We start from the raw sequence: 221,545 nt of genomic DNA, 5'->3' as shown, positions 1-221,545 counted from the left end.
GCGGTCCGCGTCACGCAGCACCGCAACCATTTGCTCTTCGGTGAATCGACTCTTTCTCATGGGCTCCTCGCAGGATGGGAGCCATCTTCCCAGGAATCACTGGAGCGAAGAAACCGGGCAGGTCAGCTCGACTCCACGAACAGCACGTTCGCGAACACCTTGCTGAACAGCCCTTGGCGCACCGCTATGACCTGTGCTGACCAGAGGCACCCCCGCCCTTGCGGCAGAGTTGCAACACGTAGAGGCACCTTCACCCCAAACGCAATGGGCGCGAGCCCGGGTGGGCTTGCGAGTCGATCCAGCATGGCACTCCCTTCGGGGCGGGTGCTACTGGGCCCTCCCGGCAGCGCGTAAGCGAACGCCCCAAGGGCATGATTCTAGGCCAAGTGCTACTTATAGTCTGTAGACCTATAGTCATCTAAATTGGATTCTCGCGGGCAATGTCAATAGCCCGCAAGTCCACCGAAACAGCGCGCATGCGCTTCGCCAGGTTGCTCAAAACCGAGCGGCTGGCCAGAGGCATCAGCCAGGAAGCCCTGGCTGAGCTGGCTGGAATGCATCGCACCTACGTGGGATCTGTGGAGCGCGGGGAGCGCAACATCGCCGTGGACAACATGGAGGCGTTGGCGAATGCGATGGGGTTGGATGTGAGCGAGTTGCTCGTGCCGCTCCCGAGCCACTCGACGCGTCAAACGTGACCAGTGCGATCACTTCAGTTCATGAACGCCCTCTGAGAGCGTTTCGTGAACTAAGATAAAATCACCAAGAACTGATTAAAATCACCTTAAGCTGTTGATTTTTATAGACTTTACCCTGAAATCAGCTCAAATTCATCTGCACCTGATTCTAGATAGAAAAGGCGACAGGCAATAAATTTCGGTCTCATCGGCTTTACCGCTGTGGAAAGGATCGAACGATGGACAAGGAATTGGTGCAGTTCTTTTTGAATTGGTTGAGCTCGAATGCCCCAGCACTCGTGCAATTGCTGAGCGCGCTTGCTCCGGTAGTAGCTCTCGCGGTCGTGGGGTACGCGCTCCATGTCACCCACAAGAGCCGGGGATCGAAATGATCAGGAAGACGAAGTGGCATCGACTCCCAACCGTGCTGGTCTTGGAAGCCTTGCCCGCGCTCAGCTGGAGCAAGAGCGAAGGACAGAAGCCGGCCGCTGAAACAGCCGCCCTCATGCTGTACGTTGCCCTCAACTTCATGGTCACGACCTCACAGGACGAGTCCGGCCAGTTCCACGCTGTAGCGGATGGAACGTATGTCGCGCTCGGTGAGGCGACGGGCCTGTCGAGAGCTTTGATCGCCGAGGGATTGCAGCGACTTCAAGGACTCGGCCTGATCCACCCCGAAGGCTCACATCAGAAGCGCCGGTATCGGATCACCTGGCCACAAGAGCACCGCTTCTTCAAACTGCCATGTCAGGCGATCGTCAAGGACGGCTCGATCACAGCATTCAAGACGTTTAACTTGCGCTCGAAGCACGAGCTGCATGCGTTGAAGCTGTTCCTTTACCTTGCGGCAATCAGGAACAACTACCTGACCTACTCGATGGCCTCATACGAAAAGATCTATGAGCGCACCAGGATCCCAGAACGCGACGTACGGAGGGCCATCGGTTTACTGATTGGGGCGGGTTTGCTCGAAGGCGTCGATCGAGAGCACTCGCACACCAGAAGTGTGAACGAACCCAACAAGTACTTCCTGAAGGGCTGCACAACGCTGGTCAACACGGCTTCGAGCACAACCTCGACTGTCGTGAGCGATACAGCTGCAAACACGCACATCCCGCCTGGCGGCGACCTCTTTTGAAAAGTCACAAGTCCAAGATCTAGCGTCGTATCTTCAAAGTTGTTGACAAGTTCCAAAGCTTGTATGACGTGGACCTCGATTGGAGCTACCTCCACGGGCTGTTTACACTTCAAAGGTCAACACAAGCGCGCTGATCTGAAAGCAACGTTGGGGCGCGCGGGCTTCACTCCCGGGGCGCATCGGGTTTGAGGAGATTGGTACCTGCGGTTCTCTGCTGCTCCTGCGCGACCTGCGCGTCAACCGCATCCTCCACAGACCGCTCGTCCAAGGCGGCGGGCGGCTCGCCCTGCCTTCGAGGGGCAGCACCCTCGGTCTGAGCCAACTGCAGCCGGTAAGTCGGTTCTGGCAAATCGATTCGCCAGCGTCCAGCGCGTCCTTGACAAGCCGGATGGCTTCGCTGCGCAACCGGAAATAGCCTGCCTCTCGCTGGTCGAACCACGCACTGAACTCGATCGTGACGCTGGACTCGGCCAACTCCGTCACCAGCGCAAGCGGCGGCGGTTCCGGCAATACGCCCGGCAAGCTCCGCAATGCCTCAATCCCGATGCGCCGGGCTCGCACGATGTCCTCGCGGGTGCCGATACCCACACGAAAGCCGAAGCGCCGTTGCGGGTTGCGGGTGTAGTTGAGGATCACCCCTTTGAACACCAGCGCGTTTGGCAAGCGCAGGTGATTGCCGTCCAGCGTGATCAAGTTGGTTGACCGAATGGTCAGCGCTGCCACCTTGCCTTCGTGTCCGTCAATGACGACATGGTCCGCGGGCGCAAACGGCTGACGCAAGCTCAACAGCAGCCCGGCGATGTAGTTCTCCACCACATCGCGCAGCGCAAACCCCAGCGCCAAGCCGACCAATCCGGCCGTCCCGATCACCGCGCTGATGAGGGCTGTGGCATCAAGCAACTCCAGGGCGATGACCAAACCCAACAACACCGCTGCGATGCGCACGGTCTGGCGCAGCAGATCGAGCAGAAACGGATGCCCCCCGCCAACCGGCTGAGTACTCGCCGCTCCCCCACCCATCGACCCAGCCATGCCGTGACCCAGATCAGTACGATGGCCACGACGAGCAGCGGCAACGCGCCCACAGCCTGTTCCGCCAGCGCCTTGACGCGCACCAAAGCCGGTCTCAGCCGTACGGCGAGCGACGTATCCAGGCGCAACTGGTCATCCACCTCGACGATACCTCGAATGCCTCGCGCCAGTTTGCGGGCCCGCAGGCGGTCGTCTTCGTTCGGAACTTCTCCTTGCAACGTGGCCACGCCGGCCTGGACTTGCACTTCCACCCGCCGCAGCCCGTCAATACGTGACATCCGGGCAAGCAGCTCCCGTTGCAGTTGCGCATCTTGCTGGGCGATCAGGGCGGCCTCTTCCGAGGCCGCCGACGTTGCCGCTTGCGACAGCGGCTCAGCTGGCGCGCTTTGCGCGTGTGCGAAGGCCCAAAAAAGAACACCTGCGGCGCACATCAGCCATGCCCTGAGCAGACACCACCGCAGGGGAGCCGGGCGCCGTTTCACGACGCCCTTCCCCCCTGGACGCCTTCCAGCGCACCTTGTGGCGGCGAGGCCGATCTGCCAATGACGCTCATGCTGCCGTCTGTCTCCAACACGACCGCTGCGACCCGGCTCAAGTCTCGGTAACCATGCTGGCGAGCCACCGCTCGAACCTCGTCGGCGGTGACGCGCTCACGGCGCATGGCGTCATCAAGGAACCGCCCTCCCACGAACAGGAGACGCGGTTCGGCTTTGATCCAGGCGGAGACACGACAAGACCGGACGGACAGCCAAGTCAGCGCCCATTGCAAGCCGATCAACAAGGCCAGCGCCGTGACGCCTTCAAGGAGCGCCACGTCCTTGGACAGCAAAATCGTAGCCAGTGTGGAGCCAAGCGCGACCGTCACCACCAGGTCGAAGGCATTGAGCTTGGACAGCGTGCGTTTTCCGGTGACGCGCAACATGGCGACGAGGGCCAGATATGCCAGCGCGCCTAGCACCACGATGCGGCCGAGCGGCAACCAACCATCAAAAAACATGGACGGACCTCCATCCGCCCACTCGTCGTCCGACCACCGGACACCGCAATGAGGCGAGCGGCCGATCAGGACGGCAATCGGCGTGCCGCCCAGGGTCCTGCACGGCCCGATTACCAGGGCAGCTTGCGCGTCAGCACCTGCCAGAACATCACCCAATCGCCCATGAGGCTGTAGCCGGGGTAGGTGAAAGTGGCCGGGCGGTTCTTCTCGAAAAAGAAGTGGCCCACCCAGGCAAAACCGTAACCCGCCACGGGCACGGCCAGCAGGCCCCACCAGGTGCGGGTGCCGATCGCCCAGGCCAGGATGGCCAACACGATGAGCGAGCCGACCACATGCAGGCGCCGGCAGGTCGGATCGACGTGCTGCGACAGGTAGAACGGATAAAACTCCGCAAACGAGCGGTAGCGCTGGCCATCCGCGGGCGGAGGCGCGTCGATGACGAGCGTGGCGGAACGGGGCGATTTCATGCGCATGAGCGTGTCACAAACTGGGTCCAAGGGCAAGCGGGCCTGTCCGGGGGCCACCGAACTTGGCCCACAATGCCAGCACGTTGACACGCAGCCTTGCCCGCCATGACCACTCCGGCCCTCACCCTTCCTCTCGGTACGCCTCTGTCGCCTTCGGCCACCCGCGTGATGCTGCTGGGCGCGGGCGAGCTGGGCAAGGAGGTTCTGATCGCGCTGCAGCGGCTGGGCGTCGAGACCATCGCGGTCGACCGCTACGACCATGCGCCCGGCCAGCAGGTGGCCCACCACAGCCGGACCATCGCGATGAGCGACCCGCAGGCGCTGCGCGCGCTGATCGAGGCTGAGCGCCCGCATCTGGTCGTGCCCGAGATCGAGGCCATCGCCACGCCGGAGCTGGAGGCGCTGGAAGCCGAGGGAGCCGTGCGCGTCATCCCGACGGCGCGCGCCGCACGCCTGACGATGGACCGTGAGGGCATCCGCCGTCTGGCCGCCGAGACGCTGGGCCTGCCCACCAGCCCCTATCGCTTCTGCGATTCGCTGGCCGAGCTGCAAGCCGCCATCGACGGCACGGACGGCCAACCGGGCATCGGCTACCCCTGTGTGGTCAAACCTGTGATGAGCTCGTCGGGCAAGGGCCAGAGCAAGCTGGATGGCCCCGCGGATGTGGCCCCTGCGTGGGACTACGCGATGCAGGGCGGACGCGTCAGCCACGGGCGCGTGATCGTCGAGGGCTTCATCGACTTCGACTACGAGATCACGCAGCTCACCGTGCGCGCCGCTGGCACGGGTGCCCAACAGGGTGAGGTGATGACCCACTTCTGCGACCCGATCGGCCACATCCAGGTCAGCGGCGATTACGTGGAGAGCTGGCAGCCCCACCCCATGCACCCCGAAGCCCTGCGCAAGGCACGTCAGATCGCCCAGGCCGTGACCGACAACCTGGGCGGCCAGGGGCTGTTCGGGGTGGAGCTGTTCGTCAAGGGTGAACAGGTGTGGTTCAGCGAAGTGAGCCCACGCCCGCACGACACCGGTCTGGTCACGCTGTGCACCCAGGTGCAAAGCGAGTTCGAACTGCACGCGCGCGCCATCCTTGGGCTGCCGGTGGACACCCGGCTGCGCAGCCCCGGAGCCTCTGCCGTCATCTACGGCGGCGTCGACGCGCAGGCCGTGGTGTTCGAGGGCGTGGCCGAGGCGCTGGCCGAGCCGGGGACCGACATCCGGCTGTTCGGCAAGCCGGAAAGCTTCGTCAAACGCCGCATGGGCGTGGCCCTGGCCGCGAACACCGACGTGGAAGCCGCCCGACAGCAGGCCAAGGCAGCGGCCGCACGGGTCAAGGTGCGCCCGGCCCCCTGAGCGCTCAGCGCAGCGCCTCGCCCCCCGGCAGGGCCGTCGGCACGGCCAACTCTGCAAAGCCGGCGGTCAAGGCGTCCATTTCCAGGTCACCTGCGCGGGCCACCAGGCCGGCCAAGTCGGCGATCTCCAGCTCGGCATAGCCCAGGCGCAGCAAACCCTCGCGCTCGAGCGCGCGCAACGCCTTGTTGACCGTCTGGCGCGACACACCCAACATGCTGGCCAGATACTCCTGGGGCAGGCGTACACGTCGGCGCCAGTGGGCTGGCGTGGTCTGACCAAAATTACTGACGGCCAGCACCAGGCGGCGAGCCAGTTGCTGCTCCACGGGCAGCGTGGCGTGGTCCTCGGCCGCGGCCAGCATCAGACGCAGCTTGCTACAGGCCAGGCGGGACAGGTCGCGCCAGTGCGCCGGGTGGGCGTCCAGCCAAGGCTCCAGCCGGCTGCGCGGCACGACCAACACGATGCTGTCCAGATCGGCCACCGCATCCTGCGCCCGGGGCTGCCGGTCGATCACCGTGACTTCGCCAAACCAGTGATAGGGCTCAAGGTACATCAGCAGCCGCTGGGCCCCGTTACGCGGGTTGATCGAGCCCAGGCGCACGGCCCCGGCCACCACGCAGCACAGCCCCGCATCGTCGTCGCCGCGCACGAACAGCGTTTCGCCAGCCTCCAGATGATGGAGACGGCCCAGCACCAGCAAGGCTTGCTGAAACGCGGGCGCGCAACTGGCGAACCACAGGTGACTGCGCAACGCGGGCAGCAGGCTGGCGGAAGCGGACTCGGTGCGGGTCGTCATGAACGTTGAACGATGAACGGTGTAGGGATATACCCGCATACCCCCCGAAATGGTTAGATGCGGCGCATCAGATTGTCCAGCAAGCGACAATCAGAATCACCCAAAGCTCATAGGATTGCACGCAGTATCGACGAAACCACCGTAAAGCGATGAACAAGTCACAAGCAATGCACCCCGGCGCCATCCTGCGCACGCAGTTCATGGAGAAGCACGGCTTGTCGGCCAGTGGCCTGGCCATTCGGCTGCACGTGCCTGCCCCCCGCGTGAACGACATCGTGCGTGAGCGTCGCGGCATCAGTCCGGATTCCGCTCTGCGTCTGGCGCGCTTCTTCGGCACCACACCGCAATACTGGATGGACCTGCAGACGGCCTACGATCTGCGTGTGGCCGAAGAGCAGGCTGGCGATCAGGTCCGTCAAGAAATCAATCCGATCCAGGCTGCCGCCAACGTTCCGCTCGCCGCCTGAGTCGTGTCGGCGGCTGCTCGCCGCCGTCGTATTCGCATCACCCCCCGAAGGGGGTGTTTGCCAGGCGACACCTTGAACGTCGCCGCCAAACCCTCACCCTTTCGGGGAGGGTTCTTTTTTTTGGGCCCTACTGGAACGCCACTTCGGCGAAGCTGCGCAGCTTGCGGCTGTGCAGTTGCCCGCCCTGATTGGCCCGCAGGCGCTCGATGGCACGCAGGCCGATGCGCAGGTGCTGATCCACCCGCTCCCGGTAGAACTGGTTGGCCATGCCGGGCAGCTTGAGTTCACCGTGCAACGGCTTGTCGCTGACGCACAGCAGCGTGCCATAGGGCACGCGGAAGCGGAAACCATTGGCCGCGATCGTGGCGCTCTCCATGTCCAGCGCGATGGCCCGGCTCTGGCTGAAGCGCCGCTCGGGCTCGCGCTGGGGCAGCAGCTCCCAATTGCGGTTGTCGGTCGAGGCGACGGTACCGGTGCGCATGATGCGCTTGAGCTCGTAGCCATGCAGCTGTGTCACATCGGCCACCGCGCCTTCCAGCGCGAGCTGGATTTCCGCCAGCGGCGGGATGGGCACCCACAGCGGCAGGTCTTCGTCCAGCACGTGGTCTTCACGCACATAGCCATGGGCCAGCACGTAGTCGCCCAGTTGCTGCGAATTGCGCAGCCCCGCACAGTGGCCCAGCATGATCCAGGCGTGCGGGCGCAGCACAGCGATGTGGTCGGTGATGGTCTTGGCGTTGGCCGGCCCGACGCCGATGTTGACCATGGTCACGCCCGTGCGGTCGCGCCGCACCAGGTGGTAGGCCGGCATCTGCGGCAGGCGCGGCGGGGCCAGGCCTACGCGCCAATCCGGATCCGGCGTGACGCCCACCCGCCAGGTCACCACATTGCCCGGCTCCACCAGGGCGATGCAGTCATCGTCATCCCGGGGGTTGGCCGGATCGGGCGCGCGGCCCATCAGCTCATGGCCCAGCCGGATGAACTCGTCGATGTAGAACTGGTAGTTCGTGAACAGCACGAAGTTCTGGAAATGCTCGGGCGAGGTGCCGGTGTAGTGGCGCAGGCGGTGCAGCGAGTAATCGATGCGGGGCGCCGTGAACAGGGACAACGGACGCGCCGCGCCCCCGCGCACCTCGTAGGTGCCGTTGGCGATGCCATCGTCCATGGCGGCCAGATCGGGCAGATCAAACAGGTCGCGTAGCAGCACGCGGCGGTCGCTGCTCAGGTTGCCTTCGAGGTGTTGGTCTTCAGCCAGGCAGAAATGAACGGGAATGGGCTCGCCGCTGAGCCCGACTTCGAGCTGCACGCCGTGGTTGCCCAGCAGCAGCTGGAACTGGTGACGCAGGTAGTCGGCGTACAGATCGGGCCGCGTGACGGTGGTCTCGTAAAAGCCCGGCCCGGCCACAAAGCCATACGACAGGCGCGAGTCCGCATGGGCCACCGTGTCGATGTGGATGCGCACGAACGGGTACTTGGCGCGCACGTTGTGGCGGAAGCTCTCGCCCGCGACAAAGCGCCGCAGGTGGTCGCGCAGATACTGGATCTGGCCGTCATACAGCTGCTGCACATAGGCCAGGGCAGCATCGGCGTTGTCAAAGCGCTGGGAGGGGTACTTGGGAGTCGACATGGTGAGCGGCTGGGACGGTGTCCCCCATTGTGCCGCTCATTGCACGCCGCTCATTGTGGCGCGCTCGTCTCGGTGATGAAGGCGATGCGGCTGAGCCCGGCCTGTTGCAGCAGCGCCATCAGCTCGGCGACACGTTCGTAGCGCACGGCTTTGTCCACCCGCAGGTGCACTTCGGTGTCCGGCCGCCCGTCGGCACGGGCGCGGGCCTGCGCCGCGAGCGCCTCGGCGGTGATGAACTGGTCATCCAGAAAGAACCTGCCATCGGCGGCCAGCGCAACATCGAGCGTGGCCCCCGGTTCGTTGGGCGCCGCGGGCGCGTCGGTGGCCGGCAGGTCGAGCTTGAGGCGCGACTGCATCAGCGGCGCAGTCAGCATGAACAAGATGAGCAGCACCAGCATGACGTCGATCAGCGGCGTCATGTTGATGTCGCTCATGGGCGGGTGCCCCTGCTCACGTTCGAGTCGGCCGAATGCCATGGACGGCTCACCGCTGACGCAAGGCCAGCACGGTCTCGCGCAGGTCATGCGCGAAGCCTTCGAGATCGGCCTCGCTGGCCGTGACCAGCTTGCCAAACACGTTGTAGGCGATCACCGCGGGGATGGCCACGGCCAGACCGGCCGCCGTCATCACCAGCGCCTCGCCAACGGGGCCAGCGATCTGGTCGATGCTGGCCGAGCCTTCGGCACTGATGCGCACCATGGCGTGGTAGATGCCCCAGACGGTACCCAGCAGCCCCACGAACGGGGCCACGGCGCCGACCGACGCCAGCCACACCAGCCCCACGCGCAACTCGCCCAGCACGGCGTGCAGCGCATCGCGCAGCGCGCGGGTGAGCTGGGCCCCCGGCTCGGCACGCGCACCCAGCGAGGCCGGATCGACCGGGGCATGCGCGGCATCGGCCAGGGGCAGCAGCACGGCTTCACGGTCTGCACCGGCCAGCAACTCACGACCGGCCTGCACATCCGGGGCGGCCCAGTAGCGCGGCGGCACGCTGGCCAGATCCTGACGCACGCGGCGCAGCGCCCAGCCCTTCCACAGGATGATGACCCACGACCCGATCGACATCACCAGCAGGATCAGGGCGACGGCGCGCGAGACCGCATCGCCCTGCTCCCAATACATCCACAGGTTGCCCATGTGTGCCTCAGCTTGGTGGCGATCGGCTTACTTCAGGCCGAGCACGTCGTCCATGCCGAACAGGCCATGGGGCTGGTGCGCCAGAAAGCGCACGGCGCGCAGGCTGCCCTGTGCATAGGTGGCGCGGCTGGACGACTTGTGCGTGATCTCGATGCGCTCGCCGATGCCGGCAAACAGCACGGTGTGGTCGCCCACAACGTCGCCGCCGCGGATGGTGGCAAAGCCGATGGTGCTCGGGTCGCGCTCACCTGTGACGCCTTCGCGGCCATAGACGGCGCATTCCTTGAGGTCGCGGCCCACGGCCTCGGCAACCACCTCGCCCATCTTCAGGGCTGTGCCGCTGGGTGCATCGACCTTGTGGCGATGGTGGGCCTCGATGATCTCGATGTCGTAGCCTTCTTTCAGGGCCTTGGCCGCCTGGGCCAGCAGCTTGAAGACGACGTTGACGCCCACGGCCATGTTGGGCGCCATCACGATGGCGATGTCGCGGGCCGCATCCTGGATCTCGGCCTTCTGCTCGTCGGTGAAGCCGGTGGTGCCGATCACCATCTTCACGCCCAGTTCACGGCACGCCTTCAGATGGGCCATGGTGCCTTCGGGGCGGGTGAAATCGATCAGGTAGCCGGCCTGGGCCAGGCCCTGTCGCAGGTCGGCCGTGATGGCCACCCCGCTGCTGATGCCCAGGAATGCTGCAGCATCGGCACCCACGGCAGGACTGGTGGGCACATCCAGCGCGCCGGCCAGGCGGGCATCGGGCGCGTTGGTCACGGCCTCGACCAGCATGCGGCCCATGCGGCCGGAAGCGCCGGCAATGGCGATGCGATGGAAGGCGTCAGAGGAGGAAGCAGCAGCGGTCATGCGGCAGGGGCCACGCGGGCCGGTGAAGAATCAGAAGGAGGAACGATCAGGGCTGGCCGCGCTCGAGCGGCGGGTAGGTGCGCACGGCGCCTTCGGGGGCTTTGCGCACCACCTCGGCCTTCGGGGGCGCTGGCAAGGCCGCCACCTGTTCGGGCGTCAGATCGGGCTTGGGGTTACGCCCTTTGACCGGGCGGTCGATCGAGGCCACGAACTCGCGCTCAGACGGCATCTCGCCGGCCTCGAAACGGGCCACGGTGTCACCGTTGAAGTGCACCGTCACGCGGCGCTTCTGGTCGGGTACGCCCTGGCGACGGATGGTGAAGACATAGTCCCAGCGGTCGGCGTGGAAGGGGTCGGCCAGCAGCGGCGTGCCCAGGATCTCGCGCACCTGCAGGCGGCCCAGGCCGGGCTGGATCTGGGCCAGCACCTCTTGCGTGACCACATTGCCCTGTACCACATCAATGCGGTAGGGCGTGAGCAGGCCGAAGAGCGTCTCAGGGTTGCGCCAGGACGTCTGCGATGTGCTGCAGCCGGTCAGCAAAAGGGCGGGCAGCACGAGGGCCCAGGCACGGCGGGTCGGGATCAGCATCATGGCGTGACAGCAAAGGGGTCCAGCGTCTGCCCAGGACAAGGGCCGACGCATCGTCAGGATTTCGGCAAGCCGATATCATTGGGCATTCTAGCGGTGGCCGCAGCGGGCTGCCTGCATGTCCGGAGACCGCCATGAACCAAGCAGAAGAACTCAAGAGCAGCGGCCTGAAAGCCACCCTCCCCCGCATCAAGATCCTGGAGGTCTTCCAGCAGGCCGAACAGCGCCACATGACGGCGGAAGACGTCTACAAGGTGTTGCTCAAGGAGGGCTCCGACATTGGGCTGGCCACCGTTTACCGCGTGCTGATGCAGTTCGAGCAGGCCGGATTGCTGTCGCGCAACCACTTCGAAGCCGGCAAGGCCGTGTTCGAGCTCAATGAAGGCAAACACCATGACCACCTCGTGTGCGTGAGCTGCGGGCGGGTTGAAGAGTTCTACGACGCCGAGATCGAACGCCGCCAGCAACAGATCGCCGAAGAGCGAGGCTACAAGCTGCACGACCACGCGTTGTCACTCTATGTGGTGTGCAATCGGCCCGAGTGCCAGAACAAGGTCGGCCAGGGTGGCGCGCTGCGCCACCACGGGCATCACCACGGCTGAATGGCAAGCAGGGCCCGCCCCGGGGCCCGGCGCGGCTTACATGCCGCCACGCTCCATCGCGCGCTGGTGGCGCTCGATGAATTCCTTGTAGGTGTCGATGCCACGCAATTGCAGCACGGTGTTGCGCACGGCGGCTTCGACCAGCACGGCCAGGTTGCGGCCGGCGTCCACCGCGATCACCACCTTGCGGATGGGCACGTCCATCACCTCTTCGAACAGCGGCTCGTAAGGCAGGCGTTCGAACTCGCGCTCCATCGTCTCCTTGCGCACCAGGTGCACGATGAGCTTGAGGCGCATCTTGCGGCGCACGGCCGTCTCACCAAAGATGGCCTTGATGTCGAGCAGGCCGATGCCGCGCACTTCCAGCAGGTTCTGCAGCAGCTCGGGGCAGCGGCCCTCGATGGCAGTGCGCGAGACGCGGTACAGGTCGACGGCGTCGTCGGCCACCAGGCCATGACCGCGCGAGATCAGCTCCAGGCCGAGTTCGCTCTTGCCCAGGCCCGATTCGCCCGTGAGCAGCACGCCCAGGCCCAGGATGTCCATGAACACACCGTGGCGGGTGATGCGCTCGGCAAAGTGCTGCGTGAGGTAGCTGCGCAGCACGTCGATGACGTGGCCGGCCGGCTCCTTGGTGACGAACAACGGGATCCCCGCACGGCCGCACATGGCCATCAGCTTGTCGGACGGCGCCTGACCGTCTGCCACGACGACCATGGGCGGGTCGAGCGTGACGATGCGCTGGATGCGGCGTTCCTGGTCTTCCGGGGTGGAGCTGGCGAAGTAGGCCGCTTCGCGCAGGCCCACGATCTGCACCCGGTAAGGGTGGATGTAGTTCAGGTAGCCGACCAGATCGGCCGCTGACTGGGCCGACTGCACGGCCGCTTCGTCGAAATGGCGCTCGGGGTTGGCATGACCAGCCACCCACTCCCAGCGCAACGCGGTGCGGTTGGCTTCGAACAGCGCCTCGGCGCTGATGATGGCGAGGTCCTTGAGGCTCACGGCGTCAGGCCACAGAGCGCAGGGGCTGCCAGGTCTCGATCAGGTGGTGCACCACGCCCGCGTCCTGCTCGGTCTTGAGCCGCTCGCGCAGGTCGCGGTCAGACAGGAGTTCGGCGATCTCGGAGAGGATCTCGAGGTGGCGCTGGGTGGCGGCCTCGGGGACGAGCAGGAAGATCAGCAGGCTGACAGGTTCGTCGTCGGGCGCATCGAACGGAATCGGCTGGCTCAACCGCACAACCGCCGCCAATGGATTCTTCAAACCCTTGATCCGACCATGAGGAATGGCCACGCCGTGTCCGAGGCCAGTGGAGCCCAGACGCTCACGCGCGAACAGGTTGTCGGTGACCGTGGCGCGCGCGATCGCGTGCTGGTTTTCAAACAGCAACCCTGCGTGCTCGAAGACGCGCTTCTTACTGCTGGCGTCCACGTCCACCAGCACCTGGCTGACGGGGAGGATGGCTGAGAGACGGTTCATCGTGTTTCAAGCGGGGGTGACGGACTGGCCTTGTTCCCGCTGCCGGGGTCGGATGAAGGGGCGAATTATAGAGACTGCTGGCGCCCGAAGGGCTGTCACGCTGTCCTCCATGTGCGGGATTCTGCACCCGATGCTGCACCGCAGCAAGGGGCATATTGCCCACATCCGACGCCGCGGTGCCCCACGTTCGGGCGGATGCATTCACTCTACGCCCCGCCCCGGGGCACATTTCATGAAAAACGGCCCCGAAGGGCCGTTAACTTGGTGCCTACCCGTGGCGGGCGACCCGGTCGCAGGTCGCACCAAGCACGCTGTTCGTGCTTGCGGCATCAGCGTGTCGTCTCTCAGGACGTGGCATCCAGGAACGCATCTTGCCGCTTGAGGGCGGCGTGGTGATGGTCCTGAACCTTGCTCTTGTGTCGACAGACCTGGCGGTCGAGTTTGTCGACGAGCTGATCAATGGCTGCGTAGAGGTCTTCGTGGGCGGTCTCGACAAAAATGTCCTTGCCCTTCATGTGGAGGTTGACTTCAGCCTTTTGGCGGCGGTCCTTTTCCTTTTGCTTTTCAACGGTGAGCAGAACGGCAATGTCGACGACTTGGTCAAAATGCCGCGTAACCCGATCGAGCTTGGTGAGCACGTACTCGCGCAGGGCGGGAGTCACTTCCAGGTGGTGGCCACTGATCGTCAGATTCATGCTGCCTCCTTTCGAGAGCAGAAACGTTGAAGACACCCGGCCGGCAAGTGCGACGGCGTACCGTCGTGGGGGCCATGCACGCGGGGTGCAAAGCCGCTCCGATGCCGTGTCGTCGACCCGTCAACCGGAAAACCAGTTTGCGCCTGTCGGCCCGAACTGGCAAGCCCGTCTGCTCGGTATTTGTATGGACTTGTCGTGATCCGTGAAGAAACGCCGAAGACCCTTGTCTTGCGTCAAGCACCTGTTCAAGTCCGAGCGCCTGGCGTCGAGACCGGGTCGCGTTGAACAGTGTGCAGGCGCAGGTGACCCACCCACCAGACCATGACCGCCGTGGTGGCCAACGCCAGCCAGCCGGCGCGGTCATAGCCCTGGACCAGGCCGTCGGGTGAGCGGCTGATGAACACGCCGCCCAGCCAGGCCGCCAGCCCCATGGCAGCCGACTGCAATGCGCTGTTGACGCTGATGAAAGAGCCCCGCAGCCGCGGCTCGGAGGCCACCGTCAGCAAGGCCATGCCGGGCACCATGCGGCCTGATACGAACATGAAGAAAGCCGTGGTGACGACAAGCAGCACGGCCAGCGGCACCACGGGCAGGTGGGTCAGCGCCAGCATGGGCAGCAGGGCCAGCAGGCTGACCAGCCGGAAAACCTGAACCTTGCCCCAGCGGTCGGCCAACCAGCCCCACAGCCGCGCCGAAAAGAAGGTGGCCACACCGCCCACGAAGTACACCAGCGGCACCTGCTCGGGCGCGAGGCCGACGTTCGTGGTGGTGTAGATCGTGATGTAAGGAATGATGGCAAAGCTGCCCATGACCATCAGCGCGGACAGGCCGAATGCACGCCAGTGGTTGCCGACCCGTAAAACGTGCACCAACTGGGTGAAGGCGGGCTGGGCCGACACGCCCGTAAGATGACCTTCGAGCACTGGCACCGAGCGCCATGCACCCAGCCAGATCAGCGTGGACAAAGCCGCGATGGCGAAAAACGGCGCGTGCCAGCCGAACTGGCTGGATAACCACAGCGAAAACGGCACCCCTGCCACAGTGGACAGCGAAAAGGCCGACATCACCACGCCCATGGCCTGGCCGCGGCGCTCGTAGGGCACGGCGTCGCCCACGATGGTCTGCACCAGCGCGCCGAGCACCCCGCCAAACACCCCGGCGGCCACACGGGCCACCAGCAAGGTGACGTAGGTGGGCGCCAGGCCGCAGGCCAGGGTGGCCAGCGCAAAGCCGGCGTAGAGGATCAACAGCGCGCGCTTTCGCTCGAAGCGATCGATCACCGTCGAGGCCGCGAGACCGGCGACTCCCGCGGCCAGCGAGTACGACGACACCAGCAGGCCGAACTGGGTGTCGGTGATGGCAAACAGGCGCGTGAGTTCGGGCCCCAGCGGCATCATGATCATGAAATCCACGATGTGCGTGAAGTTCACGGCAGCCAGGCTCCACAGCAAGAGGCGCTCGCGTACGAGCAGGGCCGGAACCGGGGGGAGGGAGGATTGAACGGGCTGCACGCCGGAGACAATAGCAGCATGAGCTTGACCCACGCTGCTGCCCCGACTTTGCCTGCGCGCCCGCTTGGATGGCCCCTGGCGGCGCTGGCGGTGCTTGCCCCCACCTTGCTGGCCGTGCATGAACCGCCATCGGTCACCTTCTACAACCAGGCGCTGGCCGTGTTCGGCTGGGGGTTGTGGCTGGTCGCCATGGGCAGTTGGCGGACTCCGTCGGACACGGTCGCGGGCCGCGACCTGGCGCACAGGGCCCTTCAGGCGCTGTGGGTGGTGGCCGCCGTGCAAACGCTGGCGGCGATCTGGGCCGTGTGGCAAGGGCCGTTGCCGCAAGGGCTGGGCTGGATGGGGGCGGGGCTGACATTGGCGGCGGCGTCCACAGCGCAGGCCGGCTGGCGCACGGGGGGGCAAGGCCGGCTGGCTGAGGGCGTGGCAGGCGCCTTCTTCGCCGCGTTGCTGGCCGCAGGGGCGGCAGGCGTGGCCATCGGCCTGCTGCAGGTCTTCGCGCCTGGCTGGGTGGACGGACACCTGCTGGCCAAGCCCACTGCGCCCGGCCGGGCCGTGGGCAACCTGCGGCAACCCAATCACTTCAGCAGCCTGCTGATCATGGCCAGCGCAGCCGCCGTGTGGCTCGGCGCCAGCCGGCGTGCACCGGCGCGTCCGATGCTGGCCCTGCTGGTGCTGTTCATCATCGGCGTGGTGCTGAGCGCTTCGCGCACCGGCATGGTGGCCACAGGCATGCTGGCCCTGTGGGGCCTGCTGGACCGGCAGCTGCCAACCCGCTGGCGTTGGGCCCTGCTGGCGTGTCCGGTCGTCTATGCCGCAGCCTGGGCGGGAATGTGGTGGTGGTCCAACCTCGATTCCGGCGTGGCGTTTGCCGCCAAGGCCCGGCTGAACGATGGCAGCGACATCTCCAGCTCACGCTTTGCGATCTGGGGCAACACGCTGGCCCTGGTGCGCGAGCATCCATGGGTCGGGGTGGGCTATGGCGCCTTCAACGTGGCGTGGACATTCACAGCGTTCCCCGACCGACCAAGAGCCTTCTTCGATCACACCCACAACCTGCCGCTGCAGTGGGCGGTGGAACTGGGCCTGCCGCTGGCCTTGCTGTTGACACTGCTGACCGCCTTGGCCTGGTTCGCGCTGGTGCGCCCGCTGGGCACGCGCATCCGGCCCACCCTTCCACCGACAGTGGGTGCGTGCGCGCTCATCGTGTCGGCCCTGGGCGTGCACAGCCTGTTGGAGTACCCGCTTTGGTACAGCCACTTCCTGTTGCCTGTGGCGTTCGCCTGGGGCCTGGGCCTGGCTGCTGTTTCGGCCGAGCGCCACCAGACGGCCGAGACGCGCGACACGCTTGTGACGTCAGCGTCATCGGCCGGCCGGCGAGCCCCTTGGCTGCGCGGCGCGGGCGTGGTCATGGCCCTCGGCGCGCTGTGGTGCAGCGTGGATTTCCGGCTGGCCGCAGACGTGTACGCGCCGATCAACCCGAGCGTGCCGCTGGCCGAGCGCATCAACACCAGCCAGGACCAGCCCTGGTGGGGCCACCAGGCCGACTATGCAGACGTCACCAGCAGACGCACGGACCGCAGTCCCCCGCCGCCTTCGGCGTTTGCGCACACGCTGATGAACTTGGTGGACGCACGGCTGATGGTGGCTTACGCCCGCTCACTGGACGCCCATGGCTACACCGATCAGGCTCGCGCGGTAGCCGACCGGCTGCGCGAATTCCATCATCCGATGGGCGAGGCATTCTTTGCGGCGTGTCGGGACGAGACTGCGGCGCCCCGACCCTTTCAGTGTGAACCGGCCCAGAGCGTTCACCCCTGGCGCACGTTGTTGCCCGATGCCCTGGTCCAGTGACCACTGCGTCCGCCTTGCTTCTCCTGCAAGCCCACGTCGGTGATCAGCATGCCGCGGTCCATGGCCTTGCACATGTCGTAGACAGTGAGCAAGGCGGCCTGCACGGCCACCAGCGCTTCCATCTCGACGCCGGTGGGGCCGACCGTCTGCACGGTCGCGGTGCACCCCAGGGCCACAAGACCGTCTTCGGCCGGCTCGGCCTGCACCACTGAGAACGCCACGGCCACGCGGGTCAGGGCAATGGGGTGACACAGCGGAATCCAGTCGGCGGTGCGTTTGGCACCCTGGATACCGGCGATGCGCGCCACACCCAGGACATCACCCTTGCCTGCTTCGCCTGCCTGAATGCGGCGCAAGGTCTCAGGCTGCATGCGGATGCAGCCCGAGGCCACGCCGAGACGCACGGTGGCGGGCTTGTCTGAGACGTCGACCATGTGGGCCTGGCCTTGCGCGTCGAAATGCGTGAGCTTGTCCATGGGTGTAAAGAATCGTGTGGAACGCGAACCGGCATGCCGCACAGCGGCTCGAACGGTCTGCTTCGAAGCATACTGTGCGCCTGACTGACGCCATCGTTTTCATGCAGATTCTTGCCCGCGCCACGCGCGCCCGCCTGCCCCGTAGAGGGCGCCTCCGTCTGGCTGCCTTATGTCTGACTGCGGCCGCCTGCGCAGCGCCAGCCGGACTCGCCCGCAGCGCGGCCGGTCACGTCGGGCCGGCGTCGGGCAGCCTCGTTCTGCCCGATCTTGGCGATGCGGCCGCAGCGGCCCTGTCGCCCACGGCCGAACGCCGCCTTGGCGATCGCATCATGCGCAGCATCCGGCGCGACCCAGCCTTGATCGACGACCCGCTGCTGCTGGAGTATGTTGAATCGCTGTGGCAGTCGCTGTTGCGCGCCGGGCGCCAGCGCGGTGACATTGGCACCGAACTGGATGCGGCGCACGCCTGGGAGGCTTTTCTCGTGCGCGACCGCTCGGTCAACGCCTTTGCGCTGCCCGGGGGCTACATCGGCGTGCACCTGGGGCTGGTGGCCATGACGGCCACCTCCGACGAGCTGGCCTCGGTGCTCGCCCACGAACTGGCCCACGTCACACAGCGCCACATCGCCCGCATGATCGGACAGCAGGCACAGATGTCCTGGGTGAGCGTGGCCTCGTTGCTGCTGGGCGTGCTTGCGGCCAGCAGCAATCCCGCGGCCGCGCAGGCCATGATTGCTGGCGGTCAGGCGGTGGCCATTCAGAACCAGCTCAACTTCTCGCGCGACATGGAGCGCGAAGCCGATCGCGTGGGTTTCGGCGTGCTGATGGAAGGTGGCTTCGACCCGGCGGGCATGGCCGGGATGTTCGAGCAACTGGCCCAGGCTTCACGGCTCAATGATGACGGCAGCTTCCCCTATCTGCGAACCCACCCGCTGACCACCGAGCGCATTGGCGAGGCGCGCGCACGCCTGGGCACGAGCGGCTGGGCAGGCACGGCACGCCGCCACAACGAGGTACTGGCCACACGCCATGCTTTGATGGCGGCGCGCGCGCGCGTGCTGGCCGACGTCAGGCAGGCAGCACTGCAAAGCGCCATGCGTCTGAGCGTGCGGCCCGATGCAGAACCGCTGAGCCAACTGGCCGCCCACTACACCCGCGCGGTGGCGCTGCAACGCGGCGGGCTGCATGACGACGCTGCTGCGGCCCTGCAGTCGGCGCGGCAAGCCGCGCGTCTGTTGCCCACGCCCGCCAGCGAGGCCGCAGAGCGTATCCTCATCCTGACTGAGGCCGAAGGGTTGCTCGCGGCGCGGCGCGCAGATGACGCGATGGCCCTGCTGTCCCGGCAGGTCGGGGCCCCGCGCGTAGGGATGAATGCCGCCTCCCGCCCGGAACGCATGCTGCTCGCCGAGGCAGCGCTGCAGGCCTCCGAAGCCCCGGCTGCGCTGCTTGAGGCAGCGGCCAGCCGGCTCGAGCTGGGCTTGGCCGACCGGCCGCAGGACGCCAGCGCCTGGGCGCTGCTGGCCCGAGCGTGGACGCGGTTAGGCCACCCGGTGCGTGCGGTACGCGCCGAAGCCGAGGCCGCCGCCGCGCTGGGCGACCTGCCCGGCGCGATCGACCGGGTGGAAGGCGCGCAGCGGCGTTTCCGCCAGCCCGACGCGGGCGACACCATCGAGCTGAGCGCCATGCTGGCACGCGCACGCGGCTGGCAGCGACAACTTCAGGAAGACCTGCGAGAGCGCTGACAGCGGAGGCAGATTAACCTCCTCGTCAGCAGGGTAATACTTGTGATGCGAATCATTCTCATTAAGAATGAATCCATCGCAACCCGATGTCCCGGCTCCCGTGAGCCGGCTCCGCTGTGGACCACCCCTCCCTCGCCCCTGTGAAGGCCCGCCTGCTGCATCTGCTGGACGAACTCGTCGGCCACGACGGCTACGGCTCGCTGCGGGTGGACGTGCGGCTGCTCAAGCGCGGCCAGAAAGAGGTGATCCTCGACTGCGGCAAGCAGCACCGGTTTGTGGTGGACGTGCCAGTGCGGGCGGATCAGCCGCCGCCAACGCCACGCCCCTGAATCTCGCCTGTCATCACACGCTGGTGTTGCCTTTGTGGGTAAGGAACACGGCCCCCTTTTTCACCAAGGAGAGCCTTGCCATGTTCCTGTCCAACCGTTTTGTCCTCGCCCCTGCCGCTGCCGCCGTCCTCGCCTTGAGCGCAGGCCAAGCCTTCGCTGCGGCCGGCCAGTGGGATTCCGCCGCCGCCGGCTTCAGCGGCTCGGGCGCCAACGCGGCCAACCCGTGGATCAGCACGCCCGCCGCAGGCAGCACCTATGCCGAGTGGAATGCCATCTTCGGCTATCCCGTGGACGACACGCCCGATATCGCGGGCGCCGGCAAGCTCACCGAAACCACCGGCTCGGCTTTCCCGACCAGCGGCGGCAACATCTACAGCATCTCGGGCGCAGCGGCTTTCCGCCTCGATCTGGCCGGCGCGGCCAGCGGCCTGTATGACGTGTACCTGCGCGTCTCGACCGTGGGTTCCTCGGTCGCCGACCTGGCCACGCTCAATGGCCAGAGCGCCACACGGGTCGTCACGTTCAGCCAGGCCATCACCGGCGGCTTTGGCGGCAACGAAGAAGAAAGCCTGTGGCGCTGGACGGTGAATGCCAGCGGCCCATGGGTCGTCAACTTCAACGCCAGTGGCGCACACATGAGCCTGGACCAGGTCGGCTTCTATGCCGTCGCCGCCACGCCAGCTGTGCCCGAGCCGGGCACGTGGGCCCTGATGCTGGCTGGCCTCACGGCTGTGGCTGCCCTGAAACGTCGTCGCCCTCAGGCCTGAACGCCGACCGATTCCGGAGGTGAAGTTGACCTCGACGCTGTTGCGCCTGTGGGTGGCGGGCAGCTGGTGGACGGTCGCCGTCGCCAGCCAGCCCGCCCCGCCACCGGCACCCGATGAGCCCACCGAGATGCCCGTGATCGGCGTGACTGCCACGCCGCCTCGCCAGACCGCCGAAACGACCATGTCGACCACACAGGCCCGCACCACGCTGGGCGACGCCACGTTGCGCCGCCGCCAGCCCGACTCGGTCTTCCAATTGATGGACGACGTGCCGGGCGTGACGGTTCAGGGTGGCCCGCGCAACAGTGGCATGGGCTTCAACGTGCGCGGCTACAGCGACAACGAAGACGTGCGCATCGCGCTCGACGGGGTGACCAAAGGCTTCGAGAAGTACCGCTTCGGTGGCACCTTCATCGAGCCCGAGCTGCTCAAGGCCATTGAGGTGCGGCGTGGCGCGCAAATTGATACCGCGGGCGCGCTCGGCGGCACCGTGCGCGCGACCACGCGCGACGCACGCGACCTGCTGCGCCCGGGTCAGCAATGGGGCTCGCGCGCCAGGATCGGTCACGCCAGCAACAACGGTGAACTGCACCGGTTCGCCGCTGCCTATGGCCGGCCCACGGCCGACACCGATGCGGTGGTGGCGCTCAGCGACCGCCAGGGCGACAACCTCCGCTTGGCCAGCGGCCAGCGGCTGCCGCTGTCCGAGGTCCATGCCGGCAGCCACTTGCTCAAGGGCAGCTGGTGGGCCACCGACACGTGGAAGCTCAGCGTCAGCTGGGTGGGCTACCGCGACCAGGGCTTGCAGGCCTATGACACCTACAGCGGCGCCGTGGGCCAGGGCAGCACGCCCATCGAACAGGTGGGCAGCTTCGGCCAGGTTCAGCGCCGCATCGACGATGACACGCTGTCCGTGCAGGCCAACTGGGCAGACGAGTCCGGTGGGCACGCATGGCAGACGACGCTGGGGCGAAGCGAGACACGCGTGCGCGACCACTTCGAGCCAGGCTGGTCCATCTTCTCGACCGGCACGCAGGTGGACGACGACGTGCGTCAGACGCACCACACATTGGACAGCCAGCTCACGCTGACGACGTGGCGCGGCGCCGGGCGTGACGCATTGGCGCTGCGCACCGGCGTCCAGGTTGGGCACAGCGCGCGCGAGGCCCGTCGCGTGACCAGCATCCCCGCGCTCAACCAGGCGCTCTACCCCGATGGCTACAACCCGGCTCAGCCGCCGGGCAGCAAGCGACAAGTCGGCGGCTTCGTGCAACTGGACTGGCAGGTCGGGCGCTGGCAGCTGCTGCCGGGTGTCCGCTTCGATCGAACCGAGGTGGAAGTCCAAGGCGCCAACGCACAGCGGTTGCGCGATGCCGATCAGGCCGACCGCGTGCGATACACCGATTGGTCGCCCAGCCTGACGCTGAGCTACACCTTGCAACCGGGCCGCTGGACGGCCTTCGCCACCGCCGCGCGCGCCCACCGCCCGCCATTGATCGACGAGGCCTTCATGCGTGGCGGTTATGGCGCCTGCAACAACAACGCCCTGCTGCGTACACGCAATGGGCAACCCGGCGTGCCAGGCTACAGCCCAGGCGCACAGGTCGCGCCGGCCAGTGGCATCTGCGCCCCGTACTACGAGCCCGAATCCTCCCGCGCGTTTGAATGGGGCATCCACAGCCGGCACCCCGGCCTGTTGGGCGCAGACAGCGTGGTACAGACCAAGCTCACCGCCTTCGTCAACCACACCGATGACATCCTGGAATCGCTGATGGCCGAACCGGGCGGCAGTGGCCGGCTCATCCAGCCGGGCTGGGAGCGACGCCGCGGCATCGAACTCGAGGCCGGCGCGGCCTGGCAGGGCTGGCAGACCCGCCTCGTCGGCACCCGCCTGACGGGCACGCAGTTCGACGGCCTGCAGACCACCGACCTGATCGGCATCCCCGCCGACCGCGTGCACCTGAGCCTGATGCGGCAGACCGCCTGGGGTGAATGGGGCCTGCGCTGGCAGCACGTCTGGTCCCGCCGCTACTACACCGACACGGCACGCACCAACACAGCCGAGGCCCCGAGCTACCGGCTGCTGGGCGCCTCCATGCGATGGCGACTGAACCGCCAGTTCGAGGCCACCGTGACCGCCGACAACCTGAACAACACCCGTTACGTGCTCGACAACGGGATGAACGGCGGCCCTGGCACAGAAGGCCCCGGCCGCAACCTGAAGTTGTCCCTGAGCGCCCAGTACTGACGACACGATGCAACTCATGCACCTGATGCACCCGACGATGGAGATTGACCATGACCCTAGCGCCCACCCTGACCACCCTGACCACCCTGCCCTCGGCCGCCCATTGGCGCACGTCCTTCGCGGCGCTGCGCGCCCGGGGCCTGCGCGCACGCGACGCCGCCCATCAGCTCGGACTGAGCGAGGGCGCCGTGCTGGCTGCCCATGCTGTCAACCTCATGAGCCCGCAGGAAGCGGGCGACAGCCTGCTGTCGGCCGTCGCGCTCGACGGTGACTGGGTGCGCTTGCTGCAAGGGCTCGAAACCGTCGGGCCGGTGATGGCGCTGACGCGCAACGACCACGTGGTCCACGAAAAGATCGGTGTCTACCGCAACGTCAGCGCCAAGGGGCTGGTGGGCCTCGCGCTGGGCCCCGAGATCGACTTGCGTCTGTTTCTGATGCACTGGCACGCGGGCTTTCATGTGGTCGAGCGCACAGACAAGGGCGAGCAGCACAGCCTGCAGTTCTTTGACCGCCATGGACAGGCCGTGCACAAGGTGCATGCGCGACCCGGCACCGACTTGCAGGCACTCGATGAACTGGTGCAACGGCATGCTCGCCCTCAGGCACAGCCGGTGTTCGAAACTGAGCGCCCCGCTGCACCCGTGGACCGCCCGGACGCCGAGGTCGACTGCCTGGGTCTGGGCGAGGCCTGGTCGGCCATGCGCGACACGCACGAGTTCTTCGACCTGCTCAAGCGGTTCGAAGTGGGCCGCCTTCAGGCGCTTCGGCTGATGGAGGGCATCCACACGCGTCGCACGCCCGTCGTCGCAGTCGAATGGCTGCTGCATCTGGCCAGCCGCCAAGGCCTGCCCATCATGGTGTTTGCCGGCAACCACGGCTGCCTGCAGATCCACACCGGCGCCGTGCACCGCGTCGAGCCCATGGGCCCGTGGATCAATGTGCTGGATGCGGATTTCAACCTGCACCTGCGGCGCGACGCGATCCACGAAAGCTGGCTGGTGACCAAGCCCACCGATGACGGGCCGGTGACCTCGATCGAATTGTTCGATGCACAAGGCGGCCTGATCGCCATGTTCTTTGGTGAGCGCAAGCCCGGCAAGCCGGAATTGGTCACTTGGCGTGAGCTGGCCCGCGAGGTCAGTGCAGGCGAGCCGCTCTCAGAGGTGGCAGCATGAGGCGGCGCGACTGGTTGCGCCAATGCCTGCACAGCGCCATGGCGCTGGGCTGGCTCGGGATGCACGGCGGCGCGCACGCGGGCACATCCGCCCCACCCCGTCTGGTGACCGTGCACAGCAGCCTGACCGAGACCGTGTACCGCCTGGGCGCAGGTGAGTTGCTCGTGGGCACCGACACCACCAGCACCTTCCCCGAAGCCGCGAACCACACGCGCAAGGTTGGCTACATGCGCACGCTGTCAGCAGAAGGCCTCCTGGCCTTGCGGCCCACCGCCGTGCTGGCAACCGACGACGCGGGCCCCCCTGTGGTGCTGGCGCAGCTCAAGCAGGCGGGGGTGCCGGTTCACGTGCTGCGCAGCACGCTGCGCTTTGACGACGTGCTTGAGAAGGTGCGCCTGGTGGCGCAGCTGACGCAGCGAGAGGCGCAGGGGCGCGCACTGGCTGCGACCCTGCAGGCCCAATGGCAGGCCGTGCAAGGCCGGCTGGCGTCGCAGCGCGCGGCGGGTGCGCCCCGGGTGATGTTCGTGATGGCCCATGGCGGCGGCGCCATGACGGCCGGGCGCGAGACCTCGGCCCACGCCATGCTGCAACTGGCCGGCGCCCGCAATGCGCTGGAACAGGTGCATGGCTTCAAGGCGCTCAACGCAGAAAGCGTGGTGCTCGCGCAGCCCGATGTGGTGCTCACCACCACCGAGTCGCTCGCCTTTCTGGGCGGGCCCGAGCGCCTGTGGCAACAGGCCGGCCTGGCGCAGACGCCGGCCGCAAGGCGCCAACGACTGGTGGCGCTGGACGGCATGGCCCTGCTGGGATTCGGCCCGCGCATGCCCGAGGCGCTCGATCAACTGCAGCGGCAGCTGTCATGAGCGCGGTGCTCGACGGCGCTGACGACCAGCTTGAAGCCGCGGCGCCGGCTCGGCGGGTCACACGCGATCCGCGCTGGCTGTGGTGGCTGGGCGCGCCCCTGCTGGTCCTCAGCCTGGCCGTGGCCGCCTCGCAGGGCGCCTATGCCATTGGCCTGGCCGATCTGCCACGGCTGTGGGCGTGGTGGCAACAACCCGCCGACGCCCCCTTTGACCCCGAGCTCACCGCTGCGCAGGTGTTCTGGCACATCCGCGCGCCGCGGCTGCTCATGGCCACGCTCGCAGGCAGTGCACTGGGTGTGGCCGGCGCGGCCATGCAGGGGCTGTTTCGCAACCCGCTGGCCGACCCCGGCCTGATCGGCGTGAGCGCGGGCGCCGCGCTGGGTGCGGCCTGCAGCATCGTGCTGCTGCCGCTGCTGGGGCTGATGCCCGCCGGCTTCGCGGTGGGGCTGTCGGGCATGGGGGTGACCATGCTGAGCGCGTTCGCTGGCGGCGTGGCCGTCACCGCGCTGGCCTGGCGGCTGGCCAACACGCAAGGCCAGGTGCAGCTGGCCAACCTGTTGCTGGTGGGGCTGGCCATCAATGCGCTGGCCATGGCGGGGCTGGGCCTGCTGACCTACCTGGCCAGCGACACACAGCAACGCGCACTGAACTTCTGGCTGCTGGGCAGCCTGGCCCCCAGCCAGTGGGCCACGGTGATGGCGGTGCTGCCGCCCACGGTGGCCGCGTTGGCCGCCGGGCGCTGGCTGATGCGGCCGCTCGATGCGCTGGCCCTGGGCGAGGCACAAGCGCGCGCCATGGGCGTCAACGTCAAACGGCTGCAGACCGTCTCGGTGGCCATGACCGCGCTGGCCGTGGGCGCCGTGACGTCGGCCATCGGCATGGTGGGCTTCATCGGCCTGCTTGCCCCGCATCTGGTGCGACTGCTGCTGGGCCCGTGCCACGGCGTGGTGTTGCCAGGCGCGGCGCTGACCGGCGCCTGCCTGGTGCTGCTGGCCGATACCGCAGCACGCACCGTGGCCGCACCGGTGGAGCTGCCCCTGGGCGTTCTCACTGGGCTCATGGGCGCGCCGGTCTTTCTCTACTTGCTGCGCCAGCGCGGCCACCGCCATTGAGGAGCCAGAATGGATCTGAGCGCCAACGACCTCGTCGTGCAACACGGCAGCCGCCGTACCCTGGCCTTGCCGCACCTGCATCTGGCCTGCGGGCAGGTGCACGCGCTGCTGGGCCCCAACGGCGCCGGTAAATCCACCCTGATGAGCTGTCTGGCCGGCCTGGACCCGCGCACGTGCCAACAGGTCAGCCTGGGTGGTCGCCCCCTGTCGGCATGGGACGCCATGGCGCTGGCCCGCCAGCGGGGCCTGCTCTCCCAGGCGCACCAGGTGCCATTCGACTTCAGCGTGCGCGACATCGTGCAGATGGGCCGCTACCCCCATGCCGACCAACCCCACCCGCGCGAAACAGCCCTGGTGGCCGAGTGCCTGCAGCAAGCCGGCGCCCACCACCTGCTGGACCGGTTCTACGACCAGCTTTCTGGCGGCGAGAAGGCCCGCGTGCAGCTCGCCCGTGTGCTGGCGCAGATCACCGCCCACCCTGACGACACCACACCGCGCTGGCTGCTGCTCGACGAGCCCACCGCCGCGCTGGATCTGGCTCATCAGCACGGCGTGATGCGGCTGCTGCGCGAGCTGGCGGCCAGAGGAACGGGCGTCGTTGTCGTGCTGCACGACATCAACCTGGCCAATGCCTACGCCGACCAGGTGGTGATCCTGCGCGAGGGGCGGCTGGTGGCCATGGGCCGCTGCGAGACGGTGCTGGAGCCCGCGCTGGTTCAGCGCGTCTGGGGCGTGACCTGCCATCGCCTGCTCGACACGCCTGCCGACGCCGCGGCCCGAACCGCTCCCGCAGCCTGGTCGCGCGGCTGGCTGGCCTTTTCTTGAGCAACCAGGCGCCCCATGAACCCGATCAACCCTTCGACCACGTTCGCGCTGCATCGGCGTTGGCAACACCACCGCATGCACATTCGCTGCGGGCTGTCGCCTCACCAAGCTTGGCGCATCGCCGCTTACCTGCAACTGGGCGACCAGTTGGCTGACCGTGGGCACGCCTGCCCGCTGCAGCTGCAGTTACGGATGCTGCAGACCCTGTTGAGCACCGCCACCGATGCCCAGTTGCCCCTGGTCTGGCGCCAGTGCTGCCTGCATGCGGCGCATGCACCGCTGGACTGGTTGCGCGAGGTACTGGGCGTACACGACCCGCTCGCGCTGCAGGCCGTGGAGTGCGCGTGCGAGCGCGCACGCCGGCAACTGCCCCACATGTCTGATTGAAACCCCGTCACCTACCCGGAGAACTCGCCATGCGCTACAACCGTGTCCGAGCCACCGTCGAATGGGTCGCACTGGCGGCCATCATCGTGTCTGTCTGGGTGTTCGTCCCAGTTCAGGCCTGACACCCCCGTGACCTGCCTGATCCGGCGCCACATGGAGCGCAAGGAGCAGCAGGCGTTCGATCAGCTGAAGGCTGAGCTGGCTCACGCCTTTGCCGCCCCCGAGTCTGCCTATCGACCTTTGACCGCTGCAGAGGTGATTGCCCGCAACGCTGCGGGCAAGTGACCGATGCCCACCGTGCGGGTTCAGGAGTCGGCGTCCTGGCGTCTGGATGAAATCTACCGCTAGACGCGCGGCCACTGGGGCGAAGCGCAAGCCAATCTCTGTATCACCGGGCTCTTCGACGCGAAACGGCGACATCAGCATCGTGACCATTCTTCACGAGCGCATGCATCAGATCTCACGCTTTCGCGAAGACCTTTTTGGCGAGCGCACGGCTTAACGCGCCAGCCATGCCAGCAGCGCAGGGCGCCAGGCCAGCACCTGGGCGGTCATCATCGCCCCCAACGCCATCACCATCACCCACACGAGCACGGCCATCGAGGCGCGGTCTGCCTGAAGGCACAGCAGCAGGCTGGCCGACAGCAGACATGCACCCGCCACACGCCACCGCAAAGGCCGGTGCACAGAGGCCGAGCGAGCGACCTGCTGCCAGTGCACATGCATGCCAAGTGCCAGGCTGATCATGCCCGCGAGGGCGCAGAGCGTGGCGAACGCAAGCAGCCAAGAGGGGTCGACATCAAGCATGACGCACCTCCTCTTGCACGGCCAGGCTTGTCCCGTCACGCGCGTGAGCGATGCGGGCCGCCTGCTGCCCCCGCCCGAGTCGACGCGCGGCCGCTGCCGCCACGCCCGCCGTCATCAGCAAACTCAGATCCACACCGGCCACCGGCCAGTACGGCTTCCACCACAGCGTCTGCAGCAGGTGATCACCGGTGGTGACCGCATTGAGCACCACGGCCGCCAAGGCCAGGCCGGCGATCAGCCAGCATTGCTGCTGCCAGGCCGGGTGAGGGCGGGCCTGCGCCACGGGGGCGCTCAACACGGCCGCATGCAGCAGCGCCAGTGCCCAGGCCGCCCAGAACACGCCCTGCTCCCAGGTGCCCTTGCCGGCCAGGTCGGCAGGCAGCAGGCGATTGGCCACCAGCATGGCCAAGGCGGCCACGACGATGCCGGTCACGGTGGCCACGGCAAGCGCATCGACGACCCGGCTCCCCTGCCTGCCCGCTCGGGCATGCTGCTGCTTGCGCTTCTCGACAAAGAAGATGAAGCCGGTGGCAATGCACACACAGCCCAGCAAGCCGCCCAGCACGTACAGCCAGCGCAGCATCCAGTGCTCGAAATGCTGAAGATGCAAGCCGCTCAGGAACTCATGCACCTCGGCCACGGCGCTGCGTGGCGGCTCTTCATGCAGCACGGTACCGGTGCTGGCCTTGAAGTGGATGCCCTCACCCACCAGCGCCACGCGGTCACTGCCCGCACGGTAAATGCTCACATAGCTGTTGGCGTCGCCCACGTGGTGAATCATGACGAAGCCCACCTCGCCGGCCATGTCACGCGCAGCCCAGCGGCGCTGGGCCTCAGCCACCATCGCATCCACTGAGGCCATGCCTGCCGGCACCCCGGCGCGCTCATGCGGCAGGCCCTTGGCTTGTGCCTCGATCACTTCGTGCCGGTCGTGCAGCGGCTTGAGTTGCGTCTCGGCCACCGGCAGGTAGTAGTGCGATGCAAAGATCACCAGCCCTGTCAGGGCAAAGAAGAAGTGAAAGGGCAGCGCCACCACGCCGGTCAGGTTGTGCAGGTCGAGTGTGCTGCGCTGCAGATGCTTGCGCGGGCGGAAGGTGAAGAACTCGCGGAAGACCTTGCGGTGCATGATCACGCCGGTCACCAGCGCGGCCAGCATGATCAGGGCGGCCAGCCCGACCACCCACACGCCGAGGTTCTTCCAGTTCAGATGCAGGCTGTAGTGCAACGGGTAGAAAAAGCCACTGCCGATCTTGAGCTGGTCATCCGGCACGAGGCTGCCGTTGCGCGGATCGACCGTCAATCGGGCATGGATGTGGTTGTGTCCGGCAGGGTCCTTGGGCTGCGGCACGCTGAACCCCACCCCTATCAGCAGCACCGGGTCACGGTGTGTCGTGTAAGCCCAGAACTCATCCGCCGGCAAGGCCAGGCGCGGTGTCATCGGGCCCTTGCTGGCGTCATGCAACAGCGGCATGTTGGCCGCGTAGTCCGCAGCATCTGGCTGCGCCTGGCGCAGGATGGGCAGCAGCATGCGGTCGAACGAAGGCATGGTCTGGGCTTCGAACCGGGTCTGCGGAATGGCCCAGCGGTCGATCTCGCGATCGAACACCGACAACGAGCCGAAGAAGAAGACCACCATCAGCACGAAGCCCAGCACCAGGCCGAACCAGGTGTGGACCCACGCCATGGACAGGCGGAAACTGGCAAACATGGCTGGACTCCGGCAGCGTGTCAGTTGAGAAGCATGGCTTGAAGCCCCGTCGCGGCGCCAGCCATCAACAGGCCGCCGCCGAGTAGAACCAGCCCCACCCGGGCCAGGCTGGCCGCAGCGAACGACCACAGGAAGACCCCCAGAAAGACGAGCCACGCGACAATGAGCGCGCCGGCCTCGGCGTCATGAAAGCTCAATCCCATGGCGACCATCGCGGCGATGGCGAACCCCGAGAAGCCCCAGGTGAAGGCGTAGCCGCCCAGCACGGCGGCCGCCACGCGCAGTGACACGGATGCAGCTGAATGAAAGGACATGGTCACAGGCTCCAGGCCAGGTTCAGCGAGACGCTGCGTGGTGCGCCCACGTAGGCCTGCTCCCACAACAGGCTGTTGAGGTAGCGGGTGTGGGTGACGTTGTGAACCTGCGCGGTGACCGCCAGCGACTTGTCGACCTGATAGCGCAACACCGCATCCAGCAAGGCATACGCCTTCTGGCGCACCACGCCATCGCTCAACTCGCGCGAGATGTCGCTCTGCCACTTGAGCACCCCGCCCCACGCCAGTCCGGTCACGCCGGGCACATCGGCCAGCGAGGACACGCGAAGCGTCCGACGTGGCACATACGTCCTCACCGACTCGCCGTCTTCACCTTCGATGCGCAGCCAGGTGAAACCGGCACTCAAGCGCCAACCGGCCATGGGCTGGCCCGCGACCTCGGCCTCAAAGCCTTTGGATGTCGCGTCCACACCGCGATAGTAGGTGCGGCCATCCTCAAAGCCGGCCGATTCGGCCGTGTTGTCCTGCGCCACCCGGAACACCGCCAACGACCCTGTCAGCTTGCGGTCGGGGCTCTCGGCCTTGATGCCCGCCTCGACCGTGCGGCCCTGGATCGGGTCGAGCAGACGGCTTTGCTGGTCGGTCTTGGTCTGTGGGTTGAAGATGTCTGCCACGCTGGCATAGACAGACGCGTGCGGCGTGATGTCCGCGACCACGCCGGCAAAGGGCTGGGCGCGCGTGGTGCGATAGTGATGCGGCTCACCGTACTGCTCGCCCGCACTGCTCACCCGGGTCACATTCAGGCCGCCAATGAGTTTCAGGTGGTCATGCACGTTGAAGCGCGCCACACCGTAGGCGGTGCGCCGCCAGTCCTTGAAACGGCCGAAGCCCGACTCCGGCTGGTCGAAGTCCGGCAGCGGAAAGCGGCCGGCGAGCACGTCGTCCTCTGACACGGGGACGCCCACATCGTCATAGCGCGAGGCCATGTCCGACTTGCTGCGTGACACGGACAGCCCGACCACGGCCTCATGTCGCCGACCAGCCAGCGAGAACGGCCCCTTCGCGTGGACATCGCCCAGCCACTGCTGCTCGTCGTTGCGGTACACCGAGGGATAGCTGCGCAGCCCAGCGCCGGTGGGCTGGTCCAGATCGCCATAGACGTAAAACAGGCGCGCACGCCCTCCGATCTTGCGCTGCTGCACGGTGCCCTTGACCGTCCAGCCGCCGCCCAGGTCATGCAGCACGTCGGCGAAGGCCTGCGCGTCGTCGGTGTGCCAGTACGACCACGCCGGGCCCACATTGGCCGAGCGCGGGTAACGTGTGGGCTCGCCGTTGGTGTAGATCAGCGGCAGCGCCCCCCAGCCAACGCCGCTCGGGCGGTTGCGCTGGAGGGCGTAGCCCGCCGTCAGCAGGGTCGAGGCAGACAGGTCCACCTCGACCGTGGCAGCCGCCACTCGCTTGCTGCTTTCGTAGCGATCCAGGTAAGACGCCTTGTCTTCCGCCGCCGCCACAAAGCGCCCCCGCACCGCACGGTCTGCGGTGAGCGCGCCAGACCAGTCGGCATCCAGCCGGACCTGGTCCCACGAGCCCAGCGTGAGCCCGCCCGCAAAACGTGTGTCTGCGGTGGGCCGTTTGCGGACGAAGTTGACCGTGGCAGACGGGTTGCCCGTGGACGACAGCAGGCCGTTGGCCCCTCGCAAGACGTCGACGCGGTCATAGACCGCGGTGTCGATGTCGCCCGTCTGGTCGCCTGTGGCGAAGGGCAGCCCCACACCATCAAGCTGGAAGTTGGAGACCTCGAAACCGCGCACGGAGTAGTACGTCCGGTCGGTCTCGACCCGCTCCACGTTGACGCCCGGAACCGTGTCCAGCACGGCCCGCGCATCACGCAAACCGAAGGCATCCATCTGGGCGCGCGAGACCACGCTGATGGACTGCGGCGTCTCGCGCAGGGTCAGGTCCAGCCGGGTGGCCGACGCAGACCGGCGACGCGAGAAGGCGCTGGGCGACGGGGCACCAGCAGCCGGGGCAGCAGTCACCGTCACGGTTGGCAAGGCGCCGGCATCCTCGGCGTCCACAGTAGCCCCTTGCACCGCCACAGCGGCCGGCGGGACCGGCTCGCCGCCCGACAGTGTTGTCCCTTGGCCCCAGCCCGGCGACATCATGCCGACCCCCAGCAACACAGACAGCCCGGCCCGGCGGACGCGGCAGACGGCGCGGCGTCGTGCCGGACGCGGAAATGTGGCGCTCATTTTTATTAACGTTAGTGATAATGATTCGCATTGTATTAAGCCGACGCGCGGATCACAAGTCGCGCCATCACTACAATGCGGGGCCACTTTTTGGAGCCCCCCATGTTCGGATCTGCACCAGCCTGGCTATGGCTGGCCTTCATCGCCATCGTCGTGCTGGCGCTGTTCGTCGATTTCGCCGTGCTCAAGAAGCAGGGTTCGCATGCAGTGGGCGTGCAAGAGGCCATCCGCTGGTCCATTGTCTGGGTGGTGCTCAGCCTGGCCTTCAACGTGTTTCTCTGGTGGGCCTACGTGCAGGAATCGGGCACGGTGGTGGCCAACACCAAGGCGCTGGAGTTCCTCACCGGCTACCTGGTCGAGAAATCACTCGCGGTCGACAACATCTTTGTCTTCCTGATGATCTTCACCTACTTCTCGGTGCCGGCGGCATTCCAGAAGCGGGTGCTGATGATCGGCATCATTCTGGCCATGGTGCTGCGCGCCATCATGATCCTGATCGGGGGCTGGCTGATCGCCGAGTTCCACTGGATCCTGTACGTGTTCGGCGCCTTCCTCGTGTTCACGGGCATCAAGATGTGGACAGCCAATGACGAGGAGCCCGACCTGGAGGGCAACCCCGCACTCAAGCTGCTGCGCCGCTTCATGACAGTCTCGCCCCACTACGACGGCGAGAAGTTCTTCACCCTGCACAACGGTGTGAAGGTGGCCACACCCATGCTGCTGGTGTGCACGCTGGTGGGCATCACCGATGTGATCTTCGCGGTCGACTCCATCCCGGCGATCTTCGCCATCACGGCCGACCCCTTCATCGTGCTGACCTCCAACATCTTCGCCATCCTCGGGTTGCGCGCCATGTTCTTCCTGCTGGCTGCCATGGCGGCCAAGTTCCACCTGCTCAACTACGGCCTGGCCGTGGTGCTGGTGTTCATCGGCACCAAGATGCTGCTGGTGTTCTGGGAGATCAAGATCCCGGCCCTGGTCTCGCTGGCCGTGGTGGTGGGCGTGCTGGCCATCACCATGGTCTGGAGCGTCAGAACCGCGCCCAAGATCGGCGGCAGCAAGACGGTCGAGGAATGAATTAGACGAGAATGATTCTCGTTACAATACTGGTGGTCTCATTTCTGGAGGCCGCCGCGGCGCGGCGGTCTGACCACCATGCCCACCACTGCGCCCCTCGCATCCTCGCTGCTGAGTCAACTGGCTGACCGGCAAACCGCGCTTGTCCACGATGTGGTTGCGCCGACGCACAGCCCCGAATGGGCGCGCTGGCTGGCCGAGATCGGCTTTCTGCCTGGCGAGCGGGTGCAGATCCTGACGCGCGCCCTGCCGGGGGGCGACCCGCTGGTGGTACGCGTGGGCGATGGCACCTTTGCCCTGCGACGCGCCGAAGCCGCTTGCGTGCGGGTGGTGGATGCCCAGGGCGAGGCGGGCGCATGAAGGAAGCCGTCGTCCACGTTCACCGGGGAGGCCCGCTGGTCGCCCTCGTTGGCAACCCGAATTGCGGCAAGACGGCCCTGTTCAACCGGCTCACGGGCAGCCATCAGAAAGTGGCCAACTACGCAGGTGTGACGGTCGAGCGCAAGGAGGGCCGGCTGATCACACCCGCCGGCAAGACGCTGCGCCTGCTGGACTTGCCCGGCGCCTACAGTCTGCACCCGCGCTCACTGGATGAGTCGGTCACCGTCAATGTGCTGCAGGGGCGCGCGCAGGGCGAGAAGCGCCCGGACCTGGTGGTCTGCGTGGTCGATGCCACCCACCTGCGGCGCAACCTGCGCTTGGTGTTGGCGGTCAAGCGGCTGGGCCTGCCTTGCATCGTGGCGCTCAACATGGTCGATCTGGCCAAGCGCCGCGGGCTGGCTGTGGAGCCGGCTGCGCTCAGCCGCGAGCTGGGCCTGCCCGTGGTCAGCACGGTGGCCATCCAGTCGCACGGGGCCGAGGCGCTCAGGCAGTTGCTCGATGACTCTGTCATCTGGGGGCGGGATGCCTCAGCGGCTAGCGCGCCTGCGCAACCCATGCCCGAAACCGATCCACGCGGCGACCACGAGGCCGTGCGCGGCATCCTGCAGCGCATGGGTCTGGACACCGCCGTCCCCCACCTGGTGAGCGACCGGATCGACCGCGTGGTGCTCCATCCCGTTGTGGGCCCCTTGTTGCTGGCGGCGATTCTGTTCCTGGTGTTTCAGGCGGTCTTTGCCTGGGCCGAAGCCCCCATGGGCTGGATCGAAGCCGCCACCACCTGGGTGGGCGAAGGCCTGGGCGAACGGCTGCCCGACGGTTGGCTGCGCAGCCTGGTGGTCGATGGCCTGATCGCCGGCCTGGGCGGCGTGGTCGTCTTCCTGCCGCAGATCGTCATCCTGTTCTTCTTCATCCTGATGCTCGAAGAGTCGGGCTATCTGCCGCGCGCGGCCTTTCTGCTCGACCGCATCATGGGCAGCGTGGGCTTGTCGGGCCGATCGTTCATCCCGCTGCTCTCCAGCTTTGCCTGCGCCATCCCGGGCATCATGGCCGCGCGCACCATCGCCAACCCGCGCGACCGTCTGGTCACCATCCTCATTGCGCCGCTGATGACGTGCTCGGCCCGCCTGCCGGTCTACGCCCTGCTGATCGGGGCTTTCGTGCCGGCCCGTGAGCTTGCCGGCGGGCTGTCGCTGCAAGGGGTGGTGCTGTTTGGCCTGTACTTGGCGGGCATCATCAGTGCGATGGGCGTGGCCTGGGTGCTCAAGCAGTTCACCTCGCGCAGCCAGGTGCGCAGCCTGATGATGGAGTTGCCCAGCTACCACTGGCCTAGCCCACGCAACATCGCCATTGGCCTGTGGCAACGCGTGAAGATCTTTCTGCGGCGCGTGGGCGGCATCATCCTGACGCTGACCGTGGCGCTGTGGTTCCTCTCCAGCTTCCCGGTGCCACCCGATGGCGCCACCGGGCCCGCGATCGAGTACAGCCTCGCCGGCATGTTGGGTCGCGCGTTGGCCGTGGTGTTCGAGCCCATCGGGTTCAACTGGCAGATCAGCATCGCGCTGGTGCCGGGTCTGGCCGCCCGCGAGGTGGCCGTGAGCGCGCTGGGCACGGTGTACGCGCTGTCGGGCGTCACGGACGACGCCACCGACGCGCTGATTCCCATCCTGCAGCACGGCTGGAGCCTGCCCACTGCCCTGTCGCTGCTCGCCTGGTACGTGTTCGCGCCCATGTGCCTGAGCACGCTGGCCGCCATCAAGCGCGAAACGGGCGGCTGGAAGATGGCCCTGGTCGCCGGCAGCTACCTGTTCGCGCTGGCCTATCTGGCGGCCTTCGCGACCTACCGGACGGCGCAGGCCTTGGGCTGGGGATGATTTGCGCTGCAGGGTGTTACACCTCTCGACTTGCATTTGCGAATCATTCGCGTTAACATCGAATCGCGTTTGTCGCATCAAGCCTCGTCGAGACGATGTCGCCAGGACACCATGCCGTCGATGTCAACGTGGGGAATCTGCCGTCCGATCGTGGGGATAAGGCCGGTGGGTGACGAGGCTGCGACAAACGCACTTTTTCGCTGGATGTGCTGAATCGCGACACACTGCTTCACATTGGCAATAAGAATCGTTATCATTAACGAATCGCCAGCCAGCCATCGCCCCCGAGTCGACAGCCAGCCAGGCCAGCCGCCTGATGCGGCTCCGCCCATTTCCCAACCTTGAAAACGGCACGCCTGCGGTCCACCGCCACAGGGACGGCCGTGGCTTTGCTGTCATGACCCAAGATCGTCGCGTCCTCGCGGCAGACAATTCGTCTGCCTTGCCCTCTCCGTTTGCCTCGTCTGCCTCTGCGGCAGCCGCCCCGCTGGTGTCGCTCGGCGCACTGGCCGCCGGCCTGAGCTTGAGCCTGATTGCCCCGGCCGTCCACGCCCAGGCCGCTGCCCAGACCACCGCGCCCGCCACCGAAACCACCGCGCCAGCCGCCCAGGGCACGGCCGACGCCGTGCGGACGCTGCCGGCTGTGTCGGTCAAGGCCAAGAGCGAAGCCCAACGCCCGGAAGCCAAGACCAGCTACCAGGCTGTGACCACCAACATTGGCAAAGGCAAGCAGGCCCTGCGTGACATCCCCCAGTCCATCACCGTGGTCACAGAAAAGCTCATGGACGACCGCAACCTCGATGACTTCAAGGATGTGCTGCGTGCCACGGGCGGCATCAGCTTCCTCGCTGGTGAGACGGGCGAAGAGGATGTGCGCCTGCGCGGCTTCTCGCTGAGTCAGGCGGGCGACATCTACGTCGACGGGCTGCGCGACCCCTCGCTGTACGAGCGCGACACCTTCAACCACGAGCGCGTGGAGGTGCTCAAAGGCTCGGCCTCGATGCTGTTTGGTCGCGGCTCCACCGGGGGCGTGGTCAACCAGGTCAGCAAGAGCCCGTTCCTGATGACGCAGCATGAGGTGGATGTGTCCATCGGCACTGGTGACAATGTGCGCGTCACCGGCGACTTCAACTTCAAGACGGGTGACGCATCGGCCTTCCGCCTCAATGTGATGGCGCAGGAAGCCGACAACGACGGCGTGACCATCTCCAAGCGGGGCGTCGCTCCCAGCTTCCGCTGGGGCATTGGCGAAGTCAACGAGTTCGCCGTCAGCGCTTTCTACCTGGACTACGACAACAACCCCATCTACAACCACCGCTGGTTCAGCATCGACGGCAAGGCGGTGCTGTTCATGGACAACGACGCCTTCTACGGGCTCAAGAGCGACTACAACAAGGGCACGGCCACCTACGGCACCATCAGCCACACCCACCGCCTTCATGGTGGCGGCCAGATCAAGACCACCGTGCGGCACGGCACCTACGAGCGCAATCTGTGGGCCACCGTGATCAGCCTGTGTGGCCCCAACAACCAGGGCGTGCCCAACGCCAACTGCCCCACGGTGACGAGCCCGATCACCCGCCCCGATCAGGTCAATGACAGCACCGTGCTGAACCGCACCGGCAAGGGCCGCATTGCCGAAACCGACGTGACCATCGCACAGAGCGACTTCACGAAGACCTTCACCGCCCTGGGCATGCGCCACAACGTCATCGCGGGCGTGGACTACGTCAAGGAAGACGCCAAGCGCAACAACAACATCGCGGGCCCGGCCCGTCCGCCCACCACGATCGGCACACCCAACGACGGTGCCTCGATTGTCGACACCCGCACCAACATCCCGTTCAACACCTTCGAAGCCAGCACCTTCGCCGTGTATGGCCAGAACCTGCTGGAGATCACGCCCGAGGTGAAGGTCCTTGCCGGCCTGCGCCGTGACCGCTTCCATGGCGAGTACGAGACGGCCGCTGGCGTGCGCTTCAACATGGTGGAATGGCTGACCAGCCATCGCCTTGGCGCGATTTTCCAGCCCACCGAGTGGGCATCGTTCCATGTCGCCGGGGGCAGTTCGTTCAACACCTCGGGCGATACCTACCAGTTCTCGCCGGCCGGCCCCAACATCAAGGACGCGCGCACGCCGGCAGAGAAAAGCCGCAACATCGAAATCGGCACCAAGCTCGATCTGTTCAACAACAACCTGTCGGTGAGCGCCTCGCTGTTCCGCACAGAGAAGTACAACGAGCGCAACACCGATCCCGACAGCGCCGCCACGCAGCAACTGCTGTCGGGCAAGCGGCACGCCAAGGGTCTGGATGTGGACATCGCTGGGCGCATCACGACGGGGTGGGATGCCTTCCTCTCCTACACATGGATCCCCGTGGCCCGCATTGACGAGAGCAACGTGACCACGGGTAACGCGCAGCGCAAGGGCAACCGCCCCGGCCTGACGCCCAAGCACAGCGCCAGCCTGTGGACCACCTACCAGCTCACGCCGAAATGGCGTGTCGGTGGCGGCGTGAACCACCGCAGCGAGCAGAGCCCACAGAACAACCGCACCATCACGGTGGATGGCTTCACCACCTTCGACCTGATGACGGAGTACAGCATCAGCGAGGACGTGAAGTTCAAGCTCAATGCCGCCAACGTGACCAACCGTCGCTATGCGGACGGGCTGTACACCGGCTTCTACACGCCGGGCGCCCCGCGTACCATCACGGCCAGCCTGAAGGTGATGTTCTGAACCTGTCCCCCACGCCACCATGCTGCTGTCCATTCCAGATGTCCTGAGCCTCGACGACGTGCGCAACGTGCGCACCCTGCTGGACCAGGGCGTCTGGCGAGACGGCCGCGCCACGGCGGGGGGGCAGGCGATCCACGCCAAGCAGAACGAGCAACTGCGCACCGACTCCGACGCCGCCCAGGCTGCGCAGGAGCAGGTGCTGCAGGCCTTGCAGCGCAGCGCGCTGTTCTTCTCGGCAGCCCTGCCGAACCGAATCTTCCCGCCGCAGTTCAATCGCTACAGCGGCGACACCAATACCTATGGCGACCATGTCGATGGCGCCGTGATGCACACCGCCCGCACGGGCGACAAGGTGCGATCCGATGTGAGCTGCACCCTCTTCCTGACCGACCCGGCGGACTATGAGGGCGGCGAACTCGTCATCCAGGACACCTATGGCACGCAGCGCGTCAAGCTACCTGCCGGGCACATGGTGCTCTACCCAAGTACCAGCGTGCACCGCGTCGAGCCGGTTACGCGCGGCGCCCGCGTCAGTTGCTTCTTCTGGGTTCAGAGCATGGTGCGCAGCGACGAGCAACGCCGCCTGCTGTTCGATCTGGACATGAACCTGCTGCGGCTGCGTCAGCAGGGCGAATCCGCTGTCACCGTGGGCCTGACCGGCACGTATCACAACCTGTTGCGCATGTGGGCCGAGGTGTGAGCGCGCGCGCCCTTCCGCCCGATGTGGTGAGCCTGGCCGATCACGAACGCCATGCACGCGCCTTGCTGTCCGAGGCCGCCTGGGCCTGGCTTGATGGCGGCGCGGCCGACGAGTTCACCGTCCACGCCAATACGCGGGCCTGGTCAGACTGGCAGCTGTGGCCACGCGTGATGCGCCCGCTGGCAGGGGGCCACACACGGCGCACGCTGCTGGGCCGCGAGCTGGCCCATCCCATCCTGCTGGCGCCCGTGGCGCTGCAGCGCATTGCCCATCCCGACGGCGAGATCGGCGTGGCCTGCGCGGCCAGTGCGCAGCAAGCGGGGCTGGTACTGAGCACCCAGGCCAGCACACCGCTGGAAGATGTGGCCCGCGCCATACGCGACGATGCCGGCCGTGGGCCGATGTGGATGCAACTCTACCTGCCACATGATCGCGGCTTCACCATCGAGTTCGTGCGTCGCATCGAAGCCGCGGGCTATGAGGCCCTGGTGTTGACGGTGGACGCCCCTTGCAGCGGCGTTCGCGACCGGGAACGCCGCGCCGGCACCGCTGCGCCTTCGGGCATCACGGCGGTCAACCTTCAGTCCTGGCGCCCCCCCGTACAGCCCGTAACCCGGCCAGACCAGAGCGCGCTGTTCGACGGCCTGCTGCACCACGCGCCCAGCTGGGACGACATCGCCTGGCTGCAAGGCATCACCCGTCTGCCCATTGTGCTCAAGGGCGTGCTGCATCCCGACGATGCCCGCCAGGCCCAGGCCATGGGCTTGGCTGGCGTGATCGTGTCCAACCATGGCGGGCGCACGCTCGACACGGCGGTGTCCACGGCCTGGGCCTTGCCGCGTGTGGTGGATGCAGTGGGGGCCGACTGGCCCGTGCTCGTCGATGGCGGCATTCGCCGTGGCACCGACGTCTTCAAGGCCCTGGCCCTGGGGGCCCATGCCGTGCTGATCGGGCGGCCTTACATGCACGGCCTGACCGTGGCGGGGGCCATGGGTGTGGCCCACGTGATCCGGCTGCTGCGTGACGAGTTCGAGATCGCGATGGCGCTGTGTGGCTGCCGCACGCTCGACGAGATCGGCCAGCAGCACCTGGTGGCCGCGCCCACGCGGCCTTGAGCTGCGCCCAGTAGCCAGCGCCCTGCGCCTCAGCTGGCGCGCAGGCGCGTGGGCTTCTTCTTGCGGCCCAACCCCATCTGCTTGCCCATGAACTTCATGAACACCCACAGCGCCGATTCATTGGGCTTGGGCGTCTCGCCCTTGCCGATGCGCTTGAGCTGACCGGTGTACCAGGTCACCTCCATCAGGCCCATCTTGTCGATGAAGCCGATGCCGGTCTTGATCGGGCGCACGGTGTGGACGGGCTGCTGCCCCGCCAGCAGCCGGCGCGGCAGATCGGGCTCGAGCGCCAGCGAGCGCGCGATGCCGACGAAGTCCACCGCACCGCTGGTGATGGCTTCGGCCATGCCTTCGAGCGAGCGGAAGCCGCCGGTCACCACCAGCGGCACCTTGACGGCCTGGCGTGCCTTCTCTGCAAAGGCGAGGAAATAGGCCTCGCGCTGTCGCGTGCTGTCCTTGACCGGCTCGCCCTTGCTTTTGGCTTTGACGCCGGTCATCGCGGGCGCTTCATAGGTGCCGCCTGAAATCTCGATGAGGTCGATGCCGGCATCGGCCAGCGCGCGGATGGTGTCCAGCGACTCTTCTTCGGTGAAGCCGCCACGCTGAAAATCGGCCGAGTTGAGCTTGATGCCGATGGGAAAACTCGGCCCCACCGCCTCGCGCATGGCCTTGAGCACAGCCAGCACGAAGTGGCGGCGCTTTTCGGGCGTGCCGCCCCAGTCGTCGGTGCGGCGGTTGTGATGCGGCGACAGGAACTGGCTGACCAGATAGCCGTGCGCGCCATGAATCTGCACCCCCGTGAAGCCGGCCTGCTTGACGATGCCAGCGGCGCGGCCGAAGCGCGCGATGATGTCGCGCACCTCGGCATCGGTCAGCTCGCGCGGGGTCGGAAAGAAGGCCTGCATTTCGGGTCGGAAGGGCACGGCCGAGGGCGACACGTTCTCCTTGTTCAGCCCCTTGGGCGCCTGTTTGCCAGGGTGGTTGAGCTGCACCCAGCATTGCGTGCCGTTGCGGGTCGCAGCCTGGGCCCACGCTGTCAGCTCGGCCAGATGGGCATCGCTCTCGATCACCACGTTGCCGGGCTCGCCCAATGCACGCCGGTCGATCATCACGTTGCCAGTGACGCACAGCCCGATGCCGCCATGGGCCCATGCGCCATACAGCGTGGCAAGCTCCGGTGTCGCGGCACCCGCGCGGGTGCCGAGCGCCTCGCTCATGGCAGACTTGAACAGGCGATTCTTCACCACCACGCCATTGGGCAGGGTGAAGGGCTGGGCCAGCACGGCTTGAGGGGTCATCGATCGCTCCATCTCTCATGCAGTCACATACAGGCAGCGATTGGACACCAAACGTCACAAGCTTGCACACACCCGGTGGGCCCATCGGGCACGCCCTGTGCCTGCGCCAAAGGGATCATCCTGTGCCCCAAGCGGGTGCAGTTCGTGTTTCAGCACAAAAAATCCTGATGTGCAAGGGCCACAGCGGCTCATCCGGGCTGGTTTTGCGCGGAGAAAGCAGTACCATCTCCACGCACGTCCCTGAGGAACGCTCGCGATCGAGCCAGCGCCCGGGCCCGCATCAGATCTGACTCATCGATGGAGTGAATTCACATGGCAACTGCGAAGAAGGCTGCAGCCACCAAGGCACCCGCAGCGAAGAAGGCGGCACCCGCCAAGCGCACCCCCAACGCGGCGTTCCTGAAGCCCCTGACGCCCAGCCCCGCGCTGGCTGCCGTCATCGGTGACAAGCCGCTGCCGCGCACCGAGGTGACCAAGAAGGTCTGGGAATACATCAAGAAGCACAACCTGCAAGACGCTGCGAACAAGCGCAACATCAACGCAGACGACAAGCTCAAGCCCATCTTCAAGAAGCCGCAAGTGACGATGTTCGAGCTGACCAAGCTGATCAGCGAACAGCTGAGCTGAGTCCGCCAGCATGGCGGGCTGACGAGCCCGTCCATGCAGCACGCACATTCAAAGGCCCGGTGACCCCGGGCCTTTTTTCATGACCGTCAACCGGTCATTCCCACCACGGGTAGAACGGCGGCATCTCGGAGGCCTTGCTCGCAAAGCGCGCCGGCCGCTTGTCCAGAAAGGCCTGTACGCCTTCCTTGCCGTCGCCGATGCTGGTGTAGAACATGGCCAGCGAGTCGACCTGGTGGGCAGCCAGCGGATGCGGCTGGGCTGCGTTTCGGTACATCATCTGGCGCGTGAGCGCGATGCCCACGGCCGAGCGCTCGGTCGCAATGCGACGCGCGATCTTCATCGCCTCGTCGAGCAGTTGCTCGGGCGGCACCACACACTTGACCAGCCCACCGCGCTGGGCCTCATGGCCATCGAAGATGTCGGCCATGTACGTCCACTCCAGCGCCTGCGAGATGCCGACAATGCGGGGCAGGAACCAGCTCGAGCAGGCCTCGGGGACGATGCCGATGCGCCCGAACACGAAGCCGATGCGCGCCTTCTCGGAGGCGATGCGGATGTCCATGGGCAGCGTCATCGTCGCGCCGATGCCCACCGCCGCACCGTTGATGGCGCCAATGACCGGCTTCTTGCAATTGAAGATGCTCAGCACCACGCGCCCGCCGGTGTCACGCACACCGGCATGGATGGCCGGATCATCCAGGCGCTCGCGCATGTCCTGCATCGTGGGCTGCTGGCTCTCGTCCAGGCCGAACACATTGCCGCCCACGCTGAGGTCCATGCCCGCGCAGAAGGCCTTGCCCTCGCCCGTCACCACGATGGCGCGCACGGCATCGTCGTCGCTCGCGCGCGTGAAGGCATCGACCAGTTCGTTGGCCATCTCGACCGTGAAGGCATTGAGCTGATCAGGGCGGTTCAGCGTCAGCAGCATGACGCCATCGGCATCAACATGGGTGCGCAGGGTCTGGTAGCTCATGGGTGTCGTCCTCGGTGTTGAACAGGATCAGGCGCGCTCGGCTGGCTCGCGGTGTGTGGCGCCAACATGGCCGCGCTCTTGCGCCAGCCATTGCAACACGGGGATGGTACCGGGCAGCACCGGCACCACATCCACGGGCAAGCCCTGCCAGGCCATCTGCTGGCCTTCCTTCATCTCGAACTGGCCCGTCCAGTCGTAGACCTTGCAGAAGTGCAGGCGCACGCGCGCGTGGGGATAGTCCATCAGCTCGACCTGCCAGGGGTGGGCCGCGCCGATCGTGATGCCGATCTCTTCGTGCAGCTCGCGGCGCAAGGCCTGCTCCACCGTTTCACCGGCTTCGAGCTTGCCGCCGGGGAACTCCCAATAGCCTGCATACACCTTGCCTTCGGGGCGCGAGGTGAGCAGGAAGCGCGCCTCGCGGCCATCGGCATCGCGCTCGACCAGCACCCCCACCGCCACGTCGACCGGCGGGCGATCGGTCGCGTCCATCACGTGATAGGACTTGCGCTCAGTCATGGTCACGCCCTGCGAAGTCACGCGCGAACTGATAGGCCACACGCCCCGAGCGCGAGCCGCGTTCGATGGCCCACACCAGGGCCTCGGGCCGCGCGGCCGCCATGGCGTCGTCCCCCAGCCCAAAGTGGCGCAGCCACTGGGCCACGACCGCCAGGTACTCGTCCTGGCTGAAGGGGTAGAAGCTGATCCACAGGCCGAAGCGCTCAGACAGCGAGATCTTCTCTTCCACGGCTTCGCCGGGATGCAGCTCGCCGTCGTCGCCGCGCGTGTAGGTCTTGTTGTCGGCGTGGTACTCGGGCAGCAGGTGGCGACGGTTGGAGGTGGCCACAATGAGCACGTTGTCACCGCTGGCCGACACGGTGCCGTCCAGGATGGACTTCAGCGCCTTGTAGCCCGCCTCGCCTTCGTCAAAACTGAGGTCGTCGCAAAACACGATGAAGCGCTCGGGCCGCTCGCTGACCAGCTCGACCAAGTCGGGCAGGTCGATCAGATCGGCCTTGTCAACCTCGATCAGGCGCAGGCCCTGCCCTGCATGGGCGGCCAGGCCGGCCTTGACCAGCGAGGACTTGCCGGTGCCGCGCGCGCCGGACAACAGCACGTTGTTGGCCGGCTTGCCGGCCACGAACTGCGCGAGGTTGCGCGCAAAGCGGGCCTTTTGCGTGTCGACCTCCTGAAGGTCGTCGTAGCCGATATGGGCCACATGACGCACAGGCTCCAGCCAGCCTGTGGCCCAGGCCGCCGACTGGCGTTTGCGGTAGCGAAAGGCCACGGAGGCAGCCCAGTCGGGTGCACGCACGGCAGGCCGGTCCGCGCTGGGGATCAAGGCGTCCAGCCGGGCGACCAGGGTCTCGGCGCGTGACAGCAGCCGCGCCATGTCGGCGGGGGTGGGGGAAGAAGAAGGCGCACTCATGGCGCCCAAGTGTAGAACCTGCCGCTGGACATGGTCCGGATGGTTCAGTGGCGGCGTTTCGCATTCGCATGGGCGTCATGCCGACTGGCTACGCTGCGCGGCATCCGTCCCCAACCATGAGCCGTGCCATGCGTTCCTTCGCTTCCCACCATCGCGCGTCCCCGCGCCATCCATCCCGCCATGCGCTGAGCCTGGCCATCGCCCTGGGTCTGGGGTTGAGCCCCCAGGCATGGGCTGAGGGCCTGACCGTGTTGCATGTGGGTGACCAGGAAAGCTGGCTGCTGTCGGCTCAGGGCAACCTGCGCGACGACGCATCGCAGGCCATCTCTTTCTACGGCGGGGTCGACCGCCTGGCCGCCGTCATTCAACGCGCCCGCCAGGCCGCCCAGGCCCAGGGCCGCTCGGTGCTCACGCTGAACGCCGGTGACGCCTTCTTGCCCGGCCCGCGCTTCACGGCCAGCACCGTGAACCTGGCCGCCGCCCATCCGGATGGCGGCCAAGACTACTACGATGCCATCGCGCTGCGCCGCATCGGCTTTGACGCCATCGTGTTCGGCAACCACGAGTTCGACCTGGGCTCAGCCACTGCGGCCCGCTTTGCCGCGGTCTCAGGTAGCCCTTACCTGTCGGTCAACCTGAACTTCCAGGCCACCCCGGCCTTTGCCGCGCTGGCCGCAGCGGGCAAGGTGGCAGGCTCGACCGTGGTGCAGACCGCTGGGGGCAAGAAAGTGGGCATCGTCGGCGCCACCACGCCGTTGCTGCCTGTGATCTCGTCGCCCGCACCGGGCAGCATGCTCAATCACGATCCGGCCGCCACCGAGGCGCAGAACCTGCAGGCCATCGTGCCGCTGATCCAGTCCGAGGTGAACGCGCTGCGCGCCAGTGGCGTGGGCACCGTGATCCTGTTGTCGCACCTGCAGAACGCCGCCAACGAACGCAACGTCGTGATCCCGGCGCTGACCGGTGTGGACCTCGTCGTCTCAGGCGGGGGCCATGAACTGATGGCCGATCCCGATGATCTGCTGATCAACGGCGGTGTGGCAGCGGCATTCAACAGCCACCCGGTGTATGCGACCGATGCCAGCGGCAAGGCGGTGCCCGTGGTCACCAGCCACTTCGGTAACCGCTATGTGGGCGAGGTGAACCTGACGCTGGACGACACCACCGGGGCCTTGGTGAGCATTGACAGCACCCGCATGCATCGCGTAAGTGGCGCCGCAGGCGACGCCGACCGCGTGACGGGCGACAGCATGCTGCAGGCCCAGGTCGTGGCGCCAGTGGGCAACTACATTGCCGCGCTGAACCGGCAGATCATCGGCCAGACCGCCGTCAAGCTCAACGGCCCCACCCACGTGACCGGCACGCCTGGCAACTATGTGGCCGGCGTACGCAATGCCGAAACCGGGCTGGGCAACCTCGTGGCCGACGCGATGCGCTTGGCCGGCCAGGCCGACGTGGCCATCCAGAATGGCGGCGGCATCCGCACCAGCATTGCCGCACCTGGCCCTGTGTCGGTGGGGGACACCTTCAACATCCTGCCCTTCACCAACCTGGTCAAGCGCGCGCCCGCCATGAACGCGGCCCAGCTCAAGGACGTGCTGGAACACGCCTACGGTGCGACCAGCCCGGCCGGCGCGGCCAACGGCCGTTTCGCGCAGGTCTCAGGCATGCAGGTCACCTATGACAGCGCCGGCACCGCACGCACCACGCAGGGCACGGGCGCGCGCATCCTGCGCGTCGTGCTGGACGATGGCACCGTGCTCATCGACGGCGGCCGCGTGGTCAACGCCACCCGCAGCTTCTCGTTTGCCACCATCGACTTCACCGCCAACGGCGGGGATGGCTACCCGTTTGCCGCCAATGGCGTTGTGTTCGACAACGCGACCAACACCATCACCTATCAAGAGGCATTGGCCGGCCTGATCAGCACACCCAAGCGTGAAGGTGGCCTGCGGCGCGACAGCGCGGCCGACGGCCCCGAGATCACGGCCAACCTGTATGGGCCAGAAGATGCCTTCGATCTGCATGGCCGACTCATCGATGTGGCCGTGGGCCAGACCCGCGCAGGCCAACAGGTGCGGGGCACCGGCGGCCGTGACGTGCTGGTGGGCACAGCGGGCGACGACACCATCGAAGGCGGCGTGGGCGCCGACCTGCTGACCGGCGGCCCGGGCGGCGACACCTTTGTCTACCGCACGCTGCGCGACATCGGCGACACCGTGACCGACTTCACCCCTTACGCCGACCGCATCGACCTGCGCCCGTTGCTGCTGGCCGTGGGCTACAGCGGCAGCCGCCCGGTTCAGGACGGCTGGGTCCGCGTGGTGGACACCACCGGTGGCGTGCTGCTGCAGCTGGACGCCGACGGCCCGGCAGCACCCGGCGGCTGGCGCACGGTGGCCACGCTGCAAGGTCTGACAGCCGCGCAGTTTGCGCCCGCACGCGACCTCGCGCAGTGACGCGCCTTTCGACTTCTCTGACCTGACAAGGATTCACCATGACACCCACCCGCCTCCTGACCCTCGCGCTGTTTGCCGCCGCGTCTTCCCCTGCCCTGGCCGTGAGCAATGGCCAGTTCACCGCCGGCCTGTCCCATTGGGACACGCTGGGCGACGCCGTCGTGCAGGGCCAGACCCTGCTGCTGACCTCGGCCTTTGACGCCGACGACGACGCAGCCGGCAACTTCAACTTCTCGGGCCAGCCCGCTGCGATGGCGCTGAGCGCCGATGGCGTCGAAGTGTTCGCCGGTCTGGCCATCGGCGCACTCGACGGTGACCTCCAGGCCGCAGAAGGCTCGGTCGCCCGCCAGCAGTTCAGCGTGCAGGCCGGCGACACGCTGCACTTCGACTGGCAGCTGCTCACCAACGAACAAGGCACCAGCGCGCTACCCGACCTGGGCTTTGCTGTGCTCAATGGTCAACTGTTCAGCCTGGCTGAGGCACTGGCCGCTCAGGCGCCGGGCGAGTTCGGCTTTGCCGCTGGCACGGGCTGGCAGCGTTTCAGCTACACGTTCAGCCAGGCCGGTCTGGCCAGCCTGGCCTTCGGCGTGGTCGACCGCGGCGATTTCGTCACCACCTCGGCACTGGCCGTGCAGAACGTGACCGTCACGCCTGTGCCCGAGCCTGCCGCCTGGGCGCTGGTGCTGGCCGGCGCCGGCGTGCTGCTCATGGCGCGCCGCCGGGGCTGATCGCCGACGCGGGCAACGCGTGCACGCCCCCATCGGGCGTGAGCACCCACAGCCGGTCGCCCGGGGCGGCTGGCACGGCATGCATGCCGGTGAAATCACCGAACGCCGGCAAGGTGCCCAACCAGCCCTGAGACTGCTGCTGCAGCCACACACAGGGCAAGCGCACGCGGTCTCGGGCCGGCCCCCTCATCACCCAGCACGGGTGCAAGTGGCCACCCAGGCAGTCCTGCGCGCCCGGCACCACGCGCGCCCTGTGCGTCAGGGCCAGCCCGCCCAGTCGCACCACATCGTCTTCGGGCAAGACTTCCCAGGCTGCGCCCAGGCGTTCGGCCACCGGGCCCCAGTCGGCCATGGCGCGACGGTCATGGTTGCCCCCGATCACAGCCACCTGGCCCTGCGCAGCGTCATGCCATGCGCCCAGCGTCTCGGCCAACGCTGCCACAGCGTCGCCCACCGCCGGCCCATGCACCAGATCACCTAGCACGATCAGCCGCCGCGCCCCGCTGTCGTTCAGTGCCGCGCGCAGACGCTGCAAGGTGGCCGCGGTCGTGCCGGCCATCACGGCGGGGGGCACGCTCTGGCCCAGGTCGCGGTAGCGCTGCGCCTTGCCCAGGTGCACATCGGCCACCAGCAAGGCATCGGGCTTGCCGAGCGCGTCGAAGGTCAAGGCACTGCGATCGGCTCGCCACTGCAAAGCCACGCCGCCCAACGTGACGTGCGGCGGGGTCTGCACTGCGACGCTCACGCCAGCAGCCCCGACAGTGTCGCCTCCAGGTGCTCGGTGGGCAGACGCTGAAAACCGGTTCGGGCATAGCGGTTGAGCCGCCCGACCACCACGCTGAGCGCCAGCGACGCGCGGGCCTGTGCGGCCACAGTGGGCGCCGGCTCGCCGCGCTGCTCGGCCAGGGCCCGGGCGGGCTGCCGCAGCAAGGACTCCAGCCGCTCAAGGCACTGGTTGACGCGTTGATGCAGGCGCGCGTCTTCGTGCACCAGCGCATCGCCAGCCAGCACCCGCGACATGCCCGGATTGCGCTCACCGAACTGCAACACCAGCGCCACGACACGTGAAAACTGCGTGGCCGGATCGGGCTCACGCTCGATGGCTTGGTTGGCCAGCGTGAACAGGCTGTGTTCGATGAAGTCGATCAGCGCCTCGTACATCTGCGCCTTGCCCGCGAAGTGGCGATACAGCGCGGCCTCGCTGACTTGCAAGCGCCCAGCCAGCGCGGCCGTGGTGATGCGATCGGCCTGCGGCGCCTGCAGCATCTCGGCCAACGCCTGGAGGATCTGGTTGCGTCGCTCGCCTGGCTTGGGTCGCTGTCGGCGAGGCGCCTCGTTGGAGACCGCCGGCAAGGTGCTGTCGTCGTCGCTCATCGTGCCTCCTTCATCGCGCCGGACGGTGCCGGATGGGCCAGGCGTGCAGTTGCCGCAAGGCCGTGATGCGCACGTCCACCCAGCTGCGCCGACCATGCAGCCGGCCCCCGGGCGTGGCCGCTGTGCAAACCGGTCCGCGCCGCAGGTAATGCTGCATCCAGACCGTGCGCAGGCCCAGCTGGTGGGCGCTCTTGAGATTGGCCTCGGTGTCTTCGACCAGCACGCATTGCGCGGGCGCCAGCCTGTGGCGCGCCAACACGACGCGCAGCATGCGCACATCGGGCTTGGGCCGCAACGAGCCGAACACGCGCATGCCTTCGATGGCAATGATGCCCTCGAAGCACGAGGCCAGATCGAGTGCAGTCAACACCCGCTTGGCGTACTCGGCGGGCGCATTGGTGAGCAGGAACTTGCGGCCTGGCAGCCGCATCAGCGCGGCGCGGTCGGCCGGCGGCATGTGCAGATCGGCCTCCAGGCCTGGCAGCGTGTGCGTCTGCGCCAGAAAGTGCGCCGCGCGGATGCCGTGGTGGCGCTCGAGCCCCAGCAGTGTCGCGCCGTAACGCCGCCAGTAGTGCACCCGCAGGCGATCGGCTTCGGCCCGGCTCAAGCCCAGTTCGGCCACGATGTAGTCGGTCATCGAGGCGTTGAGCCGGCCAAAGACGGCCCGCCCCGCGTCGTGCAGGGTGTTGTCGAGGTCGAACAGCCAGACGGGCCGCACGGCGATCGACCGGCTGCGCCTCAGTGCGAGCGGATCATCGTGCCGTAGGCCTGATCGGTCAGGATCTCCAGCAGCATGGCATGCGGCACACGGCCATCGACGATGTGCACGGCATTGACGCCGCTCTTGGCCGCGTCCAGCGCACCGGCAATCTTGGGGATCATGCCGCCGCTGATGGTGCCGTCGTCGATCAGCTCGTCGATGCGGCGGGCGGTCAGGTCGGTCAGCAGGTTGCCTTCCTTGTCGAGCACGCCCTTGATGTTGGTCAGCAGCATGAGCTTCTCGGCCTTGAGCACCTCGGCCAGCTTCGAGGCCACCAGGTCGGCGTTGATGTTGTAGCTCTCGTTCTTCGAGCCGAAGCCGATGGGGCTGATCACCGGGATGAACTGGTCATCTTGCAGGGCCTTGACCACGCTCGGGTCGATCGATTCGATCTCGCCCACCTGGCCCACGTCGTGTTCGACGGTCGGGTCTTTCAGATCCTGCAACTTGAGCTTGCGCGCGCGGATCAGGCCACCGTCGCGGCCCGTCAGGCCCACGGCCTTGCCACCTGCGGCATTGATCAGGCCCACGATGTCTTGTTGCACCTCGCCGGCCAGCACCCACTCGACCACCTCCATGGTCTCGGCATCGGTCACGCGCATGCCCTGGATGAACTCGCCCTTCTTGCCGATCTTGTTGAGCGCCGAATCAATCTGGGGCCCACCGCCGTGCACGACCACCGGGTTCAGACCCACCAGCTTGAGCAGCACCACATCCTCGGCGAAGTCGGCCTGCAGCTCGGGATCGGTCATGGCGTTGCCGCCGTACTTGATCACGATGGTCTTGCCGTGGAACTTGCGGATGTAGGGCAGCGCCTGCGCGAGGATTTCCGCCTTGTCACGCGGGTCGATCTGGGCAAGGGCGTCAGGAGAAGTGGGGGTGGACATGGCGGAGGAAAGCCCATGGGGTTGTCAATGCCGCTATTCTAGAGAAACCCCTGAGTGGGAACCTTTGTCCCATGATGGGGTCCATGTCATGGGGCGCGGCCCCTTTTGTGAACAGGAGACAGGATGAAGACGATGACGTGGCGCAGTCTTGCCGGTGCACTTGCGATGACCGTGGCCCTGGCCGCGCAGGCGCAGGACGTGGACGGCGAAGTGCGCAAGGTCGATGTCGAAGGCGGCAAAGTGACGGTGCGCCATGGCGAGATCAAGAACCTCGACATGCCGCCGATGCAGATGAGCTTCCGGGTGAGCAACCCGGACTGGCTGCGTTCGCTGCAACCCGGCGACAAGATCCGCTTCAGCGCCGACAAGGTGAACGGCCAGTTCACCATCACGGCGCTCGAGGTGCGCAAGTAAGCCACTGACCACCAGGCAGACAGACGGGCAGACGGACAAAGGGCCCGACCGGCAACCGGACGGGCCCTCTGCGAGAAGATGTCCCCCCTGGAACGTCTTTACGGTGATGACAGCTGGCTTGTCTGTCGTGTCGCGCATCTGCGTGCAATCGTTCACGACATCACCGTCGCAGTTTACGGGCGCGCGGTGCATGTTCCCATGACGGTTTCCCGTCAAATGGTTACAAAGTGCATCCCATGTTCATGGGATGCACCCGGTGAATGCCCTAGATGATCCACAGCAGTGCGGCCGTCATCACCGTGTAACGACCGAACTTGCCGATCGCCATGTAGAGCACGCACGGCCAGAAGGGCATGCGCAGCCATCCGGCGACCGCGCACAGCGGATCACCCACCACCGGCAACCAAGACAGCAGACAGGCCTTGGGGCCGAACCGCTCAAGCCACGCAAGTGCGCGCTGCTCGGCGCGCCCATGGCGCGCCTGCGAACCCGCTGGCGGCGCGTCGCCGCCCTCACCCCCGTGATGAGCGCGCCACCGCTCAGCCGCCTTGTGGGCGCCCAGCCCCATCCACCAGCTGATGGCCCCACCGATGGTGTTGCCCAGCGTCGCCACACAGACCGTAGGCCAGAACATCTCGGGCTGCCAGCGCACCAGCGCGTACACCGCGGGCTCCGAGCCCATGGGGAGCAGGGTGGCCGACACCAGCGCCACCAGGAACACGGCGCCCAGCCCCACCTGAGGCAGGGCCAACCACGCCAGTACGGCGTTCACCGCCGACATCAACCATGCTTCCATGCGCCCATTGTGGCGCCTGCGACGAGGTGGAGGCGACAGTCCGGCCAAACGGCCGGGTCACAGCGTCAGGATCAGAAGCTGTAACCCACGGTGGCCGACCACACACTGGGATAGAACCGGTAATCAGCGCGCTGCTCCGAGCGGTCGGTGCGAATGCGCAGGTCGTTCTTGATCTTCGCCACCGCCCAGCCGACATTGAACGACCACTGAGGGTCGAACTGGTAGCGCACACCCGCCTGCAACGCCGGGCCAAGTGAGTGGCTCAGCTTGATGCGCACGGGGCCATCGTTGTAGAGCGCATCGCCCAAGGCATTCGACTCGGCCTTCATGCGGGTGTAGTTGATGCCCACACCCACATAGGGCCGCCAAGCCGAAGTGGCGTCCAGAAACGCGTAGTTGACAAACAGCGTCGGGGCGACCTGCTTGACGGTGGCCACGACCTGGCCGTCGGCGGCCTGCAGCTTCTCGGTGGTGCGCGCAACCTTCAGGCTGGCGATCGGGTCGGGGTACGAACCATCAGCCGTGAGTGCTGGGGTTGCGGCGCGCAGCTTCACGTCATGCTTGGGCGGCACGCCCAGCACCAGCTCGGCACTCCAGGGCCCCGCCAACGCACGCTCGATCGAGAAGATCAGCGTGGTCTTGGGCTGCACCGCCAAGCGCAGACCGCCATCGATGACCACATTGCCGTAGTAGGTGCCGCTGACCACGGCCGGCAACTCGCCCCGCAGGGGGCTGCTCGTGGCGCGCGGGTCAATGTGGGCGCCACCGAGCTTGACGGTGTAGGTGCCGGCGTGTGCCGCGGCACCGGAAATGGCCGCGACGGCAGCCAGAGCGAGAAAACGAACGTTCATGACAGGTAGAAAGAACAAAGCAAGACGGAAATGCAACGTTACATTAAAACTGCAATCGTTACATCGAGAATGCCGTATTCCTTGTTGACTGGGTGACGTTCTGCGCGCTTTGGGCCCGGGGTCCCGCTACCCAGCCCCTCGCCAGCCAGCTATACTCTGCCTCCTTTTTAAGCAGCCCTGATCGCCCCGCCGTTCGGGGCTGCGCCGTCTTTCTCCCCCCATGTCCACCCTCGCTGACCCCGCCAGCCCCCTGATGCTGGGCGCCGTCGAACTGCCCAACCGGCTGTTCGTGGCGCCGATGGCTGGCGTCACGGATCGGCCCTTCCGCATGCTATGCAAGCAGCTGGGGGCGGGCTACGCGGTCAGCGAAATGGTGACTTCGCGCAAGGACCTCTGGCACAGCCTCAAGACCTCGCGTCGCGCCAACCACGATGGCGAAACCGCGCCCATCGCCGTACAGATCGCCGGCACCGACGCGGCCATGATGGCCGAGGCGGCCGCCTACAACATCGACCGCGGCGCCCAGGTCATCGACATCAACATGGGCTGCCCGGCCAAGAAGGTGTGCAACAAGTGGGCCGGCTCGGCGCTGATGCAAGATGAAGCGCTGGCGCTGCAGATCGTCGAAGCCGTGGTGGCGGCCTGTGCGCCACGCAACGTGCCCGTGACGCTGAAGATGCGCACCGGCTGGAGCCAGCAACACAAGAACGCCGTGCGCATCGCGCGCGCAGCCGAGGCCGCCGGCGTGGCCATGCTCACCGTGCACGGCCGCACCCGTGAGCAGGGCTACAAAGGCCGGGCCGAGTACGACACCATTGCCGCCGTGAAGGCCGCTGTGCGCGTGCCGGTGGTGGCCAACGGTGACATCACCTCGCCCGAGAAGGCATTGGCGGTGCTGCGCCACACCGGGGCCGACGCCATCATGGTCGGCCGCGCCGCGCAGGGGCGCCCCTGGATCTTCGGCGACATTGCACACTACCTGGCCACCGGCCAGCACCGCACGCCGCCACTGACGGATCAGGTCAAGCACTGGCTGCTGGCGCACCTGGACGACCACTACGGCCTGTATGGCGAATTCGCCGGCGTGCGCACGGCGCGCAAGCACATCGGCTGGGCCGTGCGCAGCCTGCCCGGCGGCGAAGCCTTCCGCCAACACATGAACATGCTGGAAACCTGCGCCGACCAGGTGCGGGCCGTCAGCGACTTTTTTGATGCCCTGAGCCTCGTCCACCCGCACCTCCCGGTGGGCCACGAGGCCGATGTGGCAGACGACGACCAGGCCGACGAGGCCCCCCGGCGGGCGGCCATCGTCTGCCACGCCGGCTGAGACCCATGAGCAAGAAGAACATCCAAGACTGCATCAGAGACAACCTCGAAGGCTACTTCCAGGACCTGCATGGTGCCGAGCCGAACGCCGTGTACGACATGGTGCTCAACGCTGTAGAACGCCCCATGCTGGAAGTGGTGATGCAACGCGCCGAGGGCAACCAGTCCAAGGCCGCCGAATGGCTGGGCATCAACCGCAACACCCTGCGCCGCAAGCTGCTCGAGCACAAGCTGATCAAGTAAGCCCTTTATCCAGATCCCCCGCTCTTTGCCTAGAAGGAAGAACCATGACCCTGACCGCCCTGCTGTCCGTGTCCGACAAGACCGGCATTGTTGAATTCGCGCAAGCCCTGCATGCCCAAGGCGTGCGCCTGCTGTCCACCGGCGGCACCGCCAAGCTGCTGGCCGACAAGGGCCTGCCCGTGACGGAAGTGGCTGAGATCACGGGCTTCCCGGAGATGCTCGATGGCCGCGTCAAGACGCTGCACCCCCGCGTGCACGGCGGCATCCTGGCCCGCCGCGACCTGCCCGAGCACATGGCTGCGCTGAAGGAACACGGCATCGACACCATCGACCTGCTGGTGGTCAACCTCTATCCCTTCGCGCAAGCCACGGCCAAGGCCGACTGCACCCTGGCCAACGCCATCGAGAACATCGACATCGGCGGCCCCACCATGCTGCGCTCGGCCGCCAAGAACTGGCAGGACGTCACCGTCATCATCGACCCGGTCGACTACGAGCAGGTGTTGACCGAAATGAAGGCCGGCCAGATCACCCGCACCACCAAGTTCATGCTGGCCAAGAAGGTGTTTGCCCACACCGCCGCCTACGACGGCATGATCACCAACTACCTGACCTCGCTGGAAGCCGGCGCCGAGCTGGAAACCGAAACCGTGCCCGCCAAGGCCGAGTACCCGGCTGTGTACAACCTGCAGCTGCACAAGGTGCAGGGCATGCGTTACGGCGAGAACCCGCACCAGTCGGCCGCCTTCTACCGCGAAGCGTCGCCCGTGGTCAGCACCCTGGCCAATTGGACCCAGATCCAGGGCAAGGAACTGAGCTTCAACAACATCGCCGACGCCGACGCCGCCTGGGAATGCGTCAAGGCCTTTGAAGCCCCGGCCTGCGTGATCATCAAACACGCCAACCCCTGTGGCGTGGCCGTGGGCGCCGGCCCGCTGGAGGCCTACACCAAGGCCCTGAAGACCGACCCCACCAGCGCGTTTGGCGGCATCATGGCCTTCAACCGCGTGGTCGATGCCGACGTGATCGAGGCCATCAACGCCAACAAGCAGTTTGTGGAAGTGGTGATCGCGCCCAAGTTCACCGACGCGGCCCGCGCGGCTTACGCGAGCAAGCAGAACGTGCGCCTGCTGGAGGTGCCGCTGGACGAAGTCACCCGCAAGCTGGGCAACGCGCTGGACTTCAAGCGCGTGGGCGGCGGCATGCTGCTGCAATCGGCCGATGCCATCGACATCGTCGGCGACATCAAGGTGGTCAGCAAGCTGCAGCCCACCGAGCAACAGATGAAGGACATGCTGTTCGCCTGGACGGTGGCCCGCTTCGTCAAGAGCAACGCCATCGTGTTCTGCAAGGACGGCATGACCATGGGCGTGGGCGCCGGCCAGATGAGCCGCCTGGACTCGGCCCGCATCGCCAGCATCAAGGCCCAGCACGCCGGCCTGACGCTGCAAGGCACCGCCGTGGCGTCGGACGCCTTCTTCCCGTTCCGCGATGGGCTGGATGTGGTGGTCGATGCAGGTGCGACCTGCGTGATCCATCCGGGTGGCTCAGTGCGCGACGACGAGGTGATCGCTGCGGCCGACGAGCGCGGCATCGCCATGGTGTTCACGGGCACGCGCCACTTCCGCCATTGAGCAAGGGCGCGCGCCCCTCAAAGCAGCAAAGGCTCCTTCGGGAGCCTTTTCTCATCTTTCTCATCGTCAGGGGCGGGGAACCGGTGCATGGGCGCCTCCATGCTGGCGAGACGCGCACCATGTATTTCGCACGCGAAACGAATCTGCGCTAAGATACTTCGCATGCAAAGCAAACCGCGTCTGATCTTTCTGCTGAACAGCGCCCAGCGCCATCTGCAGCAATGGATCGCCCAGCAGACCGATGCCGCCGTGCGCGCAGGCCAACAGGCGCCGACACCCGCGCAGAGCGGCGTGCTGTTCGCGCTGGCCCGGTCAGACGGCGCCACCATGGGCCAGCTGGCGCAGACGCTGGACTTGGCGCCCTCGGCCGTGTCCGGCCTGGTCCAGCGCATGGAAGCGCTCGACTGGGTGGCCCGCCACCCCTGCCCCGACGACGGCCGCACCCAGCGGGTGTGGTTGTGTCCTGCTGGTCAGGCCCTGCTTCCGTTGATCCGTCAGGCCACCACCCGCATCAACGCGCGCCTGACCGACGGCTTCACCGATGCCGAGCTGCAGACCGTGGCCCGCTGGCTCACCCACGTCCAGCAGCTGGACCAACCCATCCCACCGGAGGCCTGACATGAACCAGCCCAACCTGGAAGCCGTCGAGATCACCTGTCAGGACGGCACCCCACTGGCCGGCCACTTTCTGCCCGCCCATGGGGGCCGTGCGCCCGCCACCGCCAAACCCGTGCTGCTGTGCCCGGCCACTGGGGTGAAACAGCATTTCTATCTGCGCTTTGCCGGCTGGCTGGCCGAGCAGGGACACGACGTGCTGGTCTTCGACTACCGCGGCATCGGGCTGTCGCTGCGCGGTCCGCTCCAACGTTGTCGGGCGACGCTGGCCGAGTGGGGGCAACAAGACCAGGTGGCCGCGTTGTCGTGGCTGGTGGCGCGCACCGGCCACGACAAGGTGCTGTTGGTCGGACACAGCGCGGGCGGCCAGATGATCGGCCTGCTGCCCAACCACCACCATGTGGAAAGGATCGTGGGCGTGGCCGTCTCGACAGGTTGGTTCCGCGGCATGCGGCCGAGCTTTCGCTTCAAAGCCCATTTTGGGCTGCGCTGCCTCGTGCCGCTGGGGACGTGGGTCAAGGGCTATGCCCCGACGGCCGCCATCGGCCTGGGCGAGAACCTGCCCGCGGCAGTGGGCCGCCAGTGGGGACAGTGGTGTGCCGCTGGCGGCTATGCCACCAACGCCGTACGGGGGCGGCCCCAGCAGGATTTCCACCGCGAGATCCGCATCCCCATCACGGTGTTCCATGCCACGGACGACGACATCGCCACGCCAGCCACGGTCGCCGACCTGCTGCGCACCTTCCCCGCCGCGCCAAGCCAGGTCCATCGTCTGGCGCCGCGCGATCACGGGCTCAAGCGCATCGGCCACATCGACTGGTTCCGCCAGTCGCATCAGGCGCTGTGGCCTCTGCTGGCGCGGGCCCTGCGCGAGCCCGGCTGAGCACGCGCGCCGGTTATCCTCCCAGGCATGCGCATTCTTGGCATCGACCCCGGCCTGCAGACCACCGGCTTTGGCGTCATCGACACCGATGGCCCCCGGCTGCATTACGTCGCCAGCGGCACCATCAAGACCCGTGAAGCGGCCCAGGGTGACCTGCCCACACGCCTCAAGCTGATCTACGAGGGCGTGCGCGAGGTGGTCACACGGTATGGCCCGCACGAGGCCTCGGTCGAAATCGTCTTCGTCAACGTCAACCCGCAGTCCACCCTGTTGCTAGGTCAGGCGCGAGGTGCGGCCATCGCGGGGCTGCTGTCGCAAGCGTCGTCGCCGCGCGTCAACGAGTACACCGCCTTGCAGATGAAGAAGGCGGTGGTTGGCCACGGTCATGCAGCCAAGGCCCAGATCCGCCACATGGTGATGCGGCTGCTCGACCTGCCACGCGAGCCGACCAACGATGCGTCGGACGCGCTCGGGCTGGCCATCTGCCACGCCCATGCAGGCCATGCGATGGCGCAAATGGCCAAAGCAACCGCCCTCAACCGTCGCACCCACGCCCAGATCAAGGGCGGCCGGGTGTACTGACATCCCAAACCTTAGGGATACGGACAGTTTTCGGTCTTGTCATGGATTTGTCGTGGTCGTAGCCTCTGCGGGCGTCAGGGGGTCTGACGCGCACACACGTCCCCACAGACAGGAAACAACCATGAAAACCTCTCTTCGGCACATCGCCGTCGCGGCCGGTCTGGCAATGAGCAGCGCACAAGCCATGGCCTTCGGCTCGATCCTGGTCAGCGAACCGGGCATAGACCTGTTCAACATCGAGACCATGGCCTTCAACGGCTCGAGCTTCGACATCTTCAGCCTGACCTTCGACTTCACCGGCACCACCACCACCGACAGCAGCTACCTGGTCATCGACGGTGCGCCGTTGTCCATCACCCCGCCGGCCGGCGGCACGGCCACCTTCTTCGGTAGCGGCGCGGTGTTCGGATTCAACTTCACCAGCTTCAACACCTTCGAGTCGTTCAAGTTCAAGTGGGATCCGGACTCGGCCATCAGCGGCGCTTACGGCGCCACAGCCAACGACTTCGTCGGCGGCATCGTGACGGCCTCGACCTCGAACGGCCTGTACAAGGGCACGTTTGTGAAGGTGCTGGGCAGCCCCGATGTGAGCGCCGTGCTGTCGCCCGTGCCGGAGCCCGAAAGCTATGCGCTGGCACTGACCGGCCTGGCCGTCGCCGGCTTCCTGGCCCGCCGCAATCGCCGCGCCTGAACATACACCGTCGCTTCTTGCAACCGGCAGGCCCGCCATGCGCGGGCCTTTCTGATCAGCGACCGTCCTTGATCAGGCGACCATGGGTGGGCTGAATCGGGCGAGCGTTGTGGGGATACAAGCGCGCAAGCACCGCCATCTGATCGACCGACACGGTCAAGGGCTGCTTCATGACCGCCCACAGCACGCCTTCGGTACACGGCGGCATGCTCAAGGAGCCCATGTAGGTCAGGTAATGCCGCTCGACTGGCAGAAACTGCAACAGGTCGATCGGGGCGCTGGCGCGTTGGGTCAGGTCGCGCTCAAGAGGCAGGTTGTTCCACACCTGTTGAACGGCAGCGTTGGGCTCACCAAGCTGAACTGGCACGGCCACCACCGCCATCTGCCCCTCGGCGTCTTCATGGAACAGGTGGATGCTCATGGGCGCCTGACGGCCGTCGATGACCACCTCGCCCGGGTGCCGGAACTCGACGTGCCGCAAGGCGAAGCGCTGTCCTCGCAACACGATGGCGTTACCTGCTTCAGGCACGCTCTGAACCGTGTGATGGCGGTGCCGCACCTCAAAGGCCGACGGTTGATAAGCGAACTCAATGGGCTCGAGCTCTACCGGAATGCCGTCGCGCAGATCAATGGGGCTCTGACGCAACCCGACCAGGCAGGCGCGGTACTCGGGCTTGAGCAGCCCCCAGTTGCCCGGGCCGGTGTCACCCGCATAGGCCCAGCTCACCTCGCGACCCAGCAGGCCCGTCTTGCCCGGGGCCTGCGGCAGGTCGGGCGTGGTCGCTGCTACCAGCGCCGGCGTTGCCACCGGCTCGGCTGAAGCCACAGGCACCCCAGCAGCCCCACGCCGGGCCTTGCCGCGCGTGGGGGGGCGGGGTGCCCCCTTGACCTGCACGACGGCTGGCGTGGACGCGCGCTGCGCCCGCACCTCGGCGATGCGCTGCTCGATGAGGTCGCGCAACTCGCCCATGCCCACCTCGGGGCGCTCGGCAGCCGCACGCGGCGACGATGGCGCCGTCTGCGCCAGGGCCAGTGGCGTCGCCACGGTCAGGGCGCACATCAGCGCGGGCAAGGCAGCGAAAAGAGGCTTTCGGTCCATGCGAGGTTGTCGGACTGGCGAACCTGAACTTGACCGGCGCACACAGGCCCGGCCGGGAAAAAATATGTGAAGTCAGCCGATAGGCCGGATTCTGTGCACGCCCGCCTTGCGGCTGACGCGTGACCGTCATTCCTCTGGGCCGCCTGTCACCAGAACGGCTCGATGCCACCTACCCGCACGCTCGCCGGGCCAGGTCAAAGCGTGCCTATTTGGTGTTGCTGCGCGTAGAGATTGCCCGTTTCACCCGGACTGAACCGGCTCGTCTCTGTTGCTCTGATCCTCACCTTGCGGTGGAGAGGTGTTACCTCCTACGCTGCCCTGTGCAGTCCGGACCTTCCTCCAGTGCGCCCTTTCGGGACTTGCACCAGCGACGGTCTGGCTGGCTTCACGGGGCGGATTATCGCCTGCCTCACAGGCCGGCGCGAGACAGCGAGGCCAGGAAGGCGGCCGGGTCCTGGAAACCGACTACCCGGACCGTCGTGAGCTCCTGCCCCGCGGGGTCGAAAAAGACAATGCCCGGCGGGCCGAACAGGCCAAAGCGGCGCAACAGCGCGCGGTCATCTGCGCTGTTGCGGGTCACGTCGGCCTGCAGCAGCACCGCGCCGCGCAGCCGGGCTTGCACCTGCGGATCCGAGAAGGTGCGCAGCTCCATCTCGATGCAGGCGGTGCACCAGTCGGCATAGAAGTCGAGCATGACGGGGCGGCCAGCTGCCGCGGCCTGGCGCAAGGCGTCATCCAGTTCGGCTGGGCTGCGCACCTGCTCGAACGGCAGCACGCTGCGGTGGGCCGCCTCGGCGGCTGGCATGCCGAGCCACTGGGTCTGCACATAGGGCCACGCCGGTCGGCTGAACCAGACCGCCATGGCCAGCATCACGATGCCGAACACCACCTTGACGCCCGTCATCCACGCGCCGGCGCGCGGCAACAGCGAACCCGCGGACAGTCCGACCAACAACAGCGGCACGCTCATGCCCCAGGCCATGGCATACAGGGCGCCCGCGCCCAAGGCCACGTCGCGCGACTGGCTGATGTACAGCAGCGCGCCCGCCAAGGGCGCCGAGACGCACGGACTCACCACCAGCGCCGAGACCGCGCCCATGGCGAACACGCTGACAAAGCGCCCACCGGGCAGGCGGTTGGCGCCCTGCCCCAGCCAGGTCTGCACCACGGCAGGCAGCCGCAACTCATACAGACCGAACATCGACAGTGCCAGCAGGACCATCAGCGCCGCCATGGTCAACACGATCCAGGGGTGCTGCAGATAGGCGGCCAGCCCCTGCCCCACCAGACCGGCTGCCACGCCCAGCGCGGTGTAGACCAGGGCCATGCCCTGCGAATAGCTCAGCGCCAGCAAAAAGCCGCGCCCGCGGCCCACGGGCGCCTGCTGGCCCAGGATGATGGACGACAGGATGGGCACCATGGGCAGCACGCAGGGCGTGAGCGACAGCAGCACCCCGGCGAGCAAAAAGGCGGGCACCACGACCCACCACTGACCGGACGCCAGCGCCCGGGTGACGGCATCCCCCTCCGGCGCCAGCGCCGGGTCGGCGACGCCACCCATGGCCTCCGCGTCGGTTGTGCGCACCGGCTCGATGGACAGCAGCCCCCCGTCGGCATCGAAGCGCAGGCGGTAGGCGCGGGTCTGCGGGGGGTAACACAGGCCGGCGTCGGCGCAGCCCTGGTAGGTCAGCAGCAGCCGGGCTTCCGGCGGCAGGCCCTCGGGCAGGGTCAGCGAGCCCGACAGGTCCTGTGTGTAGACCTCCATCAGCTTGTTGAACGTGGGGTCGTGCTTGGTCACGCCCTGCGGCAGGTCCCAGCCGAGCCGGACCTCGGGCTGACCGGCCGGCTGCAGGCGCGCATGCGTCTGTTCGCGGTACAGATAAACCCCACGGGCCAGCCGGAAATCCACCTGCAGCGCGCGCGGCCCCACGGCACTGACCTGCACACGAAACGCCTGCTCGGCCGGCAGGAACTCCTGGGCATGCGCAGGCGCGAGCAGCCAGACCAGGCCGAGGAGCACCGACGCCAGCCAGCCAGCCAGACGGGGCAAGAAGGTGAGCCAGAGGACGCGCCCGACGCCGCCGGGCCCATGCGGCTTCATGCAAACAGCGAATGAACTCATGCGGGTATTCTGACCCGGCCCGGCGTATCCTGTCGTCTTGCGCGCCAATAGACCGCCCGCTGGAGACACGACATGAAAGCACAGACCATCCTCGACACCATCGGCCAGACCCCGCACGTGCGGATGAACCGGCTGTTCGGCAGCGCCGAAGTATGGATCAAAGCCGAACGGGCCAATCCCGGTGGCTCCATCAAGGACCGCATCGCGCTGGCCATGGTGGAAGACGCCGAACGCAGCGGCGCCCTGCAACCCGGCGGCACCATCATCGAACCCACCTCGGGCAACACCGGTGTGGGACTGGCCATGGTGGCCGCCGTCAAGGGCTACAAGCTGGTGCTGGTGATGCCCGAGAGCATGTCGATCGAGCGCCGCCGCCTGATGCTGGCCTACGGCGCCACGTTCGATTTGACCCCGCGCGAGAAAGGCATGAAGGGCGCCATTGCCCGCGCCCAGGAGCTGGCCGCGCAGACGCCGGGCGCCTGGATCCCGCAGCAGTTCGACAACCCGGCCAATGTGGCCGTGCACGAACGCACCACCGCACAGGAAATCCTCAACGACTTCCCCGACGGCCTGGATGTGCTGATCACGGGCGTGGGCACCGGCGGTCACCTCACCGGCTGTGCCAAGGTGCTCAAGGCCAAGTGGCCCCAGCTCAAGGTCTACGCGGTCGAGCCCAAGGCCTCGCCGGTGATCTCGGGTGGCCAGCCGGCGCCTCACCCGATTCAGGGCATTGGGGCCGGCTTCGTGCCCGCCAATCTGCACACCGATCTGCTCGATGGCGTCATCCAGGTCGATGCCGAAGACGCGCGCGAATACGGCCGCCGCGCCGCGCGCGAAGAAGGCATGCTCGTGGGCATCTCGTCGGGCGCCACGCTCGCGGCCATCGCGCAAAAGCTACCCGAGCTGCCGGCCGGCAGCCGCGTGCTGGGCTTTTGCTACGACACGGGCGAGCGCTACCTGTCGGTGGAAGGTTTCCTGCCAGCCTGATGCGCAGAGATGTGACACGGGCCCCGCGGGGCCCGTTGTCGGTCAGCGCAGGCGCCAGTGCAGCGTCTCGCCGCCGCGCAGCGGCTTGATCACCGCTTCGCCGAACGGCAGCTCTTCGGGCACCACCCAGTCTTCGCGCACCAGCGTGACCGTGTCGGTGTTGCGCGGCAGGCCGTAGTAGTCGGGCCCGTAGAAGCTGGCAAACGCCTCGAGCTTGTCGAGCGCACCAGCGGCCTCGAAGGCCTCGGCATACAGCTCCAGCGCGCACGGCGCCGTGTAGCAGCCGGCGCAGCCCGAGGCATGCTCCTTCAGGTGCGAGGCGTGGGGCGCACTGTCTGTGCCCAGGAAGAATTTCGGCGAGCCGCTGGTGGCGGCCTGCAAGAGCGCCACGCGGTGCTCCTCACGCTTGAGGATGGGCAGGCAATAGTAGTGGGGGCGCACGCCGCCCATGAAGATCGCATTGCGGTTGTACAGCAGGTGCTGCGGCGTGATGGTCGCGCCCACGAAGGCATCGGCCTCGGCCACGTACTGCGCCGCGTCCTTGGTCGTGATGTGCTCGAACACGATCTTCAACTCGGGGAAGTCGCGGCGCAGCGGGATCAGCTTGTCGTCGATGAAGGCCTTCTCGCGGTCAAAGACATCGATCTCGCTGTCCGTCACCTCGCCATGCACACACAGCACCAGGCCCTCGCGCTGCATGGCCTCCAGCGCCTTGTAGGTCTTGCGCAGGTCGGTCACCCCCGCATCGCTGTTGGTGGTGGCACCCGCCGGATACAGCTTGAAGGCCACCGCGCCCATGGCCTTGGCCCGAGCGGCTTCTTCGGCGGGGGTGTTGTCGGTCAGGTACAGCACCATCAGCGGCTCAAAGCGCATACCGGCCGGCACGGCGGCACGGATGCGGTCGCGGTAAGCCGCGGCCATCTCGGCCGTGGTGATGGGCGGCCGCAGGTTGGGCATGATGATCGCGCGGGCAAACTGCACCGCCGTGGCCGGCACCACCGAGGCCATCGTCGCGCCATCGCGCACATGCAGATGCCAGTCGTCGGGACGGGTCAGAACCAGGGAGGTGGGGGTGGAAGCCATGAGGGAAACCTGCAACAGAACGGGATCCGGAACTCGCAAACCCTGAATTGTCGCACTCGGTGTTTCTGAGCGCCAAATGGGGCCGCAGGATGCGCCACAATGCCGCCGCACAACACGGTTTCAAGGGAGACACAACATGGGGTTCGAACCCTCCCGTTCGGCGGGCAACACGGCCGTCCGGCTCATCGTGACAGTGGCAGTCGTCGCAGGCGCACTGGTCTTGCTCAATCCGGTGTCGGTCATTTCGGCGGGGGAGCGGGGGGTCAAGACCACCTTCGGCAAGCCGGATGACCAGGTCTATGGCCCGGGCATTCATTTCAAGGTGCCGCTGGCCCAGCGCATGCACGTGATGGACGTGCGCATCCAGAAGGGTGAAGGCGAAGGCAATGCGGCGTCACGCGACCTGCAGTCCGTGCACACCCGCATCGCCATCAACTACCACCTGGATCCCGGTCGTGTGGTCGATGTGTTCCGAAACATCGGGCCCACCACCGAGGTCGCAGCCGAACGCATCATCGTCCCGGCCGTACAGGAGGCGGTGAAGGCCATCACGGCACGCTTCACAGCCGAGGAGCTGATCACCCGCCGCACGGAGGTGCGCAACGAGATCGGCGAGTTGCTGAAGGAGAAGATGGGCCGCCACGGCCTGGTGCTCGATGAGTTCGCCATTGTGGACTTCGCGTTCTCACGCGCCTTCTCGGAGGCCATCGAAGCCAAAGTCCGCGCGGAACAGGAAAAGCTCAAGGCCGAGCGAGACCTGCTGCGCATCGAGGTGGAGGCCAAGCAGAAGGTGACCAGCGCGCGGGCCGAGGCCGAAGCCCTCGCCTTGCAGCGTCAGCAGATCACGTCCGACCTGCTGGCACTGCGCCGCGTCGAAAACGAACGCGAGGCCATCCGCAAGTGGGATGGCAAGCTGCCCAACGTCACCAGCGGCGCCGTGCCCTTCATCAACGTCGACGGCAAGAACTGACGCGCGGCCGCTCAGCCGCTACCCGGCTCCTCGCCCGCCTGCTGCAAGCGCCACATCTCCGCATACCGCCCCCCTGCAGCCAGCAGCTGCGGGTGGTTGCCCCGCTCGATGATGCGACCCGCCTCCATCACCAGGATCTCGTGGGCCTGAACAATGGTCGACAGCCGGTGCGCGATGACCAGCACCGTCTTGCCCTGGGCCACTGCGGCCAGCTCAGCCTGGATGGCGCGTTCGTTGGCCGAGTCGAGCGCCGAGGTGGCCTCGTCGAAGATCAGCACCGGCGGGTTCTTCAGCAGCGTGCGCGCGATGGCCACACGCTGCTTCTCGCCGCCTGAGAGCTTCAGGCCCCGCTCGCCCACCACAGTGTCGTAGCCCTTGGGTGTGCCGGCGATGAAGTCGTGGATGCGGGCGGCGCGCGCGGCCTGCTCCACGTCGGCCTGGCTGGCGTCGGGGCGGCCATAGGCGATGTTGTAGGCCACGGTGTCGTTGAACAGCACGGTGTCCTGCGGCACGATGCCGATGTGGCGGCGCAGGCTGTCTTGCGTCAGCGCGCGCACATCATGGCCGTTGACCGTGATGCGGCCGCCCTGCACGTCATAGAAGCGGTACAGCAGCCGCGCCAGCGTCGACTTGCCCGAGCCCGAGGGCCCCACCACGGCGACCGTCTGCCCCGCCGGGATCTCGAAGCTCACGTCATGCAGGATGGGCCGATCCGGCTCGTAGGCGAACTGCACGTGGTCAAAGCGCACCGAGGGCGGCCCCTTCACCATCAGCGGCCGCGCGTCCGGTGCATCGGCGATCTCGCGGTCTCGCTCCATCAGCGTGAACATCTTGTCCAGGTCCGTCAGCGCCTGCTTGATCTCGCGGTAGATCACGCCCAGGAAGTTCAGCGGGATGTACAGCTGGATCATGAAGGCGTTGATCATCACCAGGTCGCCCACCGTGAGCTGGCCGGCCACGACGCCCTCGGTGGCCCGCCACAGCATGGCGATCAGGCCCACGGCGATGATGGTCTGCTGCCCCGCGTTGAGCAGCGACAGGCTGCGCTGGTTCTTGAGCCCGGCGCGGCGCAAGCGCTCGAGCGCCTCGTCGTAGCGCCCGGCCTCGAAGGCCTCGTTGTTGAAGTACTTGACGGTTTCGTAGTTCAGCAAGGAATCGACCGCGCGGGTGTGCGCCTTCGAATCCAGCTCATTCATCTCGCGGCGAAAGCGCGTGCGCCAGTGGGTCACCGTGACCGTGAAGGCGATGTAGCAGACCAGCGCCGTCAGTGTGATGACCGCATACATGGCATCGAACTTCACCGCCAGCAGCGTGAGCACCAGCGACACCTCGATCAGGGTCGGGATGATGCTGTAGAGCGAGTACGAGATCAGCGAATGCACCGCGCGCGTGCCGCGCTCGATGTCGCGCGTCATGCCACCGGTCTGGCGTTCGAGGTGGAAGCGCAGGCTCAGCGCATGCAGGTGGGCAAACACTTTCAGCGAGATCGCGCGCGCCGCGCCTTCGGTGGCCTTGGCAAAGATGAGTTCGCGCAGTTCGGTGAACAGCGAAGTCGACAGCCGCAGCAGCCCGTAGCCGACCAGCAGGCCCACAGGCACGGCCAGCATGGCCTGCGCCATCGTGGGCTGAGGGGCAAGCTGGTCCACCAGCTGCTTGAGCAGCAGCGGTACACCCACATTGGCCACCTTGGCGCCGATCATGAATGACAGCGCCAGCACCACGCGCCATTTGTAGGCCCACAGATAGGGCCACAGGCGGGCGAGCGTGTCGCGGTCGGAACGGCGCGAAGCAGTCGGCTGGGCGGGGGAATCTGCAGCGGGGGCGTGCGCGAAGCGTCGCATTCTGGAAAAATGCCTTGTCTGAATGATGCTGTCCGGTTCGATTGTCGTCCGGATTCAAGAAAGCCACCCGAGCATGACCGTTGTCCCCAAGCCCAACACTCTGATGAGCCCGCCTGACCTGCATCCCGAGATGGAGCTGGTGATGCGCGTGATGCCCATGCCTGCCGACGCCAACGGCAACGGCGACATCTTTGGCGGCTGGATCATGGCGCAGGTGGACCTGGCTGGCTGCGTGCTGCCCGCGCGCATCTCGCGCGGCCGCGTGGCCACCATCGCGGTCAACGAGTTCGTTTTCCGCAATGCGGTGTCGGTGGGCGACCTGCTGAGCTTCTACGCCCGGGTCGAGAAGATCGGCAAGACCTCGATCACCGTGCACGTCGAAGTGTGGGCCGAGCGCCAGCCATCCGAGCCCTTCCTGGTCAAGGTCACCGAGGCCAAGGTCACATATGTGGCCATCGACCGCGAAGGGCGCCCTCGCCCGGCCCTGCCGGCTTGAGGCGCATCAAGCACCCGTCACCTCATCTGCGCTGACACTGCCTTGTCGCCCGCCGCGGGCGCTGGGCTGTGCCACCATGCCGGCCATGCAAGCGATCACCCCGCATACCCTTGAACAGGCCCCCGAAGCCTTGCGCGCGCAAGGCTGGGCCGTCGTGTCGCCTGAGGCGCTGCTCACCTGGCTGCACCAGACCCCGGCCGACGCCGAGGCCGTTCACGCCCACTGGCATGACCTGCCCCCGGACACCCACCTGCGCGACGGGGGCCACTATCGCTTTCGCCGCCACAGTTGCTTTGTGTACGAGACCGCCCAAGCGCGCCTGAGCCAGACGCCTCACCGTGCGCACTGGCAGCCCGTGACCTACAACGCGCTGCACGGGGGCTTCGAACGCTGGTTCGAACCCATCACGCCGGACGTGGTGAACCATCCCCTGTGGCAGGCACTGTTGGCCCGTCTCGGTGGCCTGCTGGCCCAGGTCAAGCCCGTGCCGGCCTGGTACATCGAAGCCCACCCCTTCCGGGTCGACACCACCGGCGGCATCGGCCGGCCCACGCCCGAGGGCGCCCACCGTGACGGCGTCGACTTCGTGGCCGTGCTGATGCTCGAGCGCCACGGCATCAAGGGCGGCGAGACGCGCGTGTTCGAGGCCGACGGTCCGCACGGCGTGCGCTTCACGCTGGATCAGCCCTGGAGCCTGCTGTTGCTGGACGACGCCCGCGTGATCCACGAGTCCACACCCATCCAGCCCCTGGGCGAACACGGATGGCGCGACACGCTGGTGCTGACCTTCCGCCAAGGCGGTTTTCAGGGGCCCTGAGCCTCTCGGGCCTCAAGCCCGATGCCAGTCCTTCTCCACCAGGAGCCTGGGCGCGCCTTCGGCCACGATCACGCGGTCGCGACCGGTGCGCTTGGCTGCATACAGCCCTTCGTCGGCGCGGGCAATCACGCTGGCCCAGTCCTCATCGACCGAGTCGCTTTGCGCCAGGCCAAGGCTCACGGTGACCGACACGGCGCGGTTGGCACACATCACCGGCGCCGTGGCCACGGCCTCCCGCAGCCGGTCGGCCACCTGGCGAGCCTGATCGAGGTCGGTGCTGTCGAGCACCACCAAAAACTCTTCGCCGCCGATGCGGCCCAGCGCGTCCGCGTCGCGCAGGTGTGCGCGCAAAGTCAGCGCCACATGACGCAACACCTCGTCGCCCACGGCGTGCCCGTAGCGGTCGTTGATGGACTTGAAGTGATCGACATCGCACATCATCAGGCACACCGGCTGACGCTGCTTGCGCCGGTCGTGATGCAGGGCCTCCAGGTGGGCCAGGATGGCGCGGCGGTTCAGCAACCCCGTTAACGGGTCGAAACGCGCGAGGTTGGCCAGGCGGTTCTCCAGCGCCTTGCGCTCGGTGATGTCAATGATGATGCCGACCAAACCCGACACCTCACCGCGCTCATCACGCAGCACGGCCTTGTGGAAGATCACATCACGGCGTGCCCCACCCCGGCAGGGCTGCAGCTGCGCCTCATAACGCTGCTCGCCGCCTTCGCGCATCAGAGCGTCATCGGCCTCCTGGTAGACGGTGGCCAGCTCCGGCGGCGACAGGTCGTGCACCGTGAGCCCGACCAGCTCGCTACAGGTCTTACCCATCAGCTCCGAGAACGCCCGGTTGCAACCGCGGTACACCCCCTGCCGGTCCTTGAAGAAGACTGGCGTGGGCAGTGCATCCAGCACCGCCTGGATCATGTCGGGAGACAGCAAAGGGGTCAGCACGGTGGGCGTCCGGGTTCCTGCGTGATCGACTCATTATGGAACCACCCCCCTGAAAACCCTATGAAAAATCCGTGTCCTTTCCGCCGCATGTGTGACCTGATAGGGGGGCACTTGCAACACTTTGGCCCCGTTTGCCACCATGCGCAAATTCGAGCCGCACGCACGCCACACCTGGGGCGCGGCTCAAGCCTGGCTCTTGCGCGCCGAAATCACGCCCATGGCCGATCCTTCGGCATCCGCTCACCGCACCGCCTGCTGTCCCATGCCTTCTCACGTGGCCACTCTGCTTGCCGCTCTCGACACCTCGGGGCCGCAGTCCGTCGGCCAGTTCGGCCGCTTCCAGCTCCGCAGTGCGTTCCAGCCGATCTACAGTCTGTCCCACATGCGCCTGGTCGGCCATGAAGCGCTGGTGCGGGCTCAGGACGAAAACGGCCAGCCCGTGCCCCCGCCGACGTTGTTTGCGGCTTGCCGCGACGCGGCGGAACTGGCCCACTGCGATCGCCTCAGTCGGCTCGTCCACCTGAGCAACCACCACCGGCAAGGCCGGCAGGGCGAGTGGCTGTTCCTCAACCTGCATCCCGACGTGTTCACGCGGCTGGCCAGCGAGGAGCCGCGGGGCTACCTGCGCCAAGTGGCCGATCACTTCCGGCTGGCGCCTGACAACCTCGTGCTCGAGCTGCTGGAAAGCCAGGTCCACGAAAGCGACGCCTTCACCGAAGCAGTGGCCCGGGCCCGACACGACGGAGCGTTGATTGCCATTGACGACTTCGGTGCGGGGCACTCCAACTTCGACCGCGTGTGGCGTCTTCAACCGGACATCGTCAAGCTCGACAGGGGCTTGGTGGCGCGCGGCGCGCGCGAGCCACGCATTCGTCGGGTGGTCGCCCAGATGGTGTCACTGCTGCACGAGTGCGGCGCCATGGTGCTCATGGAAGGCATCGAAACGCCCGAGGAAGCCATGATGGCGCTCGAATGCGATGCCGACTTGGTTCAAGGCTACCACTTTGGCCGCCCACAAGCCGAGCTGATGCCGGCGCGGCACATGCCAGCAACCCTTCAGGCCTGTTATGAAGGGCTCAGCCAGAAGCGGGCACGCCAGCGACAGACCCACCGCGAGCAGGTGGCGCCCTACCTGAACGCCATTGGCCATGCCGGCGTGCTCCTCAGCGCCGGGCGCGGCATACAAGAGGCGTGTCGCAGCTTTCTGTCCCTGCCGGGCGCCGAGTTCTGTTACGTGCTGGACGCGCGCGGCTACCAGATCGGCCACAACCTCTGGGCCGCCGAAGACCGCCCCAAGAAGGGCGCACTGCTGGGCCCGCTGGACGATGCGCAAGGCGCGTGCTGGTCGCGTCGACCCTACTTCCGGCGGGCGATGGAAGCCATCAACCGTGTGCAGATCACCCGACCATATCGCACGATGAACGGCCGCCACCAGTGCATGACGGCATCCATGGCTTTTCGCTGCCTGCACGACGGGGTTGAAGAGATCCGCGTCGTCTGCGGTGATGTTCGTTGGGACGAGGCCTCCCCCGCCCCAGCCATCATGCCCTGACGGCCACAGCGCGCCAGGGCACGCAGCCCATCAACACTTGGAGAAGTCGGGCTTGCGCTTCTCCATCACGGCGCTGATGGCCTCCTTGGCCGCCGGCCCCCGCAGCAACGTGCCGAACTGCTGCAACTCGGCATCCATCACCGGGTTGAGCTGGGCGGGCTGCGACATCTTCATCAACTGCTTGGTCGCCTTGAGCGAGGCCAGCGGCTTGGCAGCCAGCTTGGCGGCCTGGGCCTGTGCATAGCCGTTGACTTCTTGCGGCGGTAACACGCGGTTGACCAAGCCCATCTCCAGCGCCTCTTCCGCATAGAAGGCTTCACCCAGCATCAGCTTCTCGGCCGCACGGGGGTAGCCTACCAATTGCGTCAGCAGCAAGCTGGCCCCAGCCTCGGGGCACAGGCCCAGGTTCACGAAGGGCATGCTGAAAGCCGCATTGTCGCCCGCATAAACCAGGTCGCAGTGCAACAGCAGCGTGGTGCCGATGCCCACGGCCGGGCCCGCCACGGCGGCCACCAGCGGCTTGGGAAACACCTTGATGATGTTCAGGAAGCGCACCACCGGCGCCGGCTCAGCGCCCGGACGCATGTCAGGAGGGTTGTTGAGGAAGTCGGCCAGGTCATTGCCCGCCGTGAAGCAACCCAGGTCGCCCTGGATCACGGCCACCCGCACGCTGTCGTCGCCAGCGGCCTCTTCCAGCGCCACGGCCAAGGCCGTGTACATCGCCGTGGTGATGGCGTTTTTCTTGTCCAGACGGTTGAAGGTCAGGGTCAGCACGCCGCTTTCGCGGTGGGCCAGGATGTCTTGGGACATGGTTGTCTCCTCTTGGTGAAAGTCGGGCTGAACGCTCACGCCAGCCCCAGCCAGGGCAGGCTCGCGCGCCAGCCATGCGGGCCGGTGCGCGGATGGAAGAAATGGAAATGGCCCACGGCGCGCAAGCCGAGGTCCTGCGGGCGCAGGGTCAGGTAGTTCACCTGCGTGCCGGTGTAAGGCGCATGAACCGCCCGAATGCCGGCCGCGCTCGCCATGGTGTCGTCGGTGAACAGCACCGCCGTGATGGGCACGCGCACACGCGCGTAGGCCTCGCGCACGGCGGCGCCCTCGCTCATCACGAACTCCGGCGTGGCGCACCAGCGCTTCCACTGGGCCACGATGCCCCGCGGCAGGTCGCCCACAGCGCGCAGCCGTTGCCCGGCGAAGTAGCCATGCCGCGCCACGCTCAGGGGCACGATGACGTGCCAGAAAGCACCGATCACATAGCGCAACGGCCGCGCGAGGTGGGCCTTGTAGCCACTGCCACTGCCCAGCGTGACCACATGGTCAATGGCCGGATGCTGCGGCATGGCGCCGAACAGGATGCCGCCCATGCTGTGGCCGAACCAGCTGATGGGCAGCCCCGGATGACGCTGGGCCACAAGCTTCATCAAGGTTGGCGCATCCTGACGCGCCCAATCCATCAACTTGGCGCGGTAGTGGCGCAGGTCGTCAGGCGCCGACTCAGCGATGCCGCGCCAGTCGAAGGTGTAGACAACGCAACCATGTTGCGCAAGCCAGGTCGCATAGCGCTCATAGAAGCGCTGTGGCACGCCCAGCGCACTGGCCAGGATCACGGCACGCCGTGCAGGCGCACCATGCGGCCGGAAGCAACGCGCCGCCAGACTGTGCCCATCATCGGTGAGGACCTTGAACGATTCCATGGACTCTCGAGTTCACATGTCATGCGCCGAAGAAAAAGCCCGCACGCTGGCGGGCTTTCTCAGGCGTCGATCACGCAGTCAGCGAATTACAGGCTGTCCACGCGCTCGATGATGCCGGCAGCGCCCTGGCCGGTGCCGATGCACATCGTCACCATGCCATAGCGGCCGCCCGTGCGGCGCAGACCGTGCACCACGGTGGCAGCGCGGATGGCACCCGTGGCGCCCAGCGGGTGGCCCAGGGCAATCGCGCCGCCCATCGGGTTGACCTTCGCACGGTCCAGCACGTGGCCCTTGCTGTCCAGATCCTTCAGCACGGCCAGCGACTGGGCGGCAAAGGCCTCGTTCAGCTCGATCCAGTCCAGATCCGAAGCCTTCAGCCCCGCGTACTGCAGTGCCAGCGGGATGGCCTCGATCGGGCCGATGCCCATGATCTCGGGCGGCACGCCCTTGACCGCGAAGGCCACGAATCGGGCCAGCGGCTTCAGGCCGTACTTCTCACAGGCCTCCTTCGAAGCCAGGATCAGACAGCCAGCGCCGTCCGACGTCTGCGACGAGTTACCGGCCGTGACCGAACCCTTGGCAGCAAACACCGGGCGCAGCTTGGCCAGACCTTCGGGCGAGGTGTCGGGACGTGCGCCCTCGTCGCGGCTGATGGTCTTCTTGGTGATGGTGACCTCGCCGGTCTCCAGGTTCGGGGTACGAACCTCGATCTCGATCGGGGTGGTCTCGGCATCGAAGTAGCCCGCTTGCTGAGCAGCGATGGCGCGACGGTGCGATTCGGTGGCGAAGGCGTCCTGCTCTTCACGGGTCACCTGCCACTTCTCGGCCACCTTCTCGGCGGTCATGCCCATGCCGTAGGCGATGCCCACGTTCTCATCGACATTGACCACGTCGGGGTGGAAGGACGGCTTGTTACCGCCCATCGGCACCATGGACATCGACTCGACGCCACCAGCGATCATGACCTCGGCCTCGCCCACGCGGATGCGGTCGGCGGCCATGGACACGGCGGTGATGCCCGATGCGCAGAAGCGGTTGATTGTCACGCCTGCGACGGTCTTGGGCAGACCGGCCAGCAGGTTGGCAATCTTGGCCACGTTCATGCCCTGCTCGCCTTCCGGCATGGCGCAACCGATGATCGAGTCTTCGATGGCGGCCGGATCCAGCGTGGGAACCTGCTTCAGGGCGTTCTGGATGGTGGCCACCAGCAGGGTTTCGGGGCGGGTGTTCTTGAACACGCCGCGGCCCGACTTGCCGATCGGGGTGCGGGTGGCGGCGACGATGTAAACGTCACGAAGTTGCTTCGACATGTGTGTGTCTCCGATCGATCAGTTGCGGACAGGCTTGCCGGTCGACAGCATGCCCATGATGCGTTCTTGCGTCTTGGGGTTGTCCAGCAGCGTGCAGAAGTGTTTGCGCTCCAGGGCGTGCAGGTACTCCTCGCTCACCAGGGTGCCGTAGTCGACGTCGCCGCCGGTCAGCACGTCGGCGATGCACGAGCTGATGTAGTAGTCGTGCTGCGAGATGAAGCCGCCATCACGCATGTTGATCAGCGAAGACTGCAGCGTGGCCTTGACGCTGCGGCCGGCCACCGGGAACAGCTTCTTGGCCGGGGCACGGTAGCCCGACTCGTACATGGCCTTGACCTGGGCGATGGCCACGTGCAGGACTTCGTCCTTGTGCGGCACGATCACGTCGCCGTCGATCAGGTAACCGAACTTGCGGGTCTCGATGGCCGAGGTGCCGACCTTGGCCATGGCAGCCGCCTGGAAGCCTTCCTTCAGGAAACCGATCAGGTCGCCACCGGCCTGGCCGGACACGCCCTTGGACGGCTCGAGCAGCTCGGCTGCACGGCGTGCCAGGTAAGCCAGGCCGCCACCGCCAGGGATCAGGCCCACGCCCACTTCCACCAGACCGACGTAGCTTTCCATGGCGGCCACGCGGCGTGCGCAGTGCACGGCCAGCTCACAGCCGCCACCCAGGGCCAAGCCGTGCATGCCGGCCACGGTGGGCACGTTGCTGTAGCGCAGGCTCAGCATGAAGTCCTGCAGCTGCTTCTCGAACGGGGCAATGGCCTTGCCGCCGCCGGCCATGAAGGCGGGCATCATCGACTGCAGGTCAGCACCGGCCGAGAACGGGCCGTCTTGCGACCAGATCACCAAGCCCTTGTAGCTTTCTTCGGCCAGTTGCAGACCCTTGGTGAGACCAGCGGTGACCTCGGCCGAGATGGTGTGCATCTTGGACTTGATCGAGGCGATGACCACTTCGTCATCCAGCGTCCACAGGCGGATCGCGGCGTCTTCGAACAGCGTCTTGCCGGCGTCGGCTGCCGTGGGGGCGTTCGAGCCCAGCACGTTTTCACGGAAGAACTGGCGCTTGTAGACGGGCAGGTCACGCACGGGCACATACTTGCCAGCCTTCGGGGCCCACGAGCCTTCGGCGGTGTGCACACCGTCGCGGCCGTCGAACACCCAGGCGGGCAGCGGGGCCTTCGACAGGGCCTTGCCCGCGTCGATGTCAGCCTTCACCCATTCGGCCACTTGCTTCCAGCCAGCTTCTTGCCACAGCTCGAAGGGGCCTTGCTTGGAACCGAAGCCCCAGCGCATCGCGAAGTCCACATCGCGCGCGGTCTCGGCGATCGACTCCAGCGTGACAGCCGCATAGTGGAACGCGTTGCGCAGGATGGCCCACACAAACTGGGCTTGCGGGTTGCTCGACTCACGCAGGGCCTTCAGGCGCTCGGCCGCGGGCTTCTTGAGGATGTCGGCGACTTCCTTGTCGGCCTTGCCGCCGGCAGCCACGTACTCGCCGGTTTCGGCGTTGAACTGCAGGATGGTCTTGCCTTCCTTCTTGAAGTAGCCAGCCTTGGTCTTCTGACCCAGGTTGCCCAGTTCCAGCAGCTTGGTCAGCGACGCGGGGGTGGCAAAGGCGTCGGCGAACGGGTCATCCTTGGCACCGTTCTGCAGGGTCTTCATGACGTGAGCCATGGTGTCCAGACCCACCACGTCGGCGGTGCGGAAGGTGGCCGACGAGGCGCGGCCCAGCTTCTTGCCGGTCAGGTCGTCGACGACGTCATAGCCCAGGCCCGAACGCTCGACTTCGCGGAAGGTCAGCAGCATGCCGGCCACACCCACGCGGTTGGCGATGAAGTTGGGGGTGTCGTACGCGCGCAGGACGTTCTTGCCGACAGCGCTGGTGCTGAAGGCTTCCAGCTGGTCGACCACGACCGGGTTGGTGTACTCCGTGGGGATCAGCTCCAGCAGCGTCATGTAACGCGGCGGGTTGAAGAAGTGGATACCCAGGAAGCGCGAGCGCAGCTGCTCGGGCAGCACGTTGGCCATCGCCGTGATCGACAGACCCGACGTATTGGTGGCCAGGATGGCAGTGTCATTGACGAAGGGAGCGATCTTCTTGTAGAGATCTTCCTTCCAGTCCAGACGTTCAGCGATCGCTTCGATGATCAGATCGCAGCCACGCAGTTCCTCAAGGTGCTCTTCGTAGTTGGCCTGCTGGATCAGGGCGGCGTCTTCAGCCACGCCCAGCGGAGCGGGCTTGAGCTTCTTCAGGTTTTCAACGGCCTTGGTGACGATGCCGTTCTTGGGGCCTTCCTTGGCGGGCAGGTCGAACAGCACGACCGGCACTTTGCAGTTGACCATGTGGGCCGCGATCTGGGCGCCCATCACGCCGGCGCCGAGCACGGCCACCTTGCGCACATTGAATCGACTCATGTTCTCTCCTCGAGGAACTCAGTGGAATGGAGATGGCAAAAAAGTAGAAACGGGAGGCAGCCGGTAGCGACCGCCTCCCTTGACCTGTCTTTGTATCAGAACAGGGCTTCTTCCATTTCCATCAGCGGCTTCAGGCCAGCCTTGGCGGTGATCATCGCGGTCTCGACCTCGGGCAGCAGCTTGGCGAAGTAGAAGCGGGCCGTGGCCAGCTTGGCGGCGTAGAACTTGTCACCCGAGCCTTGCTTCTCGAGGGCGATCTTGGCCATGCGGGCGAAGAAGTAAGCGTAGACCATGTGGCCAACCACGCGCAGGTAGTCGACAGCGGCAGCGCCCACTTCGTCAGGGTTCTGCATGCCCTTCATGCCGATCTCCATCGTGAAGGCCTGCACCTTCTGGCCGAGATCGGCCAGGGGCTTGGTGAACTCCTGCATGGCTTCGTTGTCGGCGTTTTCCTTGACGAAGCGGCTGATCTTCTTGCCGAAGGCCGTCAGCTTCGCGCCGGCATCGCCCAGCACCTTGCGGCCCAACAGGTCCAGCGACTGCACGGTGTTCGTGCCCTCGTAGATCATGTTGATGCGGGCGTCACGCACGAACTGCTCCATGCCCCACTCGTGGATGAAGCCGTGGCCGCCGAAGACTTGCTGGCAATGGCGGGTGGCTTCCCAGGCGTTGTCGGTGATGAAGGCCTTGACGATCGGGGTCAGCAGCGCCACGGTGTCGGCGGCTTCCTTGCGGACAGCCTCGTCGGGGTGGTTGTGCTCCTTGTCCAGCTCGATGGCGGTGTAGTACACCAGCGCACGGGCGCCTTCGGCATAGGCACGGGCGATCAGCAGCATCTTGCGCACATCGGGGTGCACGATGATGGGGTCAGCCGGCAGGTCAGTGCGCTTCGGGCCAGACAGCGCACGCATCTGCACGCGGTCCTTGGCGTAGTTCACGGCGTTTTCGTAAGCCACTTGGGTCAGGCCCAGCGACTGGTTGCCCACGCCCAGGCGAGCGCCGTTCATCATCACGAACATGGCAGGCAGGCCGCGGTGGGGTTGACCCACCAGCGTGCCGACGGCGTCTTCCAGCACCATCTGGCAGGTGGCATTGCCGTGGATGCCCATCTTGTGCTCGAGGCCGCCACAGTAGATGCCGTTGCGCTTGCCCAGCGAACCATCGGCGTTGACCAGGAACTTGGGCACGGCAAACAGCGAGATGCCCTTCGAACCAGCAGGGGCGTCCGGCAGGCGGGCCAGCACCAGGTGGACGATGTTGTCGGCCATGTCGTGCTCACCGGCCGAGATGAAGATCTTGGCGCCGGTGATCTTGTAGGTGCCATCGCCCACGGGCTCGGCCTTGGTGCGCAGCAGGCCCAGGTCGGTGCCGCAATGCGGCTCGGTCAGACACATGGTGCCGGTCCATTCGCCCGAGGTCAGCTTGGGCAGGTACATGGCCTTTTGCTCGGGGGTGCCGTGCACTTCCAGACAGGCGTGAGCGCCGTGGCTCAGACCGGGGTACATGGTCCAGGCCTGGTTGGCCGAGTTCATCATTTCGTAGATGGCCTGGTTGACCAGCTGGGGCATGCCCTGACCGCCGTACTCGGGGTCGGCCGAGAGGCCAGACCAGCCGTTTTCGGTGTACTGCTTGTAGGCTTCCTTGAAGCCGTCGGGCGTCTTGACTTCGTGGGTTTCCTTGTTGAGCACGCAGCCTTGCACGTCGCCGACCAGGTTCAGGGGAGCGATGACCTTGGATGCGAACTTGCCACCTTCTTCCAGCACCGCGTTGACGGTGTCAGCGTCCAGATCGGCGTACTTCGGGATCTGCTTGAGTTCGTCAACGGCGCCCAGCAGTTCGTGCATCACGAATTGCATGTCGCGCAGCGGGGGGGTGTAAGAAGGCATCGTGAAGCTCCTCGGTCAAAAAGACACGTTTACAAGAAAAACCTGATCTCGTCGGCCAGGCGATGGGGGGTCAACAAGAGGCCAGGGGGGCAGAGACCCCCCCGAAGCCGGCCGCACCCGAGGGCGCAGCCGATCCAGTCGGCTTCGATGGCGCCCCCGCAGCATAAAACTGCAGGACACGCTCGAAGGCCGTACGCGCCCGTTCCACCGCGCCCGCCGAGCGCAAAAAGCGCGCGTCGTGGTGCAGCGACAGGATCAGGCCATGGATTTCGAACAACATTTGCATCGGATCGGTGTCGGGGCGAAGGTGCCCAAGGTCGACCGCCATGCGAATGGCGCGGCCCAGCGCGCCGTGCCACATCAGCACCATGCCGGCCAACGCGTCGCGCACCGGGCCCGGGCGGTCATCGAACTCGACGGCGCCACTGATGTAGATGCAACCAGAATCGATTTCGGTGGCCACCTTGGCCACCCAGTTGTCAAACAGGGCGCGCAGCCGGGGCAGCCCACGGGGCTGGCGGATGGCCGGGCGGAACACCTCTTCTTCAAACCGCTCGTGGTATTCGCGGATCACCGAGATCTGCAACTCTTCGCGCGAGCCGAAGTGGGCGAATACGCCCGACTTGCTCATGCCCGTGACCTCGGCGAGCGCGCCGATCGACAGCCCTTCGATGCCCATCTGCGAGGCCAGGTTCAAGGCGGCCTCCAGAATGGTGGCACGGGTCTGCTGGCCCTTGTGCGGCCCGCCGCGGCCACGCTCGCGCACCACCTCGGCGGCGGGACGGGCATCGTGGGGCAGAAGATCAGACACAGGCTGGCCTCGAATAAAACGAACGGTCGTGCTATTTTGCAGAAAATGATGGCGTCTGTGTGACCGTCTGGCAAGTTTTTTTTGAGACTTTCTGCAGCGCGGCGCACCCACGACCCCAGCTTGCCGCAGGGCGCCCTGTGGTACGGACACCGCGTCCAGGTGGTCGACGGTTGAGTCTGTCACACAAGCTGCTCTATGCTGTGGCATCGCTTTGTCCTCCGAGGAGGGAGCATGGACGTGCTGCAGCTCGACGTGTCAGGCCGTCCGCAGGCTTGGCTGTCGGCCAAGGAAGCGGCGGTCCTGTATGCCACAGACAGTGTCGCGTGGACACTGGGAGACCCCTGCATGGTGTTGCGCGGCGGCGTACAGCGCCGCACAGGCCGGCCGTCGCGACTGGAATTGCACCCCATCATCGCGGTGCATGGCGCGATTCCCAGCCGAGCCTGGCGCACCCAGCCCAGCCTGTCGAATGCCAAGTTGTTCGCCCGCGACCGGCAGGTGTGCGCCTACTGTGGCGGTCACTTCGCGCTGGATGACCTCACCCGCGAGCACATCGTGCCGACCTCGCGCGGCGGCAACGACTCCTGGATGAACTGCATCACGGCCTGCCGCAGCTGCAACGGCCGCAAAGGCAACCGCCGGCTGGATGAACTGGGATGGTCGTTGTTTTACCTGCCCTACGTGCCCAGCCTGCACGAGGACATGATCCTGCGGGGGCGGCGCATCCTGGCCGATCAGATGGAATTCCTGCTGGCCAGCGTACCGGCGCACAGCCGGCTGCGCAAGCGCCTGAACTGAGGCGCGCAACCCGCCGCTCAGCGGCGGCTCAGACCGTCAAAGGTGGTCGACAGCACCCAGTCGATGATCTGTTCGGTGCTGTGGCCGCCCGCTCTGAGCACGGGCAATACCGGGTCGCAAGCCCGCGCAAACAAGGTGTAGAGCACCACCTCGGGTGGCACGGCGTCGTTGAGCTGGCCGTCTGTCTGGGCCTGGGTGATCCAGGCGCCCAACCGTTCGCTCACCCCGATGAGCTGGGCCATGTAGTCTGCATCAGCCACCAGCGCCGCGCGCAGCGTCGAGTTCTGCGACGGCAGCGAAGGCATCTCGCCGGCCAGTTGCACCTCCATCGTCCAGCGCGCCACGGCACGCAGGCGACCCAGTGCGTCCGCCGGGCCCTGCTCGGCGATCCGGTCCAGTTCGGCCAGGGCCCGCGTGAGCAGGCGCTTCATGGCCGCTGCAGCGAGCGACTCCTTCGAATCGAAGTGCTTGTAGAGACTGGCCTTGGCAATGCCGACTTCGGCCGCCACCTCGTCGACGGTCATCAGGTCAAAGCCCTTTTCAGCCAGCAGGCGATTGACCGCGTCGACGATGGCGTCTTCGCGGGCCTTGAGAACCTGTTGCTTGAATGGAAGGCGAGGCATGGGGAGATTGTACGGACTGCGCCGGGCCGACACGACGGTCAGGCCTTGACAGGCCCCGGTCGGCCACGCAACACCTCGTAGCGCGCCTGGACATGAAAACGAGCGTCCGCCCGAACCGGGTGCGGTGTGGCCCGAAACTCACACAGCAAGCGCTCGGGCGTGAGATCGAGCAGCGCATAGCCGCGCTGGTCGCTGCGGCAGTGCAACAGATCCGGCTGGTGGCGGCGGATGTGACTGGTGGCCCACTCGCTCAGGCCCCGGCTGGTGACGGAGCTGGTCACGAACTCGCTGGCCACGATGGGCGAGCCAGGGTCCAGCGGGTCGTGGCGCAGGTTCGCGGCCACGTGGCGGTGGACGTCACCCCCCAGAAACACCACATCCTGCACGCGCGGCTGCGCGATGGCCTCCATCAGCCGGCGCCGGGCTGCCGGAAAGGCATCCCAGCCGTCTGCGTACAGCAGTTCGCCCCATGGCCCGGGCATCGGGGAAGGTGACAGCTGCGTGGTCTGCAACACCAGCTTCCAGGCGGCCGCGCTGCCGGCCAGGCCCTCGGCCAGCCAGTACTCCTGCGGCAGCCCCATGGGACTGCGTGCCTCGTCTTGCGCGGCGTCACAGCGCCACAGCAGCTTGCGCCCGAAGGGGCTGAATGTGTCCTGGCATGGCGGCGTATCGCGGAACTGCCGGGTATCGAGCAACCAGAGGTCAGCCAATCGACCCCATGCGAAGCGGTCATACAGCGGCAGGGCGCCATCCACCGGCGCGCGGTGGGGCGAGACGGGCAGGTGCTCGAACCAGGCCTGGTAGGCGGCCGCGCGGATGGCCGTGAAGGCCTCCGCATCATCGATGTCCGGCGCCCAGTTGCCCGCGTAGTCGGAGATCACGTCGTGATCGTCCCAGACGAGCAGCCAGGGATGGGCGGCGTGGGCGGCGCGCAGATCGGGGTCGAGCTTGTAGCTGGCGTGGTGGACGCGGTAATCCGACAGCGCGCGCCGGTCGGGCATGTGCTGGCTGAGCGTGCGCACACGGGCATAGCCCGGCTGCCGGCTGGTGTAGATGTAGTCGCCCGCGAACAGCACAATATCGACATCCGCACGCGCGATGTCCCGATGCACGGTGAAGTGCCCTTGCTCGTAGTGCTGACAGGACGCCAGCGCCGCCCGCAGGCGCCGGGGGTGGCTGGCCGGATCCGGCGCCGTGCGGGTGCGGCCGACCGGGCTGCGCGCGCCGCCTGCCTCGAAGCGGTAGTGGTACTCGCGGCCGGCCGTCAGGCCATTGACGAGCACATGCACGCTGTGAGCGCTGTCGGGCACGGCCAGGCGCTCACCGCTGGCGACCACGTCGCGGAAGCCCGAATCGCGGGCCACTTCCCAGCGCACGAGCACCGGACGCGCGGGCATGCCGCCATCAGGCTGCATGGGGCGGGGCGCCAGGCGCGTCCACAACACCACCGAATCGTGGCGCGGCTCGCCACTGGCCACCCCCAGCGTGAACACCTCGGCCGGCGCGCGCCAAGGCGCGGCGGCCTGGCCTTGCGCGCCCACCTGGGCCGCCGACCAGCGGTGCCACGCGAGCAGGGCGGCCGCGCGGCTGAGTTGCCGTAAGAGTTCTCGTCGTTGCATGAAGGCGCCGATTATGCTGCGACCGCCACCCGCCGCCGGGTCTTGCGGGCCCGCGCTGGCCGGGACATGGCAGATGGCCGCACAATGCACCATCGAGCAGATGGGCCAGCGCCAGGCCCTGGCCAGGAAGGAGCCGACATGACAGACCGCCCCCACTCCACCGCCCCCAGCGCCGAAGCGCCGGATGCCTCGCAGGCGTTTGCCAACCTGGGCGCCGCCAGCATCGGCCTGTTTCAGGACTGGCTCAAGGCCGCTGGCAGCGCCATGCCCAATCTGCCGGGCGCCGCGGCAGGCGGCCCGGCGTCGCAGGCCATGGGCACCATGGGGGCATGGACGCTGCCCACACTCGACCCGCAAGAACTGGACAAGCGCATCCAGGACCTGCGCACCGTGCAGTTCTGGCTGGAGCAGAACGCGCGCATGATTGCGATGACCATTCAAGGGCTTGAAGTCCAGAAGATGACGCTGGATACGCTCAAGGGCATGAACGTGTCGATGGACCAATTGCGCGAGACACTCAAAGCGCAGGCCGACACCCTCCCTGCCTCGTCTGCGCCTGCGGGGGCCGAATCTGCAGAAGACACGGTCGGCGAACAAACGGGCGATGCACCCGCGCCAGCGGGCGCTGAGCTGATCAACCCCATGCGCTGGTGGGACACGCTCACCCAGCAGTTCACGCAGATGGCCGCACAGGCGGCGCAAGCCACTCAGCAGGCGACACAGCAGGCCGAGGCAGCGGCCACCCGCAGGCCCGAGGGCGTAAGCAACCCCTCCACATCGACCGCCCGCAGTGCACGCCCCGCCTCAGGCAGCGCCGCCCGCAAGCGCGCCACCCCCACCTCCGCCTCGGCGCGCGCCCGCAAGCCGGGTAACGCGCGCTGATGCCTCACGGCCCCACCTGACCCATGGCCTCCCCTTCGCACGCCCTCGGCCTGCGCTTTCTTCAGGCGCACGCGACGCATCCCCAACCGGACCTGGCGCTGGAACTGGTCTGGGCCCAACTGGCCTCGCAAGGCGCCGAACGGATGGACGCCACCCTGGGCTGGGTCTATCTCAGCGACGAACTCGGCCACGGCGCCGAGCAAGTGCTTCAGGGCTTGCGCAGCCGCCTGCCCGGCGTGGCCTGGGTGGGCGCGGTGGGCGCAGGGGTGCTGGCCACCGGCGTGGAGTACATCGACGAGCCCGCGCTGGCGGTCATGCTGTGCAACCTGCCCGCACGCGACTTCCGCCTGTTCCACGGGCGCCGACCTTTGCCGGCCTCAAGCCATGTCAGCGCGTTTGGGCTGGGCGTCATGCGGCCGACTGGCGCCAGCGCGGAGTTTGTTGCGCATGCGGCGCAGGTACATGCAGACGGACAGACGCCCGACATCCAGGAGTTGCTGCACGAACTGGCCGACCGCACCGCGACGGGCTACCTGTTCGGCGGGCTCAGCGCCGGCGATCACAGTCGCCTGCACCTGGCGTACGACCCGTCAGAGACGCCACAGGAGGGTGCCGACCGGCGCCCCGGCGACACAGCTTCCGGGCTGTGGCAAGGCGGGCTGTCGGGCGTGGCGTTCCATGAGCGCGTGCGGCTCGTCTCGCGCGTGACGCAAGGTTGTACGCCGGTGGGTCCGCAGCGCGAGGTGACGGGCTGCGAGCGCAATGTGGTCTACGAACTCGACGGGCTGCCCGCCTTGACCTGCCTGCTGCGCGACCTGGGCGTCTCCACCGATGTCACCCATCCCCAATGGCAACGCGAGGCGCTGCCCCGCGTGCGCGCGACCCTGGCTGGCCTGACCGACTCTGGCAGCGACATGATGAGCCACGGTCGGCACTTCGGCGCCAGCACACGGGTCAGGCACTTGGTGGGACTGGACCCGCATCGCCTGGGTGTGGCTTTGAGCGACTGGGTCGAGCCGGGCATGCAACTGGCCTTCTGTCAGCGCCATGTTCAGGCTGCCCGACAAGACCTGGTGCGCATTTGCGCCGAGATCCGTGAAGAGTTCGACCCGGTGGAGCACCCGGGTAGCCGACCGGTCGGCGCCGTCTACATCAGCTGCGCCGGCCGTGGCGGCCCGCATTTCGGTTCGCCCAATGCCGAGATGGAGATCGTGGCCCACGCGCTGGGCGATGTGCCGCTGGTGGGGTTCTTTGCCGGCGGCGAGATCGCCCGGCAGCATCTGTATGGCTACACCGGCGTGCTGACGGTGTTCGGCGCCTGACCCGGCGTTGCTGGCGCCATTGGCTTCAGCCCTGACTTGCGGCGATGCGCTGGCGCGCCTGATAGAGCATGTCGAGCGTGATGTGACGCACCTCGAGCTTGCTTTGCTCGATGTGGGCGCGCAGCAGGCGCTGGGCCTCATCGGTGCGCCGCCGGGTGATGGCGCGCAGGATGCGGGCATGCTCGTCATACGTGGCCTCGACGCGGGCCACCTTGGTGAAATCGAGCCGACGGATGATGCGGATGCGCTCGGTGATGTCTTCGTGCACGCGCACCATCTCGTGGTTGCCCGTGGCCGAGACCAGCGCGGTATGAAAGGCTTCGTCGAGCCGGTCAACGGCCACGAAGGCCGTCTGGCGCTCGCCTGGCGGCACCAGCCACGTGTCGGCCAGGTCTTTCAGAGCCGGGCGGTCTTCCATCTCGCACAGGCGCGCCACCGCGTGCGCCTCCAGCAGCACGCGCAGATCGTAGAGCTGGTCGAAGGTGTCGAAATCCAGCGGCGCGACCTGCCAGCCGCTTTTCGGGAACACCAGCAGAAAGCCTTCGCGCTGCAGGCGCTGTAGCGCCTGGCGCAGCGGCGTGCGGCTGACCTGCACACGGTTGGCCAGGTCGCTCTCCGAGAAACGCTCGCCGGGCAGCAACTGAAAGTCGAAGATCAGCTGCTTGATCTGCGCGTACACCCGCTCGGCCAGCGTGATGGCGGGCAAGGCGGCAGATGGGGATGGCGAGACGAGTTCCATGCGCGATCAGGGGCTGCAAGAAGGAGGCCAGGGCAGCATGCTGACATGGGCCGAGACGATTTTCCATCCCTCATCCAGCCGAACCCAGGTCTGCGTCTGAAAACCGCGCAGCGGCGTGTCGCTGCGCGTGAACTCACACATGGCCACGGCCATGTCGACTCCGAAGGCCGTGATGCGCACATCGTGCAGCTGGCGCGTGAACGTCGGCGCCGGCACACCGGCCCGATAGGCCACCAGCTCGGCATGCCCCCACTGGCGATCGGCAATCCCGTAGCGCGTCACCTGCGGGCTGCACCAGAAGAAGGCATTGAGCGCATCGATGTCGTTGCTCATCAGTGCGTGCTCATAGGCCAGGAACAGGGCGGTCACCTCGGCGACGACCTCGGGCTGCTGGATCTGTGGCGCGGCGATGCTCATGCGGTCTGCTCCTGGCGGTGGCGGATGTAGGCACGCCAGCCGCCGAAGTGGCTGATGTCTTCGGCCCCGGCCAGACCGGCCGGCTCGCAGATGAAGCCCTTGACCCAGCTGCCATCGGCCAGCTCGACCGACCCCAGCCCCAACGGGGGCGGGATCAACGCCAGAAACGAGCCGATGGCCGACTGCGGCACGGCATAGACCTCCAGCGCGATGGCATGGCCCAGCGCAGGGTCGTCGTCGGGCGACAGGCGCGCCAGCCCCGGCTTGGGCGGCACGGTGCCCGGCAGCGCGAACAGGCGGTAGTGGGGAGCGGTCTGCGTGGTGGCCAGCAGCCGCGCGTGGCGCTCGACGAGTTGACTGTGCAGGGGCATGCCGCTGAGGTGGGCGCCAACCACCGCGAGTGCCAGCGTGGGCTCAGCCCGAAGCGGTGGCGGCTCCGCCAGATCCGAAGGGGCCGGCGGTGGCAAGGCGCAACCCAGCGCGGCAGGCTGCCGCGCCTGCCAGTTGCGCTGCCAAGCCAGGCCCAGGTCCAGCAGGGCCGCATCGGCGCCGGGGGGGCCGATGAAGGTCACACCAAAGGGCAGGCCTTCGGCCGTGAAGCCGGCCGGCATGGCCAGCGCGCTCCAGCCCAGCAGGTTGACGAAGTTGGTGTAGGTGCCCAGCAGCGCGTTGCGCGCCACCGGCTCGGCCTCGACGCTGGCCACAGTCGGGTGCGTGGGCGCGGTGGGCACCATCAGCACGTCGATCTGCTGCCACAGTGGTGCGAGCTGGGTAGCCAACTCGCGCAGACGGTACAGACCGCGGAACGCATCGACGGCCGAATGGTTCGACGCCGACGCGATGATCTCGCGCACCGTGGGGTGCAAGGCATCCGGCTGCGTGCGGATGAAGGCATCGATGGCCGCATGCCGCTCGGCCACCCATGGACCGTCATACAACAAGCGCGCCACCTCGAACAAAGGCGCCATGTCGACCGGCACCATCTGCGCGGGCCATGCCGCGCCCTCGGTCGTGACCAGCGTCTCGCAATGGCCGCGTGCAGCCTCGAAGGCCTTTGCATAGGCGGCGTCGCCATCGAACACCGGCACGGCCGGGATGCCCACACGCAGGCTGCGCGGCAAGCGGGCCGGCCCGGGCGCATGCGGGTTGAAGCAGGGCTCGCCGGGCCGCAGCCCATCGATCTGCGCCAGCACACGGGCCGCATCGGCTGCCGTCAGGGCGAACACGCTGACGCAATCCAGGCTGCGACAGGCCGGCAACACGCCGTGGGTGGAGACCCGGCCCGGCGTGGGCTTGAGCCCGACCACGTTGTTGAAGCCGGCCGGCACACGGCCTGAGCCCGCGGTGTCGGTGCCCAGCGCGAACGGCACCTCGCCCCGCGCCACCACCACGGCCGAGCCCGAGCTGGAGCCGCCGCTGACATGCGCCGCGCTGAAGGAGGAGCGCGGCGCGCCATAGGGTGAACGCACGCCCACCAGGCCGGTGGCGAACTGGTCCAGGTTGGTCTTGCCCACGAGGATGGCGCCTGCGCGCTGCAGGCGCTGCACCACTTCGGCCGTCTCGTCGGGTTTGTAGGCAAACGCGGGACAAGCAGCCGTGGTCGGCCAGCCGGCCACATCGATGTTGTCCTTGACCGCAAACGGCACGCCGTACAGCGGCAAGGTATCGGGCGACTGGCCAGCCAGGGCGTCGAGCTGCGTCTGCAACTGCGCGGCGGTCGCGCGTGCGATCCATGCGGCGTCGCTGGCGGGCAGGGCCTGCCACCGATGCCAGAGGTGGGCCAGCACAGCTGCGGGCGTCAGGCCCTCACGGTAAGCCGCCAGCAAGCCCGCAATGGTGTGCGGCACGGTGGCAGGGGAAGGCAGATCGAAAAAGGTCATGAGACGGCTCGTTGACGCGTCAGAAGGTAAGGAGAACAGACCGCGGCGTCAGGCATGCAGCGCATCCAGCAAGGCCTGGCTGGGCGCCGTCCAGCCCACGATGGCGCCTTGCGCGCGAATCATGGCCAGCGTGGCATCCTTGAAAGCGGGAAAGTAGCTCGCTGTGCCGTCTTCGACCAGCAGGCAGCTGTAGCCACGGTCATTGGCTTCGCGCATCGTGGTCTGCACGCAGACCTCGGTGGTCACGCCCATCACCACAAGGTGCGTGATGCCCTTGGCCTGCAAGGCCTCGTTGAGCGGCGTGGCATAGAAGGCGCCCTTGCCCGGCTTGTCGATGACCAGTTCGCCATCGATCGGCGCCAGTTCGGGCACGATGGCGTGGCCCGGCTCACCGCGGATCAGCACCCGGCCCATGGGCCCCACATCCCCGATGCGCAAACTGGGCTGGCCGCGTTCGCGCTTGGCCGGCGGGCAGTCCGACAGGTCGGGCCGATGACCCTCGCGCGTGTGCACCACGAAGCCGCCCGCATCCCGCCAGGCCTGCAGCACGCGCTGCACCGTGGGGATGATGGCCTGAAGGGGCACGACATCGTTGCCCAGCGAAGCCCCGAAGCCGCCCGGTTCGACGAAATCGCGCTGCATGTCGATGATCAGCAGCGCCGTCGTCGCCAGATCGAAGGGGTAGCCGAAAGGTTGCGCAGCAACGGTGCGGGTCATGCGGCCTCCTGGGTGCGCGCGGCTCGCGCGCTGTCACGTGCACCCTCAGGGGCGGGAGCGTGATCGTTGACGTGATCGTGTGCGTGGCCTCCCATGAAGGTGCCCAGCACATGCCGGTCGGCCTGCTCGGCCGCACATTCATGGACGATGCGGCCTTCGCTCATCACCACGATGCGATCGGCCAGTTTCAGCAGCTCGTCGAGGTCTTCGCTGAGCAGCAACACCGCGCCACCCTGGTTGCGCACGGCCAGGATGCGGGCATGGATCTCAGCCACAGCGGCAAAGTCCAGCCCGAAGACCGGGTTGGATACCAGCAGCACGTCAACCTGGCCATCGAGCTCACGTGCCAGCACGGCGCGCTGCACATTGCCCCCTGACAGCGAGCGGATGGGCGCGTTCTCGCCCTGCGTCTTGACTTTGTAGGCGGCAATCAGCGCCCGCGCCTGCTCGCGCAGCACGCCGCTGCGCAGCCAGCCTGCCCGGGCGGCAGGCGCCTGATCGAACCGCCGCAGGCCGATGTTCATGGCCACGCTCAGGTCGCCCACGCAGGCATTGCGCAGCGGCTCTTCCGGCAGGCTGCGCACGTTGAGGCGCTGGTTCTGGTCGCGCCGCGCAAGGTAGCGCTCATCGCCGATCCACACCGCGCCAGCGGCGCGCTCACGCTGGCCGACGAGCGCCTCCATCAGCTCGCGCTGACCGTTGCCCGAGACACCCGCCACGCCCACGATCTCACCTGGTCGAACTGCCAGCGACAAGCCCTGCACGGCCATCTCGCCGCGGTCGCCGGCCACGGTCAGCCCTTCGATGCGCAGGCGTGGGGCACCGTCCGGCACCGGCGGGCGAGCCAGGTGCGCGGCCGGCCGCGTGGCTTCTTCCGAAGCTGCACCAGCCTCAGCCGGGTCGGCTGGCTTGACTGGTTCTGCCTCCTCGGCCGAGGCGGGCTTGGTCTGCCCCATCATCTCGGCGCCCAGCAACGCAGGCGTGGTATCGGCCACGCGGTGGCTGCCCATCAGGGCCCCACGGCGCAACACGCTCACATCGTCGGCCACCTCCATGACCTCGCGGAACTTGTGCGAGATCATGATCACCGTGACCTCGCCTGCATGGGCGCGATCGCGCAAGGCGCCAAGCACCTCATCGGCTTCCTGTGGCGTCAGCACCGAGGTGGGCTCGTCCAGAATCAGCAGCCGCGGCTGCAGATAGAGCTGCTTGAGGATCTCGAGCTTCTGCTTCTCGCCGGCCGACAGGTCGGCCGGACGGGCATCGAGGTCGAGCCGGAAGGGGGTGGTGTCCAGAAAGGCCTGCAGCTCGCGCCGCACCTGCCGCCAGTTGACCACCGCCGGCAGCTCGCCCTTGGCCAGCAGCAGGTTCTCGGCCACAGTCATGCCGGGCACCACGGTGAAATGCTGGTAGACCATGCCGATGCCCAGTTGCCGTGCAACCACCGGCGAGCCAATGGCGTGCTCACGGCCATCGATCAGCACGGCGCCGTCATCGGGTAGGTGGTAGCCCACAATGGCCTTGACCAGCGTGCTCTTGCCCGCGCCGTTTTCGCCCAGCAGTGCGTGCACGGTGCCCGGGCGCACCTCGATCGACACGGCATCCAACGCGGTGAAGCTGCCAAAGCGCTTGGTGAGCCGGTAGGTCGACAGCGCGAGGGCGCCGGTCTTGCGGGCAACGGGGTCAAGCGGGGCGGTCATGGCGGGCTCCTTGTCGCGTGGCGCAGCAGGTCTCAGGCCTTCATCTCGCGCCGGAACACTTCCAGCGTGCGGCTCTTGACGCGGACAAACTCGGGATCGGCCATGGACTCGGGCACCCGGGGCCGCGGCAGCGTGAACGGCACGATCTCGGCGATGCTGGTGGGCCGCCGGGTCAGCAACAGGATCTCGTCGGCCAGAAAGACGGCGTCCTCCAGGTCATGCGAGACGATGACCATGGTGGTGCCGGTGGCCACATGCGCCTCTTGCAGCTTTTCGCGGATGAACAAGGTCATCTCGAAATCCAGCGCCGAGAAGGGTTCATCCAGAAACATGATCTCAGGACGCGGGGCCAGCGAACGCATGATGCACACGGTCTGCTGCTGGCCACCTGAGAGCTCATACGGGTAACGGGCCAGATCGAAACGGATCTCGAACAGCGCGATCAACTCGTCCACCCGCGCCTGAACCTCGGCTTCCTTCATGCCCTGTCGGCGCAACGGGTAGGCGATGTTGTCGCGCGCCGTGATCCAGGGAAACAACGCGTCGCGGTAGTTCTGGAAGACGTAGCCGATCTTGGTTTCCTTCAGCGTCTTGCCGTCGAACAGGATCTCGCCTTTGTCCAGCGGGATGAGCCCGGCGATCATGTTCATCAGTGTGGACTTGCCACAGCCGTTGGGGCCGAAGATGGAGACGATCTTGCCGCGCGGCAGGTCGAGGTTGAAGTCGGTATAGAGCGGCGCACCGGCAAAGGATTTGTACAGACCTCGCACAGTGACATGGGGGCGCTTGTGGGCGCCGGATGTGGGGGCGTCTGCGGGTGTGGGGGCGAGGACGGCGTTCATGGTGTGGTGGTCCTGTTGTTGGACGACTTCGGCGCGGGTAGGCGGCTCCAGCGACTGGGGTACACGGCTGCGCTCATGTCCCCCGGCCCGCGCTGCGCGCGTGCCTCCTCCTTTACTTCGCTACGCCGTGCACCCCAGCCGCTGGATCCTCCGAAGGTGGCCCGCGCCGGTTCTTGAACACCCCCTACCCCCAGCTTCCAGAGTGCTGCAGGGTGGGTCGCGCGGGTGCCCAACTCAGCGAAGTAAAGGAGGAGGTCGGGCGCAGCCCGGCCGGGGGACATGAGCAGAGTTGGGCACCCGCGCGGCCCAGCACGCGCAACCAACTCGGAAGCAACCACATCCCTCATGCTTTGCCACTCCAGTGCACGATCCGCTTCTCGATCAGCAAGAACATCAGGTTCAGAAAGTAGCCCAGCGCCCCGGTGATCAGGATGGACGTGTACATGTCCTTCACGTTGAACACCTGCTGCGCATCGATGATGCGGTGCCCCAGCCCGTTCTCGGAACCAATGAACATCTCGGCCACGATCACGATCACCAGCGACATCGACACCCCGGTGCGCAGGCCCACGAAGGTCTGCGCCAGGCTCTCCATCAGCATCACGTCCTTGAAAACGTGCCAGCGGCTCACCCCCATGATCTGCGCGGCCATCACGCGCGTCTTCTTCGCGTTCATCACCCCATAGGCGCTGTTGAACAACACCAGCAGCACCGCGGCGAAAGCCGCAATCGCGATCTTGTTGTGATCCGAGATCCCGAAGATCAGCATGAACAGCGGGATCAGCGCCGACGACGGTGTGGAGCGAAAGAAATCGACCAGGAACTCCACGCTGCGGTAAGCATTCACCGACGAACCCAGCATCACCCCCAGCGGCACGCCGATGGCCACGGCAATCCCGAAAGACACCAGCGTGCGGTACACCGTGGCGAAGAAGTCTTCGGCAATGTCGCCGGTGACCGTCACCTCCCACAGGTGCGCCAGCGTCTCGGCAGGCGGCGGCAGCAGCACCGGCCGGATCAGCTTCATCGTGATCACCAACTCCCAGATGCCAAAGAGCAGGAGCGGGCCCACCAGCGGCAACAGTCGCGGGTCGAAGAGGCGATCCAGCAAGCGGTTCATCTCGCGTCCTTTTTCTCAAGCCGTGTAGATCAGCGGCTTGACGGGCACGGGGCGCGAGAAGATCTTGCGCTCGGTGAACACGTCGAAGAACTTCTGGAAGTAGCCCAGGTCGGACTCGGTGAACTCGTTGTACAGCGTGAAGCCCGCCAGCGGCACCTCGTTGACCAGCGACGGATCGATGGACGTGAAGCCGTCCAGATGCTGCCGCACCTGCGTGGGGTTCTTGCGCACGAAATCGACGGCACGCGCGTAGGCGGCCACATAGCGGCGGGCCAGGTCGGGCTGCTCTTTCAGGAAGGTGCTGGTCACGCTGGCCGAGCCGCCAAACCACGGTGCATCGGCATTGCCCAGGATGTACTTGCTGATGACACCATTTTCGAGCACGCGGGTGAGTCCGCGCAGGCGTCCCGCTGTGCCGGTAGGCTCCAAGGTATAGACCGCATCCAGCTGCCCGGCGGCCAGCGACGGCACGTGCTGACCAATGGGCAGCTCGACCACCCGCGCATCGGTCACCCCGTTCTTCTCAAGAATCAGCTTGGTCAGCGTCACGTTCTGGATGCCCGGGCCCGATCCCACGCGCTTGCCCTTGAGCTCGGCAATCGACTTGATCGTGCTGTCGATGGGCACGACGAACTGGTCCAGCACCAGCTTGTGGTTGGAGGGGTTCGAGCAGATGATCTTGAACAGGCCCGGCGAGGTGATCTCGGCCAGCGCGAGCACAGCCGACGCCGTGCCGTTGGCCGAGCCGTGGATGCGGCCGGTGATCATGGCCTCGGCCACCTGCTGGGCGCTCTGGAACTTCACGCCCTCCACGTTGAGCCCGGCCTCCTTGAAGATGCCGCGCTCGAGCCCGGCGTACAGCGGCAGGCCCGACGCAATCGGCCAGTAACCGATCAGGATCTTGTCGCTCTGCGCCTGTGCGCGGGGCAAGGTGCCGAGCGCCGCCATGGCCGCAGCGGCTTGCAGCACATGGCGACGGTGGGCACGGAAGGAAGAATCAGACATGGGGCGAGCCTTTCAACGGATGCGATGAGCCAATGCAGAGAGCGTGCAGCGAGGGCGCGGCGGACAGACCGGGTGGTTGTATTCTTTCTTGTATACAAGCAAGGTGTGTGCCCGTCCTGCAGGGGCGGTTGTGCGCGCCTTCGGTGCACCACGCACGCCCGAGCGCGCTCACCACGTGCGCAAGACCCGCATCACCGCCGCGGAGTCGGCCACGGCGCCGAACACGCCGCCCTGCATCTTGATCATCTGGAACGCCGCCGCATGGTTGCCCGGGTCGGTCGCGCCCGTGCAGTCGGTCAGCATCACGCACTCGAAGCCGCGGTCGTTGGCATCGCGCATCGTCGTGTGCACACACACGTCGGTGGTGATGCCGGTCAGGATGAGGTTGCGGATGCCACGGGTGTGCAGGATCAGCTCCAGGTCAGTGGCATAGAAGCTGCCCTTGCCCGGCTTGTCGACGATGGGCTCACCGTCGATGGGGTAGAGCTCGGGAATGATGTCCCAGCCGGGCTCGCCGCGCACCAGGATGCGGCCGCAGGGCCCCACATCGCCGATGCCCACGCCGTTGGTGCCGATCTGGCGCGAGCGCCAGCGCTTGTTGGCCGGCAGGTCGCTCAGGTCGGGCCGGTGACCCTCGCGGGTGTGGATCACATGCATGCCCACACGCCGCGCCTCGGCCAGCAAGGCCTTGATCGGCTCGATGGGCGCGCGCGTGGCCGTGATGTCGTAGCCCATCTTGTCGACGTAGCCGCCCACGCCGCAGAAGTCGGTCTGCATGTCGATGATGATCAGCGCCGTGTTCTCGGGCCGCAGGTCGCCGTTGAACGGCCAGGCATAGGGCTGGGAATCGATGGTGGTGTTCATGCGGCATCCTTCAGGCTGGGAGCGGCCGGCGCGGCCAGCAGATTGGGCGCCTCGCCGCCAAACACACGCGCGGGCGGCGCAAAGCCGCACGACGTGCCATCGGTGTGCACCACCGCGTCTTCCCATGGCAGCCGCGCGCGACCGGCCACCATGTCCTGCATGAAGGTGTAGGGGCAGTCCTGGGCCCCGCCCTTGACGGCCACATAGCCCCTGTGGAAGAACTGGTAGATGTTGTTCTCGACACCCCAGTGCACACGCGCCTCGCGCACCAGATCGGCGCGGATCTCGGCGCACACAATCTCGTCGGGCCGGCCACCGCCCTGGGCCATGACCGTGCCGTCGAAGTTGCAGACCATGGCCTCGCCCATCGAATCGAAGGTGCCATCGCTGCCGCACAGGCACACACTGGCCGTGACCATCAGGTTCTGGAAGGCATTGGCCTGGTTGGTGATCTGCCATGCGTGGCGGATCGGTGCCGTGTAGCCGGCCGTGCGGATCATCACCTCGGCCCCTTGGTAGGCACACTCGCGCGCCATCTCGGGGAACATCCCATCGTGGCAGATGATGAGGGCCAGCTTCACACCCTTCGGGCCGGTGATCACAGGGATGCCCATGTTGCCCGGCTCCCAGGGCTCGACGGGCACCCACGGGTGGTACTTGCGGTAGTACAGCTTCAACGCGCCCTGGTCGTCGATGATCAGCCCGGTGTTGTACGGGTTGCCGTCGGGGTTCTTCTCCATGATCGAGAAGCAGCCCCAGATCTTGTGCGCCACACAGGCGGCCTTGAAAGCCGCCACCTCGGGGCCATCGAGCGTGACCATCAGCTCGTCGGCCGTGTTCATGCTCAGCCCGTGCAGCGCGTATTCCGGGAATACCACCAGATCCATGCCCGGGTAGCTGCGGCGGGCCTTGCCCACCATGTCGACGATGCGCTGTGTCTGCGCGGCCAGCTGCGCCGGCGTCTCCACCACCGGCAACTGCAGCTGCACCAGCCCCAGCACCATGCCCGAAGGCGTCTTGTTCAAGCCAGCCAGTCCACTCACGTGTGTGCTCCTTTCAGTGATGGCGCGGCCTCAGCGGGTCACGCCCAGCTCCATCGGTGCGCCCTGCAACGACCGCTTGGGGCTGCAGGTCCAGATCAGGATCAGCAAGGTCAGCGCATACGGCATGGCGTTGAACAGGTGGTAGCCCCAGCCCACGCCCACCGACTGCAGCGCCGGGCCCAGTGCCCCCGCCCCGCCGAACAGCAACGCCGCCCACAGGCAGGCCACCGGGCGCCAGCGCGCAAAGATCACCAGCGCCACGGCGATCAGCCCCTGCCCGCTCGACAACCCTTCGTTCCAGCTGCCCGGGTAATAGAGCGACAGCGAGGCGCCCCCCAACCCCGCGATGAAGCCACCCAGCGTGGTGGCCCACACGCGCACCGCGTTGACCGAGTAGCCCAGCGCCCGGGCCGCATCGCTGCTGTCGCCAGCCATGCGCACGATCAGACCCCAGCGCGTGTTGGCAAAGGCCCAGGCCATCACCAGCGCCAGCACCACGCCGATGGGGAACAACGCATTGATGCGCAGGGCCGCCTGGATCTGCGGCGAATCGCTCCACGCGCCCAGCTCCAGCGACGGAATCTGTGGCGCCTGCGGCTGGATCAGCGGCTTGCCCAGGTAGAAGGCCAGCCCGGCGCCCAGCAGCATCAGCGCGATGCCGGTGGCAATGTCGTTGACACGTGGCAACGAGCACAGCAGGCCGTGCAGCATGGCCAGCAAGCCTCCCGCCACCGCACCCAGCCACACGCCCACCCACACCGACCCACTGAGGTAGGCGCCGCCGAATGCCGCCATGGCCGACAACACCAGCACGCCTTCCAGGCCCAGGTTGATGCGCCCTGATTTCTCGGTGAGGCATTCGCCCAGGCTCACGAACAGAAAGGGCGTGCCCACCCGGATGGCGCCGCCCAGCACCGCAAGCAGCACATCGCCCATGTTGCCCAGCAGGCTGACTTCGCTCATGCCGCGCCCTCCTGTTTCAATGGCGCGCCAGCCACCGCCGGCGCGGCAAGCGGCCTGCTCGCGGCACGCACCTGCCACCAGTCCCCGAGCCGACCACGCCAGGCATCGCTGGCCAGAATCAGCACAAAGGCAAAGCCCTGCAGCACGAGCACCGAGGCATCGGGCAGGTCCAGGCGGCGCTGCAGCAGGCTGCCCGCCGCACCAAAGCCGCCAAACAGAATGGCCACCGGCACGACGGCAAACGGGTTGTGCCGCGCCACAAAGGACACCAGGATGCCGGTGTAGCCCAGGCCCACGATCAACGACGCGTTGGCCGAGTGATGAACGGCAGCCACCTCGATGCCCCCCGCCAGCCCCGCCCCGGCCCCACCCAGCGCGCACGCGGTGATCACCAGCCGGTGGCTGGGCAAGCCGACCAGGCGCGCGGCGCGCGCGTTGCCGCCCACCACACGGGTGGCAAAGCCGTGCGTGCTGCCATACAGCCACACGCCGGCCAGCACACACATCACCGCGCCCCACACCAGCCCCCAGTGCACGTCGTAGTCGCCGATGAGGCCGAGTTGGATCTCGGGCATCAGCGGCAGGGTCGAGGGCTTGTTGAGGCTTTCGGGGTCGCGCATCGGGCCTTCCACAAAGTGCTTGAACAGCCCGATGGCCAGGTAGCCCATGAGCAGCGAGGCGATGGTTTCGTTCACCCCGCGGTACTGCCGCAAGGCACCCGCCAGCGCAATCCAGGCGGCGCCCGCCGCGGCGCTGGCCAGCAGCACCAGTGCGGTGCCCAGCCAGCCGGCGGGCGGCGCAAACAGGTAGGGCAGGCCCGCACAGGCCAGGCCACCCAACACCAGCGCGCCCTCACCGCCAATCACCATGAGCCCGGCGCGGTAGGGAATGGCCACGCACAGCGCCGTCAGCATCAGTGGGGCCGCGCGCTGCAAGGTGTTCTGCCACGAGAAGGCATCGCCAAACGCCCCCTTGAACAGCAGCACCCAGGCTTCGACCGGGTCGGCGCCGCCCACCCACACAAAGCCGCCGAACAGCAGCACCGCCCCGGCCAGCGCCAGCACGGGCAGCACGACGGCATCGAACAAGGCAGGCCAGCGGCTCATGGTGCAACCCGATCAGATCTTGCCGATCACGCCTTCGACCAGGTAGTTCATCTGCTCAAGCACCACATCGGTCTGCTTGACCGTCGTGCCCCTGGCGATGACGACCTTGCCGGTGTTGTCCTTGAGCTCGCCCTTGAAAATCTCGAACTGGTCCTTGAGCATGGCCGCTTTGATGTCGTCGGCCTGCTTGCGCGCGCCTTCGGGCACCATGGCGCCATAGGGCGATGTCTTGACATAGCCTTCCTTGAGGCCGCCGCGCAGGAAGTTGGGGTGCGGCTTGCCCGTCATGGCCGCCTCAACGATCTGCTTGTACGGTGTCACCCAGTTCCACTCGGCCCCCGTCAGGTAGGCGTTGGGCGCCAGCTTGGCTTGCGAGGCGTGGTAGCCGCAGACGAAGCGCCCGCGACGGGCCGCCGTCTCGACCACTACCTTGGGGCCGTCCACGTGCATCGTGAACACATCCACGCCCTGGTCGGCCAGGCTGTTGGTGGCTTCGGCTTCCTTGACCGGCATCGACCAGTCACCCGTGAAGATCACCGAACAGGTGATGTCGGGCTTGACCGACTTGGCGCCCAGCGTGAAGGCGTTGATGTTGCGCAGCACCTGCGGAATGGGCTTGGCTGCAATGAAGCCGATCTTCTTCGACTTCGTCATGTGGCCGGCGATCACGCCGTTGAGGTACTGGCACTCGTCGATGTAGCCGAAGAAGCTGCCCACGCTCTTGGGGTGCTTGGTCTCATCCCACAGCCCGCCGCAGTGCGAGAAGCGCACGCCGGGGTTCTTCTTGGCCACCTCCAGGATATGGGGGTTGAAGTAGCCGAACGAGGTGGGGAACAACAGCGTGGCGCCGTCTTGCGAGATCATGCCCTGCATGGTCTTTTGCACGGCCTGCGTCTCGGGCACGTTTTCTTCGCCCACCATCTTGACGCCCGGCATCTTGCGGATTTCCTGGGCCGCCTCGAAGTGCGACTGGTTGTAGCCGAAGTCATCCTTCGGTCCCACATAGATCATCCCGATCGTCAGCGTTTTCTGGGCCCAGGCCGGCAGGCCCACCCCGCCCAGGGCCAGTCCCGCGCCGGCAGCGCCGACATTTTTCATCCACGACCGACGATTCCATTGATCCAGCGACATGCGCATCTCCTTGCACCAGCGTGTTGCACAACCCATCTCCGGCGCACCGCTTTCGGGCGATCGCGGCCGGTTGATGTACAGGCTTGTATACAAGCAGAAGCCGTGCCAGTTGACCGGGGCGTCGACAACAAAAAAGGCGACCCGAGGGTCGCCTTGTTGGAGAGACACGCGGTGAGCCGCGCGTGCCGGCAGCGCAGAGCCGCCGGATCAGCCGCCTGTCAGCATCTTGCTGATCGACTCCCACCACGAGCCGCTGCCGGCGGACTGGGTGTTGGGCTCGGTTTCATAGGCCTTGATGATCTTGTCCTTGCGGCTGAGCAGGTTGTCGAGGAAGACCTCGACCGAGCGGTGGCGCTCGGGCGCCTTGATCTCGGTGCCGTCGAAGCCGACGAGGGTCAGGCAATGCGAGCCGATGAAGTTGCGCTCATAGGGCACGTAGTAGCCAATGTTGGCATACGGCTTCATGGCATCCGTCCAGGTCTTGACCTCGGGCTTCCACTTCGCCAACAGCATGGCCTTGCGTTCGGCAGCCGGCGCGGCGGCGATCTCCGGGTAAAAATCGCGGTACGAGAAATCCGAGTAGATCGAGTCCTGCTGGAACACGGCATAGCCGAAGCGGTCTTGCGGATACACCTCGGCCATGGCGGTGGTCAAGGAGCCCAGGTTGTTGGGGTCACCAAAGCCCGGATAGCGTGACATCAGCTTGTTGACCAGCCCCTCGGGGCCGTCCAGCCCCCACGCGACGCGGATCTTCTCGTGCAGGCGCAGCGATGGCGCTTGCTCGGCTGTGGCGCCTCGGGGCGCCTGCATCAGCGGGCCGGAGTCGGCCAGCAGGGTGGCCGCCTTGGGCCGCACGATGTCGCGCAGCACGCCGTAGTTGCTGGTCGAGCCGGCCCCGCCAGCCGAGAAGCCGGTCACCAGCAGGTGCTCGGGCTGGCGCATGTTGCCCGCCATCCAATTGGCCAGGGCCTCGGCATTGCGCGCACCGCGGTGGTAGTAGGTCAGCGCGGGCTTGGCCGGATCTGCGTCCGGGTACACGGCCACCTTGTTGCCCGTGTGCACATCGCCCGTGCAGTAGGGCACGTAGACGATGTTCCAGCTCTGCGTCTGAATGGCGTTGAACGGGTGCAGGCGCGCCGTGAACGGCGTGATGATGCCGAACGCCGCCATCGACAGTGTGGACATGTAGTTGGCCGGCACCCCATTCGGGTTGGAGGCGCCCAGCAACCCGCCTTCGCCCTGGCAGTTGCCCTTGGCCCAGCAGGCGCCGCCGCCTTCGAACATGACGACCGTCTTGGTCGTGAACGGCGTGCGGTTCACGAACACGCGGTAGGGGGTGCCGTTGCCGCACGATGCGCCCGACGCGGCGGGCAACTCCACGGCTTCCCATTTGAAGTAGCTCTGGGCCATCGCGGCGCCACTGACACACAGGGCCAGCGTCGCCAGCGCGCTGCGGGCCAGCAGCCGTGGAGGTTTGAACGTGTTGCGCATGCTGTCTCCGTCGAAAAGTGTCAGCAGTGTGCCCCGCGCGAACCGCGCACAATTCATCGAATTCCATTAAACGCCATCGTTTACCCTCCACCTGTTCCAGGGGTGCGAGAGGAACTGCCTCGTTTCCTCCCGGCATTTCGCGCCACCAAGTGGCAACGCGGGGCGCCAACATCAGGCACCACCGCCCCCTGCTGGGTGCGGTTGCCATTCGGGAGTCGGGACATGTGGAGCATGGAGCGACTGCGGCACGCCCGCATCGATCACCTGGTGATGGGCCTTCTGGGGGCCAATGTGGTGCTGGCCGCCGTGATCGGACAGTTCTACGGCGTATGGACCACCGCCCTGGTGTGGAGTGCCCTCAGCCTGCTGCCCGCCGGGGCGGCTCGGCTGCTGTCGACACGCCCCTTCACCCGCCGGATGGGTCTCGCCGTGTCGCTGGTCATGCTGGTGGCGCTGCAAATCCACCTCTCGGGGGGCTCGCTCGAGTTTCACTTCAATGTGTTTGTCACGTTGAGTGCCCTGCTGGCCTACCGCGACTGGCGACTGATCGTGTTCACGGGGGCGTTGTTCGCCGTACACCACCTCGTGTTCGACAGGCTCTTGGCGGCCGGCATCGGGCTGTACTGTCTCAGCGAGCCCAGCCTGGGCCGCATCCTGATCCATGCCGGCTTCGTGGCAGCGCAATGTGCCTTTCTGACCTTGCTGGCCACCTTGATGCGGCAGGAGCTGCGCGCGGCCCGCGAGGTCGAAAGCATGGTCAACAGCCTGGGCGTCGCCGGCCCCATCCAGTTGCAGCCGAGCGACTGGACAGAACACACACCCACTGCCAAGGCGCTTGCCCGCGCCCTCGCGCGCATGCGAGAGACCCTCGTGCAGACCCATCACACGCTGGACTGTGTGGCGGGGGCCAGCATCCAGGTCACCGACAACAGCGCCGCGCTGCAGGAGCGCACCACGGCCATCGCCCGCGACCTGGGCGACGCCGCCATGTCGCTGGAACAGATCGTGGTCATCGTGCGCAGCAACAACGCTGCGGCCGCCGAGGCCAAAACCATGGCCAACGAGGCAGGCGAGCTGGCTGATCAAGGTGGGCAACTGGTGGGCCAGGTCGTCAGCAAGATGGATGACATCGCTCAGTCATCGAGCCGCATCACCGACATCGTCAGCGTCATCGACGGGCTGGCTTTTCAGACCAACATCCTGGCCCTCAACGCCGCTGTCGAGGCGGCACGCGCCGGCGAACACGGCAAGGGCTTTGCCGTGGTGGCCAGCGAGGTGCGCAACCTGGCGCTGCGCAGCGCCACGGCAGCGCGCGAGATCAAGGAGCTGATCGACGCCTCTCGGGCCACCGTGTCAGACGGCACCGCGCTCGTGCACCGCACGGGCGACACCATCCAGACGCTGGTGGCCAGCGTGCGCCGGGTGGGCACCCTCTTTCAGGAACTCAGCAGCGACGCATCCGACCATGCGGACGGGCTGCACGTCGTCACCGAGGCCATTGGCGGCCTGACGCGCGACACGCAGGGCAACACCGCGGTGGCCGAGCAGTCCGCACAGGCTGCCGTGACCCTGCACCGGGAGGTGGCCCGCCTGGTCGAGACCTTGAAGGCATTCGATGTCGGCGCCCTCGACCCGCAGTCGAGCCAGCCCGCGGCAGGCGGGGCCCCAGCCGCAGGTTCCACAGTCGACGTCGTCGCGGGCCCCGGCCACCCGCCACACGCGATTTCACCTGCGCAACTGGCTGGCCGCCTTGGCCCCCTGGCGCCCACCGCCAGCGTCGAGTTCTTCTGAACCCAGAAATGCACCCGCCTCCCCCCAGGCTGAGGGGGATGAGCCGAGACAAACCCACAAAACCCGTTGCGCGACCCGGATTTGGCGCGCACAAGGCCGATCGCATGGGGTATAACAGCGGCCGGATTCGAACGACCGTTTGAAATGAACGATCGTTCGAAATTGTGCAGACCGTTTCATCCACCGCCGGCGCCGGCCGCGGTGACCACACTCCGAGGTGACCCATGCCGCAGTACAAGGCCCCTTTGCGCGACATGCGCTTTCTGCTCAACGAAGTGTTCGACTACCCGTCGCACTACGCAGCCCTGCCCAACGGCGAAGACGCCACCCCTGACATGGTGGACGCCATTCTGGAAGGCTGCGCCACCTTCTGCGAAGAGGTGCTGAGCCCGCTGTACCTGACGGGAGACCAGGAAGGCTGCACCATCCAGGACGGCGAAGTCACCACGCCCAAGGGCTACAAGGAAGCCTATGCCGAGTACGCCGCAGGCGGCTGGCAAGGTCTGGCCCACCCCAAGGAATACGGCGGCCAGGAGCTGCCCATGTCGCTCAACCTGCTGAAGTCGGAAATGATGGGCACGGCCAACTGGCCCTTCACCATGTACCCCGGCCTGAGCCTGGGCTGCATGAACACCATCTACCTGCATGGCAACGACAAGCAAAAGGCCACCTACCTGCCCCCACTGATCGAAGGCCGCTGGGCTGGCACCATGTGCCTGACCGAGCCCCAGTGCGGCACCGACCTGGGCCAGGTCAAGACCAAGGCCGAGCCCCAGGCTGACGGCACCTACAAGCTCACCGGCACCAAGATCTTCATCTCCTCGGGCGAACACGACCTGACCGAGAACATCATCCACATCGTGCTGGCCCGCCTGCCCGATGCGCCCAAGGGCACCAAGGGCATCTCGCTGTTCATCGTGCCCAAGTTCGTCGTCAACGCCGACGGATCGATGGGCGAGCGCAACTCGGTCAAGGCCGGCGCGCTCGAGCACAAGATGGGCATCCGCGCCTCGGCCACCTGCGTGATGAACTTCGACGGCGCCACCGGCTACATGATTGCCCAGCCCAACAAGGGCCTGGAAGCCATGTTCACCTTCATGAACAGCGCCCGCATCGGCACGGCCCTGCAAGGCCTGGCCCACGCCGAGCTGTCGTACCAGGGCGCCCTGCCCTACGCCAAGGAGCGCCGCTCCATGCGCGCCCTGAGCGGCAAGAAGGACGCCGAGCACACCGCCGACGCGCTGATCTGGCACGCCGACGTGCGCCGCATGCTGCTGACGCAAAAGGCCGTGGCCGAAGGCGCCCGCGCCATGATCTACAGCGCCGCCAAGCTGGCCGACCACATGGTGGCCGGCGCCGCCAAGGGCGACATGAAGCAGTACGAGCACTATGACGACAAGCTCGGCTTCTACACCCCGATCCTCAAGGGCTTCATCACCGAGCTGGGCCTGGAGTGCGCCAACATCGGCATGCAGGTGTTCGGTGGCCACGGCTACATCAAGGAACACGGCATGGAGCTGATCGCCCGCGACGCGCGCATCGCCACGCTGTACGAAGGCACCACCGGCATCCAGGCGCTCGACCTGCTGGGCCGCAAGGTGCTGCTGCAAACGCGCGGCAAAGTGGTCAGCGAGTTCACCAACATCATGACTGCCCAGGCCAAGCCCCACCTGCTGGATGGCGGCCCGATCGGCTCGATGGCGCGCGCCTGCTTCAAGCGCGCGCTGCAATGGAAGGGCCTGACGCTGCGCATCATGCTGCGCGCCGCCAAGGACCGCGACATCGTCAGCTCGGCCTGCGCCGACTACCTGATGTACGCCGGCTACGTGATGATGGGCCACTTCTGGCTGCAACAAGCCCTGGTCGCCAACGAGAAGCTGACCAAGGGTGGCGGCAAGGAAACGCCGGAGTTCTACAAGGCCAAGATCCAGACGGCCGAGTTCTACTTCGACCGCCTGCTGCCGCGTGCCGACGCGCACAAGAAGTCCATGCTGGCCCCGACGGACACCGTCATGCAGATGGACAACGAGCATTTCATGTTCACCTGATCATCAGGCCACGGGTTCGCCCGTGGCTTGCTGACAGCCCAGACGCATGCAGGTCATCACGACCTTACCCAATGGCCAGCGCCGCTACGGCGGCGCCTCGGCCGACGAACGGCGCGATGAACGACGCGAACGCCTGATTGCCGCAGGGCTGCAGGTGTTCGGCGATCTGGGCTACCAGCAAGCCACCAAGCGGCTGATCTGCGCACAAGCGCGGCTGGCCGACCGCTACTTCCACGAGCACTTCGACAGCGTGCACGCCTGTTACCAGGCCGTGCACGATGTGGCCTGCCAGGAAGCGGCTGCCCGGGTGCAGGACGCCATCCTGAACGCGCCCGGCGAACTCACCTTGCGCGCGCGGGCAGGGCTGCGCGCCTTCTTCGAACACATCCAGAGCGATCCCCGCCGGGCCCGCATCCTGATCAAGGACTTCTCGGCCGCAGGGCTGAGTGCCGAGCACCGCGTCGCCCAGCAGTACGGCCACATCGTCGACCTGCTGCGCTTGCGCTTTCGGCAGCGCTGCGGCGACAAGGCGGCCCACCTGAACATCGACTACGTCATCACGGGCTGCATCGGCATGGTCGGCCAGGTGGCCATGCTGTGGATGGAGCGCGGCTACGACGCCCCGCTCGACACCGTGGTGGAGCACACCTTCTATGCATGGCGCGGACTCGACCTGTGGCTGACCGATCTGGCCACGCCACCCCCATCTGTCTAACAGGGCAACCAGATGAGCACACGGACGAACCGCCAGGGCAAATACGCCTTACGTTAAATCCTTAACAGTCTGAAGATGCATTGGCTAGCACACACTTTCATCAACCTACTAGTCAAGCATCATGCAAACCCTGAACCAAGAACAAATCAAGCAAGTCAGCGGCGGCGCTCTGGATCCTGAGCTGGGCCTCTTCAAACCCACCGGCATCAAGCTGATCGACAACATCCACAAGCAAGAGTGGAACACATACGGCCGCCCGCTGTACAACACCTTCGCTGTGTTGCTGGGCTTCCCCAAGGCGCCCTGATCCGCCCCCTGCGGTGTGTCGCGCGGGTTGGATGATCCCTCCCCGTGCTTGATCGCCCTGACATGCCCGCAACCTCTCCTGTTGCGGGCATGTCAGTTTTTTGAGCCCGGCGCATCGACGCCTCCGTCCTCGCCGCGGCCAGTGTTGTACCCATGTTTGAGCGCCTGCTGCACGCCCTCGCCGTGTCTTCCTGCCTTGGCGTTGTCACGGTGCTGGGCCTGACCCCTGTCACGGGCCGCACGACCCCGCTTGCGTCCGAGCCGCTGCGCCTGAGTCTGAGCCTGAGCCTGAGCCTGCCTGCCGAGCCTGTCTCTGGCGCACCGGAGCAGGCTGCAACCGACTGGCGAGGGCTTCTGGAAGCGGCCCACCGCACCGCTGCCAACCGACGCGAACAAGCAGCCGCAGATGGGGCCGAAGCCAGCCACGAGCAAGCCCGGATTGCCGCTTGGCGCCCCCGCGTGGACGCCCGCGCCAGCAGCACGCTAAGCCGACAGCGCTACAACGACCAGCCCCTGCGCACGCCGGCCTCGGCGCTCGGCCTGACGCTGACCCAGCCACTGTGGCGCGCGGCCGAACGCGCCCATGCCGACAGCCTGCAAGCCCAGGCGCAGCAGGCCGCCCGGCTGGCGCGTGCGCAGCGGCAGCAAACTGCCCTGGCGCTGAGCCTTGCTTGGCTGGACGCCGTTGAAGCGGCGGAGGCCCTGCGGCTGAACGACAAGCACATCACCGCGCTTGAAGCCCACTGGCGCGCGGGCGAGCGCCGCGTGCAAGCCGGTGTCGGCACGATGGTGGAACAACTCGAAACCCGCAGCCTGCTGGAACAGGCGCGGGCCATGCGCCAATCGCTGCAGTTGCGACTGAGCAGCGCGCGGCTGAGCGTCGAGCGCCTGGCGGGCCAACCCGTGCAAGTACCCGCTGGCCTGCGCCCCGCGATGCCACTCAATGTGGTGGCTGTGCCGCCTGCGAACGAAGGGCTGGCGCAACTCCTGGCCCGCAACGCCACCCATCAGGCACACGAACACGCGCTGGAGGCCGCCCGCAGCGCCCTCGTTTCGCGCCAGGCCGAACGCTGGCAGCCGACGGTCGACGTGGTCGCCGAGGTCTCGCGCGCGCGCCAGAGCCAGCAGTTCGACGGCGTGAACGAGCGACAGGACATCCACACCCGCGCCATGGGTGTCCAGGTCAACTGGCCCCTGTTCACCAGCGGCTACCAGCAGGCGCGCACGCGAGAAGCGCTGGCGCAGCTCGAACAGGCCGAGGCGCACCGCGACCAGACGCGCGACGAACTCACCCACGACCTGCTGGATGCCTACGAGACCCTGCACACCAGCCAGCGGATGGTGGCGTCGCACCGCGAGCTGGAAGCCACCGCGCGCCGCACGCTGGACGCGGTGCACAAGGCCTACCTGGCCGGCCTGCGCACGCACCAGGAACTGCTGGGCGCGCAACAACGCATCCACGACAGCCTCGCTCAGCAGGCCAGCAGCCGCATCCAGGCCCTGAAGGCCCAGGTGCGCATCCTCAGCCTGCTCGACAGACTGACCCCGGAAGACATCACGCCTTTGACCACGGCCCTCGCGCCCGAGCGCCACACGGAGCCCTCACCATGAGCTCGCCCCAGCCCTCGCTGTTCCGGCAGGAAGCCCTGGCCGCACGCTCGGACCACAGCGCCGGCCCGCCCATTCACATTCGCCCGGTGGGCGCCGGATGGCTCACGCTGTTCTTTGCCGCCATGTGCGCCGCCGTGCTCGCCCTGCTCGTGCTGGGCTCCTACACCCGCAAGGAGCGGGTGCAAGGCGTGGTGCAGCCCCGCATCGGCGTGGCCACGGTCATGGTGCCCGAAGCCGGTACGGTCCGCCAGCTGCATGTGGCCGAAGGCCAGCGCGTGCGCGCGGGCGAGGTGATCGCCGAAGTGGTCCACGAACGCCACAGCGATGCCGGCGACACCGCCGTGCTGGTGGAAGACAACCTGGCCAGCCAGCAGGCGCGCATGCAAGCCCAGCAACACCATCGCGCCCAGGCGCAACAGGCTGAGCGCGCCGCGGTGGCGCAACGCGCGGCCCAGGCGCGACGCGACCTGATTGCACTCGACGAAGAGACCCGCCTGCTGAGTCAGCAGATCGACTCCTCGCGCCGGCAGCTGGCGCAGCTCACGCCATTGCTGGCTGAGCAGATCGTCTCGGGCATGCAGGTCGAGCAACAGCGACAGACCGTGCTGGAGCAGGAAGCGCGCATGCAGGCCTTGCGGCGACAACGCAGCGCTGCCGAGGCTGCGCTGGCCGAGGCCCGCGATGAAACACAACGCCTGCAGGCCCAGCACGAAGCCGAGCATGCCGGCCTGGCCCGCGAGCTGCTGAGCCTGCAGCAAGAGCAGGTGCAACGCCGGGGCAACCACAAGATGGTGTTGCGCGCGCCGCGGGACGGCGTGATCTCGGGCCTGCAGGCCAGCGTGGGTCAGGCATTGCCTGCCGGCCATGCGCTGGTGTCGGTGGTGCCTGACGATACATCCATGGAAGCCGTGCTCCATGTGCCCAGCACGGCGATCGGCTTCATCCGCGAAGGCCAGGCGGTGCGCGTGAGCTACGACGCCTTTCCTTACCAACGCTTTGGCCAGTACCACGGCACGGTGCGCAGCGTCTCGCGCCATGACGTACGCCCCCCGCAGGCCGATGCGCGTGATCCACGCGCCTTCTTTCTGGTGCGCGTGGCGCTGCAGCGGCCCTCGGTCGAAGCCTACGGCACCGAAATCGCCCTCAAGCCTGGCCAGACCCTGAGCGCCGACATCGAGATCGACCGCCGCCGGCTCATCCGCTGGATGCTCGACCCGCTTTACGCCTTCACCGGCCGACTGTGAGCCGTCCGACCTGAACCGCCTGACCATGTCCCACAACCTGTTGTCGCTGTGGCCCAGGCGCCGCGCCCCGCTCATCCTGCAATCCGAGGCGACCGAGTGCGGCCTGGCCTGCCTGGCCATGATCGCCTCGGCCCATGGGCATGAGACCGACCTGCTCACGCTGCGCCGCCGTTTCGAGATCTCCTCGCGCGGCGCCACCCTGGCTCGCCTCATGGACGTGGCCACCGAGCTCGGGCTGTCCACGCGCGCCTTGCGGCTGGAACTCGACGAGCTGCCGCAGTTGCAGACGCCCTGCGTCCTGCACTGGGACATGAACCACTTCGTGGTGCTCGTGAAGGCCGACGCGCGTCAGCTCACCATCCACGACCCCGCGGTGGGTGAGCGCACCCTGAGCATGAAGGAAGCCAGCCCGCACTTCACCGGCGTGGCGCTGGAGCTCACCCCCAGCACCGGCTTTCAGCGTCAGGAGGACAAAACACCCTTCGACCTGCGCACCCTGTTCGCCGGCCAGAGCGGCCTGGGCCGTGCCTTTGCGCAAATGGCGGTGCTGTCCATCGTGCTGGAGGTGTTCGTCATCCTCATGCCCATGCTCAGCCAGTGGATCATCGACGACGTCGTCGTCACCCGCGATGCGCCGCTGCTGGTGGTGCTCACGGTGGCCACGGCCATGCTCGGCCTGATGGCGCTGGGCACACGCTTGCTGCGCAGCTGGATCGTGCTGGGCGCCAGCCTGCGCTGGCGGCTGTCATCGAGCACCAATGTGTTTCGCTACATGCTCAAGCTGCCGCTGTCGTACTTCGACAAGCGCCACACCGGCGACGTGCTGTCGCGCTTCGGATCGGTCAACACCATTCAGGACACCTTGACCAACCACGTGGTCGAAGCCGTGCTCGACGGCGTGGTCAGCCTGGTCACGCTCGGCCTGATGTTCCTCTACAGCCCGCAGCTGGCGCTGATCGTACTCATCGTTGCCCTCATCTACACCGCCGTGCGCTTTGCGGTGTTCAAGCCCTATCGCCAGGCGGCAGAAGAGCTCATCGTGCGTGAGGCCCATGCCCAGACCTATGTGCTCGAGACGCTGCGTGGCATGGCGGCCATCAAGTTCTTTGCGCAGCCCGGCTGGCGGGTCGGCGGCTGGATGAACCAGCAGGCCCAGATGGTCAACGCGCGCGTACGCCAGGAGCGCATCGCCATGCTGCACCAGGGCATCAATGGCGTGGTCGGCGCGGTCGAGCAAGGCGTGGTGCTCTTTCTCGCGGCGCAGATGATCATCCAGGAGCAGTTCACCATCGGCATGCTGGTGGCTTTTCTGGCCTACAAGGGCCAGTTTCTGCAGCGCGTCTCCGAGCTGCTCGAACGGCTGATCAACCTGCGGCTGCTCAAGCTGCAGGGCGAGCGTCTGGCCGACATCGTGCTGAGCGAGCCGGAGCCCGCCGCGCCCGCCACGGCCGCCGCATCGCCCGCGCGCCAGGCGGCCTGGCCTGCGGATGCACCCATGACGCTGGCACTGCGCGACGTGACCTTTCGTTATGGCGCGGGCGAGGCCCCCGTGCTGGACAAGGTCAACCTGACGCTGACAAGCGGCGAGGCCGTGGCCATCGTCGGCCCGTCGGGCTGCGGCAAATCCACGCTGATGAAGATTCTGTGTGGCCAGTTGCAGCCCGAGTCCGGCGAAGTGCTGCTCAACGGCGTGTCCATGGACCGCATGGGGGCCGAGGCCTTTCGCGCGGCGCTGGGCGTGGTGCTGCAGGACGACCAGCTGTTCACCTGTTCGATCTACGACAACATCGCGATGAACGACGCGCATGCCACACCCGAGCGCGTCGAGGCGGCCGCCCGCCTGGCCTGCATCCACGATGACATCGCGCGCATGCCCATGGGCTACCAGACCCTGGTGGGCAGCATGGGCAGCTCGCTGTCGGGCGGGCAGAAGCAGCGCGTGCTGCTGGCGCGCGCGCTGTACAAACAGCCCCGCTTTCTGCTGCTCGACGAGTACACCAGCCACCTCGACACCGAGACCGAACAGCGGGTGCAGGCCGCGGTCGAGGCCCTGGGCTGCGGGCGCTTCATCATCACCCACCGCATTCAAAGCCTGCGCGACACCGACCGGGTCTACGCGCTCTGGCAGGGCCAGCTCGTGTCGCGAGACGACATCCTGGCGCAGGCAGCCGCCGCGGGTAGCGCCCCACCGGGTGACATTTGGGAAAACCCCTGATCCAGATTGCCCCCAGCACCCGGCTCACGGGGTTAACAGACGCAACACCCCCAGGCACAATGACACTACTTGTTGTCAGATCAATTGTTACCTGGATTGGATGTGCTCATGGCCCTGGACAAGCCCTGGTTGAAGCAGTACGGCACCGGTGTGCCCGCCACCATCAACCCCGATACCTACCCTTCGCTGATGGAGCTGCTGGAAGACGCCTTCCGCACGCACGCGCGCAAGGACATGATGGCCTACATGGGCTCGCGCTGGACGTTTGCCGAGATCGACGCCCAGTCGAAGCAACTGGCTGCCTGGCTGCAGGCCCAGCGCCTGTCGAAGGGCGCACGCGTGGCGGTGATGATGCCCAACGTGCCGCACTATGCCGTGGCCATTGCCGGCATCCTGCGCGCCGGCTACGTGGTGGTCAACGTCAACCCGATGTACACCCCGCGCGAGCTGGAGCACCAGCTCAACGACGCGGGCGCCGAAGCCATCATCGTGCTCGAGTACTTCGGCCCCACCGTGCAGGAGGTGATCGACCGCACACCGGTCAAGCACATCGTGCTGGCCTCGCTGGGTGACGTGTTCGGCGCCATCAAGGGCCCGTGGATGACCTACAAGTCACGCAACGTGGACAAGCACGTGATCGACTTCCAGCTGCCCGACGATGGCCGCCGCCAGCTCACGCCCATGAAGCGGGCCCTGACCGAAGGCAAGCGCCTGAGCTACACCCGGCCCACGCTCAAGGGCAGCGATGTGGCCTTCCTGCAGTACACCGGCGGCACCACCGGCGTCTCCAAGGGCGCCACGCTGACCCACCGCAACCTGGTGGCCAACATCCTGCAGTGCGAGGCCTGGTTCAAGCCCGAGCTCGACAAGGTCGAAGGCCAGGGCGTCAACGTGGTGGCGCTGCCGCTGTACCACGTGTTCGCGCTGACGGTGTGCTACTTCCTGAGCGCACGCATGGGCACCATGAACGTCATGATCGACAACGCCCGCAACATCGGCAAGATGATCGAGACGCTCAAGAAGTTCAAGATCACGCAGTTCCCGGCCGTCAACACGCTGTACAACGCGCTGGTCGAAGAGCCCGACTTTGAGCAGCTCGACTTCTCGCGCCTGAAGGTATGCAACGGCGGCGGCATGGCCGTGCAGCAGGCCACGGCCGAGGCTTGGCAGCGCATCACCGGCGTGCCCATCGTCGAAGGCTACGGCCTGTCAGAGACCTCGCCTGTGGTGACCGTCAACCGCCTGGATAACCGCAGCTACAACGGCGCCATCGGTTACCCGCTGCCATCCACCGAGGTGGCGCTGCTCGACGAGCAAGGCCAGCCCGTGGCCCAGGGCGAAGCCGGCGAGATCGCCGTGCGCGGCCCGCAGGTGATGGCAGGCTACTGGAATCGCCCCGAAGAAACCGCCAAGGTGATGACGCCTGACGGCTTCTTCCGCACCGGCGACATCGGCGTGATGGCCGAAGACGGCCTGATCAAGATCGTGGACCGCAAGAAGGACATGATCCTGGTGTCGGGCTTCAACGTCTACCCCAACGAGATCGAGCAGGTCGTGAACATGCACCCCGGCGTGACCGAGTGCTGCGCGATCGGCGTGCCCGACGAGCGCTCGGGCGAAGCCGTGAAGCTGTTCGTGGTGCGCAAGGACTACAGCCTGACCGAAGACGACGTGGCCGCCTACTGCAAAGAGCAGCTGACCGGCTACAAGCGGCCCAAGCACATCGAGTTCCGCGAAGACCTGCCCATGAGCAACGTGGGCAAGATCCTGCGCAAGGATCTGCGCGATGAGGAACTGGCCGCGATGGCGCGGAAGAAAAAGGCAGCTTGAAGCTGCGTTGATGCTGGTTTGAGGGGCGCGGCGTGCGCCGCCCCCGCCAGCGGCCCACGCCCCCAGCGGCTTCACGTGGGTGGTCCTGCCTGGGAAGGCAGGACGCTCCTGCGATGCTCGCCATGGCCCGGTGCCGTGGAACTCGCTACGCGGCGCGCGCCATGCGCCCGCCACTGCGCTCAAACAGCCACGGCAAGTCAGATAAGGGAAGCGCGACTTCGCACGCGAAGCCGCGCCCGGGCCCTGCCTGCGCTTCTCGGAACCCCCGAGGCGCCGCTGGGGGCATGGGCCCCTGGCGGGCGCTCAGGCCGCATCCCTCTGATCGAACCTAGGCAGGCTGGCCGCGACGTCTCTGAAGGCCGCCAGCGCCGCCTCCAGGTGCTCGATGATCTCTTGCTGCAGCACATCGGGCGGCGGCAGCTCATCGAGGTTGTCCAGGCTTTCATCTTTCAGCCAGAAGATGTCCAAGCTGGCCTTGTCACGAGCCATCAAATCGTCGTAGCTGTAGAACTTGAAGCGCTCGGTGGCTCGCCGGTCATGCCGATTTTCGGGGTGGTAGCAGGCGATGAAGTCGCGCAGGTCATCGAACTTGAGTGGCCGCGTCTTCAAGGTGAAGTGCATGTTGGTGCGCAGGTCGTAGAACCACACGCCCTTGGTGTGCACGCGGCCATCCTTGGGCGCGTTGTCGAAGAACACCACGTTGGCCTTCACGCCCTGCGCGTAGAAGATGCCCGTGGGCAGGCGCAAGATGGTGTGCACATCGCAGGTCTCCAGCAACTTGCGGCGAATCTTCTCGCCCGCGCCACCTTCAAACAGCACGTTGTCGGGCAGCACGACGGCGGCCTGCCCTGTCACCTTCAACATGCTGACGATGTGCTGCAAAAAGTTGAGCTGCTTGTTTGACGTCGTCGTCCAGAAGTCCTGACGCTCATAGACCAGCGCATCGCGATCGTCTTCACCTTCCTCGTTGGTGAAGGTCATGCTGCTCTTCTTGCCGAAGGGCGGGTTGGCCAGCACATAGTCGACCTGCAGCTTGGGTTCAGCGATCAAGGCATCAGAACGCTCCACGGCCGGCTCGCCATCAAGCTGGCCAATGTTGTGCAAGAACAGGTTCATCAGGCACATGCGGCGCGTGTTGGGCACGATCTCATTGCCGTGGAAGGTCTTGTCACGCAAGAACTCCTTTTGCTTACGGTTCAGCTCGGCGCCCGGCCGGGTCAGCCAGTTGTAGGCCCCCAGGAAGAAGCCCCCGGTGCCACAAGCCGGGTCGGCAATGGTCTTCATGGGCTCGGGGCGCACGCAAGCCACCATCGCCTCAATCACGGCGCGTGGCGTGAAGTACTGGCCGGCGCCGCTCTTGGTGTCCTCGGCGTTCTTCTGAAGCAGGCCTTCGTACAGATCGCCCTTGGTGTCAGCATCCAGGCTGACCCAGCTTTCGGCATCGATCATCTGCACCAAGCGGGCCAGCTTGGCCGGGTCCTGGATCTTGTTTTGCGCCTTGAAGAAGATCGCGCCCAGCATGCCGGGCTCGTTGCCCAGCTTGTGCAGGGTGGCCAGGTAGTGCGCCTCCAGCGGCTCGCCCGTCTTGCTGCGCAGGCTGGCCCAGTCGTGACCCTGAGGAATCTGAGTGGGGCGGCTGTAAGGCGGCTGCGTGTACTCGTGCGCCAGCTTCAGGAAGAGCAGGTAGGTGAGTTGTTCCAGGTAGTCGCCATAGCCCACCCCGTCGTCTTTCAGGGTGTGGCAGAAGTTCCAGACTTTCTGGACGAGGGTGGAGGTGTTCATGGCAAAGGAGAAGAACAAACGGTGCCGGCAACTTGGCTTGACGCCCTTGATTGGCTAGACTGGCCGCGCAGGCAAGCGTGAGGTTGGTAGAGGTCGCTGGGCGCAGCGTCAGTCCGAAAGGGTCGGCTCCTCGAACTCAGGGCCTGCTTCTCGTTCAAGAATTTATGCGCCGGCGCATAAAGCGGCAGGTTTTGGCGCATAAATCAGGCCTTGAAATACACGGCGGCTTTCTTATCTCCTTGTTTTACAAGGATTTTTTCGTCGCACAGCCGTTTAAGCGTTTTATACGCCTGGTCCGGGGTCAGGCGGCACAGGTCGATGACGTCCTGACGGGTGATCCGTCCATGCTGCTGCACAAAGCTCTGGATCATCTGGGCTTGCTGCAAGCGGTCGAACCCCGCTTGGCGGGTGTACTGCGCCTGCTGCCCCAACTGGCGATAAACGCCCGCCGCCAAGGTGTAGCTGCGCCCCCTGCCATTGCCGTGCGCTTGCAACAACCCGGCCTCGACCAAGGGCTCGACGCTGGCACCAATGCGACTGGCATCCTTGTGCAGCCATTGCGCCAATTGGTCTGCCGTGGCGCGGCGCTGCTCACGCAAGGTGGCCAGCATGATGAGGCTGTCGATGGGCAGCACGCCACCTCGACGGGCCTCTTCTTGCAGCACCAAAGACAGGAAAGCCTCATTGGCCTCTGCCAGGCTCAAGCGCAGCACCACCGAATGAGGCGACGACGCGGTGTAGTCCGGGTTGTGGCGGCCATAACGCAACTGGCCCCGGTAGATCAAATCCACGCCACGGCCCGTGCGCTCCACCAAGCCGATGCGCTTGAGCGCATCGGCCAAGGCCGGGTTGCGTGGGCGAGGCTCCGTGGTCAGCAAGTTGCCCAGGGTCACCCCCTCCACCAGGCCACCGGGGTTGCTGATGGTCATGTCCTGCCTGCTCAGGCGCACATAGACCGCACCCCGCGCGGTGTAGTCACGGTGGGTCACGGCATTCGCGACGGCCTCTCGGAAGGTCCGCGCATCCAGCCTGGGGATGGCCACCCGGAACAAGCCCGACTGGAATTCGCGCTCGGTGTTGAGCGGCCGAAACGCCGTCTCAAGCCATTCCAGCGCACGCAGCAAAGGCTCACGGCGGAAGTCGTTGTGGCGCACCTCTTCGCCTTCCAAAATTTGGAAGGCGACTTCATGCGTGGGCACCAAGCGGCGCAAGGCCGCCTCATGGCCGATGAGCAAGAGCCCGGTCAAGGTCGGCTGCCGAACGATGCCTGAGCGTGCCGTCAACCCCAGGGCGTTGTCCAGCTGTTCATCGTCCAACTCCAGCAGGGCCTGGTCCCCGTTGTGACGCAAGATGAACTGACGCAGCCTCGCCCGCTCCAGCGAGTCGAGATCGTCCAGGGTCGCGCCCGCCACGACCTGGGCACTGACATCCAGCAAGCCAAAATGGGCCTGCCGGGCGGGAAACTCGTGCGGCAGGTAAGGCACGCATTCGGGCTCGCCATTGGCCTGCAAGCGACGACGCTTGATGACGCCCTCGCTGGTGGCCACAGGCTGAGGGTTGGCGGGCACGCTGATGCGGGCCACGGGCACTCCATCCACATCCAGCGCCATCACCACCACATGCACGGGCGGCTGGGTGCGGTTGGCCACCAAGGCGGCCAAGCCTTCCAGCAAGCGGTGCTGCACGTGCAAGCCAGTGGGCTGCCCGTCGTCTTCCACCCCAAGATAGATGTCGCCGCCTTGCGCATTGGCCATGCCCACCACAGCCTCGATGAGGTCGCGGTCGGGCAGGCATTTGCGGTCGCTCTTGAACTCGACCGTGAGGGTTTCGCGGGTGGGCAGTTGGCTCACGCGGCCTCCTGGGCGCGGCGGCCACGCGGCTTGCGTACTGGGGCTTGCGCTGCACGCTCGGCGCGGATGCGGGCCAGCAGGTCAGCGGCGGGTTCGTCGTTGGGGTCTTGCGGCACAAGCTGGCCGGAGAAGGCGGCGCGAAGGATGTTTTGGCGTTGGGCGGTGGATTGCAGAGAAGCATGGATGAGCGATTCGCCCAAGTGTCTCAACCGATCAACTTCCCCCTCAATGAGCGACACGATTTCGCGCTGCTCAGACAGCGGAGGAAGCGGCAAAGCAACCTTCTCGAACTTGGACTTGTTCAAAATGGGTAGCGTTGTAGCCGAGGCATTGCCAATGATCTGACGCTGCCCAAACCCACTGCATATCATCCAGTACAAAAACTCCGGTAGCACGTTGACGCGGTCAACTGATACGGCATTGATCTGCTGGTTGGTGGCGCATGGCACCCGTGCAAGCCCTGTCTTCCCGATGGTTGCACCGATACATGTGACCAAAATTGAGCCCGCAGGCAAGACCCTGCCAGTTGAAGCGCCCGCCTCAGTTAGGGACTCGCGACTGGAACGAACCTCATACCCAGCATCCAAGTCTGTCGGTTTGAAAAATGGAATCCCACCCCCGAAGTTTTTAGGATCAGAGGTCGACGGTGTGAACCCAGTAGTGACTTCGCCAAGCTGCGCCACACTCGCCCACACCCACCCCTGCGGCAACGCCGGCATATCGGTGGTGTCGGGCTGCACCGGCTCGGGATACTTCTTCTGCCAATCCTTGGGCGGGGCCTTGCCTTGGGCCTCGAACTTGGCGAGTTGCTTGGCTTCCCAACGGGCGCGGCGCTCGGTGAGGATACGTTGCAGCAGTTGCGCGCCGGACTCAGCAGGCGGGTGCTGGGCGCGCTGCTGTTCGCGCCACGGGGCCGTGAGGGCGCCTTCCACGGCGGCTTTGAGCAGCGATTGACGGTATTGGGTCAGCTTCTTTTGGGCAGCTTTCAGTTCGGCTTCGCCTGCATCTAAGTCAGACAGCAGCTCTTCCAGCTTCTCAAGTACCCGCCCCTGCTCAAGCTCGGGTGCAACAGGAACAAGCTCGTTATAAAGGTCGTCTCTGCTGAGACTGGGAATGGCTGTTGACTTGTCTAGTCGCACCAGCTGTTGCGAACCAAGGAAATAGTGGAGCCAACGAACACTCAGCCCTGCTGGCGGCTCAATGAAGTAAGCCGTGTCAATGGGCCAGCATGGTCGATCCACAAGATGCACTGCACCAGCAGCCCCCTTGCGTCCAACAATCACAGAGGGCCCAGAGGTGATTGCTGCATCGTGTTTGCCTACCACTCCACTTGAGCCAAAAACAGGAATGCTTCCTTCGGCATTTCTAGCTTGCTCAGGAAGTGCCTTTCCGTAATTGACCACAACGAGATTCTGCAGCGATGTTCGCTCCCACCCCTTCGGCAACACACTCACGCCACCAACTCCTCATTCATCTCACGCATCCACACGTCCAGGTCTTCGCCAAACACGCCCCAGGCCTTTTGCAGCCCGCCCTTGTCGGCCAGCGCGGCGTAATCAAAGTCATCGCGCCTGATGGCGCAGCTGCTGGCAATGTGGTCCTTCATCAGGCGCAACCACTCGGTCTGCTCGGGGCTGAAGGCCGTGCCGCGCTGGGCGTTGTGCCGGAAGATCCACGCCTGAAAGCGCTTGTCCACCTCGTCGGCAAAGGGCCTCAATTCTGCATCCAGCCCCAGGGCAAAGCGCACCAGGCTCACCAGGTCGGTCAATTGCCGCTTGCGGTCGGCGCCCTTCACCGGGCTGGCCTGGCCCTGCGTGGCGTGAACACGCGCATAGGCGCTCCACAGGCGTTCGGTGGTCAGCATCAGCGGCGGGCGGGCCAGGTGCTCGTGCAGCTCTTCAATCATGTCGAAGGTCAGCGCACGGCGCTGGTAAGGCTGCTGGTAGAAAAAGCTCAGCGCGGCAATTTCGTCCTTGTGGGCCTTGATGTAGTCGGCAAAGCTTTGCACGGCGGCTTGTGCCTGCGCCTCGGCCTGTTCTGAAAACCCGCTGAAGGTCACCGTGTCGAGGTTGATGTGGTCAATCACCTGCTCGCGTTCACGGCGGGCGTTCTCGATCTCTTCTCGCAAATCGGGCGCATCAAAGGGCGCACAGGCCGCAGCCACGCGGGCCTTGCGGGCGGCGTCCAGCTCTTGCGGGCTCAGGTCTTCTTCTCGGCGGCTGATGCCTTGGGCCTGCGCGGTGGCCAGCGCGGTCTGCACGATGGCATCGGGGTCGAGGGCCGTGATCAGGGCCTTGCCCAGTTCACCCACAGGCACGCCGCCTGAGGCCTTTTCAATGCGGGCCTTGGCCTTGTCGTCCAGCTGCTTGGCCAGTCGCACCAGGCGGTTGGCCAGCGTCAGCACGGTGTCATCGTCGCGGTGGCCCATGGCCACGCCTTGCAACAGGTCCTTCAAGGGCATGCCGGGCTTCTTTTCCAGCGGGCGGCTTTCGGTCTTGAGGCTCTTTTCCACGCCCACGGCGTCGATCAGCACAAAGCGGTCTTTGGCGCCGCTGGCGCTGTTGCTCACGCGTTGCAGGCCTTCGGCGCTGAGGCTGCGCACGCCTCGGCCCTTCATCTGCTCGTAGTAGCCCTTGCTGCGCACGTCGCGCATGAAGAGCAGCACCTCCAGCGGCTTCACGTCGGTGCCGGTGGCGATCATGTCCACCGTCACGGCAATGCGGGGGTGGTGATCGTTGCGGAAAGCGGCCAGCACGCTGTCGGCGTCTTCTTCCGCGCGGTAGGTCACCTTCTTGCAAAAGGCGTTACCCTGGCCATAGACCTCGCGCACCATCTTGATGATGTCGTCGGCGTGGCTGTCGGTCTTGGCAAAGATCAGGGTCTTAGGCGTCTCTTTGCGGTGCGGGTAGATCTGCGTTTCCACGGCCGTCTTCATGGCCTGGATCACCTGGCGGATCTGGCTGGTGTTCACCACCGAGCGGTCCAGCTCTTTGCCGGTGTAGTCGGTGTCTTCTTCGGTTTCGGCCCAGCGCTTCTTGCGGGTGGCGCGGTCGCGGTGGTCCACCCATTCCTTGGCCTTGAGCTGCGCGCCCTTTTGAGTGATCTCGGTTTCGATCACGTACACGTCGTAGCCCACGTTCACACCATCGGCCACCGATTGCTCGTAGGTGTACTCGGCCACGATGTTCTCGTTGAAGAAGCCGAAGGTGCGTTTGTCGGGCGTGGCGGTCAGGCCGATCAGGTAGGCGTCAAAGTAGTCCAGCACCTGCTTCCACAGGTTGTAGATGCTGCGGTGGCACTCGTCGATGACGATGAAGTCGAAGGTTTCAACCGGCACGTCGGGGTTGTAGACCACCTTCTTCTCTTGCTTGCTGCTCTGCTGGGTTTCGTTCAGCGATGCGTCTTCGGCCGATTCGTCAATGGGCTCGCCCGACAGGATCGAATACATGCGCTGGATGGTGCTGATGCACACCTGCGCGTGGGGGTCGATGTTGGCCGAGGCCAGGCGCTGCACGTTGTACAGCTCGGTGAACTTGCGGGCGTCGTCAGGCGGGGTGTAGGCCATGAACTCCTGGTGCGCCTGCTTGCCCAGGTTGCGCGTGTCCACCAAAAACAGCACGCGCTTGGCACCCGCGAACTTCAGCAGCCGGTACACGGCCGTGATGGCTGTGAAAGTTTTGCCCGCGCCCGTTGCCATGTGGATGAGGGCGCGGGGCTTATTGAGCGCCAGAGACTGCTCCAGCCCGGTGACGGCATTGATCTGGCAATCACGCAAGTTGGCCGTGGGCAGGGCCGGCATGGCCTCGGCCAAGCGCCGGCGCAAGGTGGTGGGCTGCGCCTGCCATTCGGCCAGCTGGGCGGGCTTGAAGAAATGGAAGATTTCGCGCGAGCGGGGTGCAGGGTCAGCGTTGTCGGTGAAGCGGATGATCTGGCCGGTGGCTTCGAACAAGAAGCGCAGGGGCGCATCGTCCTTGCGCCATTTCAGGTTGGCAGCGGCATAGCGCTCGGTCTGGCTTTCGGTTGCGGTGAGGTTTTCGCCAGCCGTGTCTTTCTTCGCCTCGATCACGCCAACCGGGTTGCGGTTCACGAACAGCACGTAATCGGCAGGCCCGGAATCGGTGGGGTATTCGCGCACAGCCACCCCATCGCTGGCACCCAGGTTCAGCGCCTTCATGTCTTGAACCGACCAGCCTGCGGCGGTCAATCGTTCATCGATGATCTGGCGAGCTTTTGCTTCTGGTGTCATCCCTGATCACTCCCGCTTTCTTTTGTCATGCCGGATCGAAAGCAGGCACAGCACCTCATCCATCGCCGAATACCAGCCATCGGTCAACTCAGCACGATGCAGCATCTCGGCGCCAAACGGGCTTGCTCGCTGCCATGACCGGCCGCTCGCGACTGACAAAGTTCGGTGCAGTTTATCGCAGGGTCTGGGCGCCCCAAGCCACCAGCGCAGGGCGGGCCGCATGGCGCCTGAGTGGGTGCCGAAGGCGCGCAGGCCCCGGGCAGGTGCGCGCCAGCGCACCTCGTGAACTGACTGGCCGGAGCTGTTTGACCGCAGCGGCCTTCAGGCCGCGAAGGGAGTTCTCCGGCCCTGCCTGGGGCCGAGCACCGCAGGGGCGTTCTGCCGCAGGCAGAACCACCCACTTGAAGCCACGCGGCTCGCCCTGGGCTGGTGGCTCGCGCACGCCACAAGCACCAATAGTATGATGATCAACTCACACTGCGGAGCCGACATCATGGCCACTGTGCGCAAAACAATCACCCTGACCGACCAGCAAGACCACTGGATCAAGGCTCAGATCGAAGCCGGGCACTACACCAACGACAGTGAGTACATCCGCGACCTGATTCGTCGCGAGCAAGAGCGCATGGGCCAGTTAGAGGCCATTCGGTCCGCCTTGATTGAAGGCGAGAACAGCGGCGCGCCACAGGCTTTTGATGCGCGCGCATTCAAGCAAAAAATGCGCGCAAAACATGGCTGAACTGCTGCTCACACCGGCAGCACTGCAAGATCTGGAAGACATCTGGCAGTACACAGCCCATCACTGGAGCATCACTCAAGCTGAACGCTACCTGGACCGCTTGACGGAGTGCTTCAACGCCTTGGCCGCAGCCCCGATGGTGTCATCAGCCTGTGATCACATTCGGCCTGGCTATCGGCGACAGGTGGTCGAACGTCACGTGGTGTACTTCCGTGTCGATCAAGACAGCGTGACGGTGGTTCGCGTCCTGCATGAGCGCATGGACGCGATTCGCCATATGTGATGCCTTGACGCTCAAACGCCCCACTGCTGCTTCATGAACGCCGCCTGGCGTTCCAGCGCCTTGGTGGCGCTGGGCATGATGCCGGCGTGAATCTGGAACACGTGCCAGCGGCCCTTGTAGATCTCGAGCTCCACATGGCGATCAAAGCGCTTGGCCGCGTGCAGCAGCCACACCGAGTCGTCGTGCAGCACCTCGATCTCGCCCACCTGCACCAGCGTGGGCGGCAAGGTGCTCAGGTCCTGGCGCTTGGGGAAGGCCAGCGGGTGGTCGTGACGAGGGCGGTACCACGCAAAGCCCTGCATGCCCCACTCGATGTTGATCATCGGGTCGAGCTTCTTGTACTTCTTGACGCTGTCGCTGTTGAGCTTGGCATCGAAGGCGGGCGACATCATCACCAGGCACTTGGGCGTGGGCAGGCCCTCCAGCTCCAGCGCCTTGAACAGCAGCAGCGTCAGCGTGCCGCCGGCCGAGTCGCCGCCCACCGCGATGTGCTCGGGCTTGTAGCCGCGCTTGAGCAGCTCCTTGTAGCCCGCCACCGAGTCTTCGATCTGCGCGGGGAACGGGTGCTCGGGCACGCGGCGGTAATGAATGGCCAACACCTCGCAGTTGGCCATGCGGCTCAGGCGGGTGGTGATGCTGCGGTGGCTGCGCGGGCTGCCAGCGCAGAAGGCGCCGCCGTGCAGGTAGAGCATGGCGTGCTTGGGCTGCGGCGTGGCCTTGGGCGTGATGCGCTCCGCAGCCAGCTTGCCGATCATGATCTTCTCGACCTTGACGCCGCCGCCCGGCGGCATCGACACCGACAGCGTGTGCAGCACGGCGCGCTGCAGGCCCACAGGCATGGGCGGCTTGATCACCGGCTTGAACAGCAGGCGCAGGCTGCTGCGCATCAGCGCGGCCGTGATGCTTTCGCGCGCACCGGGCAGCGGTTGATAGATGCGCTGGATGGGCGCTTGGGCGGTGGCGGCAGCTTCTTTCATCACGGCAGACATGGTGTGGTGTCCTTCAGGTACAGCAAGACAGAGGGCTCAGCCCAGCATGGTCTTCTTGGCGAAGAAGGTCGTCATCGGTTGATACCATGAGCCGAAGAAGCGCACGACCTTGTCGAGGAACTTGGCGTCAGGCCCCACCAGCACACGGCGCTTGTTGCCTTCGACCGCACGCAGGATCTGGCGCGCGGCGCTCTCAGCCGTGGTGGTGTTGAGCAGCTTGTCGAACTTGGCCTTGGCCGTCTCGGGGTTGGCGCCGGTCTTGGCCGAGATGCTGTTATCCATCTTGGCGTCGCGGGCGATGTTGGTGCGGATGCCCCCCGGGTGCACGCAGGTGGCGCTCACGCCGCATTTCTCCAGATCCAGCTCCTGGCGCAGGGCTTCGGTGAAGCCGCGCACGGCGAACTTGCTGCTGTTGTACGTGCCTTGCGTTGGCAGCGACAACAGGCCGAACAGGCTGGAGGTGTTGACGATGTGGCCCTCGCCGGCGCGCTTCAAGTGCGGCAAGAAAGCCTGCGTGCCCCACACCACGCCCCAGAAGTTGATGCCCATGATCCACTGGAAGTCTTCGGGCTTGACGGTCTCGAGGAAGGCGCCCAGCGCCACACCGGCGTTGTTGAACACCAGGTTGACCTTGCCGTGGTCTGCGGCGGCCTGGTCGGCCCAGGCAAAGACCTCGTCTCGGTTGGCCACATTGACCTTGGCTGTGGTCACCTTCACGCCGAGCTTGCCGGCCATCGCGGCGGTCTCGGCCAGGCCCTTCTCGTTGACGTCGCTGAGCGCGAGGTGGCAGCCACGTTGTGCCAGCTCCAGCGCCAGGGTACGGCCCATGCCCGACGCCGCGCCTGTGATGGCGGCAACCTTGTTCTTGAAGTCCTTCATGCGTGCGACCCAGGGAGAAAAGAAGACCTTGGCTGCCGGGCGGCAGCGGCGGGATGCCAAAATCCAGGTCAATCAGCGCGCTGTCTGCGTTTGGACCACGAATTTGACAATCGTCAATTTCAAATATCCTATTTGACAATGACCGTTTCCAGAACCAGGGTTAACCCTGAATCCCCCGCGTCCTCGGGGACGCCGGGCCGGCGCTATGGCGGTGTGGATTCAGAAGAGCGCCAGCGTCAGCGGCGCGCCAAGCTGATCGACGCAGGGCTGGCCGTGTTCGGCGAGCAGGGCTACCACGCCTCGACCGTGCGCGATGTGTGCGCGCGCGCGCAACTGACCTCGCGCTATTTCTATGAGTCGTTCGACAGCATGGAGGCGCTGTTCAAGGCCGTGTACGTGACCATCAACCGCGAACTGATGCAGCACACGGTGATGGCGTTGGCGCGCTGCGAGCCGCAGCCCGAGAAGCTGGCCGAGGCCGCATTGCGCACCTTCTTCGAGTTCATCCGCGACGACCCGCGGCGCGCCCGTGTGGGCCTGATCGATGCGATGAACGTGGGCCAGAGCATGAGCGACCTGACGGGCAAGGCCACGCAGGATTTTGCGCACCTGATCGCCGGCTTCATGCGCCAGATGTTTCCCAACCTGGAAGCGCATGGCCTGGATCACCAGATCATTGCCGACGGGCTGGTGGGCTCGAACACCCGGATTGCGACGCAGTGGGTGGCCGATCGCTGCAAGACGCCGCTGGAAGATGTGCTGCGCAACGCACAGGCCATCTTCGAGGCCTGCATTGCGCACGCACGCGCCAAGGACGAGAGCCTGAGCGCCAGCCAGAAGCCCGGCAAGACGGGCACCTGATTCCAGTCACCGCATAAAAAAGGCCCGGCACAAGGCCGGGCCCAAAAGACGCCCATGCAGGACAGGCGTCTGGTCAACCACCACGGCCTTCAGGCCGATGGGTTCACAGGAAGAAGCCCTCGAACAGCGCCACCAGCCATTGCAGCGGGTTGACGGCGAGTACACGTTTGAAGTCGGATTGCTGGTCGTATTCGATGGCCCGCATCACGGGCTTGCTGGTGTCGAGCACGTTGTCGTAGAACTGGACGACCGACTTGATGCCCTGCTCTTCGATGCCGGTGCCCGTGAAGTCCATGGTCACCAGCGTGTGCGACTTCAGGAAGGGCCGCCACAGCGGCAGGTAGAAGCCGGTGTTCGACGACGCGGTGCGCAGCTGCAGCACCCAGTTATTCAGATCTTTGCGCCACAGGACGTTGAGCGCCTTGTCCTTCTCCTTGCCCGACAGCGCCGCGATCTCGGGATAGAAGCTGGTGTACGAGAAGGCCGAGAAGATGCCGTCTTCCTGGAAGCTCATGTAGCCGAAGCGGTCGTTGGGGAACACCTTGGGCAAGCCCGTGTTCAGCGTCGACAGGTCGCTCACGTCGCCCGCGTCGGGATACATCGTGATCAGCTCGGTGGCGATGCCGTCAGGCCGATCCACGCCCCACAGCGAGCGCACGCGGTTTTGCAGCGGCAGCGAGGGGTAGCGGTCGGGCGTGCCGGCCTGTGGCGCGGGGAACAGCGGGCCCGAGTCGGCCACGAGCGCCGATTTTTTCGGGTTGACGATCAGGCGCAGCCAGCCGTAGTTGGCCGTGGAGCCCACGCCCCCGGCCGACGAGCCCGACACCAGCAACTGCTCAGGGCGCGGCAGGTTGTCGGCCATCCATTGCGCGGTGGCCTTGCCGTTGAGGTAGCCGCGGTGGTAGTAGACCGTGGGCTTGGCCGGGTCGAGATCGTTGTAGACCTGGGTGCTGTTGCCGGTGTGCACGTCGCCCGTGCAGTAGGGCACGTAGACCATGTTCCAGCTCTGTGTCTGGATCTTGCCGAGCAGCGGGATGCGCGTGATCAGCGGCGTGGCCTGGCCGAATGCGGCCAGATTCGCTTCGCTGAAGTACTTCTCTGAGACGCCATTGGGGTTGGAGGCAACCTCGGTCAGCTTGCCCTGCCCGGTGCAGCCGGCCTGGTTCCAGCAGGCGCCGCCACCTTCGAAGTAGACCAGCGTCTTGGTGGTGAGCGGCGTGCGGTTGACGAAGATGCGCGCGGGCGTGCCGTTGCCGCACGATGCGCCCGACGACGCCGGCAGCGTGACCGCCGTCCATTTGTAGTACTCGACCGCCAGCGCAGCGCCGGGCGCAGCGACGGCCAGCCCGAGCGCGCAGGCCAGGGTACGGGACAGCATCGACATGGCAGGTCTCCTCAATCGTTCAGATTGAGCGGCATGCTGCCGAACGCCGCGCATTCAATGAATGGCGACATTCCCGGATCGGGGGAACCCGGCCCCGTAAGTACGGGGTCACCTGCCTGGTGTCATCGCATGCCGGGCGCGCTGACCGACGAGTTGCGCCGGACCGAGGGCGCCGGCATGGCCGGCCGGTAGACAGGCGCGGCATAGGACGCCTCCGCCGCGTCGTCTTCGTCCGTCAGGTGCGCGTTGACTCGGGCGACCCAGTCGTTGACGGACGACAAGGCCTGGGCGATGTCACCGCGCAAGCGGGCTTGCCGCTGCTCGCTGTCCTTAATCCGGTCCAAGTTGCCTTGATTCGCCACATCGGCAACCCGCTTCCAGCTTTCCTGCGGCACGCATCGGGGGCCAGACGCCACACCGCACGTCAACGGGGCGACGGCCTGCGCCAGACGAACGGCCGCTTCGAAGTCCACGGTCTCCCACGCCTCTCCACGAGGGCGCGGCGGCTCCAGCCGGAGCAGGCAAGCACGGTAGTTGTTCAGCCAGGCGCGTGCGCGCTCTAGCTCTGCGTTGCTCATGCGCTCCTTGGTGAGCGGCGGTCCGCAATCCGCCACCGAGCCGCCGGCATGCCGCGCGCTGGCCAGCTTCAGGTTAAGCAGGCGCACGTCGATGCGCTCCAGCATGTCCTTGAACAACTGTGGATTGGCTTCTGCCTGGTGTCGAGCAAGGGCAATGGCATTGTTGGCCAGCATTTCACCCTGGAGATAGCTGCGATTGATCTCGTCCAGCACAAGTCGATTACCAGCAAAGCCGTTACGCAGATCAGCAAGGCAGCGCTCGTAGCGCGCACGCAATATTCGCCGAGGCTCGCTGAACTTGCTGTCCAACTCCATGGCGTGCCGGGCCGTCACGAACACCTTGGCGTAGTCCTCAGCGCCATACGACAGTGCGGCATATTTGCAGCGCTGAATCATCTGCTCGGCTCGGATCGGGATGCCAGAAGCCCCAAGTTCGTCTCCCTGGAGCGGCAAGCCCGCATGAATCCACCCGGCATTGCCCTGCCGCAACCAGAAGACGTGGGCGTAGCCGTGCTGCCGCGCGCGCACGCTGGCGTTGTAGGACAGGGCACAGCGCGCGTGGTGACAATAGAACAACAGGGGGCGCATCTTGTCGCGGCCACTCAGTTGCGCCAGCCGTTCGCCCAAGCGCTCGTGGGCCTGCTCGCTGAGGTCCGGCGAGGCCAACTCCGGGACGGCCTGGGCGCCAGGCAGTTGGCGCTCATCGTTCATGACCTGCACCACGACCAAGCGCTCACCCAGCGCATCCATCAAGCACTTGGCCTCTTCTGGACGAACGGTGGTCACCCCTGCGATCGCCTCGGGCATACCCTCGGACGTACGTTGATACTGGACAGGCGTAGGCTCGTCTGTCGCTGCCGACACATAGCATCTTGCCATCGCTTCAGCGACCCCGCCGCTTGCAGCGCCTGACTGACTCGCCCACACGGGCCAGGCAGACGCCCACGCAGCCGAGAGGCAAAGAAGAACTTGGCGTACGACGCGGGGTACAGCTTTCGACATGGCGTGAGGATGGGCAGCGAGACTGGCGATTCAGATTATGCGCCGCCCTCGGCGGGCGCGACTTGTCGGGCCGCGCAAGGGATCGTGCTTCCTGTGCGAAGTTCAGCGCACCTACGCCCCCGCCCGCTCGTACCAGCCCTTGCTGCGGTTGACCAGCGCGACCAGTGAGAGCATCACTGGCACCTCGACCAGCACGCCCACCACGGTGGCCAGCGCCGCACCCGAGTTCAGCCCGAACAGCGAGATGGCCACGGCCACGGCCAGCTCGAAGAAGTTGGAAGTGCCGATCAAGCAGGCGGGCCCACCCACGTTGTGCGGCAGCTTGAGCCAGCGCGCAGCCAGGTAGGCGATCAGGAAGATGCCGTAGGTCTGGATGATGAGCGGCACGGCGATCAACCCGATGACGCCCGGCTGAGCCACGATGGTTTCGGCCTGAAAGCCAAAGAGCAGCACCACGGTGGCAATCAGCCCGACGATGGACCATGGCTTGATGGCCGCCACGAAATCGGCCAGCGCATGCGACGAGCGCGACAGCAGCACGCGTCGCGTGGCCATGCCGGCCAGCAGGGGCAACACCACATACAGCACGGTCGACAGCAGCAGCGTCTCCCACGGCACGGTGACCTTGGTGACACCCAGCAGAAAAGCGGCAATGGGCGCGAAGGCGAACACCATGATGATGTCGTTGACCGACACCTGCACCAGCGTGTAGTTGGCATCGCCCTTGACCAGCTGGCTCCACACGAAGACCATGGCCGTGCACGGCGCCACGCCCAGCAGGATCATGCCGGCGATGTACTCGCTGGCCGATTGCGGGTCGACCCAGTCGGCAAACAGGTACTGGAAGAACAGCACACCCAGTGCGGCCATGGTGAAGGGCTTGATCAGCCAGTTCACCACCAGGGTCAGCATCAGGCCCTTGGGCTTGCGGCCCACATCCTTGATCGATGACCAGTCGATCTGGATCATCATCGGGTAGATCATCACCCAGATGAACACGGCCACGACCAGGTTGACGTGGGCGTACTCGATGCCCGCGATGAGCTGGAACAGGCCCGGCGCAGCCAGGCCCAGCGCGACACCGGCCAGGATGCCCATGCCGACCCACACGGTCAGAAAGCGTTCGAACAGACCCATGATGCCCCCGCTCAGCTGCGCGCAATCTCGTCGAGCGCGGCCTGCAAGGCCTCACGCGACATGCTTGCAAGCGGCAAGGCCAGCAGCTGCAGCATCTTGTAGCCGATGGCCTGGCGCGTGAGCTCGAACGCGCGGCGCTTGCCTTCGTCACCACCTTCGGCATTCGACGGATCCGGGTAGCCCCAGTGCACCTTCACAGGCTGGCCGTTGCCACCGAAAAACACGGGGCAGGACTCGGCTGCTGCACTGTCGCACACCGTGATGACGACGGACAGCGGGGGCGCATCGGGCGTGGTGAACTCGTCCCAGCTCTTGCTGCGGTAGGCCGAGGTGTCGATGCCGGCGTGGTTCAGCGCCTCGACGGCAAACGGGTTGATGCGGCCGCTGGGCGCGCTGCCGGCGCTGTGGGCCTTGACATCCTTGCCGAGCCGGGCGGCGAGGTGGTTGAGCATGCCCTCGGACAAGACGCTGCGCGCGGAGTTGTGGGTACAGAGGATGAGAACGTGGGTGGTCATGAACGGCTCACTGCTTGCCGATGGCGTCGAGTTGGTGTTGCAGGGACAGTGGCGCGAGCTTGTCGATGGGCAGCGCCAGCATCAGCTCGATGCGGCGCTTGAGCGCCTGGGCGGCATCTTTGAAGGCCCGGCGCTGCTCGGCCTCGCTGCCCTGCACGGCGGCCGGATCCGGCACGCCCCAGTGCGCGGTCATGGGTTGCCCCGGCCACACCGGGCAGACCTCGCCCGCGGCGTTGTCACACACCGTGAAGACGAAGTCCAGCGCGGGCGCGTCGGGCTGGGCGAAGACGTCCCAGCTCTTGCTGGCGAAGCCCTGGGGCAGGATGTGCATCTGCGCGAGCGTTTCGAGCGCGAGCGGGTGCACGGCCCCCTTGGGCTGGCTGCCTGCGGACCAGGCCTTGAAGCGCCCCTGTCCGAGCTGGTTCAGAAGGCCTTCGGCCAGGATGGAGCGGGCCGAGTTGCCGGTGCAGACAAACAGCACGTGGTAGGTGCGATGGTCCATGGGGGTACCTCTTACTGCAAAGAACTTGCTGCCAAAGAAACTGTGCGCGGCTCAGCAGCAGCCAGACGCTGACTTGACGGGGATGCCCACCGGCTTGCCGCGTGGGGGGCAGCAGGCAGAGGCAGCCGGGGCGGCCGGGGCCGGCTCGGGCTCGCCCCCGCTGAACGTGGGCACGTTGCCCAGCGTGTGGAAGTGCTCCCAGGCGATGCCCTGCGGGTCGACCAGCCAGTGCTTGTCGCTTCGGGCATAGCAGCAGGCGGTCTCGCCTTCGTCGAGCAAGGTCAGGTCCGCCGCTTCGGCACGCTGCTTGAGTTCGCCCAGTTCGGCCGGGTCGTCGACCTGGATGCCCAGATGGTCGACGCCCGGTTGGCCACCGCGCTGCGAGATCGCGAAGTTCACCGGCGGATCCTCGAGCATCCACTTGGCGTAATCGGCCTCCTGACGGGCAGGCGTCTGGCCGAACAGCCGGGAGTAGAACCCGATGCTCTGGCCCAGATCGGCCACGTGCACATGGACATGAAAGCGTTTCATCAGCGGCTCCTTCAGCAACAGGTGGAGGCAGAGTTGGAGGCAGGGGTGGGCGCCAGCTCGCACGGCACCCCCTGGCAGCAATGGGCTGTGAGGTAGCCCATCACGTCGTTCATGCGCCCGAAATCGGCGCGGTAGATCAGTCGGCGGCCGTCGCGCTCTTGCGTGACCAAGCCGGCATGCAGCAATTCCTTCAGATGAAACGACAGGCTGGAGGCCGGCACATCCAGCGTGTCGGACAGGGCCGTGGGCGTGAGCCCTTCGGGGCCGGCGCCCACCAGCGCGCGGAACACCCGCAGGCGCACCGGCTGGGCCAAGGCCGCAAGCGAAGCGATGACATCGTTTTCTTCCATATTTCCATTATCGTCGAATTATTGAATTTAGCAAGGGGCGAATCGGCACGCGGTATGCTGCGGCGCAGCAGATCGCACCCGATCTCACGCCACCCACCCATCAGAAAGGAAAGCCATGTCTTGCCGCCGCGTCCCCCTGCTCGCCTGCGCCTTGTGTCTGGGAAGCGCACCGCTGTGGGCCGAACCTGCCCCGCGCGATGGCGTGTGGCGTGGGCTGGCCGGGGCTTCGCTGTCGTTTTCGAGCGGCAACACCGACTCCAGCGCGCTGCTGGTCAACGTGAACCTCACGCGCCAGGTGGAAGGCGCGAAGACCTCGGTTCAAGCCTTCGCCAACCAGGCCCGCAGCAAGGTGGACGGCGACCGCGAGACCACGGCGAACAAATGGGGCGTATCCGGTCGCCAGGATCTGGACCTCGGCCCGCACTGGTTCGCGTTCGTCAAGCTTGGCGTCGACGCCGACCGGCTGCTGGAACTCAAGCACCGCAGCAACGTGGCCACCGGTCTGGGTCATCACCTGATTCGCAGCGAGCGCCATACGCTGGACGTCTTCAGCGGTTTGAGCCTCACGCGCTCGGTCTACCGCGAGGCGCAGACCATCAACGACAAGACGGACACACGGTTCTCGAACACCGGCGTGCTGATCGGCGAGGAGTCCAGCCACCAGCTCAACGACACCGTCAGCATGAAGCAGCGGCTCGAGTACAACCAGGGCCTCAGTGGCGACAAGCTCAACTTGCTGCGCTTCAACGGCTCCGTCAACGTGGCCATCAGCAAGGCCACGTCGCTGTCGGTGGGGCTGATCCGCACGTACAACAGCAAGGTGCCGCCTGGCGTGAAGAAGGTCGACACCTCGCTGTTTACAGGGCTGAATGTCAAGCTGGGCCGGTAAGCCCTGCGCCCAGCCGCGTTTGCGCCATCACAAATGCCGCGTCGGCATCAGCTGGCATAAACTGGGTTTTCAGCCACAACAGGAGGTGCATCATGGGATTGCTGAATCAACTGACCGGCGGTGTGGTGAGCGCACTGGCCACAGGCGACAACAGCGGGATGGGGCAGCCGGGGGCGGTGATCACGCTGGCCACGCAACTGCTCAACGCGCCGGAGTTTGGCGGCCTGCCAGGCCTGATCAAGACCTTTGAAGACAAGGGCTACGGCGAGCTGGTGGCCTCCTGGATCGGCCAAGGCCGCAACATGCCGGTGACGGCCGACCAGATCATGACGGTGCTGGGCAAGGATTTCCTGGCCCGACTCGCTCAGGGCAGCGGCAACACCCCGGAGCAGGAGGCCGCGGTCATCAGCGAGGCCTTGCCCCAGCTGATCGATCGACTGACGCCCGATGGCGTGCTGCCCGATCAGCAACAGCTGAGCGCGCTGGTGGCCAACGTGCTGACATCGGATCAGGCGCCTCGCTGAGCGGATCGGCCGCGCCGATGCGCCCGATGCGCTCACCCACACGCAGCCGCATGGCCGTCACTGCTGCCTTGGCGCTGCTGATGGCTGCTGCTGTCGGCACGCAGCTGGGCATGCTGGCGGGCGAGCCTCCCGCTGACCTGGGTGTCCGGGACGGGCGGCTCAAGCCGCCTTCGGAGACGCGCAACAGCGTGTCCAGCCAGGCGCGGCTGCTGCCTCAGCACCCGCAACACGCCTATGCGCAGGTGGACCCGTTCCCGATGAAGCCCGCCGGGCCACAGGCCTCCTGGCAGGCCTTGCGCACCGTGCTGACACGCACGCCGGGGGTGCGCATCGTGGCCGACCAAGGCGACTACCTGCGCGCAGAGGCGCAGACGCCATGGATGAAATTCGTGGACGACCTAGAGTTCTGGCTCAACCGCGAGGAGGCCGTGATCGAGGTGCGCAGCGCCAGCCGCCTGGGCCGGGAAGACTTCGGCAAGAACCGCCAGCGGGTCGAGGCCCTGAGGGCGGCCTACCTGGCGCAGCCCTCACCGCCGTGAGGCGGTTGCCTGCTCTCAGGCCGCCATGCGGTCGCCACCCTTGCCGGCCCCACCCGCCACGTGCGGCTTGCGGAAGGACATGACGCCGTCTTCCAGCTTGCCCTCGCGCAGCTGTTTCTTGTCGGCCGCATAGTTCTGGAACAGCTTCCACGGCGCCCGGTCTGCGCCCTTGGGCAGATAGGCCTCGGCTCGTGCGACGTAGCCCGAGGTCATGTCCAGCAGCTGCGTGGGGCGCACGTCCGGCGTGCGCACGGGCACGGCGATGCGGGTGCCGCTCTTGTCCATGTGCTTGAGCAGGCGGCAGACATACTCGGCAATCAGGTCGGCCTTCAGTGTCCACGAGGCGTTGGTGTAGCCCAGCGTGTTCGAGAAGTTGGGGATGTCGCTGAACATCAGGCCCTTGTACGAGATGTGTTGATTCATCTCGATGGCCTTGCCGTCGACCGTCATCGTCATGCCACCGAACAGGCGCAGATTCAGACCGGTGGCGGTGACGATGATGTCGGCCTCCAGCACCTCGCCCGACTTCAGCTTGATGCCGTTTTCCACGAATCGGTCGATGTGGTCGGTCACCACATTGGCCTTGCCCTTGCGAATGGCCTTGAACATGTCGCCGTTGGGCACGGCGCACAGGCGCTGATCCCACGGGTTGTAGGGCGGCGTGAAATGCTTCATGTCGAAGTTCGGGCCGACCTGGGCCTTGACCTGCTTGAGCAGCAACCAGCGCATGAACTTGGGGAACGAACGCGAGAGCTTGAAGATGCTCTGCGTGATGAAGTTGTTGCGGGCACGGCTGATGTTGTAGACCGTCATGGCCGGCAGGAACTTCAGCAGGAAGCGCACCATCGGATCGAACTGCGGCACCGAGACCACGTAGCTGGGCGTGCGCTGCAGCATGGTCACGAGCTTGGCCTTGTCCGTCATCGAGGGGATGAGGGTGATGGCGGTGGCCCCCGAGCCGATCACCACGACACGCTTGCCGCTGTAGTCGAGGTTCTCAGGCCAGAACTGCGGGTGAATGACCTGGCCCTTGAAATCTTCGCGGCCCTTGAACTCGGGTGTGAAGCCGGATTCGTAGTTGTAGTAACCCGAGCACATCATCAGCCAGTGGCACTGGATCTGCACCATCTCGCCAGACTTCTTCTGTACCGTCACCGTCCAGGTGGCCGTGTCGCTGTGCCAGTCGGCGGCGATCACCTTGTGACCATAACGGATATTGCTTTCCAGCCCGTTCTCGCGGGCCGTTTCAGCAATGTAGTTGCGGATGCGGTGGCCGTCGGCAATCACCTGCTTCTCGGTCCAGGGCTTGAAGTTGTAGCCCAGGGTGTACATGTCGGAGTCAGACCGGATGCCGGGATAACGGAACAGATCCCACGTGCCGCCCAGCGTGTCTCGACCTTCCAGAATGGCAAAGGACTTCTCGGGACACTGGCTCTTCAGGTGGCGGGCCGCGCCAATGCCGGACAGGCCAGCGCCCACGATCAGCACGTCAAGTTGTTCGGTCATGGCGACGTCTCCACAGCGGTCAAGGGTGAGTTGATCGTCACCCAGACACGCCGGGCAAACCGGCCTGATGCTGACCAGGGTCAAGTGACGACTTGTGTTGTCACTTTATATTTGAAACGGCGCATTGTCAAATAGCAAGGGTGCGCGTTTACCCTAGGACGCGCACCCCATCCCCTCGGATCGGTGGGGCAGGCAGTCAGTGCACCGTGCCCAGATCGCTGCGGGGCCGGATCTCGAAGTCCAGCCCATAGATCAGCGCCTCCAGCAGCTCGCGGTCTTCGTGCGGCAAGCTCCATGCCGCCAGCATACGCTGAAGCAGCCTTGCTTCGCCAGGCTCGACGAACCCGTCACTGATGATCACGGCGGCACACATCCGCGCCACCTGTTGCTGCAGCACCGGGTCGTCGATCAGGCCCAGCCAGTGCTGGACGGGCAGGAGGTCGCTCACGGCGCTGCGGGTACGCCGCCGGCTGCTGAGAAAGGCTTCGTAGGTTTCGTCCAGCAGCGCGTGCCAGTTGTCGCGGCTCAGTCCGAGCCGGTCACAGACCTGAACGCGGTGCAGCGCAAACAGCTCTGCGTCGTTGATCTCGTTGTTGGCAAACAGGGCCACCGCCACGATGCGGCCGGCCACCATGGGGCTGTTGTGGGTCATCGGCATGGGCTGCTCCTTCTACTCACGTGCACATCGCCCCACTCTAGGGCCATGCGTGGCTGGGCATCCATTCGGTTGTGCGGTGTAAAGACTTCGGAAAATCCGGATCACGTGAAGGGATGACGCAGGCAGGCCGCCCGCGCCGTATGATGGGTGACCATGCGCCGCCTTGTTGCCATCGTCCTGTTGCTGTGGATGCCACTGCACGCCCTGTGGGCGGCGGCAGCGCCCTACTGCACACACGACTCGCGCGAGACAGCAGCAGGCGCCGAGAGGCACCTGGGGCACCATGCTCACCCCCACCCGGCACACGCAGAAGTCGGCGGCGGCGGGGATCCGACGGGCGGGGGACACCCGGAATGCCATGCCTGCCACGCCTGCAGCTCGGTGGTGCCGGCTTGTCTGCGCGCACCCACTGCGGCCCCCGTCGAGGCACAACGTGCCTGCGCCACGCTGCACACCCCACCAGGGCCCTGGCCGGCCCGGCCTGAGCGCCCCAAATGGCCGCTGCTCGCCTGAGCCGGCGAAGCAGCCCACTGCCCTGACGACCTGACGTGACTGGCGGCGCAATGCGTCTGCCAGGCGCGCATGCGTGGTCGTGCTTCGCCGATGACCTTCATCGCGGCAGCCCTCTGCAGCCGCCTACTCAAGGAGCATCGCATGCACACCGGCATCACCATGCCGCCGCGCACCTTGCGCACCGCCTGGCCAGCCCTGCTGGCCCCCGTGGGTCTGGTCCCGATCCTGTCCATCCTGGCCGTTGCCCCCGCCCGGGCCACGCCGCCGGACGCCCCGCCCCTTGCGCCACCCGCCCTGCGGGTCGCGTTCGAACAGGCCTGGCAACACCACCCGCAGGCGCGCGCCAACCCTGAACGCCGCCAGGCAGATGCCGCCCAACAGGCCGCGGCAGGCAGTTGGCTGGCCGCACAACCCGCCCTCAGCCTGAGCACTGAAACCGACCGGCTGCACCGCGACCGCGGGGAGCAGGAGCACAGCGTGGCACTGAGCTTGCCGCTGCGCTGGCCCTCGCAACGTCTCAGCAGCATGGCCCACGCACACCAGACCACCCTGTGGCGCGACGCCGAGCAAGCCCGCGCGCGCTGGGCGCTCGCGGGCACCGTGCGCGAAGCATGGTGGGAATGCCAGCGCGCGGCAGCACGCGCCACCTTGGCGGCGCGCCAGCAAGACCACGCGCAAGCCTTGGCCGATGACGTGGCCCGCCGGGTGGCGGCGGGGGATCTCGCCCGTGCCGACTCGCACCAGGCCCGCATGACGCTGGCCCGGGCCACCGCCGAGCTGGCCCAGGCAAAGGCTGAGCAGGATGCGGCCCGCCAGCACCTGCAAGCGACCCTGGGTACGGGAACGGTCCAGGCGCAACAGACCTGCGACGGTGCGGCCGCACCTGAGGCTGCGCCTGAAGCCGACGCGCCAGGGCCGGACGCCGAACTGGCGACGCTGGAGGCGCACCCCGCCTGGGTCAGCTGGCAGGCCCAGGCCACCTTGCAGGCGCAAGCCCTTGTCCACACTGCGGCGCTTGCGCGCGGAGAGCCCGAGGTCACGGTGGGCTGGCTGCACAAGCGTGAGCAGCATGGCGAGCGCCCGCGTCAGGCCGTGGCACTGGCGCTGCGCCTGCCGCTCGGCGCGGCCCCCGGTGCCCAGGCAGCCACGGCCCAGGCCCGCGCGGACGCCGCACTGGCTGCGGCCGAAGGCAACCCGTTGCGCCAGCGGCTGCTGGCGGACTGGCACACAGCGCGAACGCGACACGACGCGGCCAGCCGCCAGCTCGCCGCGGCGCAGACGCGAGCGGCGCTCGCACGCGACACGCTGGGCTTCTTCGAACGCGCCTTCCAGGCCGGCGAAGCCGACCTGCCCGCGCTGCTGCGCGTGGCTCAGGAGGCCTTCGACGCCGAACAGCAGGCCGTGCTGGCGCGCATCGACGCGGCCGCATCGGTGTCCGCGCTCAGGCAGGCCGCAGGCCTGCTGCCCCAATGACACGCCCCCCAAGATCTGGATGGACGCAACCATGAACACCACGCTGATCTCTTACGTCTGGCGTCAGGCCGCGCGCGCCCTCTGGCTGATGCTGAGCCTGCTCCCCGCCGCCCACGCCACCGCCAACGGCGGCACCCACGGCCCGGATGGGGCACACACGCCCCGGCTGCTGGCCGAATCGGCCGCGCTCGAACTGGTGGCCATGCCCGACGGACCGCACTGGACGGCCTACGTCGATGACCATGCGACCAACGCCCCGGTGCGCCTGGAGGCCATGAGCCTGATGCTGCAAGGCCAGCGGCTGCCCGCCCGGGCCGGCGCGGCTGACACCTGGCAGTTCACCTTGCCGGCCGGCCTGCCCGAAGGTACCTTGCCGGTGGTGGCCGAACTGCAGTGGGCGGACGGCCGCACAGGCCAGTTGCGCGGCACGCTGGACTGGCATGCGCCTCATGCCGAACCGGACGATCACGCGCACGGCCCTACCTCCGCGCAGGCCCTGTGGGCGCTGGGAGGAATTGCTGCGGGGGTGGCGCTGACCGCGCTGGCCCAGTTGGTGCGAGCGCGTCGGCGAGCGAGGACGGGTGCGCCGTCAATCGTGCCCACGCTGGCGGTCGGCTTGACGCTGGCCGCGCTGGTGTCTGCCGTGCCGTCTGCTCAGGCAGGCCCCGGCCACGACCATGGCGACGAGCCCGCTACCGTCCTGCCCGACGCGCCGCGGCGCTTGCCAGACGGCTCCCTGTTCGCGCCCAAGCCGGCCCAGCGCCAGTGGCAACTGCGCACGGAACCGGCGCGCACCGCAGACTGGCCCGACGCCATCGTGCTCGACGGCCGGGTGGTGATGGACCCCAATGCCGGCGGGCGGGTGCAGGCCACCCTGGCGGGCCGGCTCCAGCCCGGCCCGGATGGCTTCGTGACCGTGGGCCAGCGGGTGCGCCAGGGCCAGCTGCTGGCCTATGTCGCGCCGGCGCTCACGCCAGTCGAGCAGGCCGCACAGCAGGCCCAGCAGGCTGAACTCGAGGCCGCGCACAAGCTGGCCGGGCAGCGCCTGGCCCGGCTGCAGCGCCTGCCAGACACGGTGGCCCGCAAGGAGCTGGAAGCCGCCGAAGCCGAGGCGCGCAGCCTGGGTCAGCGGCTGGCAGCGGTCTCGGCCGGCCTGCGCCAACGCGAGGCCTTGCGCGCACCCATTGACGGCGTGCTGGCCAGCGGGCAAGCGGTGGCCGGCCAGGTGGTGCAGCCTGGCGACCTGCTCTATGAGGTCATTGACCCCCGGCGCCTGATGGTTGAGGCCTTGCTACACGACCCTGCCTGGGCCGCGCGCATCGGTGCGGCCAGCTTGCGGCTGCCGGGCCGGTCCGGCCAGCGCGTCGAGCCCGCCCTGCCCATGAAACTGGTGGGCACATCGCGCAGCCTGCGCGAGCAGGCCCTGCCCGTGCTGTTTGCCGCACATGGGGAGGCGCTCGGCACACTGGCCCTGGGCCAGCTGGTGCAGGTCCACGTCCACAGCAGCCAGACTGCCGCGGGCATCGCCCTGCCGCTGGCGGCGGTGGTCAAGGGCCCATCGAATGAAGACCTCGTCTGGGTCAAGACGGCGCCAGAGCGCTTTGCGCCGCGTCGCGTCGTGCACGCGCCGCTCGATGGCGTGCGTGTGCGCGTCACGGCGGGGCTCGCCGATGGCGAACGCGTCGTCACGCAGGGCGCCAGCCTGCTCAACCAGATCCGCTGAAAGGGCCACACCATGTTCCGTTGGTTACTGGATGCCTCGCTCACCCACCGCGCGGTCGTGCTGCTGCTGAGCGCCGTGCTCGTGATCTGGGGCGCGCTCACGCTGTCGCGCACCCCAGTGGACGTCTTTCCTGATCTGAACCAGCCCACCGTCACGGTGATGGCCGAAGCCGGCGGCATGGCCGCCGAAGAAGTCGAGCAGCGCATCACCATGCCACTGGAGGCGGCCATGAACGGCCTGCCCGGTGTGACGGCGGTGCGCTCGACCTCGAGCGCCGGACTGGCCTTCGTCTATGTGAGCTTCGACTGGGCGGTCGACATCCACCGGGCGCGCCAGATGGTGGCAGAGCGCCTTGGCGTCACCGCCGATACACTGCCGGCCGGCATCGTGCCGCACATGGGGCCAGTCAGCTCCATCATGGGCGAGATCATGCAGGTGGCCATTCCCCTGAGTGCAGACAGTGGCGGGGATGGCGACCACGCCATGGCCGCGCGCGAGTATGCCGACTGGGTGCTGCGCCCCAGGCTGCTGGCCATCCCCGGTGTGGCCCAGGTCATTCCGCTGGGCGGGGCAGTGCGGCAATTCGCCGTATGGCCCGACACCCAGCGCATGGCCGCGCTCGGCATCACGCTGGCCGAGCTGCAGGCCGCGTTGCAGGGCTTTGCCGGCAACACCTCGGGCGGCTTTCTGGCGCGCAATGGCCGCGAGTACCTGATCCGCCACCTGGGCCACACAATCCGGCTGGACGACCTGCAACGCACGGCCGTGGCCACGCGCAACGGCCAGGTCATCCGCCTCGACCAGGTGGCCCAGGTGGGCTACGCACCAGCGCCGCGGCGTGGTGACGCCGGTCTTGACGGGCAGCCCGCCGTGATCCTCGGCATCCACAAGCAGCCCGCGGCCGACACGCTGCAGCTCACCGCGGCCATCGAATCGGCGTTGCAGGAACTGCGCTCGGGCCTGCCCGAAGGCATGAGCGCGCCGCGCGTCACCTTCCGCCAGGCCAGCTTCATCGAGGCCTCGATCGACACGCTGCAGGGCAAGCTGATCGGCGCGGCGGTGCTGGTGGCGGTGGTGCTGTTCGTCTTTCTTGGCACCGCGCGGCCGACGCTGATTGCGCTGACGGCCATCCCGGTGTCGGTGTGCACGGCCGTATTGGTGTTCCGCTACTTCGGACTGTCGATCAACACGATGACGCTGGGCGGGCTGGCGATTGCGATTGGCGGGCTGGTGGACGATGCCGTGGTGGATGTGGAGAACATCCTGCGGCGGCTGCGCCAGCCTGCGGCGCCGGACGGCGCAGCGCGCCCGTCCACGCTGGCCATCGTGCGCGCCGCGTCGATGGAGGTGCGCTCAGGCATCCTGTACGCCACCGCCATCATCGTGCTGGTGTTCGTGCCGCTGTTCGCCCTGCCGGGCATCGAGGGGCGGCTGTTCGTGCCGCTGGGCGTGGCCTTCATCGTCTCGACGCTGGCCTCCTTGCTGGTGTCGGTCACGCTCACGCCCGTGCTGGCCTCGTGGCTGCTGCCGCGCACGGCCAGCGGCCACCATGGCGACACGCGCGTGCTGGCGTGGCTGAAAGCGCGCTATCGCGTGGCGCTCGTGTGGGCACTCGCCCGCCCGCGCCGCGTGATCGGTGCCAGCGCGCTGGCGGTGGTGGCGGCAGCCGCCTCCGTGCCGTGGTTTCCGACCACCTTTTTGCCGCCTTTCAACGAAGGCACGCTGCTGGTGGGGCTGCGGCTGAACCCCGGCGTCACGCTGGCGGAATCGGTGGCCCTGGCGCGACAGGCTGAGCACCTGGTGATGACAGTGCCCGAAGTGGTTTATGTGGGCCGACGCAGCGGCCGCGCGGAACTCGATGAGCATGCCGAAGGCGTACACGTCAGCGAGCTCGACATCGGCCTGCAGCCCGCCGCCGAGCTCACCCGCAGCATGGCCGAGATCCAGGCCGACATCCGCGCCAAGCTGGCGGTGCTGCCCGGCTCGATCTCGATGGGGCAACCGCTGTCACACCGCATCGACCACATGCTGTCCGGCGTGCGGGCGCAGATCGCGATCAAGGTGCATGGCGACGACCTCGATGCGCTGCGCGCCCAGGCCCAGCGTCTGCGCGAGCGGCTGGCGGGCATCCCCGGGCTGGTCGATCTGGAGATCGAGAAACAGGTGCTGTCGCCGCAGATCAAGGTGCATGTCGACCACGCCGCGGTGGCGCGCCACGGGCTGTCCAGCGGCCAGCTCTTGAACACCCTCAACAGCCTGGTCGAAGGCAGCGAGGTGGCCCAGGTCATGGACGGCCCGCGCCGCTTTGCGGTGGTCATGCGCCTGACCGACGGCGACCGCGCGCCCGATCGCCTGGCCCAGCTGCGCATCGACACGCCCATGGGCCGCGTGCCACTGTCGGCGCTGGCGCAGATCGAGGTGGGCGATGGCCCCAATCAGATCAGCCGTGACGACGGCATCCGGCGCATCGTGCTGACGGGCAGTGCGCAAGGCCGCGCGCTCTCTGAGGTGGTGGCCGACATCCGCGCGGTACTGGCCGACACGCCGATGCCATCGGGCCTGTTCACCAGCCTGGGCGGGCAGTTCCAGGCGCAGGAGGCGGCCAGCCGCCTGATCGGTGCGCTGTCGCTCGTGTCACTGGCGCTGATGGGAGCCGTGCTGCACATGCGGTATCCGTCCGTGCGGCTGTGCGCGCTCATCATGGTCAACATCCCGCTGGCGCTCGTCGGTGCCGTGGCGGGCTTGTGGCTGTCGGGCCAGCCGCTGTCGGTGGCCGCGCTGATCGGCTTCGTGACGCTGGCGGGCATCGCCGTGCGCAACGGCATCCTCAAGGTGAGCCATTACCTCAATCTGATGCGCCTTGAAGGCGAAGCCTTCAGCCAGGCCATGGTGGTGCGCGGCTCGCTGGAGCGGCTCAGCCCCGTGCTCATGACCGCGCTGGTCACCGCGATCGCGCTGGCGCCGCTGCTGTTCGAGGCCGAGCGCCCGGGCACCGAGATCCTGCACCCGGTGGCCGTGGTCATCTTCTCGGGCCTGGTGGGCGCCACGCTGCTGGACACCTTCCTCACGCCCGTGCTGTTCTGGCGATACGGGCGCGAGGCGGCAGAGCGGCTGGCCCAGCGCGCACAGCAAAACGCCTCGGACGACGCAAGACCGGCCGAGGCGTTCTGAGCGCGCGATGGCACCTTACTGAGCGCCCAGTAGGCACCCGCCCCCAACCCGGGGGCGGCGGTGCAGCTTACACCACCCCAGCCTGCATGGCCTGCTGGTCGGCGTGGTAACTCGAGCGCACCAGCGCGCCCACCGCAGCATGGGTGAAGCCCATCTCGCGGGCAGCCTGCTCGTAAGCCTTGAAGGTGTCGGGGTGCACGTAGCGGCGCACCGGCAGGTGGTGGTTCGACGGAGCCAGGTACTGGCCAATGGTGATCATGTCGATGTCGTGCGCGCGCATGTCGCGCATGACCTGATACACCTCGTCGTCCGTCTCGCCTAGGCCGACCATGATGCCGCTCTTGGTGGGCACATCGGGGTGCAGCGCCTTGAACTTCTTGAGCAGGTTCAGGCTGAACTGGTAATCGCTGCCCGGGCGCGCTTCCTTGTAAAGGCGCGGCGCCGTCTCGAGGTTGTGGTTCATCACATCCGGCGGCGCGGCCTTGAGGATCTCGAGCGCCCGGTCATCCCGGCCACGGAAGTCGGGCACCAGGATCTCGATGCGCGTGGCCGGCGACTGTTCGCGGACCTGCTTGATGCATTCCACGAAGTGGCCCGCGCCACCGTCGCGCAAATCATCGCGGTCGACCGAGGTGATCACCACGTACTTGAGCTTGAGCGCGGCAATCGTCTTGGCCAGGTTGGCTGGCTCGTTGACGTCTAGCGGGTCGGGGCGGCCGTGGCCCACGTCGCAGAACGGGCAGCGGCGCGTGCACTTGTCGCCCATGATCATGAACGTGGCCGTGCCATGGCCAAAGCATTCACCGATGTTGGGGCAAGAGGCCTCTTCACACACCGTGTGCAGCTTGTGCTCGCGCAGGATGTTCTTGATCTCGTAGAAGCGCGTGCTGGGTGAACCGGCCTTGACGCGGATCCAGTCGGGCTTCTTCAGCACCTCGCCGGCCGGCACGATCTTGATCGGGATGCGGGCGGTCTTGGCCTGGGCCTTTTGCTTGGCGGAGGGATCGTAGGGGGTCGTACCCGCGGCAGGCGTGTCTGCGGGGGTGTCAGTGGGGGGCGTGACTTCGTGGGACATGGCTCCGGCCCGCCGCGCAGGTAGGCCGGACGGGTAGGCTAATGTAGCCGATGCCGGCCCGGCGCGGTCGTCAGATGTGGATGCCCACACGGCTGGCGCCGCGATGCAGAGCGTCACCCCGATCGGCTCACCCCAGCCGACTCACCCCAATCGGCTCACCAGTTGCCCCGCCAGCACACCCGCCACCTCGTCCGGGGCCACATCGACGCCGAGCGAGGCGAGGTCGACGGTGGCCAGCCCGCTGTAGCCGCAGGGGTTGATGCGCCCGAAAGGCGACAGATCCATCGCCACGTTGAGCGACACGCCGTGGTACGTGCAATGCCGGGTCACCTTGATGCCCAGCGCGGCCACCTTGCCCAGGCCCTTGAAGGGGTCGCGCGGGTCGGCCGGCTCGGTCAGCGCTGCATGCGCGAACGGGTCGTTCAGGCGCACGTAGATGCCTGGGGCGCCTGCGACACGGTGGCCTGTCACGCCGAAGTGCATCAGCGTGCGGATGATGGCTTCTTCGAGGCGGTAGACGTATTCCTTGACGAAGTAGCCGCGGCGGCGCAGATCCAGCAGCGGATAGGCCACCACCTGGCCGGGGCCGTGGTAAGTCACCTGCCCGCCCCGGTTGGTCTGGACCACCGGGATGTGGCCGGGACCAGGCGGGTTGAGCAGCACGTGCTCGGCCTTGCCAGCCAGCCCTTGCGTGAACACGGGCGGGTGTTCGCACAGCCAGATTTCGTCGGGCGCCTCCGGCGCGCGGGCCTCGGTGAAGGCCTGCATGGCGGCAAAGGTGGGGGCGTAGTCGACCCGACCCAGATGGCGTACAAGGGTGGCAGCAGAGGAGTTCACAACCCTGCTTTGTACCTCAGGCCGCGGCCCGGCGCTGGAACAGCGCGCCCGGCAGACGCGCCACCACACCCATGAGCTCCAGCTCCAGCAGCCGGGCGCCCAGCTCGGCCGGCGGCAAGCCGGTGCGCGCGGCCAGCGCCTCCTGGCTGACCGGGTCGAAGCCCATGGCCGCCACGAGCGGGTCGCCGTGGTCATCGGGGTCGCCCTGCGCCGTGTCAGGTACCGCTGCACGCGGGGACGACACAGCTGGCAGCGTGGCGAGCTGCAGCTCTTCCATCACATCGGCGGCGGTCTCGACGAGCTTGGCACCCTGCTTGATCAGTGCATGGCAGCCGCGAGACTGTGGCGCATGGATGGAGCCGGGAATGGCCATGACCTCGCGCCCCAGCTCGGCCGCCAGCCGCGCGGTGATGAGCGAGCCAGACTGCACGGCCGCCTCAATGACGAGCGTGCCCCGCGACAGGGCCGCGACGATGCGGTTGCGCCGCGGGAAATTGCCAGCCAGTGGCGGCGTGCCCAGCAGGAACTCCGACAGCAGCAGACCGCGGTGGGCAATCTGCTGCGCCAGGCGGGTATGGGCCTTGGGGTAGACCAGATCCAGCCCGGTGCCGACCACGGCCACCGTGCCGCCCGGCCGCCCCGGCTCGGGCAACAACACCTGGCCGGCCAGCGCGCCTTCGTGGGCGGCGGCATCAATGCCGCGCGCCAGGCCCGAGACCACCGTGACGCCGGCGGCGCTCAGGGCCTGGGCAAACATGCGGGCGTTGTCGATGCCCTGGGCAGTGGCGTGCCGGCTGCCGACGATGGCCACCGAGGGGGCCTGCGCCAGCGACAGGTCGCCTTCGGCAAACAGCACCAGCGGCGGGTCACTGGCCTGCAGCAGCGCAGGCGGGTAATCGGCGTCGCCCAGGGTGAGCAGCGCGCGGTGGGGCGCCGCCTGCAGCCAGGCGGTGGTGCGCGCGACATCGTCGTCCAGCCCCTCGGGCGGGCGCATCAGCGCCTGCCGCTCGCGGGGCGTCACCAGTTGGGCCAGCGTGGCCTCGGGCGCATCGAAAATGGCCTGGGGCGAGCCCAGGGCCAACAGCAGGCGTCGCGCGGTGCCGGGCCCGATGCCGGGGCTCCGCACCAGGCGCAGCCAGGCCTGCTGCTCCTCACTGTGTGATTGCATGGTCGTTGGACGCCCATCTGCCGGGGGCGCCGCCGGTTGTCGGCCCGGCGGGTGTCGCCGCCGGGGCCGGATAGGGGGTCAGGGCTGCGTGAAGCGGTCGCCGGGCTTGACCGGCTCCTGCACGTTCAAGATCAGCGCATACGACATGCGGTCGAACACGCGGAAGACGAACAACAGGCCATGGCGCTCGTCCGGCAGCTTCATGGCCGCACGGTCTTCCGAGGTGCGGTCGCGCACGACCTGGCCGTCGCGCCACAGCGCCAGCACATGACCGCGCTCCAGGCCGTCCCGGCTGCCGCGGTTCAGCGCCACGATGTGGTTCTGGCCGGCGCTCATGCCGTCGCCATAAATGGACACGACCTGGCCGGCCACATCCTGTGCCGGGGCCCGCGGTACGACGTTGTCGAAATCACGCGGCGCGGTGGGCGCCAGGCGATCGCCCACGGTGGCCTCCTGGCGCAGCGCGGTGATGGTGAAGGTCGAGGGGATGACCAGCGGCTGGCCATCGGCGCCCGTGCCTTCTGCGCCTTCACGTGTCAGCGCCAGGCTGCCCACATACTGCGCCTCGAAACCCAACACCTCTTGGGTGGCCGGATCGCGCAGCGGCTTGGGCTCGCGGAACAGACGGAACTCGCGACGGCCCGCCAGATCGCCACGGACATAGGCGGTTTCACCACGCGACACCATCACGCGGCCTTCCTGCGTGGCCACGATGCGCGGCGCGCGCAGCAGCTCGTCGCTGCTCTGGAAGATGACGGCTTCGTTGAAGAAGGGCTCAAGCAGGTGGACCGGCACCGACGAGATCGCGTCGTCGATGCTGCCTTCGCGCACGCGCGGGCTGAGCTTGACCGTGCCACCATCGCCGCCAACCGGCTGCCCCAGACGCAGGCGGGCGCGGCCGTCGCGCTTTTCCAGGTAGAGCACCTGGCCGGGGAAGATCAGGTGGGGATTGCGAATCTGTTGCAGGTTCATGCCCCACAGCTCGGGCCAGCGCCATGGCGACTTCAGGAACAGGCCCGAAATGCCCCACAGCGTGTCACCGCGCTTGACGGTGTAGGAGTCAGGCGCGTTGGGCGACAGCTCGGACAGCGGCACGCCAGCCTGGGCCACCTGTTGCGCGGTGGCTTTCTGTTGCGAAGTGACGGGGTAGTTGGGAAAGCCCTGCGCCAGGGCCAGACCGCTGCCTCCCACACCCAGGGCCACGAGGACAGACAGACTCAGGGCGCGGGCAGACGGCATACACTGGCTCATGAAAACGGTCTCCGAAGACGGCCAAAACCTTGACGAACGACATGTCGACGCCAATTTCGGCAAAATGAGGACATTGTTCGGCTGATTCTGCCCGCAAATTCGCGGGCGTCGCAACGAATATTGCCCTGTGTTACGCCTGCTCGACCCTGGCATTTGCCGGGGCTCGTTGTGCGGCTTCCACAACCGACGAGCCTTCGTTCCTGCCCTGCCCCACACCATGGCCCTGCTGCCCATCCTGCATTACCCCGACCCCCGCCTGCACACGGTGGCCAAGCCTGTGGCCCAAGTGGATGACCGCATCCGCCAGCTGGTCGACGACATGCTGGAGACCATGTACGACGCCAAGGGCGTGGGCCTGGCGGCCACGCAGGTCAACGTGCACGAGCGCGTGGTGGTGATCGACACCAGCGAAGAACGCAACGAGCCGCGCGTGCTGATCAACCCGGAAATCGTCTGGGCCAGCGACGAGATGATCGTCTGGGAAGAAGGCTGCCTGTCGGTGCCCACGATCTACGACAAGGTCGACCGTCATGCCCGCGTACGGGTGCGGGCGTTGAACCGCGATGGCGACACATACGAGTTCGAGGCCGATGACCTGCTGGCTGTGTGCGTGCAGCACGAACTCGACCATTTGCTGGGCAAGGTGTTCGTGGAATACCTCTCGCCGCTCAAGCGCAACCGCATCAAGACCAAGCTGGTCAAGCGCGCGCGTGACGCGCAGTCCGCCTGATGGCGGGCGCGACCAACCGGCCGCTGAAGGTCGCCTTCGCCGGCACACCGGAGTTCGCCGCCGAAGCGCTGCGCGCGCTGCTGGCCGCCGGTTTCGACGTGCCGCTGGTGCTGACCCAGCCTGATCGGCCCGCCGGCCGGGGCATGAAGCTGCAGGCCTCGCCGGTCAAGCAACTGGCGCAGCAGCATGGCATCGCGGTGTCCCAGCCCCACAGCCTGAAACTGGATGGCAAGTATCCGGACGAGGCTGCCGCCGCCCGTGAAGCCATGCTGGCCAGCGGCGCTGATGTGCTGGTGGTGGCGGCCTACGGTCTGATCCTGCCGCAGTGGGTGCTGGACTGGCCGCGCCTGGGCTGCCTCAACATCCACGCCTCGCTGCTGCCACGCTGGCGGGGCGCCGCGCCCATCCACCGCGCCATCGAAGCAGGCGACGCCGAAACCGGCATCACCATCATGCAGATGGACGCCGGGCTGGACACCGGCGCCATGCTGCTGATTGAGCGTGAGCCCATCCGCGAAGACGACACCACCGCCGTGCTGCATGACCGGCTGGCCACGCTAGGCGGCCGACTCATCGTCGAGGCGCTGGAGATGGCCGCCTGCGGCGGACTGAGCCGCACGGCGCAACCGGCCGAGGGCATCACCTACGCGCACAAGATCGACAAGGCCGAGGCCGCCATCGACTGGCAACTGCCGGCCCGGACGTTGGCCCGCCGGGTACGCGCCTTCGACCCCTTTCCGGGCTGTACCTTCATGCTCGACACCGCCAAAGGGCCCGAAACCATGAAACTGTGGGCGGCTGGCGTCGTGCCAGCGTCGGGGGCGCCCGGCGAGGTGCTGCAAGCCCAGGGCGACAGCCTGATCGTGGCCTGCGGCGAGCAGGCGCTGGCATTGCGCACCCTGCAGCGGCCGGGGGGAAAGCGCATCAGCGTACGTGAATTCATGCAAAGTTGCGCTGTGCCGGCGCGCCTGGCTTGAAACTTCGGGTTGGCCACCCTATCTGATGGCTGCCACCCTGTCGTGGCGTGTTTTGTCGACCTGCTGAACGGGTTTGGAGGCCCGCACACATGTTCAACATGATGAAAACCGCCATCCTGATGGCGGCCATCACCGCCCTCTTCATGGCCTTGGGCCAGATGATTGGCGGGCAGTCCGGGATGATGCTGGCCCTGGTGGTCGCGCTCGGCATGAACTTCTTCAGCTACTGGTTCTCGGACAAGATGGTGCTGAAGATGTACAACGCCCGCGAGGTGGATGCCACCACGGCGCCGCGCTTCTACGCCATGGTCAAGGAGCTGGCCGACCGCGCCCAGTTGCCCATGCCCAAGGTCTACCTGATTGACGAGGCCGCCCCCAACGCCTTTGCCACCGGCCGCAACCCGGACAACGCGGCCGTGGCGGCCACGACCGGCATCATGCGCCTGCTCAGCGAGCGCGAGTTGCGGGGCGTGATGGCGCACGAGCTGGCCCACGTCAAGCACCGCGACATCCTGATCAGCACCATCAGCGCCACGATGGCCGGCGCCATCTCGATGCTGGCCAATTTCGCGATGTTCTTCGGCGGACGCGATTCCGAAGGCCGGCCGGCCAACCCCATCGTGGGCATTGCCGTGGCCATCCTGGCGCCACTGGCCGCAGGCGTGATCCAGATGGCCATCAGCCGCGCGCGTGAGTTCGAGGCCGACCGGGGTGGGGCCGAGATTTCAGGCGACCCCCAGGCGCTGGCCAGCGCGCTGCAGAAGATCGACCACTACGCCCGTGGGATTCCGCTGCCAGCGGCCGAGGCCCACCCGGAAACCGCCCAGATGATGATCATGAACCCGCTGTCTGGAGGCGGCCTGCGCGGGCTGTTTTCGACCCACCCGGCCACCGAGGAGCGCATCGCCCGCTTGATGGCCATGGCCCGCGGGGTGTGAGGCCTGTCACGTTTCCCACCGCTTTCTGGCCTGCAGACCACCTGCAACCCACTTGAATGAAGGGGGTGCGGCATCAAGCTGCACCCCCTTCTGTCCGATACAGGCCGAACGCGCCCGGAAAGCCGGGACATTTTCTATTCACGGGACCGCGCATGCAGGTGGACATCGAGAAGACCGAACAGGAATCCCGCTGGTTGCAGCGGGGCGCCTGGCTGGTGCTGATCCTGGGGGTGAGCTTCAGCCTGCTGGGCTGGTGGCACACCGCCCAATCCGTTCAGACCGAAGCCGATGAGAGATTGAAGCTGCAGTCGCAGCAGCTGCGGGTACAGCTGCAGCATCTGGTCACCGAGCACCTGCAGATCCTGTCGTCCTTCCAGGCCATGTTCCAGGCCCGCCCGGATCTGGATCGCCGTGCCTTCAACCGGCAGTACCAGTCGCTGGACACCGCACAGCGCTATCCGTCCTTGCTGGCCGTGCAGTATGCCGAACTCGTCCCTCGCAACCGCCTGCCCGATCTGGTGGCACGGGTACGCAGCGACCGCAGTCTGATGCCAGAGGGCTATCCGGATTTCGAGGTGCATCCCGGATCCGACCGCGACTGGGTGCTGCCCATCGTGTTCAACGAGCCCATGATGCGCAATCGACCCGCGTTCGGGTTCGACATCCTGTCGACGGCAGCCTTGCGCGACGTTGTTGAGCGCGCGCGCGACCAGGGCCGGGCGCAGACCTCCGCCCCCATCGAACTGGTACAGGGCGGGCTGGGCTTTGTCGTGCGCCTGCCGGTTTACCAGCCAGGCCTGCCGCTGAACACGACCGCGCAGCGGCGCGCGGCTTTCAGCGGCACGCTCAGCGGGGTCTACCGGGCGCAAGACCTCCTGATGGAGGTCGCACGCATCCACGACTGGTCGGACTGGCACTGGACGGTGCAGGACGTCACCGACAAGCCTGTTGCCCTGTTCGACACCGCCCGCATTCAGGCCGGTGCGCTGCACACCCAGGCCACCGCGCGGGATCGGCTGCAGAGCCATGTGGACATGGGCGGTCGCCAATGGCTGCTGACCCTGCACCGCGAGCCCGTGCGGGCGGCCATCCAGCCGTATCCGCTCGCGGTGCTGTTTGGCGGACTGACGGGCGCCTTCGGGCTGGCCATGGCGCTGCGCGTGGGGGCCAACCGCCACGCCAAGGCCGCCCGCATGGCTCGGCGCCTCAGTGCCGAAGCCCGCCAGAACGAACACCGGCTGCGCTCGGTCCTGGATCACACGGTCGACGGCATCCTCACGCTCAATGAGGAAGGCCGTATCCTGAGCGTCAACCAGGCCGTGTGCCGCATCTTCGGCCACGGCGAAGCCGACCTGCTCGGCCAGCCGCTGGGCAAGCTGCTGCCTGCCGCGCAGCCGGCCAGCGACCAGACTGGCATCCAGCCCTTTCTGGATCGCCTGCGGGTGGGCATGGACGGCGTAGGGCGGCGTGCGGAAGGCCAACGGGCCGGCGGTCAAACCTTCCCGGTGGACCTGGCCCACAGCCAGATGGCGCTGGACGGAGAGAACCAGCTGATCGTCATCCTGCGCGACCTCAGCGCACAGGAAGCGGCCGAACGCGCCATCATCGAAGCGCAGCGTCAGCTCAATGAAGTCGACGAGATGCGCCGCGTGATCGTCAACAACGCGCCGTATGCGATCTTCGTGCTCAACACGCAGGGCATCATCCAGGCCGTGAACCCGGCCGGCGAGCGTCTGGTCGGGCACCGGGCACAGGATCTCGTGGGGCGATGCACGACCCAGCGCTTCTTCGACCCGGATCAGGTGACCGAGCGCGCACGGCTGCTGTCGCTGCGCCTGAATCAGCCGCTCAGCGAGCTGGACGTGCTCACCCACTTGGCTCAGGAGTCGCCCGGTCTGCCCAGCGAATGGCACATGCTGCGTGCCGACGGCAGCCATCTGGTGGCGGAGATCCTCGTGACCGAACTGCGCAACGAGTTGGGCAACCTCACGGGCTACCTGGCCATGGCCCACGATGTGACCCTGCGCCGCGAAGCCGAGAACCAGCTTCAGCACATGGCCATGCACGACGCTTTGACGGCCCTGCCCAACCGCAACATGCTGCAGGATCAGCTCAAGGCCTGCCTCGCGCAGGCCGAACGCGACGGCCGCCACCTGGCCATGATGTTCCTCGACCTGGACCGCTTCAAGAAGATCAACGACAGCCTGGGCCACCACATTGGCGACAGCGTGCTGATCGAGGTGGCGCGTCGCCTGCGCATGGGCATGCGCACCTCCGACATCGTGGCACGCCTGGGCGGCGACGAGTTCGTCGTGCTGTTGCCGCAGATTGCCTCGGCCGACGATGGCGAGTACGTGGCGCGCAAGGTGCTGGACCTGTTCAAGGAGCCGCTGCGCATCGGGCCCCACGAGCTGCGCGTCACGCCCAGCATTGGGCTGGCCATCTACCCCGACCACGGCAAGGACGCCATCACGCTGATGCGCCACGCCGATCTGGCCATGTATCAGGCCAAGAACGACGGACGCAACCGCTTCGAGGTGTATGCCGAGAGCATGCAGCAATCGACCGCCGACACACTGGTGCTCGAGAACGACCTGTACAAGGCGCTGGAGCGCCAGGAGCTGCGCCTGCACTACCAGCCCCAGTTCGACTGCGCCACCGGGCGCATCACCGGCGCCGAGGCGCTGCTGCGCTGGGAGCACAACGGTCGTCTGGTGCCGCCGTCTGATTTCATTCCGCTGGCCGAAGAAACCGGCCTCATCGTCGCCATGGGCGAGTGGGTGCTGCGCGAAGCGTGCACGCGCGCCCAGGAGTGGCGCGTGCGCACGGGCTGGCCGCTGCGCATGAGCGTGAACCTGTCGGCCGTGCAGCTGGATCAGCCCGATGTGGACGACGTGGTCTCGCGCGCACTGCAGGAAACCGGCCTGCCGGCCACCGCGCTGGAGCTGGAAATCACGGAGAGCGTGGTCGTGCGTGAATCCCTGCGCGCCGCCGATGTGCTCAACCGCCTGCGCGCGCTCGGCGTGAGCATCGCGATCGACGACTTCGGCGTGGGCTACTCCAGTTTTGCCTACCTGCGCGAGCTGCCGGTCAACCGCTTCAAGCTGGACCGCAGCTTCCTGGTCAATGTGCCGCAATCGGTGGGCGACAGCCGGCTGGTGGGCGCGCTGATCGCGATGGGCCACCGGCTGGATGTGGGCATCGTCGCCGAGGGCGTCGAAACCGAGGCCCAGGCCGAGTTCCTGCGCGGCCATGGCTGCGACGAGGCCCAGGGCTACCACCTCGGTCGGCCGATGAAGGGCGAGGTGTTCGAGGCACTGCTGCTCGAACACGCTGCCCACACCGAACACGCCCAGGCCAGCCCCAAAGAGGCGCAGCCCACCGCACCGAGCGTCCAGGCCCTGTCCTGATCGTTTCCCGGCCGGGGGGGGCGCGCCGCGCGAGGGGCATGCGCACGCTCGGGGACGAGATCACGCCATGCCGCGCTGCGCGGCGCGATGCCGGCACGTTAAATGCCGCACGTTCGCCACGCAAACTTCCGTGGCCCCACCATGACACCCCCTCCCCGCCCCCAAGGGGACGTCGATCCTGCCTGCATCGATGTCCAGCGAAGACGCATCCTCAAACAGATGGGGGCCACCGCGTGGGTCTCGACCCCCGCGGGCATCGCCCTGGTGGGCGCCTCGGCCCACGCCCAGACCAGTTCCCAACCCGTGCTGGAACGGCTGGCAGCCCGCCTCAACCTCGTCAGCCGGCACACCATGGCAGGCGTGGCGGCCTTTTCGGTGCCCGGCAATGACCTCTACTCGATGGCGCAAGGCCAATGGGAGCCCACGCCCGGCGGGGTGAGCGCCAGGACGGACGCCTTTCTGGGCTACATGTTCGACAACTACCTGCCGCTGCCGGGCGCGTCCCAGCTGGCCACGGCGCTGGCCGAGCCGTTCTACCGCACCCGCATGCGCCTGGGCGACGGCACCAGCACCCTGTTCGGCTCGGCCATCGAGAGCGTGCTGTCCGCGCTGGACGCGGTGCCGCTGTCCCTGCTGCTGACCTTGATGCTCAACGGGCTGGCCGTGGTGGTGCGCCCCTCGAGCGCGCTGACCTTGCTGGGCGCGCCGTTTTGCGCCCTGTCCTGGCAGGACAAGGCCAAGGTGTTCGGCCTGATCGAAGCCCCGGGTGACGACGGCATGCGCCTGATCAGCGACAAGCTGATGGACCCGCTGAGCCGCACCGCCGTGGGCTATGTGCAGTTGTCGGCCGCCGGGCTGCTGACCTTCGCGGCGGCGGGCGCCTATGGCGAGTGGGCAGCCATCAACCCGCTGACCCGCCGCCTCAATTTCACGCCTGTGGGGTGGCAGCAGTCGAAGTACGAGGGCCCATCCATCGGGTGGAACGAGTTCAAGGGCTACTACCAAGACCGCAGGAGTGCTGACCATGCGTGACGTGATCGTGATCGGCGCAGGCGGCGGTGGTGCCGTGGTCGCCAAGGAACTGGCCGCGCGCGGCCTGGACGTGTTGATGCTGGATGCGGGGCCCGCCCACGCCAAGCCAGACACCGACTGGACGCAACTGGAGGACGACCAGAACAACCTGTTCAAGGGCGCCTTGCGTTGGGGCCCGTCGGACCGGACCAAAACGGGCTGGCTGCGCGACACGCCGCAGCCTTCGTTCATCAACCAGGTGGCCGGCGTGGGCGGCACGACCACCCATTACTTCGGCAACAGCCCGCGTGCGATGCCGGGTGTCTTCGCGGGCTACGCGGGCGCCGACGCGGCGTTGTACGACACGGCCCACCGCTTTCCGTTCCGCTACGACGAGCTGGTGCCCTACTACCGCTGGGTCGAGGCCATCCTGCCCGTGCAGACCGCCGCCATGGGCACCAAGGAGGCGGCGTTCTTTCGCGGCTGCGAAGGCATCGGCCTGCCCGTGCAGACGTCGAAGGACATCACCCGGGACGCCTTTCGGCCACAGGAAAACGCCATCCTGCAGCCCGAAGGCTGGGCGGGGCGAACGAACGACCCGGCGCGCTTGCAGTATCCGCAAGCCAAGGGCTGCACTTTTTGCGGTCATTGCTACCAGGGCTGTGCCATGCCGCGCCAGGCGCCAGTCAACCTCAAGGCCAAGCGCGCCACCAACGTCAGCTACGTGCCGATGGCGAAGACCGCGGATCTGTGGATGCCAGGCGGCAAAGCCATCACGCTGCGCGCCAATGCGTTCGTCACCCGGATTCACACCACCCGGCGCAACGGCGAATTGGAAGCCAGCCGGGTCGACTGGCGTGACGTGCGCAGTGGCCAGCGCCACACCGAAGAGGCGCGCGTGATCGTGCTGGCGGCGGGCGTGGTGGAGAGCCCCCGACTGTGGCTGAACAGCGACCTGCCGGATCCCAACGGCTGGGTGGGCCGCGGACTCACCGAGCACGCCTTCGACTGGCTCATCGGCGTCATGCCCTACGACACGGAGTCGAGCAAGGGGCCTGCCTCGGCGGCGCGTGCTGACTTTCCCGGCTCAGGTGCCCTGGAAAACGTCGGCCTGACGCCCGGCATCCAGGCCCTGGCCTCGAACTTCAGTGACAGTGGCATTCGCGGCGCGTACGACCTGGGCCTGGGCGAGACCGGCCCCTGGACGGGCAAGGCCGGCCGCGCCGTCGGGCGGGAGCTCAAGGACATGATGGGCGATGTCAACCGCCTGCTCAACGTGCTGGTGATCACCGACGACGATGTGGAGGCGCAGAACCGGGTGACGCTGTCGCGCATCTTCCCGCGCGACGAGCACGGCGCCATCCCGCGGGTCGAGATCGCCAAACGGCAGCGCAGCGCGCGCACGCTCAGGAACCGTCGGCAACTGGCAGAGAAGGCTGCCCATATCCTGAAGGCGGCGGGCGCGACCAAGATCCTGCGCGTCGACTTCCCGCCCTTTCTGCTGCATTTGCAGTCGTCGATGCGCATGGGGCTGAGCGCCGACAACTCGGTGCTCGACGATCAGGGCGAAGCGCGTTGGGTCAAGCGGCTGTATGTGGCCGACAACGCGGCGCTGGCCAATGGCTACGGCGGCGTGAACCCGACGCTGACCACCCAGGCCCTGGCCACGCGCACCGCCGAAAAGATCTTCCAGAAGTACTTTGGCGGCGAGGCATGGGTGGGGCGCGAGGGCCCCATCAGCTCGGTCGATGATCGGGTGACGCAGGCGGTGCTGGCGCGGGGACTGTGAGTTCAGTCGGTTTCCAGCACGTTGGCCACCTTGGCCACCCGCACGCGCTCCACGTAGCTGGGCCGCGTCACACTGGCGTTGTCAGGACACGTTGCCGCCGCGCCATTGCAGGCCGTGGCCGTGACCGTGTAGAGCCGAACCGTGCGCGGGGTCCCGGCGCTGGTTTCGCCTTCGATGTAGGAATCCGATTGGCAAACCACCGTCACGCGCACGCCCATGGTGCTGCGCAGATCCAGCGTCTGCGTGCTGCCCGCGCAGGTGGTCCAGCTTCCCCGCAGCGCCTGGAACATGCCCCACTGCGCACCGGCGTAAGCACCTTGAAAGGCCCGCGCACTGTCCAGATCCTGGGCGAGCGTGGTCTGCTGCGTCCACGTGAGCCGCAGAATGGCGGCCCCCAGCGTGGCCAGCATCACCAACACAACCATGGCGGCGATCACCCCCAGGCCCCGCTGACGACCGACGCGGCAGGCGTGCGGATGACGTGGCTGACACTGCTGCAAGTCCGGCATGGTCATGGTACGTTCATCACGTGGGCGCCCACGGCCAGACTGGCCGTTTCGCCGTTGCGGGCCAGCTCCAGATTCATCCACATGAAGCCGCTTTGCTGGGTAGCACCCTGGTTAGGGTCATAGACGAAGGTACAGCTGCGCACCCGGGTGGCCAACACATCGGCTGACCCCACGGCAGGGCAGCTGGTCGGATATGTCGACGTGAAGCTGCGCTTGAGCCGATAGAGCGTGCCCTTGCCGTTGCCTTGGGCATCGAGCGTGCCATCGGCGCCGCTGCAGATGTAGAACACCGCCTGCTCGCTGTTGGACACCAGTTGAAAGCGCCCGGCCCGGTACCCCGGTGAAATCGACAGCGCATTGATCGTCAGGCGCAGCTTGCCTTGCGAGGCCGTCGGCGTGGCCACGGCTGTCAGCGCAGAGCGGTTGGTGCCCTCGTACACATCGTTGCCGTTCTGGTTGTTGATCACGACCCAATCGCCCACCGACGGCGTGCGCACCGGCGCGGTCAGCGTGTCAAAGGTGGTGACGGACCGAGTGGGATCCACGAACGCTGCGCAGGTGCCGCTGGGCGAACTACAGCCTGGGGGGCTGTCGTTGGTGACGTCCGGCCCCTGACGGTAACGCCCGCCACCGATGCTGGGCACCAGTTCGAAGCACTGCGCATTGGGCATGCGGATGGAGTTGGGCACCGCGGTGCGCACATCGCGCACGATGCGGCGCAGCGCCGTGTCAGCCTGGTCGCTCAGATCCGATCGCGCGCGGGTGTCGGTGTAGGCGTCGAGCGCCGGGCGCACGAAAACCACGATGGTGGCGGCAATGATGCCCGTGATCACGATGACCACAATGAGCTCGACCAGCGTGAAGCCACGCTGGTTCGGTGAGACGGCCGGACCGCGTAGGAGTGGAGCGGGGCGCGCCATCATTGTGCGTAGTTGGTTCGCCAGCCGATCAGCGTGATGCTGTCGCTGCCGCGACTGGCCGTGACCGTGATGCGGCGCGCATCCGTGACACCTTCCAGCGTGCCAAGCTCGACAGCCACGGTCACCGAATAGCCGTTGAGGTTGGCGATCGGCACACCATCCAAGTTGCAGATCTGCCCGGTGGTCGCATAACCGTTGTAGTCGCCGATGTCATTGAACACGGCGCGGGCGCAGCCGGCTGCGGCCACATTGGTCGCCGTCGCAAATGGCTTGAGCGTGATCTCTTCAAGCATCTCTTCTGCAATCGACATGAGCTGCTTGCGCACCACCGGATCCACACTGGATCGCACGCCGGTATTGAACACGCTGAGCAGCCCGGCCAGGCCCACGCCGATGATGACGATGGCCATGATCATCTCGATCAATGTGAAGCCGCGGGTGCCCGGGCGCCCCTTACTCGACATGGCCAGTTTCCCCCCTGACGGTGATGGCGCTGGCGCCGGTCAGGCTGATGGTGCGATTCGATGCCGTGGTACCCGCGCCCGTGGTGGTGACACGGCCATCTGGCTGAAAAAACAGCACCCCTGCGGGCGTGACCGTGGTGAGCATGGCCGGGTTGTCTGCCGTGGCAAACGCCGCCCCGCCGGTCGGCCCCGCCAGCGACTGATTGCACGAAGTCGCCGGATTGGCCGAAGCGATCGTCAACGTCACGGTGGTGTCGGCCACAGTGGCGCACACCAGCCGACGGTGGCTCACGGCCGTTTTCTGCGCATACCGCAGCGAGGTGACCACGCCATCGCGCCAGCTGTCGTCGCGCAGGGCGACCGTGGCCTGAAGACGGGGCATCACGCTCACGGCCAGAATGCCCACCAGCACCATGATGATGATGAGCTCGGTCAGCGTGAACCCACGCTGCGCGCGACGATCAGAACACGTCCTGCGCATGCACCGCCTTGCTGGTTTCGGGTTTGAACACGCCGAACGTGGCACGCGCCGACGGATCCCGGTCATGCGTGCTCGCGCAGCTGCCATTGAGCGCGCGCAGCCAGTCTTGCTGCGCACCCGTGCTGCTCGGACGCGGGGTGCTGGCACAGGATTGGTCGGTCGCGGCACTGCCCAGGTTGACAGCCAGCTCCACCGTGCCGGTCGCCCCTCCCGTGGGCGCAGACAACACCAGACTGCCCGTGCCGCTCGACACGGTGACGTTGCCGGTCGGCGTGGTGGTCCACGTGGCGGTCTCAGCGCCCTTGTGATCGCGGTATGGCCCCCGGGCGACATGGCCGGTCTGGATCACCGTGCAGCTGTCGGCCGCATTGATGGCCCAAGCCTTGCCTGTCCAGTAGTGCACCTGGATGGGGACGGCCAGCGTGCTCTTCTCGCTGCCGAAGGCGTTGAAGAGACGCAGACGGCCGCTGCGCAGCGAAGGCCCCTGCTCGGTCTGGCCGACGGAGCTGACCGTCACGCCCGATTCCGTGTAGGCGGCACGCAAGGTGACACTGGCGGGTGCTGTGAGCTTGTCGGTGAAGGTGAAGCGCTGAGTGGCCAACGTGGCGTTGCCCGCACTGAACGTGGCCGCCGGCAGGCTGGTGGTTGCCAGACTGCCCAGCCCCGCATTCGTGGCAGCAGAGAGGGTGACCGCCCGAGCAAAGTTGGGCGAAGTGTTGGCACTGCCGTCGAAGTTGGCCACGACCGCATTGGCGGCGTTGCGCGCCCGCACCGTCATGCTGAAGGTCTGGCCACTGTAGGTGAAAGTGCCACAGGCTTGGGCGCCCACCTCCACCACAAAGTGATCCGGCACAAAGGGCCCGACGGCACCCGCCGGGCCGCTGCCCGTGCTGCCGCTGACATTCAGACCCGAGCTCAGGTAGTTGCTGCTGGTGGCCGTCAGGTCGGCATTGCCCACCTCTGACCAGCTCAGGTTGCTGGCCGTGGCCACGCCGCTGCTGAAAGCGCCGAGGCTGCCCGAGAACGTACCGTTCTGGGCGCCGGTGCCCGTGGGCTGGCGCCGGGTGAAGCTCAGCGTGGCCGACGCCGCCGAGGTCTCGCGGCCGAAGTTCGAGGTCTTCACCCCCGCGCGGTTGACAGCTGTCACCGTGGCGGCAAAGTTCCGGCCCGCCTTGATGGGCCCGGCCGTCACATCACTGAAGGCAAACGACGCGGGTGCGGCCACAAAGGTGTCCGCACCCGTCATGCTGAGGCCGGCATCAGCGCCACTGCCGGTGTAGCTCGCCGTGAGCCCCACCACACCCGCATCGGCATAGTCGACCGCCGCGGTGGCCACCCCGCTGGCATTGAAGTTGAGCGCCACGCTGCGCCCAGTGCCGTCGCACACCGCTGCGGCGTTGTTGCCCGCATTGAGCGCGTTGCCCGCCACACGAACGGGTACGAAGCCTGTGGTGGGGTTGCTGTAGCTGCAGCGGAAGTTGACCGTCTTGCTGCCGGTGAAGGCCGGCGCACAGGCCAGGCTGTTGTCTGCCTTGCGCACGGCGCTGATGTTGACCGACTGGCTGTCGCCTGCAACGTGGTTGGGCACGTCGAACAGAAATCCGGCTTCGGCCATGGTCTGGCTGCAACTGCCGCCACTGCTGGGCGTGGCGCCCATGCCGCAGTACACGGCCGGGGCACTGGAGGGCGCGGGCGACAGGCCGGTGAGGCCGACGGTATAGGCCTGGGCCTGCGTCAGTTGCGCCTGTACCGTGGTGCTGCTGGCGCCCGGCGTGATTGAGAACGCAGCCCCCGTCGGGTAGTGGACCGAGCCACCCGAGACGGACAGGCTTCCGCTGAGCCCGCCGGTATACAGCGAGCTGCAGTCCGCGTTGGAACAGGCCGTGATGGTGTAGGTGTTGGGTGTGCAGGTCAGACCAGTAGCACCACTGGCGACGCGGACATGGTGCAGTGCCGCACCCACGGTCAGGTTGCAACTGTTGCCGGAGGCAGGCGTCACACCCATCCCACAGAAGAACCGGGGCGTGTTGGTGGGCGTGGGCGTATGGGCCGACATGCCCAGTGTGGCGGTGCCCGTGGCAGTGAAGCGCAAGGTGACGCCGGTCGAGTTGACGGGGCCAGCCGGGATCGAGAAAGACGCAGACGGTGTGTAGCTGCCAGCCACCCCCGACACGGTGAGCGTGCCGGTCACGCCGTTGATGTAGGGCTGAGAGCAATCCGCATTGCCGCAAGCCGTCACCGTCACCGGCACGTCGGCGTTGCTGAATACCGAGGAAGAAGGGGTGGACAGGCGAAGGTGGTGCGGTGCCACCGCGCCGTCCACATAAGTCACAAAGTCGATGCGCATGGTCTGCGCGGTATCGGCCGACAAAAAGCCGCAGTTGCGGCACTCAAAGGTCTGGAACTCGACTTGCTTGATGCGCACGCCGTTGTCGGGCTGGTACTGCACGTAGACAGAGTGGTACTGGATGGCATCACCAAACAGCCAGCCCAGCAAAAGGTTGTACACATCTGCGAGCCAGTTGGCCGACACATAGGCGCCAACGCATTGGGCATCCCAGGACGTGCGGCAGTTCTTGAGAATCACGACGTTGTTGTTCTCAAGCGTGAGCCGAATGAACTGGGTGTTCTCGGAGTTGAACTGCACCCCCCACAGAAAGCCCACATAGGGTGTCGGATTGGTGAAGGTGATGCGCAGCGACGTGGCGTTGTCATTGACACCCGATGAGATGGCGGCATGGTTGCCTGCAAAGCCGGCCAACCCCGCGTTCGTGGCAGTCAGGCTGACGTTGCCAGGGCTGGTTCCGAGCAAACACAGCCCCAGAAACCTCGGGCAATCTCCGACCGACGTGGCCGACGTCATCCGCCCGGCACCTTCGCTGGCAATGGTGTTGGTGCTGAAATCGACTGTGCGCTGGTTGGCGGCCGTGGTGGGCGGCAGCGCACCCCAGCTGGTATAGACCGACAATCCTGCCCACGCGCCCAGGCTGCTACCGACCAGCCCGAGGGCCAGCAGCCACTGACCAAGCAGTTTGTAGAAACGGTTCAGCATGGGTGTACTCCAGACGCATGTCGCCACACGCTATCTGAACCGATTGTGAGAAACCGTGACGCTATCAAACCATGAAAAAAGGCACGCCTGGCGTGCCTTTTTCCGCATTGGGTGGCGTCAGTGCCGGTTTGGCATCACTGCCCTGCCCCCACGCCAGAAAAGTTCGCCGACAGGGTGGTGGAACCGACCGTTGTTGTCACACTGCAGCTACCCGGCGTCCCGTTACCGGTCATGGTCACGCTGGGAATGTTGTAGGTGTTGTTGCCCAGCGTAAACTGCCCGGGAGTAGCTGTAGCTGTAGCCCCCTGCAACAGCCCGATACCATCCCGGCAATTGGTGATAGCAACGCATTTGTTGGCGGTGACAGCGTGGCTCGTGGCGGAGCAGCCAGCATAGTTGATGGACATGGCGCTACCTAGATTGCCAGCCACGCCGTCCAAGGCGGACTTGGATGCGTCATCGCGCAGATCCAGGAACTTGGGCAGGGCCGTGGCAGCCAGGATGCCAAGAATCACGATGACCACAATCAACTCGATCATGGTAAAGCCGGTTTGGGTGCGTTTCATGGTGGGTACCTCGTTCAGATTCATGGAGGGGCCGGGGGCGTTATCCCGGTTATCGACAGTCGATTTCATGGCTTGAGAACTTTTTTCACGTGCGCCTGCGCTCATTTGCCCATCGTGGCGCCGCCCAGGTTCCACATGGGCAGAAACACACCAAGGGCCAGCAACAGCACGAGGCCGCCCATGAAGAAGATGAGGATGGGCTCGATCTGCTGCGACAGCGTTTTGAGCGCGTACTGAACATCGTTGGCATACATCTCCCCTACGTCGTCCAACAGTTCGTCCAACATGCCGGTTTCTTCACCGACGGCAATCATCTGCAGCACCAGCGGGGTGAACACCCCCGTACCGGCCGCTGCACTGGCCAGGGCCTCTCCACGCATGATGCGTTCACGCATGCCCTCGATGCATTTCGTGAGGTGGGCGTTGTCGGCTGTCAGCGCCACACCGGACAGCGCCCGTTCCAGCGGCACCCCGGCGCGCAACGACAGCGAGAACGCCCGTGTGAAGCGCGCGATCGCCGCTTTGTGCACGATGGGGCCCACCAGTGGCATGCGCAATACCAGCGCATCCCAGATGGGACGCCCCTGTGGCGACTTGCGCCAGCGCGTCCAGAAAAGGAAAGCGACCACGAAGGCACCCAGCATGCTCCAGCCATGCTCCAGCGTGAAGTTCGACGTGGCCACCAGAATCTGCGTGGGCACCGGCAGATCGGAGCCCAGGCTCTTGAACACCCCGGCAAAGGAAGGAATCACCATCACGTTGATCACGCCAATGGCCACGGCCATCGCGATCACGACAAATGTGGGATAGCGCAGCGCTGACTTGACCTGCTGGCTCATGAACATCTCGAACTCGAGGTGTTCGGTCATGCGCATGAAGACCTCCTCGAGCTTGCCCGAGGCCTCGCCCACGCGCACCATGGCCACGAAGAACGAGTCGAACACCTTGGGGTGGCGTGCCATGGCCGACGACAGCTCGAGGCCGGATTCCAAGTCACCTCGCAGATCGCCGATCACCTTTCGCAAGGTCGGGTTGGTGGCGGTTTCCTGCAGGCCCGCTAAAGCACGGAGGATGGGTACCCCCGCCTTAAACAGCGTGTGGATCTGCTTGCTCAGCAGCATCACGTCGGTCTGCGTGACCTTGGGTGCCATCCACGCCGGCGCGTTGACTGCTTGAGCTGCCTTGGCTGCCTGCAGCACATCTTCGCGGATGGTCAGCGGCACCCACCCACGAGCGCGCAGGTCGCCTGCCAGCGCAGCTGCCGAGGCCGCCTCCTGCGTGCCTTGTACCTGGCCGTTCGGCCCGCGGGCGGTGTAGTGAAAACGGCTCATTCATCCACCTGCGCACTCACGCGCATGGCCTCATCCACCGTGGTGCGGCCTTCCATCACCAGCCGGGCCGCATCGCGCTTGAGCGTGTGACCAGCCATGTGCTGTCGGCCGACCCGGGCGAACACGCCGGGCTCCGGATCCGACAGCGCCTCAATCAGCGGCAGCGTCATCTCCAGGAACTCGTACACCCCTGTACGTCCCCGGAAGCCCAGCTGGTTGCACTCGGCGCAGCCTTTGCCGTGGCGCAAGCGTGAAAGATCCACGTCTTCGCCCAGCATCTGGCGCAGCCACACCAGCTCCTGCGGCGTGGGCTCGTGGGGCACGGCGCAGTTGTTGCACAGCGTTCGCACGAGACGCTGCGCCACCACCAGCTGCAGCGACATCGCCACCATCCAGCGCGGCACGCCCATGTCGATCAGACGGGCAGGGGTCGACAGCGCGTCGTTGGTGTGCAGTGTCGACAGCACCAGGTGGCCCGTCATGGCCGCACGCATGCCGATTTCGGCTGTGGTCTTGTCGCGCATTTCGCCCACGAGGATCACATCCGGATCCTGGCGCAACGCCGAGCGCAACACGCGCTCGAAGCTCAGGTCGATCTTCTCGTGGACCTGCACCTGGTTGAGCCCGGGCAGACGGTACTCGACCGGGTCTTCGACAGTGATGATCTTGCGCTCGGTGCTGTTGAGCGCGTTGAGTGCGCCATACAGCGTGGTCGTCTTGCCGCTGCCAGTCGGGCCGGTCACCAGGATCAGGCCGCTGGGCTTGTCGATGGCGCGCGACAAGGCCTCGCGCATGCGCGGGGGCATGTCGAGCCGGGCGAGATCCAGCATGCCCGCGCTCTGGCTCAGCAAGCGCATCACGACCGATTCGCCGTGCTGCGACGGCAGCGTCGAGATCCGCACATCCACCGTGCCGTCTTTCAGGCGCACTGCAAAGCGGCCGTCCTGCGGCAGGCGCTTCTCGGAGATGTCCAGGCCCGACATCAGCTTCAGCCGCAGCGCCACGGCGCCGGCGATCTTCGAGTCGGCCTCGGTCTGCACATGCAGCACCCCGTCGATGCGGAAACGGATGCGCAGTTGCTTCTCTTGCGGCTCGATGTGAATGTCGGAGGCACGCAGGCGCAGGGCCTGCTCGAACACCGAGTACAACAGCCGCACCACTGGCGCGTCTTCGTTGCTGGTGGCGTCGATGCCAAGCAGATCACCCAGGTCGGATTCGACACTGGCCAGCTCCGAGGTCAGCTCGCGGGCGAGGCCTTCGATTTCCTGCTTGCTGCTGTAGACGCGGTCCAGCGCCGTCTGCAAGTGGGTCTCTGTGATGACGGCCAGCTCGACGCTGCGCTTGAGCAGGCGCGCCGCCTCATCGAACGCATAGATGTCGGTCGGGTCGGCAAAACCCACCAGCAAGCCAGCGGGGCCGTCGTCGAGCACGAGGGCGCGCAAACGACGGGCATGGGTCTCGGGCAACAGCTGCGCCAGATCGGGTCGCAGCGGAAAATGCGCCAGGTCGATGAAGGGCGCCCGCAACTGGCGCGCGACGGCCTTGGCGATCTGGGCCTCGGTGATCCAGCCGTGGTCGATCAGCACCTGGCCCAGCTTGCGCCCGCTGCTGCGTTGCTCGCCCAGCGCCTGGTCGAGCTGTTCCTGACTGACAAGGGCGTCCTGAACCAGCAGGTCACCCAGGCGGAAGCGTTGCGGGCGCGTCATGATCGTCCTCAGCGTTGGCCAGTGGCCTCGGTCACGTCGGCAGCCGCCACGCCTTGGGGCTGCGGCCAGGTGCCACCATCGTCCGAGACGATGGTCGGCTTGATGAGGATGACCAGCTCGTACTTGCTCCGACTGCTGCTCCGCTGACGGAACAGCCCACCCACCACGGGCGCTTCGCTCAGCCCTGGCACGCCACTGCGATCGCTGGACGAGTCCTGCTGCATCAGGCCGCCGATGGCCACCACCTCGCCGTCGCGCACCCGCACGATGCTGTCGGTTTCATTGATCGAACTCGAGGCCAACGGCAGCGTGTAGCGCCCCAGCGTGCCCAGGTCGATGGGCTTTTGCCGCTCGGTCACGACGCTCACGGTGGGGTGCACGTGCAGCATCACCGTGCCGTTGTCGTCGATCTGCGGGGTCACGTCCAGTGCGATGCCGCTGAAGAAGGGCTGCAGCGTCACCGTGGGCGAACTGGTGGTGGTGTTGCCATTGCTGGTCTGGTTGGTGGTGATGTTGGTGACGAACAGCTCGTCGCGCCCCACCTTGAGCACGGCCTTCTGGTTGTTGATGGTGGCAATGCGCGGGCTGGAAAGCACCCGCACGTCGCCCTGCGTTTCAAGAAAGGACACCAGGGCAGCAAACGAGGCAGACTGGAAGGCCAGGCCATAGAAGCCTTTGCCCAGCGCATCAGCCGTGGCCAGGGCATTGGGCAACACACTGCCGTTGGCGTTGGTCAGCGCGCCACTGTTGCTCAACGTGGTGCCGGGGGTGACGCCAACGGTACCCACCGTGCCACGGTTGCCATTGACCGACACCTGACGGAACAGCGACCAGTTCACACCCATTTGCGACGAGTCCGACAGGCGCACTTCGATGATCTTGGCCTCGAGCATCACCTGCCGCTCGATCGTGAGCTGCACCGCGCGCAGGTAGTCGGCCACTTGGCGCAGCTCCGACGGCGTCGCGCGCACCACGATGACGCCCGCGCCGGGGTTCAACGTGATGTTGCGGCCTTCCCGCCCGCCTAGCATCGATTTGAGCGAATCCTGGACGTCTTGCCAGAAGTTGGTGTCGGTCGTCATGCGCACGGCCGTCGTGTCGGCGCTGCCAGCGTTCGCGCCACCGGCAGCCGCCGCAGCGCTACCGCCCCCGCTTCCGCCGCTGCTGGCCTGCATGACAAAGTTCGAGTTCACCCGCAGGTCGGACGCGCCCTGACGCCGGCCGGGCAGGTAGCTGATGCGAAACAGGCGCGTCTGCACCGTGTTCGGATAGACAAAGACCCGGTTGCCAGAGGCGATGCGGTAGTCGTAGCCGTAAAGCTCACGCAGCGCTTCCAGCGCCTCGGGCACGGTGGTCTGACGCAGCTTGAGCGTGACGTTGCCCGTCACTTCGGGCGACACCAGCATGCTGTAGCTGCCATTGAGCCCCATCTGCAGGAACACCTGTGCAGCGGGCGCCTCATGGACCGCGATGTCAAAGCGTGCTTCCGGGGCTGGCGCGGTGGCCGGCGCAGGGCCTCGCACGGCCGGCGATGGCCGAGGCGCAACCCTTTGAACCACGGGGCTGTCGGCGTCGCCCTGGGTGACCTGGGCCAGTTCTGCAGGCGCAGCCGCCACCACGCGCGCCGCAGCAGGGACCGAGGTGAGCGTGAAGCTCAAGCGGTCGGCGCCGGCGTGCACGCCGCCTTGGGAAATGCCGACCATCAGGGCCATCCAGGTGCCAGCCGTCCGGGCGGTGCGTGGAAGGGAAGATCGCATCATGATGGTTCCTTTCGCGGTGCCACGACGGCTGTTCCGCGTTGTGTCAGCTTGTCGTGTCCGCCGGTGAGATGCAGGCGCCAGAGTCCGCCCGGCCCACGCACGACCACGTGATCTGCGGCAATGGTCTGCAGCGTCCAGTCACCTTGCCGCTGGCCAGGCTCTTGAAGTCGGCCGTCGAGGATGGCCACCGCGCGGCCAGAGGCGGCATCCCGCTGGATGCCCTGCAGGCGAGGCGGCCGCGTCTCGGCCTCACCGGCCTCGGGTCGCAGCCCAGGGGCGCTTGCCGGTGTGCCAGGTGGCGCCTTGCGCAGCCCCGGCGGCGCCCGCGTGGGATCAGGCAGGTTGATGAGCGGGTCGGCGTGCACCGCCACGCTGGCCAGGCTCAGCGCCACCAGCGCCACGCGAACGAGGTGCAGGCGGGTCATGGCGAGATCTCCAGCGCGTCCCGGTCGGGACTGTAGGTGTGGACGGCCAGCGTCAGCGCAGGCGGCGCGGGATCGGTCACCACCAATTGCAGGCGGTCCCACAAGAGCTTGCGTGGCATGCCCTCAACCGATCGCATCCAGCGCAGCAGCTCGATGTAGGGGCCCGACACCGTCACTTCCAGACGATGACGGTACAGCATGGCGGGCAGCCCCGTCGCAGCCGCGGCCCCATCGGCGACGAGCGAGACCTCTTGCGGCGCGAGCGTCCGCATGGACAGCAGCCGCAACTGGCCATTCTGTTCCAGCAGGCCGCGCATCAGCTGCGGCATCTCGCGGGCCGGCAGCAGCAGCGCCTGCTGCCTGTCCAGTTCGGCCTGGCCCTCTGCCAGGCGCTGACGCACCTGCTGGAGTTCGTTCTCGGCATCCCGCTTGGCCTGGATTGCGGCCATCACCTGCTGCTGCAGTTCGGTCTGCAGCGCCTGCGCAGCCGCCTGCGCCGTCTGTTCGCGCTTGCGCGCGTCCTGCATCTGCTTGAAGCCGGGCGTGAGCCAGAAGGTGTCGAACACCAGCCAGATCCCGGCCAGCACCGCCACAATGATCAAACGCCGCTCATTGGGCTGACGCGCGTCAAACAGCCGCCGCCCCTGGCGCCAGCGCATGAGCACCTGAGGCCACCAGGTCTTCCAGTTGGCACTCATGGTTGGGCCTCCTTGTCAGCGCGCGCGTCAGCACCGCGCTGGGTCTCCATCTGGCCGCGCAGGATGAACTCGGTGACCCCCTGGGGCACATCCGCCTCTTCCGCCACGGCGCGCATCTCCATCTGGGCGAAGCGGCGCCCCTTGAAGCGCTCTTCGCCATGCAAGCGCGCCAGGTAGGGCGGCAGCATGGCGGGGTCGGTGGTCCGGCCGCGCAACTCCAGGTCCCGGCCATCGCCGCTCAAGCGCAGCCCGGTAATCCACAGCGAGCCCTGGGCCTGTCGCCCCAAGGCCATGAGGTAGTCCGAGTAGCCGGTCGACGCCTCGGCTCCGCTGCCGCGCAGCACCTCGCGCATCTGTCGCTGTACGGCCTCCTGCTGCTTGAGCGAGGCCACTTGTCTGACAAGGGGGTCTTCCGGGAGCGACTGGACCTGACCCTGCAACTCCGCAAGCCTGGCCTCAGCGGCCTCAGCGCGCTGATTGGCCTCGGCAACCGCCCACATGAGGCCGCCAGCGGCCAGCACGCACAGACCGAGCGCCGCACCTGCCAGACGCAGGCCGAAGCGTGCCCCCCAGGAAGGCGGCTGCGTCAGCGCGCTGTGCGGGTCCAGCAACTTGACCTGTTGTCGCCCCTGGGCCGCACACCAGCCGCGCAGCGCTGCGCCGATCGCGCAGAGATCGGTCGCCGTGGCATGGGTGGCGAGATGCTCGGCAGACGGCGGCAAACCACCCATGTCCATACAGCTTGCGAGGTCCATGGACTGCACAGGCAGGTAGATCAACTCGGCAAGCAGGCCCAGCGTGTCGTCTCCACAGCCGGGCGGCAAGGCCACCGTCAGTTTGGACAGGGGCGCCTGGCTGTGTACGCGCTCATGGGTATCCAGCGTGCGCAGCACCTCCAGCGCGGCGCGACTCAACGCCTGCCCCCGCGTGTCGTCCGCCGCCGTGATGGCCGACAGCGCGACTTCGATGTGGCGCATCATGACCAGCTCGCCCTGGAAGGTGATCACCAGCAATGCCTGCTGGTCACCGAAGGCCAGCAGGGCGTGCGCCTTGTCTGGCTCTTCTCCGAGCGCGCAGACGTTGCGCAACGCGGTCTCCTGGACCTCGATGGCGGCCCAGGCCAAGCCGTGGTCGTCCGCTGCGAGCTCGAGCTGGTTGTATCCCTCGCGGGCCAGCGCCACGGTCAGGGTGGCGTTGCTTTGCCGGATCTGGGTGGCTTGCGGTAGCGCCAGCACGTCGACGAGCGCGTCATCGATCGGAAACTCCACTTGCTCGCGCAACGACCAGCGAATCGCGTCGGCCCATTCCTCACGGGGCACCTCGGGCGCCTCGGCAGCCAGAATGCGGTAAGCCTCCATGGGCGCCACGGCCGCCAGCTGTGCTCCGCGGACGGCATGCTGCCGCTGCAGGGCCTTCAACGCAGTTGACAGCGCATCGGCGTCCGCACGCCAGAACCAATCCAGCCTGGGCCGCCCTTGAGCGCCATGGCTGACCTGGGCAGCCGCCGCCAGGGCCCCACTGAGGGCCACTGCCAGCCAGTGCCCTGGCGCACGCGACGGTCGACGGAACAACATGCAGCACTCCCGCATTCACACGGTTGTGATGCTGACAGAGCGCCTTCCACCAAGTGGAACGAATAAATGCCCGAACGTGTCTTAATTCTCGAATGCCCACCCGAGCCCGTCACGCCGTCAGGCGGGCGACACAGTGGTCAGCTTTGAAGCCGCGAGGGATCGGCGTGAAGGCGGGCCAGCGCTTGCCGGGTGGCACGGGTCGTGAGCGACTCGTCTTCCAGCGGCACCATCAGGCCAGCCTGCAGAAAGGCCGCCAGCCGGTGCAGCTGGAACAGCACCGCCGGGCCTGCAGGGCGCGCAAACAACGCCAGCTGCTTGTTCAGCCCCCTCCAGGCGAGCTGCACGGGCTCCTGCCGCCCCCGGTAATCCAACTGGAACCAGGCGCCAATCTGAAGCTCGCGCGCCCATCCCAGCATGGCGGGGGTGGCCATGGTGCCACCTTCGGTGACCACTTCCAGTCCATCGGAATCGTGTCCCGAGAGGTCGCGCAACAAGTCGTCATCGAGCTCGACCTCGCCCAGATCGGGCAGCACCTCGTCAATCGCCTCCAGCCGGGCCATCAACTCGGCAAGGTTGGCCGAACTCAGCACGGCGGATCGGGCCGTGAACGCGGCAGCCAGCGCCGTGTTCAACGCCTGGATGTGCTCGTCCTGGCGCGCCACGGGCAGCCCCGCCTGCGCCATGCCCTCCCGCAAGGCTTTCAACAGCGGCGGCAGCCGGCGCAGCACCTCGGCGCGGTCTTCTCGCGAGGTCTTGGCACTGGCCGACCAGATCAGGTCGCCAGCGGCCTTTTTCAGGACACGCGTCTCGTCGCTGGCCGGGCCGTGGCGGACCGCCCCGTGCGCCAGCACATCCGCCCAGACGCTGAACAAAAAGTGGCGCACACCCTCGTGGACGGGCACGTGATCCAGCATCTTGCGCAACTCGATCGTGTACTGGATGGCCCAGGTTTCGCGCTGTTCAACCTGCTGGGCCAGCGACACACCCTGGCGGCTGGCCTGGTTGTGCTCACGGAAGTAGCCGTCCAGAAACCGTTCGAACTCATTGAGCACGGTCTGGAACACCCTGCGCCCGGTCTCCGGATACGCTTCGACAACCTGCACCACGCGCTTGATCTCACGGTGCAGGGCGTCATCGTCCTGCTGAGCGCCTGCGACAAAGCCCATCACGCACGCTCCCATGCGGTCAATCAGCACACGCGCCGGGTGGGTGACAGATGCGAAGAAGTCCGGCTCACTGACCGCGACGCGCAGCACGGGCATCTGCAGCCGGGCGAACCAGACACGGATGCCCGCAGGCAGGCGTTCCTCCATCAAGATGGACTGAAACATCAACGCCACCACCTCGATGGTGGCCCGCTCGGCCGGTGTGGCCGCGGCCTGTTTCAACGCCTGTCGGGTTTCCTGCAGCTGGTGCAGGGCCACCTGAACGCCCTCCGGCGTTTCAGGCGGAACGGCCCAGGTTGGCTGGCCCGCAACCGCACCGCCACTGGCGAACGACGCCCCACCCGCACCCACACCCGCCCCCACCTGGCCCGTACCTGGCTGATTGGCACTGGCAGCGTGCAAGGCCCGCGCCAGGCCGGCAGACACGGTGTGCACCGCCCCGCCCGCCGGCTCGGTCGCCGCGAAGCCCGGCACATGGCGCGCCACAGTCTGCTTGAGCTGCCCGAGGACCTGCTGCGGCGACGCAACCGGCCGCTGCAGGCCCGGCGTCTGGGTCATCAGCCGGGTTTCTTCGTGCACTCCGCCACTGCGCATCAGGCCGCTGGCCATGTAGGTCGGCGGCCCCTGGTCGCCCGCACCGGCCAGGGGCTGGGGCGCAGAGGGAACGCCCCCTTCCAGCGCGCGGCGGATGAAGGGGCGCAGATTGAGTTCCGGCCGCACACCCCGGTCACGCAGCAACTGGTTGGCGCGGTGCAAAGCCTCATTGAACCAGTGCGCGGCCTCCTGGTGCAGCACCACCTGGGCCGTCTGCCAATGCGACAGGTCGAGCCCTGCGGCCAGCCAGGGCGGCAGCAGCAGGCTGGCGAGCCAGGCGGGATGGGCGATGTCGCTGCCTGCGGTCGTGTCGGCTTCGTCGAGCTGGCCCCGCAGCGACTGCAAACGCGCGCGCAGGTCGCCAGCCTCTGCCTGCGTGGCATCGGCCATGTGCTGTACCAGACGGGAACGGGCCAGATCCTGTTCGACCTGCAGGTCGTCGACCAGGGTGAGCGGCACGTCCACGCCGCGAGACTCCTGCATGGCCGTCAGAGGCTGGCCCATGCGGGCACGCACCGTCGCATCCTGCAACTGGCTGCGCAGGCCGGCCTGCAAGCCAGGCAGGGCGCGAGGCAGATCGAGCACCAGATCGCGCCGCTTGAGCGACACAGCCGGATCGGCGCGCTGGGCGGCCAGCGCGCGCGCGCCTTCGAGGCACCCCTGGGTGAAATCCGCAGCGCCCTGAATCAGCGATTCAAGGACAGCCAGGCGGGCAGCAAGGGCCAGAGAACGCGCAGATCCGGAAGCCATCCAGACCGACTCTACACCACCGCCCCCGCGTTGGGGTCATTGGGATCACCCTCATTCTTGGCGGATTTGATCAAATCTTCTCGCTTCACGCCCAACCACATGGCAATGGCCGCGGCCACGAACACCGAGGAATAAATGCCGAACAGGATGCCGATCGTCAGCGCCAGCGCGAAGTAATGCAGCGTGGGGCCGCCGAAGATCAGCATGGTCAGCACCATCATCTGGGTCGAACCGTGGGTGATCACCGTGCGGCTGATCGTGGACGTGATGGCGTGGTCGATCACCTCGGCCGTCGACATCTTGCGGTACTTGCGGAACGATTCGCGCACCCGGTCGAAGATCACGACCGACTCGTTGACGGAGTAGCCCAGCACGGCCAGCACGGCCGCCAGCACTGACAGCGAGAACTCCCACTGGAAGAAGGCAAAAAAGCCCAGGATGATGATGACGTCGTGCAGGTTGGCGATGATGCCGGCCACCGCAAACTTCCACTCGAAGCGGATGGCCAGATAGATCATGATGCCCGCGATGGTGGCCAGCAGCGCATAGGCCCCGTCGCGAACCAGCTCGTCACCCACCTGCGGGCCCACGAATTCGCTGCGCTGCAGCGTGACGGGCTCGGCCGCCTGCGCCGTGCAGCGCATGCCGGCAGACTGTTCGCCATCGGCTGCGACCGTGCGCGTCACCGCGCCCTGCTCGGCCTGGCAGACAGCGTTGAACACGCCTTCGACAACCTGCGCCTGCGTCACGCCATCGCGCTGCGGGATGCGGATGAGCACGTCACGGGAGGTGCCGAAGTTCTGAACCTGGACATCGCCCAGGTTCAGACTCTCCACCGCCCTGCGCACCTTGGGCAGATCGGCTGCCTGTGTGTACTGCAACTCGATCAGCGAGCCGCCAGTGAACTCGACCGACAGGTGCAGGCCGCGTGTGGCGATGAAGAAGACGGCAGCCAGAAAGGCGGCCAGCGAGATCGCGTTGAGCACGATCGCATGGCGCATGAAGGGGATGTCGCGCCGGATGCGGAAGAATTCCATGGCTTACTCCTGAGGCTTCCAGACCTGCCCGATGGACACGCTCTTGAGCTTTTTCTGGCGTCCGTACCAGAGATTGACCAACCCGCGCGAGAAGAACACGGCCGAGAACATCGAGGTCAGGATGCCCAGGCAGTGCACCACCGCGAAGCCACGCACCGGGCCCGAGCCAAAGGCCAGCAGCGCCACGCCGGCGATCAGCGTGGTGACGTTGGAGTCCAGGATCGTCGCCCAGGCGTGCTCGTAGCCCGCATGAATCGCGGTCTGCGGCGCGGAACCGTTGCGCAGCTCTTCGCGAATGCGTTCGTTGATCAGCACGTTGGCGTCGATGGCCATGCCCAGGGTCAGCGCGATGGCGGCGATACCGGGCAGCGTGAGGGTGGCCTGCAGCATGGACAGCACGGCAATCAGCAACAGGAGGTTGACCGTGAGCGCCAGCGTCGAAAACACACCGAACAGCATGTAGTACAGGGTCATGAACACGGCGATGGCCACGAAACCCCACACCAGGCTGTTGAAGCCTTGCGCGATGTTCTCTGCGCCCAGGCTGGGGCCCACGGTGCGCTCTTCGATGATCTCCATCGGCGCCGCCAGGCTGCCGGCACGCAGCAGCAGCGCGGTGTCTGCGGCCTCGTTGGTCGTCATGCGGCCGGAGATCTGCACCCGGCCGCCTGCGATTTCCCCGCGGATCACAGGGGCGGTCACGACCTCGCCTCGGCCCTTCTCGAACAGCAGGATGGCCATGCGCTTGCCCACGTTCTCGCGGGTGACGTCGCGGAAGATGCGCGCACCGCGGGCATCAAGCGTGAGGTGCACCGCAGGCTCGCGGTTCTCGTCGAAGCCGGCCTGGGCGTCCGTCAGGTTGTCGCCGGTCAGCACCACCTGGCGCTTGACGATCAGCGGCGTGCCATCGCGCTCCAGATAGCGCTCGGTGCCAAACGGCACCGGGCCGCCCACGAGCGCCGCCTGGGCCTCGGTGCTGTCGTCAACCAAGCGCACTTCCAACGTGGCCGTGCGACCGATGATGTCCTTGGCACGGGCGGTGTCCTGTACGCCAGGCAGCTGCACGACCACCCGGTCGGCGCCCTGCTGCTGGATGACGGGCTCGGCCACGCCCAGTTCGTTGATCCGGTTGTGCAGCGTGGTGATGTTCTGCTTGAGGGCCTGCTCCTGGATGGCGCGCTCGGCCTGCGGCAGCAGGGTCCCCACCAGGGTCAGGTCGCCACTGCCATCGGTGGCGTCCACCCAGGCCAGGTCGGCCAGGCCATTGGCCAGCACCGGACGGGCGGCATTGCGCGTGGCGGCATCACGGAAGCGAATCACGACGGTGGTGCCCTCGCGGCGGATGCCACTGTGACGCACATCCTTGTCGCGCAACAGCGTACGGGCATCGCCCGTTACCCCTTCCAGCCGCTGGCTCAGGGCACCCTTCATGTCCACCTGCATCAGGAAGTGGACCCCGCCGCGCAGATCGAGGCCGAGGTACATGGGCTGGGCGTGCAACGTGCGCAGCCACTGCGGTGAGCGCGACACCAGGTTCAGCGCCACGATGTAGGACGGATCCGTCGCATCGGGGTTGAATGCGCGCTGGATGGCGTCACGCGCCTTGATCTGGGTGTCCGTGTCCTTGAACCGTGCGCGGATGGAAGTGCCTTCGAACTCGACGAAATCGGCCTTGATGCCGGCGGCGTCGAGCGCGGCCGAGACACGTGCCGTGTCATCGCTGCTCAGCTTGACCGTGGCCTTGCCACTGGACAGCTGCACGGCCGGGGCTTCACCGAAGAAGTTGGGCAGGGTGTAAAGAAAGCCCAGCACCAGGGCCACGGCGATGACGAGGTACTTCCACCAGGCGTAACGGTTCATGGCGGCTTACTTGCTGAAGGTGCCCTTGGGCAGAACCTGCACGATGGCCACGCGCTGCAGCTGCAGTTCCACGCCGTTGGCCACCTCGACGTTGACGAAGCTGTCGCCGAGCTTGGTGATCTTGCCGACCACTCCGCCCTGGGTGACGACCTCGTCGCCCTTGGCCAAGGCGTCCAGCATGGCCTTGATTTCCTTCTGGCGCTTCATCTGGGGCCGGATCATCACGAAATACAGCACCACGAACATGAGCACCAACGGCAGCATGCTCAGAAGGCTGCTGGAGGTGCTGGCGGCCGGCGCGGCGGCCTGGGCAAAGGCGTCGGAGATGAACACGATGTTTCCTTCAAACAAAGGGCCGAGGCACCCGGATCGGGGTGCGCCGGCCAGTCAAGCACGGGGATTGTATGCGGCGGATCAGAGCACGTACTTCACCAGCGGGTGGCTGGTGAGCGCGCGATAGAGGGCATCGAGCTGGTCGCGGCTGGTCGCCATGACCGTCACCGTCAGCCCCAGGTAGGTGCCCGAACTGGAGGGTCGGCGCTCGAGCGTGTGTGGCTGGAAAGCCGGGTCGTGGGTCTGCGCGATGGCAACGACCGCCTCAATGAACGCCTCCTGATGCAGGCCCATCACCTTGATGGGAAACGCGCAGGGATAGTCGATCAGCGATTCGTCGGCGCGGGGCGGCGCGCCCGATGGCGTGGGGGCGGGCGGTGTCTGCGGCGTGTCAGGGCTCATGGTGACCTCGGATGTCATTGAATGCTCAGGCGCAGCGCGTCCCAGGTGCGCCCCAGCCAGCCGGCCTGCGGCACCGGCTTGAGCGTTTGAAGCGGCCAGTCCTGCCAGGGCTGTTGACCCAGGCTGATGCGCAAGGTGCCGACGACCTGCCCCTGATTCAAGGGGGCGAGCAGCGGGTCATTGCGCGTCACCTGCGTACGCACCTGGGCCGCCTGACCCCGCGGCACCACCGCCATGATGGGCGAGGTGCGTCCCAGCGGCACGGTGGCATCCCGGCCCTTCCACACCGGCGCAGTGGTCACCGCCTGGTTGGCGTCGAACAGCTTGACCACATCGAAGGCACTGTAGCCCCAGTTCAGCAGCTTCTGACTCTCATTGGCGCGCGATTCGGTCGAGGCGGCGCCCACGACCACGCTCAACAGGCGGCGCTCGCCGGCCGGCCCGCTGCGCCGCGCCGTGCTGATCAGACAGTAGCCCGCCGCACTGGTAAAGCCGGTCTTGAGGCCATCGACCGTCGGGTCGCGATAAAGCAGCAGGTTGCGGTTGGGCTGACGGATGCCGTTGTAGGCAAACTCCTTCATGCTGTAGTACTGCAGTGCCTGGGGGAAATCCGCAATCAGTCGGGCCGCGATGACGGACAGTTCGCGGGCGGTGCTCACATGGCCCGGAGCGGTCAGCCCTTCGGGGTTGCGGAAGCTGGTCTGCTTCAAGCCGAACTGGGCCGCCTGGCGGTTCATCATGTCGACAAAGACCTCGACCGTGCCGCCCACGGCCTCGGCCAGCGCCACCGTGGCGTCATTGCCGCTTTGAACAATCATGCCCTTGAGCAGATCGTCGACCTTGACCTGGCTGTTGACCTGGATGAAGGTACGCGAGGCGCCCGTCATGCCGGTGCGCCAGGCACGCTCCGAGACGGTGACCGTCTGTTCCAGCGTCAGCTTGCCCGACTGCAGGGCCTGGAAGACCAGGTAAGAGGTCATCAGCTTGGTCAGCGACGCCGGCTCGACCGGCTGGTCGGCGTTGCGTGCGGCCAGGGTCTGGCGGCTACTGAGGTCTTGCAGGATGTAGGCACGGGCAGCCACTTCGGGCGGGGCAGGCATGCCGACCGTGGGCTGCACGAACCCGCCCAGGTCGAAACGGACGGTGGCAGCAGGGGCCGCCTGCGTTGCCGGCGCCGGCTGCGCCCACGACGGAGTAGCGGCCAGCAAGCTCGCTGCAGCCAGCAACGTCACGGCGGCTCGGCGGCTGGCGCGCGGGTCTTTGCGGGAAAAGGGGGAAATGACTCGGGCTTGGGCTTGCAGGAAGTGGCTCATGGGATGCAGACAGAAAAATCAGACCAGCCGACCGCCGCGGGCGGCCAACGCAGGATGACGCCAGCGGGCGGCGCCAGCCCGCGGTTCACGCGGCCGCAACAACGCCTGGCGCCTGGGCGCGCAGGTGATGTCCAACGATCTGGCGCAGCAGCGGCAGCTGCCCGTGGAAGAAATGCCCCGCACCGGGCACCACCGTGACCGGCAGCGCCTGCGGGCGGGCCCAGTCCAGCACGCTCGCCAGCGGGACGACGTCGTCCGCCTCACCTTGAACGACCAAGGTGGCCGCGGGGACGACAGGCACATTGAAACGGGATGTGGCCGGGCTGACCAGTGAGACCACAGCAGGCGCGTGGTGGGCCATGGCCTCGGCCGCCCGGGCTGCGACAAAGCCCCCGAACGAAAAACCGGCCAGGGCCCAGGGCCGCCCTTGCCAGGGCGACTGGCTCAGGTGGTGCTGCAGCACAGCCAGCAGGTCGTCGGTTTCGCCGACGCCGTCGTCGTGCGCACCGCCGGAGTGCCCCACGCCGCGGAAGTTGAAGCGCACGGCCGTCCAGCCTGCCGCCACATGGGCCCGCGACAGGGTATGCACGACCTTGTTGTCCATCGTGCCACCCATCAGTGGATGCGGGTGCGCCACCACGGCCAGCCCCAGCGGAGCCGCGTCCGGCGACTCGACCACGATCTCGATCGGCCCGGCCGGCCCGTCGATCAGGGTGGATGCGGGGCGTCCGATCATGGCCGCTCAGCGCCCCACGTCATCAGGCAACACCAGCCGTTCGACGACTTCACCACCTTGCAGGTGGCGCTCGACGATCTCGTCGATGTCGCTGTTGTCGACAAAGGTGTACCAGGTGCCCTCGGGGTAGACCACAGCCACCGGCCCGCCCGCGCAGCGGTCCAGGCAGCCCGCCTTGTTGACCCGCACACCGCCCTTGCCATTGAGGCCGGCGGCAGCCACGCGGGCCTTGCAATGGTCAAACGCGGCCTTGGCCGGGTGATCGGCGCAGCAGGCCTCGCCGTTGATGCGCTGGTTCAGGCAGAAAAAGATGTGGCGCTGGTAGTAAGACATCGTGGCGGCATTCTAGGCGAGCGCATCGGGCCCCTCGCGCGGCGGGGCCTCTCGCAGATCGGCCCGGCGGCGCACCAGGTGCGCCGCCAGCCAGAGCATGGCGGCATAGGGCCACAGCAGGCCCACCCAGCGCGCCAGCCCGTGAAAGCGGATGAAGCGCCCCTGCGTCCACGACTGCAGGGCCTGGGCCTGATAGGGATCGGTGGGCGCCTGGTGGATGAGCCAGACCAGCACGGCCAGCACGAGCAGGCCCAGCCAGGCGCAGGTCAGGCGCGAGCGATGCAGCAGCACCGCGCCACCCAGTGCCCCCACGAGCAGGCCCTGGCTGCTGGGCAGCGTGACCCAGCTCAGCGCCTGCGGCGGGCCATAGTTCAGCGCACTCGACAAGGTCGTGACCCCCATGCCAGCCATCACCAGCATGGCCATCAGGGCCAGCCGCATGGGCGCGGCGCGCACCAGAGCGCAGACCACGCACAAAGGCGCGAGCATGCCCAGCGCCACCACGGCGGCCTCGAAGACACCCGGCCAGGGCAGGGCCAGCCAGGAGGCGTGCGCCCGGCTCCAGATCAGGATGGGGTCGTCGGGCAGCAACCAGCCCTGCCAGCTCACGTCCTGCGTCCACTCGAGCCACAACAGGCGCACGGGCGGCAGCAACTGGCCCTGTCCGAGCGGCAGGGGCGGCGGATACAGCAGGCCGAGCGGCCAGATCCACAGCAGCGCCGGCCCCCAGCCCGAGGGCGAGCCGAACCAGCGCTGCACCATGGTGTGCCAGGCGGCCACCACACCCAGCGCATGCAGCGTCAGGGCGGCCAGCACGCCCCAGGCCGCGCCCAGGCTGTTGAGCACCCAGTCGGTCAGCGACGGGATGCGCGAGGGCACCGCGTACTGGATGAGCTCCAGCGTGTACGACAGCGCGCTGGCCGATGCCAGCGTCAAGCAGGCCGCCCACCAGGCAGGCCGGCCGCTGCGCAGGTGCGCCAGACACAGGATGAGCCCCAGCGGCACGTAGCCGAGGATGTTGCCGGCCAGGTCGCTGGCGGCCTCGTGCCCCAGCCGAGGCAACGCCCAGCGGAAAACCTGGCCTTCGGGCCAGTGCCAGCCGCTGAGCGGATACAGCGTGGCGTAAACGACCAGGGCCACGGCCACGCCGCTCAGCGGCCAGGCGGCACTGCGCGGGCGGGCCATGTTCCGGGGCCCCGCGTCAGCCCACCGTGGGCTTGAGCACCACCAGGATGACGATGGCTGCAAACAGCACCACGGCCACCTCGTTGAAGACGCGGTACCAGCGGTGGCTGCGGCGGTTGTGCAGCGATTCGAAATCGCGCAGCAGGCGCTTGCAGTAGTGGTGGTAGCCAATGGCCAGGATGACCAGCGTGCCCTTGATGTGCAGCCAGATCTGGCCCGGCCCCTTGCCCACGCCAAAATGCAGCCACAGCACCAGGCCCAGCACCACGGCCGGGATCATCAACAAGGTGCTGAAGCGGTAGAGCTTGCGCGCCATCACCAGCAGGCGCTCGCGCTCGGCGTGGCTGTCGCCGGCCACCATGGCCAGGTTGACGTAGATGCGCGGCAGGTAGAACAGGCCGGCAAACCAGCTGGCCACAAAGACGATGTGCAGGGCCTTGACCCACAGGTATGCGTTGTCCATGGGCAGATTATGGCGGGCAAAAAAAGAGCCCCGGCATGAGCCGGGGCTTGCAAGCCTTAACGCTGTCATCACGGTAAGGCACCTGCTCAGGGAGGAAAAGCAGGGAATGAGGCCTTGCGGCGTATCATTCAGGATCAATTATAGGGGGGATGCACCAATCGGTGTAGTTGACCTGTCCGAAAAAACCCTGCAGCTGTTGGTTTTTTTGCCGGCTTTGCATTCCTTCACAGATTCCCGCTGGGCTTTCCGCGCATGACCTTCCCCCAACGCTTCCCCCTGCACCGACCCCGCCGTCTGCGTCGTGATGAATTCACGCGGCGCCTGGTGCGCGAGCACCAACTCGGTGCTGCCGACCTCATCTACCCGGTTTTCATCCTCGATCAGGCCGAAGGCAGCGAGCCTGTGGCCTCGATGCCGGGCGTCTCGCGCCTGGGGCAGTCGGCCCTGTTTGCAGCGGCCGAACGCTGCGTGACGCTGGGCGTGCCGGTGATGGCGCTGTTTCCGGTGATCGACGGCGCGCTCAAGCATCCCGACGGCCGCGAAGCGCTGAACGACGATGGGCTGGTGCCACGCACGGTGCGGGCGCTCAAGGCCCGCTTCCCGGAGCTGGGGATCATGACCGATGTGGCACTGGACCCCTACACCTCGCACGGCCAGGACGGCCTGCTGGATGACACCGGCTACATCCTGAATGACGAGACGGTGGCCGTGCTCACCCAGCAGGCACTGACCCAGGCACGCGCGGGCGTGGACATCGTGGCGCCCAGCGACATGATGGACGGCCGCATCGGCGCCATCCGCGAGGCGCTCGAGGCGGCCGGTCACGTGCACACCCGCATCATGGCCTACAGCGCCAAGTACGCCAGCGCCTTCTACGGCCCCTTCCGCGACGCGGTGGGCTCGGCCGCCAACCTGGGCAAGGCCGACAAGAAGGTCTACCAGATGGACCCGGCCAACAGCGACGAGGCGCTGCGCGAGGTCGGGATGGACATTGCCGAAGGCGCCGACATGGTCATGGTCAAGCCTGGCATGCCTTACCTCGACATCGTCCGCCGCGTGAAGGACACCTTCCACGTGCCGACCTTCGCCTACCAGGTGAGCGGCGAGTACGCCATGCTCAAGGCCGCGGCCGCCAACGGCTGGCTGGCCCATGACGCCGTGATGATGGAGTCGCTGCTGGCCTTCAAGCGCGCGGGCGCCGACGGCGTGCTGACCTACTTCGCGCTGGAAGCGGCCGAGCTGCTGCGCCAGGCCTGAGCGGGGGCGGCGTGCGCATCTTCCACATCCACGACGGCTTCACCGAGCTGGCGACGTGGCCGCAGGCCCTGCCCCCCCAGGGCTTTCTGTGGGTCACAACCAGCCGCCGTGTCTTCGAGGTCCGGCTGGCCGAGATCCAGGGCGAACTGCTGCGGCTGGCGGGCGGCAGCCTCGTCGACCTGCACGTCTCCGACCTGCTGAACCCGCAACTGCCCTCGCAGTTCGACTACACCTCGTGGTACGACCTGCTGGTGTTTCGCCGGCTGGCTGCTGGGGCGGGCACCGAGCGGCTGTTCATCGACGATGCGCATGGCACGCCTTCCAGCGCGCGCCAGGCCATGGCCGCCATCGACACCAGCCCGGTGGGCTTCGCCCTGTTCGACCGCGTCCTGCTGACCGTGCATCCGGCGGACTGCTCGGTGCGCGACTTCTTCGAATCACGGCTGGCCGCCCTGATCCCGCCAGTGCGTCCGGCCGGCGCGGCGGGGCTGGCAGGCGCATCAGACGCTGAGCGCTCGCTCGACGCCGATGGCGATGCACCGCTGCCGCCGCTGCATGGCGATGACGCTCAGGGCGATGGCAGCATCGGCTGGCGCCACGACAGCCGGGGCAGCACCAACCGGCTGCCACCCAGCCCGGCCGACCTGATGCTGCGCATCGTCAACCACATGGTGGACAGCTATCTGGACCTGCGCCGTCTGCTGACCCGGCAGTTCGGCTACCTCCAGCAGGAACTGCTGAGCAACCGCCAGCAATTCCGCCACTGGCAGGCCCTGCTTGATTCGCGCAACACGTTGCACTTGCTGGAAGACATCTGCGAAGACCAGCGCAGTGCGGTGCAGGAATGGATCGACGCGCTGGCCGACTGGCCCGTGCCAGCCGACCCGCAAGGCGCGCGGGAACGCGAGGTGCTGCGCGTGCGCTCGCGCGATGTGCAGGAACACATCGAGCGCGTGCTGGCCCATGTGCGCCGCCTCGAAACCTCGGCCGAAAGCGCGGTGCAGATGCACTTCTCGGCGCTGGGCAGCCGCACCAACCAGATCATGCGCACGCTGACGGTGCTGACCGCCATCTTCCTGCCATTGAACCTCATCACGGGCGTTTTCGGCATGAACTTCGACGTCATGCCACTCATCCACGAGCAGGGCGGTTTCTGGCTGGCCGCGGGCGCCATGGCCGTGGTGGTGATCGGGCTCGTGTGGTTGTTCCGCTGGCGCCGCTACATCGGCGACTGACGTACGATCAGGCTGACTGTTGAGCCAGCACCTCGCGCGCCAGGCAGAGGTCGTCCCACACCAGGGCCTTGTCGGCCGGGTTGCGCAGCAGGTAGGCCGGGTGATAGGTCACCACCACCGGCACGCCACTGTCGAGCCGGTGCACGCGCCCCCGCAGACGCCCGATCGGATCACCGGTGCGCAGCACGGTCTGCGCCGCAAAGCGGCCCATGGCCAGCACGATGCGCGGTTGCACCAGCGCCATCTGGCGCGCCAGGTAAGGCGCACACTGGGCCACTTCATCGGGCTGCGGGTTGCGGTTGGCCGGCGGGCGGCACTTGATGACGTTGGCGATGTAGACCTGCTGCTCGGCACCGGCATCCTGCCGGGTCAAGCCGACGGCGTGCAGCATGCGGTCGAGCAACTGACCCGCGCGCCCCACGAACGGCTCGCCCTGACGGTCTTCTTGCTCGCCGGGTGCTTCGCCGACGATCATCCACTGGGCCTGCGGGTGGCCCACACCGAAGACGGCCTGCTGGCGCTGGCTGCACAGCCCACAGGCGCGGCAAGCCTGCACGGCCTCGCGCAAGGCGACCCAATCCAGCCCGGCCACGTCGGGCCGCTGGGGCAACACCTCGGCGACCGCCACGGCGGCCGCAACCGGCGCGGGGGCCCTCGCCGCAGTGGGACGCGGTGCGCCCGCCGGCGTGGCTGGCGGGGTGGCCGACAAGGTCGATGTGATCGCACTGGCCGAAACGGCCTGAGCCGGCGCAGGGGCATCCGCCACCTCGCCAGAGGGCGAGTCGGGCCAGAAGAAGCCCACACCCATCTCGCGCAGCATCGCCTGCTGCCGCTCAGTCCAGCGCATGCGTGTTCTCCTCGGGTCGAAGCCACAGGCGCATGACAACCGCATCCTCGCGCCCCTGCGGCGCCGGATAGTAGGCTTTGCGGATGCCCACCGCCTCGTAGCCCATGCGCTCGTACAAGGCGCGCGCGCGCTGATTGCTCGGACGCACCTCCAGCCAGACCTGCTGGGCCGCCCGGTCGGCGCAGCGCTCGGCCAGAATCTGCAGCAGCGCGCGCGCCAGACCGCGACCGTGCCAGTCGCGGTGAACCGCCACATTCAGGAGGTGGGCCTCGTCCACCCCGTCCATCACCACGCACACGGCCACGATGCGCCCCCCCTCGGGCTCGCAGCGCACACGGGCCCAGTAGCCCGCGCGCAGCGACGAGCGGTAGTTGTCGGCCGTCCAGGCCTGAATGGGGTGCGCACAGGCGCCCTGCTCCATCTCGACCACCTCGGCAATGTCGGCGTCGGTCATGGGACGGTCGACCCAGCGCAACCCGGATGCAGCGGCGCCCATGTCAGCCCCCCGCCTGGCGCGCCTGCATGCGCTCTTCGGTGGTCTGGGCAACCTTGTCGCGCACGTAACGCGGCAGCAGCAAAGCCGGGTCCGTGGCCTGTCCGGACAGCCAGGCCTGCCGGGCCAGCGCGGCCAGCGCGGCGCCCGCGGGCTGGGCGGCCGCGTCTTGCCACCCGCCCAGCGCGGGCAGCCAGGCCGCCCACGCCTCTGCGTAGACGGCCAGGGCATTGCCCACCAGGGCCACGCTGCCAACCGGTGCCCCCGCCCAGCGTCGGGCGGGCTCGTCCTTGGGCCACAAGGCGGGCGCATCCACCGCCTGCCAACCGCCGGCCTGCCAGCGGTAAGAGGCGGCATACAGCTCACCCATGCGCGCATCCTGCAACACCCACACCAGCGTGCCATCGGCCAGCGTGTCAGCAGCCGTCGTGCCAGCGGCCCGGCGCTGTCGCGCATCCTCGGCCACAGCCATCAAGGTGTCAATGGGGATGGCCGGACAGCCCAGGCCCAGCGCCAGCCCCTGCGCCACCGCGCAGGCCGTGCGCAGGCCGGTGAAGGCGCCTGGTCCCACGCCGCAGGCGATGGCCGCCACATCCTGCCAGCGGCAGCCCGCGTGTGCGAGCAGCGCCTCCAGCGCCGGCAGCAGCGTGGCCGAAGCCTGCGCCCCGCCGGGCAGAGTCTGCGCGAGGCAGTCCGCACCCGACACAAGGGCCAGGTGAAGCTGCTCGGTGGCGGTGTCAATGACCAGCAGTGGTGCAGACGGGGGCGCAACAGACATGGCCGGGAGTGTAGCCGCCGGCCACGCACGCCAAGTGGGTCGTCGACGTCACCGCACTGGCTTACGATGAGAAGGTGAGCCGCCCATCTTTCGCTCTCCCCCGTTGCCGACTGCCCGCGCTGACTTGCGCGCTGCTGCTGGGCGCACATGGCCTGGCCGCACACGCACAGGCTTGGCCGGCGGCGTGGCGCGAGCCCCTGCAACAGGCCCGCGTGCCGGTTGACGCCGTTTCGGTCTGGGTGGCGCCCGCAGACGGTGGCCCCCCACGGGTCGCGCATGAAGCGGACCGGCTGCGGCGCATGGCGTCGTTGATGAAGCTGTTCACGACGGGCGCCGCACTGCAGCAACTGGGCCCCGCCTACACCTGGCGGGCCGAGACAGGCCTTGGTGCAGCGCTGACGGCCGACGGGCGGCTCAACGGCCCGCTGTATCTGCGCACGGGCGGCGACCCTGGCCTGGTGATCGAGCGGCTCCAGTGGCTGATGACGCAGTGGCGACAGGCAGGCCTGACCCACATCGATGGCGACATCGTGGTGGACCGCTCCGCCTTTGTCCGTCCCGAGCACGATCCCGGGGCGTTCGACGGTCAAGGGCTTCGCCCATACAACGCAGGGCCCGATCCACTGCTGCTGAACCAGCAAGCGACGACGGTGATCTTGAGGCCCGGCGCCAGCGGCGACTGGGAAGGCAGCATCGAGCCCGCCCTGGCGGGCGTTCGGCTCAGGCTGAGTCTGAACGCGGCAGGCACGGCCTGCCAGGCAGGCCGCGCCGGGCTGACACTCCATGTGGCGCCCCTCACCGAGCGCCCCCCTCGTGCGGGCGACGCCACCGCGCCACTGCGTGAGTGGGAGGTGCGCGTGCAAGGCACGCTGTCGCCGGCCTGCGGCGAGCTGACCTGGCCGCTGTTGTGGCAGGGTGATGGGCCCGGCGACCACGCCGAGCGGCTGCTGCGCGCCACCTGGCAGCAACTCGGCGGCAGCTGGCGCGGCCGTCTGCGCGAGGGCGTCTGGCCTGCCAACGTGGCAGTGTGGCGCGGCCAGACCTCGCCGCCGCTGGCGCAAACCGTGCGGGACATCAACAAGTTCAGCAACAACGTCATGGCTCGCCAGCTGCTGTTGACCCTTCCCCAGCAGCCCGGCACCACGCTGTTCACGGCACGCGCCCATCTGGAGCAGTCCGTGCAACGGGCGCTGCCCAGCGGCGAGTGTGACGCGGGCAACCTGGCCGTGGACAACGGATCAGGCCTGTCACGCACCGAGGGCAGCTCGGCCCGCTGCCTGGGCGCCTGGCTGGCGCGTCTGTGGCGCAGCCCCCAGATGCCCGACTTCGTGGCCTCGCTGCCGATCACCTCCGTGGACGGAACGACGCGCCGCTGGACAGGCGCGGCAGGCCACGCCCACATCAAGACAGGCTCGCTGGACGGCGTGATGGGCGTGGCGGGCTATGTGCTGGGCCAGTCAGGCCAACGTTATGTGGTCGTGGCCGTGGTCGACCACCCGCAAGCCAGCCAAGCACGGGCATGGCTTAATGCCGTGCTGGAGTGGGTTCGCAATGATGCACCGCCCTCACGGACGGCGCAAGCCGCAGCCAGTCAGAACTGATCAGACGCCCGGTTCACGGCCAGCGAGCCGATGAACTCGTGCGCGCCCGTACCGAGATGGCGGTCAGTTGCCCAGACATACCGGTTGGGATTCACGCCACTCCTGAGGGTCAGGGCGTGGCAATAGCGCGGCCGCTGGTCGATGTCGCTGATCAGGGGATGCGGTGCGGCCACGGCCGCGTTGAACAACAGGTTGCTCGCGCATGCCGCCTGGCCGTTGATGTACCCCGAATCACTGGTCGTGATCTTGGCGATGCGGTCCGTGTCCACCCCGGCGATCATGCGTCCCAGACGACTGATCTCCGGGTTGATGTAGAGCGCATCGTTGAAAGCGGTGCTGAGCTCATCCAGAATCGCCTGGGAATCCTCCGCGATCGCAAACGGTGACCGGCTGAGGTTGGGCGTCTTGACCAGAATGACCTTCGCACCCTTGTCGGTGACCGCCTTCACTGCTCCGGCCAACGCCCGCCCGCGGGCTTCCAGAACGGACTTGGCGCTGCCCAACACGGCGGACCGGTTGGCAGGGTCCGCGGCCATGACGAGCGCGTACTGCTCCAGGATGTCATGCTGCCCCACCATCACGGTCACCAGCACGCCCTTCTTGATGAGCGCAGCCTGGCTGTTGAGATCGGTGATGACATCCTGCCCCTTTTTACCAGGCGACGCAAAGTTCTGCCCGCCAGTGCCATCCGTCTCACACCCTGTCGCGTCTCGGAACCCCAGCCCGAACGAACGCGCCACGCGCTGCACCCAGTTGTTGCTGGTGCAGGCGTAGGTCAATACAAGCCGGCGCTGTACGGCAGCACCTTGGGCGACGCCCCCCCCTGCTGCACCTGCCGTACCAAGCTGCGTGAGCACAAAAGAGCGAGGCGCCTCAGCCCCTCCCAGAGCGGCGTAAGTCCAGTCCGGGGTATCCGGTGCCGTGAAAGTCACCGTCTCGGGCAAGGCGTTGGCCTCGACCGCGCAATCCGCACCGGCCGCGCAGATGCGGCTGTTGGTGACGACCACGCCATCGATCGCCCAGGTGGCGCCAGTCAGCGACTGCGCCCCCACCTCGTAAGTCGTCAGCGCACTGTGCTCGTCACCGAACACCAAAATGGCATCCGGTCGGTAATCCGAGGCGCGGTCGCCGCCGCCACAGGCGCTGAGCGCCAGCGTGGCCGCGGCCAGCGCGGTCAGGCCCAGTCGACGCAGGGTCAGGCGGGAAACAGCAGGAAAAGAGGGCAGCATGAGGGCTCCGGGGTCGATCGAATCTCGCGCAAGCGGCCGCGATGGACCGACTTGCCAGCCCGTGAGTCTGCCACGAGTCGCCACCCGCCCTGTCCGCAAGCCCCATGCCCTGCCCCACGAGGCATGCGAGGCCGAGCGCCAGCCCGCTCAGGCCGCCGCCGCGCGCATCAGCCGGTCGCGCACGCCGTCCCACGCCGGATCGGCTGGCGGCAGCTCCACCCAGATGTCGCCCACGCCGTGGGCATCCATCTCGCGCAGGTCGGCAAACAGGTCGTGGGCCGCGGTGGCGGCGTCGCCCGGCATGGCGCGGTGCAGCACGCCGGGGTGCGGCGCGCGATGGGCCCACAGGCTGCGCGAGTACACCGCCACCACCCACTGAACCTGCGGCTGGCGCGCGCCAGACAGTTGCGGCTCCAGCGCGTCCAGCGCCTCGTGGAGGTCGCTTTCGCCCATCAGGCGCACCTTGGCACGCGGGGCGTAATGGGCCACCAGCGTGCCCGACGCACGCGGTGCGGCCGGGTCGGGCGCCTCGGGGCGCGACCATTGCACGGGCTCACCCGCAACGGCCTCGATCTCAGCCAGCGTCAGGCGACCGGGGCGCAACAGCACCGGATGCCCGCGCGAGCAGTCGACGATGGTGGACTCGATGCCCACGTCGCAGACGCCGCCTTCTAGCACCCAGACCTCATCGAGGCCCGGGCCAGCTTGCGCAAACTCGTCGACCACATGCGCCGAGCGGGTGGGGCTGATGCGCCCGAAGCGGTTGGCGCTCGGCGCGGCCACGCCCAGGACACCGCGTTCGGCGCAGGCTTCCAGCAGCCGCAAGGCCACCGGGTGGCTGGGGCAACGCAGGCCGATGGTGTCCTGCCCGCCCGCTGCGGCGGCCGCCGTGGTCGGCTCGCGCGGCACGATGACGGTCAGCGGCCCGGGCCAGAAGGCCTCGACCAGCCGTTGCGCCACCGGCGGGAAAGCCGAGACGAAATGCAGCGCGGCGTGGCGGTTGGCCACATGCACGATCAAGGGGTGATCGGCCGGGCGCCCCTTGGCGGCAAAAATGCGCGCCACGGCCGCATCGTCATCGGCCCTCGCACCCAGGCCGTAGACGGTCTCGGTGGGCAGGGCCAGCAGCCCGCCTTCGGCGAGGCGCTGCGCAGCCAATTCGATGGCGTCGGCTTGGGTGGCGGGGTCGAGCAGGCGCATGTCAGCGGGTGGCCGGGGCCTCAAAAGGGCGAGATGCCCAGAATGGCGGCCGCCTTCAACGCCGTTTCTCGGGCGGCCGCAGGCGTGGCGCCGGTGATGGTGAGGTGGCCCATCTTGCGGCCCACACGGGCCTCGGTCTTGCCGTACAGATGCAAGTGCGTGCCTGACAGCGCCAGCACGGCGGCCCAGTCCGGCTCACGCTGCGCGGCGGCGCGCACGCCAGCCTGGAGCGGGAACCACAGGTCGCCCAGCAGGTTGAGCATCACGCAGGGGCTGTGCAGCACCGGCTCGACCAGCGGCAGGCCGGTCATGGCGCGCACCTGTAACTCGAACTGCGACACGTCGCACGCATCAATCGTGTGGTGGCCGCTGTTGTGCGGGCGCGGGGCCATCTCGTTGGCCACGATGCGGCCATCGGTCAGCACGAAGAACTCGACGCACAGCACACCCACGTAATCGAGCGACGCGGCAATCCGGTGCGCGGCCTCGTAAGCCTGTTGCGACACGGCCTCGGTCACATTGGGCGCCGGCACCTGGGTGACGGCCAGGATGCCATCGCGGTGCAGGTTCTGCTGCAGCGGGAAATGCACGACCTGCCCGTCGCGGCCGCGCGCCACGATGACGCTGACCTCATAGGCCAGCGGCAGCATCTTCTCGAGCACGCAAGCCACGTGCTGGAGCTCGGCCCAGGCCGCTTCCAGCTCGGCGCGCGTCTTGACGCGGATTTGGCCCTTGCCGTCGTAGCCCAGGCGGGCCGTCTTGAGGATGCCGGGCAGCAGCTCGTCGGTGACGGCGGCCAGCTGGGCCGGTGTCTCGATCAGGGCGTGGGGCGCGCAATCCACGCCGCAGCCCACAAAGTGGGCTTTTTCGCGGGCACGGTCCTGGCAGACAGCCACCGCACTGCCCGCGGGCGCCACGGGGCGGCTGGCGGCCAGCTGCTCGAGCGCGGCGGCCGGCACGTTCTCGAACTCGGTGGTCACGGCCGCACTCACGCGGGCCAGCTCGGCCAGGCCGGCTTCATCCAGGTAGCCGGTGCGGATGTGGGCATGCGACACGCAGCCCGCGGGGCTGTCCGGATCGGCATCGAGCACGGCCGTGCGATAGCCCATGGCTTGAGCGGCGTGCACGAACATGCGGCCCAGTTGCCCACCGCCCATCACGCCCAGGGTGGCGCCAGGCAGGATCACGTCACGTTGGTCAGGATTGGAGCTCACGTCACTGCACCCGGCCTCAGGCCTTGGGCTCCATGGTCAGGTCGTTCGTCATCGCGCGGGCGACTTCGGTCTGCCGGGCGCGGAAGGCGTCCAGCTTGGCGCGCAGCGCCGGATCCTGGCCGGCCAGCATGGCAACCGCAAACAGCGCCGCGTTGCCCGCGCCGGCCGTGCCGATGGCGAAGGTAGCCACGGGGATGCCCTTGGGCATCTGCACGATGGAGTGCAGTGAATCGACCCCTTGCAAATGGCGCGAGGGCACGGGCACCCCCAACACCGGCACCGTGGTCTTGGCCGCCAGCATGCCCGGCAGGTGGGCGGCGCCGCCTGCGCCGGCGATGATGGCCACCAGGCCGCGGTCAGCGGCGGCCTCGGCGTAACGGAACATGTCGTCGGGCATGCGGTGGGCGGAGACGACCTGCGCCTCGAAGGGCACGCCAAACTCGGTCAGAATGTCAGCGGCATGGCGCATGACGTCCCAGTCGCTGCTGGAACCCATCACGACCCCGACCTTCACGCCCGCTTTCATCCTGTTTCCGCCCGTCGTGTCACTCACGGCATGCTCCTTGGTGCTTCAAACCCGGAATTTTAGGCGCTGCCCCCGCAGTCCCGGCCCACCATGATCGACATCACTTACGAAAACTTCGAATCCGACCTGATTGCTGCCTCCACCCAGGTGCCGGTGCTGCTGGACATCTGGGCCGAGTGGTGCGGCCCCTGCAAGGCCCTGGGCCCGGTGCTCGAGCAGCTCGAGGCCGAGTACGCCGGCCGGTTCATCCTGGCCAAGGTCAACGCCGATCAGTACCCCGAGATCGCGCAGCAGCTCTCGCAGATGTTCGGCGTGCGCTCGATCCCGTTTTGCGTGCTGTTCAAGGGCGGCCAGCCCATCGACGGTTTTGTGGGCGCCCTGCCGGCCGACAAGATCCGCGGCTTCCTGGATCAGCATGTGGCCGGCGAAGGCGAGCTGGCATCCGAGGCCGAGACGGTGGATGCCGAGCAGGCCCTGGCCGAGGGGGACCCGAACACCGCCTTTGCCCTTCTGCAGGACGCGCTGGCCAAGGACCCAGGCAACGACGAAGCCCGCTACGACCTGATCAAGCTGCTGCTGGCAGAAGGCGCGCTGGAAGAAGCGCAGGCCATCTACGCACCCATCGCCAGCCGGGGCAGCGGCCCCGTGCCGGAGCAGCGCGTGGTGGCCTTTGGCCGCTACATCGAGGCGCTGGCCACTGCACGCGCCGGTCGCTCGCCGGCTGAGTTGGCCGAGGCCATCGCGGCCAACAAGCGTGACTTCGCCGCCCGCTACGCGCTGGCGCAACTGTTCTTCGCCGCAGGCGAGTTCACCCAGGCCATGGACGAACTGCTCGAGATCATCATGCGCGACAAGACCTGGAACGACGAGCTGGCGCGCAAGACCTACATCGCCATCCTGGAAGTGATGGGCAAGCCCGCCCCCAAGCCGACCGCCGGCAAGCCCGCGCCAGGCGCGGCGGCCGCAGACGGCAAGCCCAAGCTCGAGATCGCCGGCAAGATGGAAACCGCGCCGGCCGACCCGGTGATCGAGCAGTACCGCCGCAAGCTCAGCATGGCGCTGTTCTGAACCTTGCCAGCGTGCGCCCATGATCAGCCCCTCCCTGCCCCCGTTGATCCAGGCCCAGGCACTGCGCGAGGCGCTGGCTGCCTCCGCCACCCAGGACTGGCTGGTGGTGGATTGCCGGTTTGCTTTGGCCGACCCGGCGGCCGGCCGTGCGCAGTACACGGCGGGGCACGTGCCGGGTGCCGTCTACGCGCATCTGGATGACGACCTGTCCGGCCCGAAAAGCGGCCGCAACGGGCGCCACCCCCTGCCTGAGCCGACGGTCTGGCAGACCACACTGCGCCGCTGGGGCGTGGAGCCCCATACCCGGGTGGTCGCGTACGACGACGCGGGCGGACCATTCGCGGCTCGGCTGTGGTGGCTGCTGCACTGGGCGGGCCACACCCAGGTTCAGGTGCTGGATGGCGGCTGGTCGGCCTGGCTGCAGGCCGGTGGTGCGGTCGAAGCCCAGGCGCCCGCGCCGCGGCCTGGCAGCGCCTTGCGCGTGACGCCCGACGCCACCCTGGTGCTCGACACCGATGACGTGCGCGCGCTGCTGCCCGACCTGGGCCCTGCCGGCGGCCAGATGCTGCTGGACGCCCGCAGCCCCGACCGCTTCCGCGGCGAAAACGAAACCCTGGACCCGGTGGGCGGCCACATCCCTGGCGCCACCAACCGCTTCTTCCAGCTCAATCTGGCTGAGGGCCGCTTCAAACCCGCCGCACAGCTGCGCGCCGAGTTCGAGGCGCTGCTGGCCGGACGCCCGGCCGAGGCCATCGTCCACCAATGTGGCTCGGGGGTGACCGCCTGCCACAACCTGCTCGCCATGGCGCACGCGGGCTGGCCCCTGACGCGGTTGTACGCCGGTTCGTGGAGCGCCTGGTGTGCCGATCCGGGTTGCCCCGTGGCGCGCTGAAGACACCCTGAGCCCCGAACGGTCGCCGAGCGCGGACGAGCGGTCAGGCTTGCCCCCGCAGACGCGGGACCCCAGGGCCAACCCTGCTGGCAGGCCCCGCAAAGCGTGACGATCATCACGCTCATCGGCCGATTACCTCGCGCCGTGCATCAAAAAAATTCCCAGGCGAGTCAATCATGAAGTCGTGCACTCACGGGAGCGCTGCATGCACTGCAACAGTTTTGAACGGGCCGCCCGCGCGTGGGCCCGCGGTTTCACCCTCATCGAGGTGATGATCGTGGTGGCCATCGTGGCCATCCTGGCGTCCGTCGCCTACCCCGCGTACACCGACTACATCCGCCGCGGCCAGCTTCAGGAGGCATTCACCAACCTGGCGAATTACCGCATCCGCATGGAGCAGTACTACCAGGACAACCGGCGGTATACGGAGGGGGCGGCGGCCAACACGTGTCGCGGGGCCGCAGCCGAAGAGCTGACGGCAGCCGAGCTCGGCGGCGCGACACAGTTCTTCACTTACAGCTGCGTACCGAGCGACAACGGCCAAGCCTACATCCTGACGGCCACGGGCAGTGGCGGCAACACCAACGGCTACACCTACACGATCAATCAGGACGGCGCGCGCGCGACCACCGTCTTCGCCGGTACCGCCGTGAACAACGTGACCTGCTGGGCCAGCAAGTCAACGTCGGCCTGCAACTGAGAGGCCGGCATGCGGACCCGTGGCGTTTCCCTCGTCGAGATCGCTGTAACACTGGCCGTGCTGGCGCTGCTGCTGATGGCCGCCGCGCCCAGCATGAGTGAATGGCTGCGCAGCGCCAGACTGCGCAATCAGGGCGAGTCCGTGCTCAACGGCATACAAGCGGCCCGCAACGAAGCAGTGCGACGCAACGTCGAGGTCACCTTCTGGCTGGTCAGCAACAACACCGCCACGGCCATGAACAACAACTGCGCGCTGTCCAGCACCGGCAACGGCTGGGTGGTCAGTCGCAACGATCCGGCCGGATTCTGCGGCACCCCCCCCTCCAGCACCGTGGCCCCGATGATCGTGACCACCCGCATTCTTGGGGACGGTGGGACAGGCGCCGGCGTGCGCGGACTGCAAGCCGATGGCTCCACCGCCGCCACCAGCATCACGTTTGACGGCTTGGGCCGGGCGGTGCAACGAGCCACCGCGGCCGAGAACTTGCGCCGCATCGCGATTGCCTACACCGCCGCCCAGGCCGGTGACCGGCCTCTGCAAGTTGATGTTGACGCCAGTGGCGGCATCCGGCTATGCGACACCACCGTGACCGATGCGGGGGATCCCCGTGCATGCCCAGCGGTGATCAACGCTGTCCAGAACAACAACGAAGGAGACGACTGATGACCCGCCCGCCTGGTTTTCGCGCGCGCCGTCACCAAGCCGGCGCCATGCTGATCGAAGTCCTGGTCAGCATTCTCATATTCAGCTTTGGCGTGCTGGCGTTGGTCGGACTCCAAAGCAGCATGACGCGCGCCCAGACCGAGGCGCAGTTGCGAGCGGAAGCCAGCTTCCTGGCCAACGAGATCACGGCGCGCATGTGGAGCGAGGCCACCAACCTCAGCTTCTACAACGGCGCCGTATGCTCGGCTCACGCCCCATGCCAGGCCTGGCGCGACAAGGTCGCCTCCCAATTACCCAATGGGGTGGGCACCATCGCCGTCAATGGCGCCAACGTGACAGTCACTGTGCAGTGGCAGCACGGCCAAGGTGGAGAACAGCGCACCTACACGACCACCACGCTGATCACACCAGCCTGACGAGGTCGACATGGCACACCACCACACCCATTCGCCGTCCTTGGGCCAACAGCGCGGCTTCACACTGGTCGAACTGATGGTCGGCCTTGCGCTGGGCCTCATTACCACGCTGATCATTGCCCAAGTCATGATCAACGCGGATGCTCAACAGCGCACCACCACCCAAGGCACCGACGCCCAGATCAACGGGGCAAGCGCTGTTTACCTGTTGAGTCGCGATCTGCAAGCAGCCGGCTATGGACTCATCAGCAAGGCCGCGGACCTGGGGTGTCCCATCCGGGCCGTTCAACCGGATGGTCAGGCGCTGGACCTGACATTGGCGCCCGTACTGATCGGCACGGATGCCAACGGCAATGCCACCATCCGCACACTTTCGAGCGGAAAGGCGGCCTTCGCAGTGCCCGTCCGGGTGCAGAACCAGTACAGCGCCGGCGAAACATCGTTTGTCGTACCTTCGTCGCTCGGCGTCGTGGCAGGCGATCTGCTGCTCGTCGCGCCTGACGCCTGGGATGCCGACAATTGGTGTGCGCTCATGCAGGCCAACTCGGCAGGCTCCAACACGCTGACAAGCACGCGGGTGCCTGTGATTACCGGCGGCTGGACCCCCGATACGGCAGCCAACCAGCAAGGTGCAGCGGGGCGCGCCTGGATGCCCACGGGCACGCCAGCCTACAAGGTCAACTCCACACTGATCAACCTCGGTCAGCTTCCCGACCTTCGTGAATATCGCGTCAACAACAACGCTCTCGAGATGCGTCGAATGGGCGCCACCGGGGCATGGGATGCGTGGGCAGTGATGACGCCGGGCGTGGTGCGCCTGCTCGCACTGTATGGCATGGATACGAGCATGCCGGAAGACAACGTGGTCGACACTTACACCAGCACTGCCCCAAACTCCGCGGGAGATTGGGGACGCGTCAAGACGCTCAAGCTGGTGGTGATCACGCGGAGTGCTCAGCGTGAGCGACTTGACCCGGTCACCAAACAGCCGGTGACGACCGCCCAACCCGTCATTGATCTGGGCGAGAGCGCCTTGCAGGTACAAGGCGCCGCCCCATGCGCGTATGACTCAGACCGCCGCTGCCTGACCGTATCCCTGGGGGAACTGCCGGCAGCGTCTGAGGAAGAGGGTGGCGAAGAAGGAGAAAACACACCGCCCGCCCCGCCCGAATGGCAGAACTATCGCTACAAGGTGTTCGACACGGTCGTGCCGCTGCGCAATCACCTCTGGAGACCATGATGTCATCACGGAAAGGCCAGCGCGGACTGGCCCTGATCTTTGCCCTGCTGGGCTTGGTCGCACTGTCAATCGCAGCTGTGGCGCTGGTGCGCTCGGTGGACACCGGTACGCTGGTGTTGGGCAACATCGGTTTTAAACAGGAGACCACCGCGCAGGCGGACCAAGCGACACAGGCGGCCATCGAGTGGCTGGCGAACGCCGACAAGGCAACGCTCGAAGCAGACCAGGTCGCGTCCGGCTATCTGGCATCGGCAACCGCTGAACTGGATCCGCTTGGACAGCGCAGCGACGTGGTCAACCGCATCCTGATTGACTGGGACTTCGACCAGGCCACATTGGCCAACTGCGCGACGGTGCCGAACACCCCGGCGGAACGCTGCGTGACCCCGGGTTCGGTGCAAGGCAATACCGCCGTACGGTATTTCATCACCCGGCTGTGCGCAACCACCGGCGACAAATCTGCGGCAGGCAATCACTGCGCCAACCCAGTGTCTATCACGGCGGGCGAGGCCTCGGCCAGGGGTGCGGTGCACTACCGATCGTCCGATAGATTGGCTCCTTCAGGCGGAGGTCTGCTCTACCGCATCATCGTCCGCTCAAAGGGCGCGCGCGACACGACCACGTTCACCGAGACCATCGTACAGATCCCGGAGAAGACATCATGACCCCACGTCGTCTGAGCTTGCACCTGTTTCCGGCCGTGTTGACCCTGCTGGCCTCCGCCGGCCAAGCCTCCACGGACATCAGCAATACGCCGTTGATCACCAATCAGGTATCAGTCAAGCCCAACCTGATGTTCGTGCTTGACAACTCTGGCTCCATGAACTTCGGCTATATGCCTGAGGAGATGGGTAGCTCCAGTCAGTACGGCTATCGCAGCGCGCAATGCAACGGCGCGGCATACAACCCCGCCAACGACTACCCGTTGCCCGTCACGCCAGACGGGCGGAGCTACCCGGCCATGTCGGCAACCGCCGCTTGGTCTGACGGATTCATCCCGTCGTTTGACACGACATACTCGGTAAGCAGCACGCTGAACACAGTGGTGCCCGAAGCAGGTTTGACGCAAACGGTGATTGCAACAGGCGTATCGAGTTCAGCGACGCCATTTGCAGTCGGGGACACCGTGGTGGTGCGCAAATCTGCTGACAAGACGCACTGGATGGTTGGCCGCGTCATGAGCATCACGGGGGCAGGGACCAACACCCGTACGCTGTCCGTGGCATTCAGCTTCTCGTCCGCCTACACCGGCAGCGTCAGCGGCTGGATCATCGGCAAGCCGCTGACAGAAGACCTGACGTCTTCATCCGGCGGCTCGGCACCCGACGCCTCCTACTACTATCGCTACACCGGCTCGCAGCCGGCAATGAGTTGGGCATACAACGCCGATGGCACGTTGACCAGCGGCAACACGTTCAACAGTGAATGTCGTAGTTCCGTGAACAGCGCTCCTGGCTCAGGTGTGTTCGCACGCGTGAACGTGAGCAGCCTGGCCAGCTCCTCACGCGGGCACTACGCCAACTGGTACAGCTACTACCGTCGCCGCATCTTGATGATGCGTTCGGCGGCCGGCCGCGCCATGGCGAGCCTTGACAGCAGCTATCGCGTGGGATTCAGTTCACTGAACAACGGCACCGACTTCAACAGCACTGTCACGCCAACATTGGGCCTGTTTGCCAACATTGCCGAATACAACGACGCCCAGCGCCTGGTGTTTTTCAGCAATCTGTATGGCGCCCACATTCAGGGCGGCACCCCCTTGCGCCGGGCCCTGGCGAAGGCTGGGCAGTACTACGGCGGCGTGATTCCGGGTCAGACCGATCCCGTCCAGCATGCGTGTCAGCGAAACTACACGTTGTTGACAACCGATGGCTACTGGAATGACAACACCTTGCCGACACAACTTGATCGGACCAGCACGATCGGCAACCAGGACGGCAACCCGACGCGCACGCCCCTTCCCCAATACGACAGCACGGCCGACTACCGCCGCGTTGAACAACGTACCCGCTATGAAACGCTGGGGCGGTGCGGCTTCCTGAATTTCAGTTACTCGTATCGGGCTGTCGTGGAGCGGCGAACGGTAAGCAGCACATTTGCCAGCGGCGAAACCACCTCAGCCTGGACCGTTTTTTCCGTTGGATCGAATCAGTGCGAAGGCAGCGTCCCGGCCACGTCCAGCATCACGGTGGTGAGCAGCGACGGGGGCGGAGGCCAGCGCAATACGCTCGCCGATGTGGCGTCGTATTACTACCAGACAGACTTGCGGCCCAACATGCCGAACAGCGTGCCGTCCTCAGCATCCGATCCGGCGCGGCACCAGCACATGACCACCTACACGCTGGGTCTGGGCCTGTCCGGCCTGCTGCGTTATGACCGCAATTATTTGACCCAGACCACGGGCGATTTCGCCGCGATCAAGGCCGGCACGCGCCCTTGGCCCGCGCCGCCCCTGGATGCCACCGACCACCCCGCCAAGATTGACGACCTCTGGCACGCTGCTGTCAACGGTCACGGGCGCTACTTCTCGGCCAACAATGCGAACGACCTTACAAGCTCGCTTGTCGACGCCCTCTCAGACATCAACGCTCGTAACGGTGCGGGGGCGGCGGCAGCCAGCAGCTCATTCCGTCCGATTGAAGGAACCGACCGAATTTTCAAGACGTCCTACCGGACCCGCAACTGGGATGGGGAGTTGGAGGCATTCACCGTCACCAGGGGCACGAACAATACCTTGACCTTCACCAATGTGGCATGGTCGGCGGCGGGCCAGCTTGATGCCAGACCATATGGCAATCGCACCATCTATTACCAGCGCCGCGTCGGGACGGTCTCCGGAGGGTCAACGGCCTCGCTGGGCCTGTTTACTTACGAAAACATCAGCTCGGACGCCGATGCAGGCACGCTGCGAGGACACTTCGACAACTTCTGCACCCGCACCCCGCAGCCGACCCAGTGCTCAGCACTCACCAGCCAGCAACGAACTGCTGCCTCCGGAGCAAATCTCGTCAACTTCCTTCGCGGTGATCGCACCAGCGAAGGCTCTCTGTATCGGCAACGTGCATCTGTTTTAGGCAGTCTCGTTGATGCGTCGCCCACGTACGTAGGAAAACCACCATTCGTCTATCAGGACCCTGGCTACAGTGCGTTCGCACAAGCGCTGGCAAGCAGGTGTCCGATGGTCTACGTCGCTGGCAACGACGGCATGCTGCATGCATTCTCAGACAAGACGAACCTGCCGCAATACAGCTCCTGCCCTGAAGCGGGCAGCGAAGTCTGGGCATATGTGCCGCGCGCGGTCATGTCCAATCTGTACCTGCTCGCCGACTCGGATTATGCGAACCGGCACCGCTTTTTCGTGAACGGAACGCCTGAGGCCGCGGACATCAGTATTCCCGGGACCGACGGCAGCAGCCCGATTTGGCGCACGATCCTGGTTGGCGGCTTTGGCGCAGGTGGTCGAGGGTATTACGCCCTTGACGTGACCTCTCCGACCGAACCCAGAACACTGTGGGAGTTCAGTGACGCCGACATGGGGCTGAGCTTCGGCAACCCAGTTGTGACCAAGATACCCGGACAAGACGGGGTATCCACATGGGTGGTGGCGTTCACGTCGGGACTGAACAACAGCGGGAACGGCTACCTCTACGTGGTGAACGCCTACACCGGCGCGCTGATGTACAAGGTCCCCACGCTGGTAAATGGAGCCGCAGTAGGCACGTCATCTGCGCCAAGCGGGCTCAACAAACTGAACGCGTGGGTAGACCGACCGACGGACAATACCGCCGTCCGCTTCTATGCGGGCGACATGCGGGGCAATGTCTGGCGGTTCAATGTGAGCGATCTGGCCTCGGTTGGCACCCCCGACAACCGAGCGTTGCGGCTGGCACAACTGTCGGCCAACAATGTGCCTCAACCCATCACCACCCGCCCTGAGCTTGCAGAGATCTTGTACTCAGGCAGTCGCCACGCGGTCGTCATGATCGGAACCGGTCGTTTTATCGGGGTGTCAGACGTCTCTGACACCACAAGTCGGCAAAGCGTATACGGGATCCGTGATCCCTTGGGGAGTTCCGGTTGGGGCAACCCCAGGGCTCAGATGATCGAGCAAACATTTCAGACCGAGGCGAGCGGACAAACTCGACAGGTTTCGAATAACACCGTGAACTGGAGTTCCAGTACTGTTGCGGGTTGGTACATCGACCTGCCGGATGCTGGCGAGCGCGTGTTCGTCGACATGACGGTGACCTTCAACACCTTGACACTGGCCACTGTGGTTCCAAACTCGGACGTCTGCTCGAGCTCCGGCTACTCTTGGGTGTACAGATTGAACATTGCATCAGGAGGCGTTGCACCGAGCCGCGCCGATGACCAGCTCGACGGCTGGCGCTTCGAGAATGCGATTGTGGGCTTAACCGATATACCCTCTGCCGACGGCACATCGGTAGAACAGATCGGCGTGGATGATGGAGGCAACTTCAACATCATCCCCGGGCGCCTCAAATCGGGCTCCGGGGCAGGAGGTACGCGCCGCGTGACTTGGCGGGAGCTGCTCCCAGGCACCCGGTGAACGTATGACGAAGAAAGCCGGCCCAGGCTGGAAGCTGCTGTGCGCCTGGCTGGCAGTTGCCGCTGGGCATGGTCTGGCTTTCGAATGGCTGTCAAGCGAGACCGTTACTGCCGCATCGACCCGGTGGCCGTCCCCAGGGACGCACCGGCTTTCTTCAGAGGAACAACGGCCGCAAGCACGCGCCTGGGTGGTACGCAACGTTGTTCTCACCGAATCGGTAACGACCACGTCGATCGCCCAAATCGACAACACAGACGTCCAGCGTGAGCAAGTCGGGCCAGGCAGGCAACGCCCCTACCTGCCCCGCACGCTGCTGACCACGGGCCCTCAGCCCCTGGATCCCATCGTCATCGACTACCCTCCACAGCTTGAGGCCGCGGGCAACCACACCGGTGAGCTGGCGCTGTACATCGACGAGCACGGTGTGGTCACGCGGGTCGAGACGCTGACGCAAGACCTTCCGCCACCGATGGCGATCGCGGCTCGGCTCGCGTTTCAGCAGGCCCGCTTCCGGCCTGGTGAACGCGATGGCGTACCGGTGCGGGCGCGCATCGTGGTGGAGGTCCGGTTCGATGCCAGCGCGTCGGGTGATGCGGCGGCGCCACCATTGCCCGACGAGCCCGCAGCGGCGCTTGCACCGCCCCTTGGACTTCCGCGATCATGAGTGCATCACGATCGCACGGGGGAAGCCCATGAAAGTCGCCGCCATCCAGATGGTCTCCACACCAGACGTGCACGCCAACTTCGAGGCGGCGCGGGCGTGGATCGCCGAGGCGGCAGCGGCCGGGGCCGAACTGGTGGCCCTGCCCGAGTACTTCTGCCTGATGGGTTTGAGTGACCAGGACAAGCTCGCCATCGCCGAGCCGCTGGCAGACGCCGATGTGGCGGGCACGGCCAGCACGCCAATGCAGCACATCCTGGCCGAGACCGCACGCGAGCACGGCATCTGGCTCGTCGCTGGCACCCTGCCGATCCGCACGCCGGATGCAGAGCGGGTGTTCAACACCACGCTGGTCTACGGGCCCGATGGGCGGCGCATGGCCCGTTACGACAAAATTCACCTGTTCTGCTTCGAGGACGGCCAACGTCGCTACGATGAAGCGGCCGTGCTGCTGGCCGGCCACGAGCTCGTGGCATTCGATCTGCCCGCGCGCGACGGCCGCAACTGGCGCATCGGGCTGGGCGTGTGCTACGACCTGCGTTTTCCGGAGCTGTTCCGGGCGCTGGGGCGCACGCAGCCGCTCGACCTCATCGTGCTGCCAGCGGCTTTCACCGACACCACAGGCCAGGCCCACTGGGAGTTGCTGCTTCGCGCACGGGCCGTCGAGAACCTCTGCCACGTGCTCGCGCCTGCGCAAGGCGGCCTGCACGCCAGCGGGCGGCGCACGTTCGGCCACAGCATGGCCGTGGGGCCCTGGGGCGAGGTGCTGGCGGTCAAGCGCGACGAAGGCGGCGGCGTGGTGCTGGCCGAGCTCGACCATGGTCGTCAAACCGCCATCCGCCGCCAGCTGCCAGCGCTGCAACACCGGGTACTTTGAGCTCCCCGAGCGGAGCACAGCGTCCGCCGCTCAGCGTGGTGCGCCAGACGGCGGGGGCGCTTCGTCGGCTTCGAACAGCTTGAGCGCGTGCGACTGCATGCTGTCGCGAAAGTGCTTGCGCGCGAACAGCTTGTTCTGAGCTTCCAGCGGCAGGTCGGTGATGCGCAACACGTTGAGCCGGATCAGTGCGTCAATCAGGTCCTCCAGCACCCGCACCAGATCGGCGTCCAGCTCGGCGAAGCCACGGCTCGCATCGTCGCGCAGAAAGGCCTGCACGTCAGGGTGATCCAGCGCGAGCGGCTCGCTGCCCTGCACCGGCTCGCGGTGCAGGCTGACGATCTGGCCCTCGGGATCACGGACGGCATGGCGCATGGCAGTGGGCAAGCGTGGTGGTGACTGGATTATCGGCCGTGCGCCGCGCATCTTGACCAGCGCGGTTGGCTCGCCACTCAGGCGCGACAATCAGCCAAAACCCAGCGTCCGAGCACCTCGCCCTGGACCAGGCAATCGGCCTCTACCCGTTGCCCCCCGCGCAGGCCGTCCAGGGCGGCGACATGGGCCGGCGACCACACCAGATGCAGGCCGCCGCCCGTCTCGGTGGCCAGCACGATCACGGTCACGCCCGCCTCACCCTGCACACGCTCGGCGAACTCGCCCACCACCCGAACACGCTGGCCCACCACCACCGGGGCCGCGCCGGTTGACGCCGCATCCTGAGGCGAACGCACGAGCGCATCGGCCGCAACGGCCTGCGCCGGCGCCCGCCCGGCCGATGCGCCCCGCTGCGCCACCAATGCCAGCGCAGCCGCGGTCGGGGCAGAGGCATCGTCCATCACACCAGACGATGCAAGCGCTGCGTCGTCTGCTGGCCGAATAGCCGCACCGGGCGGCGCTCCGGCCATGGGCGGCGAGGCCTCGGCCGGCTCGGGCGCCGGACGCGCAAGCAGCCAGAAGAGCACCGCCCCCCCCAGACACAGCGCCGCGATGAACATCCCAGCGCGCCGGCCGCGCAGCCGCACGGGCTCTGTGGCGCTCACAGCGTCAGCAGGTACTGCACCAGATCAGACACCTCGCCGGCCGAGCGCGCGCACCAGGGGTGGGGCGTCGCAGGCATGCCGATCGGGCCGGGCGCGCCAATTTCCGGACCGAACTCACGCCGCATCTTCTGGAAGTCCCAGTAGTAGTGATTCTGATCCCAGGGCACGGTCACGAAGTACTTGTGGCGCTCCACAAAGCGGTTGCGCGCATCCGCCGTGGTGTCCAGCAGGTGCTTCTTCTTGGCCTTGTACACGCGGAAGACATCACCCTTGCGATTGAGGTCGGGGGCCGGCGTGGGCTGGTCGGCCGTGCCCGGCGCGGGGCGCACCGGCGCGTGCAACGTGTAGTACTGCTTGTACATCGCCGAGTGCTCGTTGCAGCGGTCGGGATGCACCAGGTCTTCCAGATTGCGCACATGGCCATCGGACAACAAGCCACGCGAGCTGACCCAGTACAGGTTGCGCAGGTAAGTCACCCGGATGGACTGCTGCTTGTATTGGAAGTCAGTCGGCGCAAAGAAACGCCCCACCTCGTCCAGGCGGATCATCTTCTCGTTCGTGTGCGCGCCAACCTGGTCGGTGTGACACGAGGCGCATGCCTGACCGAACACGGCCTTGCCGCGGTTCACGGCTGCCACCACCGACGGGTAAGCCTGCCAGCCCTGCTGCACGAAGGCGCCTTCACTCGTGCCTGCGTTGCCCGTCTGCTCCAGCTTCTGGTTGGACTTCAGCCAGCGGTACATGCCGATGTGGCGCAGGTCATCGTCATCCTGATCCAGCACCGACATGTAAGCCGTCAGCGCCTTCAGCGAAGTCGGGTCCATGGCGCCCATCGCGCCCTCGGGCTCCTGCGCGTGCACATACGAGCCCTCGAAGCCGACATACGACTCCGTGTGCGACAAAGCCCGCCGGATCGGCAGGTGGTTCGTCACGTTCGGGATCGTCATGGGCGAGTAGATGTAATCGTTGTCGTACAGGCTGCCTTCGCCGGCGGTGCGCGTCAGCGTGGCCTCGGTGGCACCTGCGGGCATCAGGTAGAGCAGCGGCGTCTTGTCCACCTGCTTCTTCGCCTTGTCGAAGCTCGGCCCCGGCTCCAGCCCTTCAATGTAGGAAAAGGTGGCGGTCGTCTCGCCCAGCTTGTCGCCCAGTACCGTCCAGCGCTGTGTCCACAAGGGGTTCGGCAGGCCAGGGAAGACCTTGGTGATCGTGCTGCCCCCCTTCTGGTAACTGATCTGGTAACCATGGCACGAGGCACAGTTGAAGCCCGCCCACTTGCCGCGGCCCAGCAGCGGATGAGACGACTCGGCGTTGCGGTAGCCCACCCAGCCCGTGTTCGTCGTGTTGCCCTTGGTCAGCTGCTTGTCGACCAGCAGGAAGCCGGGGATGGGGCTTTCTTGCGGATAGGGGTCGAAGAACACATCGTCGATGGCCTCGTCCGGTACCTGGCCACGCACCGCCGGGATGGCCCCGAAGGCGGTGTAGGGGTTGGCCTTCTGACGGGTGTAGGGATCGGTCGTCTTGCCCGCAAAGATCTTCTCCCAGTCAAGGTTCTTGAACTTGTGCGCCACACCGAGGCCGTAGTCATAGGACCAGAACACCTGCCGCCCCAGGCGCACCATCTGCGCGAAACTGGGGTTGTCGACCGCCACATCGATCGGCACGATGCCCTTGACCTCGTCGCTCAACACCGACACCACGTCGCAGTTCGGATCGCCACCGGAGGTCAGGCGGTTGCGCTGGGCATCGATCACCTTGTGCGGCTGCCCGGGCTTCTTCAGCGACTCCAGATGGCCCACGCGCTTTTGCACCTGCAGCTTCAATGGCCCCTTGCTCGCGTGAGAAGGCACGCGGAACGCCACCTCATCATCGCGCCAGCTCACGATGTCCTTGGGCCACTGAAAACGCACCTTGCCGGTTTCGTAGTTCGCGCTGCTGAGGATGTCGAGCTTCTGCTCGTACATGGTCAAGTCCGTCTCCAGCACGCGGCTGTTGCCGATCATGATCTTGCTGAAGTCGATGTCGGTACCAGCGCCAAAGCCCCTGCCCTTGAGCACCACCAGGTCGCCCGGGCGCAGGGTGGGGCGCCCCTGCGTGCCGCCGGCCTGCCACACCAGCGCGCCGTTGACCATCATCTGCTGCACCACGGGCTGCGCAAACTGCTGCGCGGAGGCCAGCCGCTGCTGCTCGCGCTGGGCGTTGAAACCACACACCACGTCCTGATCGGGAAACGCAGGGGCGGCCAGCGCGGCCCCGGTCAGACAGGCCAGCGCGGCGGCAGAGGCGGCACGCACGGCCGGGCGCGTCACTCGGGCGGGGCGCACACCGCGGGCGCGCGAGCGCGGTGTGGCTGAGGGCACATGGACCATGGCTGTCTCCGTTGAAATGATGGGTTCACGACGGCGCCATCATTCCCAGAGGCGCCCGACAGCCTTGTCATGGAGCTGACAAACACGGGTATGACCGGGTGATGTTTCCCGACAAACGCGGGACAACGTGTAGACACGCGGGCCGACCAGGCGCCGCGGTGACAGCCAGTCAGGCCGACGCGCCCCCGCCGGCAGACAAGCCCGCCGAGCGCACGCCCGCGGCCTGCAACTGCGCCAGAATCTGCCGCTCGGTGGCCGACAGGCCTGCGGCATCCATCAACCGCACCCGGTCAAGCACCTCGATGCGCCCATAGGCGATGCGCACCAGCCCCTGCGCCTGCAGGCTGCTGAGCACCTGGTTGGTCGTCTGGCGCGACAACGACAGCATCATGCCCAGCTGCGTCTGGCTGATGGGCACGACCCAGGGGCCCGGGCCAGCGGTCTGCGTCGAGCCCTCGACCAGCCACACCAGACGGCGGGCCAAGCGTGTCTCCGAGGGCAGCAGCGCCATGTCCTCCATGCTGATGAAGGTCAGCCGGATCCGCAGCGCCATCAGCACGCCCAGTTCGCGCCAGAAGGCTGGCTCACGCTCCAGAAAAGCGCTCAGATCGGCCTGCGGCACATGCAACACGCGCACCGCCCCCTCGGCCACCGCGTTGTGCGTGCGCGGCAAGCGGTCGAACAGCGAGATCTCGCCAAACCAGGCCGGCGCCTCGACCAGCGACAGAATGGCCTCCTTGCCGGCCTCGGTCACCCCCGAGATCCGCAGGGTGCCGTCCAGGATGGCGTACAGCCCGTCAGGCGGATCACCTCGGAAGAACAGGTGCTCGCCGTGCTGCAGTCTGCGCTGCATCGCAATGGACAGCAGCGCCGCCTCGAACTCGGGAGGCAGGTGGCTGAACCAGGGGTCGGTACGCAGCTGCGCCAGGATGGCTGGGGTGACCCACTCGCGTGCGCCCGCTGGCACGGCCGGTGCGGCGGGGTTCACAGCGCGCCGTAGGAGTGGAGGCCGGACAGGAACATGTTCACCCCCAGGAAGGCAAACGTGGTCACCAGCAGCCCGATCAGCGCCCACCACGCGGCAAACTCACCACGCAGGCCCTTGACCAGGCGCATGTGCAGCCAGGCTGCATAGTTCAGCCACACGATGAGGGCCCAGGTCTCCTTCGGGTCCCAGCTCCAGTAGCCTCCCCAGGCCTCGGCGGCCCACAGCGCGCCGAGGATGGTGGCAATGGTGAAGAAGGCAAAGCCCACGGCAATCGCCTTGTACATCACGTCATCGAGCACCGCGAGATCCGGCAACCGCTGCCCGATGCGCTTGCGCGCCATGATGATGGCCGCGACGATCAACGCCGACAGGCCGAAGTACACCGCCCAGTAGCTGCTGATGGGCGACTCGCTGCCCGGCCGCGCGCTGAACACCAGTGGCTCGAAACACAGGATCACACCCAACAGCCACAGCGGCAGCAGCTTGACCCACGACGTCTCTTGCGCACGCACCTTGATGAGGTAGGCAAACGCAACCATGGCCGCCAGCGCGAACGTGCCATAGCCCACGAAGTTGGCCGGCACATGCAGCTTCATCCACCAGCTCTTGAGCGCCGGCACCAGCGGCTGGATCTCGTGTGCGCCGCGCTCCAGCGCGTACCACAGCAGGAAGCCCACCGAGGCACTGACCACCAACATCACGAAAGCGCCCAGCGAACCCAGGTCGCGGCCCATGCGCGCAAAGCGGTCTTCGTAGTACAGCCAGTAGGCCGTGGTCATCCAGGCGAACAGCACGAACACCTCATAGAGGTTGCTCACCGGGATGTGCCCGATGTCGGGCGCGATCTGGTGGCTCTCGAACCAGCGAACGAACGAGCCAACCAGCCCAAAAAACACACCGGCCCAGGCCATGCGTGAGCCCAGGCGGGTCGCCGTGCGCCCGCCGGTCACCGCCCCGATCCAGTAAAAGACCGTGCTCATGAACAGCAGCAGGCTCATCCACAGGATCGCGCTCTGCGACGACAACAGGTACTTCAGCAAAAAGACCTGCTCGCCGGCCACGAGGTCGGCGCCGTGACCGTCCATCGTGCCGCGGTACAACACGATGGCCAGACCTGCCGCGGCGCCCACGCCCACCATCAGCAACCGCAGCGGCCGCCAGAACCAGCCCAGCCAGATCAGCGACGGCACCGAGCCGGCGAGGATGGCCTTCTCGTAGACATCCATGTGCGGGTGCAGCAAGGCATAGGTGTAGCCGCCCACCGCGACCAGCGCGAGCGCGAACAGCCAGTCCCACAGGTCACGGGGGCGGCCCGGGGCCGCCAGAGCAGCAGAAGGATGCGAAGTGGACAGCGACATGATCGGATCCCGAAAATAAATGAGTGGCGGCTCAGGCCGCGCCAGGCGCGGGGGTGGGCGGCGCGGCGTCGGGCGCCAACGCCGCGCGCAAGGCCGCAAATTCCTGATCGGTGTCCAGCGTCTGGCGCGTTGAGGACAAAGCCATGCGGTAGGCGGTCTGGCCTTGCTCATCCGCGTGCAGCCAGACCCACAGGCGGCGCTCGCGGATGTACAGCATGGCGAAAACGCCGATGATCAGCAGCAGGCAGCCCAGATAGACCACATTGCGACCCGGGGTGCGCGTGACCTGGAAGACGCTGGCCTGACGGTGTTCGAAACCATCCAGCGTCAGCAACACTGGCTCCGGGTAGAACACCGCGTCCGACAGCGACAGCACCGCCTGGGCCAGGAAGGCGCGCGTGGTCTCGTCCTCCAACCCCACCGCGGGCAGCCCGGCGCGCTCGCGGCTGAGGTTGTACAACTCGAACAGTGTGCCGTTGAGCAGGCGGATGAGCGAGCCGGCCATCTCCTCGCGCTGCTCGGCCGCCACCACGTTTTCAATGAACGACGACAGGGCCATCAGCCCGCCTTGCGGCTGGCCGGCATCGACTGCGGGCGCACCGCCATCCCGCGGCGTGGGCGACAGCGTGCCCGCGAACAACTCCAGCGTGCGCCGGGCGGAGGCCGTCAGGTCAGCCCGCACCCGCTCGCTGGATTGAGGATTCGTGCGCTCGGCCAGCCGCTCGGCCGCAGTCTGACGCAACCCCGGATCTGCCAGGGCGGCACGCAGCCGCAACCAGCCCGCCATGCTCATGTCCTCATCGGCCGGCACGCGCAGGTAACGGAAGGACTCGGCGGGGGTGTCGCGCACGCCCACGAGGAACACCGCGTGGCCATCCAGCGTGACCGGCGCCATGTAGTTGTGGAACTCGCGCGCCTGCCCCGCGCTGTCGCGCAGCTTGTACGTGACGGCCGGGCCGATGTTGACCAGGCGCTTTTCGCCCGGCGCCTTGGCGCCCGAGCCCAGGTGGCGCGTGAAGCCCTGCATGGCCCCGGTGACCGGTGCGCCCTGGGTATCGGGCAACACGCGTTGCGCCTGGGCGAGGTCTTCCACATTGATCAACCGCAGATCGGTCACTTCCAGGCTCATGCCATCACCGTCACCCCACCAGGCGGCCGGCAGGCGCACGCCGGTCGCGCCCACCTGCGTGTCCACGGGCACGGCGTCGATGGCGCGACCGTCCAGCCGGATCGGCTTGAGTTGCACCTTGGAGCCACCGTCCTCGAAGCTGGACTGGAACAGCGTGATGCCTTTGTAGATCACCGGATGGTTGACCTCGACCGTGTACGGCGTGGGCGCAGGCTCGGCCGGGTCGTGAATCACGATCTCGCTGGCGAAGCGTTTGGGCATGCCCGTGTCGTAGTACTCGACGATGAACTTCTTGAGCTCGACATCGAAAGGCAGCGGCTGCAACAGCATGCCGTCGGCCATCTGCACCACGGCCGCGTTCGTCCGCTGCCCTTCCGGCACGAACAGGTTGGCGCGGTATGACGGGTTGTCCACGCTCAGCCGACTGCGCTCGACGTTGTCACCCGGCCCCTGGAACACCTGCAGATCGCGCGACCAGGCCTGCAGCTTGATGAGCAAATCGCCGTCGAACAGGCCGCCCAGACAGATCAGCACGATGGCGCCATGCGCGGCGATGTAGCCGAGCTTGTTGGCCGCGCCGCGGCGGGCGCCGAACATGATGCCCGCCCCGCCGCGCGGGCTGGCCTGGCGCTGCTCGGTACGTACCGACCAGCCCTGCTCCGCCAGCAGGCCGGCCACGCGGTCGCGCGCGGCGTTCAGGTCGCCGGGCAGCCGGCCCTCGGCGTGGTGGTGAAAAGCCAGCAGGGCCTGCTCGCGCACCTGCTCCTTGTGGGTGCGCCAGTCAGCCAGGATCTTGGGCGTGTTCCGCGCGATGCACAAGCTGGTCGACAGCACCAGAAAGGCCAGGATCACGAGAAACCACGGCGCGCTGTAGATGCGATACAAGCCCAGCGTGCCGAACACCTCGGCCCAGAAAGGCCCGAACTGCTCGACGTAGTTCACGAGGGGTTCGCCCTGCAGGATCACGGTCCCGATGGCAGAGGCAATGCAGATCACCGTCAGCAGGGCGATCGCAAAGCGCATCGATGCCAACAACTCCAGCGCATCACGCCAGGGGCGACGCGGAGAAGGCACGGCGGAAACAGCGGCTTGGGTCATCGGCTTGGCAAACAGTGCATCGGATCATCGGACACGACCCGGTCCGGCGACTGTCGCATGGACGACGGGTGACATGCAGGGTTTCCCCATGCACAAAGGCGGGTCACCCTGCATGAGGGGCCCGCCTGAATGAGATGGTTTTTCTGTGCGCCGGTTCCACCGGCAGGGGCGCAATCAGCGCAGGCCGGCGATGTAATCGGCCAGCGCGTTGATTTCGACGTCGCTCAGGTTGGCCGCAATGCTCACCATCTGGGCATTGTTGGTGCGCTCGCCCTGACGGAACGCCGTCAGCTGGGCCTTGGTGTAGTCGCCATGCTGGCCGTTGAGGCGCGGATACTGCGCCGGAATGCCCGCACCGTTGGGGCTGTGGCAGCCCGCGCAGGCCGGCACGCCTTTGCGCGCAATGCCGCCACGGTAGATGCTTTCGCCCAGCTTGACCGCAGCACTGTCGCGCGCCTGGCCCAGGACAGGCTTCTTGCTGCCGTAGAAGGCCGCGAGATTGCGCATGTCTTCCGGGGTGAGGCCGGCGGCAATGCCGTTCATCACGGCGTTCTTGCGCTTGCCTTCCTTGAACTCGGTCAGCTGCTTGACGATGTACTCGGGATGCTGGCCCTGCAAAATGGGGTTGGCTGCGGCGCCACGGCTGCCGTCGGCGGTGTGACACGCCACGCACATCATGTTGGCCTTGGCGGCACCGGCGGCGACGTCAGGCTTGGCGTCGGCACGCGCCACGCCGGACAGAGACAGGGCCACCGAGGCAAGGGCAATCAGGGTCGAAAAGCGCTTCATGGCGTTGGGGCTGGGTGTGTTGGGGACTAACCGGAACGGTCAAACCCAGAGATTTTACAATGCCCCATGGCTCATCCTGCAAACCCTCCATCGAACCGTCATCCACGACAGCCCAAAGTCGCCCCTGCGACCGGCGCCGCCGTGGACCCGGCCCGCGACGCCCTGGCCTGGGCGCACACCGCCCGGTTCGTGACCACCGCCGCGCAGTTGCATCAACTGCCCGCCACTGAATTGCCGGAAGTGGCCTTTGTAGGCCGTTCCAACGCGGGCAAGTCCACCGCGATCAACACGCTGGCACAGCAGCGGCAACTGGCGTTTGCATCCAAGACGCCGGGCCGCACCCAGCACATCAACCTGTTTGCGCTGGGCCCGCGCGAGCTGCCCGATCTGCTGTGGGCCGACTTGCCGGGCTACGGCTACGCCGCAGTCGAGCGCGAAGCCAAGCGCCGCTGGCAAGAGGTCATGACCCACTACCTGGAGGTGCGTCGAAACCTGGCCGGCGTGGTGCAGATGGTGGATTCACGCCACGGTTTCACCGATCTGGACGAGCAACTGCTGTCCTTCGTGGCCCCGCGGGTGCGCACCGGCGAGGTCAAGCTGCTGGTGCTGCTCACCAAGGCCGACAAGCTCAATCGCAAGGAACAAGCCGAATCGCTGCGCAAGGCCCAAGGCGTGCTGGCCAGCGTGGTCACCGACGAGGCCGATGTGGGCATCTGCCTGTTCTCGTCACTCAACAAGACCGGCGTGGGCGACGTGGCCCAGGTGCTGCGCGATTGGGCACAAGGCATCGCCGCCCAGCGGGTGGCGCTCGGCCTGCCACCCGCCGTGCTGCCCGGCCCCGACACCGACGACGAGCCGCCACTGGACTGAGCGCCCGACGCCTCGGCGGGCCGGGTGGGGTCACATCGCCTGGCCGGTCAGGCGCGCCAGCGCCTCGCGGTATTTGGCCGCGGTGGCCTCGATCACGTCCTGTGGCAATGCGGGCGACGGCGCGGTCTTGTTCCAAGGCTTGCCGCCCACCTGCGCCTGCTCCAGCCAGTCGCGCACGAACTGCTTGTCGTAGCTGGGCGGGTTCTGGCCGGCGGCAAACGCGGCCTCATAGCCCTCGATGGGCCAGAAGCGCGACGAGTCAGGCGTCAGCACCTCGTCCATCACGGTCAGCGTGCCATGCTCGTCCAGACCAAACTCGAACTTGGTGTCGGCAATGATGATGCCCTTGGTCAGGGCGTAATCTGCGGCCCTCTTGTACAGCGCAATGGCGAGCGTGCGCACCTTCTCGGCCATGTCGGCGCCGATGATCTCGCTCATTTTCTCGAACGAGATGTTCTCGTCGTGGTCGCCCACCTCGGCCTTGGTTGCCGGCGTGAAGATGGGTTCGGGCAGCTTGCTGGCGTTCTTCAGGCCGGCGGGCAGCTTGACGCCGCAGACCATGCCGTTGTCCTGGTACTCCTTCCAGCCGCTGCCGGCCAGATAGCCCCGCACCACGGCCTCGACCGGCAGGGGCTTGAGCTTCTTGACCAGCATGGCCCGTCCCTCGACCTGGGCGCGCTCGTCGGCGCTGACCACGCTCAAAGGGTCGTCGCCCGTGAGGTGGTTGGGGGCCACGTCCTTGAGCAGTTCGAACCAGAACAGCGCCATCTTGGTCAGCAGCGCGCCCTTGCCCGGAATGGGCTCGCCCATGATCACGTCAAACGCGCTGATGCGGTCGGAGGCCACCATCAGGATGCGATCGCTGCCAACCGCATAGTTGTCGCGGACCTTGCCACGCGCCAGCAGCGGCAGAGAGGTGAGATTCGAGGTGTGCAGGGCGGCGATCATGGGCAGGGTCCGTCAGGCGAAACAAAGAGGCCAAGGCAAACCGCTATTGTGCCTCGCGCCCGGTCGATGCCCCCTCAGCCGCCCAGCTTGGCGCGGTTGGCCGCCAGGGCCCGGGCCTGATCGGCCTTGCGGTCGGCTGCCACCTTTTGCGCGGCAGGCCGCTGCTCGATCAGGGCCACATAGGCTTTCCAGTCGATGCCGGCCGCAGCCACGAGGTCCTGGCCGCACACCAGCTTGCTGGCCAGCGCCGCCAGCGGCAGGCTGACGTACACAGCGCAGTCGGCCATCGTGAAGGTGTCGCCCGCTGCGTAGGGCTCGAAGCGAGCCACCTTGGCAAACGCCGCGAGGTTGCGCGCCAGGTCGCCCTTGACGCGTTCGATGAACTTCTCGGGCAGGCTGCCCCCGAAAAAGGCCTGGGAGTAGAGCTGGCGGGCGCACAACTCCACATGCAGATCGCAGTAGGTGATGATCTCGCGCACCTTGGCGGCCTGCCAGGCATCGGCGGGCACCAGCGGCGGGCTCGGCCAACGCGCCTCGATGTAATCCAGGATCACCTGGCTCTCGCACAGAAAGCCGTCTTCGGTTTCGATGTAGGGCACCTTGCCCAGTGGCGACTTGCCTTCCTTGCCCTCGGCCCCCCAGTGCACCAGCACCTCTTCGAAGGGCACGCCCTTCTCCAGCAGGGCGAACTTCACCTTGTTGTAGTAGTTGGACAGCGGGAATCCGTAAAGCTTGAGCATGTGCGTCTCCACGTTGATGGCCTGGGCGGACACTGCGCCCAGACGCCGCAGCATACCGCCGACCAGGCCGGCCGTCTCATCCGTTCAGCGCGGAGACGCGGCCTGCATGGCCGCGTCCAGTCGCAACTGCTCCTGGGGCGTGAAGCCCTGCTGCCGCAGCTGGGTCAACGCTGCCGTGCGTTGGGTCGCGCTCAGCGAGGCGTCCGCCTCCACCGCCTGTCGCTGCGCCAGGTAAGCCGTGACCCGCTCGCGCCACTGGGCGCGTTGCGCGTCGAGCGCCTCCAGGCGCGTGGTGGCAGACTCACCCACCAGCCGCAAGCGCGCCTCACGCAGCACCTCGGGCGCCCCACCATCGCGGGCCCAGGCCTCGGTCACAGCGCGCAGGTCCGCCACGGCATCGGCTGCAGTCAGCCGCGCACGCAGGTCGGCGGGCAAGGCATCCTTGAGTGCCTGCAGCTGCCGCGCCTTGTCCGCGGCAGACAGGTGGGCGTCTTGCCAGACGGCCAAGCGCGCCACGGTGTAGCGGTCCTCGGCGTTGTCTGCGCCAAAGAAGGCCGCACCCTCGGCAGCCGAGAAGTGCTGCTGCTGAAGTGCCTCCAGCTGGCCCAGTCGGGCCGCCAGCGCGTCGGCCTCCATGGCCGAGGACGAGCCGCCAGCCTCGGCGCCGAGCCGCCCGCGCGCTTCACCGTAAGCCACGTAGCGCCGGAACAGATCGAGCGCCTGGTCTCGGGCGGCCGCTGGCAGGTGCATCCCCAGGTAGGCCGCGACGCGCGCCTGGATCTGGGCCAGGGGCTCCTCGCCCACCAGCGACAGAAAGTAATCGAACAGGTCACGCAGCCGGCGGTCGAGCACGAGTTGGCCCTGGGCATCGGCACGCGCCTGACCGTCGACCTCGGTCCCCGCCAGTGACCCGGGCAAGGCCTCGAGACCGGTGCGCAGACCCGGCCCAGCGCCCTCTGCACCGAGCCCTGTCAGACCGGTCGGCGCGCCATCCCACCAGGCGGCACCCGTCGACGATGAGACCTCTGGCGCTGCCGACGGACGCTCCCACCCCAGGTAGACCAACCCGACCAGACACACGCCGACCAGCGCCGCAGCCGCACCCGCCCAGCGCCAGCCGCGACCTGACGGGCGATGGATGGCCACGCTCACAGACCGGCCTGCTTCAGACGGTTGGCATGCACACGGAACAACCCGACCGGATCCGCACCCAGACCGACCAGGCCAAACAGCTGGTTGACCTGGTGCAGGTGGTTGAGGCGGTAGTCGCTGCGGATGACCGTGCCGAGGTGGCTTGAACACTGCCCCACCAGACCATCGTTGGGCGCGCCACGGAAGGCGGCGCCCGTCAAAGCCAGCGCGTAGTCGACCGGGTTGAGCGGGTTGTAGATCTGACCCACGCCGCTCCATGAGTAGTAGCGCACGCCGCGGTGCTCGGCGGCGCCCTGGCCACATTGGGTGGTTGGCACGCCGCCCGGGAAGCGGCGGTTGAAATCGGCGGCGCCAGCGGTGGTCAGCGACTTCATGCCGGCAAACGAGTCCTGCGGCAACGTCGGGTTGCTCGACAACAGTGCGATCAGCTTGCCCAGGCCATTGACGGCTGAAGCCAGCAGCGTGGTCAGCACGGGGCCGCCCACATCCGAGACGCCCTGGACCAGATCGGCCACAGGTGAGCCGAAGGTGGGCCCGCCCACCGAGGTCACCGAGGCCACCAGATCCGGCCGCACGCCCGCCACGTAGCGGCTGGAATGGTTGCCATGGCTGTGCCCGATCAGGTTGACCTTGGGCTTGCCGCTGATGGCCACGATCTCTTCGACCTGGGCCAGCAGCTGCTCGCCGCGCAGTTCGGACGAGTTGAATGACGACACCTGCGTCACGTAGACCGTGGCGCCGTTCTGACGCAGGTTGCCGGGAATGCGGTACCAGTAGTCCACCGGGCCGATCTTGTCGAAGCCGCTCATGCCGTGGGCTAACACAATCGGGTAGCGTGTCTGGGCATAAGTGCTGGCGTGGGCGACGGGGGCCACAGTGGCTGAAGCGACGGCCAGAGCCAGGGCGGCGCGCAAAATGGGTTGCATGGTGTCTCCTCGGTAAACGGTGCGGTCTCAAGCCGCGACGCGCTGTTTTGTGCGAGGAGAGCGTAGAACTTTCTGGTTAGGCATCAACCCAGGGTCGACCCTGCCCTCGGGAAAGCCATGATGTGACAACACCACGAGCCAGAAATGACAACGAGCCGGCAAGCCGGCTCGTCGCAGGGGGCAAAGGCAGGGGATCAGGCCACGACCTGAGCCAGCTTGCCGCTGGCGTACATCGCGGCGATCTCGCTCAGCGGGATGGCCTTGATCTTGCCCGCCTGGCCTTCGCAGCCGAACTCCATGTAGCGCTGCTTGCAGATGGCCTTGGCGGCCTCGCGGGCAGGCTTCATCCACTCGCGCATGTCGAACTTGTCCGGGTTCTCGAACTGGAACTTGCGCACCGCGCCGGTCATCGCCAGGCGGATGTCGGTGTCGATGTTGATCTTGCGCACGCCATGCTTGATGGCTTCCTGGATTTCTTCGACGGGCACGCCGAAGGTTTCCTTCATCTTGCCGCCGTACTGGTTGATGATGGCCAGCAGGTCTTGCGGCACCGACGACGAGCCGTGCATCACCAGGTGGGTGTTGGGGATGCGCTTGTGGATTTCCTTGACGCGGCTGATGGCCAGGATGTCGCCCGTGGGCTTGCGCGAGAACTTGTAGGCGCCGTGGCTGGTGCCGATGGCAATGGCCAGCGCATCGAGCTGCGTGGCCTTGACGAACACAGCGGCCTCTTCCGGGTCGGTCAGCATCTGGCTGTGGTCCAGCTTGCCTTCGGCGCCAATGCCGTCTTCTTCGCCGGCCTCACCGGTTTCCAGGTTGCCCAGGCAGCCCAGCTCGCCTTCCACCGTCACGCCGACCTTGTGCGCCATCTCGACCACCTTGCGGGTGACCTCGACGTTGTAGTCGAACGAGGCGGGGGTCTTGCCGTCTTCCATCAGCGAGCCGTCCATCATCACTGAGCCAAAGCCCAGGTCGATGGCGCCCTGGCAGACCTTGGGGCTGGTGCCGTGGTCCTGGTGCATGACCAGGGGGATGTGGGGATAAGCCTCGACAGCCGCCTGGATCAGATGCTTGATGAAGCTCTCGCCAGCGTACTTGCGGGCACCGGCCGAGGCCTGCAGGATGACGGGCGCACCGACCTCATCGGCTGCAGCCATCACGGCCTGAACCTGCTCCAGGTTGTTGACGTTGAACGCCGGAATGCCATAGCCGTTTTCGGCGGCATGGTCCAGCAGCTGGCGCATAGAGACGAGTGCCATGGTGACCCCTATTCCCGATAGTCCGAAGGTGAGTGAAAAGGTGGGTGCCACACGGTGCGAAAGCGTGCTTGCGCACGTGCCAACCCTTGGCCGCCATTCTAACGAGTGACGATCGCCCCGGCGCCCCCCGGTTTCGGGCCGGTGCAGACGCCTGGCTCTTCGCTCACGCCGTCAGGCGTCACCCCACCTCGCACACCTTGAGCATGTTGGTGCCGCCCGGGTGGCCCATGGGCTCACCGCAGGTGATGGCGTAGGTGTCGCCCGGGCGCAGCACGCCCTTGTCCACCAGCACGGCCTCGGCCTGGCGCAGCGCCTCGTCGCGGTCCGAGAAACTGGGAATCAGCAGCGGGCGCACATTGCGGTACAGCGCCATCTTGCGCAGCGACCGGGGCTGCGCCGTCAGCGCAAAGATGGGCACATGGATGTTGTGCCGGCTCATCCACAGCGCGGTCGAGCCGGATTCGGTCAGCGCGACGATGGCCTTGCACCCCAGGTGATACGCCGTGAACAGCGCGCCCATCGCAATCGACTGGTCGATGCGGGCGAACTTCTTGTTGGTGAAATCGCCGTCCAGCGTGACCTCGTCGGCCCACTCGGCCTCGGTCGCCACGGCGGCCATGTGCTCGACGGTTTCGATCGGGTACTTGCCGGCCGCCGTCTCCGCGCTCAGCATCACGGCGTCCGTGCCGTCGAGCACGGCGTTGGCCACGTCCGACACCTCTGCGCGCGTGGGCACCGGGTTGACGATCATGGACTCCATCATCTGCGTGGCCGTGATCACCACCTTGTCCATCTCGCGGGCCATCTTGATCATGCGCTTTTGCAGCGCCGGCACCGCGGCATTGCCCACCTCGACGGCCAGGTCACCACGCGCCACCATGATGCCGTCCGAGGCGCGCAGGATGGCCTCCAGGTTCGGGATGGCCTCGGTGCGCTCGATCTTGGCGATCATGGCCGGACGGTGGCGCCAGGGCTCGCCAGCCACATTGGCCAGTTGGCGCGCCATTTCCATGTCGGTCGCATTCTTCGGGAACGACACAGCGATGTAATCGCACTGGAAGCTCGCCGCCGTCTTGATGTCTTCCATGTCCTTGGCGGTCAGGGCCGGCGCGGTCAGGCCCCCACCCTGCTTGTTGATGCCCTTGTTGTTGGACAACTCGCCACCGATCTTCACCACCGTGTGCACCGCCTCGCCCTTGACAGACTCGACCGTCAGCACGATGAGTCCGTCATTGAGCAGCAGCGTGTCGCCGGGTTTCACGTCGCGCGGCAGTTCCTTGTAGTCCAGTCCCACGCCATGCAGGTCACCCGGTTCGGTGCGACTGGCATCCAGCACGAAGGGCTGACCGGTCTCCAGCATCACCTTGCCCTCGGCAAACTTGCCCACACGGATCTTCGGGCCCTGCAGGTCGGCCATGATGGCCACCACCTTGCCCACCCGCTCGGCCACCTCGCGCACCAGGCGGGCGCGGTCGATGTGGTCCTGTGCCGTGCCGTGCGAGAAGTTCAGGCGCACCACATCCACGCCCGCGCGCATCATGGCTTCCAGCACCGCGGCAGACGACGATGCGGGTCCCAGGGTGGCAACGATTTTCGTGGCACGCGGCATGAAGAGGCCTCAGCAGATCTGTTGACGAAGCACCAGTGTCACACCAAAGTCGGGGCATGCAAGCGGCGAAATAGCCGGGGAGCCCGCGCGCTTGATGCCCGATTGCAACGCACCTTACACTCCGCGACACGCAACGCAGCCGTCCGTCATGTTGCCCCCCATCGTCTTTGCCCATGCCAACAGTTACCCTGCCAGCACCTACCGCGTGCTGTTCGACGCCTGGCGTGCGGCAGGCCACACCGTGCATGCCATTGAGCGATTCGGCCACGACCCGCGCTACCCGGTCACGACCGACTGGCCTCATCTCGTCGAGCAACTGCGTCACTTCGTCGAACACGATGTGAAGCAGCCGGCCTACCTCGTGGGCCATTCCCTGGGCGGCTACCTGAGCTTGATGGCGGCCAGCCGCCACCCACATCTGGCACTCGGCGTCGTGGTGCTCGACTCACCCATCGTCACCGGCTGGAAGTCCGCCGGGCTGGGCGCAGCCAAGCGCCTCAAGGCCATGGACCGCGTCATGCCCTCCCGGGTCTCGGCCCAACGCACCCACGAGTGGCCCAGCCTGCAGGCCGCTCAGGACCATTTCCGCACCAAGCCGCTGTTTGCCGCATTCCATCCCGAGGTGCTGGCCGACTACGTGGCCCATGGCACCACGACGCACGCCGACGGCGCCTCGCGGCGCCTGAGTTTCGACCGCGACATCGAATCGGCCATCTACCGCACCGTGCCACACCGGCTGCTGCAAACCTTCCGCCGCCGCCCCCACCGCTGCCCCGTGGCCTTCATTGGCGGCACCCGTTCGCGCGAACTCCGGCAGGTCGGGCTGAGCGGCATCCGCCAGATCGTGGGCCCGCGTCTGTCGTGGATCGAAGGCAGCCACCTCTACCCCATGGAACATCCCCACACCACGGCCGCCGAGGTGCTGCGCTGGTTGCGCGAGTTCGGCGACACTGCTGCATCGACCGCCCGCTGACGCCGTGCCACAGAGCAAGACGCCCCCCCCTGCCGCCCCCGTGACCGACACCGCGCCCGCGGTGCCCTTTGTCACGGTGACCAATTGGGTGCGTGCCGCGCGGCTATGCGGCATCGACATCGAAGCGCTGTTCCATGCCGAGGGCATCGACATGCGGCAGCTCCACCCCGAGACCGCCATGGTGCGGCGCGACGCCATCCAGCGGCTGATGCACGCCTGCATGCGGGCCGCGCGCGAAGCCGGCAGCCCGCAACACTTCCCGCTGGTGCTGGGCGAAACCTTCGCCTTCGAGTACCTGTCCGACGTCGAGACCTTCATCACCACCAGCGCCACGCTGCGCGATGCCGCTCAGGCGCTCGAATGGATTCCGCCGCTGGTCAACCCCTACATCGTGTTCACCCTGGCCGAGCACGGCCATGAGGCACGCATCGCGCTGCGCTACCGGCTGGACGACGCGCCCGCCGAGGAGGGCGCCCCCTTTGCCGAAGCCATCTTCGCCACCATCGTCAAGTTCAGCCGCATCCTGCTGGCCGGCGACACGCCCATCGGGCGCGTCACACTGCGTCACCCCCCGCACGACCACGCGCACGACGTCGAGGCGCACTTCGGCGTGCCCGTCACCTGGGGCGCCCCGCTGGACGCGCTGTGGTTCGACCGCAACCTGCTGGACCGCCCCCTGCGCGGCGCCTTCCCCGTGTTGCACGAACAGGCTGCACAGCGCCTGGCGCGCAAACTGGCCGAACGCCCTGACCCATTGAGCGCGCAAGGCGTGCCGCCCCTGGTCGCACAGATCGAACAAGCCTTCACCGACAAGCCGCGCCTGCTCGGCCTGGGCGTCGACGCCCTGGCCGAAGAGCTCGGCCTGCACGCCCGCACCCTGCAGCGCCGTCTCAAGGAACTGGGTGAGAGCCATTCGGCCATTCAGGCCCGTGTGCGCTACCGGCTCGCGCAGGCCTGGCTGAGCCAACCCGAACTGCGCATCGAGGACATCAGCGACCGCTTGGGCTTCACCGACCGACGCAGCTTCACCCAGGCCTTTGCACGCTGGTCAGGCATGACGCCCAGCGCCTTCCGCCGCGCGTCTTCGACAGCGGGCTGACACGCCGGCTCCGGGGCGCCACCCTCGCGTTTTCCCTAGATCGCGTTGTCGCGCAATTTACCTTTGCTGTCGCCACCTGGCATGGCAGGGGTTTTCCTGCGTCCCTACAGTCCACTTATGCGACCGTCGCATTGGCGACTTGGCCGAGGAGACACCATGACCGACAAGAAAATGCCCGCCCCACCCATCGTGCCCCGCGAGAAGCTCGACTTCGGGCTGGATCAGGACATCCCGCGCTACTGGCTGGACAACGACCCGTTCAAGACCCGCTTCTTTGACGCGCTGTCCACACTCTTTCCCGTGGGCGAGAAGTTCTTCATCACCTGTGTGCGCGACTTCAAAGACCGCATCACCGATCCCACGCTGCTGCAGGAGATCAAGGACTTCACCCGCCAGGAAGCCCAGCACAGCATGCTGCACACGCAGTACAACAACCGGCTCAAGGCCCAGGGCATCGACGTGGACGCCATCCTGGAAGGCCAGGAAAAGCGCCTGTTCCAGATCATCCGCAAGGTCTTCTCGCGCGAGTTCACGCTGGGCATCACCACCGCGTCCGAGCACATCACGGCCATCATGGCCGACTGCTTCGTCGAGCGCCCCCACATCTTTGCCAACGCCGATGCGCGCATCCGAGCCCTCTACGTCTGGCACGCCATGGAGGAAATGGAGCACAAGGGCGTCGCCTACGACGTGCTGATCGACCATGCCAAGGCCAGCTACTGGACCCGCATCGGCTCCATGCTGCTGGTCACCGTGCTGTTCCCCTACCATGTGCTGCGCATCATGAAGCACATGCTGGAAGTCGACGGCTTCACGCGCTGGCAGCGCACCAAGATCTGGGCCAAGGGCCTGTGGTGGCTGTACAAGCCTGGTGGCATCTTCATGCCCATGATGGGCAAGTACTTCAGCTACCTCAAACCCAGCTTCCATCCATGGCAGGAGCCGGTGGTGCCCAGCTACGAGCCGTGGCTGCGCTTCTTGAAAGAGACGGGCGACCCCATCGAGGCGGGCAACCGCCTGGCCAACCAGTCTGCTCAAGGTCTGGCCCACGCCTGACGACAACCTGAGACGCACTGACGAGGACTCCGCCATGCACGACGCTCACACCATCGTTCCCCGCGAAAAGCTCGACTTCGGTCTGGACGGCGACATCCCCCAGTACTGGTTTGGCGGCGACCCGTTCAAGACGCGGCTGTTCGACGCCATGTCGACCATCTTCCCTGAAGGCGAGCGCTTCTTCATCTCCTGCGTGCGCGATTTTCGCGACCGCGTCACCGACCCGAAGCTGCAGCAGGACATCAAGGACTTCATGCGCCAGGAAGGCCAGCACGGCATCGTGCACGGCCAGTACAACGAGCGCCTGAAGCGCCAGGGCATCGATGTCGACATGCTCGAAGGCATCACCCGACACATGCTCTTCAAGGTGGAGCGCAAGTACTTCTCGGCCGAGCAGACCCTGGCAGAAACCGCCGCGGCCGAGCACATGACCGCCATCATGGCCCACGGCTTCTTCGCCCGCAAAGAGGTCCTTGGCTCAGCGGACGCCCGCATGCGCGCCATGTACGCCTGGCATGCCATGGAGGAAGTCGAGCACAAGGCCGTGGCCTTTGACGTCATGCAGAAAGTGGCCAAGGTCGGTTACTTCCGCCGGGTCACCGCCTTGCTGCTGGTCACGCTGGGTTTCAACATCCACAGCCTGCTGACCGCGAACTACATGCTCAAGGTCGACGGCTTCTCGCGCGGCCAGCGGTACAAGCTGATGGCCAAAGGCATGTGGTGGCTGTTCAAACCTGGCGGGCTGTACTCCAGCATGGCGCGCCATTACCTGCAGTACTTCAAGCCCGGCTTCCATCCCTGGGACGAAGGCCAGATGCAGAGCTACCGCCTGTGGCTGGACACCTTCAACCGCACCGGCGACCCCATCCTCGCCGGCGAAGTCCTGCACGCCTCGGCTGCCTGACGCGGGCATGGCAAGCTAAGTGGCCGTGAACCGGGGTCCGCGGCGCGTGCACGATGCCGCGGTCGAACCCGCTTCATGCGGGCCGCCCCCCTTCACAGCCCGGCGGCGGGTGCCGACACTCAAGCCATGGCCGCTGTGTCCCCCCTCCCCGCCGATTTCCTGCACGCCAGCGCACCGATGGTGGTGCGAGATGACCTCGACTTCGGCTTGGACGACACCATTCCCCGCCACTGGTTCGGGGGCGACGCCTTTCGCAGCCGCTTCTTCGACGCCATGTCCACGCTTTTCCCGGAAGGGGAGCGTTTTTTCATTGCATGCGTTCGCGACTACAAGGACCGGTTGAGCGACCCTGCGCACCAGCAGGCGCTGCTTGACTTCGCCCGCCAGGAAGCGGTGCACAGCAAGGTCCACCAACGCTTCAACGCGCTGCTGGCCCGGCAGGGCGTCAAGGTCGAGCGCATCCAGAACAACCAGCGCCACATGCTCTTCGATGTGGCCCGCGGTCGCATGAGCCGGGCGCGCACCCTGGCGCTCACGGCCGCCTCCGAACACCTCACCGCGCTGATGGCACACAGCTTTGTGGCGCGCCCTGAACTCTTTGCCCATGCCGACCCGCGCGTCCGCGCCATGTACGTCTGGCATGCGGTCGAAGAGGTCGAGCACAAAGGCGTGGCCTATGACGTCATGGTCGATGTGGCCAGGGTGGGCTACTGGGGCCGCGCGTGGGCCCTGCTCGTGGTCAGCCTGCAGTTTCCCTGGTTCGTCTTCCAGATCCTCAACCACATGCTCAAGGTCGACGGCTACAACCGCCGACAGCGCTGGGCCCTCTGGGCCAAAGGCCTGTGGTGGCTGTACGGCCCGGGCGGCATGATGCCGCCGCTCCTGCGTCCCTACCTGGCGTGGTTCAAGCCTGGCTTTCACCCATGGCAGCACGGCATGATTGCCGGCTACGACACCTGGGCCGAGACGTTGGCGCGCACGCACGACGCCGTGCGGGCCGCCAATGCCCTGCAGCGCGCCCCGGTCGAGGCACGCTGATCACATTCAGCCCGCGGCGCGCTTGCTGAGGATCTCGAAGGCCGGCAGGGTCTTGCCTTCCAGCACCTCAAGGAAAGCACCGCCGCCAGTGGAAATGTAGCCCACGTCCTTCTCGATACCGTACTTGGCAATCGCCGCCAACGTGTCGCCGCCACCCGCGATGCTGAAGGCGTCCGATTCGGCAATCGCCTGCGCGATGGCCTTGGTGCCCTGCTCGAACGCGGCGAACTCGAACACGCCGACCGGGCCGTTCCACACCACCGTGCCGGCAGCCTTCAACTGGGCGGCCAGCTTGGCAGCCGTCTTGGGGCCGATGTCCAGAATCATGTCGTCGTCGGCCACGTCAGTCGCCGCCTTGACGGTAGCCGGTGCATCGGCCGCAAACGTCTTGGCCACGACCACGTCTTCAGGAATGGGCACCTCGGCGCCACGCGCCTTCATGGCCTCGATCACCGCCTTGGCTTCACCCACCAGATCCGGCTCGGCCAGCGACTTGCCGATCTTCAGGCCAGCGGCGAGCATGAAGGTGTTGGCGATGCCGCCACCCACGATCAGGCCGTCCACATTCTTGGCCAGCGACTGCAGAATGGTCAGCTTGGTCGAGACCTTTGAGCCCGCCACGATTGCCAGCAGCGGCCGCTTGGGGTTGGCCAGCGCCTTGTTGATCGCGTCGATCTCGGCAGCCAGCAGCGGGCCCGCGCATGCCACCTTGGCGAACTGCGCGATGCCATAGGTTGTGCCTTCTGCGCGGTGGGCCGTGCCGAAGGCATCGTGCACGAAAATGTCGCACAGCGCCGCCATCTTGCGGGCCAGCTCCTCGTTGTTCTTCTTCTCACCCTTGTTGAGGCGGCAGTTCTCCAGCAGCACCACCTCACCAGGCGCCACCGTCACCCCCTCGACCCAGTTGCTCACCAGCTTGACCTCACGGCCCAGCAACTCACCGAGACGCTGTGCCACCGGGGCCAACGAATCTTCAGACTTGAATTCGCCTTCCGTCGGACGGCCGAGGTGAGAGGTCACCATCACGGCCGCACCCGCCTTCAACGCCAGCTCAATGGCCGGCACGGAGGCGCGAATGCGCGTGTCTTCGGTGATGCGGCCCGCATCATCCTGCGGAACGTTCAGGTCGGCACGGATGAACACGCGCTGCCCAGTCACTTTGCCCTGGGCAACGAGGTCTTCGAATCGGAGGATGTTCATGATGGACGCAATGAATCGGCTTTCAAAGAAGCGCCCATTGTAAGAAGCTCTGAGCGCCTGGAGCGCCCCCTCACTTCGGGCCAGCAGCCCTGCACCCGTGATCGCCTGATCGCGCGTCAGGCGCCGGAGGCGACCTTCGCCTTCGATGCCGCCGGCTTGCCTTCTTCGATCACATCCTCTCCATCGGCCTCGGCGTCAGCGTCCGCTTTGCGCTTGACCTTGGGGTCCGGACGCGGCACCACGGGAGGGATCCCTTCAAGGCTGTTTTCGCGCATGTACTCGTCCATCTCGCGCCAGCCCTCGTACACCGCCGACTTGTCGGCCTTGGGGTTCAAGGTGTAGCAGTCTTCAATGGCCCGCAGCGCATGCCGACAGGCCCCACCCACGGCCTTGGCCTCGGCCATCTTGCGCTCCGTCTGCTTCTGAGGCGTCTCAATGCCAAGCTGGTCACAGCCCGCCAGCGTCACGGCTGCACACAGCAGCACACCCAGACGGATCAGGCCGCTTGCCCGCCGCCGCGCCGTACCCTGCTGCCACCGATCCGCTCCACACATCGCCACAACCCGACTCCTGTCATCGTGGCAAGGCCTGCCACCAGCAGGTTTTCGGCTGATGCAAATCCGACTTGAGCGGCGCGGGCGCTCAGTGAACCAGACGCTCTTCGTCTGCGACGAACAGTTCGTCCAGAATCAAGGCGTCAGGCTCCTCACCCATGCTCCAGAACACCATGAGCAGCAGGATCTTGAAATCCTCCAGCGCGACGGGCCCGGCGGGCAAAGCGGCCACACGATCGAGCACCACCTCACGCAGCGCCGGCGTCAGCACGCGGGCCGCCTCCAGGAACTGCAGAAAACCCAGCGCGTCCGGTCCCAGCCGCTCCAGTTCGTCTGCGGTATAGACACGCGACGAGGTCGCCGAAGGCCCCATGGTGGCGTGTTGCGAGGCGCTGTGCAGGCCATCCAACCAGGCGAGCGCCTCGGTGATCTCCTCCTGCTCGAACCCTACGGCAGACAGCTTGCGGGCCAACAACCCAGCCTCCGGGCAGGCGTCCGGACGCCAGTAGTGTTCGTAGACGTAAACGAGGACATCAAACATGCGGTCACTATACTCCAAGCACACCCCGCCCGCCCCCCATTTACGTTTTGGCAGGCAAAAAGCAAAGGCCCCCAACCTGGAGGTCGAGGGCCTTTTGGGGTAAGTAGCCTGACGATGACCTACTTTCACACGGGAATCCGCACTATCATCGGCGCTGAGTCGTTTCACTGTCCTGTTCGGGATGGGAAGGAGTGGGACCAACTCGCTATGGTCATCAGGCTTGAACTGT

203 protein-coding genes, 1 rRNA gene, 1 other RNA gene and 1 pseudogene are annotated in these 221,545 nt (G+C 66.7%); 84 read left to right on the top strand and 122 right to left on the bottom strand.

Features of this window, described 5'->3' with window-relative positions; genetic code table 11:
• Window positions 1-476 precede the first annotated feature (476 nt).
• Complete coding sequence (locus tag GTZ97_RS11485; protein WP_236651155.1) at window positions 477-698, top strand: helix-turn-helix domain-containing protein; 222 nt, start codon at window positions 477-479, stop codon at window positions 696-698.
• Window positions 699-1,101: 403 nt separating this feature from the next.
• Window positions 1,102-1,815, top strand: coding sequence for a helix-turn-helix domain-containing protein (locus GTZ97_RS11480; protein WP_161650759.1), 714 nt, complete (start codon window positions 1,102-1,104; stop codon window positions 1,813-1,815).
• Between the two features lie 102 nt (window positions 1,816-1,917).
• Here the strand turns inward: GTZ97_RS11480 and GTZ97_RS11475 are convergent, their stop codons facing one another.
• The 4 genes from GTZ97_RS11475 to GTZ97_RS11460 form a co-directional block, all read right to left on the bottom strand.
• Window positions 1,918-2,760: a mechanosensitive ion channel family protein gene (locus GTZ97_RS11475; RefSeq protein WP_161650758.1), complete on the bottom strand. Its 843-nt coding sequence runs from the start codon at window positions 2,758-2,760 to the stop codon at window positions 1,918-1,920.
• On the bottom strand, window positions 2,682-3,278 hold the full coding sequence (locus GTZ97_RS11470) for a BON domain-containing protein (RefSeq protein ID WP_161650757.1): 597 nt from the start codon (window positions 3,276-3,278) through the stop codon (window positions 2,682-2,684). The genes GTZ97_RS11475 and GTZ97_RS11470 overlap by 79 nt, the downstream gene beginning before the upstream one ends.
• A gap of 47 nt (window positions 3,279-3,325) precedes the next feature.
• Window positions 3,326-3,844 (bottom strand): DUF421 domain-containing protein, encoded by a 519-nt coding sequence (locus tag GTZ97_RS11465; protein ID WP_161650756.1) that lies wholly within the window; start codon window positions 3,842-3,844, stop codon window positions 3,326-3,328.
• A gap of 110 nt (window positions 3,845-3,954) precedes the next feature.
• On the bottom strand, window positions 3,955-4,311 hold the full coding sequence (locus GTZ97_RS11460; RefSeq protein ID WP_161650755.1) for an Mpo1-like protein: 357 nt from the start codon (window positions 4,309-4,311) through the stop codon (window positions 3,955-3,957).
• A 105-nt stretch (window positions 4,312-4,416) separates the two neighbouring features.
• Here GTZ97_RS11460 and purT point away from each other — a divergent pair, with 105 nt between their 5' ends.
• Entirely contained in the window at window positions 4,417-5,664 is a 1,248-nt protein-coding gene (gene purT, locus GTZ97_RS11455) for a formate-dependent phosphoribosylglycinamide formyltransferase (protein WP_161650754.1), read from the top strand.
• A gap of 4 nt (window positions 5,665-5,668) precedes the next feature.
• On the opposite strand, the gene GTZ97_RS11450 is transcribed toward purT, so the two are convergent.
• Entirely contained in the window at window positions 5,669-6,460 is a 792-nt protein-coding gene (locus tag GTZ97_RS11450) for a Crp/Fnr family transcriptional regulator (RefSeq protein WP_161650753.1), read from the bottom strand.
• A gap of 149 nt (window positions 6,461-6,609) precedes the next feature.
• Between GTZ97_RS11450 and GTZ97_RS11445 the strand changes: the two genes are divergently transcribed.
• Complete coding sequence (locus GTZ97_RS11445) at window positions 6,610-6,927, top strand: HigA family addiction module antitoxin (protein ID WP_161650752.1); 318 nt, start codon at window positions 6,610-6,612, stop codon at window positions 6,925-6,927.
• 127 nt (window positions 6,928-7,054) lie between these two features.
• Here the strand turns inward: GTZ97_RS11445 and GTZ97_RS11440 are convergent, their stop codons facing one another.
• Genes GTZ97_RS11440 through GTZ97_RS11420 form a run of 5 tightly spaced genes read right to left on the bottom strand, consistent with a single transcriptional unit; the run spans window position 7,055 to window position 11,141 of the window.
• A complete protein-coding gene (locus GTZ97_RS11440; RefSeq protein WP_161650751.1) occupies window positions 7,055-8,554 on the bottom strand; it encodes an AMP nucleosidase in 1,500 nt (499 codons plus the stop codon).
• 50 nt (window positions 8,555-8,604) lie between these two features.
• On the bottom strand, window positions 8,605-9,030 hold the full coding sequence (locus GTZ97_RS11435; protein ID WP_161650750.1) for an ExbD/TolR family protein: 426 nt from the start codon (window positions 9,028-9,030) through the stop codon (window positions 8,605-8,607).
• A gap of 7 nt (window positions 9,031-9,037) precedes the next feature.
• Window positions 9,038-9,691 (bottom strand): MotA/TolQ/ExbB proton channel family protein, encoded by a 654-nt coding sequence (locus GTZ97_RS11430; RefSeq protein WP_161650749.1) that lies wholly within the window; start codon window positions 9,689-9,691, stop codon window positions 9,038-9,040.
• Window positions 9,692-9,718: 27 nt separating this feature from the next.
• Window positions 9,719-10,549: a 4-hydroxy-tetrahydrodipicolinate reductase gene (gene dapB / locus GTZ97_RS11425; RefSeq protein WP_161650748.1), complete on the bottom strand. Its 831-nt coding sequence runs from the start codon at window positions 10,547-10,549 to the stop codon at window positions 9,719-9,721.
• 46 nt (window positions 10,550-10,595) lie between these two features.
• A complete protein-coding gene (locus tag GTZ97_RS11420; RefSeq protein ID WP_236651154.1) occupies window positions 10,596-11,141 on the bottom strand; it encodes an outer membrane protein assembly factor BamE in 546 nt (181 codons plus the stop codon).
• 131 nt (window positions 11,142-11,272) lie between these two features.
• Between GTZ97_RS11420 and fur the strand changes: the two genes are divergently transcribed.
• A complete protein-coding gene (fur, locus tag GTZ97_RS11415; RefSeq protein WP_161650747.1) occupies window positions 11,273-11,740 on the top strand; it encodes a ferric iron uptake transcriptional regulator in 468 nt (155 codons plus the stop codon).
• A gap of 36 nt (window positions 11,741-11,776) precedes the next feature.
• Here fur and hprK read toward each other — a convergent pair whose 3' ends face one another.
• From hprK to GTZ97_RS11395, 4 genes are all read right to left on the bottom strand, one after another.
• Window positions 11,777-12,739, bottom strand: a complete 963-nt coding sequence (gene hprK, locus GTZ97_RS11410) for an HPr(Ser) kinase/phosphatase (protein ID WP_330863598.1) — start codon at window positions 12,737-12,739, stop codon at window positions 11,777-11,779.
• 4 nt (window positions 12,740-12,743) lie between these two features.
• Entirely contained in the window at window positions 12,744-13,214 is a 471-nt protein-coding gene (locus GTZ97_RS11405) for a PTS sugar transporter subunit IIA (RefSeq protein WP_161650746.1), read from the bottom strand.
• Between the two features lie 344 nt (window positions 13,215-13,558).
• Window positions 13,559-13,909 carry a ribosome hibernation-promoting factor, HPF/YfiA family gene (gene hpf, locus GTZ97_RS11400; protein ID WP_161650745.1) on the bottom strand — a complete coding sequence of 117 codons (351 nt, stop codon included), beginning with the start codon at window positions 13,907-13,909 and terminating at the stop codon, window positions 13,559-13,561.
• A gap of 245 nt (window positions 13,910-14,154) precedes the next feature.
• Window positions 14,155-15,420 (bottom strand): MFS transporter, encoded by a 1,266-nt coding sequence (locus GTZ97_RS11395; protein WP_330863597.1) that lies wholly within the window; start codon window positions 15,418-15,420, stop codon window positions 14,155-14,157.
• An 18-nt stretch (window positions 15,421-15,438) separates the two neighbouring features.
• Here GTZ97_RS11395 and GTZ97_RS11390 point away from each other — a divergent pair, with 18 nt between their 5' ends.
• Window positions 15,439-17,274 carry a PglL family O-oligosaccharyltransferase gene (locus GTZ97_RS11390; RefSeq protein ID WP_236651153.1) on the top strand — a complete coding sequence of 612 codons (1,836 nt, stop codon included), beginning with the start codon at window positions 15,439-15,441 and terminating at the stop codon, window positions 17,272-17,274.
• Here GTZ97_RS11390 and moaC read toward each other — a convergent pair.
• Window positions 17,232-17,750, bottom strand: a complete 519-nt coding sequence (gene moaC, locus GTZ97_RS11385) for a cyclic pyranopterin monophosphate synthase MoaC (protein ID WP_161650742.1) — start codon at window positions 17,748-17,750, stop codon at window positions 17,232-17,234. The genes GTZ97_RS11390 and moaC overlap by 43 nt on opposite strands.
• Window positions 17,751-17,851: 101 nt before the next feature.
• Here moaC and GTZ97_RS11380 point away from each other — a divergent pair, with 101 nt between their 5' ends.
• The 10 genes from GTZ97_RS11380 to GTZ97_RS11335 all read left to right on the top strand — a co-directional run bounded on the left by GTZ97_RS11380 (window position 17,852) and on the right by GTZ97_RS11335 (window position 27,483).
• Window positions 17,852-19,492 carry a M48 family metalloprotease gene (locus GTZ97_RS11380; RefSeq protein WP_161650741.1) on the top strand — a complete coding sequence of 547 codons (1,641 nt, stop codon included), beginning with the start codon at window positions 17,852-17,854 and terminating at the stop codon, window positions 19,490-19,492.
• Window positions 19,493-19,608: 116 nt separating this feature from the next.
• Entirely contained in the window at window positions 19,609-19,821 is a 213-nt protein-coding gene (locus tag GTZ97_RS11375) for a hypothetical protein (protein ID WP_161650740.1), read from the top strand.
• 80 nt (window positions 19,822-19,901) lie between these two features.
• Complete coding sequence (locus tag GTZ97_RS11370; protein ID WP_201748258.1) at window positions 19,902-20,588, top strand: PEP-CTERM sorting domain-containing protein; 687 nt, start codon at window positions 19,902-19,904, stop codon at window positions 20,586-20,588.
• Window positions 20,589-20,607: 19 nt separating this feature from the next.
• Window positions 20,608-22,836: a TonB-dependent receptor domain-containing protein gene (locus GTZ97_RS11365; protein WP_161650739.1), complete on the top strand. Its 2,229-nt coding sequence runs from the start codon at window positions 20,608-20,610 to the stop codon at window positions 22,834-22,836.
• 50 nt (window positions 22,837-22,886) lie between these two features.
• A complete protein-coding gene (locus GTZ97_RS11360; protein WP_161650738.1) occupies window positions 22,887-24,011 on the top strand; it encodes a hemin-degrading factor in 1,125 nt (374 codons plus the stop codon).
• Window positions 24,008-24,874: a heme/hemin ABC transporter substrate-binding protein gene (locus GTZ97_RS11355; protein ID WP_161650737.1), complete on the top strand. Its 867-nt coding sequence runs from the start codon at window positions 24,008-24,010 to the stop codon at window positions 24,872-24,874. The genes GTZ97_RS11360 and GTZ97_RS11355 overlap by 4 nt, the downstream gene beginning before the upstream one ends.
• On the top strand, window positions 24,871-25,986 hold the full coding sequence (locus tag GTZ97_RS11350; protein ID WP_161650736.1) for a FecCD family ABC transporter permease: 1,116 nt from the start codon (window positions 24,871-24,873) through the stop codon (window positions 25,984-25,986). Before GTZ97_RS11355 ends, GTZ97_RS11350 begins: the two co-directional genes overlap by 4 nt.
• A gap of 9 nt (window positions 25,987-25,995) precedes the next feature.
• Entirely contained in the window at window positions 25,996-26,811 is an 816-nt protein-coding gene (locus tag GTZ97_RS11345; RefSeq protein ID WP_161650735.1) for a heme ABC transporter ATP-binding protein, read from the top strand.
• Window positions 26,812-26,826: 15 nt separating this feature from the next.
• On the top strand, window positions 26,827-27,198 hold the full coding sequence (locus GTZ97_RS11340; RefSeq protein ID WP_161650734.1) for a hypothetical protein: 372 nt from the start codon (window positions 26,827-26,829) through the stop codon (window positions 27,196-27,198).
• 129 nt (window positions 27,199-27,327) lie between these two features.
• Complete coding sequence (locus GTZ97_RS11335) at window positions 27,328-27,483, top strand: hypothetical protein (RefSeq protein WP_236651152.1); 156 nt, start codon at window positions 27,328-27,330, stop codon at window positions 27,481-27,483.
• Between the two features lie 213 nt (window positions 27,484-27,696).
• Here GTZ97_RS11335 and GTZ97_RS11325 read toward each other — a convergent pair whose 3' ends face one another.
• From GTZ97_RS11325 to GTZ97_RS11310, 4 genes are read right to left on the bottom strand one after another with little or no spacing between them, the layout of a single operon-like run.
• Window positions 27,697-28,005, bottom strand: a complete 309-nt coding sequence (locus GTZ97_RS11325) for a DUF3325 family protein (protein WP_161650733.1) — start codon at window positions 28,003-28,005, stop codon at window positions 27,697-27,699.
• A complete protein-coding gene (locus GTZ97_RS11320; RefSeq protein ID WP_161650732.1) occupies window positions 27,998-29,713 on the bottom strand; it encodes a PepSY-associated TM helix domain-containing protein in 1,716 nt (571 codons plus the stop codon). The genes GTZ97_RS11325 and GTZ97_RS11320 overlap by 8 nt, the downstream gene beginning before the upstream one ends.
• 20 nt (window positions 29,714-29,733) lie before the next feature.
• Window positions 29,734-30,027: an iron uptake protein gene (locus GTZ97_RS11315; protein WP_161650731.1), complete on the bottom strand. Its 294-nt coding sequence runs from the start codon at window positions 30,025-30,027 to the stop codon at window positions 29,734-29,736.
• Window positions 30,028-30,029: 2 nt separating this feature from the next.
• Window positions 30,030-32,240, bottom strand: coding sequence for a TonB-dependent siderophore receptor (locus tag GTZ97_RS11310; protein ID WP_161650730.1), 2,211 nt, complete (start codon window positions 32,238-32,240; stop codon window positions 30,030-30,032).
• A 102-nt stretch (window positions 32,241-32,342) separates the two neighbouring features.
• On the opposite strand from GTZ97_RS11310, the gene GTZ97_RS11305 reads away from it, so the two are divergent.
• The 6 genes from GTZ97_RS11305 (at window position 32,343) to GTZ97_RS11280 (ending at window position 40,124) form a co-directional block, all read left to right on the top strand.
• A complete protein-coding gene (locus GTZ97_RS11305) occupies window positions 32,343-33,317 on the top strand; it encodes a TerC family protein (RefSeq protein ID WP_161650729.1) in 975 nt (324 codons plus the stop codon).
• 78 nt (window positions 33,318-33,395) lie between these two features.
• Window positions 33,396-33,677, top strand: coding sequence for a FeoA family protein (locus tag GTZ97_RS11300; protein ID WP_161650728.1), 282 nt, complete (start codon window positions 33,396-33,398; stop codon window positions 33,675-33,677).
• Window positions 33,674-35,569, top strand: a complete 1,896-nt coding sequence (gene feoB / locus GTZ97_RS11295; RefSeq protein ID WP_161650727.1) for a ferrous iron transporter B — start codon at window positions 33,674-33,676, stop codon at window positions 35,567-35,569. Before GTZ97_RS11300 ends, feoB begins: the two co-directional genes overlap by 4 nt.
• 397 nt (window positions 35,570-35,966) lie before the next feature.
• Window positions 35,967-38,309, top strand: coding sequence for a TonB-dependent receptor (locus tag GTZ97_RS11290; RefSeq protein WP_161650726.1), 2,343 nt, complete (start codon window positions 35,967-35,969; stop codon window positions 38,307-38,309).
• 19 nt (window positions 38,310-38,328) lie between these two features.
• Window positions 38,329-39,009: a Fe2+-dependent dioxygenase gene (locus tag GTZ97_RS11285; RefSeq protein WP_161650725.1), complete on the top strand. Its 681-nt coding sequence runs from the start codon at window positions 38,329-38,331 to the stop codon at window positions 39,007-39,009.
• The gene (locus GTZ97_RS11280; RefSeq protein ID WP_330863596.1) at window positions 39,006-40,124 is read left to right on the top strand and encodes an alpha-hydroxy acid oxidase; all 1,119 of its coding nucleotides are present in this window, start codon (window positions 39,006-39,008) and stop codon (window positions 40,122-40,124) included. Before GTZ97_RS11285 ends, GTZ97_RS11280 begins: the two co-directional genes overlap by 4 nt.
• Window positions 40,125-40,153: 29 nt before the next feature.
• Here the strand turns inward: GTZ97_RS11280 and GTZ97_RS11275 are convergent, their stop codons facing one another.
• Complete coding sequence (locus GTZ97_RS11275; RefSeq protein WP_161650723.1) at window positions 40,154-41,422, bottom strand: NADH:flavin oxidoreductase/NADH oxidase family protein; 1,269 nt, start codon at window positions 41,420-41,422, stop codon at window positions 40,154-40,156.
• A gap of 315 nt (window positions 41,423-41,737) precedes the next feature.
• On the opposite strand from GTZ97_RS11275, the pseudogene GTZ97_RS11270 reads away from it, so the two are divergent.
• A pseudogene (locus GTZ97_RS11270) lies at window positions 41,738-42,049 on the top strand (SWIB/MDM2 domain-containing protein); the annotation flags it as partial.
• A 94-nt stretch (window positions 42,050-42,143) separates the two neighbouring features.
• On the opposite strand, the gene GTZ97_RS11265 reads toward GTZ97_RS11270, so the two are convergent.
• Genes GTZ97_RS11265 through GTZ97_RS11255 form a run of 3 tightly spaced genes read right to left on the bottom strand, consistent with a single transcriptional unit; the run spans window position 42,144 to window position 44,448 of the window.
• Window positions 42,144-43,022 carry a crotonase/enoyl-CoA hydratase family protein gene (locus GTZ97_RS11265; protein WP_161650721.1) on the bottom strand — a complete coding sequence of 293 codons (879 nt, stop codon included), beginning with the start codon at window positions 43,020-43,022 and terminating at the stop codon, window positions 42,144-42,146.
• Between the two features lie 27 nt (window positions 43,023-43,049).
• The gene (locus tag GTZ97_RS11260) at window positions 43,050-43,538 is read right to left on the bottom strand and encodes an NUDIX domain-containing protein (RefSeq protein ID WP_161650720.1); all 489 of its coding nucleotides are present in this window, start codon (window positions 43,536-43,538) and stop codon (window positions 43,050-43,052) included.
• Entirely contained in the window at window positions 43,531-44,448 is a 918-nt protein-coding gene (locus GTZ97_RS11255) for an ATP-binding protein (RefSeq protein WP_236651151.1), read from the bottom strand. Before GTZ97_RS11255 ends, GTZ97_RS11260 begins: the two co-directional genes overlap by 8 nt.
• A gap of 128 nt (window positions 44,449-44,576) precedes the next feature.
• On the opposite strand from GTZ97_RS11255, the gene GTZ97_RS11250 reads away from it, so the two are divergent.
• Both GTZ97_RS11250 and GTZ97_RS11245 read left to right on the top strand, forming a co-directional pair.
• The gene (locus tag GTZ97_RS11250) at window positions 44,577-46,907 is read left to right on the top strand and encodes a 5'-nucleotidase C-terminal domain-containing protein (protein ID WP_161650719.1); all 2,331 of its coding nucleotides are present in this window, start codon (window positions 44,577-44,579) and stop codon (window positions 46,905-46,907) included.
• Window positions 46,908-46,945: 38 nt separating this feature from the next.
• Window positions 46,946-47,635: a PEP-CTERM sorting domain-containing protein gene (locus GTZ97_RS11245; protein WP_161650718.1), complete on the top strand. Its 690-nt coding sequence runs from the start codon at window positions 46,946-46,948 to the stop codon at window positions 47,633-47,635.
• Here the strand turns inward: GTZ97_RS11245 and GTZ97_RS11240 are convergent.
• From GTZ97_RS11240 to argB, 4 genes are read right to left on the bottom strand one after another with little or no spacing between them, the layout of a single operon-like run.
• Window positions 47,613-48,380 (bottom strand): metallophosphoesterase, encoded by a 768-nt coding sequence (locus GTZ97_RS11240; protein ID WP_161650717.1) that lies wholly within the window; start codon window positions 48,378-48,380, stop codon window positions 47,613-47,615. The genes GTZ97_RS11245 and GTZ97_RS11240 overlap by 23 nt on opposite strands.
• Complete coding sequence (gene slmA / locus GTZ97_RS11235) at window positions 48,377-49,009, bottom strand: nucleoid occlusion factor SlmA (protein WP_161650716.1); 633 nt, start codon at window positions 49,007-49,009, stop codon at window positions 48,377-48,379. Before slmA ends, GTZ97_RS11240 begins: the two co-directional genes overlap by 4 nt.
• 10 nt (window positions 49,010-49,019) lie before the next feature.
• On the bottom strand, window positions 49,020-49,727 hold the full coding sequence (locus GTZ97_RS11230) for a pyrimidine 5'-nucleotidase (protein WP_330863594.1): 708 nt from the start codon (window positions 49,725-49,727) through the stop codon (window positions 49,020-49,022).
• 20 nt (window positions 49,728-49,747) lie between these two features.
• Window positions 49,748-50,656, bottom strand: coding sequence for an acetylglutamate kinase (gene argB, locus GTZ97_RS11225; protein WP_161650715.1), 909 nt, complete (start codon window positions 50,654-50,656; stop codon window positions 49,748-49,750).
• Between the two features lie 123 nt (window positions 50,657-50,779).
• On the opposite strand from argB, the gene GTZ97_RS11220 reads away from it, so the two are divergent.
• Complete coding sequence (locus GTZ97_RS11220) at window positions 50,780-51,070, top strand: copper-binding protein (protein WP_161650714.1); 291 nt, start codon at window positions 50,780-50,782, stop codon at window positions 51,068-51,070.
• A 265-nt stretch (window positions 51,071-51,335) separates the two neighbouring features.
• Here the strand turns inward: GTZ97_RS11220 and GTZ97_RS11215 are convergent, their stop codons facing one another.
• Both GTZ97_RS11215 and GTZ97_RS11210 read right to left on the bottom strand, forming a co-directional pair.
• Window positions 51,336-51,866, bottom strand: coding sequence for a YqaA family protein (locus GTZ97_RS11215; RefSeq protein ID WP_161650713.1), 531 nt, complete (start codon window positions 51,864-51,866; stop codon window positions 51,336-51,338).
• Window positions 51,867-51,937: 71 nt separating this feature from the next.
• On the bottom strand, window positions 51,938-52,717 hold the full coding sequence (locus GTZ97_RS11210) for an OmpW/AlkL family protein (protein ID WP_161650712.1): 780 nt from the start codon (window positions 52,715-52,717) through the stop codon (window positions 51,938-51,940).
• A gap of 220 nt (window positions 52,718-52,937) precedes the next feature.
• Here GTZ97_RS11210 and dusB point away from each other — a divergent pair, with 220 nt between their 5' ends.
• The 7 genes from dusB to GTZ97_RS11175 all read left to right on the top strand — a co-directional run bounded on the left by dusB (window position 52,938) and on the right by GTZ97_RS11175 (window position 58,691).
• Window positions 52,938-54,044 carry a tRNA dihydrouridine synthase DusB gene (gene dusB / locus GTZ97_RS11205; protein WP_407926740.1) on the top strand — a complete coding sequence of 369 codons (1,107 nt, stop codon included), beginning with the start codon at window positions 52,938-52,940 and terminating at the stop codon, window positions 54,042-54,044.
• Between the two features lie 5 nt (window positions 54,045-54,049).
• Entirely contained in the window at window positions 54,050-54,286 is a 237-nt protein-coding gene (locus tag GTZ97_RS11200) for a Fis family transcriptional regulator (protein ID WP_161650711.1), read from the top strand.
• Between the two features lie 44 nt (window positions 54,287-54,330).
• Complete coding sequence (purH, locus tag GTZ97_RS11195) at window positions 54,331-55,920, top strand: bifunctional phosphoribosylaminoimidazolecarboxamide formyltransferase/IMP cyclohydrolase (protein WP_161650710.1); 1,590 nt, start codon at window positions 54,331-54,333, stop codon at window positions 55,918-55,920.
• Window positions 55,921-56,082: 162 nt separating this feature from the next.
• Complete coding sequence (locus GTZ97_RS11190; RefSeq protein ID WP_161650709.1) at window positions 56,083-56,538, top strand: MarR family winged helix-turn-helix transcriptional regulator; 456 nt, start codon at window positions 56,083-56,085, stop codon at window positions 56,536-56,538.
• Window position 56,539: 1 nt separating this feature from the next.
• Window positions 56,540-57,418 carry an alpha/beta hydrolase family protein gene (locus GTZ97_RS11185; protein WP_161650708.1) on the top strand — a complete coding sequence of 293 codons (879 nt, stop codon included), beginning with the start codon at window positions 56,540-56,542 and terminating at the stop codon, window positions 57,416-57,418.
• A 27-nt stretch (window positions 57,419-57,445) separates the two neighbouring features.
• Window positions 57,446-58,000, top strand: a complete 555-nt coding sequence (gene ruvC / locus GTZ97_RS11180; RefSeq protein ID WP_161650707.1) for a crossover junction endodeoxyribonuclease RuvC — start codon at window positions 57,446-57,448, stop codon at window positions 57,998-58,000.
• A gap of 121 nt (window positions 58,001-58,121) precedes the next feature.
• Window positions 58,122-58,691 carry a PEP-CTERM sorting domain-containing protein gene (locus GTZ97_RS11175; RefSeq protein ID WP_161650706.1) on the top strand — a complete coding sequence of 190 codons (570 nt, stop codon included), beginning with the start codon at window positions 58,122-58,124 and terminating at the stop codon, window positions 58,689-58,691.
• A 55-nt stretch (window positions 58,692-58,746) separates the two neighbouring features.
• Here the strand turns inward: GTZ97_RS11175 and GTZ97_RS11170 are convergent, their stop codons facing one another.
• The 3 genes from GTZ97_RS11170 to dsbD form a co-directional block, all read right to left on the bottom strand.
• Window positions 58,747-59,790, bottom strand: a complete 1,044-nt coding sequence (locus GTZ97_RS11170) for a carbonic anhydrase (RefSeq protein WP_161650705.1) — start codon at window positions 59,788-59,790, stop codon at window positions 58,747-58,749.
• 64 nt (window positions 59,791-59,854) lie between these two features.
• Window positions 59,855-60,177: RNase P RNA component class A (gene rnpB, locus GTZ97_RS11165), an RNA gene on the bottom strand.
• Between the two features lie 22 nt (window positions 60,178-60,199).
• Window positions 60,200-61,912: a protein-disulfide reductase DsbD gene (dsbD, locus tag GTZ97_RS11160; protein WP_236651150.1), complete on the bottom strand. Its 1,713-nt coding sequence runs from the start codon at window positions 61,910-61,912 to the stop codon at window positions 60,200-60,202.
• Window positions 61,913-61,984: 72 nt separating this feature from the next.
• On the opposite strand from dsbD, the gene cysK reads away from it, so the two are divergent.
• Complete coding sequence (gene cysK, locus GTZ97_RS11155; protein WP_161650704.1) at window positions 61,985-62,899, top strand: cysteine synthase A; 915 nt, start codon at window positions 61,985-61,987, stop codon at window positions 62,897-62,899.
• A gap of 42 nt (window positions 62,900-62,941) precedes the next feature.
• Here the strand turns inward: cysK and pyrC are convergent, their stop codons facing one another.
• Complete coding sequence (gene pyrC / locus GTZ97_RS11150) at window positions 62,942-63,982, bottom strand: dihydroorotase (RefSeq protein WP_161650703.1); 1,041 nt, start codon at window positions 63,980-63,982, stop codon at window positions 62,942-62,944.
• A 136-nt stretch (window positions 63,983-64,118) separates the two neighbouring features.
• Here pyrC and GTZ97_RS11145 point away from each other — a divergent pair, with 136 nt between their 5' ends.
• On the top strand, window positions 64,119-64,952 hold the full coding sequence (locus GTZ97_RS11145; protein ID WP_201748257.1) for a prohibitin family protein: 834 nt from the start codon (window positions 64,119-64,121) through the stop codon (window positions 64,950-64,952).
• Window positions 64,953-64,963: 11 nt separating this feature from the next.
• On the opposite strand, the gene GTZ97_RS11140 is transcribed toward GTZ97_RS11145, so the two are convergent.
• Window positions 64,964-66,793 carry an ABCB family ABC transporter ATP-binding protein/permease gene (locus tag GTZ97_RS11140; protein ID WP_161650702.1) on the bottom strand — a complete coding sequence of 610 codons (1,830 nt, stop codon included), beginning with the start codon at window positions 66,791-66,793 and terminating at the stop codon, window positions 64,964-64,966.
• A gap of 73 nt (window positions 66,794-66,866) precedes the next feature.
• Between GTZ97_RS11140 and GTZ97_RS11135 the strand changes: the two genes are divergently transcribed.
• Window positions 66,867-67,289, top strand: coding sequence for an acyl-CoA thioesterase (locus GTZ97_RS11135; protein WP_236651149.1), 423 nt, complete (start codon window positions 66,867-66,869; stop codon window positions 67,287-67,289).
• An 85-nt stretch (window positions 67,290-67,374) separates the two neighbouring features.
• Window positions 67,375-68,106: a 2OG-Fe dioxygenase family protein gene (locus GTZ97_RS11130; RefSeq protein WP_161650701.1), complete on the top strand. Its 732-nt coding sequence runs from the start codon at window positions 67,375-67,377 to the stop codon at window positions 68,104-68,106.
• Window positions 68,107-68,118: 12 nt separating this feature from the next.
• Here GTZ97_RS11130 and GTZ97_RS11125 read toward each other — a convergent pair whose 3' ends face one another.
• A complete protein-coding gene (locus GTZ97_RS11125; RefSeq protein ID WP_161650700.1) occupies window positions 68,119-69,054 on the bottom strand; it encodes a sensor domain-containing diguanylate cyclase in 936 nt (311 codons plus the stop codon).
• Window positions 69,055-69,193: 139 nt separating this feature from the next.
• On the opposite strand from GTZ97_RS11125, the gene GTZ97_RS11120 reads away from it, so the two are divergent.
• Entirely contained in the window at window positions 69,194-70,606 is a 1,413-nt protein-coding gene (locus GTZ97_RS11120; RefSeq protein ID WP_161650699.1) for a sensor domain-containing phosphodiesterase, read from the top strand.
• A 30-nt stretch (window positions 70,607-70,636) separates the two neighbouring features.
• Here the strand turns inward: GTZ97_RS11120 and GTZ97_RS11115 are convergent, their stop codons facing one another.
• From GTZ97_RS11115 to GTZ97_RS11090, 6 genes are all read right to left on the bottom strand, one after another.
• Window positions 70,637-71,416 (bottom strand): enoyl-CoA hydratase, encoded by a 780-nt coding sequence (locus tag GTZ97_RS11115; protein WP_161650698.1) that lies wholly within the window; start codon window positions 71,414-71,416, stop codon window positions 70,637-70,639.
• Window positions 71,417-71,451: 35 nt separating this feature from the next.
• Window positions 71,452-72,300, bottom strand: coding sequence for an alpha/beta hydrolase family protein (locus tag GTZ97_RS11110; RefSeq protein WP_161650697.1), 849 nt, complete (start codon window positions 72,298-72,300; stop codon window positions 71,452-71,454).
• A gap of 86 nt (window positions 72,301-72,386) precedes the next feature.
• Complete coding sequence (locus tag GTZ97_RS11105; protein WP_161650696.1) at window positions 72,387-73,610, bottom strand: acetyl-CoA C-acyltransferase; 1,224 nt, start codon at window positions 73,608-73,610, stop codon at window positions 72,387-72,389.
• Between the two features lie 18 nt (window positions 73,611-73,628).
• The gene (locus tag GTZ97_RS11100; RefSeq protein WP_161650695.1) at window positions 73,629-76,028 is read right to left on the bottom strand and encodes a 3-hydroxyacyl-CoA dehydrogenase/enoyl-CoA hydratase family protein; all 2,400 of its coding nucleotides are present in this window, start codon (window positions 76,026-76,028) and stop codon (window positions 73,629-73,631) included.
• 95 nt (window positions 76,029-76,123) lie between these two features.
• Window positions 76,124-77,914 (bottom strand): acyl-CoA dehydrogenase C-terminal domain-containing protein, encoded by a 1,791-nt coding sequence (locus GTZ97_RS11095; RefSeq protein ID WP_161650694.1) that lies wholly within the window; start codon window positions 77,912-77,914, stop codon window positions 76,124-76,126.
• A gap of 70 nt (window positions 77,915-77,984) precedes the next feature.
• On the bottom strand, window positions 77,985-78,683 hold the full coding sequence (locus GTZ97_RS11090) for a TetR/AcrR family transcriptional regulator (protein ID WP_330863600.1): 699 nt from the start codon (window positions 78,681-78,683) through the stop codon (window positions 77,985-77,987).
• A 273-nt stretch (window positions 78,684-78,956) separates the two neighbouring features.
• On the opposite strand from GTZ97_RS11090, the gene GTZ97_RS11085 reads away from it, so the two are divergent.
• Complete coding sequence (locus GTZ97_RS11085) at window positions 78,957-79,523, top strand: HNH endonuclease (RefSeq protein ID WP_161650692.1); 567 nt, start codon at window positions 78,957-78,959, stop codon at window positions 79,521-79,523.
• A 17-nt stretch (window positions 79,524-79,540) separates the two neighbouring features.
• Here GTZ97_RS11085 and GTZ97_RS11080 read toward each other — a convergent pair whose 3' ends face one another.
• Window positions 79,541-80,146 carry a TetR/AcrR family transcriptional regulator gene (locus GTZ97_RS11080; RefSeq protein WP_161650691.1) on the bottom strand — a complete coding sequence of 202 codons (606 nt, stop codon included), beginning with the start codon at window positions 80,144-80,146 and terminating at the stop codon, window positions 79,541-79,543.
• A 38-nt stretch (window positions 80,147-80,184) separates the two neighbouring features.
• Window positions 80,185-81,765: an alkaline phosphatase D family protein gene (locus tag GTZ97_RS11075; protein WP_161650690.1), complete on the bottom strand. Its 1,581-nt coding sequence runs from the start codon at window positions 81,763-81,765 to the stop codon at window positions 80,185-80,187.
• Between the two features lie 138 nt (window positions 81,766-81,903).
• Here GTZ97_RS11075 and GTZ97_RS11070 point away from each other — a divergent pair, with 138 nt between their 5' ends.
• A complete protein-coding gene (locus GTZ97_RS11070; RefSeq protein WP_161650689.1) occupies window positions 81,904-82,647 on the top strand; it encodes a PhaM family polyhydroxyalkanoate granule multifunctional regulatory protein in 744 nt (247 codons plus the stop codon).
• A gap of 23 nt (window positions 82,648-82,670) precedes the next feature.
• A complete protein-coding gene (locus GTZ97_RS11065) occupies window positions 82,671-83,969 on the top strand; it encodes an FIST signal transduction protein (RefSeq protein ID WP_201748256.1) in 1,299 nt (432 codons plus the stop codon).
• Between the two features lie 25 nt (window positions 83,970-83,994).
• On the opposite strand, the gene GTZ97_RS11060 is transcribed toward GTZ97_RS11065, so the two are convergent.
• The 14 genes from GTZ97_RS11060 to GTZ97_RS10995 form a co-directional block, all read right to left on the bottom strand.
• Window positions 83,995-84,708, bottom strand: a complete 714-nt coding sequence (locus tag GTZ97_RS11060; RefSeq protein ID WP_161650688.1) for a GntR family transcriptional regulator — start codon at window positions 84,706-84,708, stop codon at window positions 83,995-83,997.
• A 6-nt stretch (window positions 84,709-84,714) separates the two neighbouring features.
• Complete coding sequence (hpxZ, locus tag GTZ97_RS11055; RefSeq protein WP_161650687.1) at window positions 84,715-85,125, bottom strand: oxalurate catabolism protein HpxZ; 411 nt, start codon at window positions 85,123-85,125, stop codon at window positions 84,715-84,717.
• Window positions 85,122-87,005, bottom strand: a complete 1,884-nt coding sequence (gene atzF / locus GTZ97_RS11050) for an allophanate hydrolase (protein WP_161650686.1) — start codon at window positions 87,003-87,005, stop codon at window positions 85,122-85,124. The genes hpxZ and atzF overlap by 4 nt, the downstream gene beginning before the upstream one ends.
• Window positions 87,006-87,053: 48 nt before the next feature.
• Complete coding sequence (locus GTZ97_RS11045; RefSeq protein WP_161650685.1) at window positions 87,054-87,722, bottom strand: cysteine hydrolase family protein; 669 nt, start codon at window positions 87,720-87,722, stop codon at window positions 87,054-87,056.
• Window positions 87,719-89,422, bottom strand: coding sequence for an ABC transporter ATP-binding protein (locus tag GTZ97_RS11040; protein ID WP_161650684.1), 1,704 nt, complete (start codon window positions 89,420-89,422; stop codon window positions 87,719-87,721). The genes GTZ97_RS11045 and GTZ97_RS11040 overlap by 4 nt, the downstream gene beginning before the upstream one ends.
• Window positions 89,423-89,454: 32 nt before the next feature.
• Complete coding sequence (locus GTZ97_RS11035) at window positions 89,455-90,264, bottom strand: ABC transporter ATP-binding protein (RefSeq protein WP_161650683.1); 810 nt, start codon at window positions 90,262-90,264, stop codon at window positions 89,455-89,457.
• 343 nt (window positions 90,265-90,607) lie between these two features.
• Window positions 90,608-91,384 carry an ABC transporter permease gene (locus tag GTZ97_RS11030; RefSeq protein ID WP_161650682.1) on the bottom strand — a complete coding sequence of 259 codons (777 nt, stop codon included), beginning with the start codon at window positions 91,382-91,384 and terminating at the stop codon, window positions 90,608-90,610.
• A gap of 15 nt (window positions 91,385-91,399) precedes the next feature.
• On the bottom strand, window positions 91,400-92,389 hold the full coding sequence (locus tag GTZ97_RS11025; protein WP_161650681.1) for an ABC transporter substrate-binding protein: 990 nt from the start codon (window positions 92,387-92,389) through the stop codon (window positions 91,400-91,402).
• A 168-nt stretch (window positions 92,390-92,557) separates the two neighbouring features.
• Window positions 92,558-93,253, bottom strand: coding sequence for a biuret amidohydrolase (gene biuH / locus GTZ97_RS11020; RefSeq protein ID WP_161650680.1), 696 nt, complete (start codon window positions 93,251-93,253; stop codon window positions 92,558-92,560).
• On the bottom strand, window positions 93,250-94,296 hold the full coding sequence (locus GTZ97_RS11015) for a formamidase (protein WP_161650679.1): 1,047 nt from the start codon (window positions 94,294-94,296) through the stop codon (window positions 93,250-93,252). The genes biuH and GTZ97_RS11015 overlap by 4 nt, the downstream gene beginning before the upstream one ends.
• A gap of 30 nt (window positions 94,297-94,326) precedes the next feature.
• Entirely contained in the window at window positions 94,327-95,259 is a 933-nt protein-coding gene (locus GTZ97_RS11010) for an ABC transporter permease (RefSeq protein ID WP_236651148.1), read from the bottom strand.
• Entirely contained in the window at window positions 95,256-96,365 is a 1,110-nt protein-coding gene (locus GTZ97_RS11005; protein ID WP_161650678.1) for an ABC transporter permease, read from the bottom strand. The genes GTZ97_RS11010 and GTZ97_RS11005 overlap by 4 nt, the downstream gene beginning before the upstream one ends.
• A 12-nt stretch (window positions 96,366-96,377) precedes the next feature.
• The gene (locus tag GTZ97_RS11000; protein WP_161650677.1) at window positions 96,378-97,496 is read right to left on the bottom strand and encodes a BMP family ABC transporter substrate-binding protein; all 1,119 of its coding nucleotides are present in this window, start codon (window positions 97,494-97,496) and stop codon (window positions 96,378-96,380) included.
• Window positions 97,497-97,703: 207 nt separating this feature from the next.
• Complete coding sequence (locus GTZ97_RS10995; RefSeq protein ID WP_161650676.1) at window positions 97,704-98,987, bottom strand: pectin acetylesterase-family hydrolase; 1,284 nt, start codon at window positions 98,985-98,987, stop codon at window positions 97,704-97,706.
• Window positions 98,988-99,209: 222 nt separating this feature from the next.
• Between GTZ97_RS10995 and GTZ97_RS10990 the strand changes: the two genes are divergently transcribed.
• From GTZ97_RS10990 to GTZ97_RS10955, 8 genes are all read left to right on the top strand, one after another.
• Complete coding sequence (locus GTZ97_RS10990) at window positions 99,210-100,778, top strand: methyl-accepting chemotaxis protein (RefSeq protein WP_161650675.1); 1,569 nt, start codon at window positions 99,210-99,212, stop codon at window positions 100,776-100,778.
• A 224-nt stretch (window positions 100,779-101,002) separates the two neighbouring features.
• The gene (locus GTZ97_RS10985) at window positions 101,003-102,826 is read left to right on the top strand and encodes an acyl-CoA dehydrogenase C-terminal domain-containing protein (RefSeq protein ID WP_161650674.1); all 1,824 of its coding nucleotides are present in this window, start codon (window positions 101,003-101,005) and stop codon (window positions 102,824-102,826) included.
• A gap of 46 nt (window positions 102,827-102,872) precedes the next feature.
• Window positions 102,873-103,541: a TetR/AcrR family transcriptional regulator gene (locus GTZ97_RS10980; RefSeq protein WP_161650673.1), complete on the top strand. Its 669-nt coding sequence runs from the start codon at window positions 102,873-102,875 to the stop codon at window positions 103,539-103,541.
• 121 nt (window positions 103,542-103,662) lie between these two features.
• Window positions 103,663-103,848: a hypothetical protein gene (locus GTZ97_RS10975; RefSeq protein WP_161650672.1), complete on the top strand. Its 186-nt coding sequence runs from the start codon at window positions 103,663-103,665 to the stop codon at window positions 103,846-103,848.
• A gap of 152 nt (window positions 103,849-104,000) precedes the next feature.
• Complete coding sequence (locus tag GTZ97_RS10970; RefSeq protein ID WP_161650671.1) at window positions 104,001-105,458, top strand: TolC family protein; 1,458 nt, start codon at window positions 104,001-104,003, stop codon at window positions 105,456-105,458.
• Window positions 105,455-106,702 carry an HlyD family secretion protein gene (locus tag GTZ97_RS10965; protein WP_161650670.1) on the top strand — a complete coding sequence of 416 codons (1,248 nt, stop codon included), beginning with the start codon at window positions 105,455-105,457 and terminating at the stop codon, window positions 106,700-106,702. Before GTZ97_RS10970 ends, GTZ97_RS10965 begins: the two co-directional genes overlap by 4 nt.
• Window positions 106,703-106,727: 25 nt before the next feature.
• Entirely contained in the window at window positions 106,728-108,917 is a 2,190-nt protein-coding gene (locus tag GTZ97_RS10960; RefSeq protein WP_161650669.1) for a peptidase domain-containing ABC transporter, read from the top strand.
• Window positions 108,918-109,031: 114 nt separating this feature from the next.
• Window positions 109,032-110,747: an AMP-binding protein gene (locus GTZ97_RS10955; protein ID WP_161650772.1), complete on the top strand. Its 1,716-nt coding sequence runs from the start codon at window positions 109,032-109,034 to the stop codon at window positions 110,745-110,747.
• A 303-nt stretch (window positions 110,748-111,050) separates the two neighbouring features.
• Here GTZ97_RS10955 and GTZ97_RS10950 read toward each other — a convergent pair whose 3' ends face one another.
• The 4 genes from GTZ97_RS10950 to GTZ97_RS10935 all read right to left on the bottom strand — a co-directional run bounded on the left by GTZ97_RS10950 (window position 111,051) and on the right by GTZ97_RS10935 (window position 118,625).
• Window positions 111,051-112,529, bottom strand: coding sequence for a class I SAM-dependent DNA methyltransferase (locus GTZ97_RS10950; protein ID WP_161650668.1), 1,479 nt, complete (start codon window positions 112,527-112,529; stop codon window positions 111,051-111,053).
• 203 nt (window positions 112,530-112,732) lie between these two features.
• Complete coding sequence (locus GTZ97_RS10945) at window positions 112,733-114,379, bottom strand: RNA-binding domain-containing protein (protein WP_161650667.1); 1,647 nt, start codon at window positions 114,377-114,379, stop codon at window positions 112,733-112,735.
• Window positions 114,376-115,833: a restriction endonuclease subunit S gene (locus GTZ97_RS10940; protein ID WP_161650666.1), complete on the bottom strand. Its 1,458-nt coding sequence runs from the start codon at window positions 115,831-115,833 to the stop codon at window positions 114,376-114,378. Before GTZ97_RS10940 ends, GTZ97_RS10945 begins: the two co-directional genes overlap by 4 nt.
• Complete coding sequence (locus GTZ97_RS10935; protein WP_161650665.1) at window positions 115,830-118,625, bottom strand: type I restriction endonuclease subunit R; 2,796 nt, start codon at window positions 118,623-118,625, stop codon at window positions 115,830-115,832. Before GTZ97_RS10935 ends, GTZ97_RS10940 begins: the two co-directional genes overlap by 4 nt.
• A 493-nt stretch (window positions 118,626-119,118) precedes the next feature.
• Here GTZ97_RS10935 and GTZ97_RS10930 point away from each other — a divergent pair, with 493 nt between their 5' ends.
• On the top strand, window positions 119,119-119,364 hold the full coding sequence (locus tag GTZ97_RS10930; protein WP_161650664.1) for a type II toxin-antitoxin system ParD family antitoxin: 246 nt from the start codon (window positions 119,119-119,121) through the stop codon (window positions 119,362-119,364).
• Complete coding sequence (locus tag GTZ97_RS10925) at window positions 119,357-119,647, top strand: type II toxin-antitoxin system RelE/ParE family toxin (protein WP_161650663.1); 291 nt, start codon at window positions 119,357-119,359, stop codon at window positions 119,645-119,647. Before GTZ97_RS10930 ends, GTZ97_RS10925 begins: the two co-directional genes overlap by 8 nt.
• 11 nt (window positions 119,648-119,658) lie before the next feature.
• On the opposite strand, the gene GTZ97_RS10920 is transcribed toward GTZ97_RS10925, so the two are convergent.
• Window positions 119,659-120,636 (bottom strand): alpha/beta hydrolase, encoded by a 978-nt coding sequence (locus GTZ97_RS10920; RefSeq protein ID WP_161650662.1) that lies wholly within the window; start codon window positions 120,634-120,636, stop codon window positions 119,659-119,661.
• A 36-nt stretch (window positions 120,637-120,672) separates the two neighbouring features.
• Entirely contained in the window at window positions 120,673-121,515 is an 843-nt protein-coding gene (locus GTZ97_RS10915) for an SDR family NAD(P)-dependent oxidoreductase (protein ID WP_161650661.1), read from the bottom strand.
• 213 nt (window positions 121,516-121,728) lie between these two features.
• Between GTZ97_RS10915 and GTZ97_RS10910 the strand changes: the two genes are divergently transcribed.
• Window positions 121,729-122,376 (top strand): TetR/AcrR family transcriptional regulator, encoded by a 648-nt coding sequence (locus tag GTZ97_RS10910; protein ID WP_161650660.1) that lies wholly within the window; start codon window positions 121,729-121,731, stop codon window positions 122,374-122,376.
• A 103-nt stretch (window positions 122,377-122,479) separates the two neighbouring features.
• Here the strand turns inward: GTZ97_RS10910 and GTZ97_RS10905 are convergent, their stop codons facing one another.
• The 7 genes from GTZ97_RS10905 to GTZ97_RS10875 form a co-directional block, all read right to left on the bottom strand.
• Entirely contained in the window at window positions 122,480-123,760 is a 1,281-nt protein-coding gene (locus GTZ97_RS10905; protein WP_161650659.1) for a pectin acetylesterase-family hydrolase, read from the bottom strand.
• Between the two features lie 122 nt (window positions 123,761-123,882).
• Window positions 123,883-125,124 carry a rhodanese-like domain-containing protein gene (locus GTZ97_RS10900; RefSeq protein WP_236651146.1) on the bottom strand — a complete coding sequence of 414 codons (1,242 nt, stop codon included), beginning with the start codon at window positions 125,122-125,124 and terminating at the stop codon, window positions 123,883-123,885.
• A 327-nt stretch (window positions 125,125-125,451) separates the two neighbouring features.
• Window positions 125,452-126,477, bottom strand: coding sequence for an ACR3 family arsenite efflux transporter (arsB, locus tag GTZ97_RS10895; protein ID WP_161650657.1), 1,026 nt, complete (start codon window positions 126,475-126,477; stop codon window positions 125,452-125,454).
• An 11-nt stretch (window positions 126,478-126,488) separates the two neighbouring features.
• The gene (locus GTZ97_RS10890; RefSeq protein ID WP_161650656.1) at window positions 126,489-126,992 is read right to left on the bottom strand and encodes an arsenate reductase ArsC; all 504 of its coding nucleotides are present in this window, start codon (window positions 126,990-126,992) and stop codon (window positions 126,489-126,491) included.
• 7 nt (window positions 126,993-126,999) lie between these two features.
• Entirely contained in the window at window positions 127,000-127,494 is a 495-nt protein-coding gene (locus tag GTZ97_RS10885; RefSeq protein ID WP_161650655.1) for an arsenate reductase ArsC, read from the bottom strand.
• A 51-nt stretch (window positions 127,495-127,545) separates the two neighbouring features.
• A complete protein-coding gene (locus GTZ97_RS10880; RefSeq protein ID WP_161650654.1) occupies window positions 127,546-128,025 on the bottom strand; it encodes an ArsI/CadI family heavy metal resistance metalloenzyme in 480 nt (159 codons plus the stop codon).
• Window positions 128,026-128,036: 11 nt separating this feature from the next.
• On the bottom strand, window positions 128,037-128,375 hold the full coding sequence (locus tag GTZ97_RS10875; RefSeq protein WP_161650653.1) for an ArsR/SmtB family transcription factor: 339 nt from the start codon (window positions 128,373-128,375) through the stop codon (window positions 128,037-128,039).
• 115 nt (window positions 128,376-128,490) lie between these two features.
• On the opposite strand from GTZ97_RS10875, the gene GTZ97_RS10870 reads away from it, so the two are divergent.
• The 3 genes from GTZ97_RS10870 to GTZ97_RS10860 all read left to right on the top strand — a co-directional run bounded on the left by GTZ97_RS10870 (window position 128,491) and on the right by GTZ97_RS10860 (window position 130,327).
• Window positions 128,491-129,264, top strand: coding sequence for a DUF481 domain-containing protein (locus GTZ97_RS10870; RefSeq protein WP_161650652.1), 774 nt, complete (start codon window positions 128,491-128,493; stop codon window positions 129,262-129,264).
• A 92-nt stretch (window positions 129,265-129,356) separates the two neighbouring features.
• Complete coding sequence (locus GTZ97_RS10865; RefSeq protein ID WP_161650651.1) at window positions 129,357-129,788, top strand: YidB family protein; 432 nt, start codon at window positions 129,357-129,359, stop codon at window positions 129,786-129,788.
• A gap of 50 nt (window positions 129,789-129,838) precedes the next feature.
• Window positions 129,839-130,327, top strand: coding sequence for a DUF1499 domain-containing protein (locus tag GTZ97_RS10860; RefSeq protein ID WP_161650650.1), 489 nt, complete (start codon window positions 129,839-129,841; stop codon window positions 130,325-130,327).
• Between the two features lie 15 nt (window positions 130,328-130,342).
• Here GTZ97_RS10860 and GTZ97_RS10855 read toward each other — a convergent pair whose 3' ends face one another.
• A complete protein-coding gene (locus GTZ97_RS10855) occupies window positions 130,343-131,833 on the bottom strand; it encodes a flavin-containing monooxygenase (protein WP_161650649.1) in 1,491 nt (496 codons plus the stop codon).
• A 196-nt stretch (window positions 131,834-132,029) separates the two neighbouring features.
• On the bottom strand, window positions 132,030-132,491 hold the full coding sequence (locus GTZ97_RS10850) for a hypothetical protein (RefSeq protein WP_161650648.1): 462 nt from the start codon (window positions 132,489-132,491) through the stop codon (window positions 132,030-132,032).
• Window positions 132,492-132,644: 153 nt separating this feature from the next.
• Here GTZ97_RS10850 and GTZ97_RS10845 point away from each other — a divergent pair, with 153 nt between their 5' ends.
• The 4 genes from GTZ97_RS10845 (at window position 132,645) to GTZ97_RS10830 (ending at window position 139,371) form a co-directional block, all read left to right on the top strand.
• The gene (locus GTZ97_RS10845) at window positions 132,645-133,004 is read left to right on the top strand and encodes a hypothetical protein (RefSeq protein WP_161650647.1); all 360 of its coding nucleotides are present in this window, start codon (window positions 132,645-132,647) and stop codon (window positions 133,002-133,004) included.
• Window positions 133,005-133,145: 141 nt separating this feature from the next.
• Entirely contained in the window at window positions 133,146-134,477 is a 1,332-nt protein-coding gene (locus GTZ97_RS10840; protein ID WP_161650646.1) for a TolC family protein, read from the top strand.
• Between the two features lie 31 nt (window positions 134,478-134,508).
• Window positions 134,509-136,200 carry an efflux RND transporter periplasmic adaptor subunit gene (locus GTZ97_RS10835; RefSeq protein WP_330863593.1) on the top strand — a complete coding sequence of 564 codons (1,692 nt, stop codon included), beginning with the start codon at window positions 134,509-134,511 and terminating at the stop codon, window positions 136,198-136,200.
• A 12-nt stretch (window positions 136,201-136,212) separates the two neighbouring features.
• Entirely contained in the window at window positions 136,213-139,371 is a 3,159-nt protein-coding gene (locus GTZ97_RS10830) for an efflux RND transporter permease subunit (protein WP_161650645.1), read from the top strand.
• Window positions 139,372-139,438: 67 nt separating this feature from the next.
• Here GTZ97_RS10830 and lipA read toward each other — a convergent pair whose 3' ends face one another.
• The 4 genes from lipA to GTZ97_RS10810 form a co-directional block, all read right to left on the bottom strand.
• Complete coding sequence (gene lipA, locus GTZ97_RS10825) at window positions 139,439-140,446, bottom strand: lipoyl synthase (protein ID WP_161650644.1); 1,008 nt, start codon at window positions 140,444-140,446, stop codon at window positions 139,439-139,441.
• Window positions 140,447-140,587: 141 nt separating this feature from the next.
• Window positions 140,588-141,283, bottom strand: coding sequence for a lipoyl(octanoyl) transferase LipB (gene lipB, locus GTZ97_RS10820; RefSeq protein ID WP_161650643.1), 696 nt, complete (start codon window positions 141,281-141,283; stop codon window positions 140,588-140,590).
• A gap of 16 nt (window positions 141,284-141,299) precedes the next feature.
• Window positions 141,300-142,451, bottom strand: coding sequence for a DNA-processing protein DprA (gene dprA / locus GTZ97_RS10815; RefSeq protein ID WP_161650642.1), 1,152 nt, complete (start codon window positions 142,449-142,451; stop codon window positions 141,300-141,302).
• Window positions 142,452-142,529: 78 nt separating this feature from the next.
• Window positions 142,530-143,702 (bottom strand): LysM peptidoglycan-binding domain-containing protein, encoded by a 1,173-nt coding sequence (locus tag GTZ97_RS10810; RefSeq protein WP_161650641.1) that lies wholly within the window; start codon window positions 143,700-143,702, stop codon window positions 142,530-142,532.
• 217 nt (window positions 143,703-143,919) lie between these two features.
• Between GTZ97_RS10810 and def the strand changes: the two genes are divergently transcribed.
• The 6 genes from def (at window position 143,920) to GTZ97_RS10780 (ending at window position 152,557) form a co-directional block, all read left to right on the top strand.
• Window positions 143,920-144,432 (top strand): peptide deformylase, encoded by a 513-nt coding sequence (gene def / locus GTZ97_RS10805; protein WP_161650640.1) that lies wholly within the window; start codon window positions 143,920-143,922, stop codon window positions 144,430-144,432.
• A 23-nt stretch (window positions 144,433-144,455) separates the two neighbouring features.
• Window positions 144,456-145,409: a methionyl-tRNA formyltransferase gene (gene fmt / locus GTZ97_RS10800; RefSeq protein WP_161650770.1), complete on the top strand. Its 954-nt coding sequence runs from the start codon at window positions 144,456-144,458 to the stop codon at window positions 145,407-145,409.
• Window positions 145,410-145,498: 89 nt separating this feature from the next.
• Entirely contained in the window at window positions 145,499-146,347 is an 849-nt protein-coding gene (htpX, locus tag GTZ97_RS10795; protein WP_161650639.1) for a zinc metalloprotease HtpX, read from the top strand.
• A gap of 152 nt (window positions 146,348-146,499) precedes the next feature.
• Window positions 146,500-149,757, top strand: coding sequence for a bifunctional diguanylate cyclase/phosphodiesterase (locus GTZ97_RS10790; RefSeq protein ID WP_161650638.1), 3,258 nt, complete (start codon window positions 146,500-146,502; stop codon window positions 149,755-149,757).
• A 141-nt stretch (window positions 149,758-149,898) separates the two neighbouring features.
• Window positions 149,899-150,789, top strand: a complete 891-nt coding sequence (locus GTZ97_RS10785; protein ID WP_161650637.1) for a hypothetical protein — start codon at window positions 149,899-149,901, stop codon at window positions 150,787-150,789.
• Window positions 150,782-152,557: a GMC oxidoreductase gene (locus tag GTZ97_RS10780; protein WP_161650636.1), complete on the top strand. Its 1,776-nt coding sequence runs from the start codon at window positions 150,782-150,784 to the stop codon at window positions 152,555-152,557. Before GTZ97_RS10785 ends, GTZ97_RS10780 begins: the two co-directional genes overlap by 8 nt.
• Before the next feature lie 2 nt (window positions 152,558-152,559).
• On the opposite strand, the gene GTZ97_RS10775 is transcribed toward GTZ97_RS10780, so the two are convergent.
• The 22 genes from GTZ97_RS10775 to GTZ97_RS10670 form a co-directional block, all read right to left on the bottom strand.
• Window positions 152,560-153,072: an MSHA biogenesis protein MshP gene (locus GTZ97_RS10775; protein ID WP_236651145.1), complete on the bottom strand. Its 513-nt coding sequence runs from the start codon at window positions 153,070-153,072 to the stop codon at window positions 152,560-152,562.
• The gene (locus tag GTZ97_RS10770; RefSeq protein ID WP_161650635.1) at window positions 153,069-153,986 is read right to left on the bottom strand and encodes a PilW family protein; all 918 of its coding nucleotides are present in this window, start codon (window positions 153,984-153,986) and stop codon (window positions 153,069-153,071) included. Before GTZ97_RS10770 ends, GTZ97_RS10775 begins: the two co-directional genes overlap by 4 nt.
• Window positions 153,986-154,450 (bottom strand): type IV pilus modification PilV family protein, encoded by a 465-nt coding sequence (locus GTZ97_RS10765; protein ID WP_161650634.1) that lies wholly within the window; start codon window positions 154,448-154,450, stop codon window positions 153,986-153,988. Before GTZ97_RS10765 ends, GTZ97_RS10770 begins: the two co-directional genes overlap by 1 nt.
• On the bottom strand, window positions 154,440-154,931 hold the full coding sequence (locus GTZ97_RS10760) for a pilus assembly FimT family protein (RefSeq protein WP_161650633.1): 492 nt from the start codon (window positions 154,929-154,931) through the stop codon (window positions 154,440-154,442). The genes GTZ97_RS10765 and GTZ97_RS10760 overlap by 11 nt, the downstream gene beginning before the upstream one ends.
• A complete protein-coding gene (locus GTZ97_RS10755) occupies window positions 154,912-157,983 on the bottom strand; it encodes a DUF6701 domain-containing protein (protein ID WP_161650632.1) in 3,072 nt (1,023 codons plus the stop codon). Before GTZ97_RS10755 ends, GTZ97_RS10760 begins: the two co-directional genes overlap by 20 nt.
• A gap of 134 nt (window positions 157,984-158,117) precedes the next feature.
• Window positions 158,118-158,654: a prepilin-type N-terminal cleavage/methylation domain-containing protein gene (locus GTZ97_RS16995; RefSeq protein WP_330863592.1), complete on the bottom strand. Its 537-nt coding sequence runs from the start codon at window positions 158,652-158,654 to the stop codon at window positions 158,118-158,120.
• The gene (locus GTZ97_RS10745) at window positions 158,651-159,880 is read right to left on the bottom strand and encodes a type II secretion system F family protein (RefSeq protein ID WP_161650631.1); all 1,230 of its coding nucleotides are present in this window, start codon (window positions 159,878-159,880) and stop codon (window positions 158,651-158,653) included. Before GTZ97_RS10745 ends, GTZ97_RS16995 begins: the two co-directional genes overlap by 4 nt.
• On the bottom strand, window positions 159,877-161,586 hold the full coding sequence (locus GTZ97_RS10740) for a GspE/PulE family protein (RefSeq protein ID WP_161650630.1): 1,710 nt from the start codon (window positions 161,584-161,586) through the stop codon (window positions 159,877-159,879). Before GTZ97_RS10740 ends, GTZ97_RS10745 begins: the two co-directional genes overlap by 4 nt.
• A gap of 8 nt (window positions 161,587-161,594) precedes the next feature.
• A complete protein-coding gene (gene mshL, locus GTZ97_RS10735) occupies window positions 161,595-163,346 on the bottom strand; it encodes a pilus (MSHA type) biogenesis protein MshL (protein WP_236651144.1) in 1,752 nt (583 codons plus the stop codon).
• A complete protein-coding gene (locus tag GTZ97_RS10730) occupies window positions 163,343-163,771 on the bottom strand; it encodes a hypothetical protein (protein WP_161650629.1) in 429 nt (142 codons plus the stop codon). The genes mshL and GTZ97_RS10730 overlap by 4 nt, the downstream gene beginning before the upstream one ends.
• Entirely contained in the window at window positions 163,768-164,469 is a 702-nt protein-coding gene (locus tag GTZ97_RS10725; protein ID WP_161650628.1) for a hypothetical protein, read from the bottom strand. The genes GTZ97_RS10730 and GTZ97_RS10725 overlap by 4 nt, the downstream gene beginning before the upstream one ends.
• Complete coding sequence (locus GTZ97_RS10720) at window positions 164,466-166,043, bottom strand: type IV pilus biogenesis protein PilM (RefSeq protein WP_161650627.1); 1,578 nt, start codon at window positions 166,041-166,043, stop codon at window positions 164,466-164,468. Before GTZ97_RS10720 ends, GTZ97_RS10725 begins: the two co-directional genes overlap by 4 nt.
• Window positions 166,044-166,180: 137 nt before the next feature.
• Window positions 166,181-168,553: a DUF1631 family protein gene (locus GTZ97_RS10715; RefSeq protein WP_161650626.1), complete on the bottom strand. Its 2,373-nt coding sequence runs from the start codon at window positions 168,551-168,553 to the stop codon at window positions 166,181-166,183.
• Window positions 168,554-168,564: 11 nt separating this feature from the next.
• The gene (gene secF / locus GTZ97_RS10710) at window positions 168,565-169,590 is read right to left on the bottom strand and encodes a protein translocase subunit SecF (protein WP_161650625.1); all 1,026 of its coding nucleotides are present in this window, start codon (window positions 169,588-169,590) and stop codon (window positions 168,565-168,567) included.
• Between the two features lie 3 nt (window positions 169,591-169,593).
• Window positions 169,594-171,450 carry a protein translocase subunit SecD gene (secD, locus tag GTZ97_RS10705; protein WP_161650624.1) on the bottom strand — a complete coding sequence of 619 codons (1,857 nt, stop codon included), beginning with the start codon at window positions 171,448-171,450 and terminating at the stop codon, window positions 169,594-169,596.
• A 6-nt stretch (window positions 171,451-171,456) separates the two neighbouring features.
• On the bottom strand, window positions 171,457-171,783 hold the full coding sequence (gene yajC, locus GTZ97_RS10700) for a preprotein translocase subunit YajC (protein WP_161650623.1): 327 nt from the start codon (window positions 171,781-171,783) through the stop codon (window positions 171,457-171,459).
• Window positions 171,784-171,864: 81 nt separating this feature from the next.
• Window positions 171,865-172,185, bottom strand: a complete 321-nt coding sequence (locus GTZ97_RS10695) for an HP0495 family protein (RefSeq protein WP_161650622.1) — start codon at window positions 172,183-172,185, stop codon at window positions 171,865-171,867.
• A gap of 14 nt (window positions 172,186-172,199) precedes the next feature.
• Window positions 172,200-173,285 carry a D-alanyl-D-alanine carboxypeptidase family protein gene (locus GTZ97_RS10690; RefSeq protein ID WP_236651163.1) on the bottom strand — a complete coding sequence of 362 codons (1,086 nt, stop codon included), beginning with the start codon at window positions 173,283-173,285 and terminating at the stop codon, window positions 172,200-172,202.
• 298 nt (window positions 173,286-173,583) lie between these two features.
• A complete protein-coding gene (locus tag GTZ97_RS10685; protein ID WP_161650620.1) occupies window positions 173,584-174,234 on the bottom strand; it encodes an alpha/beta hydrolase in 651 nt (216 codons plus the stop codon).
• 6 nt (window positions 174,235-174,240) lie between these two features.
• Window positions 174,241-174,567 (bottom strand): (2Fe-2S) ferredoxin domain-containing protein, encoded by a 327-nt coding sequence (locus GTZ97_RS10680; protein ID WP_161650619.1) that lies wholly within the window; start codon window positions 174,565-174,567, stop codon window positions 174,241-174,243.
• A 12-nt stretch (window positions 174,568-174,579) separates the two neighbouring features.
• On the bottom strand, window positions 174,580-175,752 hold the full coding sequence (locus GTZ97_RS10675) for a VanZ family protein (RefSeq protein WP_161650618.1): 1,173 nt from the start codon (window positions 175,750-175,752) through the stop codon (window positions 174,580-174,582).
• Window positions 175,753-175,768: 16 nt separating this feature from the next.
• Window positions 175,769-176,215, bottom strand: a complete 447-nt coding sequence (locus GTZ97_RS10670) for a CopD family protein (protein WP_161650617.1) — start codon at window positions 176,213-176,215, stop codon at window positions 175,769-175,771.
• 252 nt (window positions 176,216-176,467) lie between these two features.
• Between GTZ97_RS10670 and hemB the strand changes: the two genes are divergently transcribed.
• Both hemB and GTZ97_RS10660 read left to right on the top strand, forming a co-directional pair.
• A complete protein-coding gene (gene hemB, locus GTZ97_RS10665) occupies window positions 176,468-177,472 on the top strand; it encodes a porphobilinogen synthase (protein WP_161650616.1) in 1,005 nt (334 codons plus the stop codon).
• Window positions 177,473-177,483: 11 nt separating this feature from the next.
• The gene (locus tag GTZ97_RS10660) at window positions 177,484-178,707 is read left to right on the top strand and encodes a magnesium transporter CorA family protein (protein ID WP_330863591.1); all 1,224 of its coding nucleotides are present in this window, start codon (window positions 177,484-177,486) and stop codon (window positions 178,705-178,707) included.
• A 7-nt stretch (window positions 178,708-178,714) separates the two neighbouring features.
• Here GTZ97_RS10660 and GTZ97_RS10655 read toward each other — a convergent pair whose 3' ends face one another.
• The 3 genes from GTZ97_RS10655 to tsaB are packed head-to-tail and all read right to left on the bottom strand — an operon-like array spanning window position 178,715 to window position 180,825.
• Window positions 178,715-179,554, bottom strand: a complete 840-nt coding sequence (locus tag GTZ97_RS10655; RefSeq protein WP_161650615.1) for a uracil-DNA glycosylase — start codon at window positions 179,552-179,554, stop codon at window positions 178,715-178,717.
• Entirely contained in the window at window positions 179,541-180,008 is a 468-nt protein-coding gene (gene rimI / locus GTZ97_RS10650) for a ribosomal protein S18-alanine N-acetyltransferase (RefSeq protein ID WP_236651143.1), read from the bottom strand. Before rimI ends, GTZ97_RS10655 begins: the two co-directional genes overlap by 14 nt.
• 43 nt (window positions 180,009-180,051) lie before the next feature.
• Complete coding sequence (gene tsaB, locus GTZ97_RS10645; RefSeq protein ID WP_161650613.1) at window positions 180,052-180,825, bottom strand: tRNA (adenosine(37)-N6)-threonylcarbamoyltransferase complex dimerization subunit type 1 TsaB; 774 nt, start codon at window positions 180,823-180,825, stop codon at window positions 180,052-180,054.
• Between the two features lie 74 nt (window positions 180,826-180,899).
• On the opposite strand from tsaB, the gene GTZ97_RS10640 reads away from it, so the two are divergent.
• Window positions 180,900-182,426, top strand: coding sequence for a D-alanyl-D-alanine carboxypeptidase/D-alanyl-D-alanine-endopeptidase (locus GTZ97_RS10640; RefSeq protein WP_161650612.1), 1,527 nt, complete (start codon window positions 180,900-180,902; stop codon window positions 182,424-182,426).
• Here GTZ97_RS10640 and GTZ97_RS10635 read toward each other — a convergent pair.
• From GTZ97_RS10635 to purE, 4 genes are all read right to left on the bottom strand, one after another.
• Window positions 182,417-183,655 (bottom strand): SGNH/GDSL hydrolase family protein, encoded by a 1,239-nt coding sequence (locus GTZ97_RS10635; RefSeq protein ID WP_161650611.1) that lies wholly within the window; start codon window positions 183,653-183,655, stop codon window positions 182,417-182,419. The two genes, GTZ97_RS10640 and GTZ97_RS10635, sit on opposite strands and share 10 nt — an antisense overlap.
• A gap of 147 nt (window positions 183,656-183,802) precedes the next feature.
• Window positions 183,803-184,849, bottom strand: coding sequence for an L-threonylcarbamoyladenylate synthase (locus tag GTZ97_RS10630; RefSeq protein WP_407926741.1), 1,047 nt, complete (start codon window positions 184,847-184,849; stop codon window positions 183,803-183,805).
• A 26-nt stretch (window positions 184,850-184,875) separates the two neighbouring features.
• The gene (locus GTZ97_RS10625) at window positions 184,876-186,069 is read right to left on the bottom strand and encodes a 5-(carboxyamino)imidazole ribonucleotide synthase (RefSeq protein WP_330863590.1); all 1,194 of its coding nucleotides are present in this window, start codon (window positions 186,067-186,069) and stop codon (window positions 184,876-184,878) included.
• A gap of 16 nt (window positions 186,070-186,085) precedes the next feature.
• Entirely contained in the window at window positions 186,086-186,595 is a 510-nt protein-coding gene (purE, locus tag GTZ97_RS10620; RefSeq protein ID WP_161650764.1) for a 5-(carboxyamino)imidazole ribonucleotide mutase, read from the bottom strand.
• 90 nt (window positions 186,596-186,685) lie between these two features.
• Between purE and GTZ97_RS10615 the strand changes: the two genes are divergently transcribed.
• From GTZ97_RS10615 to GTZ97_RS10570, 10 genes are all read left to right on the top strand, one after another.
• On the top strand, window positions 186,686-187,663 hold the full coding sequence (locus GTZ97_RS10615; RefSeq protein WP_161650609.1) for a tetratricopeptide repeat protein: 978 nt from the start codon (window positions 186,686-186,688) through the stop codon (window positions 187,661-187,663).
• A 19-nt stretch (window positions 187,664-187,682) separates the two neighbouring features.
• Window positions 187,683-188,555: a sulfurtransferase gene (locus GTZ97_RS10610; RefSeq protein WP_161650608.1), complete on the top strand. Its 873-nt coding sequence runs from the start codon at window positions 187,683-187,685 to the stop codon at window positions 188,553-188,555.
• A gap of 205 nt (window positions 188,556-188,760) precedes the next feature.
• A complete protein-coding gene (locus tag GTZ97_RS10605; RefSeq protein WP_161650607.1) occupies window positions 188,761-189,255 on the top strand; it encodes a type IV pilin protein in 495 nt (164 codons plus the stop codon).
• Between the two features lie 9 nt (window positions 189,256-189,264).
• Window positions 189,265-189,918 carry a pilus assembly FimT family protein gene (locus GTZ97_RS10600; RefSeq protein WP_161650606.1) on the top strand — a complete coding sequence of 218 codons (654 nt, stop codon included), beginning with the start codon at window positions 189,265-189,267 and terminating at the stop codon, window positions 189,916-189,918.
• The gene (locus GTZ97_RS10595; protein ID WP_161650605.1) at window positions 189,918-190,334 is read left to right on the top strand and encodes a type IV pilus modification PilV family protein; all 417 of its coding nucleotides are present in this window, start codon (window positions 189,918-189,920) and stop codon (window positions 190,332-190,334) included. Before GTZ97_RS10600 ends, GTZ97_RS10595 begins: the two co-directional genes overlap by 1 nt.
• A gap of 10 nt (window positions 190,335-190,344) precedes the next feature.
• A complete protein-coding gene (locus GTZ97_RS10590; RefSeq protein ID WP_161650763.1) occupies window positions 190,345-191,574 on the top strand; it encodes a PilW family protein in 1,230 nt (409 codons plus the stop codon).
• Window positions 191,571-192,239 (top strand): pilus assembly PilX family protein, encoded by a 669-nt coding sequence (locus tag GTZ97_RS10585; RefSeq protein WP_161650604.1) that lies wholly within the window; start codon window positions 191,571-191,573, stop codon window positions 192,237-192,239. Before GTZ97_RS10590 ends, GTZ97_RS10585 begins: the two co-directional genes overlap by 4 nt.
• On the top strand, window positions 192,236-196,144 hold the full coding sequence (locus GTZ97_RS10580; RefSeq protein WP_161650603.1) for a pilus assembly protein: 3,909 nt from the start codon (window positions 192,236-192,238) through the stop codon (window positions 196,142-196,144). The genes GTZ97_RS10585 and GTZ97_RS10580 overlap by 4 nt, the downstream gene beginning before the upstream one ends.
• A gap of 4 nt (window positions 196,145-196,148) precedes the next feature.
• Complete coding sequence (locus GTZ97_RS10575) at window positions 196,149-196,808, top strand: energy transducer TonB (RefSeq protein ID WP_161650602.1); 660 nt, start codon at window positions 196,149-196,151, stop codon at window positions 196,806-196,808.
• A gap of 28 nt (window positions 196,809-196,836) precedes the next feature.
• Window positions 196,837-197,682: a carbon-nitrogen hydrolase family protein gene (locus GTZ97_RS10570; RefSeq protein WP_161650601.1), complete on the top strand. Its 846-nt coding sequence runs from the start codon at window positions 196,837-196,839 to the stop codon at window positions 197,680-197,682.
• Between the two features lie 30 nt (window positions 197,683-197,712).
• On the opposite strand, the gene GTZ97_RS10565 is transcribed toward GTZ97_RS10570, so the two are convergent.
• From GTZ97_RS10565 to GTZ97_RS10535, 7 genes are all read right to left on the bottom strand, one after another.
• On the bottom strand, window positions 197,713-198,054 hold the full coding sequence (locus GTZ97_RS10565) for a hypothetical protein (protein ID WP_161650600.1): 342 nt from the start codon (window positions 198,052-198,054) through the stop codon (window positions 197,713-197,715).
• A 77-nt stretch (window positions 198,055-198,131) separates the two neighbouring features.
• Window positions 198,132-198,719, bottom strand: coding sequence for a hypothetical protein (locus GTZ97_RS10560; RefSeq protein ID WP_161650599.1), 588 nt, complete (start codon window positions 198,717-198,719; stop codon window positions 198,132-198,134).
• Window positions 198,716-201,085 (bottom strand): hypothetical protein, encoded by a 2,370-nt coding sequence (locus GTZ97_RS10555; RefSeq protein WP_161650598.1) that lies wholly within the window; start codon window positions 201,083-201,085, stop codon window positions 198,716-198,718. Before GTZ97_RS10555 ends, GTZ97_RS10560 begins: the two co-directional genes overlap by 4 nt.
• 169 nt (window positions 201,086-201,254) lie before the next feature.
• A complete protein-coding gene (locus GTZ97_RS10550) occupies window positions 201,255-202,073 on the bottom strand; it encodes a Crp/Fnr family transcriptional regulator (RefSeq protein WP_330863589.1) in 819 nt (272 codons plus the stop codon).
• Window positions 202,070-203,431 carry a c-type cytochrome biogenesis protein CcsB gene (ccsB, locus tag GTZ97_RS10545; protein WP_161650597.1) on the bottom strand — a complete coding sequence of 454 codons (1,362 nt, stop codon included), beginning with the start codon at window positions 203,429-203,431 and terminating at the stop codon, window positions 202,070-202,072. The genes GTZ97_RS10550 and ccsB overlap by 4 nt, the downstream gene beginning before the upstream one ends.
• Window positions 203,432-203,462: 31 nt before the next feature.
• Window positions 203,463-205,658 (bottom strand): cytochrome c biogenesis protein ResB, encoded by a 2,196-nt coding sequence (locus GTZ97_RS10540; RefSeq protein ID WP_161650596.1) that lies wholly within the window; start codon window positions 205,656-205,658, stop codon window positions 203,463-203,465.
• Between the two features lie 174 nt (window positions 205,659-205,832).
• Window positions 205,833-206,447 (bottom strand): c-type cytochrome, encoded by a 615-nt coding sequence (locus GTZ97_RS10535; protein WP_161650595.1) that lies wholly within the window; start codon window positions 206,445-206,447, stop codon window positions 205,833-205,835.
• A gap of 66 nt (window positions 206,448-206,513) precedes the next feature.
• Here GTZ97_RS10535 and yihA point away from each other — a divergent pair, with 66 nt between their 5' ends.
• The gene (gene yihA, locus GTZ97_RS10530; RefSeq protein ID WP_161650594.1) at window positions 206,514-207,317 is read left to right on the top strand and encodes a ribosome biogenesis GTP-binding protein YihA/YsxC; all 804 of its coding nucleotides are present in this window, start codon (window positions 206,514-206,516) and stop codon (window positions 207,315-207,317) included.
• 30 nt (window positions 207,318-207,347) lie between these two features.
• Here the strand turns inward: yihA and GTZ97_RS10525 are convergent, their stop codons facing one another.
• The 6 genes from GTZ97_RS10525 to pyk form a co-directional block, all read right to left on the bottom strand.
• Window positions 207,348-208,265: a phosphoribosylaminoimidazolesuccinocarboxamide synthase gene (locus tag GTZ97_RS10525; RefSeq protein ID WP_161650593.1), complete on the bottom strand. Its 918-nt coding sequence runs from the start codon at window positions 208,263-208,265 to the stop codon at window positions 207,348-207,350.
• A 74-nt stretch (window positions 208,266-208,339) separates the two neighbouring features.
• On the bottom strand, window positions 208,340-209,005 hold the full coding sequence (locus GTZ97_RS10520) for a glutathione S-transferase family protein (protein WP_161650592.1): 666 nt from the start codon (window positions 209,003-209,005) through the stop codon (window positions 208,340-208,342).
• Between the two features lie 84 nt (window positions 209,006-209,089).
• Entirely contained in the window at window positions 209,090-210,157 is a 1,068-nt protein-coding gene (locus GTZ97_RS16990; protein WP_161650591.1) for a lipase secretion chaperone, read from the bottom strand.
• Window positions 210,154-211,083 (bottom strand): lipase family alpha/beta hydrolase, encoded by a 930-nt coding sequence (locus GTZ97_RS10510; protein ID WP_161650590.1) that lies wholly within the window; start codon window positions 211,081-211,083, stop codon window positions 210,154-210,156. Before GTZ97_RS10510 ends, GTZ97_RS16990 begins: the two co-directional genes overlap by 4 nt.
• Before the next feature lie 194 nt (window positions 211,084-211,277).
• Window positions 211,278-212,342 (bottom strand): class II fructose-bisphosphate aldolase, encoded by a 1,065-nt coding sequence (fba, locus tag GTZ97_RS10505; RefSeq protein WP_161650589.1) that lies wholly within the window; start codon window positions 212,340-212,342, stop codon window positions 211,278-211,280.
• Between the two features lie 178 nt (window positions 212,343-212,520).
• On the bottom strand, window positions 212,521-213,951 hold the full coding sequence (gene pyk, locus GTZ97_RS10500) for a pyruvate kinase (RefSeq protein ID WP_161650588.1): 1,431 nt from the start codon (window positions 213,949-213,951) through the stop codon (window positions 212,521-212,523).
• A gap of 148 nt (window positions 213,952-214,099) precedes the next feature.
• Between pyk and GTZ97_RS10495 the strand changes: the two genes are divergently transcribed.
• The 5 genes from GTZ97_RS10495 (at window position 214,100) to GTZ97_RS10475 (ending at window position 219,021) form a co-directional block, all read left to right on the top strand.
• Window positions 214,100-214,924 (top strand): alpha/beta fold hydrolase, encoded by an 825-nt coding sequence (locus GTZ97_RS10495; RefSeq protein ID WP_161650587.1) that lies wholly within the window; start codon window positions 214,100-214,102, stop codon window positions 214,922-214,924.
• 40 nt (window positions 214,925-214,964) lie between these two features.
• Complete coding sequence (locus tag GTZ97_RS10490; RefSeq protein WP_161650586.1) at window positions 214,965-216,023, top strand: AraC family transcriptional regulator; 1,059 nt, start codon at window positions 214,965-214,967, stop codon at window positions 216,021-216,023.
• A 156-nt stretch (window positions 216,024-216,179) separates the two neighbouring features.
• Window positions 216,180-217,079 carry a metal-dependent hydrolase gene (locus GTZ97_RS10485; RefSeq protein WP_161650585.1) on the top strand — a complete coding sequence of 300 codons (900 nt, stop codon included), beginning with the start codon at window positions 216,180-216,182 and terminating at the stop codon, window positions 217,077-217,079.
• 34 nt (window positions 217,080-217,113) lie between these two features.
• Entirely contained in the window at window positions 217,114-217,983 is an 870-nt protein-coding gene (locus tag GTZ97_RS10480) for a metal-dependent hydrolase (RefSeq protein WP_161650584.1), read from the top strand.
• A gap of 126 nt (window positions 217,984-218,109) precedes the next feature.
• The gene (locus GTZ97_RS10475) at window positions 218,110-219,021 is read left to right on the top strand and encodes a metal-dependent hydrolase (RefSeq protein WP_161650583.1); all 912 of its coding nucleotides are present in this window, start codon (window positions 218,110-218,112) and stop codon (window positions 219,019-219,021) included.
• 6 nt (window positions 219,022-219,027) lie between these two features.
• On the opposite strand, the gene GTZ97_RS10470 is transcribed toward GTZ97_RS10475, so the two are convergent.
• The 4 genes from GTZ97_RS10470 to rrf all read right to left on the bottom strand — a co-directional run bounded on the left by GTZ97_RS10470 (window position 219,028) and on the right by rrf (window position 221,535).
• Window positions 219,028-220,221, bottom strand: coding sequence for a phosphoglycerate kinase (locus GTZ97_RS10470; protein WP_161650582.1), 1,194 nt, complete (start codon window positions 220,219-220,221; stop codon window positions 219,028-219,030).
• Between the two features lie 116 nt (window positions 220,222-220,337).
• A complete protein-coding gene (locus GTZ97_RS10465) occupies window positions 220,338-220,775 on the bottom strand; it encodes a hypothetical protein (protein WP_236651142.1) in 438 nt (145 codons plus the stop codon).
• 88 nt (window positions 220,776-220,863) lie between these two features.
• Complete coding sequence (locus tag GTZ97_RS10460; protein ID WP_161650581.1) at window positions 220,864-221,316, bottom strand: Smg family protein; 453 nt, start codon at window positions 221,314-221,316, stop codon at window positions 220,864-220,866.
• A 106-nt stretch (window positions 221,317-221,422) separates the two neighbouring features.
• A 5S ribosomal RNA gene (gene rrf / locus GTZ97_RS10455) occupies window positions 221,423-221,535 on the bottom strand.
• Window positions 221,536-221,545: the final 10 nt, after the last annotated feature.

The sequence above is a fragment of the Aquabacterium fontiphilum genome (assembly GCF_009909205.1).
Classification (GTDB): Bacteria; Pseudomonadota; Gammaproteobacteria; order Burkholderiales; family Burkholderiaceae_C; genus Aquabacterium; species Aquabacterium fontiphilum.
Note: the sequence above shows the minus strand (reverse complement) of the source record. Positions and strands in the feature narration are given on the sequence as shown.

Excerpts from the sequence above, each read along its gene's own strand:
- GTZ97_RS10725 (WP_161650628.1), bottom strand. The coding sequence starts at position 164,469 with ATGAGTGCCAACTGGAAGACCTGGTGGCCTCAGGTGCTCATGCGCTGG.
- ruvC (WP_161650707.1), top strand. The coding sequence starts at position 57,446 with ATGCGCATTCTTGGCATCGACCCCGGCCTGCAGACCACCGGCTTTGGC.
- dusB (WP_407926740.1), top strand. The coding sequence starts at position 52,938 with ATGTCCACCCTCGCTGACCCCGCCAGCCCCCTGATGCTGGGCGCCGTC.
- GTZ97_RS11140 (WP_161650702.1), bottom strand. The coding sequence starts at position 66,793 with ATGCGACGCTTCGCGCACGCCCCCGCTGCAGATTCCCCCGCCCAGCCG.
- GTZ97_RS10790 (WP_161650638.1), top strand. The coding sequence starts at position 146,500 with ATGCAGGTGGACATCGAGAAGACCGAACAGGAATCCCGCTGGTTGCAG.
- purH (WP_161650710.1), top strand. The coding sequence starts at position 54,331 with ATGACCCTGACCGCCCTGCTGTCCGTGTCCGACAAGACCGGCATTGTT.
- GTZ97_RS11005 (WP_161650678.1), bottom strand. The coding sequence starts at position 96,365 with ATGAGCCGCTGGCCTGCCTTGTTCGATGCCGTCGTGCTGCCCGTGCTG.
- GTZ97_RS10865 (WP_161650651.1), top strand. The coding sequence starts at position 129,357 with ATGGGATTGCTGAATCAACTGACCGGCGGTGTGGTGAGCGCACTGGCC.
- GTZ97_RS10980 (WP_161650673.1), top strand. The coding sequence starts at position 102,873 with ATGCAGGTCATCACGACCTTACCCAATGGCCAGCGCCGCTACGGCGGC.
- GTZ97_RS10730 (WP_161650629.1), bottom strand. The coding sequence starts at position 163,771 with ATGACCCGCCTGCACCTCGTTCGCGTGGCGCTGGTGGCGCTGAGCCTG.
- GTZ97_RS11325 (WP_161650733.1), bottom strand. The coding sequence starts at position 28,005 with ATGCTTGATGTCGACCCCTCTTGGCTGCTTGCGTTCGCCACGCTCTGC.
- GTZ97_RS11085 (WP_161650692.1), top strand. The coding sequence starts at position 78,957 with ATGGACGTGCTGCAGCTCGACGTGTCAGGCCGTCCGCAGGCTTGGCTG.
- GTZ97_RS11080 (WP_161650691.1), bottom strand. The coding sequence starts at position 80,146 with ATGCCTCGCCTTCCATTCAAGCAACAGGTTCTCAAGGCCCGCGAAGAC.
- dsbD (WP_236651150.1), bottom strand. The coding sequence starts at position 61,912 with ATGAGTTCATTCGCTGTTTGCATGAAGCCGCATGGGCCCGGCGGCGTC.
- GTZ97_RS10810 (WP_161650641.1), bottom strand. The coding sequence starts at position 143,702 with ATGAGCCAGTGTATGCCGTCTGCCCGCGCCCTGAGTCTGTCTGTCCTC.
- GTZ97_RS11300 (WP_161650728.1), top strand. The coding sequence starts at position 33,396 with ATGCCCACCACTGCGCCCCTCGCATCCTCGCTGCTGAGTCAACTGGCT.
- GTZ97_RS10960 (WP_161650669.1), top strand. The coding sequence starts at position 106,728 with ATGTCCCACAACCTGTTGTCGCTGTGGCCCAGGCGCCGCGCCCCGCTC.
- GTZ97_RS10880 (WP_161650654.1), bottom strand. The coding sequence starts at position 128,025 with ATGAAACGCTTTCATGTCCATGTGCACGTGGCCGATCTGGGCCAGAGC.
- GTZ97_RS10925 (WP_161650663.1), top strand. The coding sequence starts at position 119,357 with ATGGCTGAACTGCTGCTCACACCGGCAGCACTGCAAGATCTGGAAGAC.
- GTZ97_RS11245 (WP_161650718.1), top strand. The coding sequence starts at position 46,946 with ATGACACCCACCCGCCTCCTGACCCTCGCGCTGTTTGCCGCCGCGTCT.
- GTZ97_RS10555 (WP_161650598.1), bottom strand. The coding sequence starts at position 201,085 with ATGGTCCATGTGCCCTCAGCCACACCGCGCTCGCGCGCCCGCGGTGTG.
- lipA (WP_161650644.1), bottom strand. The coding sequence starts at position 140,446 with ATGTCCCACGAAGTCACGCCCCCCACTGACACCCCCGCAGACACGCCT.
- GTZ97_RS10965 (WP_161650670.1), top strand. The coding sequence starts at position 105,455 with ATGAGCTCGCCCCAGCCCTCGCTGTTCCGGCAGGAAGCCCTGGCCGCA.
- GTZ97_RS11065 (WP_201748256.1), top strand. The coding sequence starts at position 82,671 with ATGGCCTCCCCTTCGCACGCCCTCGGCCTGCGCTTTCTTCAGGCGCAC.
- tsaB (WP_161650613.1), bottom strand. The coding sequence starts at position 180,825 with ATGTCTGTTGCGCCCCCGTCTGCACCACTGCTGGTCATTGACACCGCC.
- GTZ97_RS11145 (WP_201748257.1), top strand. The coding sequence starts at position 64,119 with ATGGGGTTCGAACCCTCCCGTTCGGCGGGCAACACGGCCGTCCGGCTC.
- GTZ97_RS10520 (WP_161650592.1), bottom strand. The coding sequence starts at position 209,005 with ATGCTCAAGCTTTACGGATTCCCGCTGTCCAACTACTACAACAAGGTG.
- GTZ97_RS11060 (WP_161650688.1), bottom strand. The coding sequence starts at position 84,708 with ATGGAACTCGTCTCGCCATCCCCATCTGCCGCCTTGCCCGCCATCACG.
- GTZ97_RS10870 (WP_161650652.1), top strand. The coding sequence starts at position 128,491 with ATGTCTTGCCGCCGCGTCCCCCTGCTCGCCTGCGCCTTGTGTCTGGGA.
- moaC (WP_161650742.1), bottom strand. The coding sequence starts at position 17,750 with ATGGACAAGCTCACGCATTTCGACGCGCAAGGCCAGGCCCACATGGTC.
- GTZ97_RS10970 (WP_161650671.1), top strand. The coding sequence starts at position 104,001 with ATGTTTGAGCGCCTGCTGCACGCCCTCGCCGTGTCTTCCTGCCTTGGC.
- GTZ97_RS11340 (WP_161650734.1), top strand. The coding sequence starts at position 26,827 with ATGAACCCGATCAACCCTTCGACCACGTTCGCGCTGCATCGGCGTTGG.
- GTZ97_RS11445 (WP_161650752.1), top strand. The coding sequence starts at position 6,610 with ATGAACAAGTCACAAGCAATGCACCCCGGCGCCATCCTGCGCACGCAG.
- GTZ97_RS10715 (WP_161650626.1), bottom strand. The coding sequence starts at position 168,553 with ATGGCTTCCGGATCTGCGCGTTCTCTGGCCCTTGCTGCCCGCCTGGCT.
- GTZ97_RS10480 (WP_161650584.1), top strand. The coding sequence starts at position 217,114 with ATGCACGACGCTCACACCATCGTTCCCCGCGAAAAGCTCGACTTCGGT.
- GTZ97_RS10740 (WP_161650630.1), bottom strand. The coding sequence starts at position 161,586 with ATGACGCGCCCGCAACGCTTCCGCCTGGGTGACCTGCTGGTTCAGGAC.
- fba (WP_161650589.1), bottom strand. The coding sequence starts at position 212,342 with ATGGCACTCGTCTCTATGCGCCAGCTGCTGGACCATGCCGCCGAAAAC.
- GTZ97_RS10920 (WP_161650662.1), bottom strand. The coding sequence starts at position 120,636 with ATGTCTGCCGTGATGAAAGAAGCTGCCGCCACCGCCCAAGCGCCCATC.
- GTZ97_RS10465 (WP_236651142.1), bottom strand. The coding sequence starts at position 220,775 with ATGTGTGGAGCGGATCGGTGGCAGCAGGGTACGGCGCGGCGGCGGGCA.
- GTZ97_RS11200 (WP_161650711.1), top strand. The coding sequence starts at position 54,050 with ATGAGCAAGAAGAACATCCAAGACTGCATCAGAGACAACCTCGAAGGC.
- GTZ97_RS11135 (WP_236651149.1), top strand. The coding sequence starts at position 66,867 with ATGACCGTTGTCCCCAAGCCCAACACTCTGATGAGCCCGCCTGACCTG.
- GTZ97_RS10525 (WP_161650593.1), bottom strand. The coding sequence starts at position 208,265 with ATGATCGCCGCCCTGCACACCTCGAATCTCACCTCTCTGCCGCTGCTG.
- htpX (WP_161650639.1), top strand. The coding sequence starts at position 145,499 with ATGTTCAACATGATGAAAACCGCCATCCTGATGGCGGCCATCACCGCC.
- GTZ97_RS10975 (WP_161650672.1), top strand. The coding sequence starts at position 103,663 with ATGCAAACCCTGAACCAAGAACAAATCAAGCAAGTCAGCGGCGGCGCT.
- GTZ97_RS11115 (WP_161650698.1), bottom strand. The coding sequence starts at position 71,416 with ATGTCCCAAGACATCCTGGCCCACCGCGAAAGCGGCGTGCTGACCCTG.
- hpf (WP_161650745.1), bottom strand. The coding sequence starts at position 13,909 with ATGAATCTGACGATCAGTGGCCACCACCTGGAAGTGACTCCCGCCCTG.
- GTZ97_RS11390 (WP_236651153.1), top strand. The coding sequence starts at position 15,439 with ATGAGCTTGACCCACGCTGCTGCCCCGACTTTGCCTGCGCGCCCGCTT.
- GTZ97_RS10695 (WP_161650622.1), bottom strand. The coding sequence starts at position 172,185 with ATGAGCCCTGACACGCCGCAGACACCGCCCGCCCCCACGCCATCGGGC.
- GTZ97_RS10670 (WP_161650617.1), bottom strand. The coding sequence starts at position 176,215 with ATGGACAACGCATACCTGTGGGTCAAGGCCCTGCACATCGTCTTTGTG.
- GTZ97_RS10785 (WP_161650637.1), top strand. The coding sequence starts at position 149,899 with ATGACACCCCCTCCCCGCCCCCAAGGGGACGTCGATCCTGCCTGCATC.
- GTZ97_RS11405 (WP_161650746.1), bottom strand. The coding sequence starts at position 13,214 with ATGAACCGTCTCTCAGCCATCCTCCCCGTCAGCCAGGTGCTGGTGGAC.
- GTZ97_RS10580 (WP_161650603.1), top strand. The coding sequence starts at position 192,236 with ATGACCCCACGTCGTCTGAGCTTGCACCTGTTTCCGGCCGTGTTGACC.
- GTZ97_RS10495 (WP_161650587.1), top strand. The coding sequence starts at position 214,100 with ATGTTGCCCCCCATCGTCTTTGCCCATGCCAACAGTTACCCTGCCAGC.
- GTZ97_RS11030 (WP_161650682.1), bottom strand. The coding sequence starts at position 91,384 with ATGAACCGCTTGCTGGATCGCCTCTTCGACCCGCGACTGTTGCCGCTG.
- GTZ97_RS11010 (WP_236651148.1), bottom strand. The coding sequence starts at position 95,259 with ATGAGCGAAGTCAGCCTGCTGGGCAACATGGGCGATGTGCTGCTTGCG.
- GTZ97_RS11070 (WP_161650689.1), top strand. The coding sequence starts at position 81,904 with ATGACAGACCGCCCCCACTCCACCGCCCCCAGCGCCGAAGCGCCGGAT.
- hpxZ (WP_161650687.1), bottom strand. The coding sequence starts at position 85,125 with ATGAGCATCGCCGCGCCACAGATCCAGCAGCCCGAGGTCGTCGCCGAG.
- GTZ97_RS10850 (WP_161650648.1), bottom strand. The coding sequence starts at position 132,491 with ATGCCGATGACCCACAACAGCCCCATGGTGGCCGGCCGCATCGTGGCG.
- GTZ97_RS11370 (WP_201748258.1), top strand. The coding sequence starts at position 19,902 with ATGTTCCTGTCCAACCGTTTTGTCCTCGCCCCTGCCGCTGCCGCCGTC.
- arsB (WP_161650657.1), bottom strand. The coding sequence starts at position 126,477 with ATGGGTCTGTTCGAACGCTTTCTGACCGTGTGGGTCGGCATGGGCATC.
- GTZ97_RS10460 (WP_161650581.1), bottom strand. The coding sequence starts at position 221,316 with ATGTTTGATGTCCTCGTTTACGTCTACGAACACTACTGGCGTCCGGAC.
- GTZ97_RS10690 (WP_236651163.1), bottom strand. The coding sequence starts at position 173,285 with ATGCCTGCCCCGCCCGAAGTGGCTGCCCGTGCCTACATCCTGCAAGAC.
- GTZ97_RS11130 (WP_161650701.1), top strand. The coding sequence starts at position 67,375 with ATGCAAGCGATCACCCCGCATACCCTTGAACAGGCCCCCGAAGCCTTG.
- GTZ97_RS11045 (WP_161650685.1), bottom strand. The coding sequence starts at position 87,722 with ATGACCCGCACCGTTGCTGCGCAACCTTTCGGCTACCCCTTCGATCTG.
- GTZ97_RS10935 (WP_161650665.1), bottom strand. The coding sequence starts at position 118,625 with ATGACACCAGAAGCAAAAGCTCGCCAGATCATCGATGAACGATTGACC.
- GTZ97_RS10995 (WP_161650676.1), bottom strand. The coding sequence starts at position 98,987 with ATGCGCAACACGTTCAAACCTCCACGGCTGCTGGCCCGCAGCGCGCTG.
- biuH (WP_161650680.1), bottom strand. The coding sequence starts at position 93,253 with ATGAACACCACCATCGATTCCCAGCCCTATGCCTGGCCGTTCAACGGC.
- GTZ97_RS10835 (WP_330863593.1), top strand. The coding sequence starts at position 134,509 with ATGAACACCACGCTGATCTCTTACGTCTGGCGTCAGGCCGCGCGCGCC.
- GTZ97_RS10595 (WP_161650605.1), top strand. The coding sequence starts at position 189,918 with ATGACCCGCCCGCCTGGTTTTCGCGCGCGCCGTCACCAAGCCGGCGCC.
- GTZ97_RS10475 (WP_161650583.1), top strand. The coding sequence starts at position 218,110 with ATGGCCGCTGTGTCCCCCCTCCCCGCCGATTTCCTGCACGCCAGCGCA.
- GTZ97_RS10860 (WP_161650650.1), top strand. The coding sequence starts at position 129,839 with ATGGCCGTCACTGCTGCCTTGGCGCTGCTGATGGCTGCTGCTGTCGGC.
- GTZ97_RS10950 (WP_161650668.1), bottom strand. The coding sequence starts at position 112,529 with ATGAACACCTCCACCCTCGTCCAGAAAGTCTGGAACTTCTGCCACACC.
- GTZ97_RS11260 (WP_161650720.1), bottom strand. The coding sequence starts at position 43,538 with ATGACTGAGCGCAAGTCCTATCACGTGATGGACGCGACCGATCGCCCG.
- GTZ97_RS11000 (WP_161650677.1), bottom strand. The coding sequence starts at position 97,496 with ATGTCGCTGGATCAATGGAATCGTCGGTCGTGGATGAAAAATGTCGGC.
- GTZ97_RS10775 (WP_236651145.1), bottom strand. The coding sequence starts at position 153,072 with ATGACCATGCCGGACTTGCAGCAGTGTCAGCCACGTCATCCGCACGCC.
- GTZ97_RS11435 (WP_161650750.1), bottom strand. The coding sequence starts at position 9,030 with ATGGCATTCGGCCGACTCGAACGTGAGCAGGGGCACCCGCCCATGAGC.
- GTZ97_RS11170 (WP_161650705.1), bottom strand. The coding sequence starts at position 59,790 with ATGGACCGAAAGCCTCTTTTCGCTGCCTTGCCCGCGCTGATGTGCGCC.
- GTZ97_RS11320 (WP_161650732.1), bottom strand. The coding sequence starts at position 29,713 with ATGTTTGCCAGTTTCCGCCTGTCCATGGCGTGGGTCCACACCTGGTTC.
- GTZ97_RS10985 (WP_161650674.1), top strand. The coding sequence starts at position 101,003 with ATGCCGCAGTACAAGGCCCCTTTGCGCGACATGCGCTTTCTGCTCAAC.
- GTZ97_RS11285 (WP_161650725.1), top strand. The coding sequence starts at position 38,329 with ATGCTGCTGTCCATTCCAGATGTCCTGAGCCTCGACGACGTGCGCAAC.
- GTZ97_RS16995 (WP_330863592.1), bottom strand. The coding sequence starts at position 158,654 with ATGAGCGCAGGCGCACGTGAAAAAAGTTCTCAAGCCATGAAATCGACT.
- GTZ97_RS11255 (WP_236651151.1), bottom strand. The coding sequence starts at position 44,448 with ATGAGTGCGCCTTCTTCTTCCCCCACCCCCGCCGACATGGCGCGGCTG.
- GTZ97_RS10510 (WP_161650590.1), bottom strand. The coding sequence starts at position 211,083 with ATGCAACCCATTTTGCGCGCCGCCCTGGCTCTGGCCGTCGCTTCAGCC.
- GTZ97_RS10875 (WP_161650653.1), bottom strand. The coding sequence starts at position 128,375 with ATGGAAGAAAACGATGTCATCGCTTCGCTTGCGGCCTTGGCCCAGCCG.
- GTZ97_RS10680 (WP_161650619.1), bottom strand. The coding sequence starts at position 174,567 with ATGTCTTACTACCAGCGCCACATCTTTTTCTGCCTGAACCAGCGCATC.
- secD (WP_161650624.1), bottom strand. The coding sequence starts at position 171,450 with ATGAACCGTTACGCCTGGTGGAAGTACCTCGTCATCGCCGTGGCCCTG.
- GTZ97_RS11250 (WP_161650719.1), top strand. The coding sequence starts at position 44,577 with ATGCGTTCCTTCGCTTCCCACCATCGCGCGTCCCCGCGCCATCCATCC.
- GTZ97_RS10780 (WP_161650636.1), top strand. The coding sequence starts at position 150,782 with ATGCGTGACGTGATCGTGATCGGCGCAGGCGGCGGTGGTGCCGTGGTC.
- GTZ97_RS11105 (WP_161650696.1), bottom strand. The coding sequence starts at position 73,610 with ATGTCGAAGCAACTTCGTGACGTTTACATCGTCGCCGCCACCCGCACC.
- GTZ97_RS10570 (WP_161650601.1), top strand. The coding sequence starts at position 196,837 with ATGAAAGTCGCCGCCATCCAGATGGTCTCCACACCAGACGTGCACGCC.
- GTZ97_RS11185 (WP_161650708.1), top strand. The coding sequence starts at position 56,540 with ATGAACCAGCCCAACCTGGAAGCCGTCGAGATCACCTGTCAGGACGGC.
- GTZ97_RS11470 (WP_161650757.1), bottom strand. The coding sequence starts at position 3,278 with ATGTGCGCCGCAGGTGTTCTTTTTTGGGCCTTCGCACACGCGCAAAGC.
- GTZ97_RS11290 (WP_161650726.1), top strand. The coding sequence starts at position 35,967 with ATGACCCAAGATCGTCGCGTCCTCGCGGCAGACAATTCGTCTGCCTTG.
- GTZ97_RS10755 (WP_161650632.1), bottom strand. The coding sequence starts at position 157,983 with ATGCTGAACCGTTTCTACAAACTGCTTGGTCAGTGGCTGCTGGCCCTC.
- GTZ97_RS11360 (WP_161650738.1), top strand. The coding sequence starts at position 22,887 with ATGACCCTAGCGCCCACCCTGACCACCCTGACCACCCTGCCCTCGGCC.
- GTZ97_RS11275 (WP_161650723.1), bottom strand. The coding sequence starts at position 41,422 with ATGACCCCTCAAGCCGTGCTGGCCCAGCCCTTCACCCTGCCCAATGGC.
- GTZ97_RS11025 (WP_161650681.1), bottom strand. The coding sequence starts at position 92,389 with ATGTCTGATTCTTCCTTCCGTGCCCACCGTCGCCATGTGCTGCAAGCC.
- def (WP_161650640.1), top strand. The coding sequence starts at position 143,920 with ATGGCCCTGCTGCCCATCCTGCATTACCCCGACCCCCGCCTGCACACG.
- GTZ97_RS11350 (WP_161650736.1), top strand. The coding sequence starts at position 24,871 with ATGAGCGCGGTGCTCGACGGCGCTGACGACCAGCTTGAAGCCGCGGCG.
- GTZ97_RS10485 (WP_161650585.1), top strand. The coding sequence starts at position 216,180 with ATGACCGACAAGAAAATGCCCGCCCCACCCATCGTGCCCCGCGAGAAG.
- GTZ97_RS10615 (WP_161650609.1), top strand. The coding sequence starts at position 186,686 with ATGATCGACATCACTTACGAAAACTTCGAATCCGACCTGATTGCTGCC.
- GTZ97_RS10990 (WP_161650675.1), top strand. The coding sequence starts at position 99,210 with ATGTGGAGCATGGAGCGACTGCGGCACGCCCGCATCGATCACCTGGTG.
- GTZ97_RS10905 (WP_161650659.1), bottom strand. The coding sequence starts at position 123,760 with ATGTCGATGCTGTCCCGTACCCTGGCCTGCGCGCTCGGGCTGGCCGTC.
- GTZ97_RS11095 (WP_161650694.1), bottom strand. The coding sequence starts at position 77,914 with ATGCCTTCTTACACCCCCCCGCTGCGCGACATGCAATTCGTGATGCAC.
- GTZ97_RS11040 (WP_161650684.1), bottom strand. The coding sequence starts at position 89,422 with ATGACCGCCCCGCTTGACCCCGTTGCCCGCAAGACCGGCGCCCTCGCG.
- GTZ97_RS11120 (WP_161650699.1), top strand. The coding sequence starts at position 69,194 with ATGCGCAAATTCGAGCCGCACGCACGCCACACCTGGGGCGCGGCTCAA.
- GTZ97_RS10770 (WP_161650635.1), bottom strand. The coding sequence starts at position 153,986 with ATGGCGCGCCCCGCTCCACTCCTACGCGGTCCGGCCGTCTCACCGAAC.
- GTZ97_RS11345 (WP_161650735.1), top strand. The coding sequence starts at position 25,996 with ATGGATCTGAGCGCCAACGACCTCGTCGTGCAACACGGCAGCCGCCGT.
- GTZ97_RS10885 (WP_161650655.1), bottom strand. The coding sequence starts at position 127,494 with ATGGACCATCGCACCTACCACGTGCTGTTTGTCTGCACCGGCAACTCG.
- purE (WP_161650764.1), bottom strand. The coding sequence starts at position 186,595 with ATGAAAGCGGGCGTGAAGGTCGGGGTCGTGATGGGTTCCAGCAGCGAC.
- hemB (WP_161650616.1), top strand. The coding sequence starts at position 176,468 with ATGACCTTCCCCCAACGCTTCCCCCTGCACCGACCCCGCCGTCTGCGT.
- GTZ97_RS11485 (WP_236651155.1), top strand. The coding sequence starts at position 477 with ATGCGCTTCGCCAGGTTGCTCAAAACCGAGCGGCTGGCCAGAGGCATC.
- GTZ97_RS10655 (WP_161650615.1), bottom strand. The coding sequence starts at position 179,554 with ATGCGCTGGACTGAGCGGCAGCAGGCGATGCTGCGCGAGATGGGTGTG.
- GTZ97_RS10720 (WP_161650627.1), bottom strand. The coding sequence starts at position 166,043 with ATGTTGTTCCGTCGACCGTCGCGTGCGCCAGGGCACTGGCTGGCAGTG.
- GTZ97_RS11075 (WP_161650690.1), bottom strand. The coding sequence starts at position 81,765 with ATGCAACGACGAGAACTCTTACGGCAACTCAGCCGCGCGGCCGCCCTG.
- pyrC (WP_161650703.1), bottom strand. The coding sequence starts at position 63,982 with ATGGCTTCCACCCCCACCTCCCTGGTTCTGACCCGTCCCGACGACTGG.
- purT (WP_161650754.1), top strand. The coding sequence starts at position 4,417 with ATGACCACTCCGGCCCTCACCCTTCCTCTCGGTACGCCTCTGTCGCCT.
- GTZ97_RS10605 (WP_161650607.1), top strand. The coding sequence starts at position 188,761 with ATGCACTGCAACAGTTTTGAACGGGCCGCCCGCGCGTGGGCCCGCGGT.
- GTZ97_RS10565 (WP_161650600.1), bottom strand. The coding sequence starts at position 198,054 with ATGCGCCATGCCGTCCGTGATCCCGAGGGCCAGATCGTCAGCCTGCAC.
- GTZ97_RS11380 (WP_161650741.1), top strand. The coding sequence starts at position 17,852 with ATGCAGATTCTTGCCCGCGCCACGCGCGCCCGCCTGCCCCGTAGAGGG.
- GTZ97_RS10540 (WP_161650596.1), bottom strand. The coding sequence starts at position 205,658 with ATGACCCAAGCCGCTGTTTCCGCCGTGCCTTCTCCGCGTCGCCCCTGG.
- GTZ97_RS10930 (WP_161650664.1), top strand. The coding sequence starts at position 119,119 with ATGGCCACTGTGCGCAAAACAATCACCCTGACCGACCAGCAAGACCAC.
- pyk (WP_161650588.1), bottom strand. The coding sequence starts at position 213,951 with ATGCCGCGTGCCACGAAAATCGTTGCCACCCTGGGACCCGCATCGTCG.
- GTZ97_RS11190 (WP_161650709.1), top strand. The coding sequence starts at position 56,083 with ATGCAAAGCAAACCGCGTCTGATCTTTCTGCTGAACAGCGCCCAGCGC.
- GTZ97_RS10830 (WP_161650645.1), top strand. The coding sequence starts at position 136,213 with ATGTTCCGTTGGTTACTGGATGCCTCGCTCACCCACCGCGCGGTCGTG.
- GTZ97_RS10760 (WP_161650633.1), bottom strand. The coding sequence starts at position 154,931 with ATGCGCAGGACGTGTTCTGATCGTCGCGCGCAGCGTGGGTTCACGCTG.
- cysK (WP_161650704.1), top strand. The coding sequence starts at position 61,985 with ATGAAAGCACAGACCATCCTCGACACCATCGGCCAGACCCCGCACGTG.
- ccsB (WP_161650597.1), bottom strand. The coding sequence starts at position 203,431 with ATGTCGCTGTCCACTTCGCATCCTTCTGCTGCTCTGGCGGCCCCGGGC.
- dprA (WP_161650642.1), bottom strand. The coding sequence starts at position 142,451 with ATGCAATCACACAGTGAGGAGCAGCAGGCCTGGCTGCGCCTGGTGCGG.
- GTZ97_RS10535 (WP_161650595.1), bottom strand. The coding sequence starts at position 206,447 with ATGAAGCGCTTTTCGACCCTGATTGCCCTTGCCTCGGTGGCCCTGTCT.
- argB (WP_161650715.1), bottom strand. The coding sequence starts at position 50,656 with ATGTCCACCCCCACTTCTCCTGACGCCCTTGCCCAGATCGACCCGCGT.
- GTZ97_RS11440 (WP_161650751.1), bottom strand. The coding sequence starts at position 8,554 with ATGTCGACTCCCAAGTACCCCTCCCAGCGCTTTGACAACGCCGATGCT.
- GTZ97_RS11035 (WP_161650683.1), bottom strand. The coding sequence starts at position 90,264 with ATGAACGCCGTCCTCGCCCCCACACCCGCAGACGCCCCCACATCCGGC.
- GTZ97_RS10915 (WP_161650661.1), bottom strand. The coding sequence starts at position 121,515 with ATGAAGGACTTCAAGAACAAGGTTGCCGCCATCACAGGCGCGGCGTCG.
- yihA (WP_161650594.1), top strand. The coding sequence starts at position 206,514 with ATGGCTCATCCTGCAAACCCTCCATCGAACCGTCATCCACGACAGCCC.
- GTZ97_RS11220 (WP_161650714.1), top strand. The coding sequence starts at position 50,780 with ATGAAGACGATGACGTGGCGCAGTCTTGCCGGTGCACTTGCGATGACC.
- atzF (WP_161650686.1), bottom strand. The coding sequence starts at position 87,005 with ATGACCTTTTTCGATCTGCCTTCCCCTGCCACCGTGCCGCACACCATT.
- GTZ97_RS10575 (WP_161650602.1), top strand. The coding sequence starts at position 196,149 with ATGACGAAGAAAGCCGGCCCAGGCTGGAAGCTGCTGTGCGCCTGGCTG.
- GTZ97_RS11100 (WP_161650695.1), bottom strand. The coding sequence starts at position 76,028 with ATGAGTCGATTCAATGTGCGCAAGGTGGCCGTGCTCGGCGCCGGCGTG.
- GTZ97_RS10855 (WP_161650649.1), bottom strand. The coding sequence starts at position 131,833 with ATGACCGAACAACTTGACGTGCTGATCGTGGGCGCTGGCCTGTCCGGC.
- GTZ97_RS10765 (WP_161650634.1), bottom strand. The coding sequence starts at position 154,450 with ATGTCGAGTAAGGGGCGCCCGGGCACCCGCGGCTTCACATTGATCGAG.
- GTZ97_RS11210 (WP_161650712.1), bottom strand. The coding sequence starts at position 52,717 with ATGAACGTTCGTTTTCTCGCTCTGGCTGCCGTCGCGGCCATTTCCGGT.
- slmA (WP_161650716.1), bottom strand. The coding sequence starts at position 49,009 with ATGAGCGACGACGACAGCACCTTGCCGGCGGTCTCCAACGAGGCGCCT.
- GTZ97_RS10610 (WP_161650608.1), top strand. The coding sequence starts at position 187,683 with ATGATCAGCCCCTCCCTGCCCCCGTTGATCCAGGCCCAGGCACTGCGC.
- GTZ97_RS11450 (WP_161650753.1), bottom strand. The coding sequence starts at position 6,460 with ATGACGACCCGCACCGAGTCCGCTTCCGCCAGCCTGCTGCCCGCGTTG.
- feoB (WP_161650727.1), top strand. The coding sequence starts at position 33,674 with ATGAAGGAAGCCGTCGTCCACGTTCACCGGGGAGGCCCGCTGGTCGCC.
- GTZ97_RS10470 (WP_161650582.1), bottom strand. The coding sequence starts at position 220,221 with ATGAACATCCTCCGATTCGAAGACCTCGTTGCCCAGGGCAAAGTGACT.
- GTZ97_RS10745 (WP_161650631.1), bottom strand. The coding sequence starts at position 159,880 with ATGAGCCGTTTTCACTACACCGCCCGCGGGCCGAACGGCCAGGTACAA.
- GTZ97_RS11310 (WP_161650730.1), bottom strand. The coding sequence starts at position 32,240 with ATGAGCGCCACATTTCCGCGTCCGGCACGACGCCGCGCCGTCTGCCGC.
- GTZ97_RS10590 (WP_161650763.1), top strand. The coding sequence starts at position 190,345 with ATGGCACACCACCACACCCATTCGCCGTCCTTGGGCCAACAGCGCGGC.
- GTZ97_RS10600 (WP_161650606.1), top strand. The coding sequence starts at position 189,265 with ATGCGGACCCGTGGCGTTTCCCTCGTCGAGATCGCTGTAACACTGGCC.
- GTZ97_RS11420 (WP_236651154.1), bottom strand. The coding sequence starts at position 11,141 with ATGATGCTGATCCCGACCCGCCGTGCCTGGGCCCTCGTGCTGCCCGCC.
- GTZ97_RS11355 (WP_161650737.1), top strand. The coding sequence starts at position 24,008 with ATGAGGCGGCGCGACTGGTTGCGCCAATGCCTGCACAGCGCCATGGCG.
- GTZ97_RS11315 (WP_161650731.1), bottom strand. The coding sequence starts at position 30,027 with ATGTCCTTTCATTCAGCTGCATCCGTGTCACTGCGCGTGGCGGCCGCC.
- mshL (WP_236651144.1), bottom strand. The coding sequence starts at position 163,346 with ATGATGCGATCTTCCCTTCCACGCACCGCCCGGACGGCTGGCACCTGG.
- GTZ97_RS10635 (WP_161650611.1), bottom strand. The coding sequence starts at position 183,655 with ATGCTGCCCTCTTTTCCTGCTGTTTCCCGCCTGACCCTGCGTCGACTG.
- GTZ97_RS11460 (WP_161650755.1), bottom strand. The coding sequence starts at position 4,311 with ATGAAATCGCCCCGTTCCGCCACGCTCGTCATCGACGCGCCTCCGCCC.
- GTZ97_RS10845 (WP_161650647.1), top strand. The coding sequence starts at position 132,645 with ATGCGCCGCCTTGTTGCCATCGTCCTGTTGCTGTGGATGCCACTGCAC.
- fur (WP_161650747.1), top strand. The coding sequence starts at position 11,273 with ATGAACCAAGCAGAAGAACTCAAGAGCAGCGGCCTGAAAGCCACCCTC.
- GTZ97_RS11175 (WP_161650706.1), top strand. The coding sequence starts at position 58,122 with ATGAAAACCTCTCTTCGGCACATCGCCGTCGCGGCCGGTCTGGCAATG.
- GTZ97_RS10685 (WP_161650620.1), bottom strand. The coding sequence starts at position 174,234 with ATGATCGGACGCCCCGCATCCACCCTGATCGACGGGCCGGCCGGGCCG.
- GTZ97_RS11430 (WP_161650749.1), bottom strand. The coding sequence starts at position 9,691 with ATGGGCAACCTGTGGATGTATTGGGAGCAGGGCGATGCGGTCTCGCGC.
- GTZ97_RS11110 (WP_161650697.1), bottom strand. The coding sequence starts at position 72,300 with ATGGAATCGTTCAAGGTCCTCACCGATGATGGGCACAGTCTGGCGGCG.
- GTZ97_RS11305 (WP_161650729.1), top strand. The coding sequence starts at position 32,343 with ATGTTCGGATCTGCACCAGCCTGGCTATGGCTGGCCTTCATCGCCATC.
- rimI (WP_236651143.1), bottom strand. The coding sequence starts at position 180,008 with ATGACCGACGCCGACATTGCCGAGGTGGTCGAGATGGAGCAGGGCGCC.
- GTZ97_RS11465 (WP_161650756.1), bottom strand. The coding sequence starts at position 3,844 with ATGTTTTTTGATGGTTGGTTGCCGCTCGGCCGCATCGTGGTGCTAGGC.
- GTZ97_RS10675 (WP_161650618.1), bottom strand. The coding sequence starts at position 175,752 with ATGGCCCGCCCGCGCAGTGCCGCCTGGCCGCTGAGCGGCGTGGCCGTG.
- secF (WP_161650625.1), bottom strand. The coding sequence starts at position 169,590 with ATGGAATTCTTCCGCATCCGGCGCGACATCCCCTTCATGCGCCATGCG.
- GTZ97_RS11265 (WP_161650721.1), bottom strand. The coding sequence starts at position 43,022 with ATGAGCTACCAGACCCTGCGCACCCATGTTGATGCCGATGGCGTCATG.
- dapB (WP_161650748.1), bottom strand. The coding sequence starts at position 10,549 with ATGACCGCTGCTGCTTCCTCCTCTGACGCCTTCCATCGCATCGCCATT.
- GTZ97_RS10585 (WP_161650604.1), top strand. The coding sequence starts at position 191,571 with ATGATGTCATCACGGAAAGGCCAGCGCGGACTGGCCCTGATCTTTGCC.
- GTZ97_RS11215 (WP_161650713.1), bottom strand. The coding sequence starts at position 51,866 with ATGGAAGCATGGTTGATGTCGGCGGTGAACGCCGTACTGGCGTGGTTG.
- GTZ97_RS10840 (WP_161650646.1), top strand. The coding sequence starts at position 133,146 with ATGCACACCGGCATCACCATGCCGCCGCGCACCTTGCGCACCGCCTGG.
- GTZ97_RS10890 (WP_161650656.1), bottom strand. The coding sequence starts at position 126,992 with ATGACCACCCACGTTCTCATCCTCTGTACCCACAACTCCGCGCGCAGC.